The organism is Paenirhizobium cremeum, from assembly GCF_047553425.1.
GTDB lineage: Bacteria > Pseudomonadota > Alphaproteobacteria > Rhizobiales > Rhizobiaceae > Allorhizobium > Allorhizobium cremeum.
Genome location: NZ_CP180217.1, coordinates 893,190 through 1,112,081 on the forward strand (window position 1 = coordinate 893,190; position 218,892 = coordinate 1,112,081).

At 62.2% G+C, this 218,892-nt stretch carries 221 protein-coding genes, 3 tRNA genes and 1 pseudogene (2 of these 225 running past the window's edge); 100 read left to right on the forward strand and 125 right to left on the reverse strand.

The genetic code is table 11. The features are described 5' to 3' along the window. On the forward strand, positions 1-1,287 hold the 3' end of the coding sequence (locus ACLBKR_RS04390) for a bifunctional [glutamine synthetase] adenylyltransferase/[glutamine synthetase]-adenylyl-L-tyrosine phosphorylase (protein WP_414900781.1). The gene continues 1,671 nt to the left of window position 1, outside the view; 1,287 of the gene's 2,958 nt are visible here — the last part of the coding sequence; its start codon lies off the left edge, out of view; it ends in the stop codon at positions 1,285-1,287. 13 nt (positions 1,288-1,300) lie between these two features. Here ACLBKR_RS04390 and ACLBKR_RS04395 read toward each other — a convergent pair whose 3' ends face one another. The 3 genes from ACLBKR_RS04395 to ACLBKR_RS04405 form a co-directional block, all read right to left on the reverse strand. Further along, positions 1,301-3,643, reverse strand: coding sequence for a PAS domain-containing sensor histidine kinase (locus tag ACLBKR_RS04395; RefSeq protein ID WP_113448303.1), 2,343 nt, complete (start codon positions 3,641-3,643; stop codon positions 1,301-1,303). A gap of 405 nt (positions 3,644-4,048) precedes the next feature. Continuing rightward, complete coding sequence (gene pepN / locus ACLBKR_RS04400; RefSeq protein WP_113448302.1) at positions 4,049-6,697, reverse strand: aminopeptidase N; 2,649 nt, start codon at positions 6,695-6,697, stop codon at positions 4,049-4,051. Positions 6,698-6,868: 171 nt separating this feature from the next. After that, the gene (locus ACLBKR_RS04405) at positions 6,869-7,978 is read right to left on the reverse strand and encodes a methyl-accepting chemotaxis protein (protein WP_113426448.1); all 1,110 of its coding nucleotides are present in this window, start codon (positions 7,976-7,978) and stop codon (positions 6,869-6,871) included. Between the two features lie 313 nt (positions 7,979-8,291). On the opposite strand from ACLBKR_RS04405, the gene ACLBKR_RS04410 reads away from it, so the two are divergent. Then, on the forward strand, positions 8,292-9,230 hold the full coding sequence (locus ACLBKR_RS04410) for a DMT family transporter (protein ID WP_112827442.1): 939 nt from the start codon (positions 8,292-8,294) through the stop codon (positions 9,228-9,230). Positions 9,231-9,248: 18 nt separating this feature from the next. On the opposite strand, the gene ACLBKR_RS04415 is transcribed toward ACLBKR_RS04410, so the two are convergent. After that, positions 9,249-10,481: an MFS transporter gene (locus ACLBKR_RS04415; protein ID WP_414900785.1), complete on the reverse strand. Its 1,233-nt coding sequence runs from the start codon at positions 10,479-10,481 to the stop codon at positions 9,249-9,251. 363 nt (positions 10,482-10,844) lie between these two features. Between ACLBKR_RS04415 and ACLBKR_RS04420 the strand changes: the two genes are divergently transcribed. Then, positions 10,845-11,753, forward strand: coding sequence for a hypothetical protein (locus ACLBKR_RS04420; RefSeq protein WP_414900787.1), 909 nt, complete (start codon positions 10,845-10,847; stop codon positions 11,751-11,753). A 139-nt stretch (positions 11,754-11,892) separates the two neighbouring features. Here ACLBKR_RS04420 and ACLBKR_RS04425 read toward each other — a convergent pair whose 3' ends face one another. The 5 genes from ACLBKR_RS04425 to ACLBKR_RS04445 form a co-directional block, all read right to left on the reverse strand. Further along, the gene (locus ACLBKR_RS04425; RefSeq protein WP_162708156.1) at positions 11,893-12,048 is read right to left on the reverse strand and encodes a hypothetical protein; all 156 of its coding nucleotides are present in this window, start codon (positions 12,046-12,048) and stop codon (positions 11,893-11,895) included. A 139-nt stretch (positions 12,049-12,187) separates the two neighbouring features. Next, complete coding sequence (locus ACLBKR_RS04430) at positions 12,188-12,379, reverse strand: hypothetical protein (RefSeq protein WP_112827439.1); 192 nt, start codon at positions 12,377-12,379, stop codon at positions 12,188-12,190. Positions 12,380-12,601: 222 nt separating this feature from the next. Next, positions 12,602-13,480 (reverse strand): uracil-DNA glycosylase, encoded by an 879-nt coding sequence (locus ACLBKR_RS04435; RefSeq protein ID WP_414900789.1) that lies wholly within the window; start codon positions 13,478-13,480, stop codon positions 12,602-12,604. 174 nt (positions 13,481-13,654) lie between these two features. Then, positions 13,655-14,947 carry an Hsp70 family protein gene (locus ACLBKR_RS04440; RefSeq protein WP_414900791.1) on the reverse strand — a complete coding sequence of 431 codons (1,293 nt, stop codon included), beginning with the start codon at positions 14,945-14,947 and terminating at the stop codon, positions 13,655-13,657. 138 nt (positions 14,948-15,085) lie between these two features. Further along, entirely contained in the window at positions 15,086-15,973 is an 888-nt protein-coding gene (locus ACLBKR_RS04445) for a LysR family transcriptional regulator (protein WP_113426443.1), read from the reverse strand. Between the two features lie 100 nt (positions 15,974-16,073). Here ACLBKR_RS04445 and blaOXA point away from each other — a divergent pair, with 100 nt between their 5' ends. Further along, positions 16,074-16,895 carry a class D beta-lactamase gene (blaOXA, locus tag ACLBKR_RS04450; protein WP_113448297.1) on the forward strand — a complete coding sequence of 274 codons (822 nt, stop codon included), beginning with the start codon at positions 16,074-16,076 and terminating at the stop codon, positions 16,893-16,895. 27 nt (positions 16,896-16,922) lie between these two features. Here blaOXA and ACLBKR_RS04455 read toward each other — a convergent pair whose 3' ends face one another. The 3 genes from ACLBKR_RS04455 to ACLBKR_RS04465 all read right to left on the reverse strand — a co-directional run bounded on the left by ACLBKR_RS04455 (position 16,923) and on the right by ACLBKR_RS04465 (position 18,429). Further along, the gene (locus ACLBKR_RS04455) at positions 16,923-17,135 is read right to left on the reverse strand and encodes a hypothetical protein (protein ID WP_244711713.1); all 213 of its coding nucleotides are present in this window, start codon (positions 17,133-17,135) and stop codon (positions 16,923-16,925) included. Positions 17,136-17,265: 130 nt separating this feature from the next. Further along, positions 17,266-17,490, reverse strand: coding sequence for a hypothetical protein (locus tag ACLBKR_RS04460; protein WP_112827434.1), 225 nt, complete (start codon positions 17,488-17,490; stop codon positions 17,266-17,268). A gap of 150 nt (positions 17,491-17,640) precedes the next feature. Then, the gene (locus ACLBKR_RS04465; protein ID WP_113442654.1) at positions 17,641-18,429 is read right to left on the reverse strand and encodes an SDR family oxidoreductase; all 789 of its coding nucleotides are present in this window, start codon (positions 18,427-18,429) and stop codon (positions 17,641-17,643) included. 305 nt (positions 18,430-18,734) lie between these two features. Between ACLBKR_RS04465 and ACLBKR_RS04470 the strand changes: the two genes are divergently transcribed. Together ACLBKR_RS04470 and ACLBKR_RS04475 are read left to right on the forward strand one after the other, a co-directional pair. Continuing rightward, positions 18,735-22,076: an autotransporter domain-containing protein gene (locus tag ACLBKR_RS04470; protein ID WP_113448296.1), complete on the forward strand. Its 3,342-nt coding sequence runs from the start codon at positions 18,735-18,737 to the stop codon at positions 22,074-22,076. 162 nt (positions 22,077-22,238) lie between these two features. Further along, a complete protein-coding gene (locus tag ACLBKR_RS04475) occupies positions 22,239-23,006 on the forward strand; it encodes a DeoR/GlpR family DNA-binding transcription regulator (RefSeq protein ID WP_113448295.1) in 768 nt (255 codons plus the stop codon). A 30-nt stretch (positions 23,007-23,036) separates the two neighbouring features. Here ACLBKR_RS04475 and ACLBKR_RS04480 read toward each other — a convergent pair whose 3' ends face one another. After that, positions 23,037-24,443: an FAD-binding oxidoreductase gene (locus tag ACLBKR_RS04480; RefSeq protein WP_113448347.1), complete on the reverse strand. Its 1,407-nt coding sequence runs from the start codon at positions 24,441-24,443 to the stop codon at positions 23,037-23,039. A 331-nt stretch (positions 24,444-24,774) separates the two neighbouring features. Between ACLBKR_RS04480 and corA the strand changes: the two genes are divergently transcribed. The 5 genes from corA (at position 24,775) to ACLBKR_RS04505 (ending at position 30,711) form a co-directional block, all read left to right on the forward strand. Continuing rightward, complete coding sequence (corA, locus tag ACLBKR_RS04485; protein ID WP_113442657.1) at positions 24,775-25,782, forward strand: magnesium/cobalt transporter CorA; 1,008 nt, start codon at positions 24,775-24,777, stop codon at positions 25,780-25,782. A 303-nt stretch (positions 25,783-26,085) separates the two neighbouring features. Next, entirely contained in the window at positions 26,086-27,747 is a 1,662-nt protein-coding gene (locus ACLBKR_RS04490) for an electron transfer flavoprotein-ubiquinone oxidoreductase (protein ID WP_414900797.1), read from the forward strand. Between the two features lie 263 nt (positions 27,748-28,010). Further along, positions 28,011-28,502 carry a hypothetical protein gene (locus tag ACLBKR_RS04495; RefSeq protein ID WP_414900799.1) on the forward strand — a complete coding sequence of 164 codons (492 nt, stop codon included), beginning with the start codon at positions 28,011-28,013 and terminating at the stop codon, positions 28,500-28,502. A 210-nt stretch (positions 28,503-28,712) separates the two neighbouring features. Further along, positions 28,713-29,456 (forward strand): pentapeptide repeat-containing protein, encoded by a 744-nt coding sequence (locus ACLBKR_RS04500; protein WP_414900801.1) that lies wholly within the window; start codon positions 28,713-28,715, stop codon positions 29,454-29,456. Positions 29,457-29,604: 148 nt separating this feature from the next. Beyond that, complete coding sequence (locus ACLBKR_RS04505) at positions 29,605-30,711, forward strand: branched-chain amino acid aminotransferase (protein WP_113338843.1); 1,107 nt, start codon at positions 29,605-29,607, stop codon at positions 30,709-30,711. Between the two features lie 36 nt (positions 30,712-30,747). Here ACLBKR_RS04505 and ACLBKR_RS04510 read toward each other — a convergent pair whose 3' ends face one another. Then, a complete protein-coding gene (locus tag ACLBKR_RS04510; protein WP_113438667.1) occupies positions 30,748-31,536 on the reverse strand; it encodes an AraC family transcriptional regulator in 789 nt (262 codons plus the stop codon). 94 nt (positions 31,537-31,630) lie between these two features. Here ACLBKR_RS04510 and ACLBKR_RS04515 point away from each other — a divergent pair, with 94 nt between their 5' ends. Further along, a complete protein-coding gene (locus tag ACLBKR_RS04515; protein WP_414900804.1) occupies positions 31,631-32,560 on the forward strand; it encodes a DMT family transporter in 930 nt (309 codons plus the stop codon). A gap of 49 nt (positions 32,561-32,609) precedes the next feature. Here ACLBKR_RS04515 and ACLBKR_RS04520 read toward each other — a convergent pair whose 3' ends face one another. Next, entirely contained in the window at positions 32,610-33,005 is a 396-nt protein-coding gene (locus ACLBKR_RS04520; protein WP_112827424.1) for a DoxX family protein, read from the reverse strand. Positions 33,006-33,180: 175 nt separating this feature from the next. Here ACLBKR_RS04520 and ACLBKR_RS04525 point away from each other — a divergent pair, with 175 nt between their 5' ends. After that, positions 33,181-34,317 carry a low temperature requirement protein A gene (locus ACLBKR_RS04525; RefSeq protein ID WP_113448293.1) on the forward strand — a complete coding sequence of 379 codons (1,137 nt, stop codon included), beginning with the start codon at positions 33,181-33,183 and terminating at the stop codon, positions 34,315-34,317. A 113-nt stretch (positions 34,318-34,430) separates the two neighbouring features. Continuing rightward, a complete protein-coding gene (locus ACLBKR_RS04530; protein WP_113341099.1) occupies positions 34,431-35,045 on the forward strand; it encodes a L,D-transpeptidase in 615 nt (204 codons plus the stop codon). 11 nt (positions 35,046-35,056) lie between these two features. Here the strand turns inward: ACLBKR_RS04530 and ACLBKR_RS04535 are convergent, their stop codons facing one another. Beyond that, positions 35,057-35,962 carry a DMT family transporter gene (locus tag ACLBKR_RS04535; protein ID WP_113439556.1) on the reverse strand — a complete coding sequence of 302 codons (906 nt, stop codon included), beginning with the start codon at positions 35,960-35,962 and terminating at the stop codon, positions 35,057-35,059. A gap of 126 nt (positions 35,963-36,088) precedes the next feature. On the opposite strand from ACLBKR_RS04535, the gene ACLBKR_RS04540 reads away from it, so the two are divergent. Next, positions 36,089-36,565 (forward strand): Lrp/AsnC family transcriptional regulator, encoded by a 477-nt coding sequence (locus ACLBKR_RS04540; protein ID WP_113341101.1) that lies wholly within the window; start codon positions 36,089-36,091, stop codon positions 36,563-36,565. A 24-nt stretch (positions 36,566-36,589) separates the two neighbouring features. On the opposite strand, the gene ACLBKR_RS04545 is transcribed toward ACLBKR_RS04540, so the two are convergent. After that, on the reverse strand, positions 36,590-37,606 hold the full coding sequence (locus tag ACLBKR_RS04545; protein WP_113448292.1) for a zinc-binding alcohol dehydrogenase family protein: 1,017 nt from the start codon (positions 37,604-37,606) through the stop codon (positions 36,590-36,592). A gap of 123 nt (positions 37,607-37,729) precedes the next feature. Between ACLBKR_RS04545 and ACLBKR_RS04550 the strand changes: the two genes are divergently transcribed. Continuing rightward, a complete protein-coding gene (locus ACLBKR_RS04550; protein ID WP_112827418.1) occupies positions 37,730-38,152 on the forward strand; it encodes a winged helix-turn-helix transcriptional regulator in 423 nt (140 codons plus the stop codon). 10 nt (positions 38,153-38,162) lie between these two features. Here the strand turns inward: ACLBKR_RS04550 and ACLBKR_RS04555 are convergent, their stop codons facing one another. Continuing rightward, a complete protein-coding gene (locus ACLBKR_RS04555) occupies positions 38,163-39,338 on the reverse strand; it encodes an MFS transporter (protein WP_414901730.1) in 1,176 nt (391 codons plus the stop codon). Positions 39,339-39,474: 136 nt separating this feature from the next. Here ACLBKR_RS04555 and ACLBKR_RS04560 point away from each other — a divergent pair, with 136 nt between their 5' ends. After that, positions 39,475-39,699, forward strand: coding sequence for a hypothetical protein (locus tag ACLBKR_RS04560; protein ID WP_162757861.1), 225 nt, complete (start codon positions 39,475-39,477; stop codon positions 39,697-39,699). Then, positions 39,677-40,582, forward strand: coding sequence for a diacylglycerol/lipid kinase family protein (locus ACLBKR_RS04565; protein WP_113448291.1), 906 nt, complete (start codon positions 39,677-39,679; stop codon positions 40,580-40,582). Before ACLBKR_RS04560 ends, ACLBKR_RS04565 begins: the two co-directional genes overlap by 23 nt. 36 nt (positions 40,583-40,618) lie before the next feature. Here the strand turns inward: ACLBKR_RS04565 and ACLBKR_RS04570 are convergent, their stop codons facing one another. After that, positions 40,619-41,977, reverse strand: a complete 1,359-nt coding sequence (locus tag ACLBKR_RS04570) for a glutamine synthetase family protein (RefSeq protein WP_112827485.1) — start codon at positions 41,975-41,977, stop codon at positions 40,619-40,621. Between the two features lie 205 nt (positions 41,978-42,182). On the opposite strand from ACLBKR_RS04570, the gene ACLBKR_RS04575 reads away from it, so the two are divergent. Further along, complete coding sequence (locus ACLBKR_RS04575) at positions 42,183-43,553, forward strand: aspartate aminotransferase family protein (RefSeq protein ID WP_112827484.1); 1,371 nt, start codon at positions 42,183-42,185, stop codon at positions 43,551-43,553. A gap of 163 nt (positions 43,554-43,716) precedes the next feature. Here ACLBKR_RS04575 and ACLBKR_RS04580 read toward each other — a convergent pair whose 3' ends face one another. Both ACLBKR_RS04580 and ACLBKR_RS04585 read right to left on the reverse strand, forming a co-directional pair. Then, the gene (locus tag ACLBKR_RS04580; RefSeq protein WP_112827415.1) at positions 43,717-44,004 is read right to left on the reverse strand and encodes a DUF2218 domain-containing protein; all 288 of its coding nucleotides are present in this window, start codon (positions 44,002-44,004) and stop codon (positions 43,717-43,719) included. Positions 44,005-44,006: 2 nt separating this feature from the next. Continuing rightward, on the reverse strand, positions 44,007-44,582 hold the full coding sequence (locus tag ACLBKR_RS04585; protein ID WP_113341106.1) for a PadR family transcriptional regulator: 576 nt from the start codon (positions 44,580-44,582) through the stop codon (positions 44,007-44,009). A gap of 184 nt (positions 44,583-44,766) precedes the next feature. Here ACLBKR_RS04585 and ACLBKR_RS04590 point away from each other — a divergent pair, with 184 nt between their 5' ends. Beyond that, the gene (locus ACLBKR_RS04590; protein WP_113426429.1) at positions 44,767-45,240 is read left to right on the forward strand and encodes an OsmC family protein; all 474 of its coding nucleotides are present in this window, start codon (positions 44,767-44,769) and stop codon (positions 45,238-45,240) included. Between the two features lie 9 nt (positions 45,241-45,249). Here ACLBKR_RS04590 and ACLBKR_RS04595 read toward each other — a convergent pair whose 3' ends face one another. Together ACLBKR_RS04595 and ACLBKR_RS04600 are read right to left on the reverse strand one after the other, a co-directional pair. Continuing rightward, positions 45,250-46,755, reverse strand: coding sequence for a glycosyltransferase family 39 protein (locus ACLBKR_RS04595; RefSeq protein WP_162757860.1), 1,506 nt, complete (start codon positions 46,753-46,755; stop codon positions 45,250-45,252). Beyond that, entirely contained in the window at positions 46,752-47,675 is a 924-nt protein-coding gene (locus tag ACLBKR_RS04600; RefSeq protein ID WP_414901732.1) for a glycosyltransferase family 2 protein, read from the reverse strand. The genes ACLBKR_RS04595 and ACLBKR_RS04600 overlap by 4 nt, the downstream gene beginning before the upstream one ends. A gap of 169 nt (positions 47,676-47,844) precedes the next feature. Here ACLBKR_RS04600 and ACLBKR_RS04605 point away from each other — a divergent pair, with 169 nt between their 5' ends. Next, a complete protein-coding gene (locus ACLBKR_RS04605; RefSeq protein WP_113448290.1) occupies positions 47,845-48,819 on the forward strand; it encodes a lysylphosphatidylglycerol synthase domain-containing protein in 975 nt (324 codons plus the stop codon). 21 nt (positions 48,820-48,840) lie between these two features. Here ACLBKR_RS04605 and ACLBKR_RS04610 read toward each other — a convergent pair whose 3' ends face one another. The 3 genes from ACLBKR_RS04610 to ACLBKR_RS04620 all read right to left on the reverse strand — a co-directional run bounded on the left by ACLBKR_RS04610 (position 48,841) and on the right by ACLBKR_RS04620 (position 50,804). Then, on the reverse strand, positions 48,841-50,343 hold the full coding sequence (locus ACLBKR_RS04610) for an AMP nucleosidase (RefSeq protein WP_113448289.1): 1,503 nt from the start codon (positions 50,341-50,343) through the stop codon (positions 48,841-48,843). Positions 50,344-50,444: 101 nt separating this feature from the next. Then, positions 50,445-50,621 (reverse strand): hypothetical protein, encoded by a 177-nt coding sequence (locus ACLBKR_RS04615; protein ID WP_162757859.1) that lies wholly within the window; start codon positions 50,619-50,621, stop codon positions 50,445-50,447. Positions 50,622-50,633: 12 nt separating this feature from the next. Beyond that, a complete protein-coding gene (locus ACLBKR_RS04620) occupies positions 50,634-50,804 on the reverse strand; it encodes a hypothetical protein (RefSeq protein WP_162708151.1) in 171 nt (56 codons plus the stop codon). 249 nt (positions 50,805-51,053) lie between these two features. On the opposite strand from ACLBKR_RS04620, the gene ACLBKR_RS04625 reads away from it, so the two are divergent. The 4 genes from ACLBKR_RS04625 (at position 51,054) to ACLBKR_RS04640 (ending at position 53,469) form a co-directional block, all read left to right on the forward strand. Then, complete coding sequence (locus tag ACLBKR_RS04625; RefSeq protein ID WP_244711686.1) at positions 51,054-51,575, forward strand: acyloxyacyl hydrolase; 522 nt, start codon at positions 51,054-51,056, stop codon at positions 51,573-51,575. Between the two features lie 132 nt (positions 51,576-51,707). Then, a complete protein-coding gene (locus tag ACLBKR_RS04630) occupies positions 51,708-52,400 on the forward strand; it encodes a glutathione S-transferase family protein (protein WP_112827410.1) in 693 nt (230 codons plus the stop codon). A gap of 128 nt (positions 52,401-52,528) precedes the next feature. Further along, positions 52,529-53,137, forward strand: a complete 609-nt coding sequence (locus tag ACLBKR_RS04635; RefSeq protein ID WP_112827409.1) for a TetR/AcrR family transcriptional regulator — start codon at positions 52,529-52,531, stop codon at positions 53,135-53,137. Between the two features lie 44 nt (positions 53,138-53,181). Further along, complete coding sequence (locus ACLBKR_RS04640; RefSeq protein ID WP_112827408.1) at positions 53,182-53,469, forward strand: YciI family protein; 288 nt, start codon at positions 53,182-53,184, stop codon at positions 53,467-53,469. Between the two features lie 32 nt (positions 53,470-53,501). Here ACLBKR_RS04640 and ACLBKR_RS04645 read toward each other — a convergent pair whose 3' ends face one another. After that, positions 53,502-54,395, reverse strand: coding sequence for a LysR family transcriptional regulator (locus ACLBKR_RS04645; protein ID WP_112827407.1), 894 nt, complete (start codon positions 54,393-54,395; stop codon positions 53,502-53,504). Positions 54,396-54,499: 104 nt separating this feature from the next. On the opposite strand from ACLBKR_RS04645, the gene ACLBKR_RS04650 reads away from it, so the two are divergent. Genes ACLBKR_RS04650 through ACLBKR_RS04660 form a run of 3 tightly spaced genes read left to right on the forward strand, consistent with a single transcriptional unit; the run spans position 54,500 to position 56,371 of the window. After that, positions 54,500-55,240 carry an SDR family oxidoreductase gene (locus tag ACLBKR_RS04650; RefSeq protein WP_112827406.1) on the forward strand — a complete coding sequence of 247 codons (741 nt, stop codon included), beginning with the start codon at positions 54,500-54,502 and terminating at the stop codon, positions 55,238-55,240. A 9-nt stretch (positions 55,241-55,249) separates the two neighbouring features. Further along, a complete protein-coding gene (locus ACLBKR_RS04655; RefSeq protein ID WP_112827405.1) occupies positions 55,250-56,146 on the forward strand; it encodes an SDR family oxidoreductase in 897 nt (298 codons plus the stop codon). 12 nt (positions 56,147-56,158) lie between these two features. Beyond that, complete coding sequence (locus ACLBKR_RS04660; protein ID WP_112827404.1) at positions 56,159-56,371, forward strand: tautomerase family protein; 213 nt, start codon at positions 56,159-56,161, stop codon at positions 56,369-56,371. Between the two features lie 108 nt (positions 56,372-56,479). Here the strand turns inward: ACLBKR_RS04660 and ACLBKR_RS04665 are convergent, their stop codons facing one another. After that, on the reverse strand, positions 56,480-56,815 hold the full coding sequence (locus ACLBKR_RS04665; protein WP_112827403.1) for a DUF2147 domain-containing protein: 336 nt from the start codon (positions 56,813-56,815) through the stop codon (positions 56,480-56,482). 526 nt (positions 56,816-57,341) lie between these two features. Between ACLBKR_RS04665 and ACLBKR_RS04670 the strand changes: the two genes are divergently transcribed. Further along, complete coding sequence (locus tag ACLBKR_RS04670) at positions 57,342-57,608, forward strand: sel1 repeat family protein (RefSeq protein WP_112827402.1); 267 nt, start codon at positions 57,342-57,344, stop codon at positions 57,606-57,608. 173 nt (positions 57,609-57,781) lie between these two features. Here the strand turns inward: ACLBKR_RS04670 and ACLBKR_RS04675 are convergent, their stop codons facing one another. Further along, positions 57,782-58,891: a pyridoxal phosphate-dependent aminotransferase gene (locus tag ACLBKR_RS04675; RefSeq protein ID WP_414900817.1), complete on the reverse strand. Its 1,110-nt coding sequence runs from the start codon at positions 58,889-58,891 to the stop codon at positions 57,782-57,784. Between the two features lie 127 nt (positions 58,892-59,018). Further along, complete coding sequence (locus ACLBKR_RS04680; protein WP_112827480.1) at positions 59,019-59,396, reverse strand: PilZ domain-containing protein; 378 nt, start codon at positions 59,394-59,396, stop codon at positions 59,019-59,021. A 261-nt stretch (positions 59,397-59,657) separates the two neighbouring features. On the opposite strand from ACLBKR_RS04680, the gene ACLBKR_RS04685 reads away from it, so the two are divergent. Further along, positions 59,658-60,104: a host attachment family protein gene (locus ACLBKR_RS04685; RefSeq protein WP_112827400.1), complete on the forward strand. Its 447-nt coding sequence runs from the start codon at positions 59,658-59,660 to the stop codon at positions 60,102-60,104. A 55-nt stretch (positions 60,105-60,159) separates the two neighbouring features. Here the strand turns inward: ACLBKR_RS04685 and ACLBKR_RS04690 are convergent, their stop codons facing one another. Beyond that, positions 60,160-60,513: a hypothetical protein gene (locus tag ACLBKR_RS04690; protein ID WP_113341118.1), complete on the reverse strand. Its 354-nt coding sequence runs from the start codon at positions 60,511-60,513 to the stop codon at positions 60,160-60,162. Between the two features lie 316 nt (positions 60,514-60,829). On the opposite strand from ACLBKR_RS04690, the gene ACLBKR_RS04695 reads away from it, so the two are divergent. Then, on the forward strand, positions 60,830-61,270 hold the full coding sequence (locus tag ACLBKR_RS04695; RefSeq protein ID WP_112827398.1) for a glyoxalase superfamily protein: 441 nt from the start codon (positions 60,830-60,832) through the stop codon (positions 61,268-61,270). A gap of 221 nt (positions 61,271-61,491) precedes the next feature. Further along, positions 61,492-62,709, forward strand: coding sequence for an FAD-dependent oxidoreductase (locus tag ACLBKR_RS04700; RefSeq protein ID WP_113488159.1), 1,218 nt, complete (start codon positions 61,492-61,494; stop codon positions 62,707-62,709). Positions 62,710-62,926: 217 nt separating this feature from the next. Here ACLBKR_RS04700 and ACLBKR_RS04705 read toward each other — a convergent pair whose 3' ends face one another. From ACLBKR_RS04705 to ACLBKR_RS04715, 3 genes are all read right to left on the reverse strand, one after another. After that, positions 62,927-63,853, reverse strand: coding sequence for a site-specific integrase (locus ACLBKR_RS04705; protein WP_113341121.1), 927 nt, complete (start codon positions 63,851-63,853; stop codon positions 62,927-62,929). 268 nt (positions 63,854-64,121) lie between these two features. Next, positions 64,122-65,159, reverse strand: a complete 1,038-nt coding sequence (locus tag ACLBKR_RS04710) for a porin (RefSeq protein ID WP_112827395.1) — start codon at positions 65,157-65,159, stop codon at positions 64,122-64,124. A gap of 240 nt (positions 65,160-65,399) precedes the next feature. Beyond that, positions 65,400-65,490 (reverse strand) — tRNA-Ser (locus ACLBKR_RS04715). Positions 65,491-66,140: 650 nt separating this feature from the next. On the opposite strand from ACLBKR_RS04715, the gene ACLBKR_RS04720 reads away from it, so the two are divergent. Further along, positions 66,141-67,178 (forward strand): porin, encoded by a 1,038-nt coding sequence (locus ACLBKR_RS04720; protein ID WP_112827394.1) that lies wholly within the window; start codon positions 66,141-66,143, stop codon positions 67,176-67,178. Positions 67,179-67,374: 196 nt separating this feature from the next. Here ACLBKR_RS04720 and ACLBKR_RS04725 read toward each other — a convergent pair whose 3' ends face one another. Continuing rightward, positions 67,375-68,259: an alpha/beta fold hydrolase gene (locus ACLBKR_RS04725; RefSeq protein WP_113444137.1), complete on the reverse strand. Its 885-nt coding sequence runs from the start codon at positions 68,257-68,259 to the stop codon at positions 67,375-67,377. Positions 68,260-68,324: 65 nt separating this feature from the next. Further along, the gene (locus tag ACLBKR_RS04730) at positions 68,325-70,391 is read right to left on the reverse strand and encodes a lytic transglycosylase domain-containing protein (protein ID WP_414900821.1); all 2,067 of its coding nucleotides are present in this window, start codon (positions 70,389-70,391) and stop codon (positions 68,325-68,327) included. Between the two features lie 219 nt (positions 70,392-70,610). Here ACLBKR_RS04730 and dapA point away from each other — a divergent pair, with 219 nt between their 5' ends. From dapA to ACLBKR_RS04745, 3 genes are all read left to right on the forward strand, one after another. After that, the gene (gene dapA / locus ACLBKR_RS04735) at positions 70,611-71,495 is read left to right on the forward strand and encodes a 4-hydroxy-tetrahydrodipicolinate synthase (protein ID WP_112827391.1); all 885 of its coding nucleotides are present in this window, start codon (positions 70,611-70,613) and stop codon (positions 71,493-71,495) included. Positions 71,496-71,629: 134 nt separating this feature from the next. Continuing rightward, a complete protein-coding gene (gene smpB / locus ACLBKR_RS04740) occupies positions 71,630-72,109 on the forward strand; it encodes an SsrA-binding protein SmpB (RefSeq protein WP_112827390.1) in 480 nt (159 codons plus the stop codon). A gap of 1 nt (position 72,110) precedes the next feature. Continuing rightward, positions 72,111-72,530, forward strand: coding sequence for a DUF3830 family protein (locus ACLBKR_RS04745; RefSeq protein WP_112827389.1), 420 nt, complete (start codon positions 72,111-72,113; stop codon positions 72,528-72,530). Between the two features lie 16 nt (positions 72,531-72,546). On the opposite strand, the gene ACLBKR_RS04750 is transcribed toward ACLBKR_RS04745, so the two are convergent. After that, the gene (locus tag ACLBKR_RS04750; RefSeq protein ID WP_113486616.1) at positions 72,547-73,425 is read right to left on the reverse strand and encodes a LysR family transcriptional regulator; all 879 of its coding nucleotides are present in this window, start codon (positions 73,423-73,425) and stop codon (positions 72,547-72,549) included. 147 nt (positions 73,426-73,572) lie between these two features. On the opposite strand from ACLBKR_RS04750, the gene ACLBKR_RS04755 reads away from it, so the two are divergent. Further along, positions 73,573-73,719, forward strand: a complete 147-nt coding sequence (locus ACLBKR_RS04755; protein WP_162748401.1) for a hypothetical protein — start codon at positions 73,573-73,575, stop codon at positions 73,717-73,719. Between the two features lie 17 nt (positions 73,720-73,736). On the opposite strand, the gene ACLBKR_RS04760 is transcribed toward ACLBKR_RS04755, so the two are convergent. The 3 genes from ACLBKR_RS04760 to ACLBKR_RS04770 all read right to left on the reverse strand — a co-directional run bounded on the left by ACLBKR_RS04760 (position 73,737) and on the right by ACLBKR_RS04770 (position 77,356). Next, complete coding sequence (locus tag ACLBKR_RS04760; RefSeq protein WP_113448822.1) at positions 73,737-74,813, reverse strand: trifunctional transcriptional activator/DNA repair protein Ada/methylated-DNA--[protein]-cysteine S-methyltransferase; 1,077 nt, start codon at positions 74,811-74,813, stop codon at positions 73,737-73,739. A gap of 113 nt (positions 74,814-74,926) precedes the next feature. Further along, the gene (locus ACLBKR_RS04765) at positions 74,927-76,441 is read right to left on the reverse strand and encodes a globin-coupled sensor protein (RefSeq protein ID WP_113486618.1); all 1,515 of its coding nucleotides are present in this window, start codon (positions 76,439-76,441) and stop codon (positions 74,927-74,929) included. Positions 76,442-76,777: 336 nt separating this feature from the next. Then, entirely contained in the window at positions 76,778-77,356 is a 579-nt protein-coding gene (locus tag ACLBKR_RS04770) for an NYN domain-containing protein (protein WP_113338616.1), read from the reverse strand. Positions 77,357-77,656: 300 nt separating this feature from the next. On the opposite strand from ACLBKR_RS04770, the gene rpoZ reads away from it, so the two are divergent. The 8 genes from rpoZ (at position 77,657) to era (ending at position 84,433) form a co-directional block, all read left to right on the forward strand. Then, positions 77,657-78,058, forward strand: coding sequence for a DNA-directed RNA polymerase subunit omega (gene rpoZ / locus ACLBKR_RS04775; protein ID WP_113448820.1), 402 nt, complete (start codon positions 77,657-77,659; stop codon positions 78,056-78,058). Between the two features lie 96 nt (positions 78,059-78,154). Then, complete coding sequence (locus ACLBKR_RS04780) at positions 78,155-80,380, forward strand: RelA/SpoT family protein (RefSeq protein ID WP_113448819.1); 2,226 nt, start codon at positions 78,155-78,157, stop codon at positions 80,378-80,380. A 241-nt stretch (positions 80,381-80,621) separates the two neighbouring features. Then, a complete protein-coding gene (locus ACLBKR_RS04785) occupies positions 80,622-80,774 on the forward strand; it encodes a DUF3563 family protein (protein WP_112827382.1) in 153 nt (50 codons plus the stop codon). Between the two features lie 129 nt (positions 80,775-80,903). Beyond that, positions 80,904-81,491 carry a DUF2062 domain-containing protein gene (locus tag ACLBKR_RS04790; protein WP_113426108.1) on the forward strand — a complete coding sequence of 196 codons (588 nt, stop codon included), beginning with the start codon at positions 80,904-80,906 and terminating at the stop codon, positions 81,489-81,491. A gap of 27 nt (positions 81,492-81,518) precedes the next feature. Then, a complete protein-coding gene (gene acpS, locus ACLBKR_RS04795) occupies positions 81,519-81,923 on the forward strand; it encodes a holo-ACP synthase (protein WP_112827380.1) in 405 nt (134 codons plus the stop codon). Between the two features lie 93 nt (positions 81,924-82,016). Then, positions 82,017-82,760 carry a signal peptidase I gene (gene lepB / locus ACLBKR_RS04800; protein WP_112827379.1) on the forward strand — a complete coding sequence of 248 codons (744 nt, stop codon included), beginning with the start codon at positions 82,017-82,019 and terminating at the stop codon, positions 82,758-82,760. Then, a complete protein-coding gene (gene rnc, locus ACLBKR_RS04805; RefSeq protein WP_112827378.1) occupies positions 82,757-83,479 on the forward strand; it encodes a ribonuclease III in 723 nt (240 codons plus the stop codon). The genes lepB and rnc overlap by 4 nt, the downstream gene beginning before the upstream one ends. 9 nt (positions 83,480-83,488) lie before the next feature. After that, complete coding sequence (gene era / locus ACLBKR_RS04810) at positions 83,489-84,433, forward strand: GTPase Era (protein WP_112827479.1); 945 nt, start codon at positions 83,489-83,491, stop codon at positions 84,431-84,433. 83 nt (positions 84,434-84,516) lie between these two features. Here era and ACLBKR_RS04815 read toward each other — a convergent pair whose 3' ends face one another. Further along, positions 84,517-85,617 (reverse strand): AbrB family transcriptional regulator, encoded by a 1,101-nt coding sequence (locus ACLBKR_RS04815; protein ID WP_113448818.1) that lies wholly within the window; start codon positions 85,615-85,617, stop codon positions 84,517-84,519. Between the two features lie 257 nt (positions 85,618-85,874). On the opposite strand from ACLBKR_RS04815, the gene recO reads away from it, so the two are divergent. After that, the gene (recO, locus tag ACLBKR_RS04820; RefSeq protein WP_113426105.1) at positions 85,875-86,648 is read left to right on the forward strand and encodes a DNA repair protein RecO; all 774 of its coding nucleotides are present in this window, start codon (positions 85,875-85,877) and stop codon (positions 86,646-86,648) included. Here recO and ACLBKR_RS04825 read toward each other — a convergent pair. The 7 genes from ACLBKR_RS04825 to ACLBKR_RS04855 form a co-directional block, all read right to left on the reverse strand. Next, positions 86,576-86,827: a hypothetical protein gene (locus tag ACLBKR_RS04825; RefSeq protein WP_113338622.1), complete on the reverse strand. Its 252-nt coding sequence runs from the start codon at positions 86,825-86,827 to the stop codon at positions 86,576-86,578. The two genes, recO and ACLBKR_RS04825, sit on opposite strands and share 73 nt — an antisense overlap. Before the next feature lie 394 nt (positions 86,828-87,221). Then, positions 87,222-88,445, reverse strand: coding sequence for an MFS transporter (locus tag ACLBKR_RS04830; RefSeq protein ID WP_113338623.1), 1,224 nt, complete (start codon positions 88,443-88,445; stop codon positions 87,222-87,224). Between the two features lie 220 nt (positions 88,446-88,665). Next, positions 88,666-89,517 (reverse strand): MOSC domain-containing protein, encoded by an 852-nt coding sequence (locus tag ACLBKR_RS04835; RefSeq protein ID WP_113448817.1) that lies wholly within the window; start codon positions 89,515-89,517, stop codon positions 88,666-88,668. An 8-nt stretch (positions 89,518-89,525) separates the two neighbouring features. Continuing rightward, positions 89,526-90,164 carry an HD domain-containing protein gene (locus ACLBKR_RS04840; protein ID WP_162757762.1) on the reverse strand — a complete coding sequence of 213 codons (639 nt, stop codon included), beginning with the start codon at positions 90,162-90,164 and terminating at the stop codon, positions 89,526-89,528. A gap of 98 nt (positions 90,165-90,262) precedes the next feature. After that, positions 90,263-91,285: an acyltransferase family protein gene (locus ACLBKR_RS04845; protein WP_113448815.1), complete on the reverse strand. Its 1,023-nt coding sequence runs from the start codon at positions 91,283-91,285 to the stop codon at positions 90,263-90,265. A gap of 173 nt (positions 91,286-91,458) precedes the next feature. Beyond that, on the reverse strand, positions 91,459-94,254 hold the full coding sequence (locus tag ACLBKR_RS04850) for a DUF2339 domain-containing protein (RefSeq protein ID WP_113448814.1): 2,796 nt from the start codon (positions 94,252-94,254) through the stop codon (positions 91,459-91,461). Between the two features lie 92 nt (positions 94,255-94,346). Further along, positions 94,347-94,580, reverse strand: coding sequence for a hypothetical protein (locus ACLBKR_RS04855; protein ID WP_414900832.1), 234 nt, complete (start codon positions 94,578-94,580; stop codon positions 94,347-94,349). On the opposite strand from ACLBKR_RS04855, the gene nadA reads away from it, so the two are divergent. The 4 genes from nadA to ACLBKR_RS04875 all read left to right on the forward strand — a co-directional run bounded on the left by nadA (position 94,572) and on the right by ACLBKR_RS04875 (position 99,039). Next, entirely contained in the window at positions 94,572-95,651 is a 1,080-nt protein-coding gene (gene nadA, locus ACLBKR_RS04860) for a quinolinate synthase NadA (protein WP_414900834.1), read from the forward strand. The genes ACLBKR_RS04855 and nadA overlap by 9 nt on opposite strands. A 46-nt stretch (positions 95,652-95,697) precedes the next feature. Then, on the forward strand, positions 95,698-97,296 hold the full coding sequence (locus tag ACLBKR_RS04865) for an L-aspartate oxidase (protein ID WP_414900836.1): 1,599 nt from the start codon (positions 95,698-95,700) through the stop codon (positions 97,294-97,296). Between the two features lie 17 nt (positions 97,297-97,313). Continuing rightward, a complete protein-coding gene (gene nadC, locus ACLBKR_RS04870; RefSeq protein WP_414900838.1) occupies positions 97,314-98,219 on the forward strand; it encodes a carboxylating nicotinate-nucleotide diphosphorylase in 906 nt (301 codons plus the stop codon). Between the two features lie 241 nt (positions 98,220-98,460). Beyond that, complete coding sequence (locus tag ACLBKR_RS04875) at positions 98,461-99,039, forward strand: EF-hand domain-containing protein (protein ID WP_414900840.1); 579 nt, start codon at positions 98,461-98,463, stop codon at positions 99,037-99,039. A gap of 42 nt (positions 99,040-99,081) precedes the next feature. Here the strand turns inward: ACLBKR_RS04875 and ACLBKR_RS04880 are convergent, their stop codons facing one another. The 8 genes from ACLBKR_RS04880 to ACLBKR_RS04915 form a co-directional block, all read right to left on the reverse strand. Then, positions 99,082-100,056 (reverse strand): NUDIX hydrolase, encoded by a 975-nt coding sequence (locus ACLBKR_RS04880; RefSeq protein ID WP_414900842.1) that lies wholly within the window; start codon positions 100,054-100,056, stop codon positions 99,082-99,084. Then, on the reverse strand, positions 100,053-100,589 hold the full coding sequence (locus tag ACLBKR_RS04885) for a tyrosine phosphatase family protein (protein ID WP_414900844.1): 537 nt from the start codon (positions 100,587-100,589) through the stop codon (positions 100,053-100,055). Before ACLBKR_RS04885 ends, ACLBKR_RS04880 begins: the two co-directional genes overlap by 4 nt. Beyond that, positions 100,586-101,212 carry a YfbR-like 5'-deoxynucleotidase gene (locus tag ACLBKR_RS04890; RefSeq protein WP_113437913.1) on the reverse strand — a complete coding sequence of 209 codons (627 nt, stop codon included), beginning with the start codon at positions 101,210-101,212 and terminating at the stop codon, positions 100,586-100,588. Before ACLBKR_RS04890 ends, ACLBKR_RS04885 begins: the two co-directional genes overlap by 4 nt. Before the next feature lie 3 nt (positions 101,213-101,215). After that, on the reverse strand, positions 101,216-102,055 hold the full coding sequence (locus ACLBKR_RS04895; protein ID WP_414901734.1) for a YgfZ/GcvT domain-containing protein: 840 nt from the start codon (positions 102,053-102,055) through the stop codon (positions 101,216-101,218). A 124-nt stretch (positions 102,056-102,179) separates the two neighbouring features. Further along, a complete protein-coding gene (locus ACLBKR_RS04900) occupies positions 102,180-102,932 on the reverse strand; it encodes a hypothetical protein (RefSeq protein WP_414900846.1) in 753 nt (250 codons plus the stop codon). Between the two features lie 20 nt (positions 102,933-102,952). After that, positions 102,953-103,210: a hypothetical protein gene (locus tag ACLBKR_RS04905; RefSeq protein ID WP_112827362.1), complete on the reverse strand. Its 258-nt coding sequence runs from the start codon at positions 103,208-103,210 to the stop codon at positions 102,953-102,955. 93 nt (positions 103,211-103,303) lie between these two features. Beyond that, positions 103,304-103,804 carry a TIGR02301 family protein gene (locus ACLBKR_RS04910; protein ID WP_112827361.1) on the reverse strand — a complete coding sequence of 167 codons (501 nt, stop codon included), beginning with the start codon at positions 103,802-103,804 and terminating at the stop codon, positions 103,304-103,306. Then, entirely contained in the window at positions 103,801-104,223 is a 423-nt protein-coding gene (locus ACLBKR_RS04915) for an NUDIX domain-containing protein (RefSeq protein WP_113426099.1), read from the reverse strand. The genes ACLBKR_RS04910 and ACLBKR_RS04915 overlap by 4 nt, the downstream gene beginning before the upstream one ends. A gap of 161 nt (positions 104,224-104,384) precedes the next feature. On the opposite strand from ACLBKR_RS04915, the gene ACLBKR_RS04920 reads away from it, so the two are divergent. After that, positions 104,385-105,149 (forward strand): SOS response-associated peptidase, encoded by a 765-nt coding sequence (locus ACLBKR_RS04920; protein ID WP_113456976.1) that lies wholly within the window; start codon positions 104,385-104,387, stop codon positions 105,147-105,149. A gap of 6 nt (positions 105,150-105,155) precedes the next feature. Here the strand turns inward: ACLBKR_RS04920 and ACLBKR_RS04925 are convergent, their stop codons facing one another. From ACLBKR_RS04925 to ACLBKR_RS04935, 3 genes are all read right to left on the reverse strand, one after another. Beyond that, positions 105,156-105,293: a hypothetical protein gene (locus ACLBKR_RS04925; RefSeq protein WP_244710738.1), complete on the reverse strand. Its 138-nt coding sequence runs from the start codon at positions 105,291-105,293 to the stop codon at positions 105,156-105,158. 181 nt (positions 105,294-105,474) lie between these two features. Continuing rightward, a complete protein-coding gene (gene pssA / locus ACLBKR_RS04930) occupies positions 105,475-106,326 on the reverse strand; it encodes a CDP-diacylglycerol--serine O-phosphatidyltransferase (protein WP_113439696.1) in 852 nt (283 codons plus the stop codon). 23 nt (positions 106,327-106,349) lie between these two features. Beyond that, positions 106,350-107,048, reverse strand: a complete 699-nt coding sequence (locus tag ACLBKR_RS04935; protein WP_112827357.1) for a phosphatidylserine decarboxylase — start codon at positions 107,046-107,048, stop codon at positions 106,350-106,352. 275 nt (positions 107,049-107,323) lie between these two features. On the opposite strand from ACLBKR_RS04935, the gene ACLBKR_RS04940 reads away from it, so the two are divergent. Continuing rightward, positions 107,324-108,649 carry a diguanylate cyclase gene (locus ACLBKR_RS04940; protein ID WP_113453615.1) on the forward strand — a complete coding sequence of 442 codons (1,326 nt, stop codon included), beginning with the start codon at positions 107,324-107,326 and terminating at the stop codon, positions 108,647-108,649. 18 nt (positions 108,650-108,667) lie between these two features. On the opposite strand, the gene ACLBKR_RS04945 is transcribed toward ACLBKR_RS04940, so the two are convergent. Together ACLBKR_RS04945 and ACLBKR_RS04950 are read right to left on the reverse strand one after the other, a co-directional pair. Beyond that, entirely contained in the window at positions 108,668-110,554 is a 1,887-nt protein-coding gene (locus ACLBKR_RS04945; RefSeq protein WP_112827355.1) for an ABCB family ABC transporter ATP-binding protein/permease, read from the reverse strand. 113 nt (positions 110,555-110,667) lie between these two features. Next, complete coding sequence (locus tag ACLBKR_RS04950) at positions 110,668-112,650, reverse strand: LysM peptidoglycan-binding domain-containing protein (protein WP_113453616.1); 1,983 nt, start codon at positions 112,648-112,650, stop codon at positions 110,668-110,670. Positions 112,651-112,806: 156 nt separating this feature from the next. On the opposite strand from ACLBKR_RS04950, the gene ACLBKR_RS04955 reads away from it, so the two are divergent. Continuing rightward, a complete protein-coding gene (locus ACLBKR_RS04955; protein WP_113453617.1) occupies positions 112,807-113,427 on the forward strand; it encodes a TIGR00730 family Rossman fold protein in 621 nt (206 codons plus the stop codon). A 12-nt stretch (positions 113,428-113,439) separates the two neighbouring features. Here the strand turns inward: ACLBKR_RS04955 and rarD are convergent, their stop codons facing one another. Further along, positions 113,440-114,348, reverse strand: coding sequence for an EamA family transporter RarD (gene rarD / locus ACLBKR_RS04960; protein ID WP_113338639.1), 909 nt, complete (start codon positions 114,346-114,348; stop codon positions 113,440-113,442). 159 nt (positions 114,349-114,507) lie between these two features. Here rarD and ACLBKR_RS04965 point away from each other — a divergent pair, with 159 nt between their 5' ends. Next, complete coding sequence (locus tag ACLBKR_RS04965; RefSeq protein ID WP_113456973.1) at positions 114,508-115,422, forward strand: methyltransferase domain-containing protein; 915 nt, start codon at positions 114,508-114,510, stop codon at positions 115,420-115,422. A gap of 21 nt (positions 115,423-115,443) precedes the next feature. Here the strand turns inward: ACLBKR_RS04965 and ACLBKR_RS04970 are convergent, their stop codons facing one another. After that, positions 115,444-116,349, reverse strand: coding sequence for a LysR family transcriptional regulator (locus ACLBKR_RS04970; RefSeq protein WP_113486645.1), 906 nt, complete (start codon positions 116,347-116,349; stop codon positions 115,444-115,446). Positions 116,350-116,450: 101 nt separating this feature from the next. Here ACLBKR_RS04970 and ACLBKR_RS04975 point away from each other — a divergent pair, with 101 nt between their 5' ends. Both ACLBKR_RS04975 and ACLBKR_RS04980 read left to right on the forward strand, forming a co-directional pair. Next, complete coding sequence (locus ACLBKR_RS04975; protein ID WP_113448803.1) at positions 116,451-117,626, forward strand: MFS transporter; 1,176 nt, start codon at positions 116,451-116,453, stop codon at positions 117,624-117,626. A gap of 56 nt (positions 117,627-117,682) precedes the next feature. Continuing rightward, positions 117,683-118,717 carry an aldo/keto reductase gene (locus ACLBKR_RS04980; protein WP_414900855.1) on the forward strand — a complete coding sequence of 345 codons (1,035 nt, stop codon included), beginning with the start codon at positions 117,683-117,685 and terminating at the stop codon, positions 118,715-118,717. 24 nt (positions 118,718-118,741) lie between these two features. Here the strand turns inward: ACLBKR_RS04980 and cimA are convergent, their stop codons facing one another. From cimA to ACLBKR_RS05015, 7 genes are all read right to left on the reverse strand, one after another. Then, entirely contained in the window at positions 118,742-120,358 is a 1,617-nt protein-coding gene (gene cimA, locus ACLBKR_RS04985) for a citramalate synthase (protein WP_113448801.1), read from the reverse strand. A 73-nt stretch (positions 120,359-120,431) separates the two neighbouring features. Further along, the gene (gene pip / locus ACLBKR_RS04990; protein WP_112827346.1) at positions 120,432-121,391 is read right to left on the reverse strand and encodes a prolyl aminopeptidase; all 960 of its coding nucleotides are present in this window, start codon (positions 121,389-121,391) and stop codon (positions 120,432-120,434) included. Between the two features lie 3 nt (positions 121,392-121,394). Continuing rightward, on the reverse strand, positions 121,395-121,859 hold the full coding sequence (locus tag ACLBKR_RS04995) for a GFA family protein (RefSeq protein ID WP_113448800.1): 465 nt from the start codon (positions 121,857-121,859) through the stop codon (positions 121,395-121,397). Between the two features lie 125 nt (positions 121,860-121,984). Next, positions 121,985-122,479: a GFA family protein gene (locus ACLBKR_RS05000; protein ID WP_113448799.1), complete on the reverse strand. Its 495-nt coding sequence runs from the start codon at positions 122,477-122,479 to the stop codon at positions 121,985-121,987. A 4-nt stretch (positions 122,480-122,483) separates the two neighbouring features. After that, positions 122,484-122,879 (reverse strand): VOC family protein, encoded by a 396-nt coding sequence (locus tag ACLBKR_RS05005; protein ID WP_414900858.1) that lies wholly within the window; start codon positions 122,877-122,879, stop codon positions 122,484-122,486. Then, entirely contained in the window at positions 122,876-124,363 is a 1,488-nt protein-coding gene (cysS, locus tag ACLBKR_RS05010; RefSeq protein ID WP_113448798.1) for a cysteine--tRNA ligase, read from the reverse strand. The genes ACLBKR_RS05005 and cysS overlap by 4 nt, the downstream gene beginning before the upstream one ends. A 214-nt stretch (positions 124,364-124,577) precedes the next feature. Continuing rightward, positions 124,578-124,979, reverse strand: a complete 402-nt coding sequence (locus ACLBKR_RS05015; RefSeq protein WP_113448797.1) for a hypothetical protein — start codon at positions 124,977-124,979, stop codon at positions 124,578-124,580. 360 nt (positions 124,980-125,339) lie between these two features. On the opposite strand from ACLBKR_RS05015, the gene ACLBKR_RS05020 reads away from it, so the two are divergent. Both ACLBKR_RS05020 and ACLBKR_RS05025 read left to right on the forward strand, forming a co-directional pair. Continuing rightward, positions 125,340-126,542, forward strand: a complete 1,203-nt coding sequence (locus ACLBKR_RS05020; protein WP_414900861.1) for a GGDEF domain-containing protein — start codon at positions 125,340-125,342, stop codon at positions 126,540-126,542. A gap of 100 nt (positions 126,543-126,642) precedes the next feature. After that, a complete protein-coding gene (locus tag ACLBKR_RS05025) occupies positions 126,643-127,395 on the forward strand; it encodes a GH25 family lysozyme (protein ID WP_414900863.1) in 753 nt (250 codons plus the stop codon). 2 nt (positions 127,396-127,397) lie between these two features. Here ACLBKR_RS05025 and ACLBKR_RS05030 read toward each other — a convergent pair whose 3' ends face one another. The 6 genes from ACLBKR_RS05030 to alr all read right to left on the reverse strand — a co-directional run bounded on the left by ACLBKR_RS05030 (position 127,398) and on the right by alr (position 134,079). Beyond that, the gene (locus ACLBKR_RS05030; RefSeq protein WP_113338650.1) at positions 127,398-128,285 is read right to left on the reverse strand and encodes a DMT family transporter; all 888 of its coding nucleotides are present in this window, start codon (positions 128,283-128,285) and stop codon (positions 127,398-127,400) included. Positions 128,286-128,336: 51 nt separating this feature from the next. After that, the gene (locus ACLBKR_RS05035) at positions 128,337-129,077 is read right to left on the reverse strand and encodes an SDR family NAD(P)-dependent oxidoreductase (RefSeq protein ID WP_112827337.1); all 741 of its coding nucleotides are present in this window, start codon (positions 129,075-129,077) and stop codon (positions 128,337-128,339) included. A 27-nt stretch (positions 129,078-129,104) separates the two neighbouring features. Beyond that, positions 129,105-130,595: an amidophosphoribosyltransferase gene (purF, locus tag ACLBKR_RS05040; RefSeq protein ID WP_112827336.1), complete on the reverse strand. Its 1,491-nt coding sequence runs from the start codon at positions 130,593-130,595 to the stop codon at positions 129,105-129,107. Positions 130,596-130,720: 125 nt separating this feature from the next. Then, the gene (locus ACLBKR_RS05045) at positions 130,721-131,323 is read right to left on the reverse strand and encodes a CvpA family protein (RefSeq protein WP_112827335.1); all 603 of its coding nucleotides are present in this window, start codon (positions 131,321-131,323) and stop codon (positions 130,721-130,723) included. A gap of 90 nt (positions 131,324-131,413) precedes the next feature. Further along, positions 131,414-132,817, reverse strand: a complete 1,404-nt coding sequence (radA, locus tag ACLBKR_RS05050; RefSeq protein WP_112827334.1) for a DNA repair protein RadA — start codon at positions 132,815-132,817, stop codon at positions 131,414-131,416. A 98-nt stretch (positions 132,818-132,915) separates the two neighbouring features. After that, positions 132,916-134,079, reverse strand: coding sequence for an alanine racemase (alr, locus tag ACLBKR_RS05055; RefSeq protein WP_113338822.1), 1,164 nt, complete (start codon positions 134,077-134,079; stop codon positions 132,916-132,918). Between the two features lie 88 nt (positions 134,080-134,167). On the opposite strand from alr, the gene ACLBKR_RS05060 reads away from it, so the two are divergent. The 3 genes from ACLBKR_RS05060 (at position 134,168) to ACLBKR_RS05070 (ending at position 136,239) form a co-directional block, all read left to right on the forward strand. Continuing rightward, positions 134,168-135,025 carry an AraC family transcriptional regulator gene (locus ACLBKR_RS05060; RefSeq protein ID WP_113338653.1) on the forward strand — a complete coding sequence of 286 codons (858 nt, stop codon included), beginning with the start codon at positions 134,168-134,170 and terminating at the stop codon, positions 135,023-135,025. A 213-nt stretch (positions 135,026-135,238) separates the two neighbouring features. Next, complete coding sequence (locus ACLBKR_RS05065) at positions 135,239-135,940, forward strand: AzlC family ABC transporter permease (protein ID WP_113338654.1); 702 nt, start codon at positions 135,239-135,241, stop codon at positions 135,938-135,940. Next, positions 135,937-136,239, forward strand: coding sequence for an AzlD domain-containing protein (locus tag ACLBKR_RS05070; RefSeq protein WP_112827331.1), 303 nt, complete (start codon positions 135,937-135,939; stop codon positions 136,237-136,239). Before ACLBKR_RS05065 ends, ACLBKR_RS05070 begins: the two co-directional genes overlap by 4 nt. A gap of 136 nt (positions 136,240-136,375) precedes the next feature. On the opposite strand, the gene ACLBKR_RS05075 is transcribed toward ACLBKR_RS05070, so the two are convergent. From ACLBKR_RS05075 to ACLBKR_RS05100, 6 genes are all read right to left on the reverse strand, one after another. Continuing rightward, on the reverse strand, positions 136,376-137,872 hold the full coding sequence (locus ACLBKR_RS05075) for a replicative DNA helicase (protein ID WP_112827330.1): 1,497 nt from the start codon (positions 137,870-137,872) through the stop codon (positions 136,376-136,378). Positions 137,873-138,306: 434 nt separating this feature from the next. Next, positions 138,307-138,882 (reverse strand): 50S ribosomal protein L9, encoded by a 576-nt coding sequence (gene rplI, locus ACLBKR_RS05080; protein ID WP_113338655.1) that lies wholly within the window; start codon positions 138,880-138,882, stop codon positions 138,307-138,309. A 24-nt stretch (positions 138,883-138,906) separates the two neighbouring features. Further along, positions 138,907-139,833, reverse strand: coding sequence for a DUF2232 domain-containing protein (locus ACLBKR_RS05085; protein ID WP_414901736.1), 927 nt, complete (start codon positions 139,831-139,833; stop codon positions 138,907-138,909). Between the two features lie 246 nt (positions 139,834-140,079). Continuing rightward, entirely contained in the window at positions 140,080-140,328 is a 249-nt protein-coding gene (gene rpsR, locus ACLBKR_RS05090) for a 30S ribosomal protein S18 (protein ID WP_112827327.1), read from the reverse strand. A 12-nt stretch (positions 140,329-140,340) separates the two neighbouring features. Then, positions 140,341-140,766 (reverse strand): 30S ribosomal protein S6, encoded by a 426-nt coding sequence (gene rpsF / locus ACLBKR_RS05095; RefSeq protein ID WP_112827326.1) that lies wholly within the window; start codon positions 140,764-140,766, stop codon positions 140,341-140,343. A gap of 301 nt (positions 140,767-141,067) precedes the next feature. After that, positions 141,068-142,111 carry an aldo/keto reductase gene (locus tag ACLBKR_RS05100; protein ID WP_414900871.1) on the reverse strand — a complete coding sequence of 348 codons (1,044 nt, stop codon included), beginning with the start codon at positions 142,109-142,111 and terminating at the stop codon, positions 141,068-141,070. Between the two features lie 217 nt (positions 142,112-142,328). On the opposite strand from ACLBKR_RS05100, the gene fabD reads away from it, so the two are divergent. From fabD to gmk, 7 genes are all read left to right on the forward strand, one after another. Next, a complete protein-coding gene (fabD, locus tag ACLBKR_RS05105) occupies positions 142,329-143,273 on the forward strand; it encodes an ACP S-malonyltransferase (protein WP_113444111.1) in 945 nt (314 codons plus the stop codon). A gap of 33 nt (positions 143,274-143,306) precedes the next feature. Beyond that, a complete protein-coding gene (fabG, locus tag ACLBKR_RS05110; protein ID WP_112827323.1) occupies positions 143,307-144,044 on the forward strand; it encodes a 3-oxoacyl-[acyl-carrier-protein] reductase in 738 nt (245 codons plus the stop codon). 282 nt (positions 144,045-144,326) lie between these two features. Further along, positions 144,327-144,563, forward strand: a complete 237-nt coding sequence (locus ACLBKR_RS05115) for an acyl carrier protein (protein WP_099059947.1) — start codon at positions 144,327-144,329, stop codon at positions 144,561-144,563. 118 nt (positions 144,564-144,681) lie between these two features. Next, positions 144,682-145,941 carry a beta-ketoacyl-ACP synthase II gene (gene fabF / locus ACLBKR_RS05120; protein ID WP_112827322.1) on the forward strand — a complete coding sequence of 420 codons (1,260 nt, stop codon included), beginning with the start codon at positions 144,682-144,684 and terminating at the stop codon, positions 145,939-145,941. A 124-nt stretch (positions 145,942-146,065) separates the two neighbouring features. Beyond that, on the forward strand, positions 146,066-147,283 hold the full coding sequence (gene mltG, locus ACLBKR_RS05125) for an endolytic transglycosylase MltG (RefSeq protein ID WP_113448836.1): 1,218 nt from the start codon (positions 146,066-146,068) through the stop codon (positions 147,281-147,283). A gap of 25 nt (positions 147,284-147,308) precedes the next feature. Further along, positions 147,309-148,199, forward strand: a complete 891-nt coding sequence (locus ACLBKR_RS05130; protein WP_414900875.1) for a YicC/YloC family endoribonuclease — start codon at positions 147,309-147,311, stop codon at positions 148,197-148,199. A 2-nt stretch (positions 148,200-148,201) separates the two neighbouring features. After that, positions 148,202-148,849 carry a guanylate kinase gene (gene gmk, locus ACLBKR_RS05135; protein ID WP_112827473.1) on the forward strand — a complete coding sequence of 216 codons (648 nt, stop codon included), beginning with the start codon at positions 148,202-148,204 and terminating at the stop codon, positions 148,847-148,849. 22 nt (positions 148,850-148,871) lie between these two features. On the opposite strand, the gene rsmA is transcribed toward gmk, so the two are convergent. The 7 genes from rsmA to ACLBKR_RS05170 all read right to left on the reverse strand — a co-directional run bounded on the left by rsmA (position 148,872) and on the right by ACLBKR_RS05170 (position 157,331). Further along, entirely contained in the window at positions 148,872-149,702 is an 831-nt protein-coding gene (gene rsmA / locus ACLBKR_RS05140; protein ID WP_414900878.1) for a 16S rRNA (adenine(1518)-N(6)/adenine(1519)-N(6))-dimethyltransferase RsmA, read from the reverse strand. Further along, a complete protein-coding gene (pdxA, locus tag ACLBKR_RS05145) occupies positions 149,702-150,727 on the reverse strand; it encodes a 4-hydroxythreonine-4-phosphate dehydrogenase PdxA (protein WP_414900880.1) in 1,026 nt (341 codons plus the stop codon). The genes rsmA and pdxA overlap by 1 nt, the downstream gene beginning before the upstream one ends. A 14-nt stretch (positions 150,728-150,741) precedes the next feature. After that, complete coding sequence (locus ACLBKR_RS05150; protein WP_112827318.1) at positions 150,742-151,683, reverse strand: SurA N-terminal domain-containing protein; 942 nt, start codon at positions 151,681-151,683, stop codon at positions 150,742-150,744. A 180-nt stretch (positions 151,684-151,863) separates the two neighbouring features. Then, positions 151,864-154,206: an LPS-assembly protein LptD gene (locus tag ACLBKR_RS05155; RefSeq protein ID WP_414900882.1), complete on the reverse strand. Its 2,343-nt coding sequence runs from the start codon at positions 154,204-154,206 to the stop codon at positions 151,864-151,866. Continuing rightward, positions 154,206-155,288, reverse strand: a complete 1,083-nt coding sequence (gene lptG, locus ACLBKR_RS05160) for an LPS export ABC transporter permease LptG (RefSeq protein ID WP_414900884.1) — start codon at positions 155,286-155,288, stop codon at positions 154,206-154,208. Before lptG ends, ACLBKR_RS05155 begins: the two co-directional genes overlap by 1 nt. Beyond that, positions 155,285-156,463, reverse strand: coding sequence for an LPS export ABC transporter permease LptF (gene lptF, locus ACLBKR_RS05165; RefSeq protein WP_113338663.1), 1,179 nt, complete (start codon positions 156,461-156,463; stop codon positions 155,285-155,287). The genes lptG and lptF overlap by 4 nt, the downstream gene beginning before the upstream one ends. A gap of 109 nt (positions 156,464-156,572) precedes the next feature. Further along, positions 156,573-157,331 carry a phosphatase PAP2 family protein gene (locus tag ACLBKR_RS05170; RefSeq protein ID WP_414900886.1) on the reverse strand — a complete coding sequence of 253 codons (759 nt, stop codon included), beginning with the start codon at positions 157,329-157,331 and terminating at the stop codon, positions 156,573-156,575. Between the two features lie 222 nt (positions 157,332-157,553). Here ACLBKR_RS05170 and ACLBKR_RS05175 point away from each other — a divergent pair, with 222 nt between their 5' ends. From ACLBKR_RS05175 to ACLBKR_RS05190, 4 genes are all read left to right on the forward strand, one after another. Beyond that, positions 157,554-159,053, forward strand: a complete 1,500-nt coding sequence (locus ACLBKR_RS05175) for a leucyl aminopeptidase (RefSeq protein WP_113338665.1) — start codon at positions 157,554-157,556, stop codon at positions 159,051-159,053. Positions 159,054-159,084: 31 nt separating this feature from the next. Further along, positions 159,085-159,534: a DNA polymerase III subunit chi gene (locus ACLBKR_RS05180; protein ID WP_113338666.1), complete on the forward strand. Its 450-nt coding sequence runs from the start codon at positions 159,085-159,087 to the stop codon at positions 159,532-159,534. A 216-nt stretch (positions 159,535-159,750) separates the two neighbouring features. Next, complete coding sequence (locus ACLBKR_RS05185; RefSeq protein WP_113454373.1) at positions 159,751-161,082, forward strand: protease; 1,332 nt, start codon at positions 159,751-159,753, stop codon at positions 161,080-161,082. Beyond that, positions 161,079-162,236 carry an MFS transporter gene (locus ACLBKR_RS05190; RefSeq protein WP_113338668.1) on the forward strand — a complete coding sequence of 386 codons (1,158 nt, stop codon included), beginning with the start codon at positions 161,079-161,081 and terminating at the stop codon, positions 162,234-162,236. The genes ACLBKR_RS05185 and ACLBKR_RS05190 overlap by 4 nt, the downstream gene beginning before the upstream one ends. 45 nt (positions 162,237-162,281) lie before the next feature. On the opposite strand, the gene ACLBKR_RS05195 is transcribed toward ACLBKR_RS05190, so the two are convergent. From ACLBKR_RS05195 to ACLBKR_RS05210, 4 genes are all read right to left on the reverse strand, one after another. Continuing rightward, complete coding sequence (locus tag ACLBKR_RS05195; protein WP_113448788.1) at positions 162,282-163,127, reverse strand: polysaccharide deacetylase family protein; 846 nt, start codon at positions 163,125-163,127, stop codon at positions 162,282-162,284. A 100-nt stretch (positions 163,128-163,227) separates the two neighbouring features. Next, a complete protein-coding gene (gene abc-f / locus ACLBKR_RS05200) occupies positions 163,228-165,114 on the reverse strand; it encodes a ribosomal protection-like ABC-F family protein (protein ID WP_113448834.1) in 1,887 nt (628 codons plus the stop codon). Positions 165,115-165,233: 119 nt separating this feature from the next. Next, entirely contained in the window at positions 165,234-166,319 is a 1,086-nt protein-coding gene (locus ACLBKR_RS05205) for a GGDEF domain-containing protein (protein WP_162708140.1), read from the reverse strand. A gap of 195 nt (positions 166,320-166,514) precedes the next feature. Next, positions 166,515-167,024 carry a DinB family protein gene (locus tag ACLBKR_RS05210; protein ID WP_113426073.1) on the reverse strand — a complete coding sequence of 170 codons (510 nt, stop codon included), beginning with the start codon at positions 167,022-167,024 and terminating at the stop codon, positions 166,515-166,517. A 142-nt stretch (positions 167,025-167,166) separates the two neighbouring features. On the opposite strand from ACLBKR_RS05210, the gene ACLBKR_RS05215 reads away from it, so the two are divergent. After that, on the forward strand, positions 167,167-167,850 hold the full coding sequence (locus ACLBKR_RS05215; protein ID WP_414900892.1) for a glutathione S-transferase family protein: 684 nt from the start codon (positions 167,167-167,169) through the stop codon (positions 167,848-167,850). Between the two features lie 3 nt (positions 167,851-167,853). On the opposite strand, the gene ACLBKR_RS05220 is transcribed toward ACLBKR_RS05215, so the two are convergent. After that, positions 167,854-168,402: a YbhB/YbcL family Raf kinase inhibitor-like protein gene (locus ACLBKR_RS05220; protein ID WP_414900894.1), complete on the reverse strand. Its 549-nt coding sequence runs from the start codon at positions 168,400-168,402 to the stop codon at positions 167,854-167,856. 41 nt (positions 168,403-168,443) lie between these two features. Further along, entirely contained in the window at positions 168,444-169,310 is an 867-nt protein-coding gene (locus ACLBKR_RS05225; protein WP_414900896.1) for a helix-turn-helix transcriptional regulator, read from the reverse strand. A gap of 169 nt (positions 169,311-169,479) precedes the next feature. On the opposite strand from ACLBKR_RS05225, the gene ndk reads away from it, so the two are divergent. Beyond that, entirely contained in the window at positions 169,480-169,902 is a 423-nt protein-coding gene (gene ndk / locus ACLBKR_RS05230; protein WP_112827304.1) for a nucleoside-diphosphate kinase, read from the forward strand. A gap of 146 nt (positions 169,903-170,048) precedes the next feature. On the opposite strand, the gene ACLBKR_RS05235 is transcribed toward ndk, so the two are convergent. Further along, positions 170,049-170,534, reverse strand: a complete 486-nt coding sequence (locus ACLBKR_RS05235) for a peroxiredoxin (protein WP_414900898.1) — start codon at positions 170,532-170,534, stop codon at positions 170,049-170,051. Positions 170,535-170,603: 69 nt separating this feature from the next. Next, on the reverse strand, positions 170,604-171,428 hold the full coding sequence (locus ACLBKR_RS05240; RefSeq protein WP_414900900.1) for a protein-disulfide reductase DsbD domain-containing protein: 825 nt from the start codon (positions 171,426-171,428) through the stop codon (positions 170,604-170,606). Positions 171,429-171,601: 173 nt separating this feature from the next. Here ACLBKR_RS05240 and ACLBKR_RS05245 point away from each other — a divergent pair, with 173 nt between their 5' ends. After that, positions 171,602-172,207: a YqgE/AlgH family protein gene (locus ACLBKR_RS05245; RefSeq protein ID WP_414900902.1), complete on the forward strand. Its 606-nt coding sequence runs from the start codon at positions 171,602-171,604 to the stop codon at positions 172,205-172,207. 36 nt (positions 172,208-172,243) lie between these two features. Here the strand turns inward: ACLBKR_RS05245 and ACLBKR_RS05250 are convergent, their stop codons facing one another. The 5 genes from ACLBKR_RS05250 to ACLBKR_RS05270 form a co-directional block, all read right to left on the reverse strand. Next, positions 172,244-175,096, reverse strand: coding sequence for an EAL domain-containing protein (locus ACLBKR_RS05250; RefSeq protein ID WP_414901738.1), 2,853 nt, complete (start codon positions 175,094-175,096; stop codon positions 172,244-172,246). Between the two features lie 56 nt (positions 175,097-175,152). Further along, positions 175,153-175,767, reverse strand: a complete 615-nt coding sequence (locus ACLBKR_RS05255; RefSeq protein WP_113338676.1) for a GNAT family N-acetyltransferase — start codon at positions 175,765-175,767, stop codon at positions 175,153-175,155. A gap of 73 nt (positions 175,768-175,840) precedes the next feature. After that, complete coding sequence (locus tag ACLBKR_RS05260) at positions 175,841-177,142, reverse strand: M16 family metallopeptidase (RefSeq protein ID WP_112827471.1); 1,302 nt, start codon at positions 177,140-177,142, stop codon at positions 175,841-175,843. Positions 177,143-177,163: 21 nt separating this feature from the next. Beyond that, complete coding sequence (gene thrC, locus ACLBKR_RS05265; RefSeq protein WP_113338677.1) at positions 177,164-178,570, reverse strand: threonine synthase; 1,407 nt, start codon at positions 178,568-178,570, stop codon at positions 177,164-177,166. Between the two features lie 6 nt (positions 178,571-178,576). Next, on the reverse strand, positions 178,577-178,798 hold the full coding sequence (locus ACLBKR_RS05270) for a hypothetical protein (protein WP_162748248.1): 222 nt from the start codon (positions 178,796-178,798) through the stop codon (positions 178,577-178,579). Between the two features lie 76 nt (positions 178,799-178,874). Here ACLBKR_RS05270 and ACLBKR_RS05275 point away from each other — a divergent pair, with 76 nt between their 5' ends. Continuing rightward, positions 178,875-179,432, forward strand: coding sequence for a hypothetical protein (locus ACLBKR_RS05275; protein WP_112827470.1), 558 nt, complete (start codon positions 178,875-178,877; stop codon positions 179,430-179,432). Positions 179,433-179,571: 139 nt separating this feature from the next. Then, positions 179,572-180,444, forward strand: a complete 873-nt coding sequence (locus tag ACLBKR_RS05280; protein ID WP_162759184.1) for a diacylglycerol kinase family protein — start codon at positions 179,572-179,574, stop codon at positions 180,442-180,444. Positions 180,445-180,480: 36 nt separating this feature from the next. On the opposite strand, the gene ACLBKR_RS05285 is transcribed toward ACLBKR_RS05280, so the two are convergent. The 4 genes from ACLBKR_RS05285 to ACLBKR_RS05300 form a co-directional block, all read right to left on the reverse strand. Then, positions 180,481-181,170: an HAD family hydrolase gene (locus ACLBKR_RS05285; protein WP_113486670.1), complete on the reverse strand. Its 690-nt coding sequence runs from the start codon at positions 181,168-181,170 to the stop codon at positions 180,481-180,483. Between the two features lie 84 nt (positions 181,171-181,254). Next, complete coding sequence (locus tag ACLBKR_RS05290; protein ID WP_113486672.1) at positions 181,255-181,833, reverse strand: TetR/AcrR family transcriptional regulator; 579 nt, start codon at positions 181,831-181,833, stop codon at positions 181,255-181,257. Further along, positions 181,830-182,177, reverse strand: coding sequence for a DMT family transporter (locus ACLBKR_RS05295; protein ID WP_112827294.1), 348 nt, complete (start codon positions 182,175-182,177; stop codon positions 181,830-181,832). The genes ACLBKR_RS05290 and ACLBKR_RS05295 overlap by 4 nt, the downstream gene beginning before the upstream one ends. Before the next feature lie 91 nt (positions 182,178-182,268). Beyond that, a complete protein-coding gene (locus ACLBKR_RS05300; RefSeq protein WP_113486804.1) occupies positions 182,269-182,955 on the reverse strand; it encodes a winged helix-turn-helix domain-containing protein in 687 nt (228 codons plus the stop codon). A gap of 72 nt (positions 182,956-183,027) precedes the next feature. Between ACLBKR_RS05300 and ACLBKR_RS05305 the strand changes: the two genes are divergently transcribed. The 6 genes from ACLBKR_RS05305 (at position 183,028) to ACLBKR_RS05330 (ending at position 186,953) form a co-directional block, all read left to right on the forward strand. Continuing rightward, on the forward strand, positions 183,028-183,357 hold the full coding sequence (locus ACLBKR_RS05305) for an NIPSNAP family protein (protein ID WP_113448782.1): 330 nt from the start codon (positions 183,028-183,030) through the stop codon (positions 183,355-183,357). Further along, positions 183,354-183,704, forward strand: a complete 351-nt coding sequence (locus ACLBKR_RS05310) for an antibiotic biosynthesis monooxygenase family protein (protein ID WP_113486674.1) — start codon at positions 183,354-183,356, stop codon at positions 183,702-183,704. The genes ACLBKR_RS05305 and ACLBKR_RS05310 overlap by 4 nt, the downstream gene beginning before the upstream one ends. A gap of 55 nt (positions 183,705-183,759) precedes the next feature. Continuing rightward, a complete protein-coding gene (locus ACLBKR_RS05315; protein ID WP_113466669.1) occupies positions 183,760-184,428 on the forward strand; it encodes a GntR family transcriptional regulator in 669 nt (222 codons plus the stop codon). Positions 184,429-184,648: 220 nt separating this feature from the next. Next, positions 184,649-185,230: a biotin transporter BioY gene (locus ACLBKR_RS05320; protein WP_112827291.1), complete on the forward strand. Its 582-nt coding sequence runs from the start codon at positions 184,649-184,651 to the stop codon at positions 185,228-185,230. Positions 185,231-185,232: 2 nt separating this feature from the next. Next, on the forward strand, positions 185,233-185,655 hold the full coding sequence (locus ACLBKR_RS05325; protein ID WP_113486676.1) for a DUF1284 domain-containing protein: 423 nt from the start codon (positions 185,233-185,235) through the stop codon (positions 185,653-185,655). A gap of 167 nt (positions 185,656-185,822) precedes the next feature. After that, entirely contained in the window at positions 185,823-186,953 is a 1,131-nt protein-coding gene (locus tag ACLBKR_RS05330) for a site-specific DNA-methyltransferase (RefSeq protein WP_112827289.1), read from the forward strand. Positions 186,954-187,128: 175 nt separating this feature from the next. Here the strand turns inward: ACLBKR_RS05330 and ACLBKR_RS05335 are convergent, their stop codons facing one another. From ACLBKR_RS05335 to mutY, 5 genes are all read right to left on the reverse strand, one after another. Next, positions 187,129-187,491 carry a nuclear transport factor 2 family protein gene (locus ACLBKR_RS05335; RefSeq protein ID WP_112827288.1) on the reverse strand — a complete coding sequence of 121 codons (363 nt, stop codon included), beginning with the start codon at positions 187,489-187,491 and terminating at the stop codon, positions 187,129-187,131. A 323-nt stretch (positions 187,492-187,814) separates the two neighbouring features. Continuing rightward, entirely contained in the window at positions 187,815-188,870 is a 1,056-nt protein-coding gene (locus tag ACLBKR_RS05340; RefSeq protein WP_112827287.1) for an NAD(P)-dependent alcohol dehydrogenase, read from the reverse strand. A gap of 158 nt (positions 188,871-189,028) precedes the next feature. Next, positions 189,029-189,409, reverse strand: coding sequence for a MarR family winged helix-turn-helix transcriptional regulator (locus tag ACLBKR_RS05345; protein WP_162708133.1), 381 nt, complete (start codon positions 189,407-189,409; stop codon positions 189,029-189,031). A 183-nt stretch (positions 189,410-189,592) separates the two neighbouring features. Beyond that, positions 189,593-190,204, reverse strand: coding sequence for an HAD family hydrolase (locus ACLBKR_RS05350; RefSeq protein ID WP_113426061.1), 612 nt, complete (start codon positions 190,202-190,204; stop codon positions 189,593-189,595). Positions 190,205-190,207: 3 nt separating this feature from the next. Beyond that, positions 190,208-191,311 carry an A/G-specific adenine glycosylase gene (gene mutY, locus ACLBKR_RS05355; RefSeq protein ID WP_113448833.1) on the reverse strand — a complete coding sequence of 368 codons (1,104 nt, stop codon included), beginning with the start codon at positions 191,309-191,311 and terminating at the stop codon, positions 190,208-190,210. A 268-nt stretch (positions 191,312-191,579) separates the two neighbouring features. Here mutY and ACLBKR_RS05360 point away from each other — a divergent pair, with 268 nt between their 5' ends. The 4 genes from ACLBKR_RS05360 (at position 191,580) to ACLBKR_RS05375 (ending at position 196,936) form a co-directional block, all read left to right on the forward strand. Further along, a complete protein-coding gene (locus ACLBKR_RS05360) occupies positions 191,580-192,098 on the forward strand; it encodes a DUF721 domain-containing protein (RefSeq protein ID WP_113448778.1) in 519 nt (172 codons plus the stop codon). Positions 192,099-192,254: 156 nt separating this feature from the next. Beyond that, positions 192,255-192,932, forward strand: coding sequence for a DsbA family protein (locus tag ACLBKR_RS05365; RefSeq protein WP_113426059.1), 678 nt, complete (start codon positions 192,255-192,257; stop codon positions 192,930-192,932). 84 nt (positions 192,933-193,016) lie between these two features. Then, positions 193,017-196,481, forward strand: coding sequence for a chromosome segregation SMC family protein (locus tag ACLBKR_RS05370; RefSeq protein ID WP_113448777.1), 3,465 nt, complete (start codon positions 193,017-193,019; stop codon positions 196,479-196,481). Between the two features lie 32 nt (positions 196,482-196,513). Continuing rightward, on the forward strand, positions 196,514-196,936 hold the full coding sequence (locus ACLBKR_RS05375; protein ID WP_162757766.1) for an Ivy family c-type lysozyme inhibitor: 423 nt from the start codon (positions 196,514-196,516) through the stop codon (positions 196,934-196,936). 45 nt (positions 196,937-196,981) lie between these two features. Here ACLBKR_RS05375 and ACLBKR_RS05380 read toward each other — a convergent pair whose 3' ends face one another. Further along, a complete protein-coding gene (locus ACLBKR_RS05380) occupies positions 196,982-197,977 on the reverse strand; it encodes a VOC family protein (RefSeq protein ID WP_113448775.1) in 996 nt (331 codons plus the stop codon). 305 nt (positions 197,978-198,282) lie between these two features. Here ACLBKR_RS05380 and ppdK point away from each other — a divergent pair, with 305 nt between their 5' ends. Continuing rightward, a complete protein-coding gene (ppdK, locus tag ACLBKR_RS05385) occupies positions 198,283-200,949 on the forward strand; it encodes a pyruvate, phosphate dikinase (RefSeq protein WP_113448774.1) in 2,667 nt (888 codons plus the stop codon). Positions 200,950-201,042: 93 nt separating this feature from the next. On the opposite strand, the gene ACLBKR_RS05390 is transcribed toward ppdK, so the two are convergent. After that, positions 201,043-201,513, reverse strand: a complete 471-nt coding sequence (locus ACLBKR_RS05390) for a cupin domain-containing protein (protein WP_112827276.1) — start codon at positions 201,511-201,513, stop codon at positions 201,043-201,045. Between the two features lie 124 nt (positions 201,514-201,637). After that, a complete protein-coding gene (locus ACLBKR_RS05395) occupies positions 201,638-202,549 on the reverse strand; it encodes a helix-turn-helix transcriptional regulator (RefSeq protein ID WP_113486682.1) in 912 nt (303 codons plus the stop codon). Between the two features lie 117 nt (positions 202,550-202,666). On the opposite strand from ACLBKR_RS05395, the pseudogene ACLBKR_RS05400 reads away from it, so the two are divergent. After that, positions 202,667-202,972, forward strand: a pseudogene (locus ACLBKR_RS05400) (putative PEP-binding protein); the annotation flags it as partial. Here ACLBKR_RS05400 and ACLBKR_RS05405 read toward each other — a convergent pair. Beyond that, positions 202,966-203,298: a hypothetical protein gene (locus ACLBKR_RS05405; RefSeq protein WP_113486684.1), complete on the reverse strand. Its 333-nt coding sequence runs from the start codon at positions 203,296-203,298 to the stop codon at positions 202,966-202,968. The pseudogene ACLBKR_RS05400 and the gene ACLBKR_RS05405 sit on opposite strands and share 7 nt — an antisense overlap. Before the next feature lie 120 nt (positions 203,299-203,418). On the opposite strand from ACLBKR_RS05405, the gene ACLBKR_RS05410 reads away from it, so the two are divergent. Further along, complete coding sequence (locus ACLBKR_RS05410) at positions 203,419-204,354, forward strand: hypothetical protein (RefSeq protein WP_113448771.1); 936 nt, start codon at positions 203,419-203,421, stop codon at positions 204,352-204,354. Positions 204,355-204,441: 87 nt separating this feature from the next. After that, a complete protein-coding gene (locus tag ACLBKR_RS05415) occupies positions 204,442-205,350 on the forward strand; it encodes a DUF1499 domain-containing protein (RefSeq protein WP_112827272.1) in 909 nt (302 codons plus the stop codon). 26 nt (positions 205,351-205,376) lie between these two features. Here the strand turns inward: ACLBKR_RS05415 and ACLBKR_RS05420 are convergent, their stop codons facing one another. The 3 genes from ACLBKR_RS05420 to ACLBKR_RS05430 all read right to left on the reverse strand — a co-directional run bounded on the left by ACLBKR_RS05420 (position 205,377) and on the right by ACLBKR_RS05430 (position 207,271). Beyond that, complete coding sequence (locus tag ACLBKR_RS05420) at positions 205,377-206,303, reverse strand: MBL fold metallo-hydrolase (protein ID WP_113338691.1); 927 nt, start codon at positions 206,301-206,303, stop codon at positions 205,377-205,379. After that, on the reverse strand, positions 206,300-206,596 hold the full coding sequence (locus tag ACLBKR_RS05425) for a cupin domain-containing protein (protein ID WP_414900917.1): 297 nt from the start codon (positions 206,594-206,596) through the stop codon (positions 206,300-206,302). Before ACLBKR_RS05425 ends, ACLBKR_RS05420 begins: the two co-directional genes overlap by 4 nt. A gap of 114 nt (positions 206,597-206,710) precedes the next feature. Beyond that, on the reverse strand, positions 206,711-207,271 hold the full coding sequence (locus ACLBKR_RS05430) for a type 1 glutamine amidotransferase domain-containing protein (protein WP_414900919.1): 561 nt from the start codon (positions 207,269-207,271) through the stop codon (positions 206,711-206,713). Between the two features lie 230 nt (positions 207,272-207,501). On the opposite strand from ACLBKR_RS05430, the gene ACLBKR_RS05435 reads away from it, so the two are divergent. Continuing rightward, positions 207,502-207,576: transfer RNA gene (locus ACLBKR_RS05435), tRNA-Gln, on the forward strand. A gap of 448 nt (positions 207,577-208,024) precedes the next feature. On the opposite strand, the gene ACLBKR_RS05440 is transcribed toward ACLBKR_RS05435, so the two are convergent. Then, the gene (locus ACLBKR_RS05440) at positions 208,025-208,429 is read right to left on the reverse strand and encodes a hypothetical protein (RefSeq protein WP_414900921.1); all 405 of its coding nucleotides are present in this window, start codon (positions 208,427-208,429) and stop codon (positions 208,025-208,027) included. A gap of 289 nt (positions 208,430-208,718) precedes the next feature. On the opposite strand from ACLBKR_RS05440, the gene ACLBKR_RS05445 reads away from it, so the two are divergent. The 7 genes from ACLBKR_RS05445 (at position 208,719) to ACLBKR_RS05475 (ending at position 214,982) form a co-directional block, all read left to right on the forward strand. Next, a tRNA-Pro gene (locus ACLBKR_RS05445) sits at positions 208,719-208,795 on the forward strand. Positions 208,796-209,447: 652 nt separating this feature from the next. Then, complete coding sequence (locus tag ACLBKR_RS05450; protein ID WP_244710803.1) at positions 209,448-210,053, forward strand: DUF922 domain-containing Zn-dependent protease; 606 nt, start codon at positions 209,448-209,450, stop codon at positions 210,051-210,053. 92 nt (positions 210,054-210,145) lie between these two features. Then, on the forward strand, positions 210,146-211,066 hold the full coding sequence (locus ACLBKR_RS05455) for a LysR family transcriptional regulator (RefSeq protein WP_113444089.1): 921 nt from the start codon (positions 210,146-210,148) through the stop codon (positions 211,064-211,066). A gap of 108 nt (positions 211,067-211,174) precedes the next feature. Continuing rightward, positions 211,175-212,071, forward strand: a complete 897-nt coding sequence (locus tag ACLBKR_RS05460) for a VOC family protein (protein ID WP_113338827.1) — start codon at positions 211,175-211,177, stop codon at positions 212,069-212,071. Between the two features lie 12 nt (positions 212,072-212,083). Beyond that, positions 212,084-213,073, forward strand: coding sequence for a glutathione S-transferase family protein (locus ACLBKR_RS05465; RefSeq protein ID WP_414900924.1), 990 nt, complete (start codon positions 212,084-212,086; stop codon positions 213,071-213,073). A gap of 17 nt (positions 213,074-213,090) precedes the next feature. Then, positions 213,091-213,705 (forward strand): alpha/beta hydrolase, encoded by a 615-nt coding sequence (locus ACLBKR_RS05470; protein WP_113338718.1) that lies wholly within the window; start codon positions 213,091-213,093, stop codon positions 213,703-213,705. 245 nt (positions 213,706-213,950) lie between these two features. Beyond that, positions 213,951-214,982 (forward strand): LacI family DNA-binding transcriptional regulator, encoded by a 1,032-nt coding sequence (locus ACLBKR_RS05475; protein ID WP_244710949.1) that lies wholly within the window; start codon positions 213,951-213,953, stop codon positions 214,980-214,982. Positions 214,983-215,003: 21 nt separating this feature from the next. Here ACLBKR_RS05475 and ACLBKR_RS05480 read toward each other — a convergent pair whose 3' ends face one another. Together ACLBKR_RS05480 and ACLBKR_RS05485 are read right to left on the reverse strand one after the other, a co-directional pair. Beyond that, positions 215,004-215,528, reverse strand: coding sequence for a hypothetical protein (locus ACLBKR_RS05480; RefSeq protein WP_414900926.1), 525 nt, complete (start codon positions 215,526-215,528; stop codon positions 215,004-215,006). Further along, the gene (locus ACLBKR_RS05485) at positions 215,525-216,073 is read right to left on the reverse strand and encodes a CGNR zinc finger domain-containing protein (protein WP_113466695.1); all 549 of its coding nucleotides are present in this window, start codon (positions 216,071-216,073) and stop codon (positions 215,525-215,527) included. The genes ACLBKR_RS05480 and ACLBKR_RS05485 overlap by 4 nt, the downstream gene beginning before the upstream one ends. A gap of 59 nt (positions 216,074-216,132) precedes the next feature. Between ACLBKR_RS05485 and ACLBKR_RS05490 the strand changes: the two genes are divergently transcribed. Beyond that, positions 216,133-217,029 carry a branched-chain amino acid ABC transporter permease gene (locus ACLBKR_RS05490; RefSeq protein WP_414900929.1) on the forward strand — a complete coding sequence of 299 codons (897 nt, stop codon included), beginning with the start codon at positions 216,133-216,135 and terminating at the stop codon, positions 217,027-217,029. Here ACLBKR_RS05490 and ACLBKR_RS05495 read toward each other — a convergent pair whose 3' ends face one another. From ACLBKR_RS05495 to uvrC, 4 genes are all read right to left on the reverse strand, one after another. Next, positions 217,030-217,491, reverse strand: coding sequence for a molybdopterin synthase catalytic subunit (locus tag ACLBKR_RS05495; RefSeq protein WP_113338828.1), 462 nt, complete (start codon positions 217,489-217,491; stop codon positions 217,030-217,032). Positions 217,492-217,557: 66 nt separating this feature from the next. Next, positions 217,558-217,812, reverse strand: coding sequence for a molybdopterin converting factor subunit 1 (gene moaD, locus ACLBKR_RS05500; protein WP_113338829.1), 255 nt, complete (start codon positions 217,810-217,812; stop codon positions 217,558-217,560). Positions 217,813-217,814: 2 nt separating this feature from the next. Then, positions 217,815-218,399 carry a CDP-diacylglycerol--glycerol-3-phosphate 3-phosphatidyltransferase gene (gene pgsA, locus ACLBKR_RS05505; RefSeq protein WP_113338723.1) on the reverse strand — a complete coding sequence of 195 codons (585 nt, stop codon included), beginning with the start codon at positions 218,397-218,399 and terminating at the stop codon, positions 217,815-217,817. Between the two features lie 115 nt (positions 218,400-218,514). Then, on the reverse strand, positions 218,515-218,892 hold the 3' end of the coding sequence (gene uvrC / locus ACLBKR_RS05510; RefSeq protein WP_113338724.1) for an excinuclease ABC subunit UvrC. It continues 1,650 nt past the right edge of the window; the window shows 378 of its 2,028 coding nt (coding positions 1,651-2,028); its start codon lies off the right edge, out of view — the gene reads right to left on this strand; it ends in the stop codon at positions 218,515-218,517.

Below are 218,892 nucleotides of genomic sequence, written 5' to 3' on the forward strand. Positions count from 1 at the left end.
CTCTCAGGCCTGCCCGCCGGCATCCAGCTTTTCTCCCTGCTCGGCAACAATCCGGCATTGCTCGACCTGATCGTCAACATCATGTCGTCGGCGCCGAGGCTTGCCGAGATCATCGCCCGGCGTCCCCATGTCTTCGACGGCATGCTCGATCCCGGCCTGATGGTGGAACTGCCGACCCGCGACTACCTGGCGAAAAGGCTCGCCTCCTTCCTGAACGGCAGCCGCTTCTACGAGGAAATTCTCGATCGCCTCAGGATCTTCGCGGCTGAACAGCGGTTCCTCATCGGCATACGCCTGCTCACGGGGGCCATCGGGGGCACACAGGCCGCCCATGCCTTCACCGATCTCGCAGGCCTTGTCATCGGTGAGACGCTGAAGGCGGTGGTGGAGGAAATGGAGGCAAGCCACGGGCGCATCGAAGGCGGCACCGTGGCGCTTGCGGGCATGGGCAAGCTCGGCAGTTTCGAGCTGACGGCCGGGTCGGACGTCGATCTCATCCTTCTCTACGAACATGCGGACGACGCGGGCGATTCCGACGGGCCGAAGCCGCTCGACCCGGTCCGCTATTTCACCCGGATGACGCAGCGCCTGATCGCCGCCCTTTCGGCGCCGACTGCCGAGGGAGTTCTCTACGAGGTGGACATGCGGCTCAGGCCCTCCGGCAACAAGGGGCCGGTCGCGACCCGTTTGCGGGCCTTCGAGAAATACCAGCTCGAGGAAGCCTGGACCTGGGAACACATGGCGCTGACGCGCGCGCGGCTGATCTGCGGCGACGAGGATCTTGCCGAGCGCACGAGGGCCATCATCGAGACCGTGCTTGCAAGGCCAAGAGAAGAAGCCGGCATCGCCGCTGACGTGGCGGAAATGCGCGCTCTGATCGAAAAGGAAAAGCCGTCGCGCGACATTTGGGATTTCAAGCTCTTCCCGGGCGGGTTGATCGACATTGAATTCATCGCGCAATACCTCGCCCTGATCGCCAAGGGCAGAGGCGTCGATGTGCATGTGAACGGGCATTCGACGGCGGATGCCCTCAGGCAGTTGGGCGGCGTCCTGCTCGATCCGAACGATCTTGAAACCTGCCTGACGGCGCTCCGGCTCTATACGGATCTCTCCCAGGTAATCCGTCTTTGCATCGACGGTCCCTTCGATCCGGACAACGTGCCCGCCGGCCTTGCCGATCTCGTCTGCCAGGCCGGTGACTGCCCGGATCTGAAGACGCTGGAGGCGGAGGTGAGGCGGCTCTCGAAGGCGACGCGGAAGGTGTTCCAGAACATCGTGAAGACTTGAGCGCGTCGGCGTTTCAGGCCGCGCAATCCTGCCGTTCCACAGATGTCCGGTCCGGAATTCTGACCGAGACCACCGTACCGCGGCCTTCGCAGGAACGTATCCTGAGGTCGCCGCCGTGCATGCCGACGAGCGAGCGGGAGATGGCGAGACCGAGGCCGGAGCCGCCATTGCTCTTGGCGTACTGACTCTGCACCTGTTCGAACGGATGCCCGATCTTCGACAGGGCGGATTTGGGGATGCCGATGCCGGTGTCGGCGATGGTGATCGTGACCGCATCGCCGATCCTGCGGGCGCGCAGCGCGATGCGGCCGCCGGCTTCCGTGAATTTCACCGCATTCGACAGGATGTTGAGCAGGATCTGCTTCATTGCGCGCCGGTCCGCGTTCATCGTCAGGCTGGGCGAAACGCGCTGCCGGATCAGTATGTTCTTCTCGTCCGCCGGGATGGCGGTAAGCCGCATGCTTTCCTCGATCAGCGCGTCGAGATCGATGGTCTCGCGGCGGATCTTCATCTGCCCCGCCTCGATCTTCGACATGTCGAGGATATCGTTGATGAGGTTCAGCAGATGCTTGCCGCTGTCATGGATATCGCGTGCATATTCGGAATATTTCGGCGAGCCGATCGGGCCGAACATGCCGGCGACGAGGATTTCCGAAAAGCCGAGGATGGCGTTGAGCGGAGTTCTGAGCTCATGGCTCATATTGGCGAGGAATTCGGATTTCGCCTTGTTGGCGGCCTCGGCGCGTTCCTTTTCCGCGAGGTAGTTGGTGTTGGCGACGGAAAGTTCGGCCTTCTGACGCTCCAGCTTCTTCTGCGAGGCGGAAAGATCGCCGATCGTCGCCATCAGGCGCCGTTCCTGGTCACGCAACCGCTCCTGATGGCGCTTCAGGAGGGTAATGTCGGTTCCGACGGACACGAGGCCGCCGTCGCGTGTCCGGCGCTCGTTGATCTGCAGCCAGCGCTCGTCGGCAAGTTGCACCTCGGTAGTGCGCGAATTGCTGCCGAGATCGGGGTCGGCGATGCGGCGCTGGATAATCGGCCGCGCAGCCGCGGCCTGCACCACCGCGCGCTCGGTACCGGGCACAAGGATGCTGTCCGGCAGGCCGTAGACTTGCTGGAAATGCGCGTTGCACATCACCAGGCGGTCGTTCTTGTCCCACAGAACGAAGGCCTCGGAGGTGCATTCGATCGCGTCTGCGAGCCGCTGGTCGGCTTCGGCGTAACGCTGGGCAAGGCGATGCTGCTCGGTGACGTCCATGGCGATGCCGATGACGTGCAGGCAGCCGGTGTTGGAACGGATGACTTGGGCGCGGGCGCGCATCCAGACATAATGGCCGTTGGCATGGCGCATGCGGAAGACCTGATCGATCTGCCGGGAATTGCCTTTGCCGATGGCGCGGGCAAGCGCATAGAGATTGCCGTCGGCCGGATGCATGAGCCTGGCGGCGTCGGCAAAGGTCAGCATGTCCTCGGACGGTGAAAGTCCAAGCATCTCGTACATCGAGCGCGACCAGAAGAGCTTGCGCGAGGCGAGGTCGAAGTCCCAAAGGCCGCAGCGGCCGCGCGACAGCGCCGTCTCCACCCTGACATTGGTCTCGAGAAAGATCTCGTCAGCGTCGCGGGCGCGCTTCACCTGCTGGAAATAGGCGTAGAGGATGACAAGCAGGATCAGGGAGATGCCGGAAAACAGCGTGACGTTGAGCGAGATTTCGCTGCGCCAGAATGTCGTGGCACCCTCAAGCGAATGGGCCGCCAGAATGAGTGCGCCCTCGGCTCCGACGGGCGTGACCACGGCGAAATGACGGATGCCGCCGATATCGGTCTCGATTGCGCCACTGCGATCGGTAAAGCGCCGGATGGTGGTGACCTCCGGCAGGAGTGCGCCGAGCGGCAGGCCGACATAGCCGGAGCCGGCCGAGGTGGCGGCATAGATGCTTCCGCCGGCATCGACGAGCAGGACGAAGGCGCCATCCGCCATCCGCTCCTGCGGCAGGAAGCGCGCCAGCGCCGCCTCGGAGCCTGATCGGTCGGCCTTGGTGAAAAGTTCCGGCTGCGTCGTCAGCGCGGCGTTGGCAGCCGCCGATATCAGCGCCGTCGACTGACGCACCGCACTTTCGATGCGTGCATGTTCGGAAAGAATGCCGGCCGTGCGTGCAAGTGCGACGACCGCGAGAAACGCCAGGATGAGCACCGGAATGGAGCGTCGAAGGATCGTCTCCACCCGTCGGGACGCCCCGACGTCTGCGCCGGCAAGCGTCGCGATCCCCGTCGAAAGGGTTTCCAAAAGAGCCGAAAACACGGTAGTTTTAAGCCGCAACCGTTCATCGGCTGCGGTTGCCCGCTGCGCGTTCGACATCGTCCCCTGCCTCGATTTCCTCGTGTGATTCGAGGCGCCGCCGCCCGAATCTGACTTAATGAATCATTGCTGATTCGCCTTGTCCAGACCGGGGTGATGAACAAAATCTTAAGCCATTATTCCGAATCGTCTTTTTTTCTGCGAGACGCGCCAAACGCTTGAATCTGATTGGAAAGACGGCGGTGTCCCGCCCGTATCCGAGGGCGGGCGAACGAGGCGAGGCCAATATGCCGGCCGCAACCCGATCTGCCGGAAGACGAGGTCCAGCGGGAAGAAATGCCGGGAGCGCCAGCCTCGGCAGAGCGGTCTATCGGCGATCGCGATGGGAAAGCCCGTCGGCGCAGCGCTGGCAAGGAGAGGCGCGGCAATCCTGTATCCGCGCCCGCGCCCCGTTTTCGCGTTCGGTCAGCCCTTCAGCGTGCGATCGACGATGTCGCGGACATCGTTGGACAGCGAGCCACTACGTTCGATGGTCATCAGGGCCTCGCGCGCGTGATCGGCCCTGCCGGGTTCGAGCAGGCGCCAGGAGCGCAAGGCGGTGAGCAGCCGGGCCGCAAGCTGCGGATTGCGCTTGTCGATGGCCAGAACCTGTTCGGCGAAGAACGTGTAGGCCCTGCCGTCAGCCCGGTTGAAGCCCGTCGGGTTGCCGAAGGCGAAGGTGCCGATCAGCGCGCGCACGCGATTGGGATTGGAGGCGACGAAGTGCGGGTTCTGCATCAGCCGCATGACGCGGTCGAGCGCGCCTTCGCCCGGTATGGTCGCCTGGATCTGGAACCACTTGTCGAGCACCAGCGCATTGGACGAGAAGCGCTTTTCGAATGCCGCCAGCGCTGCATGGGTCTCCGGCGCATCGGGGAAGCGGTGGGCAAGAACGGTCAGGGCCTGCGACAGGTCGGTCATGTTGTCGGCCCTGGCGAAAGCCGCAGCGGCTGTCCCCGGAGCGTTCTCGCTGAGGGCGAGGTAACCGAGGGCGCAGTTGCGAAGCGCGCGGCGGCCGGCGCTTGCGGCATCGGGGCTGTAGGCAGAGTCCGATGCCAGACCTTTGTACAGCGCCTCGAAGGTTGCCGCGCCCGCGGTCGCTATCTCCTTGAGGATCGCCTGCCGGCCGGCATGGATCGCGTCCGGATCGTTGTTCGCCCCGAGTTCGCGGGCGATATCGGATTCGCTCGGCAGCGTCAGCGCCTGCGCCCGGAAGGCGGGTTCGAGGCTGTCGTCGGCGGCAATGGCGAGAAGGGCGTCGAGAAGGCCCTTGTCGCAGGAGACCGGATCGCCCTTGCCAGCGGCGGCGGCCGCCGCCGTCAGGTTCGGCAGGGCGAGATCGGTAAGCGCCTGCCAGCGCGAGAAGAGATCGCTCTCGAAACGCGCGATGAGGGCGAGATCCTCCGTCGCCTGCGCAAAATGCAGGGTCACCGGCGCGGAGAAGCTGCGGTTCAGCGAAATGACCGGGCGGCTGGCGATGCCGGAAAAGACGAAGGTCTGGCTGCGCTCGGTCAGATGCAGGACGTCGCCGGTGACCTCGCCGCCAGTGACGGAGGAGGGGTTCTGCTCGTCGCCATTGGCACCGATCAGCGCGAAGCGCAGCGGTATGTGCATCGGCTCCTTGTGCGTCTGGCCCGGTGTGGCCGGAATCATCTGCTCCAGCGACAGGGTCAGCGTCTTCGCCGCGGCGTCATAGGAGGACGAGACGGTGATCTGCGGCGTGCCGGCCTGATTGTACCACAGCGAAAACTGCTTGAGATCGCGGCCGTTGGCATCCTCGAAGGACTTGACGAAGTCCTCGACGGTCGCGGCTTCGCCGTCGTGGCGCTCGAAATAGAGATCCATGCCCTTTTTGAAGCCGTCGCGGCCGAGAATGGTCGCAATCATCCGGGTGACCTCGGACCCCTTCTCATAGACGGTCGTCGTGTAGAAGTTGTTGATCTCACGATAGGCGGTCGGGCGGACGGGATGGGCAAGCGGCCCCGCATCCTCCGGGAACTGTTCCGAGCGCAGGTGACGCACTTCGGCGATGCGCTTCACCGGACGGGACCGCTGGTCGGCCGAGAATTCGTGGTCGCGGTAGACGGTAAGGCCTTCCTTCAGGCAGAGCTGGAACCAGTCGCGGCAGGTGATGCGGTTGCCGGTCCAGTTGTGGAAGTATTCATGGGCGATGATCGCCTCGATATTGGCGTAGTCCTGGTCCGTTGCGGTTTCCGGATCGGCCAGCACGTATTTGTCGTTGAAGATGTTGAGGCCCTTGTTCTCCATGGCCCCCATGTTGAAGTCGGACACGGCGACGATCATGAAGATGTCGAGGTCGTATTCGCGGCCGAAGACCTCCTCGTCCCATTTCATCGAGCGCTTCAGCGCGTCCATGGCATAGGCCGCGCGCGGCTCCTTGCCGTGCTCGACGTAGATCTTCAGCGCCACCTCACGGCCGGACATTGTGGTGAAGGTGTCTTCCACCACGCCGAGGTCGCCGGCGACGAGCGCGAACAGATAGGAGGGCTTGGGATGGGGATCGAACCAGGCGGCGAAGTGCTTGTCCGGACCGTAGCCGGCGCCGCCGAGGAAGTTGCCGTTCGACAGCAGCAGCGGGTTGGCTGCCTTGTCGGCGATGATGTTGACCGTATAGACGGCCAGCACGTCCGGACGATCCGGGAAATAGGTGATGCGGCGGAAACCCTCGGCCTCGCACTGGGTGCAATAGACCCCGTTTGAGCGATAAAGGCCCATCAACTGCGTGTTTGCCTCGGGATTTATCAGCGTCGTGACGGTGATTTCGAAAGGCGTGCTTTCAGGCAGGTCGCGGATGGTGAGGCTTTCGGGCGTTGCCGTGTAGCGCTCCGGGGCCATCTCGATCTGGTCGAACAGGAGGCTTGTCATGGTGAGGTCGTCGCCGTCCAGCACCAGCGGCGCCGCCGGATCGACACCCTCGCGACGGTGGAAGATCAGACGCGCCTCGACCTTTGTTTCGGTCGGATCAAGCTCGAAGGTCAGGTCCACCCGTTCCAGCACGAAGTCGGTGGGGCGGTAGTCTGCCAGATGAATGATCCGGCCCGTATCTGTTCGCATGATTTGTCCTGATCGTAAGTGAATGCCCGCCTTGCGGCACCGGCATACGACATACGCCCGCAGGATCACCGCCAGATTATTGTGGATGATTACATTAATTTCTGAACGATTGTTAAAACACCGATCAATTTAATGCCCATTTTTGGACGGGCATCCGGTCTCTTCCAGACGTCATTTCAGCCCGAAAGCCGCCCGAATGGCATCGTCGCTTTCCATCTGCTGGGCGATGACGCCATACCAGCCGAGCCCGTCATAATCCTCGTATCCGAGCGTCTTGGCGAAGGCGACGATCGAACCCTTGCCGTCATAATAGCTGCCACGCATCAGTCCCTCGGGATTGTGAAGCGCAAAATGCGTGTAGCGGCGGGCCGGATTGCTCGAGGCAATCACCCGTAGCGCGCCGTCGAGCAGCATGACTTCCGTCTTCTCCGCCACCTGGGGCGGCAGGTTGGCTTCCTTCTCGACAATCGCCTGGCCCTGCGCCTGCCAATCGAAATAGACGCCAAGGGTGCCGACCAGCGCGCCATCGGAGCGGCCGCCGGCCCGGATGCCCGTCGCATAGACGAGCACGTCGCGATTATCGTGGGAAAGGCTGGGCTTCACCTCGTCGACGGCATAGTCGTCACCGCTCGCGCACTGGCGCGCCGCCGCAAACCACGGCTCGCCGGCGAAGCTGCGGTCCTTGAGCCCCTTTTGGAACCTGGGATTGGCGGATGCGACGACACGACCGTTCGCATCGGTCATCACCAGGTCGAGATAGACAGTGTAGAAACGGTTGATGACGCCGAGCCGTTCGGCCGCATAGGCGAACCGGTCGCTGGTCGGGTCCTCAAGCGCCTGCCAAAGGGCCGGGTCCGTCGCCCACCAGCGCACATCGGCGGTGCGTTCGAACAGGTTGCGCACGATGAACTGCACCAGCGTCTGGGCGAGATCCGTGAGACGGACGCCTTCCATCTGCTTGACGAGGTCATCGGCCATATTGCGGCCGACGCCGATACGGCCAAGCACGTTTTCCTGGAAACGGTCGGCGATGTCGGCCGCGGCCTGGGCAAGGCGCTGCACTTCATTGGCCACGACCGCAAAGCCCTTGCCGGTCTCTCCAGCCCGTGCCGCCTCGATGAGCGCATTGATCGCCAGCAGCCGGATCTGTTTCACCACATGCGTATTTTCCGCGCTGAACCGCTCCAGATCGACGCCTATGCCCTCCGTCACCAGGCGCATCGAGCGGGGAGTGGCAACGAGGGGGGCTGTGCTTTTCAACTTCGGAACGGCTTCGCTCATGGACAACTATCCAGAAAAGGAGTGGCTCTTGCAGTGTCCGCCTGTAGCGTTGCAACCGATGGCGGTACTGTGGAAATGTATGGGTATTGAACGAAGGCGAGTATCCGTAAAATTGGTTAACTGAGAATAAAGTATATTTCATCAATTCTATTGTGCATATCGCTCCTCGCAGCCTCTTCCACGGTCTCGGTGGCGATATGTTCTTGCTTCCCTCCTCCGCAAGCGACTATCGTCCGATCAAAGCTTCGCCGTCGAACAAGCAGTCTCGTCCGGTTGCCGCATCTCCTGTCTCTCCGCATCCGGAGCCTTATCGATGGCTGTCGCCTCTTACGATCCCCTTCGTGGCATTCTTCTCAAGGTGGCGTCCGTCACCGTCTTCGTCGGCATGCAGAGCTGCATCAAGCTTGCGGGCAGCGATCTCCCGACGGGACAGATAACTTTTTATCGCTCCGCTTTCGCAATCGTTCCCATTCTTCTTTATCTCGCCTGGAAAGGCGATCTGCGTCATGCCTTTCGAACGAACAATCCGTTCGGCCATCTCAAACGTGGATTGATCGGCGTGGCAGCGATGACGGTCGGCTTTTACGGGCTCGTTCTCCTGCCGTTGCCGGATGCGATTGCGATCGGTTACGCGATGCCGCTGCTGGCGGTGGTCTTTGCCGCCGTCTTCCTGCGGGAGACGGTCAGGGTCTATCGCTGGAGCGCCGTTTTCGTCGGCCTGATCGGCGTGTCGATCATTTCCTGGCCGAAACTGACGCTGTTCGGCGAGCAGGGTTTCGGCTCCCAGGCGGCGGTGGGCGCCTGTGCGGTGCTTCTGTCCGCCGCATTGGGCGCGGCCGCCATGCTGCAGGTGCGCCAGTTGGTGCGGGAGGAGCGAACGGCGACCATCGTGCTCTTCTTCTCGCTGACGGCTTCGTTGTTGTCGGCGGTGAGCTGGTTCTTCGGCTGGCAGGTCTTGTCCTGGCAATCGCTCGGGCTGATGGTCATGGCCGGGTTCTTCGGCGGGCTCGGTCAGATCTTGCTGACCGAGAGCTATCGTTTTGCCGATGTCTCGACCGTCGCACCCTTCGAATATTGTTCGATCATCCTCGGATCGATCATCGCTTTTCTGCTGTTCGATGAGGTTCCGACGCTGACGACGGTCATCGGAGCGGTCTTCGTCGTCGGAGCCGGCATCTTCATCATCTTCCGCGAACACCAGCTCGGTCTCGAGCGCCGCGCCGCGCGCAAGGCTTCGACGCCGCAGGGATAGCGGCGTTCCGTGGGCTTCTCAGGAGACCTGGTCGCCGATGCCGCCGGACGGGTCCGGCCCCTGCATCGGCAGCGGCTTGGACTGGAAATCGGTCTTTTCGGCCGGTCCCTCGCTTGAGGGGCGGCGCAGCATGCGGAATCCCGCATAGCCGGCATAAAGCGCAAAGGCCGTGGCGAGGAACCAGATGAGCCCGTTCGGGCCGAAATATTCCATCAGCGTTCCCCCCATCAGCGGTCCGGTGACCGTGCCGAGACCGTAAAGGATCATGATCGCGCTGGAAATCTTCACATATTCGTCCGGCTCCGCCATGTCGTTGGCGTGGGCGACATTCAGCGCATAGACCGGATAAAGAACGGTACCGACGAAGAAGCCGGCGATATAGAGCGCCACCGGACTGCCGCCGAAGATCATCATGGCAAGGCAGGCCGTCATGCCGAAAATACCGGAGCCGATCATGACCAGCCGGCGATCGATGAAGTCGGAAAGACGTCCGAGCGGCATCTGCGCGATTGCGCCGCCGGCAAGCAGGGCCGCAAGCAGGGTGGCCCCTTGCGCCGTGGTCATGCCGACATTCTGCGAATAGACACCGCCGAGGCTGCCCCAGGTGCCGGAAAGCGCGCCGGACAAAAGCGATCCGAAGAAGGCGACCGGCGAACGGGTGAGCAGCCTTTTCAGGTCAAACTTGGCTTCAGCAATCGGCGCCGGCGACTGCGCCGTCGAAAGGGCGGTGGGAAACAGCGCTAGGCAGAAGAGCAGGGCGCAGACGATGAAGAGCTCCGTCCGGCGCGGATCGCCGAGCGGCACGAGATACTGCCCGCCGATCGATCCGGAGAGACTGGTAATCATGTAGACCGAGAAGATCGCTCCCCGGTTCTCGTTGGTCACGCGCTCGTTGAGCCAGCTTTCGATCAGCAGGTAGGCGCCGGCGATGGCAAAGCCGGCGAGGCCACGAAACAGCATCCAGGCGCGCCAGTCCACCAGCAGCGAGCACAACAGCACGGAGACCGTCAGAAGGGTCAGAAGTGCGGTGAAAACCCGTACATGGCCGACGCGGCGCACGAAGATCGGCGTAACGATGCACGAAAGCGTGAAGCCGAACGTGTATGCGGTCGCGATGACCGAGATCGTAAAGGTCGACCATCCCTCGTCGATCGAGCGGATCGGAAGAAGGAAGTTCATCAGACCGAACCCTGCCATCATCAGCAGGGTTGAGAGCATGAGCGAAGCGATCGAGGCGAGGCTGGCCAGCATCGGGTGACCCTGAAATGAAGAAACCGGATTGTGCCTTTAATCCAACCGCGACGGACTGTCGATTGCGACAGGTTTCGGCGCAAAGTCGTATTGGGTCGTATACTCAATTTTTCGTCAGCCGACCGGTAATAAGGTTGGAACTGTCAGGCATTTCATTTAGTTTAAAAGAACTGCGGCTAATCTACGATGTAACGGGCACGGGAGCACGCCGGGCGGCCGTTGCCTATGTTGGTATTATGAATTGCATATCTGCCTTATTCCATTTGCGACCTGACCGTCGCGGCTCGTGCTCTGGCGGTATCGGGGAGGCGCCGGGAGCGTATCGTTGCGGCCTTGACCTGCGATCCGAAAGGAGGCCGGCCCTTGGCGTTTTCCACTGAACAACTGGCTTCCGATCCGCGCTTCGTCGAGGCGTTGAGAGCCTTCGCCATAGAGCTTCGCGGCCGCTATGACGAACATCCCCGACTGGCCCGTCTTCTGGCCTCGCATCAGCGCTGGCTTTTGAGCCAGGCCGCCTTCGCGCTCCATCTTGAATACGATCCTTCCGAACCGAATTCCGGCCTGACCACCACCCGGCTTCGCGATCTGGTCACCACCGTGGGAGCCGCCAGCCGAAATACGGTGCTGAACTTCCTCGATCAGCTGACAAGCTATCGTTTCATCCGGGTCGCCGGCGATCCGGCCCGCCGTCCCCGGCGGTTCGAGGCGGCCGACGTGACCGCGCAGGCCATGTTCGACTGGCTTCTCGCCAATCTCGCCACCCTGGACCGGCTGGACGGCGGCGTCCGGGCGGAGACGCTGGCGACACGGCCGGAACTGTTTCGCCTGATCCAGCCGTGGGTGGCGCGCAAGTCGCTGTCGGACCCGTGCTGGCGCGAACCGCCGCCGCGCGTCGCGATGTTCCTCTGGACCGAGGCGGGCGGACTGGTGATGGACGAACTGGTCCGGCGCATACGTCCCGCCGAGAACCATGAAGGCCGATTCGACATCGGCAGGATCGACGCCCGGCAGATGGCCGAGCAGTTCATGATGTCGCGCACGCACCTTCAACGGCTGCTTCGCAAGGCGATCGACGAAAACTGCCTTCAGTGGCAGGACGAGACCAAGAAGGCCGGCCTGTGGTTCTCTGCCGATTTTCTCTTCGAATATTGCAGCTGGCAGGCCGTGAAGTTCTCGATCGTCGACCAGGCCTTCGAGGAGGCATGCGCAAAAACGGCGGTGGAGGCGGACGTTTCCTCGTCCCAGCGCAACGCTGCCGGCGGCGAGCCCTGAAGCGTAGCGCGATCCTTCGGATTCGCCATGCGGGCCTTAAGTCATTTTTTTATCGATTATCTCTGCAGCAAATCCGCGCCGCACTTTTGCACGGCAGCCCCAAATCATGGTTCTGCGATCTGCCGCCCGGTTAAGGATGTCAGAGCGGGATCTGGCGGATCAATGCGTTTTCGCGTGCGGCGGGGCCGGTCTTGCCGCGAACTTCGTTGGAATAGGCTTCCGACGCGCTGACGGCGCTGCCGATCTGGAAGACCGCGGCCTTCAGGCTGCGGAGCGGATGAAGCATCAGGGTCATGGTATTCGCTCCTTGCACTCGTACATTGGGCGCGATGATCGCGCACTTTCCCGTTTAAGTTTAGGAGAACGTCGCAATTGTGCAATGCACAATATCGTCGGGCTGCAATGCAGTTGACACAGGGCTGCTTGCGGAAGTCTCAGCTCTGGCGGAAATCGGCGAAGACGGCAGCCGGACGTGTCGCATGGCTCATGCGGGTGAAGACACGTGCGGTGAGCTGTTCGTTGGTCGCCGAGCCGAAATTGTGATAAGGCTGGCCGGAGCGCACAGGCTCGCTGGCGAGACGCAGGGTCTCGAACTTGCAGTGAATGGGACGGGCGCGCATAGACATCGCTGTGATTCCTTGTATGCCGAATCCTCCCACAACTTGGCTCTATATTGCAACGCAACATGATTTCGGCAAGGCGGGCGCATGCGTCGCTGCATTGCGCCAGATGCATGGCTCCCTTCATATTCTTTTAACGGATGTCACTTTTTTGATCGTCTGTCGCGAATCCGGACCCGGCCAGGCCGGGAACGAGCCGGATCGCCATATGCTTTCAGGCGGGCTGTTTCAGCGCTGCTCCAGCCGTGCCTTGAATGCCAGAAGGTCCTGCCAGGCCAGTGCCTTGCTGGCCGGCGCGGTCAGCAGTTCCTGCGGATGAAGCGTGGCGATGGCCGGGACGGCATGATTGCCGCCGGCGATATCGCGCCACTGTCCGCGCAGGGCGTGGATGGTGCCGGTTTCGCCGAAGAAGAAACGCGCGGTGAAATTGCCCAGGAGAAGGACGGTTTTCGGTTCGGCGAGCTCGATCTGCCTTTCGATGAAGGGGCGGCAGATGGCTGCTTCTGGCTGCGAAGGCGAACGGTCGCCGGGCGGCCGCCACGGCATGACGGTTGTAATCATCACGCCATCGCGCGAAAGCCCGATGGCCGCCAGCATACGGTCGAGAAGAAGCCCAGCGCGGCCGAAAAAGGCCGCTCCCTCGCGGTCGTCGTCGCCGGAGGGCATCGGCCCGATAACCATGATCCCGCTTGCCGGATCGCCGTTGGCAAATATCGTCGAGCGTGCTGATGTCTTGAGGTTGCATCCGCCGAACGCTTCGAGCGCCGTCCTGAGTTCGGCGAGCGAACGCGCGCTCTCGGCGGCAAAACGTGCTTCGGTGACGGCATGCTCGTCGGGAATGGCGGGCGCCGGAACAACGGCGGCGGGCCTCGGGGCCGGGCGTTCCGCAGTCGGCCGAGCGCGTCCCTCGGGTGCAGCCTGGGCCGGTGCGGCCTGGCTGGCGGGCGAGGCCGCTGCCGAGGCCCTGGGCCCGCGGGCGCGCTGCTCCGCAAACTCGGCGACACGATCTACCGCTTCGTCCTCGACGAGCCAGTCGACGCCCGCTTCCGCATAAAAATGCAGGAGCGCAGCCAGTTCGGCAGGCATCATGTCGCGGGTAGGGGTCATGATCGGGTCTTAGCGCAAAGCGCGCCGGACAGGAAGGCCGATTGAGCGGCGATTGTCCGGCCGACCTCAGGCGTCAACGGTTTTTGCCAGGCGGTCGTTCGGGGAGGGTGGGCGTCGAGCGGCGCGTCCCCGTCGCTTTCCCGATTGCGTCTTTTCCCCAGTGGATGAACGGCCTTACGCCGTCCATTGCTCGATATCGTCGCGCTCGCCGATCAGCGAGAGACCGTGGGCAATCGATACCATTTCGCCGCCGGTCTCGATCCGGTTTGCATCGAAGCGGTTGGTGAAGATGCGGCGAACGGCCGGGACGAACGAGGTGCCGCCCGTCAGGAATATCTTATCGATATCTTCGGGCGCGGTGCCGGTGCTCGCCAGCACCTCGTCGAGCGCGCCTTCGATGCGGGCGAGATCGTCGGCGATCCAGTTTTCGAAGTCGTTCCGCTTGACGCTCTTGTGGCCGGCCGGCCCGAGCGGGGCGAAGTGGAATTCGGCCTCCTCTGCACTCGATAGCGCCATCTTGGTGGCCGACACCGCCTGATAGAGCGGATAGCCCTCGTCATGCTCGATGAGTTCGATGAAAAGCTCCAGCTTGTCCGGCTCGGTGGCCTGGCGCACCAGCGATTGCAGGTCGGCAAACTCGCGCGAGGTCTTGAACACCGAAAGCTGGTTCCAGCGCGAGAAGCTGAGATAGTAGTTGCTCGGCACGTCGAGCAGCTTGCCGAAGCTCTTGAACTGGCTGCCCTTGCCGATTTCCGGCGCCACCAGATGTTCGATGATGCGGGCGTCGAACTGGTCGCCGGCAAGGCCGACACCGGAATGGCCGACCGGCGTGGCGCTGATACGGCCCGCATTCGTCTCGAAGCGGATCAGCGAATAGTCGGTGGTGCCGCCGCCGAAGTCGGCGACCAGAACGGTCGCATCCTTCTTCAGGTTGCGGGCGAAATAGAAGGCGGCCGCCACCGGCTCGTAGACATAATGCACTTCCGGAAAGCCGAAACGGGAGAGCGCCTCGTTGTAGCGGGTGATGGCAAGCTGCGGGTCGGGATTGGAACCGGCGAAATGCACGGGACGGCCGGCGACGATGCGTTTTGCCTCCGAGGGCCAGCCCTCGCCGGCATAGGTTTCGAGCCGCCGCAGGAAGACCTCCATCAGATCCTCGAACTGGAACCGGCGGGCATGAATGAGCGTGCCCTGGAACAGTGCCGAGGCCGCAAACGTCTTGATCGACTGCAGGAAGCGGCATTCGCCCGGATTGTCGATGAACTGGCGGATGGCCGCCTGTCCGGCCTCGACCTTGAGCGCGCGTGCGCCGAGCTGCGCATCCTTCATGAAGGAGAGTGCAGTGCGCATGCTGTCGGTCACGCCCGCCGACGAGGCAAAGGATACCGATTGCGTCGTGCCGTCCGCATCCGCAAGCGCCATCACCGTATTGGTCGTGCCGAAATCAAGCCCCAGCGCGTGAGCCATCGCTGCCGCTCCCTTTTGATATGTCTGTCTCTGGAATCGGGCCGTGCCCGAACATGAAAGGGGCGCAGTCGATGCGCGCCGCAATGAAGAGCGCGCCTAATGGCATGGATGACAGGGCGAAGGCAAGGCCCTTTCGGCTCAGCCGTTCGCCTCTTTCGTCTCGTGCGCCATGGCCATCATCCACGCGCCGAAAGCCTGCATGGCGGGTGTCACGCTGCGGGATTTCAGCCGGGTGAGCCAGTAGCAGCCCTTGGAGACATGGATCGGAAAGGGCTGTTCGATGGCGCCGCCGGCGAGATGGCGGGAAAACATCAATGGCGGCGCGAGCGCCACGCCGGCGCCCTGCAGGGCTGCCTCCACCATGATGATCGAGGAATCGAAGACGGGGCCGCGTATCTGCGGCGGGTTGACCCCGGCTGCCTCGAACCAGTCCGGCCATTCGTCATGTCGATAGGAACGCAACAGGTTCTGGCGCGCGACGTCCTCGGGCTTTTCCAGCTGGCGGGCGATCTGTGGAATGCAGAGCACCGAAAGCGGCGCTTCGAACAGGGCTTCCGCCTCGATATCGTGCCAGGCGCCGTTGCCGAAACGGATGGTGTAATCCAGCCCTTCGGCGGCGATGTCCACCCGGTTGTTGTTGGTCGAAAGCCGGACGTCGATATAGGGATATTGGCGGCGGAAGTCGCCGAGGCGCGGCAGGAGCCATCCGACCGCAAACGTGCCGACGGCGCCGATGGCCAGCACCTCCTGCACATGCCCGCCATGAAACCGCTCCAGCATGTCGGCCATGCGGTCGAAGCTCTCCTGCAGCGAAGGCAGGAGCGCCAGTCCCTCTTCGGTAATCATCAATCCACGCGGCAGGCGGCGGAAGAGCGTCACCCCGAGCCGCTGTTCGAGCAACTTCACCTGGTGGCTGACGGCGGCCTGCGTGACGCGGAGTTCGATGGCGGCGCGTGTGAAGCTCAGGTGGCGGGCGGCGGCCTCGAAGGCGCGCAGCGCATTGAGCGGCAGATGCGGTCGAACCATGGAAGGCCTTATTTTTCTAATGGCTCGCCGCAGTTATCATCGTTTGTGCGCGGCTCGCAAGCCGGACTAGAAATGCCGTGTTCAACCAAGGGAGCATTCCATGGCATTTTGCAGACGCATGTTTCTTGGCTTTTCATTCGGCGTCACCGCCCTTTTTATCTCAGGATATCCGGCATTCTCGGCGGAGCCGGTCCATTGTACCGTTGTCATCGACGAAGCGAGCGGCGATACGCTTTACCGCAAGGGGCTCTGCGACGAGCCTTTCTCGCCGATGTCGACGTTCAAATTGCCTTTGGCCATGATGGGCTATGATGCGGGCATCCTCGAAGACGAGCGCAATCCCCGCTGGGACTACCGCGCGGAACTCGACCGTCCGAAACGCGAACAGAAGGCGACCGATCCGACGATATGGGAGAAGGAGTCGATTGTCTGGTATTCGCAGGAGATCACCCGCCGGCTCGGTGAGCGCCGGTTTGCCGATTATGTGCAGCGCTTCGGCTATGGCAATCGCGATGTGTCCGGGAATGCCGGCAAGAAGGATGGTCTCACGCAGTCCTGGCTCATGTCGTCGCTGAAGATCTCACCGGATGAGCAGGTGGCGTTTCTGCGCCGTTTCCTGACAGGTGGCCTTCCCGTCTCTGAACATGCGGCGGACATGACGCTTGCCATCGTGCCGCATTTTTCTGCCGCAGACGGCTGGGATATCCAGGGCAAGACCGGCAGCGGCTTGATGCGGGACAAGGCGGGGAGGGCGGATCGTTCGCGCCCGCTCGGCTGGTTCGTCGGCTGGGCCACGAAGGGCGACCGGCGCGTGATCTTCGCCCGGTTGAATATCGCCAACCGCCCGGCCGATGAGCCGCTCAGCCTCATGACGCGCGATAGCCTGATTGCGGACTTTCCGCAAATCGCGGCCGGTTTCTGATCGTTCGGGCGGGGGCAACCGCCCCCGTCAGTTTTCACGCATATAGTTTTGCGCGGCCCAGATGACGCCGAGGCCCGCGATCATGGCCACGAGGCCGTAGGCGATCCATTCGTCCTGGTTAATCATGAAACTCGTTGCCGGATAGGGAAACAGTCCGGTTCCCTGTCCGACCCACACCAGACCGGTCAGACCCAGGATGAGCCCCATTGCCGTAAACAGCAGACGTGCGGTTGCAATCATTGCCTTCCTCCCGATTTCCTCCTCTGGATCAGAGGCTTGGCATCTGCGCCAGAGAGGTGCTTCTTGCACTGTTCAGCGCCGCCGGCCTCCCGGTCCAGTTGCGCTACTTCTCATGTCGAGCATGGAGCGGTCAGGCGGACGGCTCGTGATCGCGCGGAAGAAGGAAGCGTGCCCCGACAAGCACGATCAACCCGAAGATGGCGACGAGCGAACCGTTGACGGTCCAGACGCTGTCCTTGGGCATGAAGTCCGTGCCGGGCAGGCTCACCATATGAGTGCCGTGCGCGACCCAGGCCGCGCCGACGACGATAATCAGGCCTCCGACGATCGTCAGTAGCTGTCGAATATGCTCCATATTTCTCCTCCCATGGAACAAATTGTCGCATCTACTATAGTCGAAAAACCGGCGAAATCCAGCGTTTTCAGGGGTTTGAAAACGGCGGCGGAAGCCGGAAAACCCCGCGCACCCTGAGATGCGCGGGATCGTCAATCTCAGGGTCGGGTCTCAGATCGAGCGGGCCGCGCCGCCATCGACCCTCAGCATCGTGCCGGTGATGTAGCTGGCGGGCTGCGAGCACAGGAACGCGGCGGCGGCGGCAAATTCCTCAACCATGCCCAGTCGTCCGGCCGGAATGGTCCTGATCGATGCGGCGCGAACCTCCTCGATGGTGCGGCCGGTCCGCTGGGCATTGGCGCTGTCGAGTTCCTCGATGCGGTCGGTGTGGATGCGGCCGGGCAGGATCATGTTGGCGGTCACGCCATAGGAAGCGACTTCCGTGGAGATCGTCTTGTTCCAGCCGACCAGCGCCGAACGCAGGGTGTTGGAAAGCGCAAGATTGGGGATCGGCTCGAACACGCCGGAGGAGGCGACGGTGACGATGCGGCCGAAGCCCTGCGTCTTCATCAGCGGCAGCAGTGCGTTGGTCAGCGTGATGACCCGGACCACCATGCTCTGAAAGAAGTTGTAAAGCTTTTCCGGCGTCATTTCCTCTGCGGTTCCGGGCGTCGGGCCGCCGGTATTGTTGACGAGAATGTCGATGCCCCCGAGTTTCTGGTGAACGGCGGCCAGCATGGTATCGACGAAATCGGCATCCGAAAGATCGGCCACGACATGATCGGCCTTGCCCTGGCCTGCGGCATTGATGGCCTCGCAATTGGCCTTCAGCTTCTCGCCGCTACGGCCGCACAGCAGCACATGCGCGCCCTCCGCCGCCAGCGCCCTGGCGATGCCGAGGCCAAGTCCGCGCGAGGAAGCCAGTACCAGTGCCCGCTTTCCCTTGATGCCGAGATCCATGTGTGAGTCCTTCCCGTGACGTGATTGCTTTGATCCTACGTTAGCAAGGGCGCGGTGCGAAAGGAAAGGCCTCCGGGATTGTCGGAGGGGATGACTTTGCCCGCTGCCTTGTCGAGCGCCGGGATGGAGCGGGCTCCGGCGTTTCGGTCCCGCTTGCCGCCGACAGAGCTTGGTTGAAAATGTCACAAAGGTTACATTTAACTTTGAGATAACCATTGACGAACGGGAAAATGCCCGGTTTCGCCCCAAAATTAGCTCGTCATGGTGATTAAATGTCAAAAATCTATCATAATCATATGAAAAATATGGCAGCCAGTCTTTCGCGCCGCCGCCTTGGTGTTTTGCTCTGTGGAGCGGCCTTCCTCGGAGCTTCGCTCGGTTCCGCCCAGGCCGCGGATGAAGGCACTTTCCGGGTGCTGTCGCTCAACACCTGGCTCGACCGCTTCAAGCCAGACGCTTCCCAGATTTCCGATTTTCTCATCAACGGGGCCTACGACATCATGGCCTTCCAGGAACTGCGGGCCAACAGCACCTATTCGGCGCAGATCCCCGGCATTCTCGCAAATGCCGGGCTCGGTACCTATACGAGCACGCAGACGAGCGATGTCGGCGTCACCTATCGCCTGCCCGGAACTTCCGGCAACACGACGCTTCCGAATGGCGGACCGGCGGTCAGCTACGTTACCCTTGACAACCAGAACGGCGTGCCGACGACCATCGTCGGCTCGGTTCACCTGAACTATTACGACGAGGCCGACAATCGCGTTACCCAGGCGAAGGCGCTCAACGAATGGGCCCTCTCGACGGATGCGCCGGTCATGATCGTCGGCGATTTCAACGCCGGGGACCTCTCCGAGCGTGGCCTCCACAATGCCGAACAGCAGGCTTATCTCTTCGCGCGCACAATCATCGATGGCGGCAGCTCGGATCTGTGGCTGGACCTTGCAAGCGAATACACGCCCGAGGGCCGGGAAGCCGAATTCCAGGCCTATGTGGACAGCATGAAGGCGACCGACGGAAACGGCAGCGAGCATTATCGCAATGTGATCCAGGCCTATTTCGATGCGCACCGGAGTGATTATCCGGGGCTGACCAGCATCTCGCAGATGAGCTGGCGCCAGTGGGAGGAAATCGTCGCCAAGGACATGGCCGATAATGGCCTGACCTTCGAGGACGAGACATATCCTGTGACCTCGAACACGCCGCAGACCATGAACCTTCTGAAGAAGCAGTATATTCTTCTGCAGAACGAGAGCGAGCGGGAAACCTACGCGCCGCACGACCTGAACGACGGCAGCACCACATGGCCTTCCCATGGCGAGGATGCGACCAACACCTGGACGAGCTGGGACCGGGTCAAGATCGACCACTTCCTCGTCTCTCGGCCCTACGGCAAGTGGTGGATCATCGCCGACGATCCTTCCGATCCCTATGTCGGCGTTCTGGACGATGTCGGTTATGCCAACGACGGCACCACCCCGCTTTCGGACCACGAGCCGGTAGCCCACACCATGAAGTGGATCGGCCCGGCGCTCGAGAAATACACCGATGCTGCCGGCGTGACCGGCCAGACGCGACTGGTCTGGGGTACGGATGCCCCCGTTTTCGAGGAAAACGGCAAGGTCTTCTATCTGACCCGCAACAACATGCGCACCGACCTTTATCTCGGCCAGGTCTCCGACGATGAAGGCATGCCGATCCTGACCGGCCTGACCACGGCCGAAAAGAAGACGCTCCTCGATTGCAAGAGCACCGATCCGCGTTTCCAGCAGGCCATCCAGGAATACTGTATCGACGACCACAGCTTCATCGACGAAACGCTCGTCACGGATGGCGGCACGGTCATCGTCGACGAGGATGCGGCCCTCGGCACCTCGGCGGCGGAACTGCGCCTCGACGACGGTACTTTGAAGATCGCCGGCACGGCTATGACCGCACTCGACCGTTCCGTGATCCTCGAAGCGGGCGGCGGCACCATCGATGTCGACGATCCCGCCAACAGGGTGACGATCGCGCGCGAGATTTCCGGCATCGGTTCGTTCACCAAGGCCGGCGCCGGCGCTCTGAACCTCACCGCCGACAACAGCTACACAGGCGAAACCATCGTTGCCGAGGGGCGTCTGGCCGTCAACGGTTCGATCGAGGACTCCGTCCTGACCACTGTTCTGAATGGCGGCATTCTCGGCGGCAACGGCACTGTCGGCGATCTCCTGGTCGCGTCCGGCGGCACGGTCGCGCCCGGCAATTCCATCGGTCGGCTGAATGTCGCAGGCGACGTGACCTTCGAGGCGGGCTCAACCTACGAGGCCGAAGTCGACGGCAGCGGCAATTCCGACATGATCGCGGCCTCCGGCTCGATCTTCATCAACGGCGGCTCGCTCTACTTCATCGCGGCCGGCAGCGATTTCGATCCGATGACCGACTACCAGATCCTCTCCGCCGGCGTCGGCATCTCCGGTCAGTTCGACAGCGTCGGGTCGGATTTCGCCTTCCTGTCTCCGGACCTGCTTTATTCCGCCACGGGCGTCACCTTGCGGCTTGAGCGCAACAATCTCGGCTTCGGCAGCGTCGCCACCACGCGCAACCGTATCGCCACCGCCGGCGGCATCGAAAGCCTCGGCAGCGGCAACGACCTCTACGACGCCGTCCTCAGGCTGGACGCGGCAACGGCCGACGAAGCCTTCCATCAGGTATCCGGCGAAATCTATCCCTCGATCGCCGGTGCACTCGCCGACGACAGCCGCTTTGTCCGAGATGCCGTCGAGCAGCGGCTGAATGGCATGGGTCCCGCCGAGGGCGCTTCGGGTCAGTCGGGCGACGACGCCTCCGGATATCAGGCCTGGAGCCAGGGCTTCGGTTCCAGGGGGTCGACCGATGGCAGCGGCGTGGATCAGCTCGACCGCAGCACCGGCGGCCTCTTGATGGGCATCGACGGCATGGTGTCGGAAGACCTGCGCCTCGGCATTCTCGGGGGGTATGGCCGTTCCTCCTTCTCCCAGGCCGGCCAGCCGGCTTCCGCCGACGCCGACAGCTACATCCTCGGCTTCTACGGTTCCTCCCAGTTCGGCGCACTGCGCCTGAATTTCGGCGGCAGCTATGGCTGGAACGCGATCGAGGCCGACCGCGACATCGCCTTTGGCAATTTCACCGACAGCCTGAACGCCGATTACGATGCGGCAACCGCGCAGCTCTTCGGCGAGGCGGCCTATCGTATGCAGCTTGGCGAGGCGGTGTTCGAGCCCTTCGTCGGTCTGGCCCAGGTCCATGTCTCGACGGACGGCTTCACGGAAGACGGCGGCGCTGCGGCACTCTCCGTCGATGACGCCACCTACGACGTGACCTTCGCCAACATCGGTCTGCGTGCGGCAACGACGTTCGACATCGGCGGCACGATGGTTCGCCTCAAGGGACAGGCCTCCTGGCGGCATGCCTTCGGCGATATCACGCCGGAGACGTCCATGGCGCTGGCCGGCGGCTCGGTCTTCGACATCGAGGGCGCTTCCGCCAATCGCGATGCAGCCGTCGTCAAGGCCGGTGTCGACTTCGATGTCGCGAAAAACTCCTCGGTCTTCGTCAACTACGTCGGCGAGTTCGCCGCCGACGGGGCCGATCACGGCATCAACGCCGGCTTCAAGCTGAAGTTCTGATTTGAAACAACCATCTGGAAAAGTGAAGGCGGGTTTAGGCCCGCCTTCGTTGTTTCTGTTGGTGACGCGTTGCGGTTGCTTGCATTTTGCCGGCGATATGGTTCCCTCGCGATAAATCGAAATCCGGGCAGGGGCGGACAGCCGGAGGGTACGAAAAAGACAATGGACAAAAAGACACGCCGTCAGCACAGCCTGATGCAGCATCTCGAACAGTACCGCTACATCTCGCTCGAGGAGATCGCCACGCGCTTCTCCGTCACGACCCAGACGGCGCGAAGGGACATTCAGGAACTGGAGATGGCCGGCAAGGTGCGTCGCCTGCATGGCGGCGCAACGGTCGCCCATCCGATCGACCCCGGCGTCCTGCGCGCCCGGCGCGTCGAAAATGCCGAAGCCAAGGAGCGCATCGGTGCAGCCGTCGTCGAGCGGGTCAAGGATGGTTCGGCAATCTTCATCGACACCGGAACGACGTGCGAGGCCGTCTCCCGCGCTCTTCTCGGGCACAAGGGCCTCAGGGTCGTGACTTACAGCCTGCGCGTCGCGACGGTTCTGAGCGAGGGCGCGGATTTCACGGTTGCGGTACCGGGTGGTTTCGTCCGTCGGGTGGATGGCGGCGTGTTCCGTCAGGATACGCCGGAATTCATCAGCAAGTTCAAGTTCGATACCGCCATCATCTCGGTGAGCGGGATCGATTCGGCCGGCGATATCGGGGACGACGACCATGCCGAAGTGGCGGCCGTCCAGGCGGCGATGAAGCAGGCGGAAACTATCATCCTCGCCGTCGACAGCAGCAAGTTCGGCCGCCGCGCCCTGGTGAAGCTCGGCGGACTGGCCGATATTCATGAACTGGTCTGCGACGCGCTGCCGGATGCCGATCTGCTGCGCAAGCTGAACGATGCGGGTGTGCGTCTCTTCGTTGCGGGCAGGTGAAGGCGCGGGGCGAGGCGCGGAAACCGCAAGTCAGGCGAAAGGCACTTTCCCCGGATTGAACATAGCCTTCGGGTCGAGCGCCTGCTTGATCGCACGGGCAAGCGCCCGTTTTTCCGGCGATATGCAGGTTTCATAGCCGTGACGCTTCTCGAAACCGACGCCGTGCTCGGCGGAAAAGCTTCCGCCCGCTTCCTGCACGCCAAAATAGACTGCGCCTTCAACGGCGAGCAGCTCGGCTTCCATCAGCGGTCCCCGCCTGATGAGGGTGATATGCAGATTGCCGTCGGCGATATGGCCGTAGACATAGGCGTCATAGGTCGCATCGATGGCTCTCAACCGCGCATGAAGGCCGGCGACATAGGCGTCCAGACCGGTTGGTGGCACGGAAATGTCGAAGGAGGCTGCGCCGGGAATGTCCGCATAGTAGAAACCGGAGTCCTCGCGTATATCCCAGAACCTGCGGGCCTGCTCGAGCGACTGGGCGATGATGCCGCCCTTGAGATCCGCCGGTTCCCAGAGCGTCTCGAGGCCTTCTTCCAGTGCCGCCGTCGCCCGTTCGACCGTCTCCGCGGAAACTTCGATCAGCAAGGCGCCGGCATCGTCTTCGAGCCATGAGAGATCGAAATTCTTCAGTTTCGCATGGTCGCGGATATAGCGCGGCCACATCATTTCGGCGCCCTCCAATGTAACGGCCGGCAGCGAGCGGAAATGCCTGATGACCGAAAGCGCCGCGGCTGCGTCCGCAACGCCGATAAAGGCCGTGGCACGGTGAGGGCGAAGGGGCTCGAGTTTCAGCACGACCTTCGTGACGAAGCCGAAGGCGCCTTCACCGCCGATGAAGAGATGCTTGAGATCGGGTCCGGCGGAAACCTTCACCACCCGCGTCATGTCCGAATAGATCTCGCCGGAGGGCAGGATCGCCTCCAGCCCAAGAACCTGATGGCGCATGACGCCGTTGCGGAAGGCGAGAATGCCGCCGGCATTGGTGGAGACCATGCCGCCGACGGTGGCGGTGCCGCGCGAGCCGAGGTCGATCCCGGTCGTCAGGCCGTGGGGGGCCACTGCCTGCTGCAGCGTCTCGAGAGCCACGCCCGCCTCGACCTCGACCGTCATCTCGTCGGCGTGAATGGCCAGGATGCGGTTCAACCGCGATGAAGACAGGATCACTTCGCCGGCATGGCTGACATTGCCGCCGACGAGGCCGGTCAGGCCGCCCTGCGGCACGATCGCGACGCTGTTGTCCGCGCACCAGCGGACGAGCGCCGCAGCCGCCTCGCTCGATCCCGGCTGGGCCATGACGCCGCCCGCAAAATTGTCGGGATGCTCGCCCGCATGGCGTCCGGTAAGTTCCGAGGGACCGAGAATGGTGAGTTCGGGATGAAGCTCCGACAGGCGTTCGGCAAGGTCGGCTGGCGAGAGGCGGGGAGCGGCTGGCATGGTGGCGAAATCCGGACGATGGGCCCTCTGCGGGAGAGGCGGAGCTTTTCCGATTGCCATGCACCCATGCGGCTTTTTTGGCAAGCGCGCGTGCCTTCCGTTCTGCATCTAGCCTGCCTTCGTTAAACTTTCGCAATGCGGAATTTTGGGCTTGATCCTGCCGCGATTTGGGATCATCTGATGTGCGTCGCGACAGGATCGCGTCTCAACCCGAGGATATCGCAATGGATCCTTCCAGTCGAAGTTCGAACCAAACCCGCCGTTCCCTCCGGTAACAGGTCCGATCTTCGCGCCTGCTCCGGATGGCAAAAAGCCCTGAAGGAGCATGTCCATGCTGCGCATCTATCTCCGCGAAGCAGAACGCCTTGTTCTGCGTGACAATTCCGAAATCGACATCATCGAAAACAACGCCACCGAGGCCGCCGCTCCGGTCCTCTGGTACGATCTCGTAAGCCCGACTCCGGAGGAAAGCCGGCATGTCGAGCAGGCCCTTCAGCTTTCCATCCCGACCCGCGACGAGATGGAGGAAATCGAGCTTTCCGCCCGCCTCTACCAGGAGGACGGAGCCGAGTTCATGACGCTGACGGCGCTGACCAATCTCGACAATGGCGAGCCGACGAAGACGCCGATCACCTTCATTCTCAAGGGCGCGACGCTGGTTACGGTGCGCTATGCCGAGCCGAAGCCCTTCGTCGCCTTCGTCCACCGGGCCTTGCGTGTCAATGCCCAGGCCTATGGCTGCGGCGAGGAGGTCATGATCGGTGTGATCGAGTCGATCGTCGATCGCATGGCGGACGTGCTGGAGCGCATCGGCAACGAGATCGACGGTATCTCGCGCGAGGTGTTCCGCAGCAAGGCGTCGCCTTCCACCAAAAAGACCCAGGACCTGCAGTCGCTGATCGAGCACCTCGGGCAAAAGGGCGATTTCCTGAGCGGTGTGCGCGAAAGCCTCGTCAGCATCTCCCGGCTGGTTGCCTATCATGCCGCGCTGGAGACGCCGCAGCGCAAGCCGAGCAAGGAAGTCCGCCAGCGGGTGAAGATGGTCCAGCGCGATGCCTCCTCGCTCGGGGATCATGCGGCCTTCCTGTCGGGCAAGGTCAATTTCCTGCTGGATGCGACGCTTGGGCTCATCAATCTCGAGCAGAACCAGATCATCAAGATCTTCACGGTCGCCTCGGTCGTCTTCCTGCCGCCGACGCTGGTTGCCTCGGTCTATGGCATGAACTTCGAATCCATGCCGGAACTGCGCTGGGATATCGGTTATCCCTGGGCGATGATGCTGATGGTGGCGTCGGCTGCCCTGCCGTTCCTCTATTTCAAGCGGCGCGGCTGGCTGTAAGACCGGCCACCGCCTCATGTCGGGGAAGGGGGCGTGTGGAATACGCGCCCTTTTCATTCGATGCTCTCGGTCTCCATTGCTGACACCATCGACGGATCTATGGGGCACGCGGTCACGAGCATGGCGCGTCAGGATGGCGCAGCGCATATAATTGACGTGAACGTAAACGGTAGATATTCTGTGCGGGAATGATCCCATACCATAATTTCGGGCCAGAGCGTGTCGCATCCCGGCTCGACAAGCCGCTTGTGTTTTGACAAGGAAGAAGCCGGATAAAAGGGGATCGGTCGAGCGGAGAGGACAATGAGCGAAGCGATGGAACTGCCCGAACGCGAAAGCATGGAATTCGACGTGGTGATTGTCGGGGGAGGGCCGGCGGGCCTTTCGGCGGCGATCCGGCTGAAACAGGTCAATCCCGAGCTTTCCGTCGTCGTGCTGGAAAAGGGCGCCGAAGTCGGAGCCCACATTCTCTCCGGCGCCGTCGTCGACCCTGTTGGTATCGACCGCCTGTTGCCGGAGTGGCGCAACGAAGCGGACCATCCGTTCAAGACGCCTGTGACCGACGACCACTTCCTCTTCCTCGGGCCTGCCGGCTCCGTCCGCCTGCCGAATGCCTTCATGCCGCCCTTGATGAACAATCACGGCAACTACATCGTCTCGCTCGGCAATGTCTGTCGCTGGCTGGCGACCCATGCGGAAGCCCTCGGCGTCGAGATTTATCCGGGCTTTGCCGCGACCGAAGTGCTCTACAACGACGAAGGCGCCGTGATCGGCGTCGCCACCGGCGATATGGGCATCGAGAAGAACGGCGAGCCGGGTCCGAACTACACGCGCGGCATGGCGCTGCTCGGCAAGTATGTACTGATCGGCGAGGGCGTGCGCGGTTCGCTCGCCAAGCAGCTCATCGCGAAATTCGATCTGCAGAAGGATCGCGAGCCGCAGAAGTTCGGTATCGGTCTCAAGGAGCTCTGGCAGGTCAAGCCGGAGAACCACAAGCCCGGCCTCGTTCAGCATTCCTTCGGCTGGCCGCTCGGCATGAAGACCGGCGGCGGCTCTTTCCTTTATCATCTCGAAGACAATCTCGTGGCGGTCGGTTTCGTCGTCCACCTGAACTATAAGAACCCCTATCTCTTCCCGTTCGAAGAGTTCCAGCGGTTCAAGACCCACCCGGCCATCGCCCCGACCTTCGACGGCGCGAAGCGCCTGTCCTACGGCGCCCGCGCGATCACCGAGGGCGGCTACCAGTCGGTGCCGAAGCTCTCCTTCCCGGGCGGTGCGCTGATCGGCTGTTCCGCCGGCTTCGTCAACGTGCCGCGCATCAAGGGCTCGCACAATGCGGTGCTGTCGGGCATGCTGGCCGCCGAAAAGATCGCCGAGGCGATTGCTGCCGGCCGCGCCAATGACGAGCCGGTCGAGATCGAGAACGAATGGCGTTCGACCGATATCGGCAAGGATCTGAAGCGCGTTCGCAACGTCAAGCCGCTGTGGTCGAGGTTCGGCACGGCGGTCGGCGTGGCGCTCGGCGGTCTCGACATGTGGATCAACCAGATCTTCGGAACCTCGCCCTTCACGCTGAAGCACGGCAAGACCGACGCCCAGTCGCTGGAACCGGCGTCCAGGCACACCCCGATCGCCTATCCGAAACCGGACGGGGTATTGACCTTCGACCGCCTGTCCTCGGTGTTTCTATCCAACACCAACCACGAGGAGGACCAGCCGGTCCACCTCCAGGTGAAGGACATCGCCCTGCAGACGTCGTCCGAACTCGGCGTCTATGCCGGTCCGTCGACGCGCTACTGTCCCGCGGGCGTCTATGAATGGGTCGAGAAGGATGGCGAGATGAACTACGTCATCAACGCGCAGAACTGCGTGCACTGCAAGACCTGTGACATCAAGGACCCCAACCAGAACATCAACTGGGTGCCGCCGCAGGGTGGCGAAGGGCCGGTTTATCCGAACATGTGACAGGCCTTGTCCTCGGATATCCGGCAAGGTTTCCGAGCACGCGAGATTTCAGCACCAGACGATCCTGCACCCGACGTCCTGCCAGACGTCGGGTGCAGTCGTTTTGAGCCGCGGCATGCGCGCTGCTGCGGGCGCCCGCGCGGGGGTATTGATACATATCAATGTTTATATGAATTAGGAATGTAATATGTGACTTGTCCGATGGGACCGGGAGCGGTCCGTCGGCCTGACCCTTGCACCGGAATTGTTGGAGGATTGAGCGGATGGTACGGAAGCTGAAGACATTTGTGACCCTTTCCCTTGCCGCAGCTCTTGTGGCAGGTGTCGCCGAAGCACAGTCCTATGGAGCTGGCGGGGGTCCCGGTTGGGGCCGTGGCGGCATGATGATGAATGCACCCGGGCGTGGCCGGTTCCCGATCATCGACGCGGACGAAAACGGCGTCATCAGCGCGGAAGAAGCGGCCTCGGCGGCGGAAGATGTGTTCGCCGCAATGGATTCGGACGACAACGCCGAACTGACCATGGAAGAGTACATGGCCGTTCGCATGGGGCCGCAGAATGGCTGGAACAAGAGCCGGCAGGCTGAGCGGGAAAAGCAAAAGAGCGACCGCTTCGGCACCATGGACACGGACAAGAACGAGAGCGTTTCTCAGGCCGAGTTCATTGCCAATGCCAAGGCACGTTTCGAGGCCGCGGATGGTGACAAGGATGGCAAGGTCACTCCCTGGGAGTGGCGTAGCCAGCAGTGGAACTAGCAGCCGCCGCATAGCGCATGTCTGACCGGCATCCGTGAAAGGACCGGGAACGACGACTGGCAAGCGCCTGTGCATCGGGCCGCCCGGTAGGCGGCTCGATGAAATTACCGGTTTGTCCAACTTTCCCTGTTTGAATGACGCCGCAGTTTTCCTAGATAAAGGGTGTGACGGCGCGCGGTTGCGCTCGGTATCGGTTTGCGGAGCGAAATGATGACGATCCTGGATGGTGCGCGGTTGACGTCGCGGCGGACTGCAGCCTGGGCCGCGATGCTGCTGCTGTCGGTTGCGGCCGGCGCCGGCGAGGCGAAGGCCGGGGATTGCCGCAGTTACGCGCAGCCGGGCGCCGACTGGAGCGGTTGCAAGAAGTCGATGCTCATCATCACGGAAAGCGAGCTTGACGGTGCCAATCTCGCCAAGGCCGATTTCAGCTTCACCGATCTGCGTGGCTCCTCGATGAAATCCGCCAATCTCGAAAAGGCCAAGATGGTCCGGACATCCTTCGTCGCCGCCAAGCTCGAGGGCGCCAACTTCAACAAGGTCGAGGCCTACAGAAGCAATTTCGCCCGCAGTGCCGCCGACGGCGCTACCTTCGTCAATGCCGAGATCCAGCGCGCAGACTTCCGTGAGGCGCAATTGACGGGCACCGATTTCACCAAGGCCGAACTCGGCCGGGCCGATTTCCGCGGGGCGACGATCACAGGCAGCCGCTTCACCATGGCCAATCTGGCGCGTGCCCGGCTGAACGATGCGGTCTTCACCGGGCCGCTGGATTTTCGCAACGCCTTCCTGTTGCTGGCGCGCATCGAGGGTCTCGATCTTTCTGCCGCTACCGGTCTGGAGCAGGAGCAGGTCGACCTCGCCTGCGGTGACGCCTCCACCCGCCTGCCGCCCGGACTGAAGGCTCCCGCCGGCTGGCCATGTGCCGACGATCCGGACGACAGCAACGATCCGTGACCGGCCGCCGGACCTCGCTCGACCCGTGTAGCGCGATGGTTGGGCGCGGCCGGCATGACTTTGCCCCGCTCTCACGAAATGCCTTGAAAAATCCCGGCCGAAGCGGCAGTTTGCGCCACCTCCAAGATCACTTGAAAGATCATCGTCCATGCAAGCCGAAACGCCCCGCCTTACCTTCGATATCAAGCCGAATACCAGTCCGATGCCCGAAGCCGATCGCCTCAAGGCCTTCGAAAGCCTCGGTTTCGGCACGCTCTTCTCCGACCACATGGCGGTGATCCGCTGGAGCGAGGGCAAAGGCTGGCATTCCGCCGAGGTGACGGCGCGCGCACCGTTCCCGATCGATCCGGCATCGAGCGTTCTGCATTACGCCCAGGAAATCTTCGAGGGCATGAAAGCCTATCGCACGGCCGATGGTCGCGCCGTGCTCTTCCGCCCCGAGGAGAATGCCCGCCGCTTCAACGAGTCGGCCCGCCGCATGGCCATGCCGGAACTGCCGGAAGAGGCCTTCCTCGAAGCGGTCGAAAAACTCGTTCGCATCGACGCCAAGTGGATACCGCAAGGCGAGGGCGCAAGCCTCTATCTGCGCCCCTTCATGTTCGCCAGCGAGAACTTCCTCGGTGTGCGCCCGTCGAAGGAATACATCTTCTGCGTCATCGCCTCGCCGGTCGGCCCCTATTTCAAGGGCGGCGCCAAGCCGGTCAGCATCTGGGTTTCCGAACATTATACCCGTGCGGCTCCCGGCGGAACCGGCGCCGCGAAGTGCGGCGGCAATTATGCTGCAAGCCTCGTCGCCCAGGCCGAAGCCTATGCCAAGGGTTGCGATCAGGTCGTCTTTCTCGATGCCGCCGAACACAAGTGGGTCGAGGAATTGGGCGGCATGAACGTCTTCTTCGTCTTCGAGGACGGATCGATCGTCACCCCGCCGCTTGGCGGTACGATCCTGCCGGGCATCACCCGCAAGTCACTGATCTCGCTTGCCCGCGAGGAGGGCGTCACCGTTCATGAAAAGCCCTATTCCTTCGAGGAATGGAAGGCCGATGCGCAGAGCGGCAAGCTCAGGGAAGCCTTTGCCTGCGGCACTGCCGCCGTGGTTGCCGCCATCGGCACGGTCAAGTATCCGGAGGGTGAATTCAGCATCGGCGGGGGCGAGACCGGCCCGCTCACCACGAAGCTTCGCGACACGCTGGTCGGCATCCAGCGCGGCCAGAGCAATGACAGGCATGGCTGGCTCCATGCCATCGACGGCATCTGAAAGCGGAACTCTTTCCACCCGATGACACAGGGCCCGTCATTCCGGCGGGCCTTTTTTCTGGTTGCTGCGCATTTGCGATGGGCTCGTTCCGGTCAATCGCCGGAACATGGCGATGAAGGCCGATGTGTTGCCATAGCCCAGCCGGTGCGAAACCGATTGGACGCTGTGTCCCTCCTCGAGCAGGGAAAGCGCCGTGACCAGCTTCAGCCGTTGTCGCCAGTCGTTGAACGGCATGCCGAGAAGGTCCTGGCATCGCCTCGCCAGCGTGCGCTCCGTCGTGCCGCTGAGCCGGGCCCATTCGGCGGCCGAGCGACGATCGCCCGGATCGTCTTGCAGGGCGCGCAATACGGGGGCCAGCAGCGGGTCGTCCGTTGCGGGCAGGTAATGCAGGAAGCGCGGCGCGACCCGGACCTGATCGACGATCGCCATGGCGAGCCTGAGATCGGCGTCACTGCGGGGATGGCGCACGCCCCGCGCATCGAAATCCGCGAAGATCGCCTTCAGCAGCGGGCTGAGGCCGAGGGTGCAGGGTTCCTGCGGCAGGTCCGCGCATAACGATGCCTCGATATAGGCGGTGGCATAGCGGATGTCGTGACGATTGACCGCCTGATGGCTGAAACCCGCCGGAATCCAGATCGCATAATGGGGCGGCGACAGAAATGGCACCCCCTCGATGGTGATTTCAGAGACGCCTTCGAGCGCGTAGTTCAGTTCGGCCCAGGCCTGCCGGCGCGACGGGAAGACGGTTCCCGCACGATAGTACTCGGTGCGCAGGAAAACCGGCCGGGGCGGCTCCCCGTCGATGTGGCCGTACTGGATCGGCATGGCGTCTCCTCGTAACATTTTGTCTGATATTCGTTATATTGCGAGATTTAGACATTTGCTAGAGAGATGCCGAGCGTAACAATGCGAGGCGGCCATGGCGAAGTTTCAGCAGCGGGAAAGTGGATCGGACAATGGCTTGCCGATGATGCCGGTTTTGCTGGCGCTTGCCACCGTCGTCATCTGGTCCGGCAATACCATTGTCAGCAAGGCCGCGATCGATGTCATTCATCCGGCCTCGATCGCCTTCTATCGCTGGGTCATCGCTTTTCTCGTGCTGGCGCCCTTCGTGCTGCGTTCCGCCTGGAGCGAACGGCACGTCAGCCTGCGTTATGCTCCAAAGCTTGCCTTCCTGGGATTGATGGGCATGGTTGCCTATCAGAGCCTTGCCTATGAAGCGGCCAAGACCACCACCGCCGTCAACATGGGTGTGCTGATCGCCCTCGTTCCCCTGATTTCAACCTTTCTGGCGGCGCTCATCGCCGACGAGAGGCTTGCCGTGACCCGCATCATCGGAGGTATCGTCTCCTTTGCCGGCCTTCTCTACCTGACCGCGCGCGGGAACATCTCCAATCTGATTGAGGGCGGTGTGCATGTCGGGGATGGGCTGATGATCGTCGCGGTCTTTTCCAGCGCGCTTTACGGGGTGCTGCTCAAGCGTTGGCGTATTCCGATTTCCACCTGGCTGCAGCTCTGGTGGCAGATCGGCGCGGCGGTGTTGATCCTCCTGCCGTTCTGGCTGGCCAGCGAAAAGAGCCCACTCACGGCCGCCAATCTGCCGCTGGTTCTCTATGCGGCGCTGCCGACCTCGCTGCTCGGCCCGTTCATGTGGATGATCGCCGTGCGCGAGCTTGGCGCCGCCCGCTCCTCGATGTTCTTCAATCTCTTTCCGGTGCTGGTCGCAGCGCTGGCGATGATCCTGCTCGGCGAGCGGCTGGAGAGCTTCCATGTCATCGGCGGAGGACTGGCGCTTCTCGGCGTGATGATCGGACTGCGTCAGCCCGCACAACTCGCGGCGGGAACGTGAATGTCCTGACCGGCGGCGGACGCTCTCCGCGTCGTCCCGCCGACCGGCCTCACCTGCCTGCTTTCCACGCAGCGACCATCAGGCCGCCGATCACGGTGATATGCTCCATCACCAGGTAGAACTCAACGGTCTTCAGCGGCTCCTCCATCCTCCAGAACGTGTGGGCGATCGGAATGGTGAGCGCGGTGAAGACGCCGAGCGCACCCGCCCCGAGCCAGGTCCATCGGTTGAGAATGACCAGCAGGGAGCCGGCGAGCTGCACGAAAATGGTTGCGACCGCAAAGAAAGCCGGTGGATTGAGACCGAAATGCTGCATCTCCGCAACCGCTGCTGGAAAGTCCACGAGCTTGGAGACGCCGCTTGCCCAGAATATGTAGGTGAGCAGGATGCGTGCTACATAGCCGAACCATGTGGTCGCAGTGATCGATGTAATGACACTGTTCATGTAATCTCGTCCCCCAGGTTAACGACTGGCGAGTTTGCGCATCTTTCAAATATTGGCAATTATCAAAATTCGCCGTTCCGTATATTTTTCTTGCCGTTGAGCTTGCGGGCCAAAGAATTTCAGGGAAATCTCTCTTTATAGTCTGGCAATCAGGGCTGACCGGGGGGCGAGTGATATGAGCGACCATATCGAAAACGGCAAGCCACAGTTTCGAGCCCAGACCATCGAACTCTTCTTCGATCTGGTCTTCGTCTACACGATTACCCGTATCACCCACCTCGTCGAGCATGCCCATGGGGCGGTTGACTATCTGCACGCCTTTGCCGTGCTGATGCTCGTCTGGTGGATGTATGGCGGCTATATCTGGCTCACCAACCATGCCCACACGCCCAAGACGATGCGGCTCGTTTTGATGGCGGCCATGGCGGGCTTCATGGTGATGGCCCTGAGCTCTTCTGCCACCGAGGGAGAAGGTCGCCTGACCTTCGGGCTGGCCTATCTCTTCGTCGTCGTCCTGCATTTCGTCGCCTTTGCTGCGCAAGGCGGACGCGCAGCCGCGCTGGCCATGCTGCGCATCGTGCCATTCAATCTTTTCGCGGCCCTGCTGGTGCTTGCCGGAGGAGTGATCGATGCGGAATGGAGCTGGGTTCTGCTTCTCGCGCCCGCAGCCCTCTATCTGTCGGTGGCGGTGATGAACACCGGCGAGGGGTTTGCGCTCGACCCCGCACATTTCGTCGAGCGCCATGGTCTGCTGCTCATCATCGTGCTTGGGGAGACGATCATCGCGGTGGGAGCCGGTATCGGCGACGGCCCGCTGAATGCCGCGACGATAATGCGCCTCGCCCTCGGGATCGCTCTCATCGCCCTGTTGTGGTGGAGCTATTTCGATGCGGATGACGAGCGCGCCGAACACATCATGCTCGCGGCCGACAACCGGCGGCGGACACGCATTGCTCTGTTCGGTTATACGATCGGCCACCTTGCGATGATCGCGGGCCTCATCCTCGTGGCAGCCGGTCTCAAGGCGGCCGTGGGCGCTCCGGGCGGAGAGGAAGGACACGGTTCGGAAATGCTGCTAGCGCCGGGTGTTGCCGTCTATCTGGCTGCGGATGCCTTCTTCCGCCGTCTGGTCGGGCTGGCACCGGTGGCGGTGCGCTTGGTCGCGGCGCTTTTCTTCGCGCTGGTGCCATTGCTGCATCTGCCCTTGCACGGGGCTTTCCTGATTGCGGCTCTTGCGGCCGGAATTCTTCTCGCCTTGTTGGCAGAGGCAGGCCTGTCCAGAACTCGTGCCGCCTTGTTGCGTGCGGAGTAAGTAATTCCCGCAATTCAGGGATAGTATTTACCGGTTTTTCCACCGATTAACTCCGCATTAACCATGATTTCCTTAATTTGCCGTCATTCGACGAACACATTGAGGACATCAAAATGACGATTTCGCGCCGTGGTCTGCTGATTGGATTGCCGCTCTTCGTGGCGGGCTGCCAGTCGGTTCCGAACCAGCAGGCGATGTATGGCGATCGTCCGGAAGAGCCTCATCCGCTGAAGAAGATCCCGCTCGAGAAGATCAAGCCGGAACTGCGTCGCCAGGAAGTCGCTTACGAAACCGCGGAGGCCGCGGGAACCATCGTGGTCGACACGCCGGCACGGCGGCTCTACTACGTTCTGGGCGAGGGCCGCGCCATGCGTTACGGCGTCGGCGTTGGCCGCAATGGCTATGCACTGGCCGGCACCGCCTATATCGGCCGCAAGGCCGAATGGCCGACCTGGACGCCGACTGGCAACATGATCCGCCGCGATCCGGAAAAGAACCTGAAATATGCCGGCGGCCTTCCGGGCGGCATCAACAATCCGCTCGGTGCGCGCGCCATCTATCTTTACCGCAGCGGCAACGACACCATGTTTCGCATTCACGGCACCAACCAGCCATGGTCGATTGGCCAGGCCATGTCGTCCGGCTGCGTCCGCATGATGAACCATGACGTCATCGACCTCTACGAGCGTGTCAAGGTCGGCGGACGGGTCGTGGTGCTGCAGGCTTGAAGGCCCGAATTTCAGCTTCGCCTTGAGAGGATGCCGGTCGAAAGAAGTACGCCGGCCCCGGTGACCAGCGTTGCGGCAATCGTCAGCGCGCCGAGAGGTTCGCCGAGCAGGACGGCGCCGCCGAGGGCGGCTGCAACCGGAGTGACGGCGGTATAGGCGGCGGCCTGCGTGCCGCCGAGCGCTCTGACGGCATTGCCGTAAAGGATCGTCGCCAACAGCCCGGACAATATGCCCTGGGTGAGAACCTGCAGGCCGGTCTCGCTGACTGGAGCATCGAAGAGATGCGTGCCCAGGAAAGGAACAAGCGCAAGGTTGATGATCGTCGACCAGGCGCAGATCAGCGCACCGCCCTCATAGGCCGAGAGCCCGGAGTGCCGGAAGGCATGGGTGTAGACGGCCCAGAGCGTTGCACCGATCGGCAGGACGATATAGCTCTTCCAGCTCAGGACGCCGGTGGAAAGGCTGCCGAGCAGCAGAAGAACGCCGCCGCAGAAGATCGCGGCCATGCCGAGCCTGCGCATCCGGTCCGGCCTTTCCCCGAGAAGCACGATGCCGATCAGCGCTACGGCAAGTGGCATGACGCCCGGCAGCAGGACGCCTGCCGCAGAAGCCGGCGTTGACTTCATCCCGAAACCGACCACCTGGAAGAACGGCGCGCCGGAACCGAGAACCATCAGGATCAGCGGCAGTTTGGGTGTCTTCTTCGGCCAGAGCCCCGTTCTGAGCCAGACGGGAGCAAGCACCAGAGCCGGCACGCCGTAACGCAGCAGGCTGAGGTCGAGCGCGGAAAGGGAGGTGCCGACGCTGTGGCGCGTCGAAATCAGCCAGGAGGCCCAGATCAGCACGACGGACAGTGCCGAGATAGCGCCGAGGCCGGCGGAAAGCGGCGGTCGGGTGGCGTTGCTGATGGTGGTCATGGCGGCTCTCCTGATGCAGTCGCATGAAGATAGCGCGATATGCAGCAGTGTGTCCTTGCCATTTATGCCTGTAAAGGACACCATATTGGCAGAAAGATGCATCATTCTAGGTTTGGAGTTTCGAATATGCCAAAACTTGATAAATTCGACCTGGCCATTCTCGAGGCGCTCCAAAAGGACGCCCGCGCGACCAATGTCCAGATTGCCGAGCAGGTAAACCTGTCGCCGTCGCCCTGCCTTCGCCGAATACGGCTCCTCGAGGAGAGCGGTGTCATTCGCGGTTATCGTGCCGATATCGATCGCGGAACGGTTGGCCTGGAGCTCACCGTTTTCGTAACCTTCAAGGTCGCCCATCACACGCGGGAACATGCCCAAGACTTCCAGCAGGCGCTCCAGGCATTGCCCGAGGTCGTCGGCTGCTACATGATTTCGGGCAATTCCGATTTTCTTGCCGAAGTGGTGGTCGAAAACCTTGCGGCCTACGAAGCGCTTTTGACCGACAAGTTGCTGGTTCTGCCGCATGTCACCGACATCCAGTCGAACTTCGCCATCCGCAGCGTCAAGACGAGCGGACCGCTGAAACTGCCGGCGGCGAAGACCTAGCCCCGCCGCCGTATCCTTTTTGCCTCAGAAACCTTCCAGCACGACCTTGCCGGTGGTGCGGCCGCTCTCGATCAGCGTGTGGGCCTTCTTGAGGTTTTCCGCATTGATGGTCCCGAGCGTCTGCGACAGGGTGGTGCGGATCTTGCCGGCGTCGACGAGATCGGCGACGTGGTTGAGGAGCTTGTGCTGCTCGATCATGTCGGCGGTCTGGTGGACGGGACGGGCGAACATCATCTCCCAGTGGACGGAGACCGCCTTGCCCTTGAAGGGCATGATGTCATAACCGTCCTTCATGTCGTCGATCAGCACCACGCGGCCCTGCGGGGCGATCAGTTCGGCGATTTGCAACCGGTGCTGGGCGCTGCCGGTGACGGAGAATACGAAGGCCGGAGCGCCGATCCCCAAGGCTGAATATTCAGCCGCCAGTGGCTTCGAGTGGTCGATCACGTGGTGGGCGCCGAGCGCCCTTGCCCATTCGGCGGATTCCGGACGCGAAGCGGTGGCTATGACGGTCAGGTCCGTCAGGACGCGGGCAAGCTGGATGGCGATGGAACCGACCCCGCCGGCGCCGCCGGTCATCAGGATGGCATTGTTGGCGCCCGGCACCTTGTCCTGGACCTTGAGCCGGTGGAAGATCGACTCATAGGCCGTGATGGCGGTGAGCGGCAGGGCCGCGGCCTCGGCGAAGCCGAGCGAGGAGGGCATCCGCCCGACGATCCGTTCATCGACCAGATGAAACTCGCTATTGGTGCCGGGCCGGTTGATGGCACCGGCATAGAAAACTCTGTCGCCGGGCTTGAACAGCGTGACCTTCTCGCCGACCGCCTTGACCACACCCGATGCATCGAAGCCGAGGATGCGATATTCGCCTTCCGGCGGCGTTGCTCCGGCCCGGACCTTGGTGTCGACCGGATTGACGGACACGGCCTTGACCTCGACCAGCAGGTCATGGCCGGCCGCCACCGGTTCGGGCAACGTGATGTCGAGAAGGGAATCGTCGGACAAGATGGGGCCTGACTTCAGGTAACCGACTGCGCGCATGGAAATCTCCTTGGGATTGTGAGCACGCCATTCAATTGATACATATGTCCTGACTTCGCAAGAATGCACATTTTCTGTCCGTAGCGACATAAAATGTAGGTAGTATCAAAAAGGATACTGTTGATGTCCCGACCCCGCGCCAAGCTCACGAACAATTTTCCCGGCTGCCCCGTCGAATCGACGCTCAGTCTTCTGGATGGAAAATGGAAGGGCGTGATCCTCTATCACCTCATCACCAGCGGCACGCTGCGCTTTTCGGAACTGCAGCGCAAGCTGCAGAGCATCACCCAGCGCATGCTGACCAAGCAGCTCAGGGAACTGGAGGACAGCGGTATCGTCGAGCGGACGGTCTTTCCCGTCGTGCCGCCCCGTGTCGATTACAGCCTGACCTCGCTCGGACGCAGTCTCGGGCCGGTGATCCTCGCGCTGGAGCAATGGGGCCAGCGTCATGTCGTCTGCCGCGACGGCAAGAAATACGTGGTCACGCCGGACGATCCCTCGGCGGAGACGGAACTTGAGTTGGGCGGCGAACGCTCGGCGGCCTGAGACGACCCGCTCAGACGCTCGCCTTGTTGGCGACTGCCTGCGGTTTCCGTTCTAGCGCGATCGACATCAGGAACACCATGAGGCCGAGGAACGAGAGCACCGATCCGACATAACCGGTGGCGCCATAGCCGTATCCATGGGCAATCACGAGGCCGCCGAGCCAGGCACCGAGGGCGTTGGCGATGTTGAAGGCGGAGTGATTGGAGGCGGCGGCAAGCGTCTGGGCGTCGGCCGCGACGTCCATCAGCCGGGTCTGCACGGCCGGGCAGGCGGCAAAGCCGCAGCCGGTGAGGAAGACGCAGATGCACAGCATCACCGGATCGGCCGCCGTCAGCGAGAAGATCGCCATCAGCACCACGTTGAACGCCAGCATGCCGCCGATCGTGCCCTTCAGCGAATAATCCGCCATGCGCGATCCGACGACGTTTCCGACATTCATGCCAATGCCGAACAGCGCCAGCACGATCGCCACCATGCTGGCCGGCAGGCCGGCGGTATCGGTCGTGGTCTTGGCGATATAGCTGAAGATCGAGAACATGCCGCCGAAACCGACGGCTGCTACCGCGAGCGTCAGCCAGACCTGCAGTCGGCCGAAAGCGCCGAGCTCGCGCCGGATGCTGGCGCCTTCCGCGACCTTGTCCTTTGGCAGATAGAGCGCGATCAGGACGACGGTAAGCCCGCCGATGGCGCCGACCATGAGAAAGGCCGCCCGCCAGCTCATCAACTGGCCGAAAAAGGTCGCGATCGGCGTGCCGATCAGGGTGGCGATGGTAAGCCCCAGCATGACGCGGCCAACGGCGCGCGCCCGCCTGTGCGGTGGCACCATGGAGGCGGCAACCAGGGCCGCCACGCCGAAATAGGCGCCATGCGGCAGGCCGGTGACGAAGCGCAGGGCCGTAAAGCTCAGGAAATCGGGCGCCAGCGCCGACAGGATATTGCCGAGCGCAAAGACGCCCATCAGCGCAAGAAGCAGCGTCTTGCGGGGGAGCTTGGCCGCAAGAACCGCGATGATCGGCGCGCCGACCACGACGCCGAGCGCATAGGCGCTGATGACCCGGCCCGCCTCGGGAACGCTGACGCCGTAGGTGGTCGCCACGTCAGGCAGGAGACCCATGATGGCGAATTCGCCGGTGCCGATGCCGAAGCCGCCGGCGGCAAGCGCGAGCTCGATCAGGAATACCATCATCGGCGTCAACGTCGGCGATGCCTGGGCGCGGTCTGAAGGCGTGGAAGGCAGAGCGGTACAATCGGTCATGGAGCCACCTGAGGCAGGCCGCTGGCTGCGGCCCTGGCAAGGGAGATGAAATTCTGGAGGGTCAGAGATGCCCGGACGGACCGGCATTTCTCTTCAAATGCGATTTGATACCTATCATGTATTTGTGCGTCGCCGCAAAGCCCTTTCGCTTTCCGGCTTGAATTTTGGGCGCTGCATCATGATTTCTCCGGAACGAAACCAATACGCCACAGCTGCGTTGGATATCGGCGGCGGCGCATGCCCCTCCGGCATCCGAAAGACGAGGAAAGATGAAGGTCAAGGCAGTCTTTAACCGTGATGGCGGGACGTTCAGGACCATCGACATGACGGAATACTGCGCCCGCGCGACCGAGGCGTTCAGGGCCGCAGGCCACGAGATCGAATGCCGTGTCACCCCGGGGAACGAGGTTGTCGATGCCCTGGAGCGCGCGGTCGGCGAACCGGGCGTGGACGCGCTGGTGGCAGGCGGCGGCGACGGCACGATTTCGGCAGCGGCGGGGATCGCCTGGAAGGCTGGTCTGCCGCTCGGTGTCGTTCCGGCGGGCACCATGAACCTCTTTGCCCGTTCGCTGAAGATCCCGCTTGATATTCACGCGGCCCTCGACGTACTGGCGGGCGGAGAAATAAAGGCCGTCGACATCGCCACGGCCAACGGCAAGCCCTTCGTGCATCAGTTTTCGGCCGGCCTGCACGCGCGCATGGTGCGCATGCGCAATTCGATGAACTATGCTTCCCGCTTTGGAAAGATGCGGGCGAGCATACGCGCAGCGCTTGGTGTCATGCTGCGGCCCTTGCGTTTCGAGGTCGTCTTTGACATCGACGATGATGGCCGCGCCGAGCACCGTGTTGTCGCCGCCATCTCGGTGTCCAACAATCCCTTCGGCAACAATCCGCTGTTCTTCGCCGACGACCTGACGACCGGCAAGCTGGGGGTTTATTTCGCAGATCCGTTGCAGCCCCCCGGTGTCGCCAGACTGGCGGTCGATATCCTGCGGGGAAGGCTGAAGGAGAACGAGGCGGTGACGGCCGCGACTGCTGAGACGGTCCGGCTGCATTTTCCCAAACGCCGTCACGGCGCGCTGTGTGTCATCGACGGCGAGCTTCTGCGCATGCCGCGCGACGTGGAGCTGCGTCAGCATCCCGGAGAGTTGAAGGTGCTGGCGCCGATCTTGTGACGGCGCCCCGCACTTGCGCAAAGGACGGGCGGCGGCTCAGATGCGCGGTAGATAGGTCTGGTAGTCGAAGCTCGAGACGGTGCGCAGGTAGGTGATCGCTTCCTTGCGCTTGGTGTCGCCGTAGATGCGCTGGTATTCGGAGCCGAAGATATCGGCGATGAACGGGGATGCCCTGAAGCGATCGACGGCCGTCAGGAAGTCGTGGGTCAGGATTTCGGGGTTTTCCGGCGCGCTGTCCGGGCTGGTGACCGGGCCGGGGTCGAGCGTTTCGTCGAGGCCGAGCAGCATGCCGCCGAGGATCGCCGCAAGCAGCAGGTAGGGGTTGGCATCTGCACCGGCGACGCGATGCTCGATGCGGGCCGCGGGTCCGTCCTTGTCCGGAATGCGGATCGCCGTGCCGCGATTGCCGAACCCCCAGTCGATCTTGTCGGGCGCGAATGAACCCGGCTGGAAGCGGCGGAAGGAATTGGCGAAGGGGGCGAAGACGAGCTGGGCTTCCTGCATGGTCTTCAGCATGCCGGCGGTGATCGACTTCAGCTTCACCGGATCGCCGCCCTTTGCGTCGAGGATGTTCTTGCCGTCCTTATCGATGATCGACGCATGCACATGCAGGCCGGAACCGGCCTGATCGCTGTAGGGCTTGGCCATGCAGGTGGCCTTCAGGCCATGACGGCGCGCGGCGAAATCGACGACGCGCTTCAGGTAGACGCAGTCGTCCGCGGCCGCCAGCGCATCGGGTCGGTGCAGGAGGTTTACCTCGAACTGGCCGGGGCCGAATTCCGCCGTCGTCGCGTCGGCCGGAAGTTCCATCGCGTCGCAGTAGCGGCGCACCGTGTCGAGATAGTCCTCCATCGCGGCGGTCGCGCGCATGTCGTAGAGTTGGAAGCCCTCGGCCTCGCCCTGCATTACCAGTTCCTTCGGCGGCAACGGCTTGCCGGTTTCACGGAAATTGGGCTGTATCACATAAAATTCGAGTTCGGTGGCAACGACCGGGGTGAGGCCGCGCTCTTCATAGCGTTTCAGCACATTCGCAAGGATCGCGCGCGGGCAGATGTAATGCGGATTGCCGTCCAGCGTGTGCATGGTGGCGAGCACCTGCTTGGAACCGGCCGGCCCCCAGGGAAGGGCGGTGAGGGATCGCCTGTCGGCGACGCAGATGCCGTCGGGATCTCCGAGCGTGAGGGAAATGCGGGTGATGTCGTCGTTGTCGTCGCCCCATATGTCCAGCGACTGGGTGGAGGCCGGCAGGCGCACGGCATTTTTCCAGACTTTATCCTCGGCCTTTATTGGGATCATCTTGCCGCGCAGGTCGCCGCTCATGCCGACGAGCAGGACTTCGATGCGCGCGGACGGGTCGGCTGCGGGATTTTCGGCGGCCTTGGACAAATCGGTCATGAAAATGCTTCTCGCTGGCGAATTGAGGGGCAATTTGGCCGCAGGAAGTGGGAAATCGACGCCCTTGCCAAACGCATTTTGGAAGGTCATGTTCGTAGCCGATAAACTTCCGCCTTTCAATCTGGCAAGGCAGACGACCCCGCGGATCAGCCTTTACCGGCGCGTCCGGCCCCGTCGTTCGTGCTTGCTTCGGGGAATAAATGCCATGACGAAAAATGCTGCTGCGCTTTCCAATCTCGGCGCCATCGACGCCGCCCATCACCTGCATCCCTTCTCCGACATGAAGAAGCTGAATGCAGCCGGCACCAAGATCATCAACCGTGCGGAGGGCGTGCATATCTGGGATTCGAATGGCAAGCAGTATCTCGACGCCTTCGCCGGCCTGTGGTGCGTGAATGTCGGCTATGGCCGCAACTCGATTGCCGAGGCGGCCTATGCCCAGATGCAGGAACTGCCCTACTACAACACCTTCTTCGGCACCACGACACCGCCGACCACGCTGCTCGCCCAGAAGATCGCAAGCTTCACCGGGCCGACGCTCAAGCATGTTTTCTTCACCAATTCCGGCTCCGAGGCCTCCGACACCTGGTTCCGCATGGCGCGCGTCTACTGGAAGGCGCTCGGCCACGAAACCAAGACGATGGTGATCGCCCGCAAGAACGCCTATCACGGCTCGACCGTTGCCGGCGCCTCGCTCGGCGGCATGAAGTGGATGCATGAGCAGGGCAACCTGCCGATCCCCGGCATCGCCCATATCAACCAGCCCTATTGGTATGCCGAGGGCGGCGACCTTTCGCCGGAGGAATTCGGCCTCAAGGTCGCGAAGGAACTCGAGGACAAGATCCTTGAACTCGGGGAAGAGAACGTGGCCGCTTTCGTTGCCGAGCCGATCCAGGGGGCCGGCGGCGTCATCGTCCCGCCGTCCACCTACTGGCCGGAAATCAAGCGCATCGCCAGGAAGTACAACATCCTCCTGGTCGCCGATGAAGTGATCTGCGGCTTCGGCCGTCTCGGCACCTGGTTCGGCCATCAGTATTACGATTTCGAGCCGGATCTCGCACCGATCGCCAAGGGCCTGTCTTCCGGCTACCTGCCGATCGGCGGCGTGCTCGTTTCCGAGCGGGTCGCCAAGGTGATGATCGAGGAACTCGGCGACTTCTATCACGGCTACACCTATTCCGGTCATCCGGTTTCCGCAGCCGCAGCCATCGAGAACCTGCGGATCATCGAGGAAGAGCGTCTCGTCGAACGTGTGCGTGACGATGTCGGTCCCTATCTCGCCCAGGCGCTCGCCTCGCTTACCGATCACGACCTCGTCGGCGAAGCTGTCAGCGTCGGCCTGATGGGCGCGGTCCAGATCGCCGCCGACAAATCGACCCGCCGCCGCTTTGCCAAGCCCGACGAGGTCGGCACGCTGGTGCGCAACCAGTGCGTATCGAACGGCGTCATCCTGCGCGCCACCGGCGACCGCATGCTGTTCTCGCCGCCGCTCGTCATTTCCCGCTCGGAGATCGACCAGGCGGTCGACACGCTGCGCAAGGGTCTCGACTGGTTGAAGGACAACCACAAGGAATAGGCTGACAGCAAAAAGGCCGGCGAAACGCCGGCCTTTTTCGTTCCAGAGCAATTCCAGCAAAAGTGGGAACCGGTTTTGCGTCCGGAATTGCGTGAAACCAAAGAGATAGAGCATTGGAGGCGATTCCGTTTTCGCCGGAAATGCTCTATTGGCCGCCGGTCGCTCAGGCGGCCTTCCATTCGAAGGGAAGCGGCGCCTCGCGAAACGCGAAACGGTCGAGATGGCTCGACACCACGCCCTTCATCCGCTCCAGAACCTCCGGGGAGACGGCTTCGAGTTCGACCGTCAGCCCGGCATCATCTGCACGCATTGTCGCGACCGCCTCGGAGAAGCGGACGATCCCGCTCTTTTCGCCGAGTTCGACCTCGAGCTTGTGTGCCCAGTGCTTGCAGAGCTGCTGCAGGTATTTCCAGCCGTTTTCGGTCGGCACGATGGCTATTGCCTTGGTCATGTTCAGATCCTTTCGATCCGGCTTGCCGCTTCATCGAGAATGCGGGCGACTTCGAGCTGCGTTTCGCGGCTGACGCCGTCTTGTGACAGGCGATCCTGCAGGGCGGCCTTGAGGTTTTGCATGGCGCGGCGCACGGGAGCGGCATCCGTGCGCTCGCTGACCTTCGCCAATGCTTCGAGGCGGGCCATCGCGACCGTCACCTCGTCTGCCCGCTCCGAAAGATGTTGACGCCCGGCTTCGGTGATGGCGAGCAGCTTGCGCGGGCCTTCGCTGGTTTCCTCCTCCGCAAGCCCCATGTCGAGGAGCAGCGTCATGGTGGGATAGACCACGCCCGGGCTCGGCGCATAGGCGCCGCCGGAGCGGTTCTCGATTTCCCGGATGAGGTCGTAGCCATGGCGGGGCTGTTCCTCGATGAGCTTCAGGAGCACGAGCCGCAGCTCGCCGCCCTCGAACATGCGGCGGCGTTCACCGCCGCGCCCCCGTCCGCGCGGGCCGTCCGGCCCGCCGCCGAAGAAGCCGTGCCGCATGGCATGCCAGGCATGTTCGTGACCATGCCGTCCGAAATGAAAGTGTTTCATGGTGTCTGGTTCCTTTAGACCGTATTTTATTGCATCTAAGATATATCGTAAATCTATCGAAGCAAGAGGCGTCCGGAAATTTTTCCGGTGCAGCGATCCGCAGGCGGGATCATTGCCGGCTTGGAGGCGTGAGCGCGTTGACATATCGTCACCCGCAACGAGACATTGGGAAGGCGTTGAAAACATGGCTGGCAAGCAGCACGAATACCGCGTCACTGTGACATGGCAGGGCAATCTCGGAACCGGCACGTCCGGCTATCGCGAATATGGCCGGGATCACGTGATTTCGGCGGACGGTAAGCCTGACATTCCCGGATCGTCCGACCCCGCCTTCCGCGGCGATGCGGCGCGCTGGAACCCCGAGGACCTGCTCGTCGCTTCGCTCTCAGCCTGTCACAAGCTCTGGTATCTGCACTTCTGTTCGGTGTCGGGCGTGATCGTGATTGCGTATGAGGATCATGCCGAGGGGACGATGGTCATGGACGAGGATGGCGCCGGCCGCTTCACCGAGGTCGTGCTGAAGCCGCGCGTGACGATCAAGGCGGGAACCTATCCGCAGATCGCGGCCGAACTCCATGACGAGGCGCACGAGAAGTGTTTCATCGCCAATTCGGTGAATTTTCCGGTCCGGTGTGAGCCGGTCATCATCGAGGAATGAAGGAAGGTCTCACTCCGCCCTGGGATAAATATAGCTGTAGGCGAAATGGTAGAGATCGCCCGCTCGGCCGAAATGATAGGGCAGGGCGACAGTCCTGATCTCGGAGACCTTGAGGCCCCCATGGGCCGATAACCATCCGGCAAGTCCGTCCGGCAGGGGCAGGTCGGCTTTTCCGCGATTGCGCCAGACGACCAGGACCGGATGGGTGCCGTCGAAAGCGAAGGGCTTGAGGAAGGCTTCGTATTCCGGAAGCATTACCGGAACATCCGGGGCCTGAAGGCGGATGTTTCCGGCCAACTGCTGGTCCGAGGCGACGACCAGCGACGGAGGGTTCGCTTCGCTCGCCAGCATTCTCTGGACGGCCTCGGCATAAGGCACGTTGTTCTTTTCATAGTGGCCGGTCATGCCGTGAACCGGGATGCGTACCAGCAGGATGAGCGGGATCAGCACCATCGCCCCGATGCCGATCGGCAGGAAGCGGGGCAGCAGCCGCTCGCTCGCAAGGCCGGCCGCTTCGATCTTCAGGCAGAGATAGAGCGGAAGCACGAGAAAGAACGGCGTCAGCCAGCGGTCCTTGATCTGCGTCGCGCCGCCAAAGACCACGAGCAGCACGACAACCGCCGCCGAGATCAGCATGATCCGCCCGGTCAGCCGGCTCCACGGGCTGGAGGCCGAAAACGCCCGGGTGAGCTCGCGTCCGAAAGCGATGGCGAAGACCGCAAGCGTAATGATCGAGAAACCGATTGTGGCGGCAACAAGGGAAAAGAGGCCGGTATTGATCTGCCCGATTCTGCTTGTCGCGCCTGCCGACGTCAGCTTTCCGATCGTCCGTCCGGTGGCGATATCGAGGTGATCGAGGAACCAGAGCCCGTGCGGCAGGGCGACAAGGGCAGCGACGGCGACCATCAGGACAACGCGCCAGTCGAGCACGCGGCGACGGAATTCCGGCTCCATCAGCATGGCCAGTGCCGCCGCCGCCGGCAGCAGCACGAAATTGTACTTGGCGATGAAGCCGAGCCCGATGGCAAGGCCGGTGAGCGCATAGTTCGCGATGGTCGGCGATTTGATCGCCCTGACCAGCGCGAAGAGGAAGAGGCAGGCGGTGAAGATCACGGCGACGGTATGGGTCAGGTCGCGCTGCGCCTCGAAGCTGACCTGCGGCATGGTCAGGAGACCGAGCGTTGCGACGATCGCGAGATCGCGTGAACGCAGAACCATCGCCGCCGTCACGGCAAACAGCGAATAGGACGCGAAGAGCATCAGGTTTTTAAGGATCGACAGGGAGGCGAGCGTCGGCCCCAGCACCTGTTCGGCGCCATATTGCAGCCAGTTGTAGAGCGGCGGCTGGCTGTCATATCCGACAGCAAGCCACTGGGCGAGGAACAGCTGCTGCCCCTCGTCGAGTTCCAGTTCGTGCGGCAGGACGAGCCGCACGGCGACATTTACGATGAAATAGATCGCCAGCAGCAGGAAGAGGAGCTGCGGCCGCTGCCGGAGCGCGGCGACCACGTTCACGCGTCCTTCTGATAGGTCTTGCGCACCACGTAGTTCTTCGGCGTGTCGTAGGATCGCGTCAGCATCTCGGCGAGAATGCCCGTGGTAATCATCTGGATCGAGGTGAGGAACAGCATGACGCCGATGAGAAGCAGCGGACGGGTGCCGATATCCTGGCCGAGACCGAACTTCACCCAGAAGAGATAAAGCAGGATCAGCGAGCTGATGGCGCCGATGACAAGGCCGATCGTGCCGAAGAAGTGGCCGGGCCGCTGCTTGAAGCGCATGAAGAACAGCACCGACAGAAGGTCGAGGAACACGCGGATGGTGCGCGAGATGCCGTATTTCGATTCGCCGAACTGGCGGGCGTGATGGGTGACGACCACTTCGCCGATCCGCGAGGAGGGTACCACCGAGGCGACCCAGGCCGGAATGAAGCGGTGCATGCCGCCGAGAATGCGGACCTGCTTGATGACGGCGGAGCGATAGAGCTTGAGCCCGCAGCCATTGTCGTGGATCTTGACGCCTGTGACGGAGCCGATCAGATAATTGGCGCACCAGGACGGGATCTTGCGCAGGACCAGCGCGTCCTGCCGTGCCTTGCGCCAGCCGCAGAGCAGGTCGAGGTCGCGGGCGTCGAGTTCGGCCACCATCGACGGGATGTCGTAGGGATCGTTCTGCAGGTCGCCGTCGAGCGTCGCGATCAGCCGGCCGCGCGCTGCGTCGAAACCGGCCTGCAGGCCGGCGGCCTTGCCGAAATTGCGCTGGAACTCGATGATCCTGAGAACCAGGCCCTCCCGGCCGAGATAGGAGCGCGCATAGGACAGCGTGCGGTCGGTCGAGCCGTCGTCGATCAGGATCAGTTCCCAGCTCTTGTCGAAACCCTTCATCGCGTCGCAAATGCGGTCGATCAGCGGGCCGAGGCTCTCCTCTTCGTTCATGACGGGCACGACGAGCGACAGCTCGACCGCATAGGTGGCACCGTCTTCAATGGGCAGGGCGAGGCGTTCGAACGACACGGGGGAAGGACTCCGGAAAATACTGGCTTTTGTTGGGGCGTTTGTTATAGGAACTACGCATTGAGCGCAATTCGGAAGTTTTGATACCGCCATGAAGAGCGATGCGGCCATGCGCCGCCCTTCGGCATTCGCCCGTCATCGGCTTTCGCTGATCGCGCTGGCCGCCATTCTCGCCTACGCCGTCTTCGTACATTACATCTGGGGCTGGTCGACGATCTTCGCCGAATGGCAAGCGATCGGCTACGGCACGGTGGCGCTCGCCATCGGACTTCTGGTCTCGACCTATTTCGTTCGCGCCTGGCGGCTCTATGACTACTTTCCGCGCCAGACCGGCGGACGCTTCATCGAACTCTTCCATCTCGCCCAGGTGCACAACCTCTTGAACATCATGTTGCCCTTCCGCAGCGGCGAGACCAGCTTTCCGCTGCTGATGCGCACCGAGTTCGGCGTGCCGCTGCTGCATGGAACCTCGGCCCTTCTGGTGATGCGGCTTCTCGACCTGCATGCACTTCTGGCCGCCGGCGGCCTCGGGCTGGTTCTGGAAGCCGAAAACAAGCTCTGGCCGGCGTCGTCGTGGCTTGCTTTCTTGCTGGCCCCCATTCCGGCCTATCTCATCAAGGGACCGGTTCTCCGGCTCCTGCGGCCGAAGCTCAAGGGCAAGCTCGGCCGTATTCTCGACGGTATCGAAGACGGGTTGCCGGCAACGCTTGGCGGGCTTCTGCGCGCCTGGATCGTGACGGTCATCAACTGGGGCGTCAAGGTTCTGGTCTTCGCCTGGGCGCTCGGCCTCATGGGCGTCGGACCGCTGGCGGCGAGCTTCGGCGGCGCTCTCGGCGGGGAACTGTCTTCCGTTCTGCCTTTTCATGCCCCCGCCGGTGTCGGCACCTATCCGGCAGGCATCGTTGCCGGCGCGCTGGCGCTGGGCGCTCCGGCCGACAAGGCCGCCGTCGAATTGCTCGGCAAGGCGGCGGTCAACATGCATCTTATCATCATGCTGGCCGCTCTCATCGGCGCGGCCGTCTCGCTGGCGCTGAACGGCCTCCGCAAGCTGGCTGCCGGCCGCTGAGAACGGCCGGTGCCGGGCGTCTTACTGGAACGCGGTTTCGAAGAAGCTGCGCAGCTTGCGGGAATGCAGGGTTTCCTTCGGCATGGCGCCGAGCTTCTGCAGGGCGCGGATGCCGATCTGCAGATGCTGGCGGACCTGGGTCTTGTAGAAGGCGGTCGCCATCCCCGGCAGTTTCAGTTCGCCGTGCAGCGGCTTGTCGGAAACGCACAGCAGCGTGCCATAGGGAACGCGGAAGCGGAAACCGTTCGCCGCGATCGTCGCCGATTCCATGTCGAGGGCGATGGCGCGGGCCTGCGAGAGCCGCTTGACCGGTCCGCGCTGGTCGCGAAGCTCCCAGTTGCGGTTGTCGATCGTGGCGACAGTGCCGGTGCGCATGATCCGCTTCAGCTCGAAGCCTTCATAGCCGGTGATTTCCTCGACGGCATCCTCAAGCGCAAGCTGCACCTCGGCCAGCGCCGGGATCGGCACCCAGACCGGCAGGTCGTCATCGAGCACGTGGTCTTCGCGCATGTAGGCGTGCGCCAGCACGTAGTCGCCGAGACGCTGGCTGTTGCGAAGGCCGGCGCAATGGCCGAGCATCAGCCATGCGTGCGGCCTCAAAACCGCGATATGGTCGGTGATCGTCTTGGCGTTGGACGGGCCGACGCCGATGTTCACCATGGTGATGCCGGCGTGCCCCTTCATCTTCAGGTGATAGGCGGGCATCTGCGGCAGGCGACCGACGGACACGCCGCCCTCGGGCTCGCTGTGGCCCGGCAGCGTGATGACATTGCCCGGTTCGACGAAGGCTGTATAGCCGCCGCCGCCCTCGGCCATCAGCTTGCGGGCATAGGCGCAAAACTCGTCGATGTAGAACTGGTAGTTCGTGAACAGCACGAAGTTCTGGAAATGCGTCGCGCTGGTCGCCGTGTAGTGCGAGAGGCGGGCCAGCGAATAATCGATGCGCTGGGCGGTGAACGCGGCCAGCGGATGCGGTTCGCCCGGACGCGGTTCGTATTCGCCGTTGGCGATCTCGTCGTCCGTGGTGGTGAGATCAGGCGTGTCGAAGAGGTCGCGCAGCGGCATGTCGACGAGGCCGCTTGCCGCGGCCTCCACATGCGCGCCTTCGCCAAAGGCGAAATGCAGCGGGATCGGCGTTTCCGATTCGGAGACCACCACCGGAACCTGATGGTTGCGCATCAAAAGGTTGAGCTGTTCCACCAGATAGTGCCGGAAGAGCTGCGGCTTGGTGACCGTCGTCGTGTAAAGGCCGGGTGAGGTGACGTGACCATAGGAGAGCCGGGAATCGACATGGCCGAAGCTGGTGGTCTCGATGCCGACCTGCGGATAGAAGGCCCTGTAGCGCCCGGCGATCGGCGCCCCCTTGGCGAGCCCCGAAAAGGCGTCGATCAGGAAGGCGGTATTGCGCTCGTAGAGTTCGATCAGGGCAGCGACCGCAGGCTCTGCCTCGCTGAATACCCTGGGCTCATAGGACTCAGGCAGGATGAAATTGACGGGTGATGGGATATGGATTCGCTTGTTCATGCTTCATTATAGTGGAGCTTGCTTGACAAGCAAACGACGCGACCGGCCGCTGGGCGGGAAAAAGATGTCGGCGCATGGTCGGGCGCAAGGACGGCTTTCCTTCAGCTCATCGACTGGCGCTGAAGGCTGACGAAAAGCACGAGCCCGGCGCCGCGCTTTTCGGCGCGAAGTTCCTGCGAATGCGCAATCCCGATGGCCATGACCGGGCCGAGCATGAGCGTTGCGATCAGGACCGGGCGCAGGAGGCAGGAGGCGAGGGCGGTCACGGAGGCGGTCATCGGTCGTCCCTCTCAGAGCGCCGCGACGCAGAGCGGGCTTGCCGGATTGATGCAGGTGGTGGCGATGCCGACCTGCATGCGGCGAGGGCTCCCGCCGGCTGAAACGACGAGTTCGGCAAGCAGAATGGCGAAGATCGCCATGACCAGCGTGATGATGGTGATTCGTCTCGAAAGCTTGGCCATTGTCGTCGCCTTTCCTTCTGGGTTGTCGCCTTTATGACGGCAACGCCCTGAATGGCGCCTGAGACGGAGGTTCATCCATGGTTCATTTCAGTTAACGATAGTGCTGGTGTGTCTCTCCGGACACTGGACATTCCCTCTTGCGTTAACATAATTTAACATAACTTGGCTGGACATCGCGTTTCGTGACCGGAACGCGAACCGGTTGAATTGTGGTTTCGGCGGCGCCTCGGTGGCCGCACAGGGGGATGCATGGACGGTCGGCTTGCTGCGTTGTTTTGGCTGATGAGCCTGCCTTCCGCCGAGGTGCAGGGCGAAAAGTTCTCCATCCATCGTCCCGAACTGACGGACCGACTGGCGATCTCCATGGGCACGACGCTCTATCAGGAGGAAGCCAAGAGCTTCGAAACCCGCCTCTCCTATATTTACGGCGAAAAACTGTTCGACCGTCTGCACCCGATGATCGATCTGTCGGTGACGAGTTCCGGCGGCGCGTGGATCGGTGCGGGCTTCTACCAGCAGATCGATTTTTCCATCAACGATATCGATCTTTTCGCCGGTTTCTCCTTCGCTCCCGGCCTCTACATGCAGGGCGACGAAGTCGATCTCGGCCATCCCATCGAATTCCGTTCCGGCGTTGAACTCGGCTGGAAGGCGCCCAACGACTGGCAGTTTTCCGTGCTCTATGACCACCGTTCCAATGCCGATCTCGGCAAGAAGAATCCGGGCATGGAGACGTTGCAGTTCCGCATTTCGAAGCCGATCACCTGGTAGGCGCAGGCCAGACGCACCGGGCGCCGCCCGGCGCTTGAATATCGTTTCGTCATCTCCACTTCTTGAGAACGCGGTTTTCGCAGGCGGCACGCTGTCTGCGGGCCGCGATTGCTTTCAGCACGGAGAATTTGAATGACCGGACCGATCGAACTCTATTACTGGCCGACCCCGAACGGCTGGAAGATCTCCATCATGCTCGAGGAACTCGGCGTTCCCTATGAGGTGAAATACGTCAATATCGGCAAGGGTGAGCAATTCCAGCCGGACTTCCTCAGGATCTCGCCCAACAACCGGATGCCGGCGATCATCGATCCGGACGGACCGGGCGGCGAGCCGATCTCTGTTTTCGAATCCGGAGCCATCCTGCAATATCTCGGACGCAAATACGGCAAGTTCTATCCCTCCGAAGAGCGCGCTCGTGTCGAGGTCGACCAGTGGCTCTTCTGGCAGATGGGCGGCCTCGGTCCGATGGCCGGTCAGGCCCACCATTTCCGCCAGTATGCGCCGGAAAAGATCGAATACGGCATCAACCGCTATACCAACGAGGTGAACCGCCTTTACGGCGTGATGAACAGGCGGCTTGCCGACCGCGACTTCCTCGCCGGCGATTACTCGATCGCCGATATCGCCTGCATCGGCTGGGTTATCCCCCACAAGAACCAGGGGCAGGATCTCGACGATTTCCCTAACCTGAAGCGTTGGTTCGAGACCGTGATGGCTCGTCCGGCGGTGGAGCGCGGCATCGCCGTCGGTCAGGAGCGGCGCAGCAACATCGCTCAGGACGAGGAAGCCAAGAAAGTGCTGTTCGGCCAGAAGGCGCGCTGAACCGTCCTTTCGCGGCACCGTTATCAGCCCGGCGGAGACGCCGGGTTTTTCGTGTTGACCGATTAGGGCAATTATCCTAATTATAAATTAGGTCAATCGTCCTAATCGAATTGTTTGAAAGTGGTCGCATGAGCCGGAAGAACACGCGGGAAACGATCGTCGAAATGGCTGACAGGCTTTTTTACGAGCGCGGCTATGAACACACCTCGTTTGGGGATATCGGCGACGCCGTTGGGATATCCCGCGGCAATTTCTACTATCATTTCCGGACCAAGGACGAGATTCTCGAGGCGGTCATCGGGCGTCGGCTGGAACAGACCGCGTCCCTGCTTGCGCAGTGGGATCAGGAAAGCCTGACGCCTCGGGAGAGGATCGCGCGTTTCATCGAAATCCTGATCCTCAACCAGGCGAAGATCATGCGGTACGGTTGCCCGGTTGGCACCCTTTGCGGCGAATTGGCCAAGCTCGACCATCCGTCCCTTCCGATGGCCAACCGGTTGTTCTCGTTGTTCCGGGACTGGCTCTCCCGGCAGTTCGTGGCACTCGGGCGCGCGGATGCGGACGACCTTGCCATGCATCTGCTTGTCCGCAGCCAGGGCGTTGCCGTTCTCGCCAATGCCTTTCGCGATGAAGCCTTCGTGCGCCGGGAGGTGCGGATGGCTTGCGATTGGCTCGATGGCGAGTTGTCGAAGGAACCGGTGGAGGTTCGGGCCTCCGCCACGTCGCCCACCGTTTGAATCAGTTTTCCGATGTCCCTCAGTCCGCCGAAGGAGGATTCCCGGTGTTTGTCGTGCAGTTGAAGTTTACAGAAGCCCGCGCCCGCGCGCCGCAATTCATGGAGGTACATAATGCCTGGCTGAAACGCGGCTTCGATGACGGGATATTCCTGCTGGCCGGCAGCCTGCAGCCCAGACTGGGTGGCGCGATCCTTGTTCATGGCGTGTCGCTCGATGCCCTGCAGCAGCGCCTGGAAGACGATCCCTTTGTCGCGGAAGGGATTGTTTCCACGGAAATCATGGAAATCGATCCCGGCCGTGCCGACGAGCGATTGCAGTTCCTGGTCGCTTAGGAGGGGCAGCCCATACTGCGGCAAAGTCCGGTTCAGATCTGCGCGGTGGCGAAGATGCCGGACACCCAGTCGAGGAACGCGCGAACTCTCGCCGATGTATGTCGGTTCTGCGGATAGAGCGCCGAGAGCGGTGTAGGCGAGGGCGGGAAATCCTTGAGTACCTCGACCAGCGTGCCGTTTTCGAGATCCCGTTCCAGCCGGTAGCGCGGCGCCTGTATGAGGCCGAAGCCGAGTCGGGCTAGATCGGCCATGGTGTCGGAATCGTTGACGGTGACGCGGCTCGGCAATGGTACGAGCCGCGGCGCGCCGTCGATCATGAATTCGAGTGGTATGACCTCGCCGGTGCGAGACGAAACGAAACCCACGCAGACATGGCCCTGGAGGTCCTTGGGTGAGGAAGGCATTCCGTGCCGGGCGATGTAATCGGGACTGGCGCAGGTGACTTCTGAAATGAAGGCGAGCCTGCGGGCGATCATGCCGCTATCGGGGAGTTCGCCCGCCCGGATCGCGCAGTCGATGCCTTCGCGCACGAGATCGACCAGCCTGTCTCCCTGTCCGATATGCAGATCGAGTTGCGGGTTGCGGGCAAGAAATTCCGGGAGACGCGGCAACAGGAAGGTACGGGTCAGCAGCGGATGGGCATCGATCCTCAACAGCCCGCGCGGCCGGGCGTCGCGGAAGGCGTTGTCGGCCTCCTCCACCTCGGCAAGGATGCCGACGCAGCGTTCGTAATAGGCGCGGCCGTCCAGCGTCGTCGTCACATGGCGCGTTGTCCGCTCCAGCAATCGCACCCCGAGATCCGTTTCCAGTTGCTTGATCGCTTCGGTTGCGGTCGATCGCGATATGCAGAGATCGGCCGCGGCAGCCGAAAAGCTGCGGCGTTCCACGACACGAACGAACAAATGCATGCGGTCAAGGCGATCCATGACAATTGTTCGGCATAGCCGAATTCAAATGTCAATTATCCGCCGATTGTTTTTGAATGTCGGCGGCGCGATTTTCCTCTCAGACGCAAACAAGGAGTGTCGTCATGACAGGAAACATCAACAGGACAGCCATCGTAACGGGTTCGTCCAAAGGCATTGGGGCGGCGATCGCCAGGCGCCTCGCGGCAGACGGCTTTGCCGTCGTCGTCAATTACGCAAGCGGGGCCGAAGCCGCCGCCGCGGTGGTGAAGGAGATAGAGAGCGCCGGAGGGCGCGCTGTCGCCGTCAAGGCCGACATTGCCGCGACCGATGGTATGAAAACGCTGTTCGATTCGGCCGAACAGGCCTTCGGCGGGGTGGACGTGCTGGTCAACAATGCCGGCATCATGCAGCTCTCCCCCATCGCCGATACGACGGATGAAGCCTTCGAACGGCAGGTCGCCATCAATCTCGGCGGTGTCTTCCGCGGTGTTCGCGAAGCGGCGCAGCGACTGCGCGAGGGGGGCCGTATCGTTAATTTCTCATCGAGCGTCGTCGGTCTCTACCAGCCGGCCTATGGTGTCTATGCCGCCACCAAGGCGGCGGTGGAAGCGATCACCCACATCCTCGCCAAGGAACTCGGACCGAAGGGCATCACCGTCAACGCCGTGGCGCCCGGGCCGGTCGAAACGGAACTCTTCATGAAGGGCAAGTCGGACGATCTGCTGAAGGCGATCATCGGCATGAACCCCTTGAAGCGCCTGGGCCAGCCGGAGGATATCGCCGGCGTCGTCTCCTTCCTTGCCGGACCGGATGGCGGCTGGGTCAATGGCCAGGTCGTTCGCGCCAATGGCGGCGTGGTGTGAGGAGGGGCCATGGAAAAGACCGTTCTGATTACCGGTGCCTCGAGCGGCTTCGGCGCCATGACCGCGAGGTCGCTCGCCCGCGCCGGCCATCGGGTCTACGCCTCCATGCGTGACCTCAAGGCCCATGGCGGAGCGCCGGTCGCCGAGATCGAGACTATGGCAAAGAACGAGGGTTTGCATCTCTTGCCGATCGAGCTCGATGTCACCTCCACTTCTTCGGTCGAGAGCGCCGTTGCCCGCATCATCGGGGAGATGGGCCGGCTCGATGTGCTGGTCCACAATGCCGGCCACATGGGTTTCGGCCCGGCGGAGGCCTTCTCGCCGGAGCAGCTTGTCCAGCTCTATGACGTCAATGTCGTCGGTGCGCACCGCCTGAACCGGGCGGCCCTGCCGTTCATGCGCAAGTCGGGTGGAGGCCTTATGGTCTGGATCGGCTCAAGCAGCACGCGCGGCGGCACGCCGCCCTTCCTTGCCCCGTATTTCGCGGCCAAGGCGGCTATGGATGCGCTTGCTCAAAGCTATGCGCTGGAACTTGCCCGTTTCGACATCGAGACCACGATCCTCGTGCCGGGTGCCTTTACCAAGGGCACGCAGCATTTCGCCCACGCCATGCAGCCGGCCGATACCGAGCGTTCGGCCGTCTATTGGCAAGGTCCCTACGCCGGTGCCGATGAGACGGCTTTGCAGGGCCTTGCCAGCCTCGAGCCGGCGGAGGCAGACCCGTCCGCCGTGGCGCGGGCCGTGGCCGATGTGGTCGCCATGCCGCATGGGAAGCGTCCCTTCCGCGTCCACGTGGACCCGTCCGAAGATGGCGCGGAGGTCGTCAATGGTGTCGCCGATCGGGTCCGCGCGCAGCTTCTCGAGCGCATCGGCCTCAAGGACCTGCTTCATCCCACACGAGCCTGAAAGGAAAAGATCATGCCGTTCGTGAACATCAAGACGCCTGAGGGCGCTCTGTCCAGACTGCAGAAAGAGGAAATCGTCCACCGCACCACCGACATGCTGGTGGAATATTTCAGCGAGGCCGCGCGGCCCCATACCATGGTGCTGATCGAGGAAGTGCCGGATGGCGGCTACGGCCGCGCCGACGAAATCTTCGTCATTCCGGAAGCCTATCGGGCAAGGGATTAATGATTATCCGCCCGCTGGTCGACGCCAGCGGGCGCGCAGACCCTGCAACCGGCTTCTTATTTCGGAGCGGCGAGCCCGAGGCTCAACCGCTCCGCCCCACCCCTGGGTTCAAAGCCGGGTCCAGGTCTGCGACTTGCAGAGGACCGCGAGAACGCAGCCCTTCATCTTCAGCGAGTTTCCGGAAACCGTGCCCGAGCCGGAATAGGTCTTGTCGGCCTCCGGATCGGTGATTTCGCCCTTATAGGTGCCGCCGGTGCCGGCCATCTTGCCGATCTGCTTGCCGGCATGCTTGCCCGATTTCAGCGTCACGCAGAAGCTGCCGCCGCAGGGCGCGATCTCGGCGGTTGCGCCGCTGGCGGTCTTCCAGTTGCCCTCGATCGGCTCGGCAGCCTGGGCGGTGACGGCCGCAAGGGCCAGTGCTGCGGCGATGATGATGCTACGCATGGTGATGTCTTCCTCCCGAAAAGAACCAGAATGTCGATGAGGCCTCCGCCGTCCTCTCCGGCCGGACGATCTCGTCCCCAAGGCAGCCTCATCAGCGAGGGGAAATTATCTTACGCAAACGTAAAGGTAAATAGCCGTTCTGCGGTCCAGGCAGCCCTCGACCCCGCCTCTTTTGATGTGGCGCCGGCGGAACAAGCGATTCTCATGGTTATCGTTCGGTTTAAAAGCAAATCTGAATCTTTTGTAAATTTTAGTCGAAAGTCCTTAATACGCAGGCAAAGTGATGTTTAACAAAAAACCAAGTTTACCAAGCGTTTGTACTTTGTTTTCAGCAAATTAAGCATGCATTTTAAGCGCATGTTGAAAGGCGTTTGGCATAGTGGGCTCATCAAACGAGCAGGGGAAAACCCGCCGGCCGGAAGGATCTTAACAAAGCCGCGAATGAGACGGCAGGGGTCCGGAAGGAGCTCCGAAAGGGGCAAAACAGGGACAGTACAAACCGTTAGGCTAGACAGGGACAAAACCGATGGCACGCTTTGAAATGCACAATTCCGGAATGGCCACGATGGGTGGCGAAACCCGCGCCGATGTCTTCTGCGACATGGGTCTGATGTATGCAACCGGCCGCGGTTGCCCGATCGACCTCGTCTCGGCGCACAAGTGGCTGAACATCGCAGCCATCAAGGGCTGCGAACGCGCCGCCGAACTGCGCGCCGATCTGGCCCAGACGATGAGCAAGCCCGAGCTGGCAGCCGCACTTCGCGCCGCCCGCGAATGGATGACGATGCACTGAGTATTTTACCGACCAGAGCCGGCGTAACCGCCGGCCGGGGGCGACAAGAAAAACCCTGGGAGAGGGGAACGTGGCGGGGGTCTTTTGGACGGGGCCGATGCCAACACATGAGAACCGCGACCGGCAGGGACAAGGCCGGCGCGGTTCTTTTTATTGTGGCTAAGCAACCGGGCTCAGAGAGAAGCAAGCACCTTCGGCAGTGCTTCCTCGAAAAGATCGAGCGCTTCGGGAAGACCGGTCGAGACGCGGATGCAGCGGTTGAGCGGCGCCACCCCCGGCATGCGGATGAACACGCCATGCTGCATCAATCCATCGACGATCGAGCGGGCGTAAGCGCCGTCGCGGCCGCAGTCGATGGCGACGAAGTTCGTTGCCGAGGGCAGGGGCTTAAGGCCGTTCGCGACCGCGATGGCCGCAATCCGCTCCCGCGCCGCTCGGATCTTCCCGACGACCGCCTTCAGATAAGGCTGGTCCGCAAGCGCAGCCAGCGCCGCCTCGGTGGAAAGCCGGGGCATGCCGAAATGGTTGCGGATCTTGTCGAAGGCGGCAATCGTCTCCGGCGCGCCGAAGGCATAGCCGACGCGCGCGCCGGCGAGCCCGTAGGCCTTGGAGAAGGTGCGCGTGCGGATCACGTTCGGCAGGTTGACCAGCGCGTCGGCGGCGGGCGTCGAGCCTTCCGGACCGCATTCGCTATAGGCTTCATCGAGGACAAGCAGCGTGGTCTCGGGCAGCGCGCGGGCGAAAGCCACAACGCTTTCGGCATCCCACCAACTCCCCATCGGATTGTCTGGATTCGCGAAGTAGACGAGGGCCGCGTTCTCCCGCTTGGCAGCGGCCAGGAGCCCCTCCATATCCTCGCGGTCGCCGCGATAGGGCACCGTCACCAGTCGGCCGCCGAAGCCGCTGACATGGAAGTTGAAGGTCGGGTATCCACCGAACGAAGTGACAACAGGCATGCCCGGCTCGATCACCAGCCGGACGATCAGCCCGAGCAGGTCATCGACGCCCTCGCCGACCACGATATTGGCCGGCGCAAGCCCGAGATGGGCGGCAAGAGCCGTCTTCAGCGCGAAGTTTTCCGGATCGTTGTACTGCCAGATGTCGCCGGCCTTTTCCCGGATCGCGGTAAGAACCGAGGGAGCGGGTCCGAAGCCGCTTTCATTGGCGCCGATGCGCGCCTTGACCGCAAGGCCGCGGCTTCTCTCGATGGCCTCGGGGCCGACGAAGGGAACGGTTGCTGGAAGGGCATCGACGAGAGGCGTGAATCGGGTAAATCCGAGCATTGCTGAATGGGTATCCTGGGCAGACGTGAAAATCGGCCCAACATAGGACGTTGCGCCGAAGGCGCAAGGGCAAGCTTCCGGCTCTTCCGCAGCGAGGAAACGGAAAAACGGAACGGTCCGGACAGGGTCAGCGCCGTTTCGGCTTTTCGATCTTTTCGCCCATCATGAAATCGGCGCGCACGATGGTATGCAGGAGCGCCTCGGGAATGATGGATATGAACTTCACGCCGACGCGATTGCCGTTTCGATAGACTTCCGCGCAGCCGATACGATCGGCGAGGCCGAGAATCTGCAGATAATAATGGGCGGAAAGGCCGATCGTCGTGGTGATCTCCATCGCCGCGCCGCCTTGCGAGATATCGACGACCTCACAGCTTCGCATGGTGATGCCGCTGAGGCCCGGGCTCACGGCCATGATGCGCGCCGGTCGGCGTACATAGAAGCGCTCCCACTTGCGCTCGTACATCTCCGATCTGACCGATGCGAGATGCGTGGCACCCAGCATCTGTCCCTGTGCACTTTCCATTTCTCCTGCCTCCTCGGAACGGCGATGAAAAGGACTGTCCGCCAAAACACTTGTCCTGACGTCAAAAGGAAGGTTACAGTTTTACCGATCCTTCGGTTTTGCCCTGTTTTTCGCTGAAATAACGTCTCTGCACACCGTTTTTTGACACAGGTCATGAAATCCGGCGGCGAACTCCTATACTTAAGAGGGTACCGAGCGGGGGGCTTGGGCCGGCGATAAAAACAAAGACGGAGGAAAATGATGGAACGCATTGTTATCGGCCGCGAGGCCTGGGTTGTCGTCTGCGATGGCGCAAAGGCCCTGTTCCTGCGCAACAATGGCAACGCCCAGCTTCTGGACCTGGCCGTTGTCGAAACCGTGACACAGTCCGACGAGCCGAGCCGGGAACAGGGAACCGATCGTCCGGGCCGCGCGCACCAATCGATGGGCGAGGCGCGCAGCGCCATGGAAGAGACCGACTGGCATGAACAGGCGGAGGCCGACTTTCTCAAGGAAATCGCAGAGAGGCTCGGTCGGATGGCCCAGAGCGGCGAGATCGAGAACCTCGTGCTGGTGGCTCCGCCCAAAGCGCTCGGCATCCTTCGTCCGCAACTGAGTGCCGAGGTCGAGGCGGTGCTTCGTGCGGAAGTGGCGAAGGACTATGTGAAGATGCCGGTCCCGGAGATCGAAAAGCTCCTTGCCGCATGAATGGCGCCTCTCGAAGCGGGAGCCATGATCCGGCCGCCGAGGCGGCCGGCATCCGTTACTGACCGAGTTCGAAAGACAGTCGGACGACGTGGTGCAGGAATTCCGCGTTAATCAGCATGTTGAAACCGACCGTCACTTTCTCCGCCTCGCGACGGATCAGGGTGCAGCCGATCTCGTCGTGAATGCCCAGGATTTCGAGAAAGAAATGGTCGGGCAGGGAGATATGCGGGCTCACCTCGAGTTCGGCGCCGTAAAGGGAGATGGTGCGGATCAGACAACGCAGCTTGGTCTTCGTGCTGAGGTGGCGGCCGACGAAGATGATCTTGCCCGGCCGGTCGACCGTGAATTTCTCGTAGACACGGTCCGGCGGTATGTTCTGTTTCGCGTCCGGTATGGCCTGCAAGGGCATGACACCCTCCCTCGATTGTCTTTTGGTCTCAATATAGCGCAACTTCCCTTATGCTTTCTCAACGGGATGCGTAAAATACGAGCGGTCTGTGCCGTTCGGCCGCAGTACGACACGCCTGAACGGAGTTTGAGCCGCGGCTCTTGACAGCGGCGGCCGGTCTTTCCATAAGTGCCACCGGTTGAGGCACCGGCCGCCCGCGGGCAAGAGCCCTTGGTGAAGTCCTCTGGAAACATGGAAGAACCCTCGTCAGCGCATGCGCGTCAGGGGCAATGCGGGTCCCCTTCGATTCTTGCATGCGGTAAGAAGAGAGGTTGCCATGTCCATGGCCACATTGACGATCGATGAACTGAAATCCCAGGCGAAGCGTTTGCGCGATGCCATGGCAGGCAGCGGTACGCCTGTCAGCCACGGGGCCGCATTGGAACTGGTGGCGAAGAGCCACGGCGTTCGCGACTGGAACACGCTGTCGGCCCTGGCGGCCCGCAGCGACAATGCCGAAGCGGCCCCGGCCGCCGTCGGAGCGCATGTCAGCGGCGAATATCTCGGGCAGCGCTTTACCGGATGCGTCCTCGCATTCTCCCGCCTTTCGCAGAGCGGTTATTATACGATCACCCTGCATTTCGACGAACCCGTGGATGTCGTGACGTTCGACAGCTTTTCGGCCTTCCGCCAGAGAGTGAACGCCACCATCGACGGCAAGGGTGTTTCCCCGCGCCAAACGTCGAATGGACGTCCCCATCTGGTGCTGGATCTCTGACAAGGCAGCGATGCTCCGGCCTTCCCTACACGGGAAGGTCGGAGTACCGACCGGCGCGTCTGGCTGCTTGACGGGTTGATGCCGCCGCGCTACCCCTTGCCCATCCTTCCGCGCGGCCAGAAGCGGCCATCGGCGCGATCTCCAGACAGGCACGTCGCGCAGAAGCGGGCAGCGCTTTTGCGGGAACGGCATGCGAGGAAACAAGACATCGGGAGAATGACGTGACGGGCAGACTGGTCATCATCGGGGCGGGGCAGGCCGGTTTTGCGCTTGCGGCGAAACTCCGGACCCTGAAGGACACGCGACCGATCACCATTCTCGGCGCCGAGGATGTGCTGCCTTATCAGCGCCCACCGCTTTCCAAGAAGTATCTGCTCGGCGAGATGAGCTTCGAGCGCCTCCTCTTTAGGCCGGAGGCCTGGTATGGAGAGAACGACGTGGAGATCCGCTTGTCCACGCCGGTCGAGGAGATCGACCGGTCTAACAAGACCGTGCGGCTCTTCAATGGCTCCACACTTGCCTATGAAACCCTGGCGATCGCCACGGGATCGACGCCGCGTCGTCTGCCGGCGGCGATCGGCGGCGATCTAAAAGGTGTCTATACGGTCCGCGACAAGGCGGATGCGGATCGGCTGGCGGAAGAGATGAAGCCCGGCCGGCGACTCTTGATCGTCGGTGGCGGCTATATCGGCCTGGAAGCGGCCGCGGTTGCGCGTCATCTCGGGCTCGAGGTGACATTGATCGAGATGGCGGACCGCATTCTCGCCCGTGTCGCCGCGGCCGAGACGGCGGACGCCATGCGCGCCATCCATCAAACCCGCGACGTCGTCATCCGCGAAAAGACCGGTCTCGTTCGCCTCATCGGGCAGGATGGCCGGGTCAGGGCGGCGGAACTTTCCGACGGTTCCGTCGTCGATGCCGATATCGTCATCGCCGGGATCGGCGTGACGCCCAATGACCGGCTGGCGGCCGATGCCGGCATCGAGACCGCCAACGGCATTCTCGTCGACGCTTTCGCCCGTACTTCCGATCCCTCGGTCTATGCCATGGGAGACTGTGCCGTCTTCGACTGGAAAGGGACGAAGATCCGGCTGGAATCGGTGCAGAATGCCGTCGATCAGGCGGAAGCCGCCGCGGCGGTCATGGCCGGAGGCAGCGATCCCTATCGGCCGAAGCCCTGGTTCTGGTCGGACCAGTATGACGTCAAGCTTCAGATCGCCGGTTTCAACCTCGGTTATGACGAGACCGTCGTCAGGCCCGGTGCCCGCGAAGGAAGCATGTCCATCTGGTATTTCGCCGGCGGGCAATTCATTGCCGTCGATGCGATCAACGATGCCAAGGCCTATGTCACCGGCAAGAAGCTGCTGGAACTCGGACGGAACGTGGACAAGGCCGTGATCGCCGACCCCGCCGCAGACCTGAAACCGCTGCTGGCCTGAACAAGTCGACGCCGGATCGGGCGTATTTTCCGCCCTGTGAGCTTCGCCTTTCTCTACTTTATATATAGCAACGCAACGACGTCACCGAAGGCCGGGCCCCAAAGGGTCCGGCCTTCATGGTTTGGCGGAGTGGTCTGCTGCTTTGTTCATCATCCCGATCACGAAGCGATCACGAAGATGTTAGCGCTAACATTTTCCCCTCAAAAAAAAGGGGTGGTCAGCAGGCGGCAGCGCGCTCCAGAACCGGTACGCACATGTCGAGATCATGCGAGGCAAGATGCGCGTAACGCATGGTCATCGACAGGGTCTGGTGGCCGAGCCACATCTGCACACGACGGATGTCGATCCCGCCCTGCACCAGGCGCGACGCGCAGGTATGGCGCAGCACGTGCGGAACCACGTCCTTGTCATCGCCGAGGCCGACAGCCTCCTTCGCCTGGTGCCAGGCGATGCGGAAGCGCTGCTGGTCGATTTCGCAGAACGGGCCGGGTTGGCGCTTGCTCGACTTGGCGATTGCCTCGGCAGCCCGGTGGGTGAGGGGGACCGAGCGACTGCGTCCGGATTTCGTCACCCAGAAGGTGACGCGCGTGGAGTTCATGTCGCCCCAGCGCAGGTTCAAGCCCTCGCTCAGGCGGGCGCCCGTATCGACGAGGAAGATGCAGAATCTGTAGTAGAGATCGGAATGGGCCCTCATTTCGTTGAAGAGCGCGTTTTCCTCGTCCTTGTCGAGAAAGCGGATTCGACCGGCCTTCTCTTTCTGACGTTTGAATTCGGGCAGGCTATAAACGTCTCCCATCTTGAACGCCTTTCGCAGTAGTTTGCTTAAAGCCGCCATCTTTCTGTTGATGGTGGCATTGCTGTTACCGCGTTTGCGCAACTTTCCAATCAGTTCATCGAGCATGTCGTCGGAGAACGTCGAGAAGCTCGGGCAATCCAGCAGATCGTGCAGTTCGGCAATGAAGTTGGTGACGTTGTATTTGTGGCTGCCATTCAGCCAGAGGATATCACCATATTTGGCGAACAGCGCACGGAGGGATGTGTCACGAACTTCGTTTAGCCTGCTCGTGGAGCCGTATTGGTAATGAACGGAATAAAAAGGCACTTCGACGCCTGCGTCGAATGTCTCCCTGTTTTCCGATACCATGCTGTTCACGCTTGCCTCACTACAATCCCGGCCCCTCTTGGGCCTTGCGGGATCGAATATGGTTATGATTCATAAAAAGTATAGTTCATAAGTTGCGCAATGCCGCGGAAGATCGAGTTTTCGTCACATAACGTTGCGGGCCGGCAACAGTCGTCTCAACTGGCCAGCTCGAGGCATTTCAGACATTTGACATGCAAAACCGCTGGATATCAGGGCTTTGGGGGTGGGATCCGGCCGCAAGGCCGGATCCCCGATCCGAAAGATCGGATTAGAACGAACGCTGCAGGCGGACGAAACCTTCCCAGGAACCGTCGTCGTCGGCCTGGTCTTCGTCGAAGTACTGAACCGAAACCTTGGTGGTCAGGCCTTCCGCGATTTTGTAATCGAGGGTTACGCCGGCCTTCCAGGCTTCGTTGTCTTCGTCGAATTCGTCGACGCTGACGAGGCCGTAGTTCCACCAGTACTGGAAGCCGGGGGTCAGGCTGATCTTGTCGGTCAGCTTGGCTTCGTACTGAGCGGCAACGGTCCACTCTGCGAGGTCGTAGTAGGCGTTTGCGCCGGAGGAGTAGATCGCTGCGAGGCCGAGGGTGCCCGGGCCGATGTCAGCAAGCAGCTTGGCGCGAACGGCACCGTTTTCAGCTGCGAAGTCGTAACCGCCGAGCAGTTCGCCGGTGACGACGCCGAAGGTGGCGGCGATCTGGGCGTCGATACCGACATTGTCGTTATCGCCGTAGAAGGACTCGTCGCCGCTGTAGGTCTGGGTCAGTTCTTCAGCGAAGACGCCGACCGAGAACGCGTCGGAAGCATATTCGTAACCGATGGCGTTCAGGCGGTTCGAACCGAGGTCGTCGGTTTCGCCGGACAGGTCGTTATCCCAGTAGTTATACATGTAACCGACCTTGAAGCCGGCTGCAGTGATGTAGGCTTCGTCGATCTCGAGTTCGCCACCGTCGTAGTCGCCTTCAGCCCAGGTGCGGATCGCGATGTAGGAACCGATGGTGCCGATTTCGGAGTCGTTCTTGGCTTCGAAGTTGACCTTGGCGCGGGTACGGGCGTTCCAGTCGAAATCGTCGGAGCCGTCGCCGCGGTCACGGCTGGACCACTGCAGTTCGGTACGAACGTAACCGCTGATCTTGAGGCAGGTTTCGGTGCCGGGGATGTAGAAGTAGCCGGTGCCGAAAGCGTCGCAAACGCGAACGTATTCAACCGGCTCGGGCTCGGCAGCAACGATAGCGTCAGCAGCCTGAGCGCCGGATACTACTGCGAGAGCAGCAGCGGAGCCGAGAAGAAGGCTCTTGATGTTCATATTGACCTCCAGTCAATTATAAGAGGCTGGAGGTTCGATTTTTTGAATTTGATGATTGATTTCAAATGGTTGATCGGAGATGGAGATCTGGATGAACGCTTCGATGACGCCATCCGCCGTGTCTGACAACGATTTTGGGCGCACTGAAAAGGCCTCAGGCAGTCGCACAAGCGCATGCGAGCTGGCGGCGAGATCGGCCAGGGCGATGCCTGGAGAAACGACGATGTCTGGGAAAATGCGTGGCGGAGAGGAAGGGATTCGAACCCTCGATACGCTTTTGACGTATACTCCCTTAGCAGGGGAGCGCCTTCGACCACTCGGCCACCTCTCCGGTCCGGCCTGATTATTTGCTTGGATGGCCGATTGCAAGGCCTTTTCCGCAGTCCGATGACAATTTCCAAGGTTGTCATGTGCCGGCAGGCCGGATCGCGCCGATCCCGACTAAAGCCAGGAGATACCGGGCGATTCTGTTTTATCCCCGAATCGATTGAGGGCGATTCTCGCGGTCGAGTCGCCTTTCCTGGCGAATGACTACCTATAAAGAGCTAGGATTCGGTGCTCCGGGTGACGATCGAATGCCATCCTCCGTGCGTTGTTTGTATGTAAGTGGTCGCTAAACGGCCCGAATGGAGGGGCGGAATCTGTATCCTTTTGGGAAAAGGTGGCATTTGAACCATCCGCAGATCTGCGTGAAAATCCCTCTAAGTCCGTCTTTCATAACGACTTTCTTAACAGAGGGTAAACGGTTGGGCCGGTCTGGTGGCGACTTTGTGTCCTTTCAGCAACAGCCATTTGGGAAGGGCGTATGGAAACCTCCCTTTCGCTTGTTTGGTGATTGCATGACGGACGGCGTTTTGTATTTTCAATCTCGGAAGCGAGGCGGTGGATCGTCCGTCTTCTGAAACCGACGGGGATGGGGCAGGGAATGCTGTCCTTCAGCCAAAGAACCCAGACCCATACGAAACTTGACTGGAGGTCAATATGAACATCAAGAGCCTTCTTCTCGGCTCCGCTGCTGCTCTCGCAGTAGTATCCGGCGCTCAGGCTGCTGACGCTATCGTTGCTGCCGAGCCCGAGCCGGTTGAATACGTTCGCGTTTGCGACGCTTTCGGCACCGGCTACTTCTACATCCCCGGCACCGAAACCTGCCTCAAGATCGGCGGTTACGTTCGTGCTCAGTTCGACTGGTCTGAAAGCGACGACGACGACTTCGATTGGAACGCCCGTACCCGTGGCTACCTCTCCATCGAAGCCAAGAACGACTCCGAAATCGGCACGATCGGTTCTTACTTCGCATTCAAGTCCTGGGGTGACGACGACTACGGCAACACCTCTTTCGAACTTGACGAAGCCTACATCACTGTCGGCGGCTTCAAGGTCGGCTACATGTACAACTACTGGGATGCTGGTCTGTCCGGCGAAACCGACGACCTCGGTTCGAACCTGATCAACGCCATCGGTTACGAATATGCTGCTGACGCCTTCAAGGTCGGCGTATTCGTTGACGAACTGACCGACACCTACGCTGACTGGGATCCGGCCTTCGCTTACTACGACGACAACGACAACGTCGGTATCGAAGCCATGGTTTCCGCTACCTTCGGTCCGGTCACCGGCACCTTGCTCGGCGGTTACGACTTCGCAGCTGAAAACGGCGCTGTCCGCGCTATCGTCGAAGCTGAAATCGGCCCGGGCACCCTCGGCCTCGCAGCTATCTACTCCTCCGGCGTAAACGCTTACTACGACCTGGCAGAGTGGACCGTTGCTGCTGAATACGCAGCCAAGCTCACCGACAAGCTGACCCTGACCCCCGGCTTCCAGTACTGGTGGAACTACGGCTATGCTGACGCTGACGGCGACTTCACGGGCGACGTTGACGCTTGGAAGGCTGGCGTAACCCTCGACTACGCTATCGCTGAAGGCCTGAAGACCAAGGTTTCGGTTCAGTATGCTGACACCGACGAAGCTGGTGTTGACGGCGCTTGGGAAGGCTTCGTCCGCCTGCAGCGTTCGTTCTAATAAGATCACCCGATCTTATAGGGAAAGCCCGGTCGCAAGACCGGGCTTTTCTTTTTTCAGACAACGGTCTGCGATTTTCGCACGTCGAAGGGCTTGCCGCCCGAGCGAACGCGAAAGGGCGGCCTATCCTCGCCGCGGGCATATGGGTTATTTTCGTCGTGCCCTGGCTGGAGACGAGGCGCCTTCTTCCACAGCGTCAGCGAATAGTGCTCAGAAACGCATGAAGTTTCGAAGGGATGTCTCCGAGATGCAGGATCGGGGCATGGCCCTGGCCCGGAACGATCAGCAGGCGCATCTCCGGATGCCGCTTGGCCATGGCTTCGGCGGTTTCCTGTGACAGCAGGCGCGAGGTTGCCCCGCGTATCGCCATCAATGGCAGCGTACGGAAGAAATCGAACTGCGCCCACAGGTCGGGAAGTGGCTGGCTGAGATCCGCCGCACGAAGCTGTTCGGCAATTGCAGGATCGAAATCCGCAACCAGCTCTCCATCGATGTCCCGGTAAATCGCGTCGGCCATGTCACGCCAGTCGGCATCCTCAAGTGTGGGGAAGCTTGCGCCATGCGTTTCTTTCAGGATCGCCGTGGCATCGTCGAAATCCGCCGGATGGCGCTCTCGACCGAGATAGGCCTGTATCTGCTTCAGTCCCTCGATCTCGATCACGGGGCCGATATCGTTGAGCACGACGCCGGCGATGCGTTCCGGATGTGTGGCCGCCAGCACATGCAGGATAAGGCCGCCGCGCGAGGTGCCGATGAAGGGGGCGCGATCGATGCCGAAATGATCGAGAACGGCAACCACGTCCTGCGCCTCGGTCGCAACGGTGTAGCGCTCTGTCTTTTCATCCCGGTCCGAGAGGCCGCGCCCGCGCGAATCGATGGTCATTACGCGCAACGGTGCGGACGGCTGTGTCGAGAGTTGAAGCGCAAGCTGATGAAAATCGCGGGAATTACGGGAAAGGCCGGGCAGGCATATCACCGGCAGGCCGTCGTTTCCGGCGCCATAGACACGGACATGCAGCCTGAGCCCATCGATGAGCGGAACGAAATGCCTGTCAAACCCACTGGTATAGTTGCTCGTCACAAGAGCCTCCCGCAAACGCGCCGAGAGGCTGTTGTAGCGCGCTTTGCCGCCGGCATGAAAGATGGTCAGCGACCGTATCGCAGGTCGTGGACGATATCGGCCTTCTGGCCGAGCCGGCTCTTGTAGATCTGGTAGTTCTCCATCACCCGCTGCACGTAGTTGCGCGTCTCGGGGAAGGGGATACGCTCGATCCAGTCCACCACCTCGTCGATCGGCCGCCCGCGCGGATCGCCATAGCGGTCGAGCCATTCGGGCACCCGCTTCGGTCCGGCATTATAGGCGATGAAGGTCAGGATATAGGAGCCGCCGAAAGCGTCGATCTGTTCGCCGAGGTAATGGGCGCCGAGCGTGGCATTGTATCCGGCATCGGTCGTCAGCTTTTCCTTGGAATAGGCAAGGCCATGGCGGGTCGCGACGCCTTTTGCCGTCGTCGGCAAAAGTTGAAGCAGGCCGCGGGCGTTGGCGGGAGAAACGGCCGCGGGATTGAAGGCGCTTTCCTGGCGGGCGATGGCGTAGGCCAGGGCCTTCCCTGATCCTTCGATATTGGCATTCGCGGGAATGACGCCGATCGGGAAGGCGAGCGCGGGCACGTCGATGCCTCGCGCATAGGCGGTCTTGCCGATCTGCAGCGACAATTGGTGGTTTCCTGTCTTTTCCGCCTTGGCCGTTAAAAGGGCCAGTTCGCCGGGGCTGTCGAGCTGCTGGGCAAGAGCCCGGTAGAGGCTGTCGCCGCGCCATGCATGACCGGCTGCCTCGAAGCGGGCAATGGCCTGCACCGCCTCGCGCCTGTCGAAACGCTGGCGTTCCTCGGCGCTCGGCTGGGGATAGGGGATCTGCAGGCTGCCGTTCTTCGCGCGCGCGCCGGCCAGCTGCCCGTAAAAGGTGCTCGGGAACCGGGCGGCCTTGGCGAAATATTCCTGCGCCTTGCCGTCTCCGCTCGCCTCCGCGGCCCGGCCGAGCCAGTACCATGCGCGCGACGCCGATAACGGCTTGTCCGACACCTGCAAAATCCTGCGGAAATGACCGGCCGCGGTCTGGCCGTCCAGCAGCCCGCGCAGGGCGAACCAGCCGGCGTGGAACTCGGCGTCCACCACGTCCACGGGCTCGGTGGCGGCGTGGCGTGAGGCGATCTGATAGGCGGCCTTGAACTTGCCGAGGTCAGCCAGCCCCCGTGCGACGATCCGCTGTTCGTTCCACCACTCCGTCGTGTTGACGAGCTTCGATGCCTCGCGCGGCGCCTTTGCCAGTAGCGCGGCGGCTTCCTCGTATTTCTCCTGCCGCCGCAGGTTTTCGATCCGGGCAAACAGGAAGGCCGGATCGGAAGCCCATTTCGCATCGACCGCCTTGAGCAGGGCGGGAGCCTGCGCGGACCGGTTCAGCACGGCCGCCCAGGCATTGTAAAGCGATTGCGCCTGTCCGAGACTGGAGAACCGCTTGGCTTGGCCGATCCGGCTCCGGTACATCAGGTAATCCATGCGGGCCTTGTGATCCGCAGGCGTCAGGAGCTGCGGAAACTCGGCAATGATCTTGTCTTCGAGCGACGTGTCGAGCGCCTGTTCCCGCCATATCTTGCGGAGCACCTTTGCCGCTGCCGCGCTGTCACCCTTTGTAACGAGTGCCCGAGAAAGAATGATGGCGCCTTCCGCGGTTTCCGGCGCCGTGGTGCCGAAGGCAGAAAGCACGTCCGCCGCCGGCGGGTTCTCGCGATAAAGCGCCCGCTCGGAATTGGCCCGGAAGGCTGCAAGGCCCGGCCAGCCTTTCAGTTCGTTCTGCGCTGCGGCGATTTCCGCCGAGGGAATGCCGGGCAGGCCGGACATGGCGATGGACCATGTCAGCATGTGGCGGTCGAGCCCCTCCGGCATCCTGTCGCGGATCGCCAGCGCATCGGCGCCCTTTTTGTTGGAAAGCGCATCCAGCCCGCTTTTCAGCAGCGGATTTACCGATCCAAGCCGACCCGTGCGCGGGATTGCGCCGGTCGTTTCCGGAGAGGGCGGGATGATCGCGGCGATACCCAGGGCGACCGGTTTCGCCGGGGGTACGGGTATGGATTCCGCAAAGACGGACAGACCGTTGGCGGCCATTACGGCAAGCCCCAGACCGAAGATGGATATCGAAAGTCCGACCCGTCTCATCCCGCTACTCATGGAACACTGTGCATCGTCTCCATTAGCCATCCGTCAGATTAACGAAACCTTTCCGAAAAGCCAGAAATTCGATGTTCCGCATCGCCAAATCCGTCACAAAACCGTCAGCGTTCCGCTTGTCGCGCTGCATTCTGCAAAGTAATGTGCGCGCGTCTTAATCGAGGAATACGGCCGAAGCGTGAGCGCTGGCCGGCAGGAGTCTAATGTATGTTCCAGGGATCCATTCCCGCGCTCGTCACGCCGTTCACCGAAACGGGCGCCGTTGACGAGGCCGCCTTTGCCGCCCATGTGGAATGGCAGATCGCCGAAGGAAGCTCCGGCCTCGTGCCGGTCGGCACCACCGGCGAATCTCCGACCCTTTCCCATGACGAGCACAAACGGGTCGTGGAACTCTGTGTCGAGGTTGCTGCCAAGCGCGTGCCTGTGATTGCCGGCGCCGGCTCGAACAACACCCGGGAAGCCATCGAACTGGCCCAGCATGCCGAAGCCGTTGGCGCCGATGCCCTGCTGGTCGTCACTCCTTATTATAACAAGCCGACGCAGAAGGGCCTTTTCGCCCACTTTTCCGCGATTGCCCAATCCGTGAAGCTGCCGATCTTCATCTACAATATTCCCGGCCGGTCGGTCATCGACATGTCGCCCGAGACCATGGGCGCGCTGGCGAAGGCGCACAAGAATATCGTCGGTGTGAAGGATGCGACGGGCAAGCTGGAGCGTGTTTCCGACCAGCGCATCACCTGCGGCGTCGATTTCATTCAGCTTTCCGGCGAGGATGCGACCGCGCTTGGCTTCAACGCCCATGGCGGCGTCGGTTGCATTTCGGTCACGGCCAATGCCGCCCCGAAACTCTGTGCCGAATTCCAGGCGGCGACGCTTGCCGGCGATTACAAGACGGCGCTCGCCTATCAGGACCGTCTGATGCCCCTGCACAAGGCGATCTTCATGGAGCCCGGCCTCTGTGGCGTCAAATACGCGCTGGCCAGGCTTGGCCGCATGAGCCGCAATGTGCGCCTGCCGCTGCTGCCGACGCTGGAGCCCGCGACCGAAGCGGCGATCGATGCCGCGCTGGTGCATGCAGGTCTTGCCAACTGACCGACAGGCCGGGCGCCAGCGCCCGGCTTCTTCCCTTCCGGCGGTCGCTATATTACATAGGAACGACAAAAGCTGGACGGGACGCCCGCCCTCCGCAAGATAACAAGCATTCCGGGCGGATTGGACTTTTCATCATGGCACCCCGAGGCAGCCAGCGCATCGTGAACAAGGTCGTTGCGGAAAACCGCAAGGCCCGTTTCAATTACGAGATCATCGATACCTACGAGGCCGGTCTTGTTCTGACCGGCACCGAGGTCAAGTCGTTGCGTGAAGGCAAGGCGAATATCGCGGAATCCTACGCCTCGGACGAGGGGGACGAGATCTGGCTGATTAACTCCTATCTGCCGGAATATCTGCAGGCCAACCGCTTCAACCACGAGACCCGCCGTCGTCGCAAACTGCTCCTGAACAAGCGCGAGATCAACCGTATGCGCGCCGCCATCAATCGCGAAGGCATGACGCTCGTGCCGTTGAAGATCTACTTCAACGAAAAGGGCAGGGCCAAGCTGGAACTCGCGCTCGCCAAGGGCAAGAAGCTGCACGACAAGCGCGAGACGGCGAAGGAACGGGACTGGAACCGCCAGAAGTCGCGCCTTCTCAAGACGGCCGGCTGATATGGCTGACGAATTGCTGAAGCTGGTCGTCGGCCCGTTTGCGTTCACCGCCCGTTTCGAGATCGAGAAGGCGCCGGAAACCTGCCGGATATTCAAGAGCTTCCTGCCGTTTCGCAACCAGACGATCCATTCCCGCTGGAGCGGTGAGGCCGTCTGGGTGCCGCTTGGCGATTTCCAGTTCGGGGCGGGCTTCGAAAACCATACCTGCCACCCCTCCCGTGGCGACATCCTGCTTTATCCCGGCGGATACAGCGAGACGGAACTTCTGTTCGCCTATGGCAGTTCCCATTTCGCCAGCAAGATGGGCGCGCTCGCGGGAAATCATTTCCTGACCGTCATCGAGGGCAGGGAGAATCTGGAAGCCATGGGCCGGATGGTTCTGTGGCAAGGCGCCCAGCCGATCAGCTTCGAAGCGCCGTAAGACGAAAGCCGTGCATTCATTCCGCTGCCGCGGCCCGATCCGGACCGGCAAACAGCGTCGCATGGGTTTGAAGAAGCTTTGCCAGCCGGTCGATCATCAGGCGTACCTCGGGGCGGCTGCGGTCGTCGTCATGCATGGTGATCCACAGGTCCGCCGTAAGCGCCTCGATCGGTTCGCCGATCCGTACCAGCCCTTCTTCCCGTTCCCCGATGAAGCACGGCAGGATCGCCCGGCCTCCTCCGGCGCGAACCAGTTCAAGAAGAGCCGCCGGCGTCGTGGTCCAGACGCTGATCCATTTGTCAGGTTGGCGTGAAATCCACTTGTCGGCTGCGGCTGTTGCCTGTTCGCGGCCGATCGAAATCCATCTCTCCTGCTTTTCCTGTGCAACCGCGGGAATCGCATAGGCTGCATAGCGGATCCGCACGGACTGGCGCGCTGCCAGGTTGCCGGCGGATGGGCGTTGATGCGTGAGCTCGATTTCGGCTTCCCGGAAGATAAGGTCCACGCCGGCATCGCTTGCCTTGACGCAGAGCCGGAAGGAATCCTGAGGGCTCCAGATCGCGGGCAGCCGCCGGGCGAGAAACATCGACAGCCAGCTGTTGCTGGCAACGGAAACGATCGGCAGGCAATAGCCGTTTTCGTTCCAGCGGCGGATCGCGACCGCCTCCGCCTCCATGCGCTGCACGTGTTGCAGCAGGACTTCGCCGTCCGGCGCCAGACTGTAGCCCTTGCTGTGGCGGATGAAGAGACTGTGGCCGGTCGCCCGTTCGAGCGCCAGCATGCGGCGGCCGATGGTTGGCGCGCTGATGCCGGTGCGCTCGGCGGCGCCGACCAGCCCGCCCGCCTGCGCCACCTGCAGGAAAAGCCTGAGATCATCCCAGTTCTCGTCTTTCATGGCTGAAACGCTCCGTTCATTCCTGCATCTACACCCTGAAAAAACAAAGGCTTAACTAAGGCATGCCGCACAAGGCGCAAAGCCGCCCGGCGGCAGCGACCTGCGGCGAAACAAGGAATTAACGGCATCAGTCTGGAGGAAAACGCCATGCGGCTCAACTGGCTTCTGCTCTTTCTGGCGGCAAGGCCGGGCCGGCAAGCCCGGCATCCGCTCGCCGATCCCCTGGAAAGGCCGGAATGGAAGGGCAGGGATCGCACGATCCGGCTGCTCTGCTGGCTGGCTCGTTTCCTGTGAGCAATAGGCCGGATGCTTTAGCGCGTTGCGGAGGTCTCGCGGCTCCCGGCCATGCGTCGCTCGTGTTCGATCAGCCAGCGCTTGCGCCAGAGGCCGCCGCCATAGCCGGTGAGGCTGCCGTCGGCGCCTAGCACCCGATGGCACGGGATCAGGATGGCGATCCGGTTTGCGCCATTGGCGCGCGCGACAGCACGGACTGCGGAATGGCGACCGATCCTGCCGGCAAGCTCGGAATAACTCGTCGTTTCGCCGGCCGGGATCGCCTGCAAGGCGGCCCAGACGTCGCGTTCGAAAGCGGTCCCATGGCCGGCGATGCGAACATCGAATCCGGAATTCTCGCCGGAGAAATAGCGATCCAGCGCCGCCGCAAGCATCTCCGTTACCGCGGTGCGTCCGCTGGCAATCGCCATTCGGGAGGTTTCCTTGAGACGCCGGATCTCGTTCGGCAGGGCGGGGCGGTCGGCGAATTCAAGGAGATGGAGCGCATGGTCGTCGACAATCGCCATCATCGGCCCGAGCGGCGTTTCGATCCAGTCGGCCTTCAGCAGCGTCTTGCCGCGAAGCCCTGCCGGCGCCTCGCCGATCAGGGCGTTGATGGCGGCGCGAAAGCCGCTGCCGGACTCGAAGCCTGCATCGAGTTGCGCATCGATGACCCGACCGCCTTCCGACAGTAGCTCCGCAGCCTGGCCGATGCGCCGCAGGCGCGCCATTTCCAGAAAACTCATTCCGAACTGACGCTTGAAGGCCCGCCGCACAGTGGAGAGATCGTATCCCGCGGCTTTCAGATCGTCTTCCCGCCAGCGTCGCGCCGGTTCCTTTTCCAGTGCGTCAAGCAGTGCGCTGACTGTCGGGTCCTGATCCTTGTACTTGAGGAGCGGACGGCAGCGCTTGCAGGGACGATAACCCGCTTCGAGGCAGGCCGCGACATTGTCCTGGAAAATGCAGTTTTCCGGCTTCGGCTTGCGGGCGGGGCAACTCAGCCGGCAGAAGATGCGGGTGGAAGTGACGCAGACATAGGCGAAACCGTCATAGGCCGGATCGCGGGCGACCAGAGCGTCATAGAGGACTTCGTCGGTGGGGCGGGTGAACAGCATGACGCCGTTTTACCCCGACAGAGAAACTGCCGCCGCCAAAAAAAGAGCATGGATGTCTTTTTCCGCCGGCGGGGAGGTTCGTTCCGATGGACAGGACCTCTGCGGCCCCGCCGTCAGGCCGCGTAGCGCGGCCGGTATTCGCCGGATGCGACCGGCGCGTCGTAGGAGCTGGATACCGAGAAGCGCGAAATCAGCCGTGTCAGGTGGGTCGAGACGTCCATCAGCGTATGGGTCGAGGCATTGGTTTCCTCGACCATAGCGGCGTTCTGCTGGGTCATCTGGTCCATGCTGTTGATGGCGGCGTTGATTTCGCCGATGCCGGCGGATTGTTCCTGCGAGGACGTGGCGATCGCGGCGATATGCTCGTTGATGGCGTGCACCTGCTCGCCGATGGTCTTCAGCGCATCTCCGGTTCGGTTTACCAGCGAGACGCCGCGTGCGACATCCTGCGACGAGCGGTCGATCAGCGTCTTGATCTCCTTGGCAGCCGCAGCCGATCGCTGGGCAAGTTCGCGCACTTCCTGCGCGACGACCGCAAAACCTTTACCGGCTTCGCCCGCGCGGGCGGCCTCGACCCCGGCATTCAGCGCCAGAAGATTGGTCTGGAACGAAATCTCGTCGATCACGCTGATGATATGCGTGATCTTGCGCGAGGATTCCTCGATGTCGCCCATGGCGCCGACCGCCTCCGAGACGATTTCGCCGGAACGGACCGCCTCTTCGGCGGATGTCCTGGCGGCCGCGCGCGCTTCTTGGGTCCGTGTCGCGGCCTGTTTGGAAACCGTGGCGATTTCCTCGAGCGCCGCTGCCGTCTGTTCGAGCGCCGCGGCCTGTTGCTCGGTACGCTTCGCCATATCGTCGGTGGCGGCGGTCAATTCGCGGCTGTTGGAAGTGACGCGCGCGGCTTCCTCGACGATCTCGCCGAAGGCCGTGGCAAGCGAGGAAATGGCCTTGTTGTAATTGATCCGGAGACCGTCGAACTTGGGAGCGAGGTCATGTTCGATCGTGGCCGTCAGGTCGCCGGCGCTGAGATGCCCGAGCGCGCCGTCGAGAGCCTTCAGCGCCTCTTCCTGTTCGGCCTCCAGGCGGTTGCGCTCCTCTTCCGCCCGGGCGCGTTCTTCGGCAAGCGCCTCGAGATAGACGGAAATGGAATAATCCATGTCCAGCATGGCGGCTTTCATGATTGCGCTAACATTGGCCGTGATGCGCTTGGCCTTGCGGGACTGTCCGAAACCCTTCAACTCTTCTGCGACAACACGTTCTATGATGCCGTCGAGGATCAGCGCGTAACCGCCGATATACCAGCGCGGTTCCAGGCCGAGCCGCGCATGGGTGCGACCGATTGCAGATACCGCATCGACATAGTCGTCGTCGAAGCGGCCCGAGGCGATCAGGCTCCAATGGCTTTCCTGCCGGCCCTTGGCATGCTGGATATGGGCATCGCTGGAAAAGAAACGCGCCGTTTCGGGATGGACCTTTGCGCGGCGGTAGAACTCGTCGAGCGCAGGGCCGATCGCCGCCTTGATGACCGGCTGCAAGGCCGATAGCGTGTCTTTTTCTTTCGCACCCAGATCGAGAAAATTCAAACGGTCGTTCAATTGGGATGGGTCCCGGCGGAAGCTGCCCATGGGTCTGCCTATATGTTGTGAAAACTCCGGACGGACTGAAACGCGCCCTTCGTTTGAATAAGGAGTGGTGGAATAAGATCCTGAGGCGCAATGATTGCGCAGGTGAGCAAAATAGCCCTGATGACTTAACGAAATGATAATATTTAAGTTTGCGGCGATGAAGAAATTGTCGCAAAACTGAGACAGTACTTCACTGCCCACAGTTGTATCGGCTTGTTTTGCCGCATTGAGGAATATGGAGCCTATTCCATATTTGGTTATTTTTGAGGGCAAGCATCTATCGGAACGAACGGATATTTGCAGCAGAGTTGCAAAGGCTGTGGCCTTACGCCGCCTCTACTCTGTGTCGACCGCCGGAATGGGGTCCAGTGCCCGTTGCGGACGCTCGCTCGGGTCCCTGCCGATTTCCCCCTTCAGCGAGACGAGATCGATGAAGTAGTCGGCCTGCCGGCGAAGGTCGTCGGCGATCATTGGCGGCTGTGTTGCCATGGTGGAGACCACGGAGACCTTGCGGCCCTTGCGCTGAAGCGCCTCGACGAGCGTGGTGAAATCGCCGTCACCGGAGAAGATCACCAGATGATCGACGGTTTCCGATTGTTCCATCGCATCGATGGCCAGTTCGATGTCCATGTTGCCCTTCACCTTGCGGCGTCCCATGGAATCCGTGAATTCCTTGGCCGGCTTGGTGATGACCTTGTAGCCGTTATAGTCGAGCCAGTCGATCAGCGGACGAATGGAAGAATATTCCTGATCCTCGATCAGCGCCGTATAATAATAAGCCCGCAGAAGGTAGCCGCGCTTCTGAAACGCCTTGAGCAGTTTCCGATAGTCGATGTCAAAGCCGAGGCTCTTTGAAGCGGCGTATAGGTTCGCGCCGTCGATGAAGAGAGCTATTTTTTCCCGCGGGTCGAACATCGCGCAATTATCCTTGAACAGGAATATGAGTTATCTGGCAAAAGATAATCAAAACAGAACCTTGCCTGCACGCCAATGGATAGTCCCTGTAATTTATGAACTATTCATATAAGAATGATTTAGGGCACGATTCGCAATATTCCAAGCACGTATAGGTTGAAACAATCGGATTGGGTCGTGCTTTTTTTCAAGTCCCGTTCCCTTGGCGGGGCGGGATGTTGACGAAAAACTTGAATTTGCCTTCCATTGATTGTATCGGGCTGCTAATCCCTGAAAGTTCACGACCGCAAAGGACAGGCAATGGCCCGCGTCACCGTTGAAGATTGCATCGACAAAGTAGACAACCGCTTCGAGCTCGTGCTGCTGGCAAGCCACCGCGCGCGCCAGATTTCGCAGGGCGCACCGATCACCGTTGACCGCGACAAGGACAAGAACCCGGTTGTTGCGCTGCGCGAAATCGCCGATGAAACCCTCTCGCCCGACGATCTCAAGGAAGATCTGATCCATTCGCTGCAGAAGCACGTCGAAGTGGATGAGCCCGAGCAGGAAGCCGGCGCGATGATCGCAAGCGCCGCAGTCGCCACCAAGGGCGATGAAGAGGACGATCTGCCGGAAACCCTTACTTTTGACCAGATGTCGGAAGAGGAATTGCTGGCCGGCATCGAAGGCCTCGTTCCGCCGGAAAAGAGCGACGATTACTAATCGTCAATTGATTCCGTCATAATCTGACGGAGAGGATACGGTTTCGTGCGCCAATCGTGACGGTTGGCGCGCTTTTCTTTTGTGGAGCAGCTTTGCATGATGCGGCAATACGAGCTCGTTGAGCGGGTTCAGAAGTACAAGCCCGATGCCAACGAAGCCCTCCTCAACAAGGCCTATGTCTATGCCATGCAGAAGCACGGCAAGCAGAAACGCGCCAGCGGCGATCCCTATATCTCCCATCCGCTCGAAGTCGCCGCCATCCTCACCGACATGCATCTCGACGAATCGACCATCGCGGTTGCGCTTTTGCACGATACGATCGAGGACACCACGGCGACCCGCGCCGAAATCGACGAACTGTTCGGCGAGGATATCGGTCGGCTGGTCGAGGGACTGACCAAGCTCAAAAAGCTCGACCTCGTCACCAAGAAGGCAAAACAGGCGGAAAACCTCCGCAAGCTGCTGCTTGCGATTTCCGATGACGTGCGCGTCCTCCTGGTCAAGCTCGCCGACCGCCTGCACAACATGCGGACGCTCGAACACATGCGCGACGACAAGCGCGCGCGCATCTCCGAGGAAACGATGGAAATCTATGCGCCGCTCGCCGGGCGCATGGGCATGCAGGATATGCGCGACGAGCTGGAGGATCTGTCCTTCCGTTATATCAATCCGGAAGCCTACGAGACTGTCACGCAGCGGCTCGCCGAACTCTCCCAGCGCAATGAAGGGCTCATCAAGAAGATCGAGGACGAACTGCGCGAACTGCTGGTCGCAAACGGCCTCGTCAAGGCGTCCGTCAAGGGACGGCAGAAGAAGCCCTATTCGGTCTTCCGCAAGATGCAGTCGAAGTCGCTTTCCTTCGAACAGCTTTCCGACGTCTACGGCTTCCGCATTCTGGTGGATGACATTCCGTCCTGCTACCGGGCGCTCGGCATCGTGCACACCCGCTGGCGGGTGGTGCCTGGTCGCTTCAAGGACTACATCTCGACGCCGAAGCAGAACGACTACCGCTCGATCCACACCACCATCGTCGGGCCGTCGCGCCAGCGCATCGAGTTGCAGATCCGCACCCGGCGCATGCACGAAATCGCCGAATTCGGCATCGCCGCCCACGCGCTGTACAAGGATGGCGAAAACGGAGAGCCGGGCGAACTTCTGTCGCGCGAGAGCAATGCATATTCCTGGCTGCGCCACACCATCGAGGCGTTGGCCGAAGGGGACAATCCGGAAGAGTTTCTGGAGCACACCAAGCTCGAACTGTTCCAGGACCAGGTCTTCTGCTTCACGCCGAAGGGCAAGCTGATCGCGCTGCCGCGCGGGGCGACCCCGATCGACTTCGCCTATGCCGTGCACACCAACATCGGCGATACCTGCGTGGGCGCCAAGATCAACGGCTCGATCATGCCGCTGGTGACGCGGCTGTCGAACGGCGACGAAGTCGAGATCATCCGTTCTGGCGTGCAGGTTCCGCCAGCTGCTTGGGAAGAGATCGTCGTAACCGGCAAGGCGCGCGCCGCCATTCGCCGGGCGACCCGCTTGGCGATCCGCAAGCAGTATTCCGGCCTCGGCTATCGCATTCTGGAGCGTACCTTCGAGCGCGCCGGCAAGGTGTTCTCGCGGGACGGACTGCGCCCGGTGCTGCACCGGTTGGGTCAGCGCGAGGTGGAGGACGCGATCGCCGCCGTCGGTCGGGGCGAAATTTCCTCGCTCGACGTGCTGCGGGCGGTCTATCCCGATTACCAGGACGAGCGCGTGACGGTGAAGCCCTCGAGCGACGAGGGCTGGTTTGCCATGAGCACGGCGAGCGGCATGGTCTTCAAGATCCCCGGCAAGACGCGGGGGACGGAAGGCGAGAAGACCGCCGAAGGGCCGGAGCCGCTGCCGATCCGCGGTCTCTCCGGCAATGCCGAAGTGCACTTCGCACCGGCCGGTGCCGTGCCGGGCGATCGCATCGTCGGCATCATGGAAGACGGCAAGGGCATCACCATCTATCCGATCCAGGCATCGAGCCTGCAACGCTTCGATGACGAACCGGAACGTTGGATCGACGTGCGCTGGGATCTCGACGAGGCGAACAAGTCGCGTTTCGTCGCCCGCATCCTGATTAATGCGCTGAACGAGCCGGGCACACTCGCGACGGTCGCCCAGACGGTCGCCCGCCTCGACATCAACATCCGCACGCTCAGCATGACGCGCGTGGCCACCGATTTCACCGAAATGGCGCTCGATCTCGAGGTATGGGACCTGCGCCAGCTGAATCAGCTCATTTCCGAACTCAAGGCTCTCGACTGTATCTCGACGGCGCGGCGCGTCTACGATTGACGAGGGCCGCCGCAAGGCAGGCGACGAGGCTCCGGGCGTTTCCCGGCGCCGTGTGGATGCTCGCTTGCCCAACTGTTATGCGCGGATGCGACAAAATGCCTTCGAGATGGGCAGTGGCGGGCCGCATTATATGCAAGTCATGCATTTGATGCATGGCTGTCGCTATTTATCGGAACTGGTGGTTTTTGCGTCGCACAATTACATTGTCCTCACATAAGAGAGAAAGAACGAGGACAGAAAAATGTTTGAACCCATCCGCAAGCTGGCCAAGGCCCTGCGCGTTCCGAGCGTTGCAGATCGTGAAATGGCATACCTGAACGGCGCCCGTGATATGGTCGACCTGGAATTCCGCCAGCGTCAGATCGACCGCGGCATGTTCCGTCGCGGCCTCTGAGCCGACGCACCGTCCGAAGGCGCATGACGGCTTGTCCTGCGCCTTATTTTCGCCGGGAGCGATGGCGAGTATCCTCAGGCTCTCGGCCGCTCTTGTCGAAACGGGGGCTCATCGACTACATGTGCCTCCATGCTGTTTCGCAGACGTAAACCCGCAGGACTAGCCGAAAGGCTGCGTGGCCTTTTCTGGCCGCGAAAGGGTTTTTCGCGTCCTTTTCAGTATTTCCGTATGCGTATCGTCCGCCTGACGGCTTCGCCGCATGCGGTCGCTGCCGGTTTTGCCGCCGGTATCGCGTCGTCGTGGACGCCGTTCGTCGGACTGCATTTCCTTTTCTCCTTCGCGCTCGCCTATCTCGTTGCGGGAAACATGGTTGCGGCGGCCCTTGGCACCGCTTTCGGCAATCCGCTGACATTTCCGTTCATCTGGGCCGCCACGTGGGAGATCGGTTCGATGATCCTTGGCGGCGGGGACAGCAGTATCGGGCGCCATCTCGATCTTCATCATCTCGTCAGCACCTTTGATCTGTCGCAGTTGTGGCGGCCGGTGCTGGAGCCCATGCTGATTGGCGCCGTTCCTCCTGCTCTTGTCACCGGTCTCGCCGTATACGGCTTGACCTTCCATGCGGTGCGGGGCTTTCAGGCCCGCCGCCGGGCACGGCTTTCCCAGCGCGCCAGGATGCGCCTGTCGGAAGCGGTCGACGGTGGCGTGAGCGTCTGATGTCGGTGCGTTAGGGCGAAGGAAATCATGATTATCGGCATCGGCAGCGACCTCATCGATATCCGCCGCGTCGAGCAGTCGCTCGAACGGTTCGGCGAACGCTTCACCAACCGTTGTTTCACCGAGATCGAGCGCCGCAAGTCGGACGGCCGCAAGAACAGGGCGGCTTCCTATGCCAAGCGGTTTGCGGCGAAGGAGGCGATGTCAAAGGCGCTCGGCACCGGTATGGCGCAGGGTGTGTTCTGGAGGGACATGGGTGTCGTCAACCTGCCCTCGGGTAAGCCGACCATGCAGTTGACGGGCGGCGCTGCGGCGCATCTCCAGCGCATGCTGCCATCGGGTCATCGCGCGGTGATTCATCTGACGATCACCGACGACCATCCCCTGGCTCAGGCTTTTGTTATTATCGAGGCCGTGCCCGGCCATGGTTGAGCCCGAATGGGCTGCCAAATGCATGCCTGCGCCGTTGCCGCGGACGCCTGAAACGTCTAGAGAGTGCAGGATTTCAGAGAAGGAAGAGACTGCGTGACCGAACGAGCAGAAAAAAAGCAGAGTGCCCTTTGGGAGAACATCAAGGTCGTGATCCAGGCGCTTTTGCTGGCGATGGTGATCCGGACGGTGTTTTTCCAGCCCTTCACGATCCCGTCGGGTTCGATGATGCCGACTCTGCTGGTGGGCGACTACATCTTCGTCAACAAGTTCTCCTACGGCTATTCGAAATATTCGTTGCCCTTCTCACCCGACCTGTTCGAAGGCCGCATCTTCGCAAGCGAGCCCAAGCGAGGCGACATCGTGGTCTTCCGCTTCCCGCCGAACCCGCAGATCGATTACATCAAGCGGCTGATCGGCTTGCCGGGCGACCGTATCCAGGTGATTGACGGCGTCCTGAACGTCAATGGCAAGCCGGTGCCGAAGGTGCCGGATGGCAGCTTTACCTCCGATTACCGCCTCGATCCGGGCACGGACGTTCCGGTATTCCGTGAGACGCTGGAAAACGGCGTGACCTATGACACGTTGGACCAGTCCCCGGATTCCCGCGGCGACAACACCCGCGAATTCATCGTTCCCGAAGGTCATTATTTCATGATGGGCGACAACCGCGACAACTCGCTCGACAGCCGGTTCGACGTCGGTTTTGTGCCGGCCGAGAATCTGATCGGCAAGGCGTCCGTCATTTTCTTCTCGCTCGGCAACGACACCTCGTTCCGCGAAATCTGGAAGTGGCCGTCCAACATGCGCTGGGACCGTCTGTTCAAGGTGGTTGAATGAAGAAGCCGAAAGGCCTGACCGACGAGGACCGGTCGTGGCTCGAAGCCGCGATCGGTCATCGCTTTGTCGAGAAGGAGCGCCTTGACCGGGCGCTTACCCATTCGAGCGCCAAGGCGGGCTCGAAGGGGGGCGATTACGAGCGGCTGGAATTCCTGGGCGACAGGGTGCTCGGGCTCTGCGTCGCCGAACTTCTTTTCAAGACCTATAAGGCGGCGACCGAGGGCGAGCTTTCCGTACGCTTCAACCAGTTGGTCAGCGCCGAAGCCTGCGCCGAGATCGCCGACCAGCTCGAACTGCACCGCTTCATCCGCACGGGCGCCGATGTCAAGAAACTGACCGGCAAGCATATGCTGAACGTCCGGGCCGATGTGGTCGAAAGCCTGATCGCGGCGATCTACCTGGATGCCGGGCTGGAGGCTGCGCGCGAATTCATCCTGCGCTTTTGGTCGAGCCGCGCCACCCGCGCCGATGGAGCGCGGCGCGACGCCAAGACTGAATTGCAGGAATGGGCGCATGCAAAGCATGCCGTCACCCCGACCTACCGGATTGCGGAACGCTCCGGACCGGATCATGATCCCCGCTTCACGGTGATCGTCGAAATTCCCGGCGTTGCGCCGGAGACAGGAACCGAGCGCTCGAAGCGCGCTGCCGAACAGGTGGCCGCAACGAGGCTTCTCGAACGCGAAGGCGTCTGGCAGAAAGCCACTGACGCAGGCTGATTGGAACCGATGACAGAACCTGAAAACACTTCCGCCGACACTCCTGCTGCTGGCGACACCCCGACCCATTCCGGCTTCGTGGCCCTGATCGGTCCGACGAACGCCGGCAAGTCGACGCTGGTGAACCGCTTCGTCGGCGCCAAGGTCTCGATCGTCAGCCACAAGGTCCAGACGACCCGCGCGGTGATGCGCGGCATTGCGATCCACGACAACGCCCAGATCGTCTTCATGGACACGCCCGGCATCTTCAAGCCGCGTCGCCGGCTTGACCGCGCCATGGTGACGTCCGCCTGGGGCGGGGCCAAGGATGCCGATCTCATCCTGCTGCTGATCGACAGCGAGCGAGGCTTGCGCGGCGATGCCGAGGCGATCCTCGAAGGCTTGAAGGACGTCCCCCAGCCGAAGATCCTGGTGCTCAACAAGATCGACCGGGTGAAGCCGGAGGATCTGCTGAAGCTTGCTTCCGCCGCCAACGAGGCGGTGAAGTTCGAGCGCACCTTCATGATTTCCGCGACGACCGGTTCCGGCTGCGACGACGTCATGGATTACTTGGCAAAGACGCTTCCCGAGGGCCCCTGGTACTACCCCGAAGACCAGATTTCCGATCTTCCCATGCGCCAGCTCGCGGCCGAAATCACCCGCGAGAAGCTGTTCCTGCGCCTGCACCAGGAGCTTCCCTATTCCTCCCACGTCGAAACCGAGAAGTGGGAGGAACGGAAGGATGGTTCCGTCCGCATCGAACAGGTGATCTATGTCGAGCGCGAAAGCCAGAAGAAGATCGTGCTCGGCAAGGCCGGCGAAGCGATCAAGTCGATCTCGACCGCTTCCCGCAAGGAACTCTCCGAAATCCTGGAACAGCCGGTGCATCTCTTCCTGTTCGTGAAGGTGCGCGAAAACTGGGGCGACGATCCCGAACGGTTCCGTGAAATGGGCCTCGAATTCCCGCGCGAATAGAGCAATTCCGGCAAAAGTGGAAACCGGTTTGCGTCCCAAATTGCGCGAAAACAGAGAGATAGAAGTCGCGGGCGCGTACGACGTCAGCGGTCGATGAGGCGGGCCACCGCCTTCGAGATGGGTCCGCCGAGCAACAGCACCAGCAGGAAACGCGCGGTCTGCAGCGCCATGACGAAGGGCAGGTCGACCGGCGTCGAGGCGGCGATGATCGCGACCGAGTCGAGACCGCCCGGGCTGGTCGCAAGGTAGGCGGTCAGCGGATCGATCCCGAGGAAACGCCACAAAAGCATGGCGAGCCCGCCGCAAAAGGCGATCAGCACGACGATCGAGAGCATGATCTGCGGCAGCGCGTAGGCTGCATGGCGAAGGATGCGGCGGGTGAAGCCGAGGCCGATCTTCCAGCCCAGCAGCGCATAGGCGAACGCCAGAAGCCATGGCGGCAGTTCGATGGTGATGAACCCGAGGCCGTGCAGCAATGCGGTTGCCAGCATCGGCAGGAACATGGTGCCGGCCGGGATTCGGAAACGGGCGCCGATGGCGCAGGCGCCAAAGGCGACGGCGAGTGTCTTGCCCAGCTCCAGCCAGTCCACCGGTGGAAACCAGACGACCTCGGGGGCCTGTCCGCCCGTTGCGTGGAAGACGGCGGCTGCGATGATCGAAGCGGCCGAGGCAACGCAGACCACCCTTAAATACTGCATGAAGGCGACCAGCCGGGCATCCGCGCCATAGGCCTCCGCAAGCACCAGCATGGCGGAGGCCGCGCCGGCGGACGTTCCCCACACGGCGGTCGTTCCCGGCAATACGGCATTGCGCGCCATAACATAGCCGATCAGCGTGCTCGACGCGATGACGGCGAGCACGATGGAGAGGAAGATCGGCCAGTCGGCTGCGAAGGTCGTCACGATCTCCGCGTCGATGGAGCGAGCGATGATGCAGCCGATCAGCGAGTGGGCGGCGAGATAGGGCAGGGTGGGCGCCGAGAGCCGCGCGCCGTTGGTCGCCACGACGATGGCCGCCATCATCGGTCCGAGCAGAAGTGCGGCCGGGATATGGACGACCGTCAACAGACCGGCAAAGGCGAGCGACAACAGGGTGAGGATCGCCCAGCGGACAGGTTCCGGCAACGCGGTCAGCCGGCCGGGCTCTGGTGGCTGCTCTTCTGGGCCTAGGGAGGCGGGGGCCATTCGGAACCTTCCCGTCAATGAGATATGCGTCGGAAGTATAACGATTCCGGCCGCACGGGAATGCCGGATTGCCGCCGGTGGGAAAATTAAATGCGGCCGGCAGGTTGCCCAACGGACGATTCCGTTCGCGCGCGATACGCTTTGCAGCATTTCCGGCAGAGGCGGCAACGGATCTTGCGTCGGGAATGGCGCTAAAACAAGGAGATAGAACAGTGAAGGCGATTCCGCTTTGGCCGGAAATACTCTAGAATGGCGCCATGGAATGGACGGACGAAGCAATCCTGCTCGGCGCACGGCGTCATGGCGAAACGAGCGTCATCGCGGAGATGATGACGAAGAGCCGTGGCCGTCATCTGGGACTGGTGCGCAGCGGACGTTCGCGCAGCATGCAGCCGGTGCTGCAGCCCGGAAACCGGCTCGAGGTCACCTGGCGGGCGCGGCTCGATGAACATCTCGGGGAATACCGGGTCGAGCCGGTAACGCTAAGGGCGGCGAAACTGATGGAAAGCGCAACCGCCGCCTATGGCGTGCAGGCGCTTGGGGCGCTGCTGCGGCTCTTGCCCGAACGGGACCCGCATCCGCATCTTTTCGAGGCGCTGGATGTGATCCTCGATCACCTCGACGAGCCGGCCGCGGCCGGAGAGCTTTTCGTGCGTTTCGAACTCGCGGTGTTGAACGATCTCGGCTTCGGTCTCGATCTCGACCAGTGCGCAGCGACCGGAGGCCGGGAGGATCTTGCCTATGTCTCGCCGAAATCGGGCAGGGCGGTCTGCCGGGCTGCCGGGCTGCCCTATGCCGATCGCATGTTTGCCCTTCCCCCTTTTCTTCTGGCGGGAGCGGGAAAGGCTGCTGATGCGGGAAGTCTGGCGGAAGCTTTTCGCCTGACCGGCTTTTTTCTCAACAGACACGTCTACGAGCCGCGAGGCCTTGAGGCCGGCGCGGCTCGCGAGGGGTTCTGTCAGGCCGCATTGAAGACCTTGCGGTCGGAGGCAAGGCCTGTGCCATTGGCGGCGCGTGCGAACAGCGTCTGATCGCTGGACGAGTTCTGCATATGCCGGTGAATGGCGTTCTGCAGCTCGCTGACGTTGCGGTAGGTACCGCCGTCGAGATCGATGACCGGGAACTTGACGGCGATGAACTTGACCCGATCCCCGTCGGGAACGGTGATGCCGACGGGAATGCCGGCGTATTCAATGACTTGCTTTTCCATAACGGTTTCCCCGCCTGCGCGCTCGCGCAGACTTAAATAAATGCGTCGTTTGTAGAATTCAGTGCTTGTTCAGCGTCACATTCGACAGAAGCAACGTCGGCAATTGGATTTCACCACGCCGAGCGGGGATTTATGCCAAGGGCGGGCGGCATTAAGGGCAATATGCATTCGCTGACCTCCTTATTGGCAAGGGCTTCCTCTGAAGCCGGTTTCATCTTGGGTTTATCGGTCTCTTTCCGATGCGACAAAGGTAGGTGTCGAACATTCTCCCGTCAACAGGTGCAGAAAGAAAAATAAAATAAAATTCTTTCATGCTCCAAATGTGGGTGCATTGCGGCAAAAAATCATCGCTCATGCCGCATTTCTTAAAATGACATCCTGTCGCACCGCGACCTTAGGCCGCCGCGGGAAGTCCGCGTTCGACAGCGCTTTCGCGGATCGGCCAATGGACGATCGCCGCAAAAATGCCGAGCGCCACGCCGAACCACCAGACGGCATCATAGCTGCCGAATTTGTCATAGAGATAACCGCCCATCCAGACTCCGAGAAATGAGCCGACCTGATGCGACAGAAAAACGATCCCGCCGAGCATGCCGAGATGCCGCGTGCCGAACATGATTGCCACCAGCGCATTCGTCGGCGGCACCGTGGACAGCCACAGGAGGCCCATGACGATGGCAAACACGATCACCGAGGCCGGCGATTGCGGCAACAGCAGGAACAGCGTCACCGCCAGCGACCGGGCAAGATAGATCCATGCCAGGAAATACGGTTTCGAATAGCGCTGGCCGATCACTCCAGAAGCGAGCGAACCGATGACATTGAAGAAACCGATCAGCGCCATGGCGATCACCGCGTAGCGGGCATCGATGCCGATATCGCCGAGATAGGCCGGGAAGTGGGCGGTGATGAAGGCGACCTGGAAGCCGCAGACGAAGAAGCCGCTGGTCAGCAGCAGGTAGCTCCTGTGGCCGAAGGCTTCGCGCAACGCTTCGCCGGCACTCTGTTCGAACTCTCTGCGTGACTGCTTTCCGGATTTTGCATTGCCGCGCAGCGGCCACGCGAGCAAGGGGACGATCAGCATCATCAGGCCGAGATAGACCAGACTGTCCGACCAGCCGAAGGCGGAGATGAGCCCCTGGCTGAGCGGTGCGAAGAGGAACATGCCTGCCGAACCCGCGGCTGTGCCGATGCCGAAGGCGAGCGAGCGCTGCTCCGGCGCCACGTTGCGCGCGAAAGCGGACAGCACGATGCCGAAGGAGCCGGCCGCAACCCCGAGACCGACCAGCACGCCGCCCCCGATATGCAGCCAGACAGGCGCATCGGCATGGGCCATGGTGAAAAGACCGAGGGCATAGAGCGCGCCGGAAAGCGTCAGCATGCGACCGGTGCCGTATTTGTCGGCGAGCGCCCCGAACAGCGGCTGCCCGAGGCCCCAGCAGAGATTCTGGATGGCCATGGCGAGCCCGAAGGTCGAGCGGTCCCAGCCGGTGTCGTTGAGCATGGGCAACTGGAAAAAGCCCATGGCCGAACGCGGCCCGAAGGTCAGCATGGCGATCAGCGAGCCGGCGACGATGATGAGCCAGGGCAAAGCGGGGCGGGTGGTCGTGGCGGACATGAAAATCTCCTCTCAGGAATTGGACGATAATCAGTCGACCCGCCGCGGAAAAGCGCCTTTTCGTGAAGCGCTAATCAACGGAATTGATGACTGTCACGTATGGCGACCGACCGGAAAGGGGTTGGCGGGTAGCGCCGCTGCCCCTTGTGGGGAGAGGAGGGTTAGGAGCACCGCGACGGTGCACGTTCCATATGCCGTCGCCCTGGGGGAATGGGAGACGTCAGCCGCGCCGCTTGATCGTCCAGCCTTCGGCACGCCGCTCGATGACCGTCACAGCGTCTCCGACCGCAATCGATCCTTCTCCGCGCGGCACGACGTTCCAGCCGAACAGCGGTCCCGGCACGCGCCGGTCGCCGGACATGCGGATGCGCCCCATGGCCGGCATCGGGCTTGCGACCTCGCGCGATCCGGTGATCTGGTCCTGGGTCGTCATGATGCAGCGGGCGCAGGGTTTGACCAGGTCGAACCGGATACCGCCGATCTCGATGGCCGCCCAGCCGTCTTCGGCCCATGCCTCGTCGCAATCGACGACGATGTTCGGGCGGAAGCGCTCCATGCCGACCGAGCCTTCGCCATGGGCGGCCATGTCGTCATTGATCGCCTTCAGCGAGCCGGCGGTGGTGACGAGGATCTGGTAGCCGTCGGAAAATCCCACCGGACTGTCGGGGCCGGCCCATTCGGTACTGGCGCTGCGGCTCGCCTCGCCGTCGAAGAAGACGAGTTTCATTTCGCGGCCGAACCACTCGGAAAGCCTCGCATTGACGCTGTCATCGGCCACAGCGGCGCTGACGATGGATTTCCAGATCGCCACGTTCATCCGGCGCTCGGGATGCGGTGGCGCAACCATCATCTCGCGGCCGTCATCGAGCGAAAGCTTGAGATGGGTCGCCGAGGGCAGGGCGGTGAGACCTGCAAGCGCCGGCAACTCGCGCTGGGTGATGAAGTGACCGGATGGGTCCGTAATCATCATCCGCCGGTCGCCTGCAAGCCCCCGCGCCTCGATCCGGGCCGTCTGGAGCGGGATGGCGCGGGCACTTTTGAGCGGATAGATGGCGAGTTCGGTAACCTTCATGGCCTGCCTCAGATTTCGTCGGTCAAGAGTTCGAGCACCTGCTCCAGACGCGCATGCCGCTCGTGGGCGATCACGCTACCGCTCGCCGTCTGGAAGTTCCCGGAAAGCTTGAACAGCTTTGCGGCGAAATGGTCAATGGCGAAAGCCTTGTCGTCGAGCGGCCGGTTTTCAGCAAGGGGATCGACGGGGTCGTAGAGTGCTGAACCCATGCGTCCCGCAGTATAGAAGCAGCGTGCAGCGCCCACCATGCCGATGGCGTCAAGCCTGTCTGCATCCTGCAGGATCTTCGCTTCCAGCGTCTCCGGCGCGATGTTGGCGGAAAAGCTGTGGGTAAGGATGGCATGGGCCACGGCCTCGATCCGCTCCTGCGGCCAGCCGAGGCCTCGAAGGATATCCGATGCCCTGTCTGCTGCGAGTTTGGAGGCTTGCGCACGAAGCGGCGAGTTCTTTTCCACCGAAACGCAATCATGCAGCAGGACGGCGGCGGCGAGGATCTCCCGGTCTCCGCCCTCGGCGGCATGGATGCGCATGGCATTGCGGAAGACGCGCAGGATATGGGCGATGTCGTGCGAGCCGTCATTTCCCTCGATTGCATGGGGAAGGAGGGCTTCCGCAAGCTTGTTTTCCGGCGAAAATGCTTCGCTCATTCCGCTTCGATCCATCTTGCTCTCCTCCAGTCCTGACAGCTGTCAATCCGGCGGCCCTTAGTAATAGGCTTAAAGGAGATTGCAAGAAGAGGCGCGCGTCAGGCCGGCAGGGGTGTGGAAAGCGTCCGCCGCTTCCAGGCTCCCATCAGCACGGTGCGCGACGGCGCCTCGACGATGCGGTAGCTGATATCGGCGAAGATCATCGCCGCGACAATGCAGAGCGCGATTACCACGCCGACCGGCAGGCTCTCCGGCAGTGCCTTCGACGTCAGGAACATCACCGGCATATGGAAGAGATAGAGCGAGAAGCTGATCTTGCCGATATGCCGGAGCGGTGCCGAGCCGAGCAGCGGCGCAAGCAGGCCGGATTCTGTGGCCGTCAGGAAGACGATGACGGTTGCGGCCAGCGCTGAGGTCACGCCCCAGAAGCTCTCCTCCGTGTGGAAGATCGCCCGGCTGGCGAGGAAGAAGGCAAGCGCTGCAAGCGTCAGGAAGCCGGCGGCATGACCGCCGTCGAGACGCCCCGTCAGCGCGAAGAGACGGCCGGCGAGCGCTCCGAACAGGAAATAGGAGATCTTCGACGGCAGCAGGATGCCCGGTCCCGGAAAGCCGAGATAGGCAAGCATGACGAAGCCAATGGCGATGGCGATGCCAAGCGGAAGGCGGTCCTTGGGCTTTTCGAACCAGAACCAGAGCATGAGGAAGAAGACGTAGAACTGTATTTCCGGCGGGATCGACCAGAAGACGCCGGTCGAGCCGAGAAGGGCGATATGGCGGATGATCTCGACAGAGCCTGCGAGCGGTTGCGGATACTCAAGCCCCGGAACCATCGAAAGCAGCGCCACCGAAATCACCGCGACGAAATAGACGGGATAGATGCGCGCGAAACGGTGAACCAGATAGTCGGTTGCCGAGCGGCGGGTAAACGCTTTGCCGCCATAGAGATAGGCCATCAGGAAGCCTGAGAGGCAGAAGAACAGAGCCACCGCTTCATTGCCGAATACCAGTGCTCCGGCCCATGTCTCCCTGGGGAAAAGGAGGATGATATGGGAAAGGACGACGGCGAAGGAGGCAAGGCCCCTGAGGCCGTCGAGGCTGCGGATATGCTGGGGCTGCTGCATCGGTCTTCCGTCCCAGTATGGGCTTGTTCTCTTCTCTCGGTGGCAAACTAGGGCGCGCGCAGGCGCATTTTGTCAACGAAACCACCCGGAAACAGCCGGAAAACCGGTGCGCATGGTTAAATCCGGGCAACCATCGGCTGCCCGGTGGAACTGATCCCCCGCCGACGGTTTCGTCACAACGATGGGTCGGGACCGGCATTCGGCGCCGCTCGGCCGTCCGCCTCTTCCATCTTCCGGCCGTCGCTCAAAATCTTCTGGTAGAAGAGGCCGATGCCGATCAGAACGAAGCCTAGGCCGATAAAGGAAAGAGCCCTCAAAACGCCCTCGAGATTGCTCATGTCGATGAGGAATGCCTTGGCGACGGAAAGCAGCACCAGCACCGCCGAGGCTATCCGGATGCTCTTCGCATGGAAGCGCGAGCCGAGCGCCAGAAGGCCGACGCCGATCGCGAGCCAGACCACCGAATAACTGTAGGTCTCGCCCTGGAGGAAACCCTTCCAGTCGGAGATGAATTCACCATGCCAGAAGCGGCGGACGGAGAGCGTCGCCCATGCGAAGCCAAGGGCTGCGCCGGTGACCGCAAGCATGACGACATAGGGCTGCGGGCGCTTGTCGCGGGCATAATAGGCAAGTCCGCCATAGGCGACCGCCGGCAGCAGGTAGCCGACCAGAAGCAGATTGAAGAATGGCCACGAGCCGGTGCTTTCGCCGCTGAAATAGGGGTTTAGCACACTGAGGTGCAGGAAGAGCACATTCAGTGCCGCAACGCTGCCGGCAAGCATCGAGCCATAGCGGAAGACCGGGCTCGGCGACTTGAGGTCGAGCGTCATCAGCACGCCGGAAAGGCCGGTCAGCAGCAGGGTGTAGATGGATTGCTCGCCAAGCGTCGGCACGCTTTCGCTCAGCACGCCGCCGTTCATCGCATGGCGCACGAGGATGGCGACGGTCAAGAGCCCCATCAGGCTGGCCAGCGCCTGCAGCGCGTTGCGGACCCTCACACCCGGCCAGTTCCGCAGCAGATAGGCGGAGAGGATGGCAAGCAGGGCAGGGACGCCATAGCCCGGCAGCAGGGCGTTGAAGACCGGCGTCTTGCCGAGCGATTGCGGTCCGACGACGGTCGGCTCCCAGGCGATGCGGGCGAGAACGGCAAGCGATGCCGCAACCATCATCCATGGCAGAGCGCGCCAGTCGCGCAGGCGCGTCGCCTGCACATAGGCAAAGCCCGCCGCGGCAAGAAGCAGTATCAGCGTCAGGCCGGATGTCAGCGCATTCAGTCCGAAGGCAAGGGCGAGGAAGGAGCCGGCGACAAGCAGGTCGATGGCAAGCGTCAGGCTCTCACGCCGCCTGCCGCGAACCTGCGCTTCCGCCGAGGCGAGGAGTGCCGCCGCCAAGACGACACCGTAGAGGCCATGTGCCCAGTCCCTGTTATAGTCGCCGTAGCCGAAATAGCTGATGGCGGCGATAGCAAGGGGAGCCGTCGCCATGATGCCGGCCCAGACCGTTGCAAGAAGCGGATCGCGGTTCCCCTTTCTCTGCAGGAAGAACAGGCCGGCCAGAACGAAGAAGGCGCCGAGGCCAAGCGAGATCGGCATGATATTGATCGTGATGCCGGGGATGGCGACGGCATCGTCCATGGAGTTGCCGAGCATGGCGAGCAGGCTTTCGGCGAGCTGAACCTGCAATGCTGTGCCGAGGATTGCGCCCGTTGCGGCGAGAAGCGCCGGCCACACCATCGAATGCCGCCCGGCGCCGATGCCGGCAAGTGCTGCGGTGAGCGCGGCCATCACATAGAAGGGATCGATATCGCTTCCGACCGTGGCGATGAGCATTGCGACCGCAGGCAGGATCGTGGCGAAGGAAAGCGTCATCGCCATGCTGAGAGGCGGCCGGGCGAGAACCCGCAAAAATGCACCCGGCGACGGTTCTTCCGGTTGCGGGACGACCTCGAATGCCCGGCCGGGCCAGAGGAAGGCGGAGGCGGCGAGCATGGCGAGCAGCGCAAGGGCAACCGGTGCCAGCTCGGCGGGAGGAGCAACTGCCAGATAGAGGAAGGCCCAGCCGCCGAGGCCCAGATTGGCAAGCGCCGGCACGATGTGCCAGTCGCGGAGCCGCGAGGCGGCGGATGTAGCGACAAGCGACAGGGTGAGAAAGCCGAACAGTGTCCAGGGGCTCGGCGATGTGCTGGAGACGAGAAGCGGCGTCACCATCGAACCGGCAAGTCCGAGGCCGGCCAGTGCCTGCCCGTGCATGAGCGATAGCCCGATGGTCGCAAAGGCGACGAATGCGAGAAGCAGGAAGGCGGCCGTCGCGCCGATGAAGCCGTATATGCCATGGGCGGCGTAAATTGCCCCGAACAGGGAAAGCGCCCCGGCGGCAGTGAGGATGCCAGGGATCATCGCATTGGAATAGAGCGCCGCAATCCCCGGCATCGCCTTGCGACGGATCGCCTCGCCGACGCCGATCAGGGCAAGGCCGAACAGGCTCGCAAGGATCAGGCGCACACCGGGTCCGAGAAGGCCGCTCTCGATGGAATAGCGCACCAGGAAAAGGCCGCCGAGCGCCAGAGCCAGGCCGCCGGTCCAGACGGCCCACCTTGCCCCGAGATAGCTTTCGAGACTTTCCTTCGGCTGTGCGGGCGGCGTCGAGGCCGAGGCTGCGGGGAGGCCTTCCGTCGTCATGGGCTCGGCGACGCTTTCCCCCATGCCTTCGGAGTTCGCAATACCGGACAGTTCAGGCGCCGGTTCGCCCGGCTGTGCTGCTCCAGCCGGTTCCTCCGTTGTCGGGACGGGGTCGCTCGCCGCAGTTCGTGCGGCGGGGACGGCAAGGGCCGCCTCCGGGGAGGTCCGGAAGAGGACAAGCTGTTCCGAAAGCGCGGCCACTTCCTTTTCCAGTCTGTCGATCCGCTTTGCAGTGCCGCGGCCGACAGCGAACAGGATCACCAGCAGAATCAGGAACAGACTTTCGAACATGGGACCTCCCGGCGTCTCTATTCGAGAGACCGAGACTAGCGTTTTTCCAATGTGACGAAAGGGGGCGCCGTCACATCTTCGGAATCAAGATGTCAAATGGTGCTCCCAAGCATTTGGTTTTCCCTGGTTTTCCAGACGTCTAAAGCGTCTTCTCCGACCGGCGACGACGCAAGATGCGTTCCGATGCGCCTGTGGATATGCTTGCAATCCGTCACAAAACTTTCTAAATCTGCGTCACCGGCATCTGCCGGTTTTCTTTGGGAGCATTTATGCTCAAGATGAGCATAAATGCCGTTGGATACGGCAGGGAGGTCGAGATGCAGCATGTCACGCAACCCGGAAACGCGGGCAAGGCGCCGTCGTCGCTGACGGCAGCGGAGCGCTTCGGCGTGCTGGAGCGGCCGGATCTTGCCTATACGCCGGCTGTCGCAAAGGAGACGGCGCATCTCTACGAGCGGGTCAAGGATTTCATTCCGGCGATCGAATGGCCGGTTTTCGCGCCTTACATTCATGCCATCAACCGGCTGAAGAAGGAGCGAGGCGCGGTCATTCTCGCGCATAATTATCAGACGCCCGAGATCTTCCATTGCGTGGCCGACATCAAGGGCGATTCGCTGCAACTGGCGCGTGACGCTACCCGCGTCGATGCCGAGATCATCGTTCAGTGCGGCGTGCACTTCATGGCCGAGACCTCCAAGCTGCTCAACCCGGAAAAGACGGTGCTCATCCCGGATGGGCTTGCCGGCTGCTCGCTATCGGAATCGATCACCGGCGCCGATGTCCGCGCCCTGAAGGAACGCTATCCGGGGGTGCCGGTGGTGACCTACGTCAACACCTCCGCCGACGTAAAGGCCGAAACCGATATCTGCTGCACTTCGTCCAATGCCGTGGCCGTGGTCGACAGCCTCGAGTCGGACACGGTGCTGTGCATCCCCGACGAATATCTGGCGATGAACGTCGCCAGGAAGACGAAGAAGAAGATCCTCACCTGGAAGGGCCATTGCGAGGTGCATGAGCGCTTCACCGCCGAGGAGCTTCTGGAATACAAGGCCTCCGATCCGTCGATCGAGATCGTTGCCCACCCGGAGTGCCATCCGAGCGTGCTGGCCGTATCCGACTATGCCGGCTCCACCTCGGGCATGATCGATTACGTCAAGACGAAGCGCCCGGGGCGCGTGCTGCTCGTCACCGAATGCTCGATGGCGTCGAATATTCAGGCCGAGGTGCCGGACGTCAATTTCGTCAAACCCTGCAATCTCTGTCCGCACATGAAGCGGATCACTCTGCCCAAGATCCTGGACAGCCTTCTGTTTATGACGGAGGAGGTCACCGTCGATCCGGCGATTGCCGGCCGGGCCCGTCTGGCGGTCGAGCGCATGGTGAACCTGAAGAATTAGGTCCGACGAGACAGGAAGGCCGGCGCAGGCCGGAGAAATGTGCCGCATGCCCAGCAATACCGAATCCATTCGCCCTCAATCCTGGCAGGGCATAGACGATATCGTCATCATCGGCGGCGGGCTTGCCGGCCTGTTCTGCGCGCTGAAGCTTGCGCCCCGTCCGGTGACGGTTCTCGCCGCTGCCCCAATCGGCTTCGGCGCTTCGTCGGCCTGGGCGCAAGGCGGCATTGCCGCCGCCATGAGCGAGGGCGATACCTTCGACAAGCATCTGGCCGACACTGTCGCCGCCGGTGCCGGCACGGTCGACGAGAAGATGGCCCGCCTGATGATTTCGGAAGGGCCGGACCGCATTCGCGATCTTCTCGCCTATGGCGTTCCCTTCGACCGGGACCTCGAGGGCAAGCTTCTGCTGTCGCGTGAGGCGGCCCATTCCGAGCGCCGTATCGTGCGGGTGAAGGGTGACCGCGCCGGCAAGGCGATCATGGAGGCGCTTATTGCCGCCGTGCGCAAGACGCCTTCAATCCGCGTGATGGAAGGCTATGTGGTCGAGGAATTGATTTCCGAGGGCCGCTTCGTCTCCGGTGTCATCGCCCGACCGGATGCAGGCCAGTCCACGACCCGCGTCGCCTTTCCCGCCCGCGCCGTCGTGCTCTGCTCCGGTGGCGTCGGCCATCTCTATCAGGTCACCACCAATCCGACGGAGGCCCGCGGTGCCGGCGTCGGCATGGCGGCAAGGATCGGAGCCGTAATCGCCGACCCGGAATTCGTACAGTTTCACCCGACCGCGATTGATATCGGCCGCGATCCGGCTCCGCTGGCGACCGAGGCATTGCGCGGCGACGGCGCGACGCTGGTCAATCGCGCCGGCCATCGTTTCATGACCGATCTGCATCCGGATGCCGAGCTTGCCCCCCGCGATGTCGTGGCGCGCGGAGTCTTTGCCGAGGTTCAGGCAGGCCGAGGCGCTTTTCTCGATTGCACCAAGGCGGTCGGTGCGCATTTCCCGGAGCTTTTCCCGACCGTCTATGCCTCCTGCATGGAGGCGGGCATCGATCCGGTGACCCAGCCCATCCCGGTTGCGCCGGCAGTGCATTATCACATGGGCGGCGTGCTGGTGGATGCCGACGGCAAGACCACGATCGACGGCCTGTGGGCGGCAGGCGAGGTCACCTCGACCGGTGTCCACGGCGCCAACCGTCTCGCCTCGAACTCGCTGCTGGAGGCCGTGGTCTTCGCGGCCCGGATCGCCGAGAACATCAAGGGCATGATGCCGGAGCCCCGGCTTTACGAATGGCCGAAGAGCGCCGGCGAAAGCGACGATCTCGTGACACTGGAGGATAGCCCCCAGCTTGCGAAACTGCGCCGGTTGATGTCGGCCAATGCCGGCGTCATCCGCACGGGCGAGGGGCTGAAGACGCTCATCCGCGAAATCGTTGCGCTCGAAGAGGAGCGGGGAAGAACCCGTGTCCGCTTCGCCAATATGGCGACGACCGCCAAGCTGATCGCGACCGCCGCCTATCTGCGTGAGGAAAGCCGCGGCGGGCATTACCGTTCGGATTGCCCCGAGCCGCGCGAGGCCTTCCACCACCGGACCTTCATCACCTTGAAGGATGCCGACCGTATCGCCGCCGAACTTGTCGGTTGAACCCAAGGATACCTGCCATGATCGAGCCCTTTCGCCCCGTTCTCTCGCCGCTGATGATCGAGGATATCGTCAAGGCCGCGCTTCTGGAGGATCTTGGCCGCGCCGGCGATATCACCACCTATGCCACCATCGGGCCGGAGAAGACCGCGAAAGCGGCTCTCAACAGTCGTGAGGACGGCGTGATCGCCGGCATCGAACTTGCGCGCGCCGCCTTCCGCCTCGTCGATCCGGCGGTTGTCTTCACGGCGCTGGTGTCCGATGGAGACCGGGTCGCTCCAGGCACCCCGCTGATCCGCGTCGAGGGGCCTGCGCGCTCCATCCTTTCGGCCGAACGGGTGGCGCTGAATTTCCTGATGCATCTTTCCGGCATCGCCACCTACACGGCGCGCTTCGCCACCGAGATCGCCCACACACGGGCCCGCGTTACCTGCACCCGCAAGACCCTGCCGGGCCTTCGTGCCGTGGAAAAATACGCCGTCCGGCTGGGCGGCGGTTCCAACCACCGGTTCGGGCTCGATGACGCCATTCTCATCAAGGACAACCATATCGCGGTTTCAGGCGGCGTCGATCGGGCAATCCACGCCGCCCGCGCCTATGCCGGCCACCTCGTCAAGATCGAGGTCGAAGTCGACAATCTCGACCAGATGCGCGAAGCGCTTGCGGCGCGGCCGGATGCGATATTGCTGGATAACATGGGCCCTGAACTGCTGCGCGAGGCGGTGGAAATCAACCGTGCGCATGGTGGACTTGCGGAGACGGACTACGCGGCCGCAGTCGGCCGTGTGGCGCTGGAGGCCTCGGGCAATGTCAACATCCACACGATCCGCGCGATTGCGGAAACCGGGGTCGATTACATCTCGACATCCAAGATCACCATGGCCGCACCCACCCTCGATATAGGCCTGGATGTCGAAATCGACTGATGAATGTTATTTTTTCGTGACAATTCCGGCTGTTTATGACAACTGGATCTTTTTGGCGCTTGCAAAATATTGAATAATTTTCAATGGCTTGAGAATTTTTTGAAGATGCGTTGACTAGTTGTTGTAGATAATTATTGGCTTTTGACCGGCTAGCGCGAATCCCTTACGCCGGGACATCCCTGCGATTTTGTATTGCGTACTGAGGATACAGACACTTTCCAAGCATATTATGGAGGTTTGTATGACCAGTATTTCCTCGCCGCTTGCCGGCTCAAGCCCTTATTCCACTTCACTGAGTTACCTCGACACCAATGGCGATGGCGTGGTGAGCGCCGATGAGGCGGCGGCTGGGGCCGAGAGCCGGCGCAGCCAGGACCCGACGGTGGAAAGCGAGAATGCCGCAACCGGTGTCGCTTCCCAGGTCACCGGCGGCGTCATGGCCATGCTCCTTTCGGGATCTGAAGACGGCGGTTTCGAGGACAAGCCGTCCGCGAAGGATTTGTTCACGGCCATGGATGCGGATGGCGACGGTATCGTGACGGAGACCGAATTCGTTGCCGGCCGGCCGGAGGATATGAGCGAGGAAGAGGCGGCCGCGCTCTTTGCCGAGCTCGATACGGAGGGAGCGGGTTCACTCAGCGAGAGCCAGTTCGTGACGGCGATGGAGGCGAACAGGCCCGAAGGTCCTGACGATGAGGATGGCGACACCGTCAGCCTGCTGGATGTTCTTTCGGAGATGCAGTCGGTCATTGCCGCCTATCAGGCCAATGCCGGGGATGAACCGGACGATACCGAAACGGTTCTGCAGGTCACGATCTGATCTCCGCTTCGGGCCGGTGCCGGCTGCTCTATCAAACGGCGTTCAGCGGCCGCCGACCTTCAATCCGGGGGCGGGGCGTTCCTCCAGGATCTGCCGGCGGAAGCGGAAAAGGGCCGCCGGCCGGCCGCCGGTCGCGGCCTGTGTGCCGCCCGTCGGTTCGACCAGCTCCGCGCCTTCGACCAGACGACGGAAGTTCTGCTTGTGCAGATGGCGACCGGAGATCGCCTCTACCGTCGACTGGAGTTCCGTCAGGGTGAATTCGGGCGGCATCAGTTCAAACACCACCGGGCGATACTTGATCTTGCCGCGAAGCCGGGCAAGCGCGGTTGCGGCGATCCGGCGGTGATCGAAGCGCATCGGCGTGCCGAGCGGCACGGTAACCCGGCGTGTCGCGACCCGCTCGTCCAGCACGGCCTCCTCGATCAGTCCCGCTTCGTAAAGCAGTTCATAGCGCTCCAGAACCCGTTCCTCGTCGAACGGGAAGTCGTCGAGGCCGAAGGCGAGCTTCAACCGGGAGCGGCGAGAGGGCCGCATCGTATCGGTGTCCTCGACCGGGGCTTCGTCAGCCCATTCCGAAAGGGCGGGCAGGATCACCTGATCGAGGATGGCGGGTCGCCCATGGCGCCAGTCCTCCCAGGGGAGATAGCCGTACCAGTCGCGCCAATGAACGCCGGCCGCATGCAGGCTGTCCCGGCGGGAGGGGTCCATGCGGGTCAGCGCCAGATAACCGACGGACACCACATGCAGCCCGCTCTCGCCCGGCATCCTGTGGCGACCCTGGTCGCCGAAGGTGTAGAGCTGCTCGATATAGCCCATGTGCAGCGCCGTCTGGTTGGTGACGGTCGTGCGCAGCGACACCTCCATCGTCCGGTGCCGGGAGGGATCGAACGGGCCGAAGGGCAGGGCCTCCAGCGGGTTCGACCGATCGCTGACGACGAGCAGGCGCGGACTGCGGTCGGCCACGGCGACGATTGCCGCATTGAGACCGATCTCGATTGCCGCCGGCCCCTCGGTCATCGTGCGATGTCCGCTTCTGCTGGAAGGGGGAGGGTAAACGGCGCGTTGCCGTCGGCATCCGCTCCGCGCCCTATTGTCTTGACGGCGCGAACCAGCGCGCCGCCGCGCCCGAGAAGATCGTCGCCGATCTCGACCAGTCTGGCATTGGGCGTGGCATAGGGGGAGGCCGCTCGAAGCCGACGTACCAGAAGATCGTCGGCTTCCTCCGGGGCGACGGCGAGGCTTGCAATCAGCGCGGCCGCAGGCGAGCGCGATACGCCCATCCAGCAATGGATGAGGAGGGGGGAGGCGCGATCCCACGAGCGGGCGAAATCGATGATCTCGCGCACATGGGCCTCCTGCGGCGCGACCAGATTGCCGGTTCCGGCAAAGCTGATGTCGTTCATCCCGAGTTTCAGGTGCCGTTCTTTCGCAATCACCGCGGGCCGGTGAAAATCCTGTCCCTCGGCTATCAGGCTAATCATCTCCCGCGCCTTGTGGCGAACGGCCATTTCGGCGATGCGGGACAGGGGCGCAACCACGATGTAGCTCATCTCGCCACCTTCGCACCCGGCAGGCGGGCCGCCTCTATATCCTCGAAACGCCGCAGGAAAAGCGCCTGCGCCTGGTATGCCGGCAGCGGTTCTATCGCCAGGCTTTCGCGGGTGATGCCCCGGGGCTGGCCAAAGAATTTCCGAGCCTCCGTCTCCGAAAAGCCCGCAAGCCCGGTGGCTTCGAAATAGGCCGAGACACGGTCCGCCTTCTTGATGAGATCCTTGAGGGTCGGAGCAGCATGGGGCGGCAGCGCAAAGCGCAGGTGGATCGCCGCCTCGAGCCGCTTCTCGACCTTTTCATAACCGCCGCCGACGACGGCCTTGAAGGGGGAGATCATGTCGCCGATCACATATTCCGGCGCATCGTGCAGCAGCGCCATCAATAACTCGTCGGCCGTCGCCTTCGGATTGCAGCGCCGGAAAATATCCTCGACGATCAAGCTGTGCTGGGCGACGGAAAAGGCGTGATCGCCCGATGTCTGGCCGTTCCAACGGGCAACGCGGGCCAGCCCGTGGGCGATATCGGTAATCTCCACGTCAAGCGGCGACGGGTCGAGGAGATCGAGCCTGCGGCCGGACAGCATTCGCTGCCAGGCACGACCCGAAGTGTCGCCTACCGCCATGGCTCAGGCCTCCTCCGAGGCGCTTGTCGGAAAGGTGAGCCCCGTCCATGCGGGAAGGGCAAGGGTGACCGGCCTGCCATCGGCAAGGATGTCGGCGCCGGCCGCCATGGCTTCTCCGGCACGGTCCACGCGCACGATGGCGAGGCCGCGGCTGCCGGCGACCGTTCCGAGCGCCCCGACCGGTTTTCCCAGCGTCACCAGTTCCGTGCCGGTCGCCGGTAATGTTCCTTCGCCGCTGACGATCACCACCCTGCGGCGGGCGGTGCCGCGATGCTGCATCCGCGAGACCACTTCCTGCCCGACATAGCAGCCTTTCTTGAACGAGACGCCGCCTGAAAGATCGAGCAGGACGTCATGCGGAAAGGCATCCTGAAGGGCGTAATCGCTGCCGGACTCCGCAATGCCGGACAGAACGCGGAGCGCATCGTAACCGGTCGCATTGTGTGCGCCATGTTCGCCCGGCTGACGCTTCAGGGCCACGCCGGCGCGGGCAAAGCGATAGTCGGCGGCGCCACCGTCTGCAATGTCCTCGCCCCAGGAAACGGTGACGCCTGCTTGCTGCGCGCCGGCGATCTCGACCGCGGCCCTGAGCTTGTACATGGAAAGGCGCCTTATCAGCCCGTCCTGCTGGGATGACGCCGTCTCCAGGACGAAAGCGTTCCCATCGCGCGAGATCAGGAAGTCGAAGAGGATCTTGCCCTGCGGGGTCAGCAGCGCGCCCGGACGGGCCTCGCCGGCCGGCAAGGCCTCGATGTCGGTGGTAATCAGGTTCTGCAGGAAATGTTCGGCGTCCGCTCCGCCGATACGGATAAGCGTGCGGTCGTGCAGGAAGGCGGCTGGCATCGTCATCCCAATCCCGGTTGTTCGTTACAGGATGCTGTAGAACATCGGGCCGGAAAAGGGAATCGTTTCCATCGGTGGCGACGGATGCGATCCACGGGAATGGCGGTGGATATGACGGCCGGCCTCAGTCGCCGGCCGTGAAGAACTTCCATTTTCCATCGGGCGCAATTCCGACACGGAAGAAATTGTAGTTGCCGTATTCCTGCATGTCCGCGAAGTCGCCGGCCGTGACGATGCGCAGCAACTCCACCTTTTCCGGCGGTGTCAGCGAGGTCAGCGGCTTTTCGGCGAAGTAGGGCCAGACATAGGCTTCCTCCGGTGTGCCGGCATCGACATGCACGAAACCGGTGGAAAGCACGTCGATCAGGATCGCCAAAATCTCTATTCCGTCGTCGTCGCCGGAAAGGCCTTTCAGCGCCGTGATCGGATCGGCCTTGTCGTCCTCCATCAGGATCTGAGTCTGGTCGGGGCCGGGATTGAGGAAGGGACGAAGCCGTTCGATATCGCCGGACGCCGCGGCCTCGATCAACTGTTCGCGCAGGTGGCGAACCGGTTCCGGAGCCTTCGTGATGTCGTAGATGACCTCCGGCGGCGGCGCTTCGACGCCGGCGTCATCCTGTTGCTGCTTGTTGATAAGGGGATCGGGTGAGGGAATGCCGGGCAGCGCCTCGTCCGCAGGCGCTTCGGTTTCCGGCGCCGGTTGCTGCTCCTGTGCGGGCTGGCCTTCTTCGGATTGCTGAGGGCTGGGGGCCGGCAATTCCTTGATGTCCGACAGCGCCATCGCCGCGCCGTCCCAAAACAACGTTGCCGATAGCGCCGTCGACATGGCAATCATGGCCGCAAGGCCGTTGCGCCTGACTCTACGTCCGATATGCATCGTCCGTCCTCTGGAATCTGTTATTGTACGCGCCGCTCGGGAGAGAATTCGCCGGCCAGCATGCGGCTTCGCAACGAATCGAGGATAGCCTCGGCGCCGTCCTCGCCATGGATGCGGATCGTCTCGCGCATGGCGAGCGCAAAGGCGGCATCCGCAATGATCTCGGGCTCGATGCCATCGGCCATGCCGTCGGCCCAGGCTTCGTTCTGGTATTCCAGCGCAGCCTGCATCTTCTCGTGTACGATCATGTCGTCGATCTCGTTGCGGCGCGGTTCCATGGCTCTTACTCTAGTCCTTACTCACCTGTTAATAACTTTAGCAGCCTTTTGCCGAAACGACACGGCTGCAAGGCAAAACAGGTTAATTAATCGTTAATTTCCGAAGCGCGAGGCAATTTCGACGGCGAGTGTTGCCCCTTCGTTACGGTAATTCTCCTCTGCGGTGACCGCAGCCGGGGTACAGGTCGTGTAAACAGAGGCGAAAGATCGGTAGCCGCGGTTGTAAGCGGCGATCATTCGCGCCTTTCGCTTCGGTTCCGTCGCCGTCTCCGAATCAATCAGCTTCTGCATGGCGTCGCGCCACTCGGGTTCTCCCTTTTCGATGCAGAGATTGCGCAGGTAGTGGACTGCTCCCATGATCTCGGAAAGGCGGGCGAGGCGATCGTCATAAGGCGCTGGCTTTTCCTCCGGCGCTGCCGTTTCGGCCGGTTTTGCCTGTGCATCCTTGTCCTGCGCCGCGACAGGCGCCGTTCCGAAGCAGGGGAAGGAGGCCAGAAGAAGTACGGCCAAGGCAGTCTTCAGGTGAAAGGGCGTGCGGGCCGGCCAGCTAGCGCCGCCAGGACGGACTGAGCGAAGGATGCGGTCGTTGGTCATCTGCGCTTCTCCCATTCCGCCGCCAAACGTTCGACGCAGGCCCTCACACTTGGCGGCACGGGCAGGGCGTAAATCTCCTCCGGCAGGAACCAGCCGGCTTCTGCCGCATCGCTGTCGGCCTGCGCCGATGTTTCCGCATCGGCGTCGAGGCAGAAGACCGAAAGAAGAAAATGGCTTCCGGGTACGCCTTCTTCCGGCAGCAGCTCCACCTCCTCGAAGAGCCGCGGATTGCGGCCCTGGAGCCCGGTCTCCTCCAGAAGTTCGCGGATAGCGGTTTCCTCCGGCGTTTCGCCCGGTTCGGCGCGTCCGCCGGGGAAGGCGAAAAGATCGGCAGCGGGGGGATTCATGCGCCTCACGAGCAGGATGCGGCCATCCCGTTCTACGATGGCTGATGAGGCGAGGCGGGGCTGGCTCGGCATTGGCAATCGTGTCTCTGCGTCTCGCTGGGATATGCTGCGGGAGGGATTCGCGCCGCTCGGCGCATCAACGGGAATATCGGGGTATTCGGTCTGGACCGCAAGGGACTTGCTGCGCATCCTGCGCCTTGACCGCCTGTCGCGCGGCTGGCATGGATCGCTGCATGTGTGGACGCTTTTCACTGACGGCAAAGCCCGACGATGTCCGCGAAGCCTTCGGGCTCGTGGAGCTCGAGGGCTTTCCCGCCCGCTACAACATAGCCCCTACGCAGCCCATTCTCGTGATCGTTGCGAGCGACCGGCGGGAGCCGGGCAGCAATCTGCCGGAGAGGCAGGCGATGCTGGTGCGCTGGGGTTTCATGCCCTCCTGGGTCAAGGACCCCAGGGATTTTCCGCTGCTTATCAATGCACGCTCGGAAACGGCGATCGGCAAGGCGTCGTTTCGCGCAGCGATGCGCCACCGCCGCGTGCTGGTTCCCGCCTCCGGCTTCTATGAATGGCATCGTCCCGGAAAGGAAAGCGGCGAGGCATCCCAGGCCTACTGGATACGACCGCGCCACGGACGATGCGTCGCCTTTGCCGGCCTGATGGAGACATGGTCGTCAGCAGACGGTTCCGAAGTGGATACGGCTGCAATCCTGACCGTGGCCGCCAACCGCACCATCGGCCGCATTCACGACCGCATGCCGGTCGTCATTAACCCTGAGGATTACACGCGCTGGCTCGACTGCAAATCCGGCGAGCCGCGCGACGTGGCCGATCTGATGGTTCCGGCGGAAGAGGATTTCTTCGAGGCGGTGCCCGTTTCAAGTCTTGTCAACAAGGTCGCCAATACCGGTCCCGAGATCCAGGAACCGGTGGGTGACAGTCTTCAACCGGCAACAGTGCCGGCTCCCAGGGCGAAACCTGACCAGCTCAGTCTTTTTTGACGGAGCTCAGGCAAGTCGCTTGGCGGGCTTGCGCTTCAGCATCAGCGCGGCGGCGAGAACCGCCTTCAGCCCGAGAGGCCGGTAATGGGAATCCAGATTGCTGGCCGGAGGCTTCCCCTCGGTGGAAGTCTTCTTCTTTTTCATGACATGCTCCTGTGGTGTTTCCTGATGTCTTTGTCTTTTTTTATTTTTTGCTCTGTCTGAGCAGATCATGACAAAAACGTGACGCTTTCAATGACGCAAATCAAATTTGGTCAATGTCAACCATATTTCGCGATTGGCCTTCGCGGAAAACGTCAGGGAGCGGGAGCGGTTACGCTGGGGGTCAAAGACCGCGATCGATCTCGGAAAGGCCGCTTTCGTGGCCTTCTTCGCCGATGGTGAGCGTACCGTAGCGCCGGTGCCAGGCCCTTGCGCCGAAGGGCAGGGACAGGAGATAGGCAAGCACGGTGAGGGAAAGGACCTCGAAGGTGAAGCTCATCAGAAGGGCGACGTAAAGCACGACGCCGAGAATCATTGGCAGCACCAGGTCGCGCCGGATGCGGCTCGTCTCCGACTTGCCGGACCAGACCGGCAGGCGGCTGACCAGAAGATAGCCGATCAGCACGGTGTAGACGGCACCGGCATAGGCGACCGGAGCCGTCGGCGGTACGCCGAGAAAACCCAGATATACGGGCAGCAACACCAGCAAAGCTCCAGCCGGCGCCGGCACGCCGACGAAATATTCGGACTGCCAGGGCGCCTTGGTCTCGCGTTCGGCCATCACGTTGAAGCGAGCCAGCCGGAGGCCTGCGGCGATGGCATACATCAAGGCCGCAATCCAGCCGAACGAACGGGCCTGATCGAGCAGGAACACGTAAAGCACGAGCGCCGGGGCGACACCGAAGTTCACGATGTCGGCCAGCGAGTCCATCTGCGCGCCGAACTTGGATGTCGCCTTCATCATGCGGGCGATCCGGCCGTCTATGCCGTCAAGGAAGGCAGCCGCCAGCACCATCGTCACGGCGAGTTCATAGCGGTTTTCGAAGGCCAGCCGGATGCCGGTGAGGCCGGCACAGATGGCAAGCACCGTAATCAGGTTCGGGATCACCAGGCGGAGCGGGATTTCCCGAAGCCGGGGTCCACGCAAACCGTCATCCTTGACCGTGCCATCGGGCTGCTGCTGTGCTGTCTGCATATGCCTTGCTCCTCGCGGCGCGCTCAGCTTCGCCGGCTGACGACCGGACCCTTGGAGGAGCCGAATTCGGCAATCACGGTTTCGCCGGCGATGGCCGTCTGGCCGAGGGCCACGCGCGGTTCAGCCCCTGCCGGCAGGAACACATCGAGACGCGATCCGAAGCGGATCAGGCCGAAGCGTTCGCCGGCGTCCAGCGGCTCGTTGGGATGGGTCCAGCAGACGATGCGGCGCGCCACGAAGCCCGCAATCTGCACGACACCGATCTCGCCATGGGTGCTTTCGATCACGAGGCCGTTGCGCTCGTTTTCCAGGCTCGCCTTGTCGAGTTCGGCGTTCAGGAAGCTGCCTTCGCGATAGGCCACGTTGATGACGCGGCCGCGCACCGGAGCGCGGTTCACATGGCAGTTGAAGACGTTCATGAAGATCGAGATGCGCAGCATGGCTTCGTTGCCGAGGCCGAGTTCCTCGGGCGGCGTCACCATCTGGATCGCCGAAACCCGGCCATCCGCAGGGCTGATGACCAGATCGTCGTCCTGCGGCGTCACGCGCTCCGGATCGCGGAAAAAATAGGCGCACCAGAGCGTCAGCACCATGCCGACCCAGAACAGCGGTTCGAAAATCCAGCCAAGGATGAGCGAGGCCACAAAGAATGCGGCAACGAAAGGATAGCCTTCCTTATGTACCGGTACGATGGTCTTACGAATGCTCTCGAACAGATCCATGATTACCTCGTTTCATCGCTTCATTGATGTCCGGTCCGCCGGGGTTGCTCCGGGAGTGCCGAAACAAGTGCACGAACGTCTGATAGTGGCTGCTGACTACTCCGAAAGCGCTTCCGGGGCAATGCTTGCGACCATCAAAGCTTGTTCGTGTGACACTTGGACCGCCGCTCGAAGGCGATTCGACGGTGCGTGCTGCACTGCCGCAAACTTGGTGGTTCGTGCACTTTCCGTCAACGATTACCCGATAGAAACAGGGGTATAAAACGGATGGGGGTATGCGCGGGACATCTCGCGAGGGGCTGGGCGATCGAGTGCACAAGGCTGAAAAGACTTCTGACGAGGATATGCGGGGCCGACAACGGGGCGATCTGCTCTGGATCGCGGCATCGGATCGCATTGTTCCTTCGGTTCTGCTGCAGGCTGGCGTAACGGTAAGACACGACGTCGCCACGATTGGCGATCGCGCCATCGTCTTTGCACCGCTTGCGCAGGAAGGCCTCGGTGCACAGATCCGCGACCTGCGCCGCCTGCTCGGCGACCGCGCCTATCTCATCGTCGTGACGGAGGAGGAACTGGCGCCTCGCTGGTTCGAACGCGCGCTGGAACTCGGTGCCGACGATGTGCTGGCAAATGCCGGTGACGCGGAAATCGCGCGCTGTCTTTCACGCGCCCGCAGGGCGATCACGCGCGCGCGGCACGCCGACGACGAGATCGGCCATGTGAGCCTCGAACGCGATTACCTTCAGGCCTGCATCGATCATCTGCCGACGCCGATTTTCTTCAAGAACGTGGACGGCATCTATGTTGGCTGCAACCGGGCCTTTGCCGAATATCTCGGCCTCTCGCTGGAAACCATCCTGGGTGCGAGCGTCTACGAGGTCGCCCCGGAGGAGATCGCAAGACGCTACCAGGAGGCTGACGAGGCCCTGTTCGAAAGCGGCGGCGTGCAGGTCTATGAAAGCCGGGTCTGCCGTTCCGTCGGCGAAGTCCGTTTCGTCGAATTCCAGAAGGCGGTCATCAAAAGCCGGAACGAGGACGTCTATGGGATTGCCGGCGCCATTCTGGACATTACCGACCGCAAGCGTCTTGAGGCGCAGCTTATCGAGGCTGCCGAACGCGATCCCCTGACCAATGCCTATAATCGCCGCAAGTTCTTCCAGCTCGCGCAGGATGCCGCCGAATGGGCGCGCAGCGAGGCGAAGCCGGTCTCGGTGGCGGTCATCGATGTGGACCAATTCAAACTGATTAACGACCGTCTCGGCCACTCTGAAGGCGACAAGGTGCTCTGTGCGGTTTCCCAGGTGATCGAAGCTGCCAGCGGCGAAGGTAATATCGTTGCCCGAGCCGGAGGCGAGGAGTTTTACGCGCTTTTTCCCGGAATGACGCTGGAGAGCGCCGCTGCGGTCGCGGACGCCATGCGCGGCGAGGTCGAACGGTTCTGCCGCCTCGATGTCCTTTCCTCCGTCGCCGGAACGGTCAGCATCGGGCTGGCCGAGTTCGATCCGGGGTCGGAAAGCCTCGATGAGGCTCTGCAGCGGGCCGACTCAGCCCTTTACGTCGCCAAGCGCGAAGGGCGAAACCGGCTGCGGATCGCAGTCTGAAGCGGCAAAGTCGGGCGGTCAGGTGGCCGGCGCCTTGCGCACGATGACGCCAAGTTCGTCGCTCTCGCGTACCTGCCGCAGATGCTCTTCCGCCTGGGTGGCCTCGCGCTGGCGGTTCCACATCGAGGCGTAAAGTCCGTTCATCTCCAGCAGAGCCGAATGCGTACCGCGCTCGGCGATCTCCCCGCCCTTCAACACGATGATCTCGTCCGCTCCGACCACTGTCGAGAGCCGGTGCGCGATGACCAGCGTCGTGCGGTTCTTGGAGACGATGTCGAGCGCCGCCTGGATCTCCTGTTCGGTCGTGGTGTCCAGCGCCGAAGTGGCCTCGTCGAGGATCAGGATCGGCGGTGCCTTGAGGACGGTTCGGGCGATCGCAACGCGCTGTTTTTCGCCGCCGGAAAGTTTCAGGCCGCGCTCGCCGACCATCGTCTTGAAACCGTCCGGCAGGTCGCGGATGAAGCGGCTGATCTGCGCGACATCGGCCGCCTGCTCGATATCCGCATCGCTTGCCGTCGGGCGTCCGTAGCGGATGTTGTAGGCGATAGTGTCGTTGAACAGGACCGTATCCTGCGGCACCATGCCGATGACCGCGCGCAGGCTGTGCTGGGTGACGTCGCGTACATCCTGGCCGTCGATGGTGATCGATCCCTGCTGGATGTCGTAGAAACGATAGAGCAGCCGCGAGATCGTCGACTTGCCGGCGCCGGAAGGGCCGACGACGGCGACGGTCTTGCCCGCCGGCACTTCGAACGAAATGCCCTTGAGGATCGGCCGCTGCGGATCGTAGGCGAAATGCACGTCCTTGAAGACGATGCTGCCCTGACCGATGGCGAGCGCCGGTGCGCCGGGCTTGTCGACCACCTCCGCCTCCACTTCGAGAAGGTCGAACATCTGTTCGATATCAGTCAGCCCCTGCCGGATTTCGCGGTAGACGAAGCCGATGAAGTTGAGCGGGAAGGAGAGCTGCATCAGCATGGCATTGATGAAGACGAAGTCGCCGATGGTCTGCTCGCCGCGTTGCACGGCGAGCGCGGACATGACCATCATGATGGCCGTGCCGACGCCGAAGATCACGCCCTGGCCAAAGTTCAACCAGCCGAGCGAGGTCCAGACCTCGGTGGCAGCCTTTTCGTAGCGCGCCATCGAGGCGTCGAAGCGCTTGGCTTCCATCTCCTCGTTGCCGAAATATTTGACGGTTTCGAAATTGAGAAGCGAATCGATCGCCTTGGTGTTGGCGTCGGTGTCGCTGTCGTTCATCGCCCGGCGGATATTGATGCGCCAATCGCTCGCTTTGATCGTGAACCAGATATAGGCCCAAACGGTGACGGCCGTCACGGCGAGATAGGAGAAGCCGTAGCCCCACCAGAAAATCACGGCCGTCAGCAGGAACTCGATAAACGTGGGGACGGAATTGAGGATCGTGAAGCGGACGATCGTCTCGATGCCCTTGGTGCCGCGCTCGATGATGCGCGACAGACCGCCCGTCTTGCGCTCCAGATGGAAACGCAGGGAAAGTTGGTGCATGTGGACGAAGGTCTTGTAGGCGAGCTGGCGGACCGCATATTGCCCGACGCTGGCGAACAACGCATCACGCAGTTGGTTCAGGCCGACCTGCGCGATGCGCACGAGATTGTAGGTGATGACGAGAACCACCGCCCCCAGCAGGAAAGCGGGCAGGAGCCCTGCCATGTCGAGCTTGCCATTCAGCGCGTCCGTCGCCCATTTGAAGAAATAGGGAACCAGGATCAGCACGAACTTGGAGACGATCAGGAAAACGGTCGCCCATACGACCCGCATCTTGAGGTCGAACCGGTCGGCGGGCCACATGTATGGCCAGAGATTGACCAGCGTATCAAGCGGATTGCTGCTATCCGCCGAAACCGTCTTCTTCTTCTCAGCCATGAATGCCGGCCCCGTCCTTCCGCAAACGATAAAAGGCGGCGGTCCTGTCCGGGCCGCCGCCTTTCGGCAAATAGGGTTTCGCCCCCGTCATTGCAATGGGCGTTTTTTGATCCTCAGTTCAGCTTTTCGCCATGTAGCCGCTTGCGGTGGAGCTCTTCGGCATTCGGCAGGGCTTCGTCCGGCACGGAGAAGATCTGTCCCGGCTCGATCCTGTCCGGATTGGTGATCTCCTTGGCATTCGCCAGATAGATGGTCGTGTAGCGGACGCCCTGACCGTAGACGCGGCGCGAGATCTGCCACAGCGTGTCGCCGCGCCGGATGATGACGCTGTTGCGGCTCGCCTGCAGCGGCGCCTGCGTGATCGTCTTCGGCGCGGCGGCTGCCGTTTCGGTCGTGCCGGGAGTGCTCTGTGCCGTCGGGTTCCCATCGCCGGCAGGGGCGGCAGGCGCCATCGGCGCGAGGATCGCCTCGATCAACCGGGCGAGCTGAGGCAGAGCGGTACCCATCGCCTTGACGTCGCCTGCCGGCACGGCCTGAAGCGCGGCAAGCGCCGTCTTTGCGCTTGAGGTTGCCTGGGAAATGAAATCGACGACCGCCTGGCTCGATGCCGCCGGCAGGCGGAAATCGGCGATCGATGTGAGGCCGATTTCGGTTGCCGAACGGGCAGCAGCCAGCTCTTCGATCGCCGGCGACTTGCCGTCGGCGTAAAGCCCCTGGAGGATGCCGAAGGCTTTTGCCAGCGCATCGCGCTGCTTTTCAAAGGCGGCCTGTTCCAGCGGGATGAGCGTGCTCGTTGCGCCGGTGCCGTCGCCGGAGGTCTGGGCGACGACGGAGACCTGCTCGCCGGCCGGACGATCGAAGGGCACCGAAACCTTGAGCTTTACCCCGCCCTTGTCGTCGAGAAGCTCTACCGTGATGGTGTGGTGGCCGACCGAAAGGTCGATGGTGCCTTCCACGACGAAATGGCCGGTGGCATCGGTCTTGGTTTCACCGATCCGTGTTTCGTCGGCCAGGGCGCGCACGGTGCTGCCGGCAGGCGCTTCGCCGGCAACGAAGATACGCTTGCCTTCGATCTCCACCGCGCTGACCTGGATCTCGGCCTTTTCGGCTGGTGCGGAGGGAGCCGCTGCCGAAGGAACGGTTGTGGCGTCGGCAGGCGCCGCTACGGTTTCCTGCGCGAGGCGGGCCTGCTTGCTGTCCGAATTGACCGTTTCCGGCGACGTGATGACACGGCTTGCTTCGCCGGGCTTCGTGACCATGGCCAGCAGCTTGCCGTCCGCGGAACTGGGTACGGAGACGGTGGCGACTTCATCGGACGTTTCGGTCTTGCCGTCCTTGCCTGTCGCTCGCAGCGCCAGAACGTGATCGCCGGGCGGCAGCGGCTGTTCCAGCACGGCAACGAAATCTCCGCTCGGCTGCACCTCGACCGACGAAATGGTCTTGTCGCCGTTGACGATGTCGAGCCTGGAGCCCGGTTCGGCATTGCCGGCGATTACGGTCGAGCCGTCCGGCTCGACGCGCAGCACATCGAAGCGCGGCAGGGTGGATGCGCTTTCGTCCGCCGGTGCCCGTCCGCCGGTTCCTGTGGGAGCAGGCGGTGCGAGCAGGGTCTTCTCGATCGGAGCCACGAGAGGCTGCGCCGCCGAGGGGTCCTGCGGAAGAGCTTCGAGCAGCGCCAGCGCCTTGGCGGCATTGTCGCGGGCGGTCGTCAGCGCGTCGATGGCGGACGTATCCGGCATCTGCGGGATTTCCAGCGCCGAGAGTGCCGAAAGAGCGGTCTGCGCGGCGGATTTTGCCGAGGCGAAGGCTTCGATTGCCGGCGTCTTGCCATCCGCGAACAAGGCCGTCAGGCTGCGGACCGCCGTCGTCGCGTCGGTCTTCAGGCGATCCATCTTTTCGGCAGCAGCCTTGCCTGCATCGGCAACCGCCGTTTCCGTCTTCGCCATGGTATCCTTGGCTGTATCGGCGGCGGTTGTCGCCGGCTGCTCGGCATCCTTGCCGGTTCCGGAAATCCGCGGCAGTACGAAGAACACCATCAGCAATGTCGCGACGCCCAGCACCAACAAGGCGACCCATCCGGTGCGATTTTTCATCATTCTTTCTCTCCGGGCGGATAAACCGCCATGACCCCAAGGAAATTGCTAGCCTCATCTGACCGTTTTCACAAGCGTTCTCAAGGGATTCCGGGTTTCAGCGCACTGCTTTCCGTCTATTTTGTTGACCTCGCGGCATCGGCATAGTTTTTTGAGCTTATGGCCGAAAACAATTTTCCGATTCGATCCGTCTGCGTCTATTGCGGCTCCCAGCCCGGGCGCGACCCCGCTTACATCGCTGCGGGCCGTGAACTCGGTCGCTCGATCGCCGTTCACGGACTGCGCCTCGTCTATGGCGGGGGCACGAAAGGCATCATGGGCGCGGTTGCAAGCGGCGTGCTTTCCAACGGCGGAAAGGTCACCGGCATCATACCGGAATTCCTGGTCGACATGGAGGCCACCCGCCATTCCCTCGGCCAGCTCGACGATCTGATTGTCACGCCGGACATGCATGCACGCAAGCATGCCATGTTCGAGCGCGCCGATGCATTCGTAACGCTCCCCGGCGGCATCGGTACGCTGGAGGAGATCGTGGAAATCATGACCTGGGCGCAGCTCGGTCGTCACGAGAAGCCGATGGTCTTCGTCAACGTCAACGGTTTCTGGGATCCCATGCTGGAGCTCATCCGTCACATGCGCGATCAGGGCTTCATTCACACTGCCCATCGCGTCCAGCCGCTGGTCGTCGCGAATGTCGAGGACGTCGTGCCGACAATCCTCGACAGGCTCGAGGCCGCCGGCAATGCCGACGGAGCCCAGGAGGTCATCTCGAAGCTCTGATCCGCGGGCGCGTCAGCGCCGGCGATAGTCCCGGATCATCGGCAGCGAATAAAGCACGAGCGCCACCCAGATCAGCGGGAAGGCTATCGCGCGTGCGGTGCCGAGCGGTTCCTTGAAGAGGAAGACGGCAATCAGGAAAATCATCGTCGGCGCGATGTACTGCATGATGCCGATGGTCGAGAGCCTGAGGAGCTTGGCGCCGTTCGCATAGATGATGAGTGGGCAGGCCGTCACCACGCCGCTCGAAAGCAGCAGCAGGGTATCGGTTGAACTGGTCGCGAAGAAGTGGCTCTGGCCGGAAAGGCCGAGATAGCCGATATAGGCGAGCGAAGGAATGCTGAGCAGCAGCACTTCCAGCAGAAAGCCCTGATTGGGTCCGATCGGCAGGGTTTTGCGGAAGAAAGCATAGAAGCCCCAGGTCACGGTGAGCCCCAGCGAGACCCAGGGCAGTGTCCCTGCCTCTACTGTCAGGATCGTAACGGCAATGGCGACGAGCGCAATGGCGGCGATCTGGGCCGGCTTGAGCTTTTCCTTGAGCAGAACGGCTCCGAGGAAGATGGAAAACAGCGGATTGATGAAATAGCCGAGCGCCGTGTCCAGTGCGCGTCCGGCGCCGATGGCCCAGACATAGAGGCCCCAGTTGATGCTGATGAGTGTCGCGGTCAGCGCCGCCATCAGCATGATGCGGGGGGATCGCAGCGCGATCTTGAGATCGTCCGTCCGTCTAAGAACGAGCAGTACGGCCGCCGCAATCGGAACGGACCAGATCACCCGGTGCGCGATCACTTCGGTCGGGGGGATGTGCGCGACCGCCTTCATGAAGAGCGGCAGGAAGCCCCATATGACATAGGCTGTCAGCGCAAACGCAAAGCCGCGCGCGCTGTCTTCGTTCTTGATTGCCGGAGCAACGGGGTCCGCCATGGTATTTCCGCCCTAATCTTCGTTTTTGTTGGATGCGGTTACCTGAAGCCTCGCGAATGGACAAATTCATTCCGGTGAACGATGGCTGATTGCATCTGAACGACGCATACGGCAGGTTGTATCGTTGCGGGCGTAGCAAGCATTTTTGGGAGACGGATCATGCTGCGGGGGTCGACCGAGGAGCAACGGCACCAGTTCGCCGTTCGAATGCTGGAAAAGGCCGGGGTCCCGCCCGATCCTGCGCTGCTTGCCGCATTCGGCGCGGTCCGCCGGGAGGATTTCGTCGGTCCGCCGCCCTGGCTGCTGTCGAGCCATGGCGGCTATCGCAGGGCGCCGTCCGAGGGAGTCGATTGTCTTTACGACGATGTGCTCGTCGCCCTTGATGCGCTGCGCGGGGTCAACAACGGCAGCCCTTCGCTGCATGCCCTTGGCATCCACGCGCTTTCGCCGAAGCCGGGCGAGCGGGTCTGTCATATCGGCGCCGGGACCGGATACTACAGCGCGATCCTTGCCGAGATGGTCGGTGCCGGCGGGCATGTGACGGCGGTGGAGTATGACGCCGGACTTGCCGCCCGCGCCGAGGCGTGCCTGGCCGGACGGGCGAATGTCGAGGTTGTCAGAGGCAACGGGCTGGAATGGCCGCAGGACGACGTCGATATCGTCTACGTCAATTTCGCCGTCGACCAGCCCGCAGGTCCGTGGGTCGATCGGCTGGAGCCCGGCGGACGTCTGCTCTTTCCCCTCGGTGTTCCGATTTTCGAGGAACGCGGCATGAGGCCGATCTATTCCGCCATGGCGGGCTATCTTCTCGTGCAGCGAGAGGAGCATGGATATGCCGCACGTTTCATCGAAAGCGTGTCGTTCGTCTGGGCGGAGGGAGCGCAGTTTTCGGACTGGGCCAGCCATGCGCGCCTGCGGACGGCCTTCGCGGACAACTGGCGCGCCGTGCGCAGCTTGCGGTGGAAACAGCCGGAACAGCCGGACGAATGGTATTCCGAGGACGATTGGGGTCTTTCGACCCACCCGCCCGGTAGGATTGCCGATCCGGAGGTTCCAGGCGAGTTCCCCTCGTAACCCCGCCGGAAACCGGGCGTTTCAGTCAACTCGGCCATGCTCCGACAGAAAATCCAGCATGACCCGGATGCGTGCCGGCAGATGGCCGCCCTGGCCGACATAGACTGCATGAAAGGCCTCGCTGCGCCGGGTCCGCGGGTCGTCGAGCACCTGCACCAGACGGCCGGCGGCAATGTCCTCGCGCACCGTGAAGGCCGCAAGCCGTGCAAGGCCGGTGCCGCCGATGGCCAGGTGCCGGATAGCTTCGCCATCGCTGGCGCTGACGCGTCCGGCAACCGGAACGGAGACGATCCCGTCGCCCTGTGGAACTTCCCAGTCCGAGAAGGCCCTGACATAGCCGAAGCCCAGCCGGCAATGATGTTCCAGATCGTTAGCCGTAACAGGAGTTCCGTGGCGTGCCAGATAGTCCGGGGACGCGACGATCATCAGTCGAGTGTCACCGAGTTTGCGGGCAACGAGGCTGGAGCTGGTCATCGGGCCGGCGCGCACCGCGATATCCGCCCGCTCGGCCAGAAGATCGACCACGAGGTCCGTCTGCACGATTTCCACGGAAATGCCGGGATAGTCGCAAAGGAAGCGTGAGAGAATGGGGGCGAGTACATGCGTGCCATAGGCCGCACTCGTATTGATACGGATCAGCCCGCGCGGATTGTCGAGCGAAGCGGCACTTCGCTCGGCCTCGTCGATATCCGCGAGAATGCGCACGCAGCGCTCGTAGAAGGCCTGTCCTTCCGGCGTCAGCAGCAGTTTGCGGGTCGACCGGTTGACGAGCCGCGCACCGAGCCTGCTTTCGAGCCGTGCAACAAGCTTGCTGACCGCCGATGGCGTCATTCGGCAGGCGCGGGCGGCTGCGGAAAATCCACCACGCTCCACCACCTGCACGAAGACTTCCATCTCTCCGGACCTGTTGATGTCCTGTCGGCCCATATGTGACTTCAACTCACAGATATTGTTCTTGAAGGCAGACTATTTCATCGAACTTCGCTTGTCTATCTGAAGGGCTCGCTGGCTTCAGAAAGGACGATCCAATGCCTCTTGCCCTTTATGCACTGACAGCCGGAGCCTTCGGCATCGGCGTCACCGAATTTGTCATCATGGGACTGCTGATCGACGTCAGTCGCGATCTCGGCATTTCCATTGCGACCGCCGGCCTGCTGATTTCCGGCTATGCGCTCGGCGTCGTTGTCGGTGCGCCGGTTCTGACGGCCTTTTCCGGCCGGTTGAAGCCCCGCACCACGCTGCTGATGCTCATGGTGATCTTCACCATCGGCAACATCGCCTGTGCGCTCGCCCCGAGCTTCGAGGCGCTGATGGTCGCCCGTCTGGTGACGGCCCTTGCTCACGGCACCTTCTTCGGCGTCGGCTCCGTCGTTGCGACCGGGTTGGTTCCGGAGGATCGCCGGGCCTCGGCCATCGCCGTCATGTTCACCGGCCTGACGGTTGCCAATATCGCCGGCGTTCCGTTCGGAACCTGGCTCGGACAGGAATATGGCTGGCGCATGACTTTCTGGGCCGTCGCCGTCGTCGGCGTCATCGCGGTCGCGGTCCTCGCCATCTTCCTACCGAAGGAAGACGCTGCGGAAAACAAGCCAGAGGAAGCGGGCTCGCTCTCGGTGCTCTTCAGCGAGCCGGTGGTGACCAGCCTTGCCATGACGGTGCTCGGTTTTGCCGCGGTCTTCGCCGTCTTCACCTTCATCGCTCCGATGCTGACACAGGTGAGCGGCTTCGGCGAAGCGGCGGTTTCGCCGATCCTGCTGCTCTTCGGCGGCGGGCTGATCGTCGGCAACCTGCTCGGAGGTCGTCTGGCGGACCGTAATCTCGACCGTGCGCTTCTCATATCGCTTGGCGCCCTCGGTGTCGTCCTGATCGCCATGGAGTTCCTGATGGGCATCCGGCCGGTTGCAGCCGTCATGGTCGGCCTGCTCGGGGCGGCGGGCTTCGCAACGGTCGCGCCGCTTCAGCTCCGTATCCTGCAAAAGGCCGAGGGCATGGGGCAGGCGCTCGCCTCCAGCCTCAACATCGCCGCCTTCAACCTCGGCAACGCCATCGGCGCCTGGGTCGGTGGGCTCTCGATCGACAACGGTCCGGGCCTAGCCCATCTGCCGCTCGTCGCCGCCGTCTTTCCGGTTGCCGCCGTGTTGCTCGCCGTCTTCGCCATGCGCCGGGAGGCAAGGCGGCCGGCTGCGGAACCGGCCCGCGCCTGAGCCGACGCATGCCCTCTCTTCTCGTTTCCACTGTTCCACAAGGAAAGGATAGTCAAATGGAATATCGTCGTCTGGGAGCGTCCGGTCTCCGCGTTCCCGTCCTGAGCTTCGGCTGCGGTACCTTCGGCGGCTCCGGCCCGCTGTTCGGCGCCTGGGGCAATTCCGATGCCGCCGAGGCCCGCCGTCTGGTGGATATCTGCCTCGAGGCGGGTGTGAACCTCTTCGATACCGCGGACGTCTATTCCGCCGGTGCATCGGAGGAAGTGCTCGGTCAGGCGATCAAGGGGCGTCGCGGCGAGGTGCTGATTTCCACCAAGGCAGGCCTGCCGATGGGAGATGGCCCGGCCGACTGGGGAACGTCTTCCGCCCGCCTGACGGCCAGCGTCGATGGCGCTCTCCAGCGGCTCGGCACCGACTACATCGACCTCCTGCAGCTTCACGCCTTCGATGCCTCGACGCCGGTCGAGGAGGTGCTGTCGACGCTCGACCGTCTCGTGAATGCAGGCAAGGTCCGCTATCTCGGCGTCTCCAACTTTGCCGGCTGGCAGATCATGAAGTCGCTTGCTGTCGCCGACCGTCACGGCTGGCCGCGCTACGTGGCGAACCAGGTCTATTATTCGCTGGTCGGCCGCGATTACGAATGGGACCTGATGCCGCTCGGCCTCGATCAGGGCCTGGGCGCCATGGTGTGGAGCCCGCTCGGCTGGGGCCGTCTCACCGGCAAGATCCGCCGCGGCGCACCTCTCCCGGAAAAGAGCCGACTCCACGAAACCGCGGCCTTCGGCCCGCCGGTGGACGACGAACGGCTCTATCGTGTCATCGATGCGCTCGACGCAATTGCAGGAGAAACGGGCAAGACAGTGCCGCAGATCGCGCTGAACTGGCTTCTGTCGCGCCCGACCGTTTCATCGGTCATCATTGGCGCTCGAAACGAGGAACAGTTGCGCCAGAACCTTGGCGCGGTCGGCTGGAGCCTGACGGCCGATCAGATCGCCGCCCTTGATGCGGCAAGCGCCACTGACGCTTCCTATCCGCATTTCCCCTACTACCGGCAGGAGGGCTTTGCCCGCCTCAACCCGCCGGCCGTTTGACGCGCATGGTGCGGTCGCCGCCGATCACTCGGCGGCGATCTTGCCTGCGAGCTGCCGGTTCTTCATCAGCTTGTAGACGACCGAATCCATCAGCGCCTGGAACGAGGCATCGATGATGTTTTCGGAAACGCCGACCGTCCACCAGCGCACGCCGGTATTATCGGTGGATTCGATCAGGACGCGGGTGATAGCCTCGGTGCCGCCGTTGAGGATACGCACCTTGAAGTCGACCAGTTCGAGATCATCGATCTCGGTCTGATACTTGCCGAGGTCCTTGCGCAGCGCAAGGTCCAGCGCGTTGACCGGGCCGTCGCCTTCGGCCACCGACATCACCCTGACACCATCGATGACAAGTTTTACCACCGCCTCGGAAACGGTCTTCAGATGGCCGTTGGCGTCGAAGCGCCGTTCGACCATCACCCGGAAGCCTTCGACCGAAAAGAAGCTAGGCACTGTGCCGAGCGTACGGCGGGCCAGAAGCTCGAAACTCGCGTCGGCCCCTTCATAGGCATAGCCGGAGGCTTCCCGCTCCTTGACGATGGAAATGAGCTGGTCGAGCTTCGGGTCGTCCTTTCCCACGGCGATGCCGCGACGCTTCAGCTCGTTGATGAAATTGGCCTTGCCGCCCTGGTCCGACACCATGACCTTGCGGAAATTGCCGATGCTCTGCGGTTCGACATGCTCGTAGGTCTTCGGGTCCTTAAGCAGGGCGGAGGCATGGATGCCTGCCTTGGTGGCGAAGGCGGACGCGCCGACATAGGGCGCCTGATGATCCGGTGAGCGGTTGAGCAATTCGTCGAAGGCGTGCGAGAGACGGGTCAGCTCGACCAGCTTTTCCGTATCGATCGCGGTGGTGAAGCGCGACGCATAGGTATCCTTCAGACAGAGCGTCGGGATGATCGTAACCAGATTGGCGTTGCCGCAGCGTTCGCCGATGCCGTTCAGCGTTCCCTGGATCTGCCGCACGCCGGCCTCGACGGCGGCAAGCGAATTGGCGACCGCCTGTCCGGTGTCGTTATGGGCATGGATGCCGAGCGAGGAGCCGGGCACGCCGGCCGCGATGACGGCGGCGACGATCTCGCGGATCTCGGGCGGCTGCGTTCCGCCATTGGTGTCGCACAGCACCACCCAGCGCGCGCCAGCATCATAGGCGGTGCGGGCGCAGGCAAGCGCATATTGCGGATTGGCCTTGTAGCCGTCGAAAAAATGCTCGCAATCGACCATCGCCGTCTTGCCGGCCCCGATGGCTGCCTCGACGCTCTCGCGGATCGCATCGAGATTTTCCTCGTTGGTGCAGCCGAGCGCCACCTTGACGTGATAGTCCCAGCTCTTGGCGACGAAGCAGATCGCGTCGGCCTTCGCCTGCAGAAGCTGCGAGATGCCCGGATCGTTGGAGACAGAGACGCCGGCGCGCTTGGTCATGCCGAAAGCGACGAAGCCGGCTCGCTCCGTGCGCTTTTTCGTGAAGAAGGCGGTATCGGTCGGATTGGCACCGGGATAGCCGCCCTCGACGTAATCGAGCCCGAACGCGTCCAGCATGGCCGCAATCGCAATCTTGTCCTCGACCGAAAAGTCGATGCCCGGCGTCTGCTGGCCATCGCGCAATGTCGTGTCGAAGAGATGGATTTTCTCGCGTGTCATGTGTTCGCCTCCCCGGGCGGTCGTCGGTCTATTTCCCCCTCTGGTCGGCAGGCCAGAGGGGGTATTCCTTTGTTCAATCTTTCCCGGCAAACCTGTCGGTTGCGCGGATGAGCTGGTCGAGAATGCCGGGTTCCAGAAAGGCATGGCCGGCGCCTTCGATCAGATGGAAGTCCGCCTTCGGCCAGGCCTTGTGAAGCTGCCAGGCATATTTGGCCGGACAGGGCATGTCGTAACGTCCATGGACGATGACGCCGGGAATATCCTGAAGCTTGTGCGCATCGCGCAGCAACTGGCCTTCCTCCAGCCAGCCGCCATGGACGAAGAAGTGGTTCTCGATGCGCGCAAACGCGATCGCATAGTCGTCCTCGCCGAAATGGGCGGCATATTCGGGGTTCGGCAGGAGCGTGATGGTCGCGCCCTCCCATGTGCTCCAGGCGATCGCACATTCGAGCTGCTTCTTGCGGTCGCCGCCGGTGAGGTATTTGCGGTAGGCGCCCATCATGTCGTGACGTTCGGCTTCCGGGATCGGCGCCTGGAACATCTCCCACCGGTCCGGAAACATTTCCGATACGCCGAACTGGTAGTACCAGAGGAGTTCGGGCCTCGTCAGCGTGTAGATGCCGCGCAACACCAGTTCGGAGACCCGGTCCGGATGGGTTTCCGCATAGGCAAGCCCCAGCGTCGAGCCCCAGGAGCCACCGAACACCAGCCACTTGTCGACGCCGACCATCTCGCGCAGGCGCTCGATATCGGCCACCAGATGCCATGTGGTGTTGGCTTCCAGCGAAGCATGCGGGGTGGACTTTCCGCAGCCGCGCTGGTCGAACAGCAGCAGGTCGTAGACTGCCGGATCGAACAGGCGGCGCTGGGTCGGGCTCGATCCTCCCCCCGGGCCGCCATGCAGGAAGACAGCGGGCTTGCCGCCCTTGGTTCCGACGCGCTCCCAATAGAGGGTGTGGCCGTCGCCGACGTCGAGAAAGCCGGTCTCGTAGGGTTCGATTTCGGGGTAGAAGCCGCGCAATTGGCTGGTCATCGATCAATCCTCTTCCGGCGGCCAGACCGCCGTATCATGGTCGGGATGCTGGTTTGAAACCACGGATGCGAAGAAGGCCTCCATCTCAGGCGTTTTCACGGCGGGCTTCTCGAAAAGGTGATCGATCCACGGCAGGCGCTTGTCATGATTGACCTGTACCTGCGGTTCCAGCAGTTCGGGATGATCGAAGGCGCCGATGGCCAACTCGATTCCCTCTCCCGCATGGTAGGAAAGTGGGGTGCCGCACTTGGGGCAGAAGCCGCGCTTCACCTTGGCCGACGAGCGGAACAGGGTGGGCTGGCCGCGTGTCCATGTCAGATGCGCATGGTCGGCCGTCACCAGAGCGCCGAAAAAGCCGCCGAATGCCTTCTGGCACATGCGGCAATGGCAGATCGACGGTCGTCCGAGCTTTTCAGCCCGAAACCGCACCGCGCCGCACTGGCATCCACCGGTAAATACGCCTTCCATGTTCTTCTCCTAGCGCAAGGCCACATAGGCGACGACGCCGATGGTGATGACGGCAACGAGGACGCCCTTGCCGATGAGGCCGTAGAGCAGCCATTTCGGCATCTGGGTATTGGGGTTCTTCTCGCTCACCGCATCTCCTCCCGCGGCCAGCCGCCGTCGGTGTCGTGGTCGGGATGCTGGTAGGAAACGACATCCAGCACGAAGGGCGCTGATTCCGCATCCTCTTCGGTGCGGTGTCCCGGCAGTTCGTGCAGATGGTCGACGAAGCCGATCTTGCCTTCCGTTCCGAACTGAACCGTGGGCGGCAAAAGCGATGGATCGTCGAAGGCGCCGGCCGCGACCGCTATGCCGTCGGGTGCCTCGTAGGTCAGCGGCGTGCCGCAGTTCTCGCAGAAGCCGCGCAGCGCAAAGTTGGAAGAGCGGAACCGCTTCGGCTCGCCTCGGGTCCATTCGAGCTTCGCCCCACGGGTGGAAACGAGCGGCGCGTAATAGGCACCGAAGGCCTTCTGGCACATCCGGCAATGACAGATCGAGGAATCGGTGAGCACCCCCGTGACGCGGAAGCGCACCGCGCCACACTGACAGCCTCCGGTATAGGTTGGTTCTAATGCGGCGCTCATGGTTTCACTCCGGCTTCTGGCAGACGGCTTCGAGATTGTGCCCTTCCGGGTCGATCACGAAGGCGGCGTAGTAGTTGGGATGGTAATGCTCGCGGATGCCGGGCTTGCCGTTGTCCTGCCCACCGGCAGCCATCGCAGCCGCGTAGAAGGCGTCGACCTCGGCGCGGGTCTCGGCTTTCAGTGCCATATGCAGGGGAGGTGTGGTCTTCTCTGTGCCGACCAGCCAGAGGAACGGCTTGTGGCCGCCGAAACCCGCCATGTCGGCATAGCCGGTCATTTCCTTGGTCACCTGCATGACGACAGACATGCCGAGCGGCGCGCAGGCCTTTTCATAGAAGGCCCGCATGGCCTTGAGGTCCGCCACATGCACGGACATGTGGTCCATCGTGCGTTCGCTCACCGCTTGACCTCCCAGGTGGTGACCCGCTCGCCGGTCTCCCTGTTCTTGCCATCCTTGAGCTGGATACCTCGGGCGGAGAGGTCGTCACGGATCTTGTCGGCTTCCGCGAAGTTCTTCGCCTTCAGCATTTCAAGCCGCATCTGGACGAGCGCCTCGACGGCGGCGGAAAGATCGTCGCTGACTTCTTGTGGTGCTGATCCATAAAAATCCGAGAATGCACTTAAATCGTTGAAGCCGAGCAGAGCTAGGTTCGCTGCAAGTTCATACTGACTTTCGAGAAATTCATTAGGGTCTTCTGGAACGTCAGTATATCTATGAAGCAATGCAATCGCGGCTGATACATTAAGGTCGTTTTTCAGTGCCTCAACAAATGCAGGTGATGGTGGCACCTCCTGAGTCGCCGCTAGGTAATTGCCATTCGTCGTCAGCAGGCCGCCAAATTTATTCAGCAGGCGTTCGGCTTCCTCCAGCCGCTTGACGGAAAAGTCGATCGGCTCGCGGTAATGGGTCATCAGCATGGCGAGCCTGAGCACTTCCCCCGGCCACTTGCGGCCGCCGAATTTTTCGGTTGCCAGCAGTTCGTGGATGGTGACGAAATTGCCTTCCGACTTCGACATCTTGCGGCCTTCGACCTGCACGAAGCCGTTATGCATCCACACATTCGCCATGACATGGGTGCCATGGGCGCAACGCGACTGGGCGATCTCGTTTTCATGATGGGGGAAGATCAGGTCCAGCCCGCCGCCGTGAATGTCGAACACGTCGCCGAGATAACGGCCGGACATGGCCGAGCATTCGATATGCCAGCCGGGACGGCCGTAGATCGCAACCTTGCCGCCGTCGATGGTGAAATCGGCCGGCCAGCCGGGCTCCGTCGCAGCCGACGCCTTCCAGAGAACGAAATCGGCCGGGTTCTTCTTGTGGACCTCGACGGCGACGCGCGCGCCGGCCTGCTGATCCTCGAGCTTGCGCTTGGAAAGCTGGCCGTAATCCACCATCGATGTGGTCGAGAACAACACTTCCTGCCCCTCGGAACCGGTCGCGACATAGGCGTGTCCCTTGTCGAGGAGCTTCTGGATGATCTCGATCATCTGCGCGATATTGTCGGTCGCGCGCGGCTCGACATCGGGTGGCAGGCAGCCAAGGGCTGCCACGTCGGCGTGGAACTGGTCCTCGGTCTTTTCCGTGACGGCGCGGATCGCCTCGTTCAGCGGCAGGTTCGGATAGTCGCGCAGCGCCCGCGCATTGATCTTGTCGTCGACGTCGGTGATGTTGCGGACATAGGTCACCTTCTCCGCGCCGTAGATGTGGCGCAGCAGCCGGTAGAGTACGTCGAAGACGATGACCGGTCGGGCATTGCCGATGTGGGCGTAGTCATAGACGGTGGGGCCGCAGACATACATGCGGACATTGTTCCGATCGATCGGTACGAAATCGATCTTCTCGCGTGTCAGCGTGTTATAAAGCTTGAGGCCTGCGGCCATGTCTGTCTCCCGAAATGCAATTGCCCGGCTGGACCGGGGCGTTTGTCATCTGGGACTTGAACAGGAGACGAAAACGGCCGGGCCAGCGTTTGCGCTAGCGAATAATAGTCCCGCAAATAATGCAGATGCTCGTTTTCATGCGCGGTGTTATGGCGCGGCTCAGGCGCAAGGTCAAGTGCTCGTGATTGACGTTCGCGAGCGTCCCTGACGTCCGTCAGGGATAGACATAGGTGTAGAGCGCGCACATGGTTTCGTCGCTCGTAGGAGCGTCCGGCGTCTCGAACACGGCGACTATGGTGACATCGTCGTCGAGCCACGAGGCGAGATAGGTGACGGGACTTTCTCCGCACAGCCGGTTGCCGTTGAGGAGCTTCGGATTTTCCCGCCCCTTGACGCTGTAGACCGAAGCCGGAACCTTCTTGCCGTCGACGATGAAGTTGTCGGCGATCAGCTCATCGAACACCAGTTTCCTGCCGTTTTCAAAAACGATTTCATGGTCGTCGAAGCTGATGTCGCCGGTGATCGACGTCGCGGTCGTGCTGAGCGCCGTAAGGTCGTCGGCAAGCGTTGGGCTCGCGGCAAGCAACAGGGTGATGGCATAGGCGAGGGCTTTCATTCGAAATATCTTCCGGGTTCGACAGTGACGCGCGACGCTAGCCAGATGTTCGGGTGAAGGAAAGGCACGGACCGTTGCCGAAGAGGGGAAATCCGGAGGAAAGCCGGACCAATTTTGGCATCAAGGCATGCAGACAGGAGGACTGCGGCGCGGCTTCCCGACTCCGGAAGGAGAGGCACTTGGCCGCCCGGCGACGGCGAGGGCGTGAGAGGCTCCGTCCGCGGTGCCGTCGGCGTAAGGGTTTCTCAATGAGCCGTCTTGTAGGATGACGCTACAAGGTCTCTTTGAGCGGACACTTATTTCAGCATGAACCATTTCCTGCATCTTCCGACCATCATGGTGATCCATGGGTGTTCGACGTTGATCTCGGCATTGCTGGTCGGAAACCTTTGGCGTCAGCGCTGGAGCAGCGTGCTGCTCGGCATCCTGACCTTCGCGGCCGCTATCGGTTTTCTCGGGACGGTCGCACATGCCATGCGTCCAATCGTGCCGTTCTGGATTTCCGCCGGGTTCGCGCCGGGCGCCGGCGCACTGGCACTGGGTCTGTTCTGGCAGGCTATCGCGGTGTTCGAAGGAAAGCGCCCCAACTACGTCCGGGCCGCGGCCGGGACGGTGATCTGGGTGGTGCTGTATCTGACGCCGATCTTCCATGCCTCGATGACGTTCCGCACAGCGGCCGCCGCTCTCATCCTGGGTACCTATTCGGTGCTCGGCGGGCGCGAGATCTGGCTTGGCATGCAACGCGAACCGCTACCGTCCCGCAAGCTGGCCGCCGGGGTGCATTGCGCCCGCGGCGGCGTTTGGTACTCGATGCTCGTAGGCTCGTTGTTGCTCGAACCGCCCTACAAGGCGCCGGGTCACTATGCCGACTGGTTCGTGTTGGCATCCCTGCTGCAGACTCTGCTTGTCATGCTGTCGATCATTACCCTGCTGATCCTCGCGCTGGAGCGCGACGAGGGTGCAAGCCGCCGTGTCGCGGAACGCGATCCGCTCACCAATCTGCGCAATCGCCGTTCCTTCGTCGAACATGCCGAGACATTGCTGAAGCTTGAGAGCAATCCTTCGGCGCTGCTGCTCTTCGACATCGATCATTTCAAGCAGATCAACGACACCCACGGCCATGCCGCCGGCGACAAGGTGCTGATGGAATTTGCCGCCATGCTGGAAGGGCGGATGCAAGCCGATTGGCTTCTGGCCCGCATCGGCGGCGAGGAGTTCGCCTGCCTCATCCCGAACGTCGGGACCAGCGATGCGGCCGACATCGCCGAGGCCATGCGCCGGGCCGTCGAATGCCTGCACACGACGATCGACGGAAGGTTCGTTCCAGTTGCCGTCAGCATCGGGGTGGCCGCGACCGACGAGATGGCATCGAGTCTCGATCCCTTGCTCGCGGCAGCCGACCTCGCGCTCTATCAGGCGAAGGCCGATGGCCGAAATGCCGTGCGTATCCATCGGCCGGGCGAGTCCTTGCGTGACCTGCTCACGCAGGACCAGGCGACACCCGTTGCCGCGAATGAGGCGGGCCCCTCCGGGCGCTCGTCGCGGGCCACAAGAAGTAGCTGAACACGGGGCTGGTTCCCCCGGTGGCGGACGTCTTCTCTGCTTGGCGGTCCGGCGCTAAGATCCGGTGCCGGTCATGGGAAAGCCAGGGGGGAGCGCGGCTATGCGCGGTGCGGTCAAGGCAACCATCGTCGGTTCGGTGACATTGGCCGCTGCATGTGCGGCTCTTATTCTCTATAGATCGGAAATGGCTCCCTTCCGTTCTCCATCGCTTGAAGACTTTCCGATCCAGGGCATCGATGTCAGCCATCACCAGGGCGACATCGATTGGCCAAGGGTCGGGGCGCAGCCGAATGTGCGCTTCGCCATCATCAAGGCGACCGAGGGCGGCGATTTCAGAGACAAGAAATTCGCCGAGAACTGGCGGCGGGCAGGGGAGGCCGGTCTTGTGCGCGGCGCTTACCACTTCTTCACCTTCTGCCGACCGGGGCGGGATCAGGCCCAGAACGTCATCGCCACGGTTCCGAGGGAGGAAGGGACGCTGCCGCTCGCGGTCGACATCGAGTTCCATGGAAATTGCGACAAGGTGCCGACGGTCGACGAACTGGCGGGCGAACTGAACGCCTTCATGGATGGGATCAGGGGTACGTTCCCGCAAAAGCCGATCTTCTATGTGACGCAGGACTTCCACGACCGCTATCTGAAGGGCAACGAGCCGCTTTTTCCCGAGCATTATCTCTGGCTCCGAAGCATTTCCCGGGAACCGGAGCAGGAAGGTTGCAAAGAATGGTCCATCTGGCAGTTCGCCGATAACGGCATCCTCGACGGCATAGAGGGTCCGGTGGACCTCAACGTCCTATGCCCTTCGGAAGCAGGATTTTCCCGTCTCTTTGCGCCTGCTGTCGCGACGAACTGAGATCAGTTCGCAACCTGGGCCTTGGGTTTCAACGGCAGCAGGCCGAGCACCAGCGAGCAGCCGGCGATGATGACCGCTGCGCCCACAAGCTGCATCGCCGTTAGCTGTTCGCCGAGCGCCAGCGCGCCGACCAGAACGGCGACGATGGTCACGACGAATTCGACGCTGATGGCGCGCGTGGCGCCGATGCGGCTAACAAGGTTGAAATACGTGACATAGGTCAGGGAGCTCATGACCCCGGCCAGCATGACGAGATAAAGGTAGTCGATCGGCTCCGGCGAGACGGGAACCGGCACGAAGTAGATGAGCGGCAGGGTCATAAGTCCGCCCCACAGGAACGAGCCGATTGTGGTTTCCCACGCGCCGGTGGCGCGCAGGTGCCGGCTGGCGTAATTGCTGCCGAAGGCCGCCGAAAAGGTGGAAAACAGCATGCCGACGCAGCCGAGCAGGAAGGAAGCGTCGACAGGGGCCGCCGGGAAGCCGACCAGCATGACGATGCCGACCGTGCCGAGCAGCAGTCCGAGGACGCGCGGCGGCGTGATGCGCTCGATGCCCCAGAGCTGCCCGATAATCATCGAGAAGAGCGGAATGGTGGCAACGAAGATCGCGGCCATGGCGGTGCCGATCAGCGGCGTCGAATAGGAAAGGCCGATCAGCTGTCCTGCGACGGTGGTGGCGCCGATGACGAGGAAGGGCAGCCATCCGACGCTGAAATCGAGTTTTCGCCCGCGGAGCCGGGCGGCGGCAAGCAGGATGAGACCGGCAAGAAAACAGCGGAACGTCACCGCACCGATCCAGCCGAAGGCATGGACGACCTTCAACAGCAGCAGGAAGGAGAGGCCCCAGGCAATCGCGAGGAAACTATAGGCTGCGATGTCTCTGGGTTGCATGGGAAACTCTGCAAGGCGGTTGGAACGGCCGCCGGATCGCCCTCGTTGGGGTCACTCCGGCAGGCGGTAGTCGACGATCCTGTTCTCGCGAACGATGAAAAGCTTGCCTGTTTCCGTCTGGTCCGGTCCGCAAAGCGGCAGGAGCTTCGCGGCGACCTCGGAGGGATGCGGCAGCGTTTCCGGATCTTCGCCCGGCACTGCCTGGGCGCGCATGGCGGTTCGGGTGGCGCCCGGGTCGATGGAGAGGATGCGGAGCGGCAGGCGCTGGGTCTCCGCAGCCCAGGTGCGGGCAAGCGCCTCGACGGCTGCCTTTGAGGCCGAGTAAGCCCCCCAGAACGGGCGGCACTTGTGGGCGGCGCCCGAGGAGAGGATCAGTGCGCGGCCGGCATCGGACCTGGTGATGAGCGGTGCCACCGACCGGATGAGACGCCAGGTCGCGGTGACGTTGATGTTCATCACCTTTTCGAACACCTTGGCCTCGACGTGGTCGATCGGCGAGATGACGCCGAGCACGCCTGCGTTGGCGACGAGAATGTCGAGCTTGCCCCAGCGCTCGTGGATCGAGGCGCCGAGCGCGTCGATTGCATTCATGTCGGCGAGGTCGAAGGGAACAAGCGTTGCCGAGCCGCCGGCGGCCTTGATCGCATCGTCGAGCTCTTCCAGCCCGCCGACGGTCCGCGCGCAGGCGACGACATGAGCGCCGGCCTTTGCCAGTTCGAGCGCGGTAAAGTAGCCGATGCCGCGCGAGGCGCCGGTGACGAGCGCGATACGGCCCTTCAGGTCAACTGTCATGATCTGCCTGTCTCTTGTCTCTGGCGTTCAGCCGTTGCTGGCAAGCATCGAAAGCTTGTTACCCATCGCTTCGCCGTTCTTGTCGAGAAGGCGCGTCGGATAGTCGCCGGTGAAATAATGATCGGTGAACTGCGGCCGGGCCGCGTTGCGATCTTCGCCGCCGACGGCGCGGTAGAGGCCGTTGATCGACAAGAAGGCAAGCGAATCGGCGCCGATATATTTCGCCATGGCTTCGACATCCGCATACTGGTTTGCCAGAAGCTTGTCCGCATCGGGCGTGTCGATACCGTAGAAATCGGGATAGAAGATCATCGGCGAGGCGACCCGCAGATGCACTTCCTTCGCGCCGGCTTCGCGGATCATCTGCACGATCTTGAGCGAGGTCGTGCCGCGCACGATGCTGTCGTCCACCAGGATCACGCGCTTGCCTTCGATCATCGCGCGGTTCGCCGAATGCTTCAGCTTGACGCCGAAGGCGCGGATCTGCTGGGTCGGCTCGATGAAGGTGCGGCCCACGTAATGGTTGCGGATGATGCCGTATTCGAAGGGGATGCCGCTTTGCTGGGCATAGCCGAGCGCCGCAGGCGTGCCGCCATCCGGAACCGGAACGACCACGTCGCCCTCGACAAGGGATTCCTTGGCGAGGTTGATGCCCATGTTCTTGCGTGTCGTATAGACGTTGCGTCCGCCGACGACCGAATCCGGCCGAGCGAAGTAGACATATTCGAACAGGCAGAGCCGCTCCGGCTGGGGCTTGCTCGGCTTGCGGGCGTCGACGGTGATCGAGCCGTCCGGCTGGATCTCGCAGATGATGACTTCGCCGTTTTCGACATCGCGGATGAACTTGGCGCCGATGATGTCCAGCGCACAGGTTTCCGAGCAGAAGATCGGCTTGCCGTCGAGCTCGCCCATGACCAGCGGACGGATGCCGATCGGGTCACGGGCGGCGATGAGCTTGGTGCGCGTCATCGCCAGCATGGAATAGCCGCCCTCCATCTGCCTGATGGCGTCGATGAAGCGGTCCGACGTGGAGGAGTGGCGCGAGCGGGCGATCAGGTGGAGCACGACTTCCGTATCCGAAGTCGACTGACAGATGGCGCCGGTGGCGATGATCTGGCGGCGCAGCGTCAGGCCGTTGGTGAAATTGCCGTTATGGGCAACGGCGATGCCGCCTTCCTCCAGCTCGGCGAACAGCGGCTGCACGTTGCGCATGGCAACTTCGCCGGTGGTCGAGTAGCGCGTATGGCCGATGGATATGCTGCCGGGCAGTCGCGCCAGCGTCGCCGGATTGGTGTAGTGGTCGCCGACGAGGCCCATATGGCGTTCCTGATGGAAGCGCTTGCCGTCGAAGGAAACGATGCCGGCTGCCTCCTGACCGCGATGCTGAAGCGCGTGCAGGCCGAGCGCGGTCAGTGTCGCTGCGTCGGGATGGCCCAGAATGCCGAACACCCCGCACTCTTCATGCAGGGTGTCGTCGTCGAGACCGAATGCGAAATCGGATTGGGTGGACTGGATCATCGAAGCTCGCCTTTGCTCGCATGGGACAGCTGCAATCTGGAATGCGTTACCACGGCGGCACCGGTCTGTCCCGATCCGGCTGCCTCCGTCATGCGAATTCTTGCGCGGCCGATGGCCGCGCCGTGTCAGTTGCTGGTTGCGGGTGCCGGTGCGTCTTCGGCGGGTGCCTGTTCGCCCGGAACCTGCTCTGCCGGCGGTTCGCCAGCCGGCTCTTCCTTGCCGAGGATGCGGGCGCGGATCTGCGGCTCGATATCCTCCGGCAATACTGCCTCAAGTTTTCCGACGAGGCCATCCAGGAACGGCTTCGTCTTGGCATTGTTGACCCAGTCGGGCCGGTGCTTGACGTCGATCAGCCAGTTCCAGAACGCCACGGCGACGACCAAAAGCAGAATACCGCGTGCGGCGCCGAACAGGAAGCCGAGCGTGCGGTCAAGCGCGCCGATCCGGCTGTCGATGATGAAGTCGGCGATCCGGGTCGTGATGAAGGAAATCACGATCAGCGCGATGAGGAAGATCGCACCGGCCGAACCCGCAATCGCGATACGGTCGTCGCTGGTGTAGTTCTTAATGTACGGCACCAGGATCGGATAGAGATAGTAGGCCGCGGCAACCGCGCCAGCCCAGCTTGCGATCGAGAGCACTTCGCGTGAAAAACCGCGCACCATGGCGAGCACGGCGGAAAACAGAACGACGCCGATGACAATACCGTCGAAAATCGTAATGGGCATAAATACCAACTCCAAGAGTTGCAGGCGGAGCCTGCATCAAGTCACCGTCACCACCGTCTTCGGCGCGCAGGGCATGTCTGCCCAATTCCGTCACTCGCCGTCCTGTTCCTGGCGGGCCTTCAGCCGGGAACCGGCGATCCGCGCCACGAGATCCGGCAGGCTTTCCACCTCTTTCCACTTTCCCGCCGCGCCTTTCGGCAGTTCCGACGAGGCCGCGGGCAGAACAGCGGTCGAGAAGCCGAGCTTTTCCGCTTCTTTCAGTCGCTGAGCCGTATGCGCAACCGGCCTGACGGCACCCGACAGGCTGACTTCGCCGAAATAGACGCAATCGGCCGGAAGGGCAAGACCGGCCAGCGAGGAAACCAGTGCCGAGGCGATCGCCATGTCCGCGGCAGGCTCTGAGATGCGGTATCCGCCGGCAATATTCAAGTAGACGTCGTGCTGTCCGAGGCGAACGCCGCAATGGGCCTCCAGCACGGCGAGGATCATGGCAAGCCGCGAACTGTCCCAACCGACCACCGCGCGGCGCGGCGTGCCGAGCGTCGTCGGGGCGACGAGCGCCTGCACCTCGACCAGCACGGGGCGGGTACCCTCCATGCCGGCGAAGACCGCCGCACCCGGAGCCTTCTCGTTGCGTTCGCCGAGGAAGAGTTCGGAAGGGTTGGCGACTTCGCGCAGCCCCTTGTCGGACATTTCGAACACGCCGATCTCATCGGTCGGTCCGAAGCGGTTCTTCACCGTGCGCAGGATGCGGTAGTGATGGCCGCGATCGCCTTCGAAGTAGAGCACGGCATCGACCATGTGCTCGACGACGCGGGGACCGGCGATCTGGCCGTCCTTGGTGACATGGCCGACCAGCACCATGGTCGCGCCCGTCTGCTTGGCGAAGCGGATCATCGCCTGCACGCCGGTCCTGACCTGCGTGACCGTGCCGGGTGCCGATTCGGCCGTATCGCTCCACAGCGTCTGGATGGAGTCGATGATGACGAGGTCGGGGCGCTTGCCCTCTGAAATCGTTGCGAGAATATCCTCGACATTGGTCTCCGCGGCAAGCAGCACATCCGTCTGCGCCGCGTTGAGGCGCTGTGCGCGAAGCCGGACCTGGGCGACAGCTTCCTCACCCGAAACATAGATGACGCGGTGGCCCTTGCGGGAGAGGGCGGCCGCCGCCTGCATGAGCAGCGTCGACTTGCCGATGCCCGGATCGCCGCCGATCAGCACGGCCGAACCGCGCACGAAACCGCCGCCGGTGGCCCGGTCGAGCTCGCCCATGCCGGTCGGAATGCGTGGCGCTTCCTCGATCTCGCCGGAAAGCGAGGTGAGTGTCACCGGGCGGCCCTTCTTCGGTACCTTGCCGGGACCCGCCCCGATGCCGCCCATCGGGTCTTCCTCGACAATGGTGTTCCATTCGCCGCAGCCGTCGCACTTGCCGGCCCAGCGGCTGTGGACGGTTCCGCAGTTCTGGCAGATGAATTGAGTTCTGGCCTTCGCCATCAGGAGGCTTCCCGCGTTTCGTTCCGAGGGAACAAAAAGTGAATATCTGTTCTCCAGTTAGGCCAAACTGCAGGAAGATACAAGTCTTCAGACTGTGGTCAGTCTGTTTCGTTATAGTGACGCTCGTAACGCAGTCCGACGGAGGTCAGAAGCTCGTAACCGATCGTGCCGGCTGCCCGCGCCACCTCGTCGAGCGGCATGTTGGGGCCGAAGAGCTCGATATAATCGCCGACGGCAATCGTGTTGGCGGGAACGTCCGTCACGTCGAAGATGGTGATGTCCATGGTCACGCGGCCGGCGACCGGGACCTTGTGGCCCGCGATGAAGCCGCAGGCTCCGGCAATGCCGGTCTGGCGCAGCGCGACGCCGCTGCCGGAGGCGGAGCGCTGATAGCCGTCCGCATAACCGGCGGCGGCGATGGCAAGGCGGCTGTCGCGGGCAAGCTTCAGGCTTGCGCCATAGCTCACGCACTCGCCTGCCTTGGCCTCGCGGATCTGCAGGATTCGCGCTTCCGCCTTGACTGTCGGGCGCATCGGGTTGGGCGCGCCGTTCACGGCCTCGCCGCCATAGACGGCAATGCCCGGACGGGTGAGGTCGAAATGATATTCGGGGCCTAGAAAGATTCCAGCAGAAGCTGAAAGACTTGAATCGATGCCTTCGAAAGCCGCGCTAACCCGCCGGAATGATTCAAGCTGCTGGCGGTTCATCGGCGAGGTGGGATTGTCTGCGCAGGCAAGATGGCTCAGCACCAGCACCGGCGAAAAGCTGGCCGGCCGGGATACATCGTCGGCCAGCGCCAAGGCATCCTCGACCGACAGGCCGAGACGGTTGAAGCCCGTGTCTACATGCAGCGCGCAAGGGTGGTCGCCATGTTCCGCCACGGCGGACATCCAGAAGGCGAGCTGTTCTTCCGATGCGAGAACCGGCACGAGATCGTAGTCGAAGAAGAAATGCTCGGAGCCGGGCCAGATGCCGGATAGCACGAAGATCCGGGCTTCAGGCGCATAGGGCCTGAGCGTCGCACCCTCGGCGGGCACCGCCACGAAGAAATCGCGGGCGCCGGCATGATAAAGGGTACGGCCGACATCCTCGATGCCGAGCCCGTAGGCGTCTGCCTTGACCACGGCGGCAGCGCGCGCCCTGCCGGATCGCTTCGCCATGTCGCGCCAGTTGCTCGCGACGGCGTTAAGGTCGACGGTCAGGCGCGTGGCCGCGGCGAGAAACTCGTCGGAGGCTTCGGAGAAGTCAAAGGCATCGGTCATTTTGGAAAAGCGCATGTCTGTTGAGGGATGCGGCGAGCCTATCACTTTTCTTCAAGACTGGAACGGCCGGAGGCGCTAATATTTGGCGATGCACAATATCTCTCAGGCACAGGCCGTCAGCGATATGCCGCTGTCGAAGATCGAGACGACGCGCTTCTGGCGGGACGGACGATTTCGCGACATGGAATGCCTGAGCGCCACGTTTCAGACCCATGAATATGCGCCGCATTCCCACGAGACCTTTTCGATCGGCGCAATTGAGGCCGGAAGCCAGATCGCACGTATCCGTGGCAGCAGGGAAGAGACAGGTCCGGGTCACCTCTATCTGATTAACCCGGAAGTCGTGCACGATGGCGTGCCGGGAGAAAGCGGCTATCGCTACCGCATGATCTATCCCGCAGAAGCCTTGTTTCGTGAGGTTCTGGAAGACGTGACGGGCAAGGCCTGTCGCGCCACTCCCGCCTTCGCCCGGGAACTGCCGCAGGACGGGGAACTCGCGCAGGCCTTTCACGAAGCTCACCGCGCGCTGGAGGAAAAGTCCGGCGCGCTCGAGGCGGAGGAGGGGATGTTCCGGGTCCTTGCCGCCGTCTTTGCCCGCTACGGCAGTCATAACCTCGCACCGATCGACACGCGCGAACGCACTGCCGTATCGCGTGCGCGCGATTATCTCATCGCCAATTTTGCGACCGATGTCGGGCTTGAAGAGCTGGCCGAGGTCGCCGGGCTGTCGAGGGCGCATCTCATCCGGGCTTTTCGCAAGGAGTTCCATATCACGCCCCATGCTTTCCTGACCGATGTCCGCGTCCGTCAGGCGCGCATGCTGCTCCGGCTCGGACGTCCGATTGCAGAGGTCGCCTTCGACTGCGGCTTTGCCGATCAGGCCCATTTCAGCAGGCATTTCAAATCTCGCATCGGTGTTACACCCGGCCAATTCCGTGTTGCCTGACACACTGCAAAAGGCCTGGGCGAGCGGTCGTGCCGCTTCGGACCGGCCGTTTCCGCGATGAAGCGGCGAAGAAAGCCCGGCCGCTGATGCGGCACACTCTCGCCATTCTCCCGATCCCTCATTCGCCGCCTTTGCGCCCGGCGATCACTTTCCTTCAAGATCCGGTGGACCCGAAGCCCTATCCATGCAGGGAGATTCTGCAGGGGAGACAGCATGACATCCTCGCTACGCCAGGAATTCCGGCAAGGCTTTCACTCCATCTTGCCGCTCACCGTCGCGGTCGTGCCGATCGGCCTCGTCTTCGGCGCCGTCGCTGCGACCAAGGGGCTTTCGCCGATGGAAGCCATGCTGATGAGCGCGCTGGTTTTCGCAGGCGGTTCGCAATTCGTCGCGATGGACATCTGGACCCATCCGGCGAACATCGCCGCACTTGGCGCGGGAGCCCTGCTCGTCAACATCCGGCACGTGCTGATGGGCACCTCGATCTCGCGCCATATGGCAGGCTTCAGCCCTTGGCAGAAGGCGATGTCCATGCTCCTCCTCGCTGACGAAATCTGGGCCGTCGCCGAATTTCGTGCCCGTCGGCAGCGGCTGACGCCGGCCTGGTTTTTCGGCGCCGCCTTGCCCTTCTATGCGACATGGGTGCTGTCAGGGCTGTTCGGCGCGCTTGTGGGGCGCCTGGTCGGAGATCCGGCGGTAATCGCCATGGACTTCGCCTTTCCGGCCGTCTTTGTCATCCTGATTGCCGGCTTCTGGCGCGGGAGCCGCACGGGCCCGATCCTCGTCGGGAGTGCGGTATCCGCCCTGCTGGTCCATCGTCTTGCACCGGGCGTCTGGTATATCCTCGGCGGCGCACTCGGGGGCGTCGCCGTGGCCGCCATAGCGTCGTTGCGGGAGCGGGAGGTCCGGGCATGACGGTCGACCCCACGACCTTGTTTGCCATCCTCGCGATGGCCGCCGCCACCATGTCCACACGTCTGGCAGGCCTTCTCGTCGGCCGGTTCCTGAAGCTCTCGCGGACAACGGAGGAAATCCTCGGCGCCATCCCGCCCTCGGTTCTGATGGCAGTGGTGGCACCGACGGCCTTTGCCACAGGCTGGGCCGAAACCATCGGATGCGCCATCGTGGCAGTCGCCGCCACCCGCCTGCCGCTCCTTCCGGCGGCCGCAAGCGGCGTGGTCACGGTCGCGTTGCTGAGGGCGTTCGGCTTCTAGAGTCATTCCCGCAAAAACGCGAAGCGGGTTCGCGTCCGGAAATCCGTGAGAACAAAGAGAGAGCATGGAAGGCGACTTCGTTATCGCCGGAAATGTTCTTGCAAAAGAAAAGGGCGCCTGCGGGCGCCCTTCGATCTCAAGGCTCTTCGTACTGGATGAAGGTCGGGTCGGCGAGGTCGGCAAAGCGGGTGAACTCGGCCTGGAAGGCGAGTTTCACGGTGCCGGTCGGTCCGTGGCGCTGCTTGGCGATGATGACGTCCGCCGTGCCCTTGACCTTCTCCATCTGGGCTTCCCACTCGGCATATTTCGGATCGGCGGGGTCGCGCGGTTCCATGTTCTTCACATAGTATTCCTCGCGGAACACGAAGAGCACCACGTCGGCGTCCTGTTCGATCGAGCCCGATTCACGCAGGTCGGAGAGCTGTGGGCGCTTGTCGTCGCGGCTTTCCACCTGACGGGAAAGCTGGGAGAGCGCGATGATCGGCACGTTCAGTTCCTTGCCGAGCGCCTTCAGGCCCGTGGTGATGGCGGTGATTTCCTGAACGCGGTTCTCGCCGGCCTTTCCGGTGCCGGTCATCAGCTGAACGTAGTCGACCACCAGGCAGTCGAGACCGCGCTGGCGCTTCAGTCGGCGCGCGCGCGCCGCAAGCTGGGCAATCGAGATGCCGCCGGTCTGGTCGATGAAGAGAGGCACCTTCTGCATGGTCTGCGAGAAGCCGACCAGCTTTTCGAATTCGTGTTCGGTAATGTCGCCGCGGCGGATCTTGGAGGAGGAGACTTCCGTCTGCTCGGACATGATACGGGTGGCAAGCTGCTCGGACGACATTTCGAGCGAGTAGAAGCCGACGACGCCGCCATTCTTGGCCTTGAAGGAGCCGTCCGGCATGATCTCCGGCTCATAAGCCGCCGCGATGTTCCAGGCGATGTTGGTTGCGAGCGAGGTTTTACCCATGCCGGGACGTCCGGCGAGAATAATAAGGTCGGAGCGCTGGAGGCCGCCCATTTTGGAGTCGAGCGACATGATGCCTGTCGATATGCCGGAGAGGTTTCCGTCGCGTTCGAAGGCAGCTCCCGCCATGTCGACGGCGAGCGCCACGGCGTCGTTGAACGACTGGAAGCCGCCGTCATAGCGGCCGTTCTCGGCAAGCGCGAAGAGACGCCGTTCCGTGTCCTCGATCTGCGCCTGCGGCGGCATGTCGAGCGGGGCGTCATAGGCGATGTTGACGACATCCTCGCCGATGGTAATCAGCGCGCGGCGGAGTGCAAGATCGTAGATCGCGCGGCCATAGTCCTCGGCATTGATGATAGTCACGGCTTCAGAGGCAAGACGGGCGAGATACTGCGCCACCGTCAGGTCGCCGACCTTTTCCTCTGATGGCAGGAAGGTCTTGATGGTGACCGGGTTGGCCGTCTTGCCCATGCGGATGATTTCCGAGGCGACCTCGAAGATCTTGCGGTGCAACGGTTCGTAAAGATGCTCCGCCTTCAGGAAGTCCGAGACACGGTAATAGGCATCGTTGTTGACGAGGATTGCGCCGAGCAGTGCCTGCTCGGCCTCGATATTGTTGGGAGCCTCCCGGTAAAGCGGCTCGGCCGGCTTGATGGGAGCAATCTTGCGCGCAGCGTCGTTCATCGCGGGCTACCGTCTTTTCTTTTCGAAACGTCGATCAACAAAAAAACCGGTTTGTCGGCTGCCTGTCCAAGAGTCAACGACATCACGGCAACACGTGGGCGCAAAGCGCCGATCGCGCGCCATCGGGGCGGTTGTCCCTCTTATCCACAGGCGAGGGAAAATCAGCACGCGAACGGCGGATTCTCCTTGCGTCGCCCGGGACGCGAATCAGCACGACCTAGCGACGAATATAACCCGCAAAAGGATCGGCCAGGCGGAAATTTCAAGGCCGCATTCTCATGAGATGCCGGTTGGGAAGTTGTGTCGTTCGGCAGTCGACTTCTCCCGATGGCGCGATGACGGGCAGCCCCCGAATTTGTCTTCGTTGCCACCCAAAAGAAAACGCCCGGTCCGCAAGGACCGGGCGTTTCGCAATGCCCTGAAGGGCCGATTGCTTATTCTTCGTCGCCGTCGCGGTCTGCATCCGGATCGAAGAAGTCTTCCGGACGCAGCGCGTCTTCGTCAACGCCGTAGATGGCGTCGGCCGAGGTAAGGCTTTCGCCCTTGGCCTGACGCTCGGCTTCTTCGGTGGAGCGGGCAACGTTGACTTCGATCGAGATCTCGACCTCGGCATGCAGGTGCATCGTCACCTTGTGCAGGCCGATGGCCTTGATCGGGTGGTTGAGCTCGACCTGGTTGCGGGCAATGTTGAAGCCTTCGGCAGCCAGCGTGTCGACGATGTCGCGGGCGGCAACCGAACCGTAGAGCTGGCCGGTTTCGCCAGCAGCGCGGACGATGATGAAGGACTTGCCGTCGAGAACTTCGGCAACCTTCTGGGCTTCCGACTTGCGCTCGAGGTTACGGGCTTCGAGCGTTGCGCGCTCGGATTCGAAACGGGCCTTGTTGGCCGCGTTGGCGCGAAGAGCCTTGCCGAGCGGCAGCAGGTAGTTACGGGCAAAGCCGTCGCGGACCTTTACGGTTTCGCCCATCTGGCCGAGCTTGGCGATGCGTTCGAGAAGGATGACTTCCATTGCATTGTTCCTTTCAGTTTGAGTTCACGAATCGGGATTGTCTGGGCCGGAGCCGGAGGCCGCCGGTGTAAGGGCCACGGTCCGCCTTGTGTCGGCGAGACCGAGAATGAGAACGATGAAGGCCGGCAGGGCCAGCAGCATCGAGAGATAGACGAGGACCAGCACCGGTGCGCGCCAGTCCTTGCCGCGGGTACGCAGATGCAGCGACGCGAAGCCGCTGATCAGGAAGCCCGCGCCGAAAGTGCCGCAGAGCGTCGCCCCGATCAGGGCCGGCGTACCGCCCGCGAAACAGCCGAGAATGCCGGCCAGAAACACGAAGAGCGCATTGCGGTTCATTCTGAGTGCCGACGGAATGTCTTCCCTCGGACGCAAGGCGCGGCCGGAGGCGGAGACGATCCGAATGGCGATGTAATAGGCGGCGAACAGCATCATCACCCACATGCCGCCCTGGACGACCGGGACGGTGATGACGAAGAGCCGCTTCACCTGTTCGACGGCGGCCGGCTCCATCGCCATGGAGGGGTCCTGTTCCGTCATGGTGGAGACCATCACGTCGATCAGCTGGTTGGTCAGTTCCGGGCCATAGCCGATCATGATACCGAGAAAGATGACCGCGAGCGCAACGAGCGCGCAAAGGTGCAGCAGGATATCGGAGAGCGGGTACCAGGCCATCAGGTTCGCCGGTCCGCCGATTTCGGAGGCCGGGCGGGCGAGGTTGGCGAGATGGCCGAGCCATCCGGCGGGCAGCAGCGTGAAGATTGCCATCATCAGCGCAAACAGCGGCGAGATGGCGACAGCACCGATAACGCCGGCGACGGCGATCGCGACGATGGCCGCGAGATTGCCCCAGCCGAGGCCCACGATCAGAATGGGCAGCGCCGATGCGGCATAAAGAATGGCGGAAAGGGACGGCTGTGCATTCGCGCCCAGCACCAGCAGGGCGGCGGTCATACCGGCGATGATGCCGGTCAGCAGCAATTGTCCATTCACCTGTTTCACGTTCGCTGTCCTGCTACATCAAGCAGTTAGGGGAAAATCCGGACTCAGAAACTGAGCGCCGTGCCCCAACATGGGATTTCACCCGAAGACGCTGAGACTTCGCTCGAAGTCCGGCTCTTCCGGCATGGGTTCCGATCCGCGCCCAACGCGGAAGGGAGATCGACCCGCCGACATTTGTCAGCGGGTCGAAAAAGCGAATTAAGCGACGACGTAGGGCAGCAGGCCGAGGAAGCGGGCGCGCTTGATCGCCTGGGCGAGTTCGCGCTGCTTCTTCTGGGAAACGGCCGTGATGCGGGACGGAACGATCTTGCCGCGCTCGGAAATGTAGCGCTGCAGGAGACGAACGTCCTTGTAGTCGATCTTCGGAGCGTTGGCGCCGGAGAAGGGGCACGTCTTGCGACGGCGGTGGAACGGGCGGCGTGCCGGGGAGGAAGAAACGTCAGCCATTGTCATATCTCCTTATGCACGGTCTTCGCGCGGACGGCGCGGACCACGGTCGCCGAAACCACCTTCGCGGCGCGGGCCACGATCGTCGCCTTCGCGGCGCGGACGGTCGTCGCGGTCGCGCTTCTGCATCATCGCGGACGGGCCTTCTTCATGGGCTTCGACGGCGATGGTCATGTAACGAAGAACGTCTTCGTTGATGCGCATCTGGCGCTCCATCTCGTGGACGGCCGGTGCCGGAGCATCGATGTCCATGAGGGCGTAGTGAGCCTTGCGGTTCTTCTTGATGCGGTACGTCAGGGACTTGAGGCCCCAGTTCTCGATGCGCCCGACCTTGCCGCCGTTAGCTTCGATGACGCCCTTGTACTGTTCGACGAGGGCATCAACCTGCTGAGCGGACATATCCTGCCGGGCAAGGAATACATGTTCGTAAAGAGCCATGGTAAGCTTGCCTTTCTTGCGGTTGTCATCACCCGGGATCCGGCGCTAAGCCTCAACGACTGCTCCTGATTGGGTTTCCCCAAGGCAAGAAAAGCGTTTGATCGAGACGGTCGAGAGCGGAGACACGGGAGGCCGGAACCCCTTGGGTTCCTGCGGCGATCTTGCGAAAGCCTGCCCTCCGTTCAGCCACCAGCCATGAGACCGGGTGTTGTGAACAGCGCGCTTATACGCATTTTTGCCGGGAAGGCAAGCGGGCAGGGCGTAAAACCTCTCCGCCCACCATCGAAGGTCGGTTTTCGCCTCAGATCGGAGCGGGATATTGCCGACGGATGGCGACGATTTCCTTCATGATCTCGTCGGAAAGCGTGAGGTCGGCTGCGCCGATATCCGTTTTCAACTGCTCCATCGATGTCGCGCCGATGATGACGGAGGCCATGAACGGGCGTGTCAGGCAGAAGGCGAGCGCCATCTGGGCCGGATCGATGCCGTGCTTTTGGGCAATGTCGACATAAGCGCGGACCGCCGGTTCCTGCAGCGGCTGCAGTCGTCCGCCGAGGTCGCCGTTGATGGCGCCGCGGGAGCCGGCCGGTTTCTGGCCGCCGAGATACTTGCCGGTGAGAAGACCGGCGGCGAGCGGCGAATAGGCAAGCAGGCCGACATCCTCGTGATGCGAGAGTTCCGCCATGTCGAGATCGAAATGGCGGTAGAGGAGGCTGTATTCGTTCTGCACGGTGGCGACGCGGGGCAGGCCGCGCTCGGCGGCGAGCGACAGGTATTTCTGCGTGCCCCAGGTCGTCTCGTTCGAGAGCCCGATCGCTCGGATCTTGCCGGCCTTGACGCACTCGTCGAGCGCTTCCAGCTTTTCGATCATGTCGGCGATGGTGCGTTCGCGATCCTGATGAAAGGGGTCGTATTTCCACGCCTGGCGGAAATGGAAATGCCCGCGATTGGGCCAGTGGATCTGATAGAGGTCGATATAGTCGGTCTGGAGACGCCGGAGGCTAGCGTCGACGGCTTCGCGGATGGTGGCGCCATTGATCGGGCGGCCCCCGCGGATATAGGAGCGGCCCGCTCCGGCCACCTTGGTGGCGAGAACGACATCCTTGCGCTTGCCGGTTCTTGCGAACCACCGGCCGATGAAGGTCTCCGTCAGCGTATAGGTCTCCGGCGACAGCGGCGTCGTAGGATAGAGTTCTGCGGTGTCGAAGAAGTTGACGCCGTGTTCCAGCGCGTAATCCATCTGCTCGAAGGCTTCTGCTTCGCTGTTCTGGGAACCCCAGGTCATCGTGCCCAGGCAGATTTCGGAAACGGAAATACCGGTGCGGCCAAGTTGTCTGTGCTTCATGAAAATGGTCTCGGACGGTGGGAGGGGGAAGGAAAGAGGAGGGACGGCCCCGCGCAAATCTAGGACGGTTTTGCTGCGGCGCAAGCCCAAACAGGAGGTCGATGAAGTCTGTGGCCTATGGGGCGTTCAGGGCGCGCGGACTTGACTCATGCGGCAAGAACGTCAATTGGAAAGGAAAAACGAAGGGTAAACACCCGATCCGAGGAAGGATAACCCTATGACTTTGGCATTTACGTTTCCGGGCCAGGGCAGCCAGGCCGTCGGCATGGGCAAGGAACTTGCCGATACATATCCGGAGGCGAAGGCCGTATTCGAAGAGGTCGACGAGGCGCTGGGCGAAAAGCTTTCCGCGGTCATGTTCGACGGGCCGGAAGACAAGCTGACGCTGACCGCCAATGCCCAGCCGGCGCTGATGGCCGTGTCCATGGCCGTCATCCGCGTGCTCGAGGCACGTGGCCTCGACCTCAAGGCCAAGGTCTCCTATGTCGCCGGCCATTCGCTCGGCGAATATTCCGCTCTCTGCGCCGCCGGCACGTTCTCGCTTGCCGACACCGCCCGGCTTCTGCGCATTCGCGGCAACGCCATGCAGGCGGCAGTTCCTGTCGGCGAAGGCGCGATGGCGGCGATCATCGGCCTGGAACACGGCGATGTCGAAGCGGTCTGCAAGGATGCATCCGCGCTTGGCTCCTGCCAGATCGCCAACGACAACGGCGGCGGCCAGCTTGTCATTTCCGGCGCCAGGGCTGCCGTCGAGAAGGCCGCAGCACTTGCGAGCGAAAAGGGCGCCAAGCGCGCCATCATGCTGCCGGTTTCCGCGCCCTTCCATTCCGCCCTCATGGCACCCGCCGCCGACGCCATGCGCGAGGCGCTTGCCGGCGTTGAAAAGAAGAACCCCGTCGTGCCGCTGATCGCCAATGTGCGCGCTGCCCCCGTCACCGATGCCAACGAGATCGCCGCTCTGCTCGTCGAGCAGGTCACGGGCCAGGTGCGCTGGCGCGAGACGGTCGAGTGGTTCGGCAAGAACGGCGTCACGACGCTTTATGAGCTGGGTTCGGGCAAGGTCCTGACGGGACTTGCCCGCCGCATCGACAAGAATGTCACGGGCGTAGCCGTCAATACGCCGGCCGACATCGATGCCGCGCTTGCGGCACTCCTCGGCTGACATCCGGAACCATCAGAACAAGGAACTCGCATCATGTTTGACCTGACCGGCCGCAAGGCACTCGTCACCGGTGCAACCGGCGGCATCGGCGAAGAGATCGCCCGTCTCTTGCATGCGCGCGGCGCAACCGTCGGCCTGCACGGCACCCGCGTCGAGAAGCTGGAGGCGCTGGCCGCCGAACTCGGCGAGCGTGTCAAGATCTTCCCGGCCAACCTTTCGGATCGCGACGAGGTCAAGGCTCTCGGCGAGAAGGCCGAGGCTGAACTCGAAGGCGTCGATATTCTCGTCAACAATGCCGGTATCACCAAGGACGGCCTTTTCGTCCGCATGAGCGATGCCGACTGGGACAGCGTGCTGGAGGTCAACCTGACGGCCGTCTTCCGCCTGACGCGCGAATTGACCCATCCGATGATGCGCCGCCGCTACGGCCGCATCATCAACATCACCTCGGTCGTTGGCGTCACCGGCAATCCGGGCCAGGCCAACTACTGCGCATCCAAGGCGGGCATGATCGGCTTTTCGAAGTCGCTCGCCCAGGAAATCGCCACCCGTAACGTGACGGTCAACTGCGTTGCCCCGGGCTTCATCGAGAGCGCCATGACGGGAAAGCTCAACGACAAGCAGAAGGAAGCCATCATGGGTGCGATCCCGATGAAGCGCATGGGAACGGGTGCGGAAGTCGCGTCTGCCGTTCTCTATCTGGCGTCGTCGGAAGCGTCCTACATGACCGGCCAGACTTTGCATGTGAACGGCGGCATGGCGATGATCTGATGTTGCATCGCGTCGTTAAGCGGCGACATGCAATTGTATGTTGACCAATTGGCGACGGCGATTTTCAGGCTTTGCGCGGAACTTAAACCGTGTTAAGCGGGCCATGACTGTGAACAGTCGCCCGGTTTTGAAGGGAAACGGCTATGCGCCTGATCGCATGGCGGCTTCGAAAGACAGGGCAGAACAAATTTGTCGGCTGGTATAGAAAGAGCCGCCGACGAAAGGCAGGGCAGGGACGCCATCACGGCGACCCTTGAGATAAAGAAGGTCGAGGAAACCGACATGAGCGATATCGCAGAACGCGTTAAGAAAATTGTTGTTGATCATCTCGGCGTAGACGCTGAAAAGGTTGTTGAAGGCGCGAGCTTCATCGACGATCTGGGCGCGGACTCGCTCGATACCGTCGAACTAGTCATGGCCTTCGAAGAAGAATTCGGCGTCGAAATCCCGGACGATGCCGCTGACTCGATCCTGACCGTCGGCGACGCGGTCAAGTTCATCGAGAAGGCTCAGTCCTGATCGATCATCGTCATTGCGGGAAGGCTCTCAGGAGCGTTGATCCCGCTGAGGCCCGCAGACAGCGGGCCTTACTGTATTCAAATGGCATCGGCTGCAAGAGTGGGGTGGGCTACGGACGATGAGACGTGTCGTTATCACCGGTACCGGCATGGTATCTCCTCTGGGATGTGGAACGGAACTGGCCTGGTCGCGCCTTCTGGCTGGTCAGAGCGGCGCGCGCCGCGTGACCGAATTCGAGGTCGAGGACCTGCCGGCGAAGATCGCCTGCCGCATCCCGACCGGCGAAGGCGAGGGCACCTTCAATCCCGACGATTGGATGGAAGCCAAGGAACAGCGCAAGGTCGACCACTTCATCATCTATGCGATCGCGGCGGCCGACATGGCGCTTGCGGATGCCGGCTGGCATCCGAAGACCGATGACGACCAGTGCGCCACCGGCGTGCTGATCGGTTCCGGCATCGGCGGCATCGAGGGCATCGTCGAGGCGGGCTTCATCCTGCGCGACAAGGGTCCCCGTCGTCTTTCCCCGTTTTTCATTCCGGGCCGCCTGATTAATCTAGCATCCGGCCAGGTATCGATCCGCCACAAGCTGCGCGGTCCCAACCATTCCGTGGTCACGGCCTGCTCGACCGGCGCACATGCCATCGGCGACGCGGCGCGGCTGATTGCGCTCGGCGATGCCGACGTGATGGTCGCCGGCGGCACGGAATCGCCGATCAGCCGCATTTCGCTCGCCGGTTTCGCCGCCTGCAAGGCGCTGTCGACCCAGCACAACGACGATCCGACCCGCGCCTCCCGTCCCTATGACAAGGATCGCGACGGCTTCGTCATGGGCGAAGGTGCCGGCATCGTCGTGCTGGAGGAGCTTGAGCACGCCAAGGCGCGTGGCGCCAAGATCTACGCCGAAGTGGTCGGTTACGGTCTCTCCGGCGACGCCTTCCACATAACGGCCCCGTCGGAAGACGGCGACGGTGCCTTCCGTTGCATGACCATGGCGCTGAAGCGTGCCGGTCTGAAGCCCTCGGACATTGACTATATCAATGCTCACGGCACCTCGACCATGGCTGATACCATCGAGCTCGGCGCAGTCGAGCGTCTGGTCGGTGACGCGGCATCCAAGATTTCGATGTCCTCCACGAAGTCGGCCATCGGCCATCTTCTCGGTGCTGCCGGCGCGGTCGAGGCGATCTTCGCCACGCTCGCGATCCGCGACAATGTCGCTCCGCCGACGCTGAACCTCGACAATCCCGATGTCGAGACGGCCATCGACCTCGTGCCGCACAAGGCCCGCAAGCGGGACATCAACGTGGCGCTGTCCAATTCCTTTGGCTTCGGCGGTACCAACGCCTCGCTGGTCCTTCGCCGCTACGAAGGTTGAGCGGTCGCCGGGATCGCCAGGGCCGATATGAGAGAGGCCGTCCCGGCGCGGGGCGGCGCCTTACCTGTATTTTGCCGCATTGCTTGGCCAGATAGCAGCGATACCGAACTGAAGAGGATTGCCGGTGAGCGACAATAGCCAGAACAGCGGTGTTTCCTTCGGCCGCGACACAGACGTCCAGCCGAAAGGTCCGATCATCCCGAAGTCGCCCAATGAAGCGCTTCGGCCTGAGCGCGTGCCCGCCCCGCCGCGCCGTTCGCGCAAGGCCCGCAGCCAGCTTGTCATCTTCCTGAACTTCATCATGACCATGGCGGTCGCCGTCTGCATCGCGGCCGTCGCCGGTTTCTACTATGTCATGTCCGCTTATCAGGATCGGGGACCGCTGACGGTGAATACCAATTTCGTCGTGCGCAACGGTGCCGGCACATCCGAGATCGGAAATAGCCTGGAGCGCAACGGCATCGTCAGCGATGGCCGTATTTTCCGTTACGTTTCCGATATCTATCTGGAGGATGGCGAGACGCTGAAAGCCGGCGAATACGAGATCAAGGCGGGTGCTTCGATGAAGGAGATCATGGAGCTCCTGAAATCCGGCAAATCCATCCTCTATTCGGTGTCCTTGCCCGAAGGCCTGACCGTCCAGCAGATGTTCCGCAAGCTTGCCGAGGATACGGTTCTCGAAGGCGATCTGCCGGCGGAACTGCCTGCCGAGGGGACTTTGCGACCCGATACCTACAAATATTCGCGCGGCACGAAGCGCACGGAGATTGTCAACCAGATGCTGGCGGCTCAGGAAAAGCTCGTGGACCAGATCTGGGAACGCCGCGATCCGGACCTGCCGCTCAAGACGAAGGAAGAATTCGTAATCCTCGCGTCCATCGTCGAGAAGGAAACCGGCAAGGACGACGAACGCGCCCATGTCGCTTCCGTCTTCATCAATCGCTTGACCAAGGGCATGCGCCTGCAATCCGACCCGACCATCGTCTACGGCCTGTTCGGCGGTGAGGGCAAGCCCGCGGACCGACCGATATTCCAGTCGGATCTGCAGAAGGAAACGCCCTACAACACCTATCTTATCAAGGGGCTTCCGCCGGGGCCGATCGCCAATCCCGGCCGCGCCGCGCTGGAAGCAGTCGCGCATCCGTGGAAGACGGCCGATCTCTACTTCGTGGCCGATGGAACCGGCGGGCATGTCTTTGCTCCGACGCTTGAGGAACACAACGCCAATGTCAGGCGCTGGCGCAAGCTGGAGGCGGAGAAGGGCTCCGATCCGAATATAGCGGTGGATGGCCAGCCCGAAGGCGAGCAGGAACCTGCGGCCTCAAAGAAGAAAAAGAACTGATACGGACAGCCGGGGGTAAACTGCTATGGCGCTGCAATCCATGACCGGCTTCGCCCGCGCCGAAGGAACGAGCGGGCGATATCGCTGGGCCTGGGAGCTGCGCTCGGTCAACGGCAAGGGTCTCGATATCCGCATGCGGCTTCCGCAGGGCATGGAGGGTTTCGAGACGGAGATCCGGCGGTTGCTCGGTCAATATCTTACCCGCGGCAATATACAGGTCGGCCTCTCGGTTTCGGTCAGCGAAAACCGGATGGAGGCGGCGCTGAACCGTGATGCGCTGGATGCCGTGCTGCGTTTGCGCGACGAACTCGGCATGGACCTCGTCGACCCAGCGCCGCTGCGCCTCGACGCGCTTCTTTCCATTCGTGGCCTGGTCGATTTTCGCGAAGCCCAGGACGATGAAAAGGCCCTGTCCGCCAGGGATGCGGATATCCTTTCCGGCCTGGAGCAGGCGGTGCGTGCGCTATGCGACATGCGGATGACCGAGGGCGACGCGCTCTGTCGCGTGCTCTCGGATCATGTCGCGAACATCGAGGAGCTTGCCCTCAAGGTCGAAGCCGATCCATCCCGGCAGCCGGAGGAGATTGCCCGCAAGCTGGAAACCCAGCTCGCGGCCCTCCTCGAAGCGTCCCCCTCGCTCGACCGCGACCGGCTTCATGCCGAGGCGGCGCTTCTGGCGACCAAGGCGGACCTGCGCGAAGAGATCGACCGGCTGAAGGCCCATGTCACCGCCGCGCGCGATCTGCTTGCCATGGGCGGTCCGATCGGCCGCAAGCTCGATTTTCTTGCGCAGGAATTCAACCGCGAATCGAATACCATCTGTTCCAAGTCGAATGCGGTGGCCGTTACCGCCGCCGGCATCGAGTTGAAGGTTGTCATCGACCAGTTCCGCGAACAGGTCCAGAATCTGGAATGACCATGGCCGAAGAGAAAAGAAACGCCGTTCCGATTGCCCGCCGGGGCCTGATGCTGGTCATCTCCTCGCCTTCCGGCGCCGGAAAATCGACCATCGCCCGAACCCTTCTGGAGAAGGACCGGCAGATCGGTCTTTCCGTCAGCGTAACCACCAGGCAGCGCCGGCAGAGCGAGATTGAGGGTGTGCACTATCACTTCGTCTCCCAGAGGGAGTTCGAACGCCTGAGGGATTCTGATGCCTTGCTCGAATGGGCGACCGTGCACGGCAACTCCTACGGAACGCCACGGGAGCCGGTCGAGCAGGCAATGTCCGAAGGCCGCGACATGCTGTTCGACATCGACTGGCAGGGGGCCCAGCAGCTTCAGGAGAAGATGAAGGCGGATGTGGTCTCGATCTTCATTCTTCCCCCGACGATGGAGGAGCTGCAGTCGCGCCTGCACCGCCGCGCCGAGGATACGGAAGAAGTCATCCAGACCCGGCTCGCCAATTCCAGGGCAGAGATATCCCACTGGCGGGAATACGACTACGTCATCGTGAATGACGACCTGCAGGCCGCCTTCGATGCCGTGCAGTCGATCGTCAAGGCCGAGAGGCTGCGTCGCGACCGTCGCCACGGACTGTTCGATTTCGTCGAGGGATTGGTCCAGTAGGGCTGCCGGACCGGAATTTCGCTCAGCCGAGCAGGCTCGCCAGCCGAACGAATTCCTCGACGGTCAGCGTTTCCGCACGCCGCGCCGGATCGATGCCGGCTTTCGACAGCAAGGCCTCTCCTCCAAGCGACTTGAGGCTCTGGCGCAGCATCTTGCGGCGCTGGCCGAACGCAGCCTGCGTCACCTTTTCGAGTTTTTCCGGATCGCAGGGCAGGGGCTCCGCGCGCGGCACAAGGTGCACGACGCTGGAGGTTACTTTCGGCGGCGGAGTGAATGCCTGGGGCGGGACGTCAAACGCCATGTGCGCCTGTGTGCGCCAGCCGCAAAGGACGCCGAGCCGACCGTAATGGTCATCGCCCTCGCGCGCGACGATGCGCTGTCCGACTTCCTTCTGGAACATCAGTGTCAGCGATTGCCAAAAGGGCGGCCATGACCTCGGCAACAGCCAGTTGACCAGCAGTTGCGTGCCGACGTTATAGGGCAGGTTGGCGATGATCTTGACCGGCCCATCGGGCGCAAGCGCCTCGAAATCGGTCTTCAATGCGTCACCCTCGATGACATCCAGCCGGCCGGGATAGCGCTCGGCCACTTCGGCCAGCGCCGGCAGGCAGCGCGCGTCACGCTCGACCGCTATGACCTTTTTCGCGCCGAGCGCCAGAATTGCGCGCGTCAGGCCGCCCGGACCGGGGCCGACCTCGAAAACGGTTGCGTCTTCCAAAGGACCGGCCGTGCGGGCGATCTTCTGCGTCAGGTTGAGGTCGAGCAGAAAATTCTGCCCGAGCGCCTTGCGAGCGTCGAGCCCGTGGCGGGCGATCACCTCGCGCAGCGGCGGAAGTCCGTCGAGAGCTGCCATCAGATCTGTGCTTCGGCCGTCTGGCTGATATCGGCCGCAAGCCGGATCGCGGCAACGAGGCTGTTTGCGCGTGCGATGCCCTGTCCGGCAATGCCGAAGGCCGTGCCGTGATCGGGAGAAGTGCGCACGAAGGGCAAGCCGAGCGTCACGTTGACCGAATCGTCGAAGCCGAGTGCCTTGACCGGGATTAGCGCCTGATCGTGATACATGCATATCGCCACGTCATAGCGGTGGCGGGCCTCGTCGTGGAACATCGTATCCGCGGGCAGCGGGCCGAAGGCGTCGATGCCTTCCTTGCGCAACTGCATGATGGCGGGATGAATGATTTCCTCGTCCTCATGGCCGATGGCGCCGTCTTCCCCCGCGTGGGGGTTCAGCCCCGCGACGGCAAGACGCGGATGTTCAAGTCCGAACCGTGCCTTCAGATCGGCCGCAACAATGCGGCAGGTTTCCAGGATAGCGGTCTCGGTGAGGGCGTTCGGGACGTCCCTGATCGGAATGTGGATGGTGACCGGCACGGCCTTGAGCTTCGGACCGGCCAGCATCATCACCGGCCGGCAGGCCTTGCCTGTCCGCCGTTTTGCGAGATCGGCGAGGAATTCCGTGTGGCCGGGAAAGCCGAAACCGGCTTCATAAAGAACGGACTTGGCGATGGGGTTGGTGACCATTCCACGCACCTTGCCGTCGAAGCAGAGCGAAACGGCGGTTTCGATCGAGGCGATTGTACCCTTCGCCGTTGCCACATGCGGCTCACCGGCGACCACGTCGACGCCAGTGGAAATCGGCAACACCGGAAACGCATTGCTGAATGCGGATATCGCGCCCGCCGCATCGGTTTCGCGGATGGGAACCTCGATTTCCAGCTCACGGGCGCGCACTTCAAGCACGGCCGGATCCCCGATAAAGATGAACGGCGGTAGTTGATACTGCTCGCGATTGAGCCATGCCGTAAGCGCGATATCGGGACCGATGCCGGCAGGATCACCTTGACTCAAGGCAAGAGGAAGCATGTCGGCAGCCGTCATATCGTTTCCCGGAATCAGTTTTCGACAATCTGGGCCTTGGAGCGAAGGTCGTCTAGATATTTCTTGGAGTTCGGGTTTTCACCGCTCTCCTTTTCCTTGCCGATGTCTTCGGCACGGAAAACGACTTCCGCGGCCACGTCGTCGGAAACCTGACGCTGGTTGCAGATCGCCAGATATTCTACGCCACGCTCGGTAACCCGGGTTCCGGTGGTGCCGCCGCTGGCCTTCTCGATCAGAGGCTTCCAATCCGGTGGAAGTTCCGGCTCCAAAACGCGACCGAGATTGCGGATCGATACGTCGAGATAGTTCTTGGCGAATTCCATGGCGCCGTCGCAGCCCGGGAATTTCGCGCGTGATGCCTCGGCTTCGGCCTTCCGTTTCCCGACGATCCCCTTTTTCGAGGCAGGCACGACGAAAATGACCTGTTTCAGGAAGTATTCGGTCGTCACCGGCTTCTGCTTGTTTTCAAGCAGGCGGCTGACCAGTTCCTGGTTCGAGAGCTTGCCCTTGCTGCCATATCGGGCGTTGACCAGCCTCGGCCAGCTCATCGACACGGCGATATAGGCCTTGAAGTGCTCTGCGCCGACCCCTGCCTGGTTGAGAATGCTGTTGAGCTGTTCATTCGTCAGCTTGTTCGAACTCGCAAACCGGCCGAACGCCGCATCGACCTCATCCGTGCTGACGGACATGCCCACGCGAGCGATCTCCTGGCGCTTCAGCGCCTCGTCGATCAGTTCCTGCTTGGCGAGTTTGTTGAGGTCGCCCTTGCGACGCTGAAGTCTCAGAAAGGCGACACGTCGTGCGACGTCGCCATTGGTGATCGCCGTCTTGTTGACGACAGCGACCACCTGGCTCGCGGCCTGTGCATGTTCGACAAAAGGAGCAGGCCCTATGCAGAGCCCGAGCGCCAGCGTGCCCGCCAGCAGGGATCGCATCCCCTTCTTCGCAAAGGTCATCGGTATTTCCTTCCCTCGGACGCCGCCAGCACCGCCCGCCTCGCATCCGTCAATCAATGTACGATCTGCCGCATCGATTGCATAATCCATGCGGCAAAACAATGACATTGCGCTAATAGACCCGGCTTTCGCCGGTCGTCGAGAGATTCGACGGTCCGGCGCCGGCCTGAAACAAAGGAACTACTCGCTGCTGCCGAGCCTGATGTCGCCAAGCGTCCGGAAGGTCAGTCGACCGGCAATGGTCCAGTCGCTCGCCACTTCGGCATCCGGATCGTACTTGTCGGAGAAGGCCACCGTCAGGATCGTGCACTCGTCGGCATAGCTGAGGCCGACGCTGCGGCGCGAGAAGACGTTTTCATCGATGTCATAGGTGAGCGAGCCGAACACCGACCAGTATTCGTTGATCTTCAGCGTGTGCGACGTCTGTACCGACTGATTGTCGTTGGTAAAGCCGTATTCCGGTTGAGCATCGAGCTGGGTGAAGACGAGTTCGGATTGCAGCCGCTTGTTGGCATAGGAAATGGCGGCGTCCGTACGACGCAGTTCCAGGCTCTTTTCGTCGAGTCGGACGCTGGTCGACAGGCTGACGCCGTTCGGCATATCGATGCCGGCCATCGCCACGTAGTCGGATACGTCGGTTTCGAGGCCGGAATTGGCGCCGGCATAGACGAGATCGTCGGTGGCGAACGAATTCTGCCCTGCAAGATGGTAGGACTGGCCGAAGATGCCGCGCAGACCGAAGCCGTTGTCGAACGTTCCGGTATACTGAACGCCGACGTTGGCGCGCGTTCCGCCTTCCACGCGATCATAGCCGGAGAACTTGTCGCGTTCGAAGAGGTTCGTGGCGTCAAACACGAAACTCTGGGCATCCTCGTTCGGAAGCATGCCGGCCAACTGCTCGTCGTTGCGCGCGTAGATCTGCGCGATCGGCTCGATGATGTGGCTGCTGTTGGCGGTCGTGACAAGGATCGGATAGCGGGCCTCGAGGCCTGCGGTGAGCATGCCGCGGGTCGCCGTTGCGTCGGAGGAGAAGTCGCCGGCATAGCCGGACGGCGTGTCCATATCCAGACCGAAGGCATCGCCGCGTGCCGCAAGCAGCGGCGTAAGCTGCAGACCGCCGGGAACGGTGAAGCTGCGCTTCCATTCCACTTCGCCCGTCATCCGGCTCATCGTGCCTTCCAGGCCGCGATAGCGCAGGATATCGTCGATGCTGTCGCCATTGGTGTCGACGCCTTCTTCATCCTCCTTGAAGCGGGAGAGGGCGGTAAAATTGAGCTTGGCGGAAAGCTCCCCGCCAGCCACCGGTTCGGGGGCATAATAGCTGTAGTCGATGGAGGGCAGCACCGTCGGCTGCTTCTTCTCCGCCGTGCTCTCCGTGTCCGCGTCCTGAACGTCGAAATAGAAGGCGCGGGCGTCGAAATAGTTACGTTTTCCAAGGCCGGTCAGGTAGACCTGATTGGTATGCGTCGATTGGTCGAGGCCGGCGAGATCGTAGGTGCGGGCGAAGTTGTTGTCGCTCTGCAGCATGACATCCCAGCCGAAGGCCCACCGCGGGTTGATTTGGAAATCACCCTTGGTGGCGACCATGCCGCGCTGGTCGCGATTGGAATCGCTCGTGCCGGCGGTAAATTCGTCGGAGTTCAACTGGCTGATGCCGGCGGCGCGTACCGTAACCATGCCTTTCTCGAAACGCTGGCGATATTCGCCCTCGAGCAGCACACCCTGGGTGGTGTAGCCGGTCGTGGTGATCGTCGCGTCCCGGTCGTTGGCGATCGCGATATAATAGGGAACCGCGAGACCGAAGCCGAGATTCTCCGAGGTGCGCATTTCCGGGAACAGGAAGCCCGTCTTGCGCTTGACCGTGTTATCGGGCACCTCGATGAACGGCAGGACGGCAAGCGTCTGGCCGAACAGTTGGAACCGGGCCTTTTCGAGCCGCACCGTGTGCTTCTGGCCGTTCTGGATGACCTTCTCCGCCTTTACTTGCCAGATCGGCGGGCGCTTCGGATTTTCCGCGCAAGGCAGGCATGCCGTGTAGACGCCCTTATGCAGGATCATTTCCGTGCCGGCGACACGCTCGCCGCTCTCGGCGGCCATACGGGTATTGTCGGTCGTCTCGATACGCAGCGACCTCACGAAGCCGTCCGCGAAATTGTCGGTCACATCGAGCGTTTCGGCGTAGATCCGATTGCCGCCCGGCTCCACCAGCTCGATATTGCCGGAGGCCATCACCCGGCCCGTCTTCTGGTTGTATTCGACCTTGCGGGCCACCATCTGGTAGCCGGCATAGTTAATCTGCACCGCGCCGGTCGCGATTACGCGTTCCGAATCACGGTCATATGTCAATTCGTTTGCCGCCAGCATCAGCTTGGCGTCTTCGGGCACGACAACATCGGCATAACCCGTCGATTCGCTGCTCTGGGCCATGGCGTCGACCGCTGGGAGGAGCGGGACGCACAAAGCTACACCAGTCAGCAGGGCCTGGGTCAGCCTCCTGATATTCTCGCGGTCTTTTACCGCCACTAACCATCCTCCTTGTGGAGCAGGATTGTCGCTCCGAGTGCCATCGCTACGACGACCGGAACCCAGGCCGCAACGAAGGGCGGCACGACACCGCTGCTACCGAATGCTTTGACAAGCACGGTGACAACATAAAGCACGAAGCCGGACAGGATTCCACCCAGAATCACCGAGCGGGACTGGTTGAACCTGCTGAATTTAAGCGAGACGGTTGCAGCAATGAGTGTCATTGCGACCAAAAGGAACGGTAGGGACAGCAGCGAATGAAACTGTGTTTCCAGTGCCTTGGTTGAAACCCCGAATGATCTGGCCACTGCAATTTTCTGAGAAAGCTCATAAAAAGCAACGGTCTCCGGTTCTGCAAGCCGCTGTGCGACAAACTCCTTTTTCAAATTGGTGGGAACCTGCGCTGTGGGCAGGTGCTTTTGTATCTCGCCGGGGCGAGTCTCGGTTACATCGGTAAGAAACCAGTAACCATCTTCCAATTTTGCTGTGCGTGCGTCCTGCCGCACTTCGATGCGTCCGTCGCGGTCGAAATGGATCAGAACGACGCCGCTCAGAAGCGTGCCTTCCTCCTGAATTGTGTTCGCACCGATGATGACATCGGACTTTCCGCTGATCTGCCGCAGCCACGGAACCGCGGTGTTCTTCGGTCTGTTGCTCGCTTCGCGCCAGTCCGCCTCGATCAGCAGGGCCTGCTTCTGTCCCCATGCGGCGAGGGGATTGACCACCAGCATCGTCGCCAGGCCGATGAGGAAGGCTCCCAGCACGAAGGGCGTCATGAACTGCCAGACCGATATGCCGGCGGCCCGCGCCACGACCAGTTCCGATTTGCGATTGAGCGCGATCAGCGTGGTCATGCCGACGAAAAGGGAGATGAAGGGGATCGTCTGCTGCAGGATGAGAGGCAGCCGAAGCGCGGTCAGCCACAGGACCCCGGGAACAGAGTAGCCGGTCAGGCCCGCGAACCTTCCGGAGGTTTCGCTGAAGTCGACCAGATAGGCGATTGCGATCACGCCGATGAAGAACCACAGCGACGTGACGACGTAGCGCCTGAAGAAATAACGGCCAAGCGTGACGATCACGGCGTGCCTCCCCCGGTCGCGTCGCTCTTCGGTCCGAAGCGTCGCATCACCGCGGACCATTGCTCCGCGAGAACCGTCGTGAGCGCCGACGTCTTGTGCGGATGCCGTTTGCGCGCGAGCATCACCGCCGCCGCCGCTCCGCTACCGAGCGGAACGAGATAGGCGAGAGGAACAAGCGCGGCAGACGTGCCGGCGAGTTCCACCGTGTAGTTCGATAGCCAGAACAGGGCGAGCGAGAGCGTCAAGGCAATCGCCATGGGATGCAGACGGGCCTCGCGATGGGAACGGGCGTCGCTGCAGATGACGAGCGACATGAGCGCGAAAACAAAGGGGAATGTCCAGGTGCTCATGCGGCGATGCAGTTCGCTGCGGTAGTCCTTGGCGTTTCGCTGCACGTCGGGATCGTTCTGATCGGGATTGAGCAGGAAGCCGAGGTCGCGATCGCCTGCATGCAGGCGAGCCTGTCCGCGGGACTGGGAAAAGTCGGAGAGATCGAAGGAATAGGAATCGAAGCGGACGATCGATACCTCGCCGTTGGGGGCCTTGCGCTGAACCTCGCCGTCTTTCATGACGAGCGCCGAACCGCTTTCGTCGACCGCGCCTTCTCGGGCGTAATAGATGAGTTCGTAGTTCGGATCACGCGAATCGGCGACGAACAACCCCTTCAGCACGCGCCCCGACAGGCGTTCGGAGATCTGCACATAGAGGCCGTCCTCGATCCGACGGAAGCTCTTTTCTTCAATGACCGTCGACAGGAGGTCCGCATAGGCGGCCGCAATCATTTCCCGGACGCCGACGCGAAGCTTCGGCTCCACGAAGTTCGTCATCAGAAAGGAAAAGACGGCGAGGATCGCAGCAAGCGAAAGAATGGGGCGCAGGATCGTGTGACGGGGGGCGCCGGCGGCGTCGATGACTGCGAGTTCGGAATCGTTGTTCATCGCCGTCAGCGTCTGGGTGATGCCGATGACAAGTGCGAAAGGCAGGACGGCCGGGATGATGGTCGGCAGGATGAAGGTCGCAAGCTTCATGAACGAGCCGACGGATTGCCCGCTGTCGGTAACGAGATTGATTCGCGCGAGCACCTGGGTCGTCCAGATGATCGCCAGCACCGGCAGGAGCGCGGTGAGGAACATCTGCACGGTACGTCGCAGTATGTAGTGTTCGAGTAGCTTCATACGTGACCCGGGGTGGGGAAGGGCAAACCCATTCCCGCAGCGGAAATAAGGCCTTGTCTACGATGCTTGGGGCTTTTTGGCGACGGCTGCGCGCGATTTTTCCGCATCGTCATCGCTGATTTTTCCAGGAGCGCGCTATTTCTAACACGGCGAAGGTCAGCGCGAACAAGACTGGCGAGGAAAGCCAGCCGAGCAGGACGTCCGAAAGATAGTGTCCGCCGAAAGCCACCCGGAATGCCGAGGTCACGAAAGAGATCACGATGATGGCGGGACCCAGAACCGGACGCAGCCTTTCCGGCAGAAGGAAGATCAGGCAGATGAGCCAGCCTGCGCCGGCTGCCTCGCCCGAGATGAAGGAACAGTTGTCTTCGCATTGGCCCGCAAATGAGCCAGCGGGCACGAAGGGCAGATGGCCGGCGAAAAGGTCTGTTTCGTAGGGGCGAGGGCGTTCCGAAACCTGTTTCAGGATCAAGTTCACCAGCACGTAGGGGCCGAGGAGCAGCGTCACCAGCGAGGCTATGTAATTTTCTATATCGCGGATGTTCCGCTCCGCCCTATGGCGGCGAAGAGCCTGCGCCAGCGCCACGACCAGCACGACCGCGCCAACCGCCGGAAGATAGAAGAGGGCCTTTCGCAGGAAGGTGTAGAGCGCATCGCGACCGTAGGGAAAGCTGCCGCAGACCCGCGCCGCATTCGAATCGGGACAGGTCGCCTGAACGAAGAAGGCGCGCGATGTCGCTATGTCGATTTGCGGAATGAAGTGGAACAGTGCCAGAAGCAAGCACCACAGAAAGAGAAGGGCGAGCGCAAGCATCACCCATTTGCGAGCCTGCGGATCACGAACAATCGCGTCATGTAGAGCGTTCATATGAATGTCGAAGCCGGCTGCACCGTTGAAAGGGGGCGCCCGGCCCGCTGGCTGAGCGCGGCGGAAACTAGCGTTACTGGCTCGACCCGACAAGAGGGGATGTCGAAGCCGCGGTAGCCTTCGGCCTGCTATTCCCCAAGTGCAGGGTTTTCCTTGCCTTTGTTCCGGAAAAAGTGAAGATCGCGCGATCCGTTTTCGTTCAATACATCTCAGGAAGTGCCCATGTCGCTGAAGCTCGATATCGCGTTTGCCAAATCCCATCACGTGACAACCGGCCTTGCGATCCTCTTGAAGACCGCAGAAGCCGATCTCCCGGCCGGCGCGGAAGAGGCCGATCCGGCGGGCATCTATGGGCGTGCGGCCAAGGTCGCGAAATTTACCGGCAAAGCGCTGGCGACACTGGATATCGTCGCGCCCCACGGCTCGGAGGCCGACCGCATCCTCGTCCTTGGTCTCGGCAAGGCGGAGACGCTGGTCGCCCATGACTGGCTCAAGGCCGGCGGCGTGGCTGCGGCTGCGATCAAGGGGGCGGAGAAGGTTACGGTTTATCTGGACGTTCCCGGTCTCGATCTCACCGCGAAAGCTGCCGCCGATTTCGCGCTCGGAATGCTTCTGCGCGCCTACAAGTTCGATACTTACAAGACGTCGAAGAAGATTGATGACGAGGAAGGCAAGAACGGCGACAAGAATGTAAAGGTCACGATCGTCACGGTAGCTGCCGCTGCCGCCAAGAAGGCGTTTGCCGATGCGCAGGCAGTCGCCGACGGCGTCAATCTTGCCCGCGATCTCGTCAACGAACCCGCCAACATTCTGGGGCCGGAAGAGTTTGCCGACAGGGCGAAGGAGCTTGAAAAGCTCGGGGTCGAAGTCGAAATTCTCGGCGAAAAGGAAATGAAGAAGCTCGGCATGGGCGCGCTTTTAGGTGTGGCTCAGGGGTCCGTTCGCCCGCCGCGCCTCGTGGTGATGCAGTGGAACGGCGGCAGGGCCAAGGACAAGCCGGTTGCCTTCGTCGGCAAGGGCGTCGTCTTCGACACCGGCGGCATTTCGATCAAGCCGGCCGCCGGCATGGAAGAAATGAAGGGTGATATGGGCGGGGCGGCCGCCGTGACCGGACTGATGCACGTGCTTGCCGCGCGCAAGGCCAAGGTCAATGCCGTCGGCATCATCGGTCTCGTCGAGAACATGCCGGACGGCAATGCCCAGCGTCCGGGCGACATCGTCAAGTCGATGTCCGGCCAGACGATCGAGGTTATCAACACCGATGCCGAAGGCCGGCTCGTTTTGGCGGATGCGCTGTGGTACTGCAACGAGCGCTTCAAGCCCGATTTCATGATTAATCTCGCGACGCTCACCGGGGCGATCCTGGTTGCGCTCGGCAATCTTCATGCCGGTCTCTTCTCCAATGACGATACCTTGTCCGAAAGGCTGCTCGCCGCCGGTCTCGTCACCAATGAGCGGCTGTGGCGGATGCCGATGGGCAAGGACTACGACAAGATGATCGACTCGAAATTCGCGGACATGAAGAATTCGAGCGGACGCCATGCGGGCTCGGTTACGGCCGCACAATTCCTGAAGCGCTTCGTCAAGGATACGCCCTGGGCGCACCTCGATATCGCCGGCACCGCAATGTCGTCGCCTTCGGACGAGATCAACCAGTCCTGGGGTTCCGGCTACGGGGTTCGGCTGCTCGACGAACTCGTTCGCGCCAGCTACGAAGCCTGATCGAAACAGGAACAGGGCGAGGGAACGGCCGTTGGCTGACATTCTTTTCTACCACCTGACGGAATCAAAGCTCGAGGACGCCCTGCCTCCGCTTCTCGAAAAGAGCCTGGAACGCGGCTGGCGGGTGGTGGTGCAGACTGCCGATGCCGCCCGTCGCGATGCGCTCGACACGCATCTGTGGACCTGGCGCGACGACAGCTTCCTGCCGCATGCCACTGATGAGGCGGAGGCGCCGGAAAATCAGCCGGTGCTGCTGACGATGGAGGATGGCAATCTCAATGGCGCCACCGTTCGCTTCCTCGTCGATGGCGCCGAGCCGCCGGCGTCACTGGACTACGAGCGTGTCGTCTTCGTCTTCGATGGCCACGATCAGGCGCAACTCGAAGCCGCGCGGGGCCAGTGGCAGCGCCTCAAGACGGAAGCTCATGCCCTGACCTACTGGCAGCAGACCAGCGAAGGTCGATGGGAGAAGAAGGCATAGTGCGCGGACGTGCGGTGTTGGTTCCGGTTAACGAAGCCTATTCCCGAGTAATAGCTCTGTAATTATCCGGTTTTGACATTCGTCACTATCGACCGCAAGGGACAGACCAATTCTGGTCTTATCCGACAAAGTAGAAGCTGCGGCCCTGTACCTTTATTGTTTTTTGATCGTTTCGGGCGCATTTGCGTTCTGCGATTTCCATCAAGAAACAATAAGATGATTAAACTTGCATTCTTGCTTATCGGGGGCAGGGCGTTTCGTGACGACTGGTGGGAGCCGGCGGCTCTCGGCAGTGTCATGGTCGCGCTGGCCTTTGTCATAATGGCTGATCTGTCGGATGGCCTGACGATGGTCACCGTACAGCTTTTCGGATTGCTCTTTCTTTTCCAGGGACTTTTCGGTCTTCTGTCGACCGCCATGCGCGAAACGAATACCGGTCGGCTTGCGGATGGCGTCAAGTCGCTGCTCATGCTGACGGTTGCATTTCTGATAATCGATACGCCCCTGAAGAGCGACTGGCTGCTTTCGTGGCTGTTTGCCTTCGGCTTCGCTTTCGACGGCCTCTCCCGCCTGGCGACGGTGGCGTTGGTCCGTTTCCGTCGATGGAGTGTGGCAGCGGTCGCGAGCGGTCTGGAACTGACGCTTGCCGCGATGCTCGTCCTCGAATGGCCGTTTCCGCAGCGGCTCAATGTTCCGTTGTGCATCAGCCTGTTCCTCGTGCTCTCCGGTGCCACGATGATTCATTTCGCACGGGCGTTGCGGCGGTACGACAGCACTCTCTCGATCTATTCCCTTCCCATGCTGTGCGGACGGGGATGGAACGAGGAAAATCCCGTCGTCATGCCTGATGACAGTCCGGATGACGACACGATCCTCAACATGCGCATCCTCGTATGGACACCGACCGGTGCCGCCGAAGTCGAGCCGAGACGTCCTCTTGTCGACCGTTACTTCGCGGTGCTCGACAAGGAGGGCAAGGTTTCCACCGGCCATGCAGCGGTAGAGATGGGCACCCATCTCTACATCAGCCATTGGCCGGCCGAAGAGATCGAACCGGATCGCGAGGAGATCGTGGACACGCTCTTCGCTGGAGAGGAAAACGACGTGGCAGGGCTCTTCCAGCCATCCTATGAAAAGGAAAAGGCCTGCTGGACCGCCGCTGACGAAGAGGTGGTGTTCACCCGTTTTCACGCGTTGCGCCTGAAAGCCTTCTGGGAGGGCTATCGCCGGCATTCCACCTATAACGTCACCAATCGCAACTGCTCGATCGCCGCAGCAGGAGCGCTTGAAGCAGCGCTTGAGGGGAGCCTCGACTGCCCACGACCGTGGCTGCGTCTCCTGCGACTGCTCGTAACGCCTTCCTTGTGGGAGGCGGCCTATATCCGGTCGCGAGCCGCGCATCTCTGCTGGACGCCTGGCATGGTGCTCGACTATGCACGCGCGCTGAAACGCCTTGTCGAACCTGAGACTGTGCCGTGGCGTGAAAAGCTGCTTGCCCATCTGCATCATCTGGGCAGTTCCCTGAAGATGAGGGACTACGCCCGATGAGCGCGACGGATCTGCCCGCCGTCTCGGAAACGGGTACGTTGATTTCCCGCATTGCGGTGATCCTGACCGTCGCCATGTTCGGGCTGACCTATTCGCTGAGCGCGCCGCTGATCGCGCTTGAAATGGTCGCAAGAGGTGCAAGCCAGAGCCTGGTGGGCGCCAATGCGGCGATGCATGCGATCGGTGTCCTCGTGGTCGCGTTGGTGCTTCCGGGCGTTGTGTCGAAGGTCGGACCGCGCCGCCTGATCCTGCTGTCGCTGGTCGTATCCGCCGCCGTGCTGGGGACAATCGCCCTGGTCGATAATATCTGGCTGTGGTTTCCGCTGCGCCTGTTGCTCGGCATGGCCGCGGAAGCGCTGTTCGTGCTTTCCGAGACCTGGATCAACGCGCTCAGCACCGAAAATACCCGCGCCCGTTTCATGGCGATCTACACGGCGGCGCTCTCTCTGGGGCTGGCGCTCGGCCCGCTTCTCCTCTCGCTGATCGGTTCTCGCGGGACGCTGCCGTTCATGGTCGGTGCCGTCATCGCCCTGGCAGCCGCATCCTTCGTACTGTTGCCAATGGTGCGTGCGCCCGTATTCGAAAAACCGAGTTCGGGCAATCCGCTGCGTTTCCTGAGGCTGGCGCCGGTGGCGATCGGAGCGATCGTGCTGAACGCTGCCGTCGAGACGGCGGGCCTGTCCTTCCTGGCGCTCTACGCGGTCGGTCTCGGCTGGAATGCCGACGATGCGGCCCAACTCATGTTCGTGATGATGGGCGGCGCGATCCTGCTGCAGCTACCGATCGGCTGGCTCGGCGACATGGTCGACCGCCGCAAGCTGGTGCTTGGCTGCGCGCTGGTGGCCGCTGCCGGGGCCGCTTGCTGGCCCTGGGCGCTCGCCATGCCCTTCTTCACCTATGCCATGCTGTTTGTCTGGGGCGGTGTCTTCGTCGGCATTTACACGCTGACTTTGACCATCGTCGGCAGCCGGTTTTCGGGTGGCGATCTCGTTGGCATCTATGCGCTTATGGGATTGGCCTGGGGCGCCGGCGCACTGGTGGGGCCGCTTGCGGCCGGCGTGTCGCTTCAGATCGGCACGCACGGCCTTCCGGTTTTCACTGCTATCGCCTGCCTCGCCTTCGCGCTCGTCGTGGCAATGCGCCGGGAGAGTTGACCGGTCGGCCCGTCGCCGGAACCTGTCCGGCGACGGGCGTGTATGTCAGTTCGCCGATGCCAGCATCATCATTTTCTTGCGCTCGTGGCGCAGCGTTACGACCTTGTAACCTTCGGCCTTCAGGCGCTCGAGCAGCATCGGCAGCATGACGGCGGTGCGCAGATGCAGGTCGTGCATCAGGATGATGCCGCGGCCCCTGCGGTGCAGGGTTTCCATCGTGCGGTCGACGATTTCCGATGGCGCCGACTTGAAATAGTCCTTGCTGTCGATCGCGACGTCGAGAACGACGACGTCCCGTTGCGCCATTTTCGTGCGCAGGCTCTTCGAGTCGGAAAGGTAAGGGAAGCGGAAGAAGCCCGGTTCCACGCCGGTCCCCGCCTTCACCGCCAGTTCCCCCCTGGTGATGTCGGCCATGGCCCGATCGAAACTCAGCTTGTGAAGATCGGCATGGCTCCATGTATGGCTGCCGATGGCATGGCCCGCGTCGGCAACCTTTCGGGCGACGGCCGGATGGGCCTTGGCCATTTCCCCGACCATCAGGAATGTCGCCTTGACATCGTACCGGGCGAGCGTGTCGAGGATACGCTCGGTTCGGCCGGGCACGGGGCCGTCGTCGAAGGTCAGCACGACCTCCTTCGGTCCGAGCTGGAGATCCCCGATCGAGGCGACGTCCAGCGTGCGTCCGGCAAGGGCGTTCCGGGGGCGGTTCGGCTTGAACCAGGTTGCGGGCTCCATCGGAACGCGGTCACCGGCGGAAAGCGGCTTGCCAGTAGGATTGTCCGTGGATGCGGCAAATGCCGTCTTGGCCGACGGCTTTTCCGTCTTGGTGGTGGCACATGACGCCAGGGACAAGGCGATGAGGGCGCTCACCGCAACGCGTAAAGAAAGCATGAAAACCACTCGAACGGGAAAGGATTCGAGTGAAGTTTTAGGCAGTTATGGTTAACGGTCGGTTTCCGGCGCATCCGGCCCCTGCCGGATCGAGGGCGGGTCAGCCCGCCATCGCATCCTCGTATTCGGCGGAAAGCTCGAGCCATTGTTCTTCCGCGGCCGAAAGCTTCGCCACAGCCTCGCCGCGCTGCTTGGCCTTTTCCGCGGCCTTGGCCGGGCTCTTCTCGTAAAGCGCCGGATCTGCAAGTTCCGCATCAAGAGCCTGAATCAATGTCTCCAGCTTTTTCGTCAGGGACTCGATTTCATTGATCTTTTTCTTCAGTGGAGCGAGGCTCGCCCGCCTGTCGGCGGCGGCCTTGCGCTGGTCGGCCTTGTTGACCTGGACGGCGGCATCCGCCTTTTCCCGGTCATCGCTCTTGCGGGCGGAGGAGACCACCAGACTACGATAATCCTCCATATCGCCTTCGAAGACGCTAACGGTTCCGTTATTGACCAGCCAGAGGCGGTCGACGGTCGCCTCGATCAGGTGGCGGTCATGGGCGATCAGGATGACGGCGCCGTTATAGTCGTTCAGAGCCTCGATCAGCGCGCGGCGGCTGTCGATGTCGAGATGGTTGGTCGGTTCGTCGAGGATCAGAAGGTTCGGCGCGTGAAACGCGGAAAGGCCCATCAGCAGACGCGCCTTTTCTCCACCCGAAAGATCCTTGGCGGCGGTCGCCATCTTTTCGGTCGCCAGTCCCATCTGCGCGACGCGGGCGCGAACCTGCGCTTCGCCCGCAAGCGGCATCAGCCGGCGAACGTGGTCGACCGGCGTCTCGTTCGGCACGAGATCGTCCAGTTGATGTTGTGCGAAGAAGCCGACGGAGAGGTTCGGCGCAAGCTTCATCTCGCCCGCCTGCAGGTTGAGCCGCCCCGCGATCAGCTTGGCAAATGTGGATTTGCCGTTGCCGTTCGAGCCGAGAAGGGCGATGCGATCGTCATTGTCGATGCGCAGATTGATGTTCTTCAAGATCGGCTTGCCGGGTTCGTAGCCGACTGCACCGCCGCTGATGGCCACGATCGGGGAAGCCGGCTGTTTCTCGGGTTCCGGGAAGGTGATCGGCTGGACATGATCCTCGATCACGGCCGCGACCGTTCCCATGCGCTCCAGCGCCTTGATACGGCTCTGGGCCTGCCGAGCCTTCGACGCCTTGTAGCGGAAACGGTCGATATAGCTCTGCAGGTGCTTGCGGGCAGCATCGCTCTTCGCCTTCGCCTTCATCTGCAATTCGTCGGCTTCCGCCTTCTGCCGCTCGAACTGGTCGTAGCCGCCGCGATAGAAGGTGAGCTTCTTCTGATCGAGGTGGATGATCGCGTTGACGGCGGTGTTGAGCAGGTCGCGGTCATGGCTGATGATGATGACGGTGTGCGGATAGCGCCGGACATATTCTTCCAGCCAGAGCGTGCCTTCGAGGTCGAGATAGTTGGTCGGCTCGTCGAGCAGCAGCAGATCCGGTTCGGAAAACAGCACGGCCGCCAGCGCCACGCGCATGCGCCAGCCGCCGGAAAAGGAAGAGGCGGGGCGAAGCTGCGCTTCGTGGTCGAAGCCGAGACCTGCAAGAATGGTGGCCGCGCGCGCCTCTGCCGAATGTGCGCCGATATCGGCGAGCCGGGTCTGGATTTCCGCGATGCGGTGCGGATCGGTGGCTGTCTCCGCCTCGGCCAGCAGGGCGGCGCGTTCCTTATCTGCGGCCAGCACGATCTCGATCAGCGGCTGTTCGGTACCGGGAGCCTCCTGCGCCACCTGGCCGATCCGAGCATTCCTGGGGATGGTGATCGATCCCGTTTCGGAGGGGAGGTCTCCGGTGATGATCTTGAAGAGCGTCGACTTGCCCGCGCCGTTGCGCCCGACAAGCCCGGCCTTCGTGCCTTCCGGCAGCGAGATGCTGGCATGGTCGATGAGCAGGCGGCCTGCGATGCGGGCAGAGATATCGGTAATCGTAATCATGCCTTGGCTTTTGGCCGAACTGCCGGCCAAAGGCAAGCGGTCGCCGGGCTGCGAAGGTGTTCGCGGCAATCGGGCGACGAAGGGTGGCGCCGGCGCAACATCCCGCGCCGATTGGAAGATTAGGCCACGTTTCGTCCCATGCCGCGCTGAGGCTCTGAGCCATAGCCTGCGATCGGGTGACGAGGGGTGGCGCGGGCCGTCGCAAGCGCGGATTCGGCGTGGGCAATCAGTTCGCTCGGTGTGGCCGCATCCGCTGTCATGGCGAAGCCGATGGAGAGGCCAAGGCTGCCCTGGCTGCGTCCTTGCTCGGTGGCGAAGATCAGGTTGTTCTCGACGGCCGTCCGAAGCCGCTCGGCAATCGCCTGAGCCTCGGTTGCACCGACGTCGCTGAAGAGGAAGGCGAAGTCGTCGCCCTCGATGCGCGCGACGAAGTCATACTTCTTGATCGTCTTGCGGAAAACCGCAGCCAGCCGCTTGAGCAGCCTGTTGCCGGCCTCGTCGCCGAACTGTCGATTGATCTCCCGGAAATTGTCGATGTCGACAAGCAACATGGCGGTTCCGAAAGGAACGGTTGCCTGTTCGTAAAGGCTTTCCAGCCGGTTCATGAAGGCGATGCGGTTGGGCAGTTCGGTCAGCCGGTCGGTGAGCACCATCGAGCGGGCGGCCTCTGCGGTGCGTTCGGCGGCTTCGATCTGTTCGAGCCCCGCCTTCAGCTTGAACTCGATTTCGGTCTCCTCCCGGATCAGGTCGCTTGCCGCGGAATCGAGGAAATCAAGTTCCTCCAGGATTTCCGAAAGGCCCCGGGTCTCGTCCTCGCGGATCGATTTCACGATGGTTTCGAGCGCGCGGGTGAAGGTCTGCTTGCGCAGGAGACCGAGCGAGACCTGTTCCGCGAGACGTTTCAATGCGGCCGTGGCCTCTGATTGCACATGTTCGTCGGCAAGACCGCAATGGCTGACCAGACGGTGCTTCAGGCCCAGATGGTCCAGCGCGATCTGGCTGGGTTGCGCCCCGAGAGCGACGAGATCGCGGGCGATCTCCGCATTGCGCCTGACCATGGCCTCATAGACGATTTCGAAATTGCGCGGCAGGCCGGCGATCTGGTGCTTGGCCATGAAAGCCGTGATCTTCTGCAGGTTGTCCTGGACGATGGGCGACTTCGGTGGTTGGACGTGCTGATGGCTTGTACTGGCATCAGACTGCATGGCTGTTCCCCCGCCGGATGTGGCTCCGGTCTTTCCGCTCGATGAATGTCGGTTATCTCCGGCCGCACCATCCGCGAAAGAACTCATCATTCGGTTAAATACGCGGCAAACGGGCAAACCTTCGGGATTTTCCGCAAAGAACGGTTAATGCCGGATTGTCGAATTGGCGGACAGGTGTCCCCGCAGGGGCAGGCTCTAAAGCCACCGATCGCCCTGGAGCCGCTGGAAATAGATGAGATCAAGCGAAAGGCTCGGCTTGCCGAGCGCCGTCAGGCACATATGGGCCTGGCCCCTGTGGTGTGTCTGGTGGTTGAAGAAATGCGATATCGCCGGCCCGAGCCGATGGGTGATCGGCGTGGGTGTTGTGATCGGCGTATAGCTGATCGGCCCGCGGATTTCGTCTTCCGTCAGTTCCCCGATCCATGCGATGATCCTTCGGTCCTCTTCGATCCGGGCGGCTTCCAGTTCGGCAAGCGTTGCAAACGGCTTCTCGTTCAGCGCCGTGTGTTTCGGTCCTTCGCCGGTAAAGCGCCGGAGCCAGACGCGGTCTGCGACCAGGATATGGGTGAGCGTTCCAAACAGCGATCCGAAGAAGGCTCCCAAGTCGCGGTTCAGATCCTCGGGTGAAAGCTCGTTGGCCGCGGCATAGACGAGATCGTTGGCCCATTGGTTGTAGGCCGCGAACATCCTGAACGTTTCCAGCATCCGATTCTCCCGTTTGTTCCCCGATCTGCGAGCGTAGCGTGATATTGCGACAGCGGGGCTTATGAAACCCATGAAATATCATGATTTGATTGGTAGCGGCGGGACATGCATCCTAGCGCGGAAAGATGATCGAGGAGCTGCCATGTCCATCACCCTTTATTCTCTCTGCGGAGCAGATTTGGCCCGCCCGTTCTCTCCCCATTGCTGGAAGACGGTCATGGCGCTTCGTCACAAGGGCCTGCCGTTCAGCGAACGGCCGCTTGCCTTTACGGCCATTCCGTCCGCCGAAGGCGGATTTTCGAAGACCGTTCCCTTCCTGAGGGATGGCGAACGGCTTGTCTCTGACAGTTTCCAGATCGCGCTTTATCTGGAAGAAGCCTATCCGGATGCGCCGTCGCTCTTTGGAGGCGAGGGCGGCCAGGCCATGGCCCGCTTTGTCGAAGCCTATTCCCAGACGACCGTGCATCCGATCGTCACACGCATCGCGCTGAAGAACATTCACGACATGCTGGCGCCTACCGACCAGGCCTATTTCCGCGAGAGCCGCGAGAAGCTGCTCGGCAAGACCATCGAAGAGATCGCCGCCGTCCGCGAAACGGCGATCGCGGCTCTGCCGGAAGCCCTGAAGCCCCTGCGCCACATGCTGAAGGCGCAGCCTTTCATCGGCGGCGATGGCCCGCTGTTTTGCGACCACATCGTCTTCGGCGCGCTGCAATGGCTGCGGATCACCACCGGATCGGTGCATCTGGCCGACGACGATCCGGTGAGGACCTGGTTCGAGCGGTGCCTCGATCTCCACGGCAGCGAGGCGAGGGCGGTCGCCTGAGCCTCAGCGTCCGTAATGGACGGTGATCGACGCCTTTGCGAGCGCGTTTGCATTGGTCATGAAACCGATCAGCGCGCCGCTGGCATTGCTGTCAAGGTCGAGCTTGTCAACCGAAAGCGCCGTTACGGTGAAGACATAGCGATGCATTTGCCCCGGCGGCGGGCAGGCGCCGATATAGCTTGAAAAGCCGGCATCGGCGCGGCTCTGAATCGCACCGGCGGGTGCGCCCCTGTCCGGCGTGATGCCCGCCTTCAGTTCCGTGACGCCGGAGGGAATGTTGAACATTACCCAATGCCAGAAACCGGAACCTGTCGGCGCGTCCGGGTCATAGGCGGTGACGACGAAACTCCGCGTGCCGGCGGGTGCGTTCGACCATGAAAGGGCTGGCGAGACGTTGCCGCCGTCGCATCCGAGCGCGTTCGCCACCTGCGCCTGGGCGAGTTCTCCGCCCTCGGCGATGTCAGGGCTTGAAAGCGTGAACTCCGCCGCCATGGCCGGAAGGCCTGATACCAGGGTCAGTGCGGCGGCGAGAACGAGGGGTCCATAGGTCATGATCGGCTCCTTTCGATGGGAGCCCGAACATATCGCCGTCGCTATCCGGCCGCGGCTCTGCTGCGCTCGAATTCAGCCCCGGAACGCTCACCTGCCTCCGTGGCGATGCGAATGTCCCGCGGAGAAAGGCCGAAGCGGGCGCGAAAGCGGGCCGCAAATTTCGACGCCGATTCATACCCGACATCGAGCGCCACCCGGTTGATCGGAAGTTCGGTCGCCTGCAGCAGAGCGAGCGCCGTCGTCATGCGCACATCGGCGATGATGTCGGTGAGGCTTGTCCCGACCTGCGAAAGCCGGCGCCGCAGCGTCGCCTCGCTCATGCCCAGAGCGCCGGCGACGGAACCCGCCGGCCATTCCTGCGCGGGCTCTGTGCGAATGAGGCCGCGTATCCTGAGGCAGAGGTTTTCGCGTGGATCGGGCAGGAGGCCGATCCCGAGCGCCTGCAAGCGGATAAGGAGTTCGCCGACGATGTGCCGGTGGATATCGTCGGAAGCGGCGTCCTTACCCGCGATCGCGAGGCGCGCGCGCTCGAGCGCATCGAGGAATCCGCTGTCCGGCTCGATCCGGATCGCCTCGTTCGTGGAATGCGCTGCCGCATCGGCGTAGAACGCCACGAGGGCGGAGGAAAAGACATAGGCGTCGGAATGATAGGAGCCGTTTTCCTCGGCCCCGTTGATGACGGTGCATTCGAGCCCCTGCGGCAGGAAGATCGCCTCTCCGGGGACCGCTGTGACATCGGCCTCGTTGGTTACGATCCGCTTCCAGCCGTTCTTCACGTGAATGAGGGCGGGCTGGTCGATGAGGAAATGCCGGAAACTGCCCGTTGAGGCCTGCAGGATCGAACAATGGACGGCGATGTCGGCCAGCGCGCACGTGGAGCGGCGCGCATTCTCGGAGAATTTCTGCATGGTTCCTTCCGCACGCTGCCGGCCCGGAATGTGCCGTGAAAGCATTCGCCGCGACCGGTTCCGGTCAGATAGTATGACGGCGGCGTGAAATTCGTCCATCCCCCTTGTCTTCGCGATTCGGGGCGGGTAGAAACCGCCCACTTTCCCATGAGACAAAAGGATGAGACTGATGGCGATTGAACGCACCTTCTCGATGATTAAGCCGGACGCAACCAAGCGCAACCTGACGGGCGCCATCACCAAGGTATTCGAAGACAACGGCCTGCGCGTCGTCGCCTCGAAGCGCGTTTGGATGAGCAAGCGCGAAGCCGAAGGCTTCTACGCCGTCCACAAGGACCGCCCGTTCTTCGGCGAACTCGTTGAAGGCATGACCTCCGGCCCGACCGTCGTTCAGGTCCTCGAAGGCGAAAACGCCATCCTCAAGAACCGCGAACTGATGGGCGCCACCAACCCGGCCCAGGCTGCGGAAGGCACCATCCGAAAGACCTTCGCGCTCTCCATCGGCGAAAACTCGGTTCACGGTTCCGACGCCCCGGAAACCGCCGCCCAGGAAATCAAGTACTGGTTCTCCGACACCGAGATCGTCGGCTGATTCAGTTGCTGAGGCTTCGGTCTCAACGCATTGATTAAAATCGACAAACCGGAGTGGAGACACTCCGGTTTTTTTGTTGGGTTTCTTGTGCCCGAAAAAAAGCCGCGGACCTGCCGCGGCTCTCCTGATTGTCCGCGGCGCTGTCTTCAGAGCTGCTCGATAATCGTGGCAGCGGAGGAAACGGTTGCCTGGCCCGGGTTCTCCTCGACATTGAGCGACTTCACCACGCCGTCTTCCACCAGCATCGAATAACGCTTGGAGCGGACGCCGAGCCCGCCGCCGGAGAGGTCGGCATCGAGGCCGAGCGCCTTGGTGAAGGAGGCATCCCAGTCGGCGAGGAAGTGGATCTTGCCGAGCCCGCCGGATTGCTGCGCCCAGGCCCCCATGACATGCCAGTCATTGACGGCGATCACTGCGATGTCGTCGACGCCGCGCGACAGGATCGCGTCACGGTTCTCCAGATAGCCGGGCAGGTGGTTGAGCGAGCAGGTCGGCGTAAACGCACCGGGCACGGCGAAGAGCACGACACGCTTGCCGCCGAAAAGCTGCTCGGTGGTGATCTCGACCGGACCGTCGGCGGTCTTTTCCTTGAAGGTCGCCTGCGGCAGCTTCTCGCCGATGGAAATGGTCATCAGATTCTCCTCGCTGGATTGGCCCCGGCCGGTGCCGGGCGGTGTTTCGGCAGCGACTATAGATTGACGCTAGTCAAAGGCAAGCGTGCTTTCCATTGCCCTGTCGCCCGAGAGAACGAGGATACCCCAGGTCTTTCTGGCGATCTTGTAATTGCGCGGCAGTTCCTCAAGCGGCATCGAAATATCGAGCTCGCCGTCGGCTTGGGAAACGATGTCGTAGTCCATGAAGACGTGACCGTTCGGACCGGTGACGAAGACTTGCGGACGATCGTTCGGGGAGGGAAGGCGGAGTGTCAGGTCGAGCCGGAAGAGATCCCCGATCATCCGGTGGGATTCGACGCCGAAGCTTTCGGTCTCCCTTTCGGGCAGGCTTTTCCATGCGGATGCGAGGATGGCCTCTTCCTCGGGGTTTACGGTTTCCTCAAGCGTCACCGTAAGGTCGGCCTGGAACGGAATGCAGATGTTCTTGCACACGCCGATGAAGACATTTGCCTTCACCGTGGCCGAGGCGACCGGCTGGGCCTTGAGGGTGAAGGGAAGGGCGATGGGCGTGTCGTAGCCGATATCCCTGATGTCCCCGTTGTCGATGCGCTTCGGCACCGGAAAGGAAATTTCTCCGATATCGAACCGGCTGGCGGGATCGAGCGTGATGCTTGGCGGTATGCCGGCGTCTCCCGGCTCCCGCCAATAGGTAATCCAGCCGGGCGTCGGCTCGATCTGAAGCGCAGCCTGGCGCGTGCCGTCTGCGGCGGCCGGCAGGACGAGGAGGCGCATCCGGCCGCCTTCACTGGTCGCCCATTCGCTGCTTGCCGCCTGTGCGCTGCCGGCGCCGAGGACGGTTGCGGTGAGAAGCAGGCCGATGAAGCGGCGCATGCGGGAAAATTCGATGCTCATGGCCTGCGTTTAAAGCATAGTGCGGAGCCTCGCCAGTCACGGTTTTCGGCCCATATGTCATTTTCAGTTGATTGCGGGGGCGGTCTGCCTCATCTTGCTAAAATGAGAAATGACGGACTTCATCCCGGAGTTCACGTCGGATGTCTCGGTTACAGAGACGCTGGAGGTCCAGCATGGCTTTATCGAACTTGAAGAAGGATCGCGAGCGTGGCTTTCTGGACGGCCAGTTCCTGATAGCCATGCCAGGAATGACGGACGGCAACTTCGCACGGGCCGTCGTTTATGTTTGCGCCCATTCTCCGGCCGGCGCCATGGGCTTCATCATCAATCGGTCGCAGCCGGTGACCTTTGCCGACGTGCTCCTGCATCTGGAACTGATCGACAAGAACGATGCGATCATGCTGCCGGACCATGCCCGGCATTTCCCGATTCAGAGTGGCGGACCGGTGGAAACGGGCCGCGGTTTCGTCCTTCACTCCGACGACTATCTGAGCGACAGCAGCATCCCGATCAGCGACGACATTTCGCTGACGGCAACGCTCGACATCGTGCGCGCCATCTCCGATGGCCGCGGTCCGCGCCGCGCCACGATGCTGCTCGGTTATGCCGGCTGGGGGCCGGGGCAACTCGAATTCGAGATTGCCAATAACGGTTGGCTGAACTGCCCGGCCACGGAAGACCTGATCTTCGATCGGGCGCTTGACACCAAGTACGAACGCGCCCTGGCGCTGATGGGCGTCAGCCCGGCCATGCTGTCGATGGAAGCCGGGCACGCCTGAGGAACGGCTGGCCGCCGGGTTGGGCTTGCGCCCGGCTCAAGCCCTCTTGGTCAGCGGAAAGCGTTCACGCAGCAGACGGAGAACGGACTCGGCGCCGATCGGTGCGCCGTAAAGATAGCTCTGTCCGAAATCGCATCCCAGTTTCGCGAGTTCCTGACCGTCTTCCTCCGTTTCGATGCCTTCCGCCACCACCTTCATTTCAAGCCCACAGGCCATGGCGATGATCGATTTCAACAGGACGCCCCGTTTTTCGGATTGGTCGCATACCAGCGCCTTGTCGAGCTTGATCGTGTCGAAGGGGAAACGGGTGAGATAGGCGAGCGACGAGTAGCCGGTGCCGAAATCGTCGAGCGCCAGACTGATGCCGGTATCCCTGAGCTTGCCCAGCACGAGGCGCGCCTGCTCCGGATTTGCCATCACCACCGACTCTGTCAATTCGAGCTTCAGTCGGCCCGGATCGCATTGGGTCTTGGTCAGCATCGCGCGGATATCGTTGTAGATCTCACTGGAAAGCAACTGCGCGCTCGACAGATTGACGGAGACGAAGATCGGCACGTCCCCGGTCTGTTTTTCCCAATCGGTCAGATCGGTGGTGGCGCGTTCCAACGCGAACATGCCGAGCGGCTCGATCAGGTCGGATGCCTCCGCGATCGGGATGAATTCGGACGGCGGAATGCTGCCGCGCTTGGGGTGATCCCACCGCATCAGGGCCTCGAAACCGGCGACTTCGCCATCGGCAAGCCGGATGATCGGCTGGTAGACCATCGACAGTTCCTTGCGGTCGATGGCGCGGCGCAGATCCGTTTCGATCTGCAGCCGGTCGGTTCCGCCGGCGCGGAAGGCGGGGCGGAAGGGCTCCACCCGGTTTCCGCCTGCGCGCTTGGCGCGGTACATCGCAAGCTCCGCATCGGACAGCAGGCTGGTTGCGCTTTCCTGCTGGTCGACCCATGAAACGAGGCCGATGGAAGCTGTCAGGATGATCTCGCGATTGGCGAAATTGATCGGCACCATGATCGCCTTCGAGACGGCGTCGGCAAAATCTGCGACCTTGCCGGGATCGCGCTCCGAAACGAGGATCAGGCCGAACTCGTCGCCGGAAAGGCGTGCGAGCGTGTCCTGCGGTTTCAGGAGGCGTCGAAGCCGTCGCGTCAGCGCGATCAGGATATTGTCGCCGGCGGCGATCCCGAGACTGTCGTTCACCTGCTTGTAACGGTCGATGTCGATCGCCATGACGGTTGGCCGCAACGCCTCGGACCCGTTGCCGAGCGTCAGGACCGACTGCAGCCGGTCGAGGAAGACTTCCCGGTTCGGCAGGCCCGTCAGATTGTCGTGCATCGCATCGGCGAGCAGGCGATCGATCGAGTTTTTCTGCTCGGTCACATCGATGATGGTGCCGACGCAGCGGATGACCTCGCCATTGGAGCCGAGGACTGGCCGCGCCCGGATCTTCAGCCAGTGGAAATGGCCGTCTTCGGCGCGGATGCGGAATTCGTGATTGAGGCGGCCCTTGCGATGTTCCAGCAGCACATCGAGCGTGGCGCGGAACCTGTCCCGGTCGTCCGGATGCAGGCGTGGGAGCCAGTTGCGGGCGGGGCCGTGCATGGTTCCCGGCGAAAGACCCAGGCGGACGGAAATGTCGGGGCTCGTCACCACGCGGTCGCGGGCGACATCCCAGTCCCACACCGTATCGCCGGAACCGGTGAGCGCCAGCGACTGGCGTTCGAGGTCGGAGAACAGCCCCTGTTGATAGGCACCGCCGGCGAAGGCATGCTGCATGACGGTAAAGCCGATCAGCAGCACGATCAGTACCAGCCCTCCGCCGAGCGCCGGCTGGATGATATCGTTGTCCAGCCGCCCGGTGACCGTCAGCCAGCCACCGAACAGCCAGACGAGGATCAGCGCCCATGTCGGCACGAGAAGGATCGCCCGGTCGTAGCGGTTGAAGCCGAGATAGATGATGAGCACGATGCCGGCGGTGGCGGTCAGCGCAAAGGACAGGCGCGCGATGCCGGAGGCGACCGAGGGGTCATAGATGGCGACCCCGAAAAGCAGGCCGAGGCCGAGGATCCATGCGAAGGTCGCATAGCCCAGATGGACATGCCAGCGATTGAGGTTCAGGTAGGTGAAAAGGAATATGACGAGGCTCGATGCGAGCGCCACTTCCGCGCCCGCTCGCCATATTCGCTGGTCGCTGGACGTGATGCTGATGAGTTTTTCAAGGAAGCCGAAGTCGACGCAGATATAGGCGAGCACGGCCCAGGCGAGCGCAGCGGCGGCCGGCAGCATGGACGTACCCTTGACCACGAACAGGATCGTCAGGAACACCGCGAGAAGGCCGGCGATGCCGAGAACGATGCCGCGATAAAGGGTGAAAGCGTTGACCGTATCCTTGTAGGCGTTCGGTTCCCAGAGGTAGATCTGCGGAAGCTGCGGCGTCGAAAGCTCGGCGACGAAGGTGATGACAGCGCCCGGGTTAAGCGTGATGCGGAAGACGTCCGCCTCCGAACTCGGCTGCCGGTCGAGCGCGAAGCCTTCCGAAGGCGTGATGGCGATGATGCGCTGGGAGCCGAGATCGGGCCAGAACAGCTTCGAGTTCACCAGACGGAAATGCGGAGCGACGATCACGCGCTCGAGCTGCTCTTCCGAAACGTTGGCAAGCGCGAAGACGGCCCAGTCGCCCTGATGCTGCGGAGAGCTCGAGCGCACTTCGATGCGGCGGCGAATACCGTCCGCGCCGGCTGCGGTTGAAACCTGAAAGGCCTCTCCCTGGTTCGTATAGATCTCGGTGGTCGCGGTGAGGTCGAGCGCCGTGTCGTCACGGGCGATCTTCACCGGTTCGGCGGCGTTGGCGACCGTCGCGAAAAGGCCGGCCAGCACGAGCATGACCATGGCGAAAGCCGCCGCCAGCGTTCGGCCGGCTGCCGTCTGCCTGTTGTCCGTGAGTTTCATGAGGGCTCTTTGCCGCCGTTGTCCGTGGCCCGATCCGCCAGAAGCGAATAGATCGCATGGTCGCGCCAGCGCCCGTTGATTTTGAGATATTCCCGCAAGAGACCTTCCCGCTCAAATCCGGCTTTTTCGAGCAACCTGATGCTGTTGCTGTTGTCTGGAATACAGGCTGCTTCGATCCGGTGCAACTCAAGCACCCTGAAGATATAGGGAATAGCGAGCCGAAGTGCGGCAAACATATGGCCCTGGCCGGCATATCTTTCGCCCATCCAGTATCCGATCATGCAGCTTTGCGAGGCTCCGCGGCGGATCAGGCCGATCGTCAGGCCGCCGAGAAGAATCTCCTCCGGCCTGTGGAAGAGAAAGAAAGGGACAGCCAGACCCGAGTTGAATTCCTGCTCGTTGCGAATGACTCGCGCCCGGTAGGAGCTCTCGGTCAGTTCGTCCGCCCGCCAGGTGGGCTCCCATGGCTGCAGGAAGGCGCGGCTTTCGCTGCGCAGCCTGTGCCACTGGTCGAAATCGCGGTAGCGGGGCAGGCGCAGAAGATGATCGGGGCCATAGAGCTCCGGCGTTTCCGGCTGCCGCGACAGAAACCGAAAGACCGACCGTGCCATGCCATGCCCCCACAAAGGCGAGGGCGGTCATGCGCCGCTGGCTCGCCGCAACCCCTTGTCTCGCCGCAGTTTTTCAGCCAGCCGCCTTGAGGGCGCCGCCGGCATTGCCGCTGGAAAGGGCCTGCGTGATTTCGTTCATCGGCGCAAGCTGATCGAGCGGACCGATGGCCGAAAGCGTCGGCACGGTCTCGAAGAACAGCCGGCCGGCAAGATCCGTCAGCCGTTCGGTGGTGATGCCGGCCAACCGCTCCATCATTTCCTGATTGGAGATCGGGCGTCCATAGAGCATCATCTGCCGGGCGATCTGGCCGGCGCGCGCCGCCGGGCTTTCCTGTCCCATCAGCAGTTGCGCGCGGATTTGCGCGCGCGAGCGGTCGATTTCCTGCTGGTTTATCATGTCCGACGACTTGCGCAGTTCGTCGATGATGACGGGAACCAGTTCCGGCAGGTTTTCGCCGCCAGTCGCGGCGTGGATGCCGAAGATACCAGTGTCGGAAAAGCCCCAATGGAAGGCATACACCGAATAGCAAAGGCCCCGGAATTCGCGCACTTCCTGGAAGAGGCGCGAGGACATGCCGCCGCCGAGAATGTTGGCGAGGATCTGCGAACAATAGAAGTCGCGCATGTGATAGGCACGGCCCTCGAAGCCGAGCAGCACCTGCGCATCCATCAGGTCGCGTTCCTCGCGGGCCTCACCGCCGGTATAGCGCGCGGCTTCGAGGACGGGCGGGGCGGCAGGCTCGGTTCTGAGGCCGGAGAAGCGGTCTTCGACCTGGCGAACGAAAGCGTCATGGTCGACGGCCCCGGCCGCGACGACGAACATGCGGTCGGTCGTGTAGTTGCGCGACAGGTAGCCCCGGATTTCGTCGCTGGTAAACGACTTTACCGTATCGGGTGTGCCGAGGATGGGACGGCCGAGGGTCTGTCCGGCGAAGGCGAGTTCCGAGAAGCGGTCGAACACCACGTCGTCGGGCGTATCGTTGGCTGCGCCGATCTCCTGCAGGATCACGTGCTTTTCGCGCGCCAGTTCCTCCTCGTCGAAAACCGACTCCGTCAAGATGTCGGCGAGGATATCGACCGCGAGCGGTACGTCGTCCTTGAGCACGCGGGCGTAATAGGAGGTGGTCTCTGTGGAAGTCGCGGCATTGAGTTCGCCGCCGACATTCTCGATCTCCTCGGCGATCTGGCGGGCATTGCGTCGCTGCGTGCCCTTGAATGCCATGTGTTCGAGAAGATGGGCGATGCCGTGCTCCGCGTCGGTTTCGTTGCGAGAACCGGATTTGATCCAGGTTCCGAGCGCGACGCTTTCGAGATGCGGCATCTTCTCGGTTACGACCGTCAGCCCAGAGGGCAGCCGGGTACACTCAACATTCATCGATCCGTCTTTCTGCATTTCTCAATTATCTGTGCGGGCATGTTCACCGACAAAGGTTTCGACGGCTTTAAGTTCCGCGTCCAGGATATCGAAATGCTCCTCCCTGGTCATCAGATCAGCAAGCCACGCCGGAAGCGCCGGGTCAATACCGCTTGCTGATTTTACTGCAGCGGGGAACTTTGCCGGGTGGGCTGTGGAGAGGGTTATCATGGGGCTGGAAGGCTTGGCGAACTTCGCTGCGACATGAACGCCGACGGCCGTATGGGGGTCGATCAGGTAGCCGGTCTCGGCCAGCGTGTCGCGGATCGTGGCGGCCACCTGCTTCTCGGTTGCGCGGCCGGCGCGGAAGTCCTTGCGGATCGCCTTCAGGGCCTCGGGCTTGATCTCGAAGGAGCCGGACTGTTTCAGGCTTTCCATCGACGAGCGGATAGCCGCGTCGTCGCGGTCATAGGCTTCGAACAGCAGGCGTTCGAAGTTGGACGAAATCTGGATATCCATCGACGGCGAGGTGGTGGCCGAGACGCCCTTCATCTCATAACGCCCGGTCTTCAGGGTGCGGGCGAGAATGTCGTTCTCGTTGGTGGCGATCACCAGCTTGTCGATCGGCAGCCCCATTTTCTTGGCGACGTAGCCGGCGAAAATATCGCCGAAATTGCCCGTCGGCACGGTGAAGGAAACCTTGCGATCCGGCGCGCCGAGCGAGATCGCGGCGGTGAAGTAATAGACCACCTGCGCCATGATGCGGGCCCAGTTGATCGAGTTGACGCCGGAAATCCTGTAGCGGTCGCGGAAGGCGTTGTCGTTGAACATCGCCTTCACCAGATTTTGGCAATCGTCGAAATTGCCCCTGACGGCGATAGCATGAACGTTGTCGGCCTTCGAGGTCGTCATCTGCCGCTGCTGGACGGGTGAGACCTTCTCGTGCGGGAACAGGATGAAGACGTCGGTGCGGGCACGGCCGGCAAAGGCGTCGATGGCGGCGCCCCCGGTATCGCCTGATGTCGCGCCGACGATGGTCGCCCGTTCGCCGCGTTCGGCAAGCACATGATCCATCAGCCGGGCGAGAAGCTGCATCGCCACGTCCTTGAAGGCGAGAGTCGTGCCGTGGAAAAGTTCGAGCACGAAGGCGTTCGGACCGGTCTGCACCAGCGGGGCCACGGCCGGATGGCGGAAGGTCGCGTAGGCCTCGTCGATCATCGAGCGGAACGTGCCGGCCTCGATCTCGCCGCCGGTGAAGGGATGAAGAATTTCGAAGGCGATGTCCTGGTATGTCTTGCCGCGGAGCGCGCGGATTTCCTTCTTCTTGAGATGGGGCCATTTGCGCGGCACGTAGAGGCCGCCGTCGCGGGCAAGGCCCGCAAGCAGGGCGTCACTGAAACCGAGGCTTTTGGCCTCTCCGCGGGTCGAGATATATTCCACGATGGTCATCCTTGGTCAGAAGAGGTAAGGCGCGTTTGGGTGTCCGAGACTATGACGTTTCGAGAACGTAAGTTCGTCTTTTTGCGCCAGACGGGCCGGGCGGATTTCGCAGGCACGGCAGCCGCGAACGGATTTGTCCAGGTTGAGGCGAAGCCTCTGAATGCCGGCGGTATTGAAATTCGAAGCAAAACGCTGGCTACCCAATCGATTTTTCGCTGCGCCGCTGGTATAGACCATCCTCCCTGGGCATGAAAAGGCCCAAATGGAATGGCTTTTGGCTTCTCGAAGCTCAAGAATGCGGAAGGTGCATATCGTGTCTGTGAAGGTGTCGCGCGGGCTGTTGGCCGCATTTTCGATGATGGTTCTCGCCGGCTGCAACGCTGGCAATCCCGGTGGCGCTCTCGGTTCGGCCGCGGAAAAGCCTGAGGCCAGCGCCGCCGCCCCGGCCGTGGCGCCTGTGGTCCAGGGCTTCTGCCCGACGATCGCCCTGCGTGACGGCACGTCCTATTACCGCACCTATGCCAAGGGCGCGAAGGACGATCCGTCCAAGGTCGTCTATCAGGCTTCGCTGGCCGATACGACCCGCTCCTGCGCCCGCAGCGAGACCAGCCTGACGATCACCGCCATGGTTCAGGGGCGCCTCGTGGCGGGACCTGAGGGCAAGGCCGGAACCGTCACCCTGCCGATCCGCGTTGCCGTGACGGATGGCGACAACGTGCTCTTCACCGAACTGACACAGCATCCGGTCACCCTGGCCGATGCCGCGCAGCCGACACAGTTCGTCTTCTCCAAGCAGGTGACTGTTCCGAGCAATGTGAGCGGTCTCACCAAGGTCTTCATCGGCTTCGACGAAGGCCCGAAGAAGAAATAATTCCTGCGGCCGCGGCCGCAGGCGGAAAAGTGAATGGGCAAAGGCCGCCATCCGCAACGGGTGGCGGAACGCCATATGCCGGGGGGCATAGGTGAAAATTGGAATAGTCAGAAATCCCGTGTCCGGCGGGAGGGCGTCGGTGCGTGCATGGCCGGCGCTTTACCAGGCGTTGAGGGTCCGCTTTCCGGACCTCGCTGTTTGCGAAACCACTACTGCCGGACAGGCGACCGACATGAGCCGGGCGCTGGCGGATTCCGGCTGCGACCTCGTCATTGCCGTCGGCGGCGACGGAACGGTGAGCGACGTGGTCGACGGTATCCTGTCGTCGAGCCGGCCGAAGACGGCCTTTTCCCTGATCCCCAACGGTACGGGATGTGATTTCGCCCGCAATTTCACCCTTGCGAGCGTGCCTCAGGCGATCGCGGGCCAGATCGCCGAGGCACCCGTCCGCTTTATCGACGCCGTGCGTATCAGCGGCCCCGATGGAAACGGCGGCAGGATCAACCGCCATTTCGCCAATATCGCAAGCGTCGGCGTTTCCGGAGAGATCGTGCGTGCCGTAAATGCGGCGCCACGCGGCAGGTTTCTCGGCGGTTCGATGCGCTTCATGCTCTATTCGGCGCGCGAGATCCTTAGCTACCGTCCGCAATCGGTACGGGTCGTCATTGACGGGGAGGAGATTTATGCCGGCGGGGTCACGGTGGTGAGCGTTGCCAACGGGGCCTGGTTCGGTGGCGGCATGCATGTCGTCCCGCAGGCGGACCTGGCGGATGGCCTGCTCGACATTGCCGTGATGCGGGCTGCCTCCAGGGCCGGCCAGCTCGGGCTGCTGGCGCGGCTTCCCTCGGCAGCCCATGTCGACCATCCTCTGTTGAGTTTCCACCGGGGACGTTCGGTCGAGATCACACCGCTGGAGGATGGCCGCTTTTCCAGCGAGATCGACGGGGAAAACTCCGGTCTGAGGGCGCTGCGCGCGGATATCCTGCCGGCAGGTCTTGCCCTGCGCATTTGACGACCGGTTTTTCGCACGAGGCGGGGAACGGGTGGATCAGATCGCACCCGCCCAGTTTTCCATGGCCGCAATGACCGCCGGCAGATCCATCATGCGCGAGATCACGGTCTCGGCTCCGGCATCCGTCAGGCGGTCGGCATGGGAAGGGTAGGTGTGGGAGGCGCCGGTGAAGCCGATCACCCGCATGCCGGCGGCGCGTGCCGCATGAACCCCGTGCACGGAATCCTCGACGACGACGACCTTGTCGGGCGTGACGCCGAACTGTGCTGCGCCATGCAGGAAAATGTCGGGTTTCGGTTTGACCCGGTCGGGGCCGAGATCCTTGGCCGAATAGACATGCGGCGCGAAGAATTCCTTGAGGCCGACCTTGGTCAGCATCATGTCGAGGCGGGCGGAAGACGAGTTCGAGCAGATGCAGCGCGGTCCCTTAAGCCGGGAAAGCGCGAAGACCACGCCGTCGATGATCTTGACTTCGCGAGCCAGCCGCTGGTCGAGCAGGGCTTCCGACTTGTCGAGCAGGCTGGCCGACAGCGGGATGTCGACCTCTTTCTCGACTGTGAGGAGGATGTTTTTCCAGGTCATGCCGGCAAAGCGTTCGCCCATTTCCTCGATGGAAATCGGATAGCCTGCTTCGTTCAGGAGCTTGGATTCGACCTTGGCCGCGATGATCTCGGAATCGACGAGCACGCCGTCGCAATCGAAAATGGTTAGGTCGAAACCGCTCATGAGGGGAGGTCCTGTCGCATGCCGTTGGGAGGAGGCCTCACCTACACGAAGAGGCGGTAAAGGACAATCCGCAAGTGACCTCCGTCAAGCGCCGGGTGAGGCTTCCGATGCAAGTGCAAGCAGTCCGCGCTCGATATGGGAAACGTCGCGGAAGGGTTCGCGATCCTGTTGCAGGAGGTCGGCGAGCCAGACTCCATCGGCGGCAAAGCGCGCGATTTCGAACATTGGTCCATCATCCGTCGGCCGGTGTGCGGCAAGCTTTCGTTCCAGCCATTGCGACCAGAGCCGTCGGAGGCCGGGTTCCGAGATCATGGAAACGGAAAGCGCGACCCACGGGCTGCTGCTGCCGAGCTTCCGGTCGGCGAAGCTCGCCCTGATATAAGCGCGGGTGAAGCGTCCGCGCATCTCGCCGTCCTCCGCCATGTAGAGCCCGATTTCCTGGTCGAGCTTTTCGAGCAGGTCGGCAAAGACCGCCTCGACAAGCGCCTGTTTGCTGGCGAAATGATGCAGAAGCCCACCCTTCGTCACGCCTGCCCGGTCAGCCACCGCCTGGATGGTGATTGCCGCAGGTCCGCCTTCGACCGCCAGGGCTGCAGTCTGGTCGAGCAGGGCGCGACGAACCAGTTCCGGCTGCTTCTTTCTGGAATAGGCGTTCGCCGTCATCCGTGCGTGACCGAATTGGAAAAGGCATTCATCACGATCACGCCCGCGACGATCAGGCCGATGCCGGCCATCGCCGCCGGATCGAGCGACTGCTTGAACAAGAAGACGCTGATGAGCGCTGTGAGGATGATGCCGAGCCCGCCCCACATCGCATAGGCAATGCCGAGCGGCATGCCTTTCAGTGCCTGCGACAGCAGATAGAACGAAACGGCATAAAGCGCGACCATGGCAAGCGTCGGCCCGAGCTTGGTGAACTGGGCGGATTTCTGCAGGAAGGTGGTGCCGATCACCTCACAGATGATGGCGCCGGCAAGCGAGGCATACGCAAGGGCAACGGGATTCATGGCTGGGTCTCTCGATTGGCTTTCATAAAGATACCGTCTGGTCGGTATCTTTTCAAGGGGCGGCTGAGAAAGTGAAGGGGCGGGGTAAAACTCAATCTGCTGTCGGAAACATGACGGCGAAACGCCGTTCGCCCTCGGGGCTGAAATGGATCACGCGGCTGCCACTTTCCCGTCGCGCGAGGCCGTTATCGAGGAAATGGGAAAGCAGCGCCCGGCCGAGCGAACCGGAGAGATGTGTGCGACGCTCGCTCCAGTCGAGGCATGCCCGGCAGAGCGGGCGTCTGAGCGCCTTCAGTATATCGACGTCGATGCCATGGCTTGCGACCAGTCTTTCGCCGGCTTCCGTCAGATGCGGGTGTTCTTCGTCGCCTGCGATGGCGCCCGTCGCGCGCAAACTGTCGAGCATGCGCACACCGTAGTCTCCGGCAAGATGGTCATAGCAGATCCTGGCCTTGCGCAGCGCCGGCTCCTTCGGTCCTGTCCGATGCCTCAGGTGTCCGCGGCTTGCGGCAAATCCCATGAGGCTTTCGATCAGCGTCCCGACACCGGCATCGGCGAAGGTGAAATAGCGGTGGCGTCCCTGCTTGCGTTGGCGGATCAGGCCGCCTTCTTCAAGCTTGGCGAGGTGTGAGCTTGCGGTTTGCAGGGTGATTCCGGCCGCGCCGGCAAGCTCGGTCGCCGTCAGCGCGCCACCTCCCATCAGCGAAAGCAGCATGTTGGCGCGGGCGGGATCGCCGATCAGGGCGGCGATGCGGGCAATATCGGGTCCTTCCTTCATACTTCGATCATAACCGAAGCATGCCCTTTCGGCAACATGGCAGAAGGAGGTATGAAGCAAAGGAGAATGCCAATGATTACCTGTGTCATCCGCTATGAGATCGATCCCTTCGCCAAGGAGGAGTTCGCAGCTTATGCCCGCAACTGGGGCGAGGCCATTCCGCGCTGCGGCGCCGATCTCGTCGGATATTTCGCGCCGCATGAGGGCTCGTCGACCACTGCCTACGGCATCTATCACCTGGAGAGCCTCGCAGAATACGAAGCCTATCGCGCCCGGCTCGCCGAAGATCCCCTCGGGCGGGAAAACTACCAGTTCGCCGCCCGCGAGAAGTTCATCATCCGTGAGGATCGTCTTTTTCTGAAATGCGTGTCCACACCCCATGCGGCGAGGGTCGCGCGATGATTGCCGTTATCTTCGAGGTCGTCCCTTATCTTGACGCCCGGAGCGCCTATCTCGATGTCGCGGCTGAACTGCGGCCCCAACTGGAAAAGATGGATGGATTTCTCTCGGTCGAGCGTTTCGAGAGCCTGACCCTGCCGGGAAAGATCCTGTCGCTTTCCTTCTGGCGAGATGAGGAGGCGGTGGCGCGCTGGCGCAATCTTCCCGAACATCGCGCCGCCCAGACAATGGGAAGGGAAGGTGTCTTTGCCGATTACCGGCTTAGGGTTGCGCATGTCTTGCGAGACTACGGTCTCGACCGGCGCAATGAGGCGCCGGAGGACAGCAGGGCAATCCATTCCGCTCCTTGATCTTGCCGCCCGGCTTGCCTCGACAAGCCGGGCACCGCCGACTATGCATGTCCACATGCAGAAAGATCAGGACGATACGATTGCGAGCCGCATCAGCCGGGCCCTTGCCGAGCGCATCATTCATGGTGAACTCGTGCCGGGCTCCCGTCTCGCCCAGGACCATATCGCCGAGGAATTCGGCGCGAGCCATGTGCCGGTGCGCGAGGCTTTCCGTCGTCTCGAGGCGCAGGGCCTCGTCATCAGCCTGCCGCGCCGCGGTGTGCGTGTCGCCTCCTTCGACCTGAAGCAGGTGCGCGAAGTCGCGGAGATGCGGGCCGCCCTTGAGGTTCTCGCCTTGAAACATGCCGCGCCAAACATGACGCCCGATGTGCTCGATGCCGCTGGGCGGGCGGCGAGCGATGCCGACGCGGCGAGGGATGTGCAGGCCTGGGAAGAGGCAAACCGCCGTTTCCACCGTCTGATCGTTTCCACCTGCGATATGCCGCGACTGCTGGCAGTTATCGACGACCTGCATGCCGTCAGTGCCCGCTTTCTCTTCGTTGCGTGGCGGGCGGGCTGGGAGGCCAGGACCGACCACGACCATCGGGCCATTCTCTCCGCACTGCGCCAGGGCAGGGCATCCGACGCCTGCGCCATTCTCGAGCGGCACGTACAGTGGATCGGCCGCACGCCCATGCCGAAGGCCGGGGCGCGCGAGGACGAAGGCTTCGCCATCGTCGGTTAGGAATTATAGATAAAATTGAGTGGCGAATAATATCTTCATAAATTATTGATTGTGAAGAGTTATTTCTTGCATTCCTCGTACTTCATTCCTTTTTTGAAGCCGGATTTCCACGCAGTTGTACCATTCGCTCTCTATGACATTGGCCGCAGGAGCTTGCTCGGAATCAAAAAATAGATAAAAAGACTCGCGCTGAATAAATTATCTATAAAATGGAGATCCCATGCCCTTCGCTTCTTCTTCCATGAGTGGTCGTTTCGACCCGTTCGGTATCGCCGCGCGTCCGGCGGGCGTTCGCGTTCTCCTGGTGCTCGCCGGTACGGCCGTGCTTGCGTTTGCCTCGCAGATCTCCGTGCCGATGGTGCCGGTTCCGATCACCATGCAGACCTTTGCTATCACGATGATCGGCGTGCTCTATGGTTGGCGTCTCGGTGCCGCCACCGTGCTGGCGTGGCTCGGCGAGGCGGCAATCGGCCTGCCGGTGCTGGCAAATGGTGCCGGCGGGCTTGCCCCGTTCATGGGGCCGACATCAGGCTATCTTGTGTCCTTCCCGATCATCGCGGCGCTTGCCGGCTTGCTCGCCGAAAAAGGCTGGACGGGCGAACGTGTCGTGCTCAGCTTTTCGGCACATGTTCTCGCCAATATGCTCTGCCTTGCAATCGGCGGCGCGTGGCTGATGCTCCTTCTCGGCGTGGAAAAGGGCCTCGCCCTCGGTGTGGTGCCGTTCATCCTCGGCGGTGTCCTGAAATCCGCTCTGGCCGCAGCCGTCCTGATGGCGATCGGACGCCATTTCGTACGGAGTTGAAGGTGGCGGTCCGTCTCCGCGCCCATCATCTTCTGTGCATGCTGACATTCGTCGGCAGGGGATATTCGCCGCGATTCACCGCCAATTACGAGGCCCTGGCGCGGCGGCTTTCCCGCGGAGAAACCATCGTCCTCGTTGAGGGGCCGGATGATATCTGCACTCCTCTGCTCGAAGACGAGAACGCTCCCCATTGCCTCGGCGAAAGCGTTTGCGGTCGCGATGCCGAGGCGCTTGCCGCGGTCTCGGACCTGCTCGGGCGTCCGTTGTCCGCTGGCTCCTCAATCGTGCCTGGAGCAAACCTGTTCAGAAAGCTTCGCCTTCACTTTTCCTCCGGCGGGCTTCGTGCCGCCTGTATCGGGTGCGAGTGGGGGAGCCTTTGCGACCATGTGGCGGAAGGCGGATATCGCGAGGTGTGTATCCGTTGATTTGCAGGCGGCGACATCGATCGCCGCCTGTGCATTTCCAGCGCCCTTTGTGCCGTCCTGAAGCTTACCAATGGAAATTCGCCAGCGCCATTCAGCCTTTGGTAACCAAACTCGGTAACCATAAGCCTCGTATCCCCGTGCTGCGTCAGCGTAACAGTGAGTATCCGATGGCTTCCGTATTTCCGCTCGCCGATCTTCGCCGTTCCAACGATCCTTTTTCCTGGGTCGACAGCATCATCAAGGGCGATTGCGTCGCTGCGCTCGAAGCGCTTCCCGACAAATCCGTCGATGCGATTTTCGCCGATCCGCCCTATAATCTGCAGCTTGGTGGCACCCTGCATCGTCCCGACCAGTCGCTGGTCGATGCCGTCGATGACGAATGGGACCAGTTCGCATCCTTCGAAGCCTATGATGCCTTCACCCGCGCCTGGCTGCTTGCCTGCCGCCGCGTTCTGAAACCGACCGGCACCATCTGGGTGATCGGCTCCTATCACAACATTTTTCGCGTCGGCGCGACGTTGCAGGATCTCAATTTCTGGATCCTGAACGATATCGTCTGGCGCAAGACCAACCCTATGCCGAACTTCAAGGGCCGGCGGTTCCAGAATGCCCATGAGACCATGATCTGGGCATCTCCCGACCCGAAGGCCAAGGGCTACACCTTCAATTACGATGCCCTGAAGGCGTCGAACGACGACGTGCAGATGCGCTCCGACTGGCTGTTTCCGATCTGCGCCGGTGGCGAGCGCCTGAAGGACGAAGACGGCAAGAAGGTGCATCCGACCCAGAAGCCGGAAGCGCTACTCGCCCGCGTCATCATGGCATCCACCAAGCCCGGAGACATCGTGCTCGATCCGTTCTTCGGCTCGGGAACCACGGGTGCGGTCGCCAAGCGTCTCGGCCGTCATTTCGTCGGCATCGAGCGCGAGCAGGATTATATCGAGGCTGCCTCTGCGCGCATCGCCGCCGTCGAGCCGCTCGGCAAGGCGGAACTCACCGTCATGACCGGCAAGAAGGCCGAGCCGCGCGTTGCCTTCAACACGCTGGTCGAAAGCGGTCTGGTCAAGCCGGGTCAGGTACTGACCGATGCCCGCCGTCGCCATTCGGCAATCGTGCGCGCCGATGGCACCATCGCATCCGGCGGCGAGGCCGGCTCCATCCATCGCCTCGGCGCTCGTGTCCAGGGGCTCGATGCCTGCAATGGCTGGACCTTCTGGCACTTCGAGGACGGCAACGGCCTTCGTCCGATCGACGAACTCAGGGCTGTCATTCGTAGCGGCATGGCGAAGCTGGACTGATTTCCAGCCGAACGCCGTCCACCGGTGGCGGGTCGAGGTTCTGAACCGGACGATCCACCTGCTTATGCAAACCGCGACCCGATCTCCGGAATTTCTCCGGCCGGTTAAGTACCTCTAGTCCCGGCGGGAGACCTTGACGCCCGGTGTGCCACGCACCGGGCGTCATTTCGCTTTATCAGACCTTGTAGTCGGTCACTTCCACCGAGACGATCTTGCCGTCGGCGTTGAAGGTGATCGTTTCCTCGCCGAACCGGATGAGCGGTTCTCCCGTCTGCGCATGGGTCGCTTTCAGACGCCAGACCGAGCGTGCGGCCGAGGCCGAAACGACCTCGATCAGTTCGTCGGTCGCGACCTGATCCGGATAGGTTTCGAAATAACGGCGAAAGGCCGCCAAGATATCCGACTTGCCCTTCAATCCACCGACCTTGACGGAACCGTAAACCGCGTCCTCGGCGAAGAAATCGTCGATTGCGTCGAAGTCCAGCGCGTTGATGGCCTCATGAAAAACACGCACCGCATGGGCCGGATCGAAACTCATGCATCATTCCTTTCTGTGCAAAGCGAGAAGAATGACCCAGCTTTAGCCCCGAAGGGCTATTGACGGAAGGACAGCCCCGGGCAAGTTTTGGTCAATATGAATATTCGAAAATAATCACGGAAGGGGAGGAGGGTTCCCAACCGCAATCATGCCTCTCAGGAGTCCGCTACGGCGAGCTGTCGGGAAGGTGTGCTTCTATTCCAATTCGGCCGCCTTGGCGGTTGGACTGGCGCAGGATGGGAACCGCCAGACCCGCCTGCGCCAGAACTTTTTTGCGCGGTCTTTCTGCGATGCACGGGCCAAGGCGCCAAGGCGCCAAGCCCTCAGGCCATTTCCGCCTTCAGCGTCGCCATGTCGATCACGAACCGGTATTTGACGTCGCGATGTTCCATGCGGGCAAAGGCCATGTTGATGTCCTGCATCGCAATCGTTTCGGTGTCGGGCAGGATCTGGCGCTCCGCGCAGAATTGAAGGAGTTCCATCGTCTCGGCTATGCCCCCGACGAGGGATGCGGAAACCCGCTTTCTGCCCCGCAACAGGGATTCCGGCGTGATCGAACCATGGCTGGCGAGGCTGCCCACGACGACGAGCGAGCCTTCGAGGCTCAGCAGATCGAGATAGACGGAGAGGTCGTGGGGGACGGGGATCGTGTCGAGAATATAGTCGAGATGGCCCGACGCCTCCGCCATGGCGCGCTCGTCGGAACTGAGCACGACATTCTTTGCCCCGAGCTTCAGCGCATCCTCGATCTTGGTCGGCGATGAGGTAATGACGGTAACCTGAGCGCCGAGCGCCACTGCAAGCTTCACCGCGATATGGCCGACGCCGCCGAGGCCGACGATGCCCACGCGGCTGCCCGCGCCGATTTCCCACCGGCGAAGGGGAGACCAACCCGCTATGCCGGCGCACAGCAGCGGCGCGGCTCGGTTCATGGCAAGGCCCTGCGGGAGCCGCATGACGAATTCTTCCGATACGACGATACCGGTGGAATAACCGCCATAGGTGACGTCGCCGCTCACCCGGTCGCGACCGTTATAAGTCAGTGTAGGACGGTTCAGGCAATATTGCTCCTCGCCGGCGGCGCAATGGGCGCATTCGAGGCAGGCATCGACGATGGGGCCGACGGCGACGATGTCTCCGGGCCGGAATTTCCGCACCGAACTACCCACGGCAAGCACCCGGCCGACGATCTCCTGGCCCGGCACCACGGGGTAAACCGTATTCTGCCAGTCGTTGCGCGCTTGATGCAGATCGGAATGGCAGACACCGCAATAGAGGATGTCGATCTCGACATCCTCCGGTCTGGGTTTGCGCCGATCGAATGTCCACGAGATCATCCGGCCGCCTACTTCCGACGCGGCATAACCCTTCGCAATCATCGACAGCCTCCAGCCCGTGGCGGAACGGAATCACAGCCTTCCCGCCCCGAAACGGCATTCCGGTGGCGGATGAAACCGGAACGCCGGGTTCGGTGGGGGACGAACCGGTCACTTTTGAAGTGACCTAGTTATAACTATACGGATTACGTAGTGTTCGTCTACCGAATTTTTGCGTCGCGACGCAGGGATTGCGTTTTCTCCGCGATCTGCTCCATGAGGTGAATATAGACGTCGCGTTCGTCGGAATTAAGAAATTCCAGAATCCTTTCGCAACTTGCCCGTTTGGCGGTGGTGATTTGATCCTGTAACTGCTGACCGAGCGGCGTAAGCCGCAGCCGCACCGTCCGCCGGTCCTCTTCGCTGCGCCAGCGCTCGACAAGGCCCTTGCGGACGAGCCGGTCGACGACGGTGGTGGCCGTGGAGAGCGGCGAGGAGAGTTCGTTCGCCACGTCGCCCATGATGCAGCCCGAGGAAGCGCTGACGAAGGCGATAACCGAAAGATCGGAAAGGTTGAGGTTGGAATAGGGCGTGTTCGCCATGGTCCGACACTCCACCTTGAAGAGCGGCGCCATTCGGCGCATGCATTCCCAAAGTCGTTCCGCGTCTTCCGGCCTGACCATTTTTTCATTTACCTCACTGTCTTGCCGCCCTGATTTGGGGCGGCTTGTTTATCGTGGCGCGGTTGCCATGCCGAGGCAACCGGCAAGGCCAGTCTCTCTCTGTCAGTGTGTGACGCCGAGGCTGGCGAGATCACATTTCAGCTGCTCCGCACCGACAAACTGCACGGCATTCCAGCCGGCGGCTTTTGCGCCCTCAACATTCTCCAGTACATCGTCAATGAAGAGCGTGGCTGACGGTTCCAGCCCGAAATCCTCCGTGTGTCGCTGATAGATTTCGATATCCGGCTTGATGAGGCCGATCTCGCCGGAAACCGTGACGCCGCGCGGCCGGTTCAGGAAGGGATAGATTTCCCGTGCTTCCCTGAATGTGTCTGCGGCGAAATTGGTCAGCATGGTGACGTCGTGTCCGGCATCGATCAGGCCGTTCAGAACCTCGACGCTGTCCTGATAGGCATAGGGCACCATGGCGCGCCAGTTCTGACGGAAGGCACGGATATGCGCCTCCCTGTCCGGAAACCGCGCAAGGAGTTCTGCCTCGGCATCGATCCAGCTGCGCCCACGGTCCTGCTCCAGGTTCCATGCGCTGGTGCAGACATTGGCGAGAAACCAGCGGCGCTCGGCCTCGTCCGGGATGATCTTCGAATAGGGAAGATTGGGGTCGTAATGGATCAGGACCTTGCCGATATCGAAAACGATGTGGCGGATTGCGGGCATGATTTATCCTCTTTCGATCGGGAAGGCTTCCGGAATGGCCTGCGAAATCGCCTTTTTCATCACCGTTGGCAAGGCTTGGGCATCAAGATTTGCGACATCCTCCCACCAGCCGTGAATTCGGACGTCATTGGGCGCCGGTCCATGAAACCGGTAAATGCTCAGGCGAAGCTCGAAATGGGTGAAGACGTGGGTGACCGTTCCGCAGGCCTTCCATTCGGCGGCGAAGGGGGCGGCGGATGTGCCGGTTTCGCCGTCCTTGCGGGAGTTCCAGTCGGTGGTCGGTACTTCCGTCATGCCGCCCAACAGGCCGGTTTCTACCCGCCGGCGCAGGAGCACATTGCCATCCAGATCGACCGCAACAAACGCAGCACCCAGCCGGACCGGCTTTTCCTTTTTGGCGGCCTTGACCGGAAACCGTTCCGGATCGTCCCCTTCGAGAGCGCGACAGTCGCGGCGGAACGGACAGAGCGCGCATGCAGGCCGCCTCGGGGTGCAGATGGTTGCCCCCAGATCCATCATGGCCTGGGCAAAATCCCCCGGCCGATCGGAGGGCGTCAATTCCGCCACGCGCGCCTTCATTGCGGGTTTCGATCCGGGCAGCGGGACATCGACCGCATAGAGGCGGGAAATCACCCGCTCGACATTGCCGTCCATGACCGCGGCAGGGCGGTTGAAGGCGATGGCGGCGACGGCCGCCGCGGTATAATCTCCGATGCCGGGGAGGCTGCGAAGCCCGTCTTCCGTATCGGGAAAGCGCCCGCCATGGAGGCTTGCGACCGCTTCAGCGCATTTCTTCAGGTTGCGGGCGCGGGCGTAATAGCCGAGCCCGGCCCAGGCCGCCATCACGTCTTCCGAAGGTGCCGCCGCCAGCGCGTCGACGGTCGGCCAGCGCGTCACGAACTTGGCGAAATAGGCCTTCACCGCCTGCACTGTGGTCTGCTGCAGCATCACTTCGGAAAGCCAGATGTGATAAGGATCGGGCCGGACGCCGCGGGCGGCCATTGGCGGCGATATCCGCCATGGCAGGTCGCGGTGATGGCGGTCGTACCAGTCGAGCAGCTCTTTCGCGAGCGCGCGCCCTGTTGTCGGAGCGGGGGAGGTTTTCATCGGCTGGAAGATAGGGGCAGCGCCGCTCTTCGCCAATTGCCTCCTGCGTAAAAGTTGGGGAATGCAGTCTCCCTCGGCGGTGCGGGGAATGGAACATGCCAACGGATTGATGCCCGTGTCGCGCCCCTTGTCTTTTTGTCGGCGTTCCCGCCAACTCCCTTTTTACGGGGACGCCGGTGATCGACGACGTAAAGACGTGGTATGAATTCAATGACTGCTATATGGAGGCGAAGTGCTTCGCTCCCTTGGAACAGGATGATGGCGGGTTATGACCCTCGATGAAAAATCCCAGCGGTTCAGGCGTCGGGGAGAAATCCAGATCTCCGAGATCGCCAACGGCATCATCGATCCCGTCCTCGCGCGGCGGGCGGGGATCTCGACGGCGCTGCTCGGCTCGTGGGATGAAATCGCCGGCGCAAACTTTGCCGAATGTTCGCGCCCCGAAAAGATAGTCTGGCCGCGCCGTGGCGATCCGGGTGACGAGGGCGGCCACCGGCCCGGCGTGCTGACGATTGCCTGCGAGGGGGCAAGGGCGCTTTTTCTCTCCCATGCGCAGGGCGAACTGATCGCTCGCATCAACGGTTTCTTCGGTTATCCCGCGATCGGCCAGATCCGCATCGTGCAAAAGCCCGTCTCCACCGCGTCGCTTAGGCCGTCCCGCCCGCGCAAGCTGGAAGGGGAGAAGGCAAAACGGCTTGCCGCGATGATGGAAGGCATCGAGGACGAAAAACTCAGGCAGGCGATTGAACGGCTCGGCACGGGCGTTCTGTCGCGGCGCAAGCGCTAACGCAGAGTCGTCATCCGGCAAACATGAAGAAGAATTAATCTCTTAGCGGCGGAAAGGTCACGATTCTTTGATGAAACGGCATTTCCGCCGCCTTGTTTGCGGCCGCGTCGCATTATAACGGTGGTTCGAACTCAAAATAGCTCCAACAGGTGTCCCATGCCGAACCTTGAATTGAAACTCACCAAGCGCAGCCTGCTGAGCGGCATTGCCGCTGCCGGTGTCGGCGTGACGTTCGCCTCGACTGCGGCGGCCGTAGATATTCCGCAGCCCGACCGCGACGTGGACATGGAGGAAGTGTTGAAGCCGGGTCCGCTCAAGGACATGGCGCTCGGCGATGCCAACGCTCCGGTCAAGATCGTCGAATACATGTCGATGACCTGCCCGCACTGCGCCAACTTCCACGCCAAGACCTTCGATACGATCAAGGAAAAGTATATCGACACCGGCAAGGTCTATTTCATTCTCCGCGAATTCCCGTTCCCGCGTGATACGGCATCGCTTGCAGCCTTCATGCTGGCGCGTTGCACCACGGAAGACCGCTACTTCCCCTTCGTCTCGATGTTCCTCAAGCAGCAGATGGCCTGGGCCGCTCCGGCCGACAACGACGTGCGCTCCGCCATGCTGCAATTGTCGAAACTCGGCGGTTTTACACAGGAGAGCTTCGATGCCTGCTTGACGAACGCGCAGCTTGCCGCTGATGTGACGGCGGGCAGGGATCGTGCGGCCAAGGATTTCGGCATCCAGTCGACGCCGACCTTCCTGATTAATGGCAAGAGCTATTCTGGGGACATGTCGGTTGAAACCATGTCGGCGCTCATCGACAGCTTGCTCTGATCCGCGCTTCGGACTGATGTCGGGCGGCGGCGGTACCCGTGCGCCCGATGTCTGCTCGCCGGTCCTCGTCGGCGGAGAGGTTGCATGAAGTTCAATCGCCTCCGTCTTCTCGGCTTCAAATCCTTCGTCGAGCCGACTGAATTCATCATCGAGCGGGGCCTGACCGGTGTCGTCGGTCCGAACGGCTGCGGCAAGTCCAACCTTGTCGAGGCCCTTCGCTGGGTGATGGGCGAAAACTCCTACAAGAACATGCGTGCGTCCGGCATGGACGACGTGATCTTCTCCGGTTCCGGCAACCGCCCGGCGCGCAATACCGCCGAGGTCGGGCTCTACCTCGACAATTCCGACCGCACCGCGCCCGCCTCCTTCAACGATGCCGACGAGATCCAGGTGACGCGCCGTATCGAGCGCGGCGAGGGGTCCGTCTATCGCATCAACGGCAAGGAAGCCCGCGCCAAGGATGTCCAGCTTCTCTTCGCAGATGCTTCCACCGGCGCCCGCTCGCCCTCCATGGTCGGGCAGGGCCGTATCGGCGAACTCATTCAGGCAAAGCCTCAGGCGCGGCGGCAACTGCTGGAAGAAGCGGCCGGCATTTCCGGCCTGCATTCGCGCCGTCACGAGGCGGAACTCAGGCTGCGTGCCGCCGAGACCAATCTCGAACGCCTGGAAGACATCACTGCCCAGCTCGAAAGCCAGATCGAGAGCCTGAAACGTCAGGCCCGTCAGGCCAACCGCTTCAAGATGCTCTCCGCCGATATCCGGGCGCATGAAGCCATCCTCTTGCATATCCGCTGGAGCCAGGCCAAGCAGGCCGAGGGCGAGGCGGAAAGCGCGTTGAACCAGGCGACCGCCATCGTCGCCGAGAAGGCGCAGGCGCAGATGGAGGCGGCAAAGGCCCAGGGCATTGCCAGCCTGAAGATGCCGGAACTGCGCGAGGAGGAAGCGCGCGCCGCCGCCGCTCTCCAGCGTCTGCAGATTGCCCGCACCCAGCTTGACGAGGAGGCGAGCCGCCTTCTCAAGCGACGCGACGAACTCACCCGGCGGCTGGCGCAGCTCGGCGAAGACATCCGGCGCGAAGAAAGCATGGTCGCGGACAACGCCGAAGTGCTCGAGCGGCTCGCGGCGGAAGAGACGGAGCTTGAGGAGATCCTTGCCGATGCCGGCCGCTACGGCGAGGAGGCGCGCGAGACCTTCGAGGCCGCAGCTGCAACGCTAGCCGAAAGCGAGAAGCGTTTTGCGGCGCTGACCGCCGAGCGTGCCGAAGCCGCCGCCGGTCGTAACCAGCTGGAGCGCCTGATCCGCGATCTTGCCGACCGCCGCCAGCGTATCGAACGGCAGGTGGAAGAGGCTGCCCGCGAACTGGACCAGATCGCCGCGCGCATCGCCGCGCTTCCGGACCCCGAAGAAAAGCGGCAGATGGTGGAGGCGGCAGAACAGGCGCTTTCAGACAGCGAGGCTGCGGTGGCGGACGTGGAAACGGCTCTCGCCGACGCCCGCCGCAGCGAGAGCATGCTGCGCGCGCCACTTGAGGCTGCCCGCTCGAAGCTCAATGGGCTGGAAACCGAAGCGCGGACGATCAGCCGCATGCTGTCCTCCGCCGCCGCGGGCGATTTCTCGCCCGTTGCCGACGAACTGACGGTCGACCGTGGTTTCGAGACGGCGCTGGGCGCAGCGCTCGGTGACGATCTCGACAGTTCTCTCGATCCCGCAGCACCCGCCCATTGGACGGATAACGGCGATGGTGCAGGTGACCCGCCGCTGCCGGAAGGGGTGGTTCCGCTTGCCGCGCACATGACCGCGCCGGCAGCGCTGGCCCGACGCCTGCGCCAGATCGGTATTGCCGACGAGGCCTCGGCGCTGAGGCTGATGTCGCAGCTTCGTCCCGGCCAGCGGCTGGTAACGAAGGATGGTGCTGTCTATCGCTGGGACGGTCATGTGACGGGTTCCGAAGCGCCGAGCGCCGCCGCCCTGCGACTGGCGCAGAAAAACCGCCTCGCCGAAATCGAGGGCGAGGCGGAAGAGGCGCGTTACGCGCTTTCCGAGGCCGAGGAGCGTCTGGCGGAAGCGATGGAAGCGATCCGCATGGAGGAGGGTAGGCTTTCGGAAGCGCGCGAGATGCAGCGCCTTTCGGTTCGCCACCTTGCCGATGCACGCGAAGCACTGACCCAGGCGGAGCGTGCCTCCGGCGATCTCGTGCGCCGTCGCGTCGTGATCGAAGAGGCGGTCAACGGCCTGAAGGGGCAGATCGAGGAAATTCTCGAACAGGAAGAAAACGCCCGCATCGAGATCGAGGAAACGCCGGATCTTTCCGCCCTCGACAGCCGTCTGCGCGAGGCCGAGGCCGAGGTCGCCACCGACCGTGGCAGGCTTGCCGAGGCGCGCGCCCGTTTCGAAGGCCTTGCTCGCGAGGACGAGAGCCGCCGCCGCCGCATTCTGGCGATCCGGCAGGAGCGCTCTACCTGGCAGGCGCGCGCCAGAAGCGCGGAAGACCATATCGCCACCCTGCGGGAGCGCGAGGCGGAAGCGCAGGACGAAATGGTGGCGTTGGAACTTGCGCCCGACGAATTCGATGAGAAGCGCCGTGTCCTGCTGTCGGAGCTGGACAAGGCCGACAGGGCGAGACGCGAAGCCGCCGACCGTCTGATCGAGGCTGAAGGACGCCAGCGCGAGGCCGACAAGAAGGCCGCCGCCGCCCTTTCCGAACTTGCAGAAAGCCGGGAGAAGCGGGGCCGCGCGGAAGAGCGTCTCGTTTCGGCGCGCGAATGGCGCAAGGAGGCCGAACAGCGCATTCAGGAAGCCTTGAATGTGCCCCCGCACGAGGCGTTCCGGCTGACCGGCCTGAAAGACCCGGCGGAGATCCCGGATCTTCGAGAGGTGGAACGCGATCTCGACCGCCTGCGGATCGAGCGCGAGCGTCTGGGCGCAGTCAACCTTCGCGCCGACGAGGAGCAGAAAGAGCTTTCCGACAAGCTCGAAGCGCTGGTCAAGGAACGCGACGACGTGATCGACGCGATCCGTAAGCTGCGCGGTGCGATCCAGAGCCTCAACCGGGAAGGCCGCGAACGACTGATTGCCGCCTTCGACGTGGTCAACGCCCAGTTCCAGAGACTTTTCACCCATCTGTTCAATGGCGGCACGGCCGAGCTTCAGCTTATCGAGAGCGACGATCCGCTGGAGGCAGGTCTCGAAATTCTCGCCCGCCCGCCCGGCAAGAAGCCGCAGACGATGACGCTGCTTTCCGGGGGCGAGCAGGCGCTGACGGCCATGGCGCTGATATTTGCGGTGTTCCTGACCAACCCGGCGCCGATCTGCGTACTGGACGAGGTCGATGCTCCGCTCGACGACCACAATGTCGAGCGCTACTGCAACTTGATGGACGAGATGGCGGCCTCGACCGAGACCCGCTTCGTCGTCATCACTCACAATCCGATCACCATGGCCCGCATGAACCGCCTGTTTGGCGTGACCATGGCAGAGCAGGGCGTATCTCAGCTCGTCTCCGTCGATCTCCAGACCGCCGAGCAGCTGCGCGAGCGGGAAGCGGTGTGATCGACAGGTGGCAGACATCGGGCAGGATGCGCATGAGAGCCACCATCACCGCTAGTCTCGCTGCTTTCGTTCTTCTGACGCTCACTCCTTTTGGGCGGGCGGACGACCAGCCGACGCTCTCGGGAAACTTCCTGCCCTCCGTCCTCGCGTCGTCCGAAGCGCATCGCACTTCGCTGACCAAGGTCATCAAGGGCAGACAGCGCATGCCCGTCTGGGTAAGGTCTATGATGAACAATCCCCGCTACGTATCGCTTGCTTCGGAGAAGGTGGAGGTTGAGGGACGCCCGATGCAGTTCTTCAAGACCTGCGAGCCGAGAACCTGCGTGGACAGCGAGATGCGGGTGCTTTTTTCCGCCGATGGCAAGCATGCGGTGGTGCTGGTGCGCGACAAAAAACGAGGGGAGCAGTTTCTCGGCGACCCGAGCGCCGGGGAAAAAGAAGCACTGGCGCGTTAGCTCTCTGCGCCAGCTTGAAGGCGGCCTGTTCGCTCGCCGGGATTTTCAGACCTTTGCCAGCCGAACGCGGGTGCCCCATGGATCCGAAGCTTCGATACCGTTATCCGTTTCGGTAAAGGTGAAGCCCTGCGCCTTCAACTGTTCCTTCTGCCGGTCGATGATCGCAGCATCAGCCGTCGTCAGCGAGAACCAGTCGAGGCCGGTCGTGGCCTCGTTGCGCTGGCCGGCATTTTCGCTTTCCCAGATATTGGCGCCGATGTGGTGGTGATAGCCGCCGGAGGAGAGGAAGGATGCACCGCGCTCGTCTGAGCCCGAGGTGACGTCCAGCCCGAGGCCCGCCTGATAGAAGGATCGGACCTTTTCAAGTGCGCCAACCTTCAGGTGAATGTGGCCGATTCTGAGTGCCGACGGCGCACCTGTGTAGACGTCCCGGTCCGTGCCGGTTCCGGTCTTCTCGAGTATGTCGTCGACATCGAGCGGCTTGGTTCCCATGGTCACGCGGCCCTCGTTCCACACCCAGCCTTCCTTTGACCGGTCGGAATAGACCTCGATGCCGTTGCCTTCCGGATCTGCAAGGTAGACCGCTTCGCTGACGCTGTGATCGGCAAAGCCGACGAGCGGGATCTGGTTGATTGCCACATGCACCAGCCACTGTGCCAGATCCGCCCGCGACGGCATCAGGAAGGCGGTGTGGTAGAGCCCGGCTTCGCCGCCTGCCTCGTATTCCGCATTCGGCCGGTTCAACAGGTTCAGGAGAGGCGTTCCGCCGGCCCCAAGCGTGACCATATCGGTATCCTCGCGGATCACCTCGAAGCCAAGCATCTGCTGGTAATAGCGCTTGAGCAGCGCCATGTCCTTTGCCCTCAGACTGACTTCGCCGACATGGACGGGGGTGGTGAGCGCGAAGGGCAGGGAAGAGGCGGTCCGCGGCGCAACTGGTGCCGCCAGTCCTTCTGCCCGAAGAGCGCCGGCCATGGCGCCGACAAGGCTCACGCCGCCGCAAAGCTTGAGAAGGGTTCTTCGGGTAAGGGCGGCGCTCATCGGATTTTCCTGTCGATTGTGTCCCGTTCGGGATACATGCCCGCGGGTCACGGTGCATCTCACAAGTGCGTGTGTTCTTGCGCCCTTACACCAACCCCGTTTCCGATACTGCGATGTCCGCCGCGGGAAGCCGGTGAAGAAGGCGCACATCTTCATGGGGGCCGGAGGCGAACGGCCGACCGGCGTTTCCGAGACCCTGCCGCAATTATGATGCATTGCAGCATGAAGATCGGGAAGCGGCGTTCCCAAGCATTCATATTTGCTGTAAAGCGTCGGGAAACAGCCTGTCTGGGTGGAGAAGAGGCATGAGGAAGTGGGTATACACCTTCGGCAATGGAAAGGCCGAGGGTGGAGCGGGGGATCGCGAACATCTGGGAGGCAAGGGCGCCAATCTCGCGGAGATGGCAAGCCTCGGTCTTCCGGTGCCGCCGGGCCTCACGATCGTCACCGATGCCTGTTCCTGGTATTATCAGAATGGCCGTGGATTGCCCGATGACCTGAAGGAGCAGGTGCTGGAAGGCATAAAGGGCATGGAGCTTGCGACCGGACGCGGCTTCGGCGATGCCAGCCAACCGCTGCTTCTTTCCGTCCGCTCCGGCGCCCGCACCTCCATGCCCGGCATGATGGACACCGTTCTGAACCTCGGCCTCAACGACCACACGGTCGAGGCGCTGGGCCACAATGCCGGTGACGCCCGCTTTGCCTGGGACAGCTACCGCCGCTTCATCCAGATGTATGGCGATGTCGTCATGGGCCTCGACCACGAAGTCTTCGCGGAGATTCTGGAAGACGAGAAGGCGCGGTTCGGCCATGAACTCGACACTGACCTGTCCGCCGTCGAATGGCAGCATGTCACAGCCCTGTTCAAGAGGGTGATCGTGGAGGAACTGGGCGAATCCTTCCCGCAGGACCCGCATGTCCAGCTATGGGGTGCGATCGGCGCCGTCTTCCGCAGCTGGATGAACCCGCGCGCCGTGACCTATCGCATGCTCCACAACATTCCGGTGGAGTGGGGAACGGCCGTCACCGTTCAGGCCATGGTGTTTGGCAATCTCGGCTCGACCTCGGCAACCGGCGTCGCCTTTACCCGCAATCCCTCGACCGGCGAGAAGTCGCTCTACGGCGAATTCCTCGTCAATGCCCAGGGCGAGGATGTCGTGGCCGGCATCCGCACGCCTCAGTCCATCACCGAGACGGCACGGATCGATTCCGGCTCCGACAAGCCATCGCTGGAAAAGGTGATGCCGGATGCGTTCGCCGAGTTCAGCCGTATCTGCGAGCGGCTGGAATCGCACTATCGCGACATGCAGGACCTCGAATTCACCATCGAGCGCGGCAAGCTGTGGATGCTCCAGGCCAGAAGCGGCAAGCGCACCACCAAGGCGGCGATGAAGATCGCCGTCGACATGGTGTCCGAGGGGCTAATCAGCGAGGAAGAGGCGGTCTTGCGTATCGAGCCCGCCTCGCTCGACCAGTTGCTGCATCCGACCATCGATCCCAGGGTCGACCGACACGTCATCGGTTCTGGCCTGCCGGCCTCGCCCGGCGCTGCGACCGGCGAAATCGTCTTCACCGCGGAAGAGGCGGTCGAGGCGGAGGAAGAGGGGCGCAAGGTCATCCTCGTGCGCGTCGAGACCAGCCCGGAAGACATTCACGGCATGCATGCGGCCGAGGGCATCCTGACCACGCGCGGCGGCATGACCAGCCATGCGGCCGTCGTCGCCCGCGGCATGGGCATTCCCTGCGTTGCCGGTGCCGGCACCATGCGGGTCGACCTCAGGAACGAACTGCTGATCGGCATGGGCGTCACGCTGCGCAAGGGCGATATCATCACCATCGATGGCTCCTCCGGCCAGGTTCTCAAGGGCGAGGTGCCGATGCTGCAACCGGAGCTTTCCGGCGATTTCGCGCAGTTGATGGAATGGGCCGACAAGACGCGCCGCATGACGGTGCGCACCAATGCCGACACTCCCGTCGATGCGCGTGCCGCGCGCTCCTTCGGCGCCGAGGGCATCGGCCTCTGCCGCACGGAGCACATGTTCTTCGAGGGCGACCGCATCCAGGTGATGCGCGAGATGATTCTCGCCGAGGACGAGACGGGACGGCGTGCCGCGCTCGACAAGCTCCTGCCGATGCAGCGCTCCGACTTCACCGAGCTTTTCGTCATCATGCATGGTTTGCCGGTGACAATCCGCCTGCTCGATCCGCCGCTGCACGAATTCCTGCCGAAGACCGACGAGGAAATCGCGGAAGTGGCCGAAGCCATGGGAATGGACGCGCAGTTCCTGCGACAGCGGGTCGATGCGCTGCACGAATTCAACCCGATGCTCGGCCATCGTGGCTGCCGGCTGGCGATCTCCTATCCGGAGATTGCCGAAATGCAGGCGCGCGCGATCTTCGAGGCGGCCGTGGCCGCCGCCCGCGAGACCGGCGCCCCGGTCGTGCCGGAAATCATGGTGCCGCTCGTCGGGCTGCGTTCCGAACTCGACTACGTCAAGGGCTGCATCGACCGGATCGCAAGAGAAGTCATGACCGAGGCCGGGCTCGAAATTTCCTATCTCGTCGGCACGATGATCGAACTGCCGCGCGCCGCGATCCGCGCCCATGTGATCGCCGAAGCCGCCGAATTCTTCTCCTTCGGCACCAATGACCTGACGCAGACGACCTTCGGCATGTCGCGTGACGACGCCGCCGCCTTCATTCCGATCTATCAGAAAAAGGGCATTATCGAGCAAGACCCGTTCATATCGCTCGATTTCGACGGCGTCGGCGAACTGATCCGCATCGCCGCCGACCGCGGCCGCCAGACCCGGCCCGACATGAAGCTCGGCATCTGCGGCGAACATGGCGGCGACCCGGCCTCGATCCATTTCTGCGAGGATGCCGGGCTGGACTATGTCTCCTGCTCGCCCTTCCGTGTGCCGATCGCCAGGCTGGCGGCGGCCCAGGCGGCGATCAAGGCGAAGGCGTAAGGACTTCCGGAGAGGCTGGCTTTTCACCCGAATAGCCCGCTTCCACCTTCAGGACCATCGAACCGGTCCTGAAGGCGCATAACGTGCTGCGGTTCAATCCGCCAGCGGTGCATCGATCGGCGGGCCGACGATTTCCATGCCGAATTCCAAAGCAAGCTGCGGAATGTCCGCGGTCGGGCGGCCCTTCATCGCCGGCATGAACTGTTCGAAGCCGCCTGGGGTGAGCAGCACCACCATGCGCAGCGGCGTCGTCTCGAAATTGCGGAAGGCATGCGGCTTGCCGCGCGGAATGGCGGCAAAGCCGCCCGGGCCGGTGCGGAAGCGTTCGCTGCCGCAGATGAAGTCGCCGATGCCTTCAAGCACGTAGAGCACTTCGTCGGCATCGTGATGGATATGCAGCGGCGGTCCCGATTGCGGTGCGACGATGATCTCCGTCAGCGAAAAGGCGCCGTTGGTGTGCTGGCTTTCGACGCGCATGGCAATCTGTTCGCCAGGCAGCGGCTGGAACCAGTCGCGGCTCTCGCCGGAGCGGAAAAGATGGGTGCTCAGTCCTTTGTCGGTCATGTCGGTTACTCCTTGTCTGAACGTTCGAGCCACCCGGCGAGGACCGGCGGCGGCGAGACCCTAGACAGGGAGGGACGGGCATTCTTGCACGCATCCGGTACGACTTGAACCAAACCGATGCAAATCAGGCGCGACCACGGCGCCAGCGAAACGGGCTCTCTCCGGTCTGCCGGAGGAACGTGCGAGAGAAATGGCTCTGGTCGGCGAAGCCGCAGGCCTGGGCGATTTGCGAGATCGGCAGCTCCGAGCGCAACAGCAGATCCTTGGCTCGCGCGATCCGCCGCGCCTGCAGCCAGCCATGCGGCGTCTGCCCGGTCGAAGCCCGGAAGGCACGGGTGAAATGGTCCGGCGAAAGGCCGAGCGCCTGCGCGATTTCGCGGATAGAGGCCGGTCGCCCGGAGGCATCGTCCAGCATTTCCAGCGCCCGGCGCTCCTGCCAGGCCGCGAGCCCGCCGCGTGCCGGTCGATGACCTGAGGTCACTCCGCCATAGCGCCGCACGAAATGGGCGCCCAGGCCGAGCAGCAGATGTTCGTTGAGCAGGCCGTTCACCTCCGCCTCCGGCGTCGCGAGCGCCTCGACGAGGACCGGCGCCAGCTGATCGACCAGCGGGTCGGTCGTGCGCCAGGGGTCGGGGGCGCGCAATCCCGAGATCGTTGCGGCATCGGCGCCGTCCACCACATGCTCGATGGCGCGCACGGGCACATGGAACATCAGCGTGTCGACCGGATGCAGCAAACGCCCGCAGGCATCACCCAAACGCAAGTCGACGATGTTGAGCGTCCCGCGCCGCGCGGCATCCGGAAGCTCCAACCGCCCGTCGAGCTTGAACTCGTGCGCCGGATGGTCGCGCAGCTGGTAGAGCACGACAAAGGCCTCTTCGCCGGTCATTTTCGCCACATGCTCCCGCCCGGCAACAATCTGTGGCCGGAACCGGGTGACGCTGATCGCCGACTCTCCGGCGGGTGCCATCAGCGCCGGCTGACATCCCGGAAAGGCCGGGCGGCGAAGCGAGGTGGATTGTCTCATTCTCTGCATGGCGCATCTCTAAGATCCGGGAGAGCGCCGTCCCATTCGCCCCGTCCGGTGATCCCGAGCCCGGATTGTGCATGTTTCGCCGCACGAGAAAAGTGCAATCTCAGAGCGCGCGTTGTGATTTGGCGGCCGGACGCCGCCGCTGCCCGGCGATCCGGAAATCACGGCGTCACTGGTCGGCCGCTCTTCGAGCTCGATTTCGACGGCCTCGGCGAATTGATCCGCATCGCCGCCGATCGCGACCGCCAGACCCGGCCCTACATGACGCTCGGCATTTGCGGCGAACATGGCGGCGGTTCGGCCTCCATCTATTTCTGCGAGAGCGCCGGGCTCGATTACGTCTCCTGTTCGCCCTTCCGCGTGCCGATTGCCCGGCTCTCCGACGCACAGGCGGCCATCGGCAAAGCCGCGAAAGTGGATCAGTAGCCGGGAACGGCTGGCACCTCTCGCCGAAGATCCGGCTCGTCGTGAATGAAAGTGATCTGCAGCGTTGCCATCCGTTCGGATGCCGGATCGGACGTGCCCGCCGTCTCGGCAGGCTGGTCGATGTGAATGCCCCCTTCGTTCAGCAAGGCATGGAATCTGGGATAGGCGCCTGCGGGCAGGGTCATGCGGATGGTGTTCATGATGTTTGAATACATCTGCACGTCATCGATCCATCCGCCAAGCGCAATGACGGTGTCGAAGACCAAGCTGGTCGCGTCCTTTCTCTCCCGCCGCGTGATGGCGCTGAGCATAAGCAGCCGGTTCATGGTCGATTTCCGGGTGAAGACCTGTTTTTCGACATTGCGCGGGGAGCGGATGACAAATCAAGCGGTTTGTGGAATAGCCGGTTGCGAACAGCAAACCGCATCAGCAGGGAAGCGGCCCGAATGACCAAACGGCGCCAGCAGCAACGCGCGAAGAAAAGACGGCAGGGGCAGGCGGGGACCGCCTCTCCGCCGGCAGCGGCAATTCCTGCCGCCGGGCAGGCGCAATCGCCCGTTCCCGCCGGAACGCGGCCGGATTTTCTCCGTATCCTCCGGACCTCCTCCTTCCGCTGGTCGCTTTCGCTGCTGTTGTTCGGCTTCTTCTTGCTGCTTCTGTCGCAGACGATCCCCCACGACTACGGTTTCCTGGAACTCGGTTTTCTCTTCACGCTGTCGATCTACGATATCGTTCTGGCCATGCTTGGCCTCGCCGTTGCCTGCGCGATGGCGCCGCGCGCCGCCGACATGCGGACGATCGTGCTGGTCTTCTTCGCCGTATTGGCCGGCATGCTCATGTTTTTCGATCCGATCTTCCGGGCGATCTTCGCAAGCCCGCTCGGTGAATACCTGTTCCTGATCGCGCCGGCCGCGGTCATGCTGACGGGGGCGTCCCTGTGGGTTGCCGGCGTATGGCGCCAGCGTGTCGTTCTGCTCGCCGCGGCTGTCGTGGCCTTCTCGCTGTCTCTCTTCATCGGGCTTGACGATCTGGGCATCGGCATTTTCGATTTCACCGCCGGCAGTGTGCTTTGCGCGCTGTGGCTGGTCGTGGCTCCGGCCCTCCCGCTTCGCCAGTTCCGCGGGCCGTGGCTCACCATTCCCTCCCGCATCATCGGAAGCTGGCTGGTGGTCATCGGCATCATCGTCCTTGCTTCGCTCTACGTGCCGTTGCCGGTCAAGGCGCCGTCGCTACCGGATCCCTCCATGCCGGACGGCGGGGCGACCATGGAACTGCAGATTCCCGACGACGGCTCTGCCCCGACGCTGAACGGGGAGGAACTGCCGCTCGATCTGTTGGAGCCGGGTGACGGGCTGGAGGCTCCCGATCCGTCATCGCAGTGATCCGGGCCGCTTGTCGGTCTCGCGGGCAGCGGCTAAACAAGGTGTTGACGTGCTTCGCTTTCTCCCCGCCATCACCGGTGCCTGCAGATGACCATCCGCTACGACCGTCCCGTCTCCCGATCGGCCTTTCTGGCGATGCGGCTCGGCTTCTTTTCGGCCGGTATGCTGGTGCTGGTCATCCTTGCCCATCGTTTCGGTCCCTTGAAAGCGCCGGACTTCGTAGCCCTCGTTCTTTTGTCGGGCATACCGGCGGCGCTGGCGGTTCCGCTGGCGCTGATCGGTCTTGCGCGGCTCTGGTATGTGGGCGCGCTCGGCGGCATCGCCGCGTTGAAGGCGCTTGTCTATGCCGCAATCCCGCTGGCCCTGATCGGCTTCGCGGCCTTTCGTTACTTCGAGCGCCCGCCGATCTATGACGTTTCGACAGACCTTGTCGATCCGCCCGGCTGGCTGATGCCCCCCGACGCCGACCAGCGCTGGCTGCAGCGACCGCCGATCACGCCGGAAAGCCGCGAACTGCAATATCTTGCCTATCCCGGTCTGACCGGGCGGCGTTACGACGGTGCGCTGGACCGCGTGTACGAAGCGGTCCGGAAAGTTGCCGACCAGAGCCGGCTTGAGATCGTCGCAAGCCGGGGCCAGGAATATGCGATGCCGGAATTCCAGCCGCGTGCCGCGGCGGCGGCGGACGAGGAGAACGCCGATGCTTTGCCGCGCAGCGTTCCCGTGCCGCGTCCGCGTCCGGAGCCCAAGACCGCGCCTGTCTATGCCGAGGCTGAGCCCGAGGGAACCGTGCGCATTCAGGCGAAAACCCGAACCCTCCTGCTCGGCCTGCCGTTCGACGTGCTGATCCGTCTGCGCGAGGAAGCCGAGATGACCCTCGTCGATGTCCGGGTCGAAAGCCGCTACGGTCCCCACGATCTCGGCATCGGTACCGAAATCGCCGAACATTTCCTGCATATGCTGGATGCGGAGTTGCTCGGCATCGCCGGTGACTGACGGATTTCGGATCGGGAAGGGGCTGTTCAGCTCTTCCGGTAGATGCCGCCAAGCCGCGGAGGGCCGTCCGTCAGCACCTCGCCCTTTTCAACGAGGTCCTCGATATGGGCGAGCACGGAAAGTGCTGCGGCCCCGTGAAGCTTCGGATCCGTATCGCGATAGATCGCTTTCACCATGTCGGCGATCAGCCGGTCCCCGCCCTTGATGCGTTCCAGTATGGCGCGTTCGCGCATCCGGCGGTGGGTGCGCAATCCGCGCAGGAAAGCGGTCGGATCCTTCACCGGTCCGCCATGACCGGGAAAATAGATCCGGTCATCGCGGGCAAGCAGCCTCTCCAGCGATGCCATGTAATCGCCCATGGCGCCATCGGGCGGCGCCACGATCGACGTCGCCCAGGCCATCACGTGATCGGCGGAAAAGACAATACCCGCATCGTCGAGCGCGAAGGCGGCATGATTGGCGGTGTGTCCGGGCGTGAGGATCGCTGTAAGCTGCCATCCGTCGCCTTCCACCTTGTCGCCCTCGCCAAGCGAAATGTCGGGCGCGAATTCGGTGTCCGAGCTTTCGGCAAAGGGATTGGTCTCGCCTTCATGCAAGGGGCGCGATGGCCGGTGGGGGCCTTCCGCAACGATCGTCGCCCCGGTCTCTGCTTTCAGCCGGCGCGAAAGCGGCGAATGGTCCTTGTGCGTATGGCTGACGGCGATATGGGTCACTTCGCGCCCGGCAAGCGCGGTCATCAACGCGCGGAAATGGGCTTCGTCTTCGGGGCCGGGATCGATCACGCAGACCGAGCGGTGGCCGACGATATAGGTATTGGTGCCGTGAAAGGTGAAAGGACCCGGATTGTTGACCGTGATCCTCTGCACCTTGTCGGCTACCGGCACTGCCTCGCCGTAGGAAGGCTGGAAGCTCAGGTCGAATTCGGGAGGCTTCGGGGCGTCTGAGCCGCTCATTTGTATTCTATCTCGATGAAGGACATGGGGGCCTCGCCGCCGTTGACGACATTGTGCTCGACACCGGCTTCCCGGCGATAGACTTCGCCTGCCTTGCTCGTTATCCGGCGTTCGCCTCCGGCATCCTCGATGAGAAAGTGGCAGTCGGTCATCGGCACCACCACATAGCCGAGGCCGTGGACATGATGACCGGTGGCCGCGCCGGGCTCGAAATCCCAGCGCGTCACGCGGACCACAGCATCATCAATGATAACAGTCGAAATGGCGGGCGGTCGGGCGGAATATCCAGGCATTTGCTCTCCTGTCGCATGGCTTGGGCCCAGATATCGGCCGAAGCGTTGCCGCCGTAAAGGGGTTTCGACAGAAGCGGCAGGCAGTTTTCAGGTTTCCGCCCGAAGAAGGGAGGATCAGGCGGCGTGTCGTGCGTGCCGACCTTCTTCCACCTCTTCGACGATCTTGGCGACGAACGCGCCGAGATCCGCCGGCGAGCGCGAGGTGATGATGCCATGGTCGGTGACCACGGCCTCGTCCTTCCAGATGGCGCCCGCATTGCGCAGATCCGTCTTGATCGAAGCGTAGGATGTAGGCTGGCGTCCCCGCAGGGCATCGGCCTCGACCAGAAGCCAGGGACCGTGGCAGATTGCGGCGATCGGTTTTCCGGATTTCACGAAGGCGCGGACCAGTTCGACGACGGCTTCTTCCTTGCGCAGGAGGTCCGGATTGATCTGGCCGCCGGGAATGACCAGGGCGTCGTAATCGTCGACCGAGACCTCGCCGACGGTCGTGTCGACGTCTACGGTGTCGCCCCAGTTCTTTTCGGCCCAGCTCTTTATCGGCTCGGGGGTCAGCGAGGCAATGGAGACTGTTGCGCCGCGCGCCCTGAGTTCGTCGAGCGGCACGCGCAGTTCCGAACGTTCGTAGCCGTGGGTGGCGAGGATGAGAATGCGGGCGGATTTGATGGAGGGCATGGGAAGATATCCTTTCTCGTCTCGATCTTCACTTCGGGTGAGATAAGGGAAACCAATGGCGACCGGGATCGTTCCCCGGCATCGCCTCTGTCGGGGAGCCGATCCCTTAAGGGAAAGAAGGAGGAAGCCTCAAAAAAACGCCGGAAGGTCATTGCCGCCGGCCGGAGGCTTTGCTAATCAGGCGGCCACTTGCGGATCGCGGCCTTAGGCCAAGCACCGATCCGTCCCGGTGGGGCGTAGCCAAGCGGTAAGGCAGCGGTTTTTGGTACCGCCATCCCCTGGTTCGAATCCAGGCGCCCCAGCCACCTTTTCCCTCATTTCTGCATTTACCGGGCGTAATTTTGCCGTTCGGGTCAGAAGCCTGGTCAAGCGCAGGAACGGCAGGCAAACAGCCCGGTCGTCAGCGAGGCAGAAACGCCTGGACGGCCTTGTCGCAGGTTGCTGGACCCAGAAGTTGAGCCTGGCTGCGGTAGGCAAGCGTTAACTATGACACTTATATAAAGGCCGGGCTTCCACAAGGTAATGCGTAGAGAAGAGCGTTGGTTTCGAGTTCCCTTGGGAGGACGTCATCCACGGCGTCCTCCGCAAGACTCCAGCGGCCTGGAAACTGACCTTGCGCGCGATATCGCAGCCTTGCCCCGGACACCTCCTGTCCAACCTATCCGGCATCCGCTTGCAAGACGCTGTTCCTGACGGATACTGTCAAAAAAAGCCCCCGAACCGCCAGATCGGGAGCTTCGATGATGGGACGGCTCACTCGGCCGTCAGGAACTCTTCGCAGTAGCTCTTGCCGCCGTCGACGCCGGGCTTGTCGATCACCGTGCGAACGCCGCGGATGACGTAGTCGGAGGAAACCGTAAGCTGGACCTCGCAGCGCAGATATTCCGAACGGGCCGGCTTCAGCAGCTTGCCCTTCTTGCCGTCGCCGAGATCCTCGTAGACTGCGGGAACCATACGGGTCTTGTAGCCGCCGCGCCAGGTGTAGAGCGTGGTTCCGCCGCTTTCGGAATCGCTCGTTGGCGGGCCGAACTTGGCAAAGAACGCGCCGGCCGGCTGGCCGTTCCAGCGCGTTTCGATGCCGTTCCTGGCAACGCCCGTTGTTGTGCAGCCGGCAAGCGCCAGCAAGACGCCTGCCATGGTGATCACGCGGAAATTCATGTCTCTGTCCCTTGAGCTCTTGTCTGCGAGCCGGCCTGTCTTCGAGCCCAATTCCCCTGGCCCGCCAGCGTCCCGCATCACCGGCTTTATCCCCAAATGACAGCGGTGAAAATCATAACTGCGACAAGAACGTGCAATTTTTCTTGATGATGCGGGGAGGCCACGTTTGTCTTAGCTGCAAAATCCGGGCGCCGGCTCTCTGTCGTGAAAATTTCATCTTTTATCGGAATTTTTCCGCCAACCCGCTTGTGCAACAAAAAAGGCTGGACTATAGAGGCGCCACTGGTCACGGAGTGTAGCGCAGTCTGGTAGCGCACCACGTTCGGGACGTGGGGGTCGAGTGTTCGAATCACTCCACTCCGACCAGTTAACCGCCTGATCCCGAACAGGTTTTCCCGAAAATATCCCGGTAGATACAGCATACGCTTTCGCCTGCGATAGGTCGGAATTGCATTCCCTTCATACGCGGAAAGGGCCGCCCGCAAGCGCCGGGCGGCGGAATATTCGGGCTTTGAATTTCGGGATCGAGCCTCCGACGGAGGCGGGCTGTGGGCCGCCGCCTCGTCCCGTCGAGGGGGAGATTTGTCTCATTTTTTGCGCGGTGAATTTCCGCTTAAACGAATCGCCGGAGGCGTTGCTTATCGAGACGATCGAAAAGCTCCGACCAGGGCGGGACCCGCAAGTTTAAGGGGTAGGGGGACTGCGGGTCCCTGACCACCATCATGGTGGCTGGCTCTCTGATAGCAGGTCATTTCGCGAGCGCAGCATCGAATTGTGTTGCTTTCACAGGCACTTGATATGGTCCCTAAACCTGGGTGAACGCATATGTCCGCCTTGTGCCGAAATGAGGCGAAGCAGCCCGGTTTTCTGGTCTTGTGCTGTCTGGCGGGGACCGGGTATGCCGAGAGCGGGAAGGGCGAAAGCAATACGCTGGATTTTCCGTCCGTTTGCCCCGATATATCGAGGCCAGGCCGGCGGTTGTTCGTCGCGGCAGGATCTTTCTGTTCAGGGATTTTTTGTGAAGAGCACATTTCTTATCGGCTGGTCGGTAGCTATCGCCGTGTTTGCTGCATCGCCCGCTGCCGCGCAGAGCGCCTGGCAGGCCATCGAGAAGATCGAGACTTATTCGATCCGCGGACAGACCGGCCCCGAACTTTACGCCTCCATCGGCGAACGTGGCCCGGTGATCGGCGGTGACGTGCGCGCCATCGCCCATACCGGTTTCAAGCTGACCTGGCGGCGGGATTACCAGCCCCGCGGCACTGCCTGCGTTCTGGCGAGCGCGGTTCCGAAGCTCATCATCACCTATACGTTGCCGAAGCCGGCCAATCCCTTACCTCCGGCCGTCCGGCAGAAGTGGGACCGCTTCTATGCCGGCATCCAGGCGCATGAACGTGTGCATGGCGATTTCATCAAGGAACTCGTTCGGCAGATCGAGGCGGTATCGGTCGGCCTGACCGTCGCTGACGATCCGGGTTGCAAGAAGATCAGGACCGAGCTGACCAGCCGGCTGGGTGAGCTTTCCCGCGCCGAACGCCAGCGAAGCCGTGATTTCGACCGCGTCGAAATGAGCGATGGCGGCAATGTCCACCAGCTCATTCTCGCTCTCGTGAACGGCGGATAACAAGACGATCCCACGCACGGGAACTGACATTTCCGCCGGCGCCGTGTAGGGCTTGTCCGATATCGCGTGGCAGGGCCGGAGAACCGCAGAGCATGGATCGACTGGATTGCATCCGGATGTTTGTCGCCGTGATGGATACGGGCAGCTTTGCCGCCGCTGCAGCCCGGCTCGGCATCAGCAGCAGCCAGGCGTCAAAGTTGGTCTCGCGCCTTGAAGCCGAACTCGGCGTGCAACTCATCAAACGCACGACCAGGGTGCTTTCGCCGACCGAGGCCGGCACCTCCTATTGCGAAAGGGCAAGGGCGCTGCTCGAGGAATTCGACCAGCTCGACGCCTCCGTCCGCAATGTCTCCGCCGCACCCTCCGGCCTTTTGCGGATTGCCGCGCCGATCACGTTCGGCACCCGCCAGCTCGCACCTTTGCTGAACGCTTTCGCCGAGCAATATCCGGACATCCAGATCGACGTCAGTTTCTCGGACCGGCCTGTCAATCTGGTGGAGGAGGGATTCGATGTTGCCGTGCGGATCGGTCACCCGGCCGACAGCACGCTGATCGCGAGGCGGCTCTGCGCCATCCGTATCGTCGTCATCGCCTCGCCCGCCTATCTCGCCGTCCACGGCACGCCGATGGCGCCCGAGGAACTCGCGGGCCATGCCTGCATCGTCGATACCAATTTCCGTGATCCCCTGCAGTGGCGTTTTCGGCCCGGCGGGGAAGCGGTCATCGCCGTCTCCGTTCACGGGCGGATGCGTTTTTCCAACGCCGAGGCCTGCCTGTCGGCGGCTGTGGCCGGCCTCGGGATCGCTCGGGTGCCGAGTTTCGTTGCCGGTGCCGCTCTCGCCGCCGGCGACGTTCGCCAGCTCTTCCAGGGGCTGGAAGATGAACCTCGTGGCCTCTACGCGCTCTATCCGCCTGGCCGCTACCTTGCCGCGAAAGTGCGTGTGCTCGTCGATTTCCTGGCGGAGCGTTTCCGCGGCGAGCCCCCATGGGATGTTGGTTGGCGAGATGATTAATTCCATTTTGGACGTAATTTTCGTCCGATTAATGGGATAATACTTCGAATGGAAATGATGCATATCGAACCGGACGAACCTCTGTTCGTATCGTCTGGGAGATTGCTCATGGTCGATGGCTCCGTCATTTCCTCCGTTCGGCGGCACAAGGCTGATACCGTTAAAACCGTCGCGGACAACAGCTTCGCGATCGGTCGCGTTGTGCTGACCGTAAACGACCTCGATGCCGTCAGCAGTTTCTATCGGCAGGTGGTCGGCCTTCATCTGCTGAGAGGCGATGCCGCATCCGTCGAACTCGGCGCTGGCGGCAAAACCCTGCTCGAACTGCGCCGCGATATATCTGCCCGCCGTCGTTCTCCGCGCGAGGCCGGCCTCTTTCACACCGCTTTCCTGTTGCCGTCGCGCGCCGATCTCGGGCGCTGGATACGCCATGCGATGGAGAGCCGGGCGAGGGTCGCCGGCGCCTCCGACCATGCCGTCAGCGAGGCGCTTTATCTCTCCGACCCGGAAGGAAACGGCATCGAGATCTATGCCGATCGCCCGATCCTCGAATGGCGTTGGCGCGACGGTCAGGTCTACATGCCGTCCGACCGGCTCGACATCGACAGCATTCTCGCGACTGCCGGTGACGATCGCTGGAAGGGATTTCCCGAAGGCTCGTGCATTGGCCATGTTCACCTGCAGGTCGGCGCGATAGATGCCGCCGAGGCCTTCTATCATGGGGTTCTCGGTCTCGACATCACCAGCCGCTATCCGGGCGGCACCTTCTACGCCGTCAACGGCTATCACCACCATCTGGCGACCAATATCTGGAACAGCCGGGGAGCCGGCCCGCGCAACTATCCGAGCACGGGCCTGGAAAGCGTCGAGTTCATTGCCGGGTCGCGTTTCGTCGATCCGGTCCGGCATCGCCTCGATACGTCTGCGGCAGCCACGGCCTTCACCATAGCCGATCCCTGGGGCACGAAGATCGCCTTCGAGACCCGCGATACGGCCGCGAACTGAGGAGAAACAATCATGCTTGTCGATGGCAAATGGACGGCCGAGTGGCATCCGGTCCAGGCGACCGATGCGAAGGGTGGTTTCGTGCGGCAGGTCTCGGGTTTTCGCAACTGGGTCACGCCGGATGGCAGCGCCGGCCCGACGGGTGAGGGCGGCTTCAAGGCGGAGGCCGGGCGCTATCATCTTTATGTCGCTCTGATCTGCCCCTGGGCGTCGCGCACACTGATCGGCCGCAAGCTGAAAAAGCTCGACCGCGCCATTTCCGTTTCCGTCGTGGAGCCGGCCCTTTCCGCCGAGGGATGGCGGTTCGGAACCTATCCCGGATCGAACCTCGATACACTGAACGGCGCCACCTACATGCACCAGATCTATACAAGCGCGGATCCGCATTACACCGGGCGCGCCACGGTGCCGGTTCTGTGGGACAAGCAGCGCAAGACTATCGTGAACAATGAGTCGGCCGATATCCTGCGCATGCTGAATTCGGGCTTCGGCGAACTGGCGGATGACACGTTCGATTTTTATCCGGAGCCGCTTCGTGACGAGATCGATGCGCTCAACGACCGCATTTATCCGCGTCTCAATAACGGCGTCTATCGCGCCGGCTTCGCAACGACGCAGATTGCTTATGAAGAGGCGTTCGCGGAGGTCTTCTCCATGCTCGACGAACTGGAGGAGCGGCTCGCCGGCGGAGAACCTTATCTCTTCGGGGCCAATCTGACCGAAGCCGATATTCGTCTTTTCGTGACGCTGGTACGCTTCGATGCCGCCTATTTCGGGCTCTTCAAGTGCAACCTGAGGCGCATCGCCGACTATCCGGCGCTGAACGCCTATCTTTATCGGGTTCTGGCGATTCCGGGCGTCGCCGAGACCGTCAGCATCGACCATATCAAGCAGGGCTATTACTCCATCAAGGCGCTCAATCCGAACGGCATCGTACCGGTCGGGCCGGATCTCCCAGGTCTCGCACCGGTCGGTCTGAGCGCAGTTTACCCCTCCGCCTGACTCTTCCGGGAAAGACAATGACGAATACCGAGGCAAAAGCTCTTGTAATCCTCCTGCACGGCGTCGGCTCCAGCGGTGCCGACCTCGCCGCACTGGTTCCCGTCATGGCACCGGCGCTGCCGGGCATCGTTTTCGATGCGCCGAATGCGCCGCATCCCTGCGATTTCAACTCCGGCCACCAATGGTTCAGCGTTGTCGGCGTAACGGCCGAAAATCGGGCCGAAAGGATCCGCGCCGCGCGCGGCGCATTCGATGCCGTCGTAAGCGAATCCATAAAAAGGAACGGGTTCTACGGCCGGCTGGACCGTGTGGCTTTTCTCGGTTTTTCGCAGGGTACGATCATGGCGCTCGATGCGCTGGTCTCGGGGCGCTGGCCGGTGGGCGCCGTCGTTGGCCTTTCGGGACGGCTCTCGACCGACGATATGGCGGACAATATCCCGCCCACGCCCGTGCTGCTGCAGCACGGCGCCATGGACGGCGTCATTCCCGTCGGGGAAACGCTGGAGGCGGAAAGGCGGTTGAAGGCCCTGGGCGTTCCGGTCGAAACGCTGATCGTGCAGAGCCTGGGTCATTCGATCTCAGCCGAAGGCATTAACAGGGCGAGTGCCTTTCTCGCGCGGCATCTTGCCTGAACGTGACTGAAGGATTGGAAACCTCGAAATCCTTGCGCTGAAAAAACTGACCTTTTTTGGTTCATGTCGGCATTTCTTGATCCTCCCCCAACTCCTGGGGAGTGTATTTGCCCGGTTTTCCACAGTGCATCGATTGCGAGTGAAACTAAAATTCGATATTCTTCACAATTAAAGGTTGCCGAATGGGGAGACGTCGACGTTTGGTCGTTCGACGTCAGGCAGCCGACAGGCGGCGGGTGGGGCATTTGGGAACGAGGCGGCGACGTCAGCGTCAGGAAAGAGTAACGCTTCTCGATGTGGCGGCTGCTGCGGGAGTAAGTTCCATCACGGTTTCGAGAGCGCTGCGGAATCCGGAGAAAGTCTCTCCGATTCTTCGCGAAGCGATACTGAAGATCGTCGAGGACATGGGCTACGTGCCGGATTTCGCCGCTCGGGCGCTGGCCAGCCAGAACAGCGGCATCATCGGAGTGCTTTCTCCGGCCCTGACCAACTACGCCTTCTTCGGGGTCATGCGCGGCATAGAAGATCGGGTCCGCTCGACCGACCTGCGAATACAATATGCCAATACGCATTACGAACCCGCAGATGAGATCAAGCAATTGCGCCTGTTCTTTGCCCAGAACCCCGCCGGTATCATCATCGCCGGTGTCGAGGAACATCCTGACGTTCTGGACCTGCTGAAAAAGGCTCCCTGTCCGGTCGTGCAGATCATGGACATAACCAGTGAACCGACCGACATGGCGATCGGCATAAGCCACCGCCTTGCTGCCGAGGCGGCCACAAGCCACCTGCTCCAGCGAGGCTTTCGGCGGATAGCTCTGATGGGCGGTCGCTGGGATATCCGCAGCCGGCGCCGTCTCGACGGCTATCGCGCAGTGATGGAGAAGGCAGGTCTCTACGATCCAGACCTCGTATTCTCGCTCGATGTCCACACGAGTGTCGGATTGGGAGGGCATCTGCTCGACCGTCTGCTTCGCAAGGTGCCGGACGCCGACGCAGCCTTCTGCCACAATGACGATATCGCTCTCGGCGCATTGTTCGAATGCCAGCGGCGCGGCATACGGATGCCGGAGGATTTCGGTATTTGCGGTTTCAACGACCTCGAATATGCCGGTGCGTCGATGCCAAGCATGACGACGGTCCGCGTGCCGCGTTATGAGATCGGCTACAGGGCGGTCGACATGATCGTTCGCGCCTCCGGCGACGGCGTTCAGCCGGAAACCCAGATCGATCTGGGTTTTCATCTCGTCGAGCGGGAGACCACGGCTCGGGTCTGATCCGCTGTGCGGGCATCCGCGTCAGCTTTTCCCTTCGCCGTAATCGCATCCCTTCTCGGGTGAGAAATCCGCCGATCCGTCCGGTTTGAAAACCTCGGGATTTTCCGTGTAGACCGGACCGACGACGAGAGGTTTCGCGGGCAGGATGCTCTGATCCACATCGGAAGTGACCGTCGTGTCGATGGATTGCAGCAGTTCGCCGCGGCCGTCGACGATGCGGATTGCAACCGCATAGGGGCGTTCCTTGCGCACACAATGGATGGGCGGGCTTTCGAGCGTGATCCTTTCCCAGAAGGGAAAGATCTTCTCGCGTGTCCTGATCGGTTCACCGCCGGCCGGATTCTCGAATGCGGCTTCCGCATAGCTTTCCTCGGGCAGGGGGCCGTTGCGCGCCAGGGTGAGCAGGTAGGTGGCTTTGGCGACCCGGTAGTTGAAGACGAAAAGCTTGCCGGAAATCGTAAGCGGTCCTTCCTCTTCGCGTTGGCATCCTGCAAGGGCCGCGACGCCGAGCATGAACAGGACGGTTGCGGTGATCCGGGCCGTCATGACTGTCCTTCCTTCTTCCTGCGATAATGGCGGTTCGCCTTCACCCGGTTGCCGCAGACCGCCATGTCGCACCACGCCCGGCTCCGGTTCTTGCTTCTGTCGAGAAACAACCAGCCGCAATTGCCGCAGATCTTCATTCGTTCAGGCTCCGGCACGCTGATTAATGCGAGCGCCGAACGAGCCGTCGCCGCTTCCAGCGACTGCTCGCTTTCCGCGCCTCTCAAGGCGGCGGCGGCGGCATCCAGTAACTCGGCGAGTGCCGTGCGGCTCTCCCGTCCGAGAGTGCGGCCGCGAAAATAACGGTCGATCGCCTCGCGCAGTGCGATCAGCCGCTCCCGGTTTTGCCTGGAAACGGCCGCAAGGTCGCCGAACAGAGCCCTCTCGGCGGAAAAGGTGGAGGCGGCGGCGGCAAAGTTGTCCAACTGGCGATCGTCGGCGAAGCGATCGACGGTTCGCTGCGCATCGAAGCGCAGGATGACGCTGTTCGCCACGTCTAGCGCCAGCGCGCCGCCGGCAAAACGGTGAGGAGTCCAAGTGAAGCTCATGGCGGAATTATAACTGGTAAAAATATGTTTACTAGTTATAAATGCGCGAGGAGGCGACAATGTCCTACCTGCTGCAACAATTGGTCAATGCCGTACCGATTGCCGCGCTCTATGCTGCGCTCGCGTTCGGCTATGCGCTTGCCTTCGGCATGACCCGGCGTCCGGATATCACCTACGGCGCGCTTTTTGCCTTTGCCGGGCAGGTCTTCTTGTTGTTTGCCCATATCGGCTGGAATCGACTCTTTCTCGTGCTGCCGGCGACGCTGGCGCTCGCGTCAGCCGCTTCGCTGGTCTACACGGCGACTGTCGGCTCAGGCATTGCCCGGCATGTTCTGAGGCCGCTGCACAACGCCTCGACCAATGCGGTGATCGTCGCATCGCTGGCGCTGGTCCTCCTGCTCTCGGAATTCATGCGTCTGTCGATGAACAGCCGCGAACTCTGGCTTTCGCCATTTTTGAACGGGCGCATCGTCTTCTGGCGGCAGGACGGCTTCGAGGTCGGCCTGACGGTCATCCAGCTTGGCAGCGCGGCGTTCATGGCCGGACTGGTTGCCGTCGGCCATGCCGTCTTGACCCGCAGCCGTCTAGGCAGGGCCTGGCGGGCGGTGGCGGACGATCCCCGTGCCGCGCGCCTTTGCGGTGTCGATGCCGATGGTGTCTTTGTTCTGTCCTATGTGTCGGCAGCGTCGATTGCCGCGATCTGCGGCATTCTCGCGACATCCTATTATGGCTCGATGGATTTTGCCTCCGGCCTGCTGTTCGGCCTGAAGATCGTGTTGATCGCCGCCGTCGGTGGATATTCCGTGCCTTTGAAATCGGCGCTGGGGGCCGCTTTGGTCGGTCTCGCTGAAACCCTCTGGGGCGGCTATGCGCCGCTTCTGTGGCGGGATGCCGCGATCATCTCGGCGCTGGTCCTGCTTCTGGTCGCAAGCCGTCGGGAGCGGCCCCTTCCTTGATTATCGCCACTTGTCGCGGGCGCGGTCGTCGGCGTCCCTGGCTGCCACCCACTGTCCGCTCACCCCGTCCAGCATGTGCTCCTTCTTCCAGAACGGAGCCGAGGTCTTCAGATAATCCATCATGAAACTGGCGCCGTCGAAGGCAGCCTGCCGGTGCGGTGCCGCCGCGATGACCAGGACGATCTGTGCTCCGGCCTCGATCCGTCCGAAACGGTGAATGGCGGTGAGCGCCTGAAGATGGAAGCGCTCGATGGCCTCCAGTGCGATGCGGCGCATTTCCGCTTCCGCCATGCCGGGATAATGCTCCAGTTCCAGGGCCGAGAGCGAACCGCCTTCGTCGCGGCAAAGTCCGATGAAGGAGACCAGGGCGCCGATATCCCGGCGTCCCCCGGTGATGGCGCGCGTTTCGGCCGCGCCGTCGAAGTCCTCGGCTTGTACGCGGATGATCGGAATGACGGTCATCGTCTCGTCCCCCATTTCCTGTTCGGCGAAGCGCGCCGAATATCCCGTGCGTCCGGCGTGGCGTAGTTATCCGCCCGTCATCGGCGGGAAAAGCCCGATCTCGCGCGCTCCGCCGATGGGTTCGTCGTGTTCCACATGCTCCTGGTCGAGCGCCACGCGGATAGCCTTGGGAAACTGCAGGGCTGCCTCGTATTCCTCGCCGAGGGTCGCAAGATGGGAAATCAGGTCGCCGGCGGTCTTCACGCTGGCGGGAAGCTCCACCTCTTCTTCGCCCCTTCCGATCCGTTCCCGCACCCAGGCGAAATAAACGAGCTTCACCATGGTCATTCGTCCACGATGTGCTTCACGCCGGCCCGGAAGTAGTCGTAGCCGGTGTAGATGGTCAGGAGTGCGGCGATCCACAGCAGCGTAATACCGATTTCCGTCGTGTAGGGGAGAACCTTGTCCCCGGCCGGACCTGCCAGCAGGAAAGCGATGGCGACCATCTGCAGCGTCGTCTTCCACTTGGCGATACGGGTGACGGGAACGCTGACTTTCAGCGCCGCCAGATATTCCCGCAGGCCGGAAACCAGGATTTCGCGGCAGAGAATCGTGATCGCCGCCCAGAGCGACCAGCCGGCGATGGTGCCGTCGGCCGCCATCAGCAGCAGGACGGAGGCGACCAGCAGCTTGTCGGCGATCGGGTCAAGCATACGGCCGATATTGGACGTCTGGTTCCAGATGCGGGCGAGATAGCCGTCGAAGAAGTCGGTGATCGAAGCGATGATGAACAGCCACAGCGCCGTCCATCTGGCGAAGTCGGAGCTCTGCAGCTTGCCTTCGATGAAGAAGCACAGAACGATGATCGGCACGGCCACAATGCGCCCGTAGGTCAGGATATTCGGAAGATTGTATGCGCGCGATGCCATGATGTCCTGCTGCCGGAAAATTTCGGTTGTAGATGACGGCTTTAAACCGGAAGCGTCAACCCAACTTTTTTGAATTGTCTATAGGAAATCGACGCCTGCAATATGCTTCGTGACGTCAGTCTGCGGCGTTTTCATGAAAGTGATTGTAGACCAGCCGCGCCACGGCCTCCGAGATGCCGTCGACTGCCAGAAGGTCGGACATCGCGGCGCGCGAAACGGCCTTGGCTGTGCCGAAATGCTGGAGCAGGGCCCTTTTGCGTGTGGGTCCGATCCCCGAGATTTCGTCGAGTGGATTCTTGACCATTTCCTTCTTGCGGCGCGCCCTGTGGGAACCGATGGCGAAACGGTGTGCCTCATCGCGCAGGCGCTGGATGAAATAGAGGACCGGATCGCGCGGCGGCAGCGTGAAGTCGGGCTTGCCTTCCGTGAAGAAGCGTTCCCGGCCCGCGTCGCGATCGACGCCCTTGGCGACGCCGATGGCCGTCACGCAGTC

What these genes read in the sequence shown, in the direction of transcription:
- ACLBKR_RS04395 (WP_113448303.1), bottom strand. Translation starts at nt 3,643, where the DNA reads ATGTCGAACGCGCAGCGGGCAACCGCAGCCGATGAACGGTTGCGGCTT.
- pepN (WP_113448302.1), bottom strand. Translation starts at nt 6,697, where the DNA reads ATGCGAACAGATACGGGCCGGATCATTCATCTGGCAGACTACCGCCCC.
- ACLBKR_RS04405 (WP_113426448.1), bottom strand. Translation starts at nt 7,978, where the DNA reads ATGAGCGAAGCCGTTCCGAAGTTGAAAAGCACAGCCCCCCTCGTTGCC.
- ACLBKR_RS04410 (WP_112827442.1), top strand. Translation starts at nt 8,292, where the DNA reads ATGGCTGTCGCCTCTTACGATCCCCTTCGTGGCATTCTTCTCAAGGTG.
- ACLBKR_RS04415 (WP_414900785.1), bottom strand. Translation starts at nt 10,481, where the DNA reads ATGCTGGCCAGCCTCGCCTCGATCGCTTCGCTCATGCTCTCAACCCTG.
- ACLBKR_RS04425 (WP_162708156.1), bottom strand. Translation starts at nt 12,048, where the DNA reads ATGACCCTGATGCTTCATCCGCTCCGCAGCCTGAAGGCCGCGGTCTTC.
- ACLBKR_RS04430 (WP_112827439.1), bottom strand. Translation starts at nt 12,379, where the DNA reads ATGTCTATGCGCGCCCGTCCCATTCACTGCAAGTTCGAGACCCTGCGT.
- ACLBKR_RS04435 (WP_414900789.1), bottom strand. Translation starts at nt 13,480, where the DNA reads ATGACCCCTACCCGCGACATGATGCCTGCCGAACTGGCTGCGCTCCTG.
- ACLBKR_RS04440 (WP_414900791.1), bottom strand. Translation starts at nt 14,947, where the DNA reads ATGGCTCACGCGCTGGGGCTTGATTTCGGCACGACCAATACGGTGATG.
- ACLBKR_RS04445 (WP_113426443.1), bottom strand. Translation starts at nt 15,973, where the DNA reads ATGGTTCGACCGCATCTGCCGCTCAATGCGCTGCGCGCCTTCGAGGCC.
- blaOXA (WP_113448297.1), top strand. Translation starts at nt 16,074, where the DNA reads ATGGCATTTTGCAGACGCATGTTTCTTGGCTTTTCATTCGGCGTCACC.
- ACLBKR_RS04455 (WP_244711713.1), bottom strand. Translation starts at nt 17,135, where the DNA reads ATGATTGCAACCGCACGTCTGCTGTTTACGGCAATGGGGCTCATCCTG.
- ACLBKR_RS04460 (WP_112827434.1), bottom strand. Translation starts at nt 17,490, where the DNA reads ATGGAGCATATTCGACAGCTACTGACGATCGTCGGAGGCCTGATTATC.
- ACLBKR_RS04465 (WP_113442654.1), bottom strand. Translation starts at nt 18,429, where the DNA reads ATGGATCTCGGCATCAAGGGAAAGCGGGCACTGGTACTGGCTTCCTCG.
- ACLBKR_RS04470 (WP_113448296.1), top strand. Translation starts at nt 18,735, where the DNA reads ATGGCAGCCAGTCTTTCGCGCCGCCGCCTTGGTGTTTTGCTCTGTGGA.
- ACLBKR_RS04475 (WP_113448295.1), top strand. Translation starts at nt 22,239, where the DNA reads ATGGACAAAAAGACACGCCGTCAGCACAGCCTGATGCAGCATCTCGAA.
- ACLBKR_RS04480 (WP_113448347.1), bottom strand. Translation starts at nt 24,443, where the DNA reads ATGCCAGCCGCTCCCCGCCTCTCGCCAGCCGACCTTGCCGAACGCCTG.
- corA (WP_113442657.1), top strand. Translation starts at nt 24,775, where the DNA reads ATGCTGCGCATCTATCTCCGCGAAGCAGAACGCCTTGTTCTGCGTGAC.
- ACLBKR_RS04490 (WP_414900797.1), top strand. Translation starts at nt 26,086, where the DNA reads ATGAGCGAAGCGATGGAACTGCCCGAACGCGAAAGCATGGAATTCGAC.
- ACLBKR_RS04495 (WP_414900799.1), top strand. Translation starts at nt 28,011, where the DNA reads ATGGTACGGAAGCTGAAGACATTTGTGACCCTTTCCCTTGCCGCAGCT.
- ACLBKR_RS04500 (WP_414900801.1), top strand. Translation starts at nt 28,713, where the DNA reads ATGACGATCCTGGATGGTGCGCGGTTGACGTCGCGGCGGACTGCAGCC.
- ACLBKR_RS04505 (WP_113338843.1), top strand. Translation starts at nt 29,605, where the DNA reads ATGCAAGCCGAAACGCCCCGCCTTACCTTCGATATCAAGCCGAATACC.
- ACLBKR_RS04510 (WP_113438667.1), bottom strand. Translation starts at nt 31,536, where the DNA reads ATGCCGATCCAGTACGGCCACATCGACGGGGAGCCGCCCCGGCCGGTT.
- ACLBKR_RS04515 (WP_414900804.1), top strand. Translation starts at nt 31,631, where the DNA reads ATGGCGAAGTTTCAGCAGCGGGAAAGTGGATCGGACAATGGCTTGCCG.
- ACLBKR_RS04520 (WP_112827424.1), bottom strand. Translation starts at nt 33,005, where the DNA reads ATGAACAGTGTCATTACATCGATCACTGCGACCACATGGTTCGGCTAT.
- ACLBKR_RS04525 (WP_113448293.1), top strand. Translation starts at nt 33,181, where the DNA reads ATGAGCGACCATATCGAAAACGGCAAGCCACAGTTTCGAGCCCAGACC.
- ACLBKR_RS04530 (WP_113341099.1), top strand. Translation starts at nt 34,431, where the DNA reads ATGACGATTTCGCGCCGTGGTCTGCTGATTGGATTGCCGCTCTTCGTG.
- ACLBKR_RS04535 (WP_113439556.1), bottom strand. Translation starts at nt 35,962, where the DNA reads ATGACCACCATCAGCAACGCCACCCGACCGCCGCTTTCCGCCGGCCTC.
- ACLBKR_RS04540 (WP_113341101.1), top strand. Translation starts at nt 36,089, where the DNA reads ATGCCAAAACTTGATAAATTCGACCTGGCCATTCTCGAGGCGCTCCAA.
- ACLBKR_RS04545 (WP_113448292.1), bottom strand. Translation starts at nt 37,606, where the DNA reads ATGCGCGCAGTCGGTTACCTGAAGTCAGGCCCCATCTTGTCCGACGAT.
- ACLBKR_RS04550 (WP_112827418.1), top strand. Translation starts at nt 37,730, where the DNA reads ATGTCCCGACCCCGCGCCAAGCTCACGAACAATTTTCCCGGCTGCCCC.
- ACLBKR_RS04555 (WP_414901730.1), bottom strand. Translation starts at nt 39,338, where the DNA reads ATGATGGTATTCCTGATCGAGCTCGCGCTTGCCGCCGGCGGCTTCGGC.
- ACLBKR_RS04560 (WP_162757861.1), top strand. Translation starts at nt 39,475, where the DNA reads ATGCCCGGACGGACCGGCATTTCTCTTCAAATGCGATTTGATACCTAT.
- ACLBKR_RS04565 (WP_113448291.1), top strand. Translation starts at nt 39,677, where the DNA reads ATGAAGGTCAAGGCAGTCTTTAACCGTGATGGCGGGACGTTCAGGACC.
- ACLBKR_RS04570 (WP_112827485.1), bottom strand. Translation starts at nt 41,977, where the DNA reads ATGACCGATTTGTCCAAGGCCGCCGAAAATCCCGCAGCCGACCCGTCC.
- ACLBKR_RS04575 (WP_112827484.1), top strand. Translation starts at nt 42,183, where the DNA reads ATGACGAAAAATGCTGCTGCGCTTTCCAATCTCGGCGCCATCGACGCC.
- ACLBKR_RS04580 (WP_112827415.1), bottom strand. Translation starts at nt 44,004, where the DNA reads ATGACCAAGGCAATAGCCATCGTGCCGACCGAAAACGGCTGGAAATAC.
- ACLBKR_RS04585 (WP_113341106.1), bottom strand. Translation starts at nt 44,582, where the DNA reads ATGAAACACTTTCATTTCGGACGGCATGGTCACGAACATGCCTGGCAT.
- ACLBKR_RS04590 (WP_113426429.1), top strand. Translation starts at nt 44,767, where the DNA reads ATGGCTGGCAAGCAGCACGAATACCGCGTCACTGTGACATGGCAGGGC.
- ACLBKR_RS04600 (WP_414901732.1), bottom strand. Translation starts at nt 47,675, where the DNA reads ATGAACGAAGAGGAGAGCCTCGGCCCGCTGATCGACCGCATTTGCGAC.
- ACLBKR_RS04605 (WP_113448290.1), top strand. Translation starts at nt 47,845, where the DNA reads ATGAAGAGCGATGCGGCCATGCGCCGCCCTTCGGCATTCGCCCGTCAT.
- ACLBKR_RS04610 (WP_113448289.1), bottom strand. Translation starts at nt 50,343, where the DNA reads ATGAACAAGCGAATCCATATCCCATCACCCGTCAATTTCATCCTGCCT.
- ACLBKR_RS04615 (WP_162757859.1), bottom strand. Translation starts at nt 50,621, where the DNA reads ATGACCGCCTCCGTGACCGCCCTCGCCTCCTGCCTCCTGCGCCCGGTC.
- ACLBKR_RS04620 (WP_162708151.1), bottom strand. Translation starts at nt 50,804, where the DNA reads ATGGCCAAGCTTTCGAGACGAATCACCATCATCACGCTGGTCATGGCG.
- ACLBKR_RS04625 (WP_244711686.1), top strand. Translation starts at nt 51,054, where the DNA reads ATGGACGGTCGGCTTGCTGCGTTGTTTTGGCTGATGAGCCTGCCTTCC.
- ACLBKR_RS04630 (WP_112827410.1), top strand. Translation starts at nt 51,708, where the DNA reads ATGACCGGACCGATCGAACTCTATTACTGGCCGACCCCGAACGGCTGG.
- ACLBKR_RS04635 (WP_112827409.1), top strand. Translation starts at nt 52,529, where the DNA reads ATGAGCCGGAAGAACACGCGGGAAACGATCGTCGAAATGGCTGACAGG.
- ACLBKR_RS04645 (WP_112827407.1), bottom strand. Translation starts at nt 54,395, where the DNA reads ATGGATCGCCTTGACCGCATGCATTTGTTCGTTCGTGTCGTGGAACGC.
- ACLBKR_RS04650 (WP_112827406.1), top strand. Translation starts at nt 54,500, where the DNA reads ATGACAGGAAACATCAACAGGACAGCCATCGTAACGGGTTCGTCCAAA.
- ACLBKR_RS04655 (WP_112827405.1), top strand. Translation starts at nt 55,250, where the DNA reads ATGGAAAAGACCGTTCTGATTACCGGTGCCTCGAGCGGCTTCGGCGCC.
- ACLBKR_RS04660 (WP_112827404.1), top strand. Translation starts at nt 56,159, where the DNA reads ATGCCGTTCGTGAACATCAAGACGCCTGAGGGCGCTCTGTCCAGACTG.
- ACLBKR_RS04665 (WP_112827403.1), bottom strand. Translation starts at nt 56,815, where the DNA reads ATGCGTAGCATCATCATCGCCGCAGCACTGGCCCTTGCGGCCGTCACC.
- ACLBKR_RS04670 (WP_112827402.1), top strand. Translation starts at nt 57,342, where the DNA reads ATGGCACGCTTTGAAATGCACAATTCCGGAATGGCCACGATGGGTGGC.
- ACLBKR_RS04675 (WP_414900817.1), bottom strand. Translation starts at nt 58,891, where the DNA reads ATGCTCGGATTTACCCGATTCACGCCTCTCGTCGATGCCCTTCCAGCA.
- ACLBKR_RS04680 (WP_112827480.1), bottom strand. Translation starts at nt 59,396, where the DNA reads ATGCTGGGTGCCACGCATCTCGCATCGGTCAGATCGGAGATGTACGAG.
- ACLBKR_RS04685 (WP_112827400.1), top strand. Translation starts at nt 59,658, where the DNA reads ATGGAACGCATTGTTATCGGCCGCGAGGCCTGGGTTGTCGTCTGCGAT.
- ACLBKR_RS04690 (WP_113341118.1), bottom strand. Translation starts at nt 60,513, where the DNA reads ATGCCCTTGCAGGCCATACCGGACGCGAAACAGAACATACCGCCGGAC.
- ACLBKR_RS04695 (WP_112827398.1), top strand. Translation starts at nt 60,830, where the DNA reads ATGTCCATGGCCACATTGACGATCGATGAACTGAAATCCCAGGCGAAG.
- ACLBKR_RS04705 (WP_113341121.1), bottom strand. Translation starts at nt 63,853, where the DNA reads ATGGTATCGGAAAACAGGGAGACATTCGACGCAGGCGTCGAAGTGCCT.
- ACLBKR_RS04710 (WP_112827395.1), bottom strand. Translation starts at nt 65,159, where the DNA reads ATGAACATCAAGAGCCTTCTTCTCGGCTCCGCTGCTGCTCTCGCAGTA.
- ACLBKR_RS04720 (WP_112827394.1), top strand. Translation starts at nt 66,141, where the DNA reads ATGAACATCAAGAGCCTTCTTCTCGGCTCCGCTGCTGCTCTCGCAGTA.
- ACLBKR_RS04730 (WP_414900821.1), bottom strand. Translation starts at nt 70,391, where the DNA reads ATGAGACGGGTCGGACTTTCGATATCCATCTTCGGTCTGGGGCTTGCC.
- dapA (WP_112827391.1), top strand. Translation starts at nt 70,611, where the DNA reads ATGTTCCAGGGATCCATTCCCGCGCTCGTCACGCCGTTCACCGAAACG.
- smpB (WP_112827390.1), top strand. Translation starts at nt 71,630, where the DNA reads ATGGCACCCCGAGGCAGCCAGCGCATCGTGAACAAGGTCGTTGCGGAA.
- ACLBKR_RS04745 (WP_112827389.1), top strand. Translation starts at nt 72,111, where the DNA reads ATGGCTGACGAATTGCTGAAGCTGGTCGTCGGCCCGTTTGCGTTCACC.
- ACLBKR_RS04750 (WP_113486616.1), bottom strand. Translation starts at nt 73,425, where the DNA reads ATGAAAGACGAGAACTGGGATGATCTCAGGCTTTTCCTGCAGGTGGCG.
- ACLBKR_RS04755 (WP_162748401.1), top strand. Translation starts at nt 73,573, where the DNA reads ATGCGGCTCAACTGGCTTCTGCTCTTTCTGGCGGCAAGGCCGGGCCGG.
- ACLBKR_RS04760 (WP_113448822.1), bottom strand. Translation starts at nt 74,813, where the DNA reads ATGCTGTTCACCCGCCCCACCGACGAAGTCCTCTATGACGCTCTGGTC.
- ACLBKR_RS04765 (WP_113486618.1), bottom strand. Translation starts at nt 76,441, where the DNA reads ATGGGCAGCTTCCGCCGGGACCCATCCCAATTGAACGACCGTTTGAAT.
- ACLBKR_RS04770 (WP_113338616.1), bottom strand. Translation starts at nt 77,356, where the DNA reads ATGTTCGACCCGCGGGAAAAAATAGCTCTCTTCATCGACGGCGCGAAC.
- rpoZ (WP_113448820.1), top strand. Translation starts at nt 77,657, where the DNA reads ATGGCCCGCGTCACCGTTGAAGATTGCATCGACAAAGTAGACAACCGC.
- ACLBKR_RS04780 (WP_113448819.1), top strand. Translation starts at nt 78,155, where the DNA reads ATGATGCGGCAATACGAGCTCGTTGAGCGGGTTCAGAAGTACAAGCCC.
- ACLBKR_RS04785 (WP_112827382.1), top strand. Translation starts at nt 80,622, where the DNA reads ATGTTTGAACCCATCCGCAAGCTGGCCAAGGCCCTGCGCGTTCCGAGC.
- ACLBKR_RS04790 (WP_113426108.1), top strand. Translation starts at nt 80,904, where the DNA reads ATGCTGTTTCGCAGACGTAAACCCGCAGGACTAGCCGAAAGGCTGCGT.
- acpS (WP_112827380.1), top strand. Translation starts at nt 81,519, where the DNA reads ATGATTATCGGCATCGGCAGCGACCTCATCGATATCCGCCGCGTCGAG.
- rnc (WP_112827378.1), top strand. Translation starts at nt 82,757, where the DNA reads ATGAAGAAGCCGAAAGGCCTGACCGACGAGGACCGGTCGTGGCTCGAA.
- era (WP_112827479.1), top strand. Translation starts at nt 83,489, where the DNA reads ATGACAGAACCTGAAAACACTTCCGCCGACACTCCTGCTGCTGGCGAC.
- ACLBKR_RS04815 (WP_113448818.1), bottom strand. Translation starts at nt 85,617, where the DNA reads ATGGCCCCCGCCTCCCTAGGCCCAGAAGAGCAGCCACCAGAGCCCGGC.
- recO (WP_113426105.1), top strand. Translation starts at nt 85,875, where the DNA reads ATGGAATGGACGGACGAAGCAATCCTGCTCGGCGCACGGCGTCATGGC.
- ACLBKR_RS04825 (WP_113338622.1), bottom strand. Translation starts at nt 86,827, where the DNA reads ATGGAAAAGCAAGTCATTGAATACGCCGGCATTCCCGTCGGCATCACC.
- ACLBKR_RS04830 (WP_113338623.1), bottom strand. Translation starts at nt 88,445, where the DNA reads ATGTCCGCCACGACCACCCGCCCCGCTTTGCCCTGGCTCATCATCGTC.
- ACLBKR_RS04835 (WP_113448817.1), bottom strand. Translation starts at nt 89,517, where the DNA reads ATGAAGGTTACCGAACTCGCCATCTATCCGCTCAAAAGTGCCCGCGCC.
- ACLBKR_RS04840 (WP_162757762.1), bottom strand. Translation starts at nt 90,164, where the DNA reads ATGAGCGAAGCATTTTCGCCGGAAAACAAGCTTGCGGAAGCCCTCCTT.
- ACLBKR_RS04845 (WP_113448815.1), bottom strand. Translation starts at nt 91,285, where the DNA reads ATGCAGCAGCCCCAGCATATCCGCAGCCTCGACGGCCTCAGGGGCCTT.
- ACLBKR_RS04850 (WP_113448814.1), bottom strand. Translation starts at nt 94,254, where the DNA reads ATGTTCGAAAGTCTGTTCCTGATTCTGCTGGTGATCCTGTTCGCTGTC.
- nadA (WP_414900834.1), top strand. Translation starts at nt 94,572, where the DNA reads ATGCAGCATGTCACGCAACCCGGAAACGCGGGCAAGGCGCCGTCGTCG.
- ACLBKR_RS04855 (WP_414900832.1), bottom strand. Translation starts at nt 94,580, where the DNA reads ATGCTGCATCTCGACCTCCCTGCCGTATCCAACGGCATTTATGCTCAT.
- ACLBKR_RS04865 (WP_414900836.1), top strand. Translation starts at nt 95,698, where the DNA reads ATGCCCAGCAATACCGAATCCATTCGCCCTCAATCCTGGCAGGGCATA.
- nadC (WP_414900838.1), top strand. Translation starts at nt 97,314, where the DNA reads ATGATCGAGCCCTTTCGCCCCGTTCTCTCGCCGCTGATGATCGAGGAT.
- ACLBKR_RS04875 (WP_414900840.1), top strand. Translation starts at nt 98,461, where the DNA reads ATGACCAGTATTTCCTCGCCGCTTGCCGGCTCAAGCCCTTATTCCACT.
- ACLBKR_RS04880 (WP_414900842.1), bottom strand. Translation starts at nt 100,056, where the DNA reads ATGACCGAGGGGCCGGCGGCAATCGAGATCGGTCTCAATGCGGCAATC.
- ACLBKR_RS04885 (WP_414900844.1), bottom strand. Translation starts at nt 100,589, where the DNA reads ATGAGCTACATCGTGGTTGCGCCCCTGTCCCGCATCGCCGAAATGGCC.
- ACLBKR_RS04890 (WP_113437913.1), bottom strand. Translation starts at nt 101,212, where the DNA reads ATGGCGGTAGGCGACACTTCGGGTCGTGCCTGGCAGCGAATGCTGTCC.
- ACLBKR_RS04895 (WP_414901734.1), bottom strand. Translation starts at nt 102,055, where the DNA reads ATGCCAGCCGCCTTCCTGCACGACCGCACGCTTATCCGTATCGGCGGA.
- ACLBKR_RS04900 (WP_414900846.1), bottom strand. Translation starts at nt 102,932, where the DNA reads ATGCATATCGGACGTAGAGTCAGGCGCAACGGCCTTGCGGCCATGATT.
- ACLBKR_RS04905 (WP_112827362.1), bottom strand. Translation starts at nt 103,210, where the DNA reads ATGGAACCGCGCCGCAACGAGATCGACGACATGATCGTACACGAGAAG.
- ACLBKR_RS04910 (WP_112827361.1), bottom strand. Translation starts at nt 103,804, where the DNA reads ATGACCAACGACCGCATCCTTCGCTCAGTCCGTCCTGGCGGCGCTAGC.
- ACLBKR_RS04915 (WP_113426099.1), bottom strand. Translation starts at nt 104,223, where the DNA reads ATGCCGAGCCAGCCCCGCCTCGCCTCATCAGCCATCGTAGAACGGGAT.
- ACLBKR_RS04920 (WP_113456976.1), top strand. Translation starts at nt 104,385, where the DNA reads ATGTGTGGACGCTTTTCACTGACGGCAAAGCCCGACGATGTCCGCGAA.
- ACLBKR_RS04925 (WP_244710738.1), bottom strand. Translation starts at nt 105,293, where the DNA reads ATGAAAAAGAAGAAGACTTCCACCGAGGGGAAGCCTCCGGCCAGCAAT.
- pssA (WP_113439696.1), bottom strand. Translation starts at nt 106,326, where the DNA reads ATGCAGACAGCACAGCAGCAGCCCGATGGCACGGTCAAGGATGACGGT.
- ACLBKR_RS04935 (WP_112827357.1), bottom strand. Translation starts at nt 107,048, where the DNA reads ATGGATCTGTTCGAGAGCATTCGTAAGACCATCGTACCGGTACATAAG.
- ACLBKR_RS04940 (WP_113453615.1), top strand. Translation starts at nt 107,324, where the DNA reads ATGCGCGGGACATCTCGCGAGGGGCTGGGCGATCGAGTGCACAAGGCT.
- ACLBKR_RS04945 (WP_112827355.1), bottom strand. Translation starts at nt 110,554, where the DNA reads ATGGCTGAGAAGAAGAAGACGGTTTCGGCGGATAGCAGCAATCCGCTT.
- ACLBKR_RS04950 (WP_113453616.1), bottom strand. Translation starts at nt 112,650, where the DNA reads ATGATGAAAAATCGCACCGGATGGGTCGCCTTGTTGGTGCTGGGCGTC.
- ACLBKR_RS04955 (WP_113453617.1), top strand. Translation starts at nt 112,807, where the DNA reads ATGGCCGAAAACAATTTTCCGATTCGATCCGTCTGCGTCTATTGCGGC.
- rarD (WP_113338639.1), bottom strand. Translation starts at nt 114,348, where the DNA reads ATGGCGGACCCCGTTGCTCCGGCAATCAAGAACGAAGACAGCGCGCGC.
- ACLBKR_RS04965 (WP_113456973.1), top strand. Translation starts at nt 114,508, where the DNA reads ATGCTGCGGGGGTCGACCGAGGAGCAACGGCACCAGTTCGCCGTTCGA.
- ACLBKR_RS04970 (WP_113486645.1), bottom strand. Translation starts at nt 116,349, where the DNA reads ATGGGCCGACAGGACATCAACAGGTCCGGAGAGATGGAAGTCTTCGTG.
- ACLBKR_RS04975 (WP_113448803.1), top strand. Translation starts at nt 116,451, where the DNA reads ATGCCTCTTGCCCTTTATGCACTGACAGCCGGAGCCTTCGGCATCGGC.
- ACLBKR_RS04980 (WP_414900855.1), top strand. Translation starts at nt 117,683, where the DNA reads ATGGAATATCGTCGTCTGGGAGCGTCCGGTCTCCGCGTTCCCGTCCTG.
- cimA (WP_113448801.1), bottom strand. Translation starts at nt 120,358, where the DNA reads ATGACACGCGAGAAAATCCATCTCTTCGACACGACATTGCGCGATGGC.
- pip (WP_112827346.1), bottom strand. Translation starts at nt 121,391, where the DNA reads ATGACCAGCCAATTGCGCGGCTTCTACCCCGAAATCGAACCCTACGAG.
- ACLBKR_RS04995 (WP_113448800.1), bottom strand. Translation starts at nt 121,859, where the DNA reads ATGGAAGGCGTATTTACCGGTGGATGCCAGTGCGGCGCGGTGCGGTTT.
- ACLBKR_RS05000 (WP_113448799.1), bottom strand. Translation starts at nt 122,479, where the DNA reads ATGAGCGCCGCATTAGAACCAACCTATACCGGAGGCTGTCAGTGTGGC.
- cysS (WP_113448798.1), bottom strand. Translation starts at nt 124,363, where the DNA reads ATGGCCGCAGGCCTCAAGCTTTATAACACGCTGACACGCGAGAAGATC.
- ACLBKR_RS05015 (WP_113448797.1), bottom strand. Translation starts at nt 124,979, where the DNA reads ATGAAAGCCCTCGCCTATGCCATCACCCTGTTGCTTGCCGCGAGCCCA.
- ACLBKR_RS05025 (WP_414900863.1), top strand. Translation starts at nt 126,643, where the DNA reads ATGCGCGGTGCGGTCAAGGCAACCATCGTCGGTTCGGTGACATTGGCC.
- ACLBKR_RS05030 (WP_113338650.1), bottom strand. Translation starts at nt 128,285, where the DNA reads ATGCAACCCAGAGACATCGCAGCCTATAGTTTCCTCGCGATTGCCTGG.
- ACLBKR_RS05035 (WP_112827337.1), bottom strand. Translation starts at nt 129,077, where the DNA reads ATGACAGTTGACCTGAAGGGCCGTATCGCGCTCGTCACCGGCGCCTCG.
- purF (WP_112827336.1), bottom strand. Translation starts at nt 130,595, where the DNA reads ATGATCCAGTCCACCCAATCCGATTTCGCATTCGGTCTCGACGACGAC.
- ACLBKR_RS05045 (WP_112827335.1), bottom strand. Translation starts at nt 131,323, where the DNA reads ATGCCCATTACGATTTTCGACGGTATTGTCATCGGCGTCGTTCTGTTT.
- radA (WP_112827334.1), bottom strand. Translation starts at nt 132,817, where the DNA reads ATGGCGAAGGCCAGAACTCAATTCATCTGCCAGAACTGCGGAACCGTC.
- alr (WP_113338822.1), bottom strand. Translation starts at nt 134,079, where the DNA reads ATGACCGATGCCTTTGACTTCTCCGAAGCCTCCGACGAGTTTCTCGCC.
- ACLBKR_RS05060 (WP_113338653.1), top strand. Translation starts at nt 134,168, where the DNA reads ATGCACAATATCTCTCAGGCACAGGCCGTCAGCGATATGCCGCTGTCG.
- ACLBKR_RS05065 (WP_113338654.1), top strand. Translation starts at nt 135,239, where the DNA reads ATGACATCCTCGCTACGCCAGGAATTCCGGCAAGGCTTTCACTCCATC.
- ACLBKR_RS05070 (WP_112827331.1), top strand. Translation starts at nt 135,937, where the DNA reads ATGACGGTCGACCCCACGACCTTGTTTGCCATCCTCGCGATGGCCGCC.
- ACLBKR_RS05075 (WP_112827330.1), bottom strand. Translation starts at nt 137,872, where the DNA reads ATGAACGACGCTGCGCGCAAGATTGCTCCCATCAAGCCGGCCGAGCCG.
- rplI (WP_113338655.1), bottom strand. Translation starts at nt 138,882, where the DNA reads ATGGAAGTCATCCTTCTCGAACGCATCGCCAAGCTCGGCCAGATGGGC.
- ACLBKR_RS05085 (WP_414901736.1), bottom strand. Translation starts at nt 139,833, where the DNA reads ATGACCGCCGCCCTGCTGGTGCTGGGCGCGAATGCACAGCCGTCCCTT.
- rpsR (WP_112827327.1), bottom strand. Translation starts at nt 140,328, where the DNA reads ATGGCTGACGTTTCTTCCTCCCCGGCACGCCGCCCGTTCCACCGCCGT.
- rpsF (WP_112827326.1), bottom strand. Translation starts at nt 140,766, where the DNA reads ATGGCTCTTTACGAACATGTATTCCTTGCCCGGCAGGATATGTCCGCT.
- ACLBKR_RS05100 (WP_414900871.1), bottom strand. Translation starts at nt 142,111, where the DNA reads ATGAAGCACAGACAACTTGGCCGCACCGGTATTTCCGTTTCCGAAATC.
- fabD (WP_113444111.1), top strand. Translation starts at nt 142,329, where the DNA reads ATGACTTTGGCATTTACGTTTCCGGGCCAGGGCAGCCAGGCCGTCGGC.
- fabG (WP_112827323.1), top strand. Translation starts at nt 143,307, where the DNA reads ATGTTTGACCTGACCGGCCGCAAGGCACTCGTCACCGGTGCAACCGGC.
- ACLBKR_RS05115 (WP_099059947.1), top strand. Translation starts at nt 144,327, where the DNA reads ATGAGCGATATCGCAGAACGCGTTAAGAAAATTGTTGTTGATCATCTC.
- fabF (WP_112827322.1), top strand. Translation starts at nt 144,682, where the DNA reads ATGAGACGTGTCGTTATCACCGGTACCGGCATGGTATCTCCTCTGGGA.
- ACLBKR_RS05130 (WP_414900875.1), top strand. Translation starts at nt 147,309, where the DNA reads ATGGCGCTGCAATCCATGACCGGCTTCGCCCGCGCCGAAGGAACGAGC.
- gmk (WP_112827473.1), top strand. Translation starts at nt 148,202, where the DNA reads ATGGCCGAAGAGAAAAGAAACGCCGTTCCGATTGCCCGCCGGGGCCTG.
- rsmA (WP_414900878.1), bottom strand. Translation starts at nt 149,702, where the DNA reads ATGGCAGCTCTCGACGGACTTCCGCCGCTGCGCGAGGTGATCGCCCGC.
- pdxA (WP_414900880.1), bottom strand. Translation starts at nt 150,727, where the DNA reads ATGACGGCTGCCGACATGCTTCCTCTTGCCTTGAGTCAAGGTGATCCT.
- ACLBKR_RS05150 (WP_112827318.1), bottom strand. Translation starts at nt 151,683, where the DNA reads ATGACCTTTGCGAAGAAGGGGATGCGATCCCTGCTGGCGGGCACGCTG.
- lptF (WP_113338663.1), bottom strand. Translation starts at nt 156,463, where the DNA reads ATGAAGCTACTCGAACACTACATACTGCGACGTACCGTGCAGATGTTC.
- ACLBKR_RS05170 (WP_414900886.1), bottom strand. Translation starts at nt 157,331, where the DNA reads ATGAACGCTCTACATGACGCGATTGTTCGTGATCCGCAGGCTCGCAAA.
- ACLBKR_RS05175 (WP_113338665.1), top strand. Translation starts at nt 157,554, where the DNA reads ATGTCGCTGAAGCTCGATATCGCGTTTGCCAAATCCCATCACGTGACA.
- ACLBKR_RS05185 (WP_113454373.1), top strand. Translation starts at nt 159,751, where the DNA reads ATGATTAAACTTGCATTCTTGCTTATCGGGGGCAGGGCGTTTCGTGAC.
- ACLBKR_RS05190 (WP_113338668.1), top strand. Translation starts at nt 161,079, where the DNA reads ATGAGCGCGACGGATCTGCCCGCCGTCTCGGAAACGGGTACGTTGATT.
- ACLBKR_RS05195 (WP_113448788.1), bottom strand. Translation starts at nt 163,127, where the DNA reads ATGCTTTCTTTACGCGTTGCGGTGAGCGCCCTCATCGCCTTGTCCCTG.
- abc-f (WP_113448834.1), bottom strand. Translation starts at nt 165,114, where the DNA reads ATGATTACGATTACCGATATCTCTGCCCGCATCGCAGGCCGCCTGCTC.
- ACLBKR_RS05205 (WP_162708140.1), bottom strand. Translation starts at nt 166,319, where the DNA reads ATGCAGTCTGATGCCAGTACAAGCCATCAGCACGTCCAACCACCGAAG.
- ACLBKR_RS05210 (WP_113426073.1), bottom strand. Translation starts at nt 167,024, where the DNA reads ATGCTGGAAACGTTCAGGATGTTCGCGGCCTACAACCAATGGGCCAAC.
- ACLBKR_RS05215 (WP_414900892.1), top strand. Translation starts at nt 167,167, where the DNA reads ATGTCCATCACCCTTTATTCTCTCTGCGGAGCAGATTTGGCCCGCCCG.
- ACLBKR_RS05220 (WP_414900894.1), bottom strand. Translation starts at nt 168,402, where the DNA reads ATGACCTATGGACCCCTCGTTCTCGCCGCCGCACTGACCCTGGTATCA.
- ACLBKR_RS05225 (WP_414900896.1), bottom strand. Translation starts at nt 169,310, where the DNA reads ATGCAGAAATTCTCCGAGAATGCGCGCCGCTCCACGTGCGCGCTGGCC.
- ndk (WP_112827304.1), top strand. Translation starts at nt 169,480, where the DNA reads ATGGCGATTGAACGCACCTTCTCGATGATTAAGCCGGACGCAACCAAG.
- ACLBKR_RS05235 (WP_414900898.1), bottom strand. Translation starts at nt 170,534, where the DNA reads ATGACCATTTCCATCGGCGAGAAGCTGCCGCAGGCGACCTTCAAGGAA.
- ACLBKR_RS05240 (WP_414900900.1), bottom strand. Translation starts at nt 171,428, where the DNA reads ATGAGCATCGAATTTTCCCGCATGCGCCGCTTCATCGGCCTGCTTCTC.
- ACLBKR_RS05245 (WP_414900902.1), top strand. Translation starts at nt 171,602, where the DNA reads ATGGCTTTATCGAACTTGAAGAAGGATCGCGAGCGTGGCTTTCTGGAC.
- ACLBKR_RS05250 (WP_414901738.1), bottom strand. Translation starts at nt 175,096, where the DNA reads ATGGTCATGCTCGTGCTGGCCGGCCTTTTCGCGACGGTCGCCAACGCC.
- ACLBKR_RS05255 (WP_113338676.1), bottom strand. Translation starts at nt 175,767, where the DNA reads ATGGCACGGTCGGTCTTTCGGTTTCTGTCGCGGCAGCCGGAAACGCCG.
- ACLBKR_RS05260 (WP_112827471.1), bottom strand. Translation starts at nt 177,142, where the DNA reads ATGAATGTTGAGTGTACCCGGCTGCCCTCTGGGCTGACGGTCGTAACC.
- thrC (WP_113338677.1), bottom strand. Translation starts at nt 178,570, where the DNA reads ATGACCATCGTGGAATATATCTCGACCCGCGGAGAGGCCAAAAGCCTC.
- ACLBKR_RS05270 (WP_162748248.1), bottom strand. Translation starts at nt 178,798, where the DNA reads ATGGTCTATACCAGCGGCGCAGCGAAAAATCGATTGGGTAGCCAGCGT.
- ACLBKR_RS05285 (WP_113486670.1), bottom strand. Translation starts at nt 181,170, where the DNA reads ATGAGCGGTTTCGACCTAACCATTTTCGATTGCGACGGCGTGCTCGTC.
- ACLBKR_RS05290 (WP_113486672.1), bottom strand. Translation starts at nt 181,833, where the DNA reads ATGACGGCGAACGCCTATTCCAGAAAGAAGCAGCCGGAACTGGTTCGT.
- ACLBKR_RS05295 (WP_112827294.1), bottom strand. Translation starts at nt 182,177, where the DNA reads ATGAATCCCGTTGCCCTTGCGTATGCCTCGCTTGCCGGCGCCATCATC.
- ACLBKR_RS05300 (WP_113486804.1), bottom strand. Translation starts at nt 182,955, where the DNA reads ATGAAGGAAGGACCCGATATTGCCCGCATCGCCGCCCTGATCGGCGAT.
- ACLBKR_RS05305 (WP_113448782.1), top strand. Translation starts at nt 183,028, where the DNA reads ATGATTACCTGTGTCATCCGCTATGAGATCGATCCCTTCGCCAAGGAG.
- ACLBKR_RS05310 (WP_113486674.1), top strand. Translation starts at nt 183,354, where the DNA reads ATGATTGCCGTTATCTTCGAGGTCGTCCCTTATCTTGACGCCCGGAGC.
- ACLBKR_RS05315 (WP_113466669.1), top strand. Translation starts at nt 183,760, where the DNA reads ATGCAGAAAGATCAGGACGATACGATTGCGAGCCGCATCAGCCGGGCC.
- ACLBKR_RS05320 (WP_112827291.1), top strand. Translation starts at nt 184,649, where the DNA reads ATGCCCTTCGCTTCTTCTTCCATGAGTGGTCGTTTCGACCCGTTCGGT.
- ACLBKR_RS05330 (WP_112827289.1), top strand. Translation starts at nt 185,823, where the DNA reads ATGGCTTCCGTATTTCCGCTCGCCGATCTTCGCCGTTCCAACGATCCT.
- ACLBKR_RS05335 (WP_112827288.1), bottom strand. Translation starts at nt 187,491, where the DNA reads ATGAGTTTCGATCCGGCCCATGCGGTGCGTGTTTTTCATGAGGCCATC.
- ACLBKR_RS05340 (WP_112827287.1), bottom strand. Translation starts at nt 188,870, where the DNA reads ATGATTGCGAAGGGTTATGCCGCGTCGGAAGTAGGCGGCCGGATGATC.
- ACLBKR_RS05345 (WP_162708133.1), bottom strand. Translation starts at nt 189,409, where the DNA reads ATGGCGAACACGCCCTATTCCAACCTCAACCTTTCCGATCTTTCGGTT.
- ACLBKR_RS05350 (WP_113426061.1), bottom strand. Translation starts at nt 190,204, where the DNA reads ATGCCCGCAATCCGCCACATCGTTTTCGATATCGGCAAGGTCCTGATC.
- mutY (WP_113448833.1), bottom strand. Translation starts at nt 191,311, where the DNA reads ATGAAAACCTCCCCCGCTCCGACAACAGGGCGCGCGCTCGCGAAAGAG.
- ACLBKR_RS05360 (WP_113448778.1), top strand. Translation starts at nt 191,580, where the DNA reads ATGACCCTCGATGAAAAATCCCAGCGGTTCAGGCGTCGGGGAGAAATC.
- ACLBKR_RS05365 (WP_113426059.1), top strand. Translation starts at nt 192,255, where the DNA reads ATGCCGAACCTTGAATTGAAACTCACCAAGCGCAGCCTGCTGAGCGGC.
- ACLBKR_RS05370 (WP_113448777.1), top strand. Translation starts at nt 193,017, where the DNA reads ATGAAGTTCAATCGCCTCCGTCTTCTCGGCTTCAAATCCTTCGTCGAG.
- ACLBKR_RS05375 (WP_162757766.1), top strand. Translation starts at nt 196,514, where the DNA reads ATGAGAGCCACCATCACCGCTAGTCTCGCTGCTTTCGTTCTTCTGACG.
- ACLBKR_RS05380 (WP_113448775.1), bottom strand. Translation starts at nt 197,977, where the DNA reads ATGAGCGCCGCCCTTACCCGAAGAACCCTTCTCAAGCTTTGCGGCGGC.
- ppdK (WP_113448774.1), top strand. Translation starts at nt 198,283, where the DNA reads ATGAGGAAGTGGGTATACACCTTCGGCAATGGAAAGGCCGAGGGTGGA.
- ACLBKR_RS05390 (WP_112827276.1), bottom strand. Translation starts at nt 201,513, where the DNA reads ATGACCGACAAAGGACTGAGCACCCATCTTTTCCGCTCCGGCGAGAGC.
- ACLBKR_RS05395 (WP_113486682.1), bottom strand. Translation starts at nt 202,549, where the DNA reads ATGCAGAGAATGAGACAATCCACCTCGCTTCGCCGCCCGGCCTTTCCG.
- ACLBKR_RS05405 (WP_113486684.1), bottom strand. Translation starts at nt 203,298, where the DNA reads ATGAACCGGCTGCTTATGCTCAGCGCCATCACGCGGCGGGAGAGAAAG.
- ACLBKR_RS05410 (WP_113448771.1), top strand. Translation starts at nt 203,419, where the DNA reads ATGACCAAACGGCGCCAGCAGCAACGCGCGAAGAAAAGACGGCAGGGG.
- ACLBKR_RS05415 (WP_112827272.1), top strand. Translation starts at nt 204,442, where the DNA reads ATGACCATCCGCTACGACCGTCCCGTCTCCCGATCGGCCTTTCTGGCG.
- ACLBKR_RS05420 (WP_113338691.1), bottom strand. Translation starts at nt 206,303, where the DNA reads ATGAGCGGCTCAGACGCCCCGAAGCCTCCCGAATTCGACCTGAGCTTC.
- ACLBKR_RS05425 (WP_414900917.1), bottom strand. Translation starts at nt 206,596, where the DNA reads ATGCCTGGATATTCCGCCCGACCGCCCGCCATTTCGACTGTTATCATT.
- ACLBKR_RS05430 (WP_414900919.1), bottom strand. Translation starts at nt 207,271, where the DNA reads ATGCCCTCCATCAAATCCGCCCGCATTCTCATCCTCGCCACCCACGGC.
- ACLBKR_RS05440 (WP_414900921.1), bottom strand. Translation starts at nt 208,429, where the DNA reads ATGAATTTCCGCGTGATCACCATGGCAGGCGTCTTGCTGGCGCTTGCC.
- ACLBKR_RS05455 (WP_113444089.1), top strand. Translation starts at nt 210,146, where the DNA reads ATGGATCGACTGGATTGCATCCGGATGTTTGTCGCCGTGATGGATACG.
- ACLBKR_RS05460 (WP_113338827.1), top strand. Translation starts at nt 211,175, where the DNA reads ATGGTCGATGGCTCCGTCATTTCCTCCGTTCGGCGGCACAAGGCTGAT.
- ACLBKR_RS05465 (WP_414900924.1), top strand. Translation starts at nt 212,084, where the DNA reads ATGCTTGTCGATGGCAAATGGACGGCCGAGTGGCATCCGGTCCAGGCG.
- ACLBKR_RS05470 (WP_113338718.1), top strand. Translation starts at nt 213,091, where the DNA reads ATGACGAATACCGAGGCAAAAGCTCTTGTAATCCTCCTGCACGGCGTC.
- ACLBKR_RS05480 (WP_414900926.1), bottom strand. Translation starts at nt 215,528, where the DNA reads ATGACGGCCCGGATCACCGCAACCGTCCTGTTCATGCTCGGCGTCGCG.
- ACLBKR_RS05485 (WP_113466695.1), bottom strand. Translation starts at nt 216,073, where the DNA reads ATGAGCTTCACTTGGACTCCTCACCGTTTTGCCGGCGGCGCGCTGGCG.
- ACLBKR_RS05490 (WP_414900929.1), top strand. Translation starts at nt 216,133, where the DNA reads ATGTCCTACCTGCTGCAACAATTGGTCAATGCCGTACCGATTGCCGCG.
- ACLBKR_RS05495 (WP_113338828.1), bottom strand. Translation starts at nt 217,491, where the DNA reads ATGACCGTCATTCCGATCATCCGCGTACAAGCCGAGGACTTCGACGGC.
- moaD (WP_113338829.1), bottom strand. Translation starts at nt 217,812, where the DNA reads ATGGTGAAGCTCGTTTATTTCGCCTGGGTGCGGGAACGGATCGGAAGG.
- pgsA (WP_113338723.1), bottom strand. Translation starts at nt 218,399, where the DNA reads ATGGCATCGCGCGCATACAATCTTCCGAATATCCTGACCTACGGGCGC.